The sequence below is a fragment of the Parasphingorhabdus sp. genome (genome assembly GCF_039939955.1).
Classification (GTDB): Bacteria; Pseudomonadota; Alphaproteobacteria; order Sphingomonadales; family Sphingomonadaceae; genus Parasphingorhabdus.
The window spans coordinates 1-230686 of record NZ_JBDVHS010000003.1 but is presented as its reverse complement, the minus strand read 5'-3'; the positions used below and the strand labels follow the sequence as shown (position 1 = coordinate 230686).

At 54.3% G+C, this 230686-nt stretch carries 226 protein-coding genes, 5 tRNA genes and 2 rRNA genes (1 of these 233 cut by a window edge); 94 read left to right on the top strand and 139 right to left on the bottom strand.

Annotated features, from left to right (window positions below; translation table 11 throughout):
* From ABJG22_RS04255 to ABJG22_RS04235, 5 genes are all read right to left on the bottom strand, one after another.
* A protein-coding gene (locus tag ABJG22_RS04255) for an FG-GAP repeat protein (RefSeq protein WP_348019035.1) crosses the window boundary here: on the bottom strand, positions 1–614 show its 5' portion. It extends 586 nt beyond the left edge of the window; 614 of the gene's 1200 nt are visible here — the first part of the coding sequence; its start codon is at positions 612–614; its stop codon lies beyond the left edge, outside the window.
* An 84-nt stretch (positions 615–698) separates the two neighbouring features.
* Positions 699–2117 (bottom strand): leucyl aminopeptidase family protein, encoded by a 1419-nt coding sequence (locus tag ABJG22_RS04250; protein ID WP_348019002.1) that lies wholly within the window; start codon positions 2115–2117, stop codon positions 699–701.
* Between the two features lie 39 nt (positions 2118–2156).
* Positions 2157–3671: an NAD(P)/FAD-dependent oxidoreductase gene (locus ABJG22_RS04245; RefSeq protein ID WP_348019001.1), complete on the bottom strand. Its 1515-nt coding sequence runs from the start codon at positions 3669–3671 to the stop codon at positions 2157–2159.
* 53 nt (positions 3672–3724) lie between these two features.
* Positions 3725–4048: a PilZ domain-containing protein gene (locus tag ABJG22_RS04240; protein ID WP_348019000.1), complete on the bottom strand. Its 324-nt coding sequence runs from the start codon at positions 4046–4048 to the stop codon at positions 3725–3727.
* Between the two features lie 103 nt (positions 4049–4151).
* Positions 4152–5696 (bottom strand): NAD(P)/FAD-dependent oxidoreductase, encoded by a 1545-nt coding sequence (locus tag ABJG22_RS04235; RefSeq protein ID WP_348018999.1) that lies wholly within the window; start codon positions 5694–5696, stop codon positions 4152–4154.
* Positions 5697–5857: 161 nt separating this feature from the next.
* On the opposite strand from ABJG22_RS04235, the gene ABJG22_RS04230 reads away from it, so the two are divergent.
* The 5 genes from ABJG22_RS04230 to ABJG22_RS04210 all read left to right on the top strand — a co-directional run bounded on the left by ABJG22_RS04230 (position 5858) and on the right by ABJG22_RS04210 (position 8989).
* Positions 5858–6226: a hypothetical protein gene (locus ABJG22_RS04230; protein ID WP_348018998.1), complete on the top strand. Its 369-nt coding sequence runs from the start codon at positions 5858–5860 to the stop codon at positions 6224–6226.
* A gap of 84 nt (positions 6227–6310) precedes the next feature.
* Complete coding sequence (locus ABJG22_RS04225) at positions 6311–6859, top strand: hypothetical protein (RefSeq protein ID WP_348018997.1); 549 nt, start codon at positions 6311–6313, stop codon at positions 6857–6859.
* Positions 6834–7025, top strand: a complete 192-nt coding sequence (locus tag ABJG22_RS04220) for a hypothetical protein (protein WP_348018996.1) — start codon at positions 6834–6836, stop codon at positions 7023–7025. The genes ABJG22_RS04225 and ABJG22_RS04220 overlap by 26 nt, the downstream gene beginning before the upstream one ends.
* Before the next feature lie 58 nt (positions 7026–7083).
* Positions 7084–7800 (top strand): hypothetical protein, encoded by a 717-nt coding sequence (locus ABJG22_RS04215; protein ID WP_348018995.1) that lies wholly within the window; start codon positions 7084–7086, stop codon positions 7798–7800.
* A gap of 148 nt (positions 7801–7948) precedes the next feature.
* Positions 7949–8989, top strand: coding sequence for a hypothetical protein (locus ABJG22_RS04210; protein WP_348018994.1), 1041 nt, complete (start codon positions 7949–7951; stop codon positions 8987–8989).
* A 128-nt stretch (positions 8990–9117) separates the two neighbouring features.
* On the opposite strand, the gene rimO is transcribed toward ABJG22_RS04210, so the two are convergent.
* A complete protein-coding gene (rimO, locus tag ABJG22_RS04205) occupies positions 9118–10500 on the bottom strand; it encodes a 30S ribosomal protein S12 methylthiotransferase RimO (RefSeq protein ID WP_348018993.1) in 1383 nt (460 codons plus the stop codon).
* A 178-nt stretch (positions 10501–10678) separates the two neighbouring features.
* Between rimO and ABJG22_RS04200 the strand changes: the two genes are divergently transcribed.
* Together ABJG22_RS04200 and ABJG22_RS04195 are read left to right on the top strand one after the other, a co-directional pair.
* Positions 10679–11089 (top strand): DUF1761 domain-containing protein, encoded by a 411-nt coding sequence (locus ABJG22_RS04200; protein WP_348018992.1) that lies wholly within the window; start codon positions 10679–10681, stop codon positions 11087–11089.
* A 13-nt stretch (positions 11090–11102) separates the two neighbouring features.
* Positions 11103–11648: a DUF4287 domain-containing protein gene (locus ABJG22_RS04195; RefSeq protein ID WP_348018991.1), complete on the top strand. Its 546-nt coding sequence runs from the start codon at positions 11103–11105 to the stop codon at positions 11646–11648.
* A gap of 44 nt (positions 11649–11692) precedes the next feature.
* Here ABJG22_RS04195 and ABJG22_RS04190 read toward each other — a convergent pair whose 3' ends face one another.
* The 5 genes from ABJG22_RS04190 to ABJG22_RS04170 form a co-directional block, all read right to left on the bottom strand.
* On the bottom strand, positions 11693–12763 hold the full coding sequence (locus tag ABJG22_RS04190) for a potassium channel family protein (RefSeq protein WP_348018990.1): 1071 nt from the start codon (positions 12761–12763) through the stop codon (positions 11693–11695).
* Positions 12764–12770: 7 nt separating this feature from the next.
* Positions 12771–13799: a M23 family metallopeptidase gene (locus ABJG22_RS04185; RefSeq protein WP_348018989.1), complete on the bottom strand. Its 1029-nt coding sequence runs from the start codon at positions 13797–13799 to the stop codon at positions 12771–12773.
* Between the two features lie 133 nt (positions 13800–13932).
* A complete protein-coding gene (gene surE, locus ABJG22_RS04180; protein ID WP_348018988.1) occupies positions 13933–14697 on the bottom strand; it encodes a 5'/3'-nucleotidase SurE in 765 nt (254 codons plus the stop codon).
* A complete protein-coding gene (gene serS / locus ABJG22_RS04175; RefSeq protein WP_348018987.1) occupies positions 14697–15977 on the bottom strand; it encodes a serine--tRNA ligase in 1281 nt (426 codons plus the stop codon). The genes surE and serS overlap by 1 nt, the downstream gene beginning before the upstream one ends.
* Before the next feature lie 102 nt (positions 15978–16079).
* Positions 16080–16676: a PEP-CTERM sorting domain-containing protein gene (locus tag ABJG22_RS04170; RefSeq protein ID WP_348018986.1), complete on the bottom strand. Its 597-nt coding sequence runs from the start codon at positions 16674–16676 to the stop codon at positions 16080–16082.
* Between the two features lie 466 nt (positions 16677–17142).
* Between ABJG22_RS04170 and dksA the strand changes: the two genes are divergently transcribed.
* From dksA to ABJG22_RS04155, 3 genes are all read left to right on the top strand, one after another.
* On the top strand, positions 17143–17610 hold the full coding sequence (dksA, locus tag ABJG22_RS04165; protein ID WP_348018985.1) for an RNA polymerase-binding protein DksA: 468 nt from the start codon (positions 17143–17145) through the stop codon (positions 17608–17610).
* A gap of 204 nt (positions 17611–17814) precedes the next feature.
* Positions 17815–18177, top strand: coding sequence for a PilZ domain-containing protein (locus ABJG22_RS04160; RefSeq protein ID WP_348018984.1), 363 nt, complete (start codon positions 17815–17817; stop codon positions 18175–18177).
* Positions 18178–18283: 106 nt separating this feature from the next.
* On the top strand, positions 18284–19324 hold the full coding sequence (locus ABJG22_RS04155; RefSeq protein WP_348018983.1) for a CaiB/BaiF CoA-transferase family protein: 1041 nt from the start codon (positions 18284–18286) through the stop codon (positions 19322–19324).
* Here the strand turns inward: ABJG22_RS04155 and ABJG22_RS04150 are convergent.
* Genes ABJG22_RS04150 through ABJG22_RS04140 form a run of 3 tightly spaced genes read right to left on the bottom strand, consistent with a single transcriptional unit; the run spans position 19282 to position 22423 of the window.
* A complete protein-coding gene (locus tag ABJG22_RS04150; protein WP_348018982.1) occupies positions 19282–20043 on the bottom strand; it encodes a LytTR family DNA-binding domain-containing protein in 762 nt (253 codons plus the stop codon). The two genes, ABJG22_RS04155 and ABJG22_RS04150, sit on opposite strands and share 43 nt — an antisense overlap.
* Before the next feature lie 2 nt (positions 20044–20045).
* Complete coding sequence (locus ABJG22_RS04145; RefSeq protein WP_348018981.1) at positions 20046–21221, bottom strand: histidine kinase; 1176 nt, start codon at positions 21219–21221, stop codon at positions 20046–20048.
* Positions 21218–22423, bottom strand: a complete 1206-nt coding sequence (locus tag ABJG22_RS04140; protein WP_348018980.1) for a DUF2891 domain-containing protein — start codon at positions 22421–22423, stop codon at positions 21218–21220. The genes ABJG22_RS04145 and ABJG22_RS04140 overlap by 4 nt, the downstream gene beginning before the upstream one ends.
* A gap of 182 nt (positions 22424–22605) precedes the next feature.
* Here ABJG22_RS04140 and ABJG22_RS04135 point away from each other — a divergent pair, with 182 nt between their 5' ends.
* The 5 genes from ABJG22_RS04135 to ABJG22_RS04115 all read left to right on the top strand — a co-directional run bounded on the left by ABJG22_RS04135 (position 22606) and on the right by ABJG22_RS04115 (position 27643).
* Positions 22606–23895, top strand: coding sequence for an MATE family efflux transporter (locus ABJG22_RS04135; RefSeq protein ID WP_348018979.1), 1290 nt, complete (start codon positions 22606–22608; stop codon positions 23893–23895).
* Between the two features lie 159 nt (positions 23896–24054).
* The gene (locus ABJG22_RS04130; protein ID WP_348018978.1) at positions 24055–25278 is read left to right on the top strand and encodes a cell wall hydrolase; all 1224 of its coding nucleotides are present in this window, start codon (positions 24055–24057) and stop codon (positions 25276–25278) included.
* Positions 25279–25396: 118 nt separating this feature from the next.
* The gene (locus ABJG22_RS04125) at positions 25397–26770 is read left to right on the top strand and encodes a 3-deoxy-7-phosphoheptulonate synthase class II (protein WP_348018977.1); all 1374 of its coding nucleotides are present in this window, start codon (positions 25397–25399) and stop codon (positions 26768–26770) included.
* A gap of 2 nt (positions 26771–26772) precedes the next feature.
* On the top strand, positions 26773–27006 hold the full coding sequence (locus ABJG22_RS04120; protein ID WP_348019041.1) for a hypothetical protein: 234 nt from the start codon (positions 26773–26775) through the stop codon (positions 27004–27006).
* Between the two features lie 85 nt (positions 27007–27091).
* A complete protein-coding gene (locus ABJG22_RS04115) occupies positions 27092–27643 on the top strand; it encodes a hypothetical protein (RefSeq protein WP_348018976.1) in 552 nt (183 codons plus the stop codon).
* 10 nt (positions 27644–27653) lie between these two features.
* Here the strand turns inward: ABJG22_RS04115 and ABJG22_RS04110 are convergent, their stop codons facing one another.
* From ABJG22_RS04110 to ABJG22_RS04090, 5 genes are all read right to left on the bottom strand, one after another.
* Positions 27654–29918 (bottom strand): CHASE2 domain-containing protein, encoded by a 2265-nt coding sequence (locus ABJG22_RS04110; protein WP_348018975.1) that lies wholly within the window; start codon positions 29916–29918, stop codon positions 27654–27656.
* Between the two features lie 49 nt (positions 29919–29967).
* Entirely contained in the window at positions 29968–31335 is a 1368-nt protein-coding gene (locus ABJG22_RS04105; RefSeq protein ID WP_348018974.1) for a FecR domain-containing protein, read from the bottom strand.
* A 2-nt stretch (positions 31336–31337) separates the two neighbouring features.
* Positions 31338–32033 (bottom strand): response regulator transcription factor, encoded by a 696-nt coding sequence (locus ABJG22_RS04100; RefSeq protein ID WP_348018973.1) that lies wholly within the window; start codon positions 32031–32033, stop codon positions 31338–31340.
* Between the two features lie 242 nt (positions 32034–32275).
* Positions 32276–32350 (bottom strand) — tRNA-Gln (locus ABJG22_RS04095).
* 85 nt (positions 32351–32435) lie between these two features.
* Positions 32436–33539 (bottom strand): branched-chain amino acid aminotransferase, encoded by a 1104-nt coding sequence (locus tag ABJG22_RS04090; RefSeq protein WP_348018972.1) that lies wholly within the window; start codon positions 33537–33539, stop codon positions 32436–32438.
* A gap of 102 nt (positions 33540–33641) precedes the next feature.
* On the opposite strand from ABJG22_RS04090, the gene ABJG22_RS04085 reads away from it, so the two are divergent.
* Entirely contained in the window at positions 33642–34154 is a 513-nt protein-coding gene (locus ABJG22_RS04085; protein ID WP_348018971.1) for a MarR family transcriptional regulator, read from the top strand.
* A gap of 1 nt (position 34155) precedes the next feature.
* Here ABJG22_RS04085 and ABJG22_RS04080 read toward each other — a convergent pair whose 3' ends face one another.
* The 4 genes from ABJG22_RS04080 to ABJG22_RS04065 all read right to left on the bottom strand — a co-directional run bounded on the left by ABJG22_RS04080 (position 34156) and on the right by ABJG22_RS04065 (position 36550).
* The gene (locus ABJG22_RS04080; protein WP_348018970.1) at positions 34156–34962 is read right to left on the bottom strand and encodes a pyrroline-5-carboxylate reductase; all 807 of its coding nucleotides are present in this window, start codon (positions 34960–34962) and stop codon (positions 34156–34158) included.
* Positions 34962–35468, bottom strand: a complete 507-nt coding sequence (locus ABJG22_RS04075; RefSeq protein ID WP_348018969.1) for a YbjN domain-containing protein — start codon at positions 35466–35468, stop codon at positions 34962–34964. The genes ABJG22_RS04080 and ABJG22_RS04075 overlap by 1 nt, the downstream gene beginning before the upstream one ends.
* A gap of 142 nt (positions 35469–35610) precedes the next feature.
* Entirely contained in the window at positions 35611–35955 is a 345-nt protein-coding gene (locus tag ABJG22_RS04070) for an accessory factor UbiK family protein (RefSeq protein ID WP_348018968.1), read from the bottom strand.
* 46 nt (positions 35956–36001) lie between these two features.
* Positions 36002–36550 (bottom strand): TspO/MBR family protein, encoded by a 549-nt coding sequence (locus tag ABJG22_RS04065; protein ID WP_348019034.1) that lies wholly within the window; start codon positions 36548–36550, stop codon positions 36002–36004.
* Positions 36551–36806: 256 nt separating this feature from the next.
* Here ABJG22_RS04065 and ABJG22_RS04060 point away from each other — a divergent pair, with 256 nt between their 5' ends.
* Positions 36807–38621 (top strand): ABC transporter transmembrane domain-containing protein, encoded by a 1815-nt coding sequence (locus ABJG22_RS04060; RefSeq protein ID WP_348018967.1) that lies wholly within the window; start codon positions 36807–36809, stop codon positions 38619–38621.
* 4 nt (positions 38622–38625) lie between these two features.
* Here ABJG22_RS04060 and ABJG22_RS04055 read toward each other — a convergent pair whose 3' ends face one another.
* The 5 genes from ABJG22_RS04055 to ABJG22_RS04035 all read right to left on the bottom strand — a co-directional run bounded on the left by ABJG22_RS04055 (position 38626) and on the right by ABJG22_RS04035 (position 42006).
* Positions 38626–39225, bottom strand: a complete 600-nt coding sequence (locus tag ABJG22_RS04055; RefSeq protein WP_348018966.1) for a hypothetical protein — start codon at positions 39223–39225, stop codon at positions 38626–38628.
* 168 nt (positions 39226–39393) lie between these two features.
* Entirely contained in the window at positions 39394–39846 is a 453-nt protein-coding gene (locus ABJG22_RS04050) for a biopolymer transporter ExbD (protein ID WP_348018965.1), read from the bottom strand.
* 46 nt (positions 39847–39892) lie between these two features.
* A complete protein-coding gene (locus tag ABJG22_RS04045; RefSeq protein ID WP_348018964.1) occupies positions 39893–40414 on the bottom strand; it encodes a biopolymer transporter ExbD in 522 nt (173 codons plus the stop codon).
* 110 nt (positions 40415–40524) lie between these two features.
* Positions 40525–41277, bottom strand: a complete 753-nt coding sequence (locus tag ABJG22_RS04040) for a MotA/TolQ/ExbB proton channel family protein (RefSeq protein WP_348018963.1) — start codon at positions 41275–41277, stop codon at positions 40525–40527.
* A gap of 81 nt (positions 41278–41358) precedes the next feature.
* Complete coding sequence (locus tag ABJG22_RS04035) at positions 41359–42006, bottom strand: energy transducer TonB (protein ID WP_348018962.1); 648 nt, start codon at positions 42004–42006, stop codon at positions 41359–41361.
* Positions 42007–42272: 266 nt separating this feature from the next.
* Between ABJG22_RS04035 and ABJG22_RS04030 the strand changes: the two genes are divergently transcribed.
* The gene (locus tag ABJG22_RS04030; protein WP_348018961.1) at positions 42273–43112 is read left to right on the top strand and encodes a hypothetical protein; all 840 of its coding nucleotides are present in this window, start codon (positions 42273–42275) and stop codon (positions 43110–43112) included.
* An 87-nt stretch (positions 43113–43199) separates the two neighbouring features.
* Positions 43200–44498, top strand: coding sequence for a homoserine dehydrogenase (locus tag ABJG22_RS04025; protein WP_348018960.1), 1299 nt, complete (start codon positions 43200–43202; stop codon positions 44496–44498).
* A gap of 27 nt (positions 44499–44525) precedes the next feature.
* Here the strand turns inward: ABJG22_RS04025 and ABJG22_RS04020 are convergent, their stop codons facing one another.
* Positions 44526–45008 (bottom strand): hypothetical protein, encoded by a 483-nt coding sequence (locus ABJG22_RS04020; RefSeq protein ID WP_348018959.1) that lies wholly within the window; start codon positions 45006–45008, stop codon positions 44526–44528.
* Positions 45009–45070: 62 nt separating this feature from the next.
* Here ABJG22_RS04020 and glpX point away from each other — a divergent pair, with 62 nt between their 5' ends.
* The 3 genes from glpX to ABJG22_RS04005 all read left to right on the top strand — a co-directional run bounded on the left by glpX (position 45071) and on the right by ABJG22_RS04005 (position 47869).
* On the top strand, positions 45071–46045 hold the full coding sequence (gene glpX / locus ABJG22_RS04015; RefSeq protein ID WP_348018958.1) for a class II fructose-bisphosphatase: 975 nt from the start codon (positions 45071–45073) through the stop codon (positions 46043–46045).
* Positions 46046–46118: 73 nt separating this feature from the next.
* Entirely contained in the window at positions 46119–47282 is a 1164-nt protein-coding gene (locus tag ABJG22_RS04010; protein ID WP_348018957.1) for an alpha/beta hydrolase, read from the top strand.
* Complete coding sequence (locus tag ABJG22_RS04005; RefSeq protein ID WP_348018956.1) at positions 47279–47869, top strand: uracil-DNA glycosylase family protein; 591 nt, start codon at positions 47279–47281, stop codon at positions 47867–47869. The genes ABJG22_RS04010 and ABJG22_RS04005 overlap by 4 nt, the downstream gene beginning before the upstream one ends.
* On the opposite strand, the gene ABJG22_RS04000 is transcribed toward ABJG22_RS04005, so the two are convergent.
* Complete coding sequence (locus ABJG22_RS04000; RefSeq protein WP_348018955.1) at positions 47866–48357, bottom strand: NAD(P)H-dependent oxidoreductase; 492 nt, start codon at positions 48355–48357, stop codon at positions 47866–47868. The genes ABJG22_RS04005 and ABJG22_RS04000 overlap by 4 nt on opposite strands.
* Positions 48358–48422: 65 nt before the next feature.
* Here ABJG22_RS04000 and recJ point away from each other — a divergent pair, with 65 nt between their 5' ends.
* The 4 genes from recJ (at position 48423) to ABJG22_RS03980 (ending at position 52790) form a co-directional block, all read left to right on the top strand.
* On the top strand, positions 48423–50189 hold the full coding sequence (gene recJ / locus ABJG22_RS03995; RefSeq protein ID WP_348018954.1) for a single-stranded-DNA-specific exonuclease RecJ: 1767 nt from the start codon (positions 48423–48425) through the stop codon (positions 50187–50189).
* Positions 50190–50390: 201 nt separating this feature from the next.
* Positions 50391–50465: transfer RNA gene (locus ABJG22_RS03990), tRNA-Glu, on the top strand.
* A 174-nt stretch (positions 50466–50639) separates the two neighbouring features.
* Complete coding sequence (locus ABJG22_RS03985; RefSeq protein ID WP_348018953.1) at positions 50640–51812, top strand: thiolase family protein; 1173 nt, start codon at positions 50640–50642, stop codon at positions 51810–51812.
* 48 nt (positions 51813–51860) lie between these two features.
* Complete coding sequence (locus ABJG22_RS03980) at positions 51861–52790, top strand: acyl-CoA thioesterase II (protein WP_348018952.1); 930 nt, start codon at positions 51861–51863, stop codon at positions 52788–52790.
* Positions 52791–52793: 3 nt separating this feature from the next.
* Here ABJG22_RS03980 and ABJG22_RS03975 read toward each other — a convergent pair whose 3' ends face one another.
* Entirely contained in the window at positions 52794–54512 is a 1719-nt protein-coding gene (locus ABJG22_RS03975; RefSeq protein WP_348019033.1) for a class I adenylate-forming enzyme family protein, read from the bottom strand.
* A gap of 54 nt (positions 54513–54566) precedes the next feature.
* On the bottom strand, positions 54567–56603 hold the full coding sequence (locus tag ABJG22_RS03970) for a 3-hydroxyacyl-CoA dehydrogenase NAD-binding domain-containing protein (protein WP_348018951.1): 2037 nt from the start codon (positions 56601–56603) through the stop codon (positions 54567–54569).
* Between the two features lie 398 nt (positions 56604–57001).
* Here ABJG22_RS03970 and ABJG22_RS03965 point away from each other — a divergent pair, with 398 nt between their 5' ends.
* Together ABJG22_RS03965 and ABJG22_RS03960 are read left to right on the top strand one after the other, a co-directional pair.
* On the top strand, positions 57002–58030 hold the full coding sequence (locus ABJG22_RS03965; RefSeq protein WP_348018950.1) for a LacI family DNA-binding transcriptional regulator: 1029 nt from the start codon (positions 57002–57004) through the stop codon (positions 58028–58030).
* On the top strand, positions 58027–59316 hold the full coding sequence (locus ABJG22_RS03960; RefSeq protein WP_348018949.1) for an MFS transporter: 1290 nt from the start codon (positions 58027–58029) through the stop codon (positions 59314–59316). Before ABJG22_RS03965 ends, ABJG22_RS03960 begins: the two co-directional genes overlap by 4 nt.
* Before the next feature lie 25 nt (positions 59317–59341).
* On the opposite strand, the gene ABJG22_RS03955 is transcribed toward ABJG22_RS03960, so the two are convergent.
* Entirely contained in the window at positions 59342–60898 is a 1557-nt protein-coding gene (locus ABJG22_RS03955; protein ID WP_348018948.1) for a tryptophan halogenase family protein, read from the bottom strand.
* Positions 60899–61018: 120 nt separating this feature from the next.
* Positions 61019–63985 carry a TonB-dependent receptor gene (locus tag ABJG22_RS03950; protein ID WP_348018947.1) on the bottom strand — a complete coding sequence of 989 codons (2967 nt, stop codon included), beginning with the start codon at positions 63983–63985 and terminating at the stop codon, positions 61019–61021.
* A gap of 320 nt (positions 63986–64305) precedes the next feature.
* Here ABJG22_RS03950 and ABJG22_RS03945 point away from each other — a divergent pair, with 320 nt between their 5' ends.
* From ABJG22_RS03945 to eda, 7 genes are all read left to right on the top strand, one after another.
* Positions 64306–66840 (top strand): exo 1,3/1,4-beta-D-glucan glucohydrolase, encoded by a 2535-nt coding sequence (locus ABJG22_RS03945; RefSeq protein WP_348018946.1) that lies wholly within the window; start codon positions 64306–64308, stop codon positions 66838–66840.
* A 40-nt stretch (positions 66841–66880) separates the two neighbouring features.
* Positions 66881–68158, top strand: coding sequence for a sugar MFS transporter (locus ABJG22_RS03940; RefSeq protein ID WP_348018945.1), 1278 nt, complete (start codon positions 66881–66883; stop codon positions 68156–68158).
* 79 nt (positions 68159–68237) lie between these two features.
* Positions 68238–69701, top strand: coding sequence for a glucose-6-phosphate dehydrogenase (gene zwf, locus ABJG22_RS03935; protein WP_348018944.1), 1464 nt, complete (start codon positions 68238–68240; stop codon positions 69699–69701).
* On the top strand, positions 69694–70329 hold the full coding sequence (locus tag ABJG22_RS03930; RefSeq protein ID WP_348018943.1) for a 6-phosphogluconolactonase: 636 nt from the start codon (positions 69694–69696) through the stop codon (positions 70327–70329). The genes zwf and ABJG22_RS03930 overlap by 8 nt, the downstream gene beginning before the upstream one ends.
* Positions 70326–72164 (top strand): phosphogluconate dehydratase, encoded by a 1839-nt coding sequence (gene edd, locus ABJG22_RS03925; RefSeq protein ID WP_348018942.1) that lies wholly within the window; start codon positions 70326–70328, stop codon positions 72162–72164. Before ABJG22_RS03930 ends, edd begins: the two co-directional genes overlap by 4 nt.
* A 2-nt stretch (positions 72165–72166) precedes the next feature.
* On the top strand, positions 72167–73138 hold the full coding sequence (glk, locus tag ABJG22_RS03920; protein WP_348018941.1) for a glucokinase: 972 nt from the start codon (positions 72167–72169) through the stop codon (positions 73136–73138).
* Entirely contained in the window at positions 73135–73704 is a 570-nt protein-coding gene (gene eda / locus ABJG22_RS03915) for a bifunctional 4-hydroxy-2-oxoglutarate aldolase/2-dehydro-3-deoxy-phosphogluconate aldolase (protein ID WP_348018940.1), read from the top strand. Before glk ends, eda begins: the two co-directional genes overlap by 4 nt.
* 10 nt (positions 73705–73714) lie before the next feature.
* Here eda and ABJG22_RS03910 read toward each other — a convergent pair whose 3' ends face one another.
* Both ABJG22_RS03910 and ABJG22_RS03905 read right to left on the bottom strand, forming a co-directional pair.
* Positions 73715–74425: a phosphatase PAP2 family protein gene (locus ABJG22_RS03910; protein WP_348018939.1), complete on the bottom strand. Its 711-nt coding sequence runs from the start codon at positions 74423–74425 to the stop codon at positions 73715–73717.
* 258 nt (positions 74426–74683) lie between these two features.
* Entirely contained in the window at positions 74684–75076 is a 393-nt protein-coding gene (locus ABJG22_RS03905) for a hypothetical protein (protein WP_348018938.1), read from the bottom strand.
* Between the two features lie 852 nt (positions 75077–75928).
* On the opposite strand from ABJG22_RS03905, the gene ABJG22_RS03900 reads away from it, so the two are divergent.
* Both ABJG22_RS03900 and ABJG22_RS03895 read left to right on the top strand, forming a co-directional pair.
* Positions 75929–76690, top strand: a complete 762-nt coding sequence (locus ABJG22_RS03900; RefSeq protein WP_348018937.1) for an NRDE family protein — start codon at positions 75929–75931, stop codon at positions 76688–76690.
* 105 nt (positions 76691–76795) lie between these two features.
* Positions 76796–77287, top strand: coding sequence for a cytochrome c family protein (locus ABJG22_RS03895; RefSeq protein WP_348018936.1), 492 nt, complete (start codon positions 76796–76798; stop codon positions 77285–77287).
* 33 nt (positions 77288–77320) lie between these two features.
* Here the strand turns inward: ABJG22_RS03895 and ABJG22_RS03890 are convergent, their stop codons facing one another.
* Both ABJG22_RS03890 and ABJG22_RS03885 read right to left on the bottom strand, forming a co-directional pair.
* Positions 77321–77896 (bottom strand): DNA-3-methyladenine glycosylase I, encoded by a 576-nt coding sequence (locus ABJG22_RS03890; RefSeq protein WP_348018935.1) that lies wholly within the window; start codon positions 77894–77896, stop codon positions 77321–77323.
* 49 nt (positions 77897–77945) lie between these two features.
* Entirely contained in the window at positions 77946–79259 is a 1314-nt protein-coding gene (locus ABJG22_RS03885) for an isoprenylcysteine carboxylmethyltransferase family protein (protein WP_348018934.1), read from the bottom strand.
* A 133-nt stretch (positions 79260–79392) separates the two neighbouring features.
* Here ABJG22_RS03885 and ABJG22_RS03880 point away from each other — a divergent pair, with 133 nt between their 5' ends.
* Complete coding sequence (locus ABJG22_RS03880) at positions 79393–80580, top strand: PQQ-dependent sugar dehydrogenase (RefSeq protein WP_348018933.1); 1188 nt, start codon at positions 79393–79395, stop codon at positions 80578–80580.
* A 16-nt stretch (positions 80581–80596) separates the two neighbouring features.
* On the opposite strand, the gene ABJG22_RS03875 is transcribed toward ABJG22_RS03880, so the two are convergent.
* Positions 80597–81460, bottom strand: a complete 864-nt coding sequence (locus ABJG22_RS03875; protein ID WP_348018932.1) for a DUF1499 domain-containing protein — start codon at positions 81458–81460, stop codon at positions 80597–80599.
* Between the two features lie 129 nt (positions 81461–81589).
* Between ABJG22_RS03875 and ABJG22_RS03870 the strand changes: the two genes are divergently transcribed.
* From ABJG22_RS03870 to acs, 5 genes are all read left to right on the top strand, one after another.
* Positions 81590–82102 carry an N-acetyltransferase gene (locus tag ABJG22_RS03870; RefSeq protein WP_348018931.1) on the top strand — a complete coding sequence of 171 codons (513 nt, stop codon included), beginning with the start codon at positions 81590–81592 and terminating at the stop codon, positions 82100–82102.
* Positions 82103–82149: 47 nt separating this feature from the next.
* Positions 82150–82710, top strand: coding sequence for a DUF1285 domain-containing protein (locus tag ABJG22_RS03865; RefSeq protein ID WP_348018930.1), 561 nt, complete (start codon positions 82150–82152; stop codon positions 82708–82710).
* Entirely contained in the window at positions 82707–83306 is a 600-nt protein-coding gene (locus ABJG22_RS03860) for a CoA pyrophosphatase (protein WP_348018929.1), read from the top strand. The genes ABJG22_RS03865 and ABJG22_RS03860 overlap by 4 nt, the downstream gene beginning before the upstream one ends.
* On the top strand, positions 83303–84523 hold the full coding sequence (locus tag ABJG22_RS03855; RefSeq protein ID WP_348018928.1) for a CCA tRNA nucleotidyltransferase: 1221 nt from the start codon (positions 83303–83305) through the stop codon (positions 84521–84523). The genes ABJG22_RS03860 and ABJG22_RS03855 overlap by 4 nt, the downstream gene beginning before the upstream one ends.
* Positions 84524–84597: 74 nt before the next feature.
* Positions 84598–86568, top strand: a complete 1971-nt coding sequence (gene acs / locus ABJG22_RS03850) for an acetate--CoA ligase (protein ID WP_348018927.1) — start codon at positions 84598–84600, stop codon at positions 86566–86568.
* On the opposite strand, the gene ABJG22_RS03845 is transcribed toward acs, so the two are convergent.
* Positions 86565–87242: a nitroreductase gene (locus ABJG22_RS03845; RefSeq protein WP_348019032.1), complete on the bottom strand. Its 678-nt coding sequence runs from the start codon at positions 87240–87242 to the stop codon at positions 86565–86567. The genes acs and ABJG22_RS03845 overlap by 4 nt on opposite strands.
* Before the next feature lie 148 nt (positions 87243–87390).
* On the opposite strand from ABJG22_RS03845, the gene ABJG22_RS03840 reads away from it, so the two are divergent.
* Complete coding sequence (locus tag ABJG22_RS03840; protein ID WP_164115781.1) at positions 87391–87570, top strand: hypothetical protein; 180 nt, start codon at positions 87391–87393, stop codon at positions 87568–87570.
* A gap of 21 nt (positions 87571–87591) precedes the next feature.
* On the opposite strand, the gene ABJG22_RS03835 is transcribed toward ABJG22_RS03840, so the two are convergent.
* From ABJG22_RS03835 to parC, 3 genes are all read right to left on the bottom strand, one after another.
* The gene (locus tag ABJG22_RS03835) at positions 87592–89349 is read right to left on the bottom strand and encodes a sodium:solute symporter family protein (RefSeq protein ID WP_348018926.1); all 1758 of its coding nucleotides are present in this window, start codon (positions 89347–89349) and stop codon (positions 87592–87594) included.
* A gap of 11 nt (positions 89350–89360) precedes the next feature.
* Positions 89361–89654 carry a DUF4212 domain-containing protein gene (locus ABJG22_RS03830; protein ID WP_348018925.1) on the bottom strand — a complete coding sequence of 98 codons (294 nt, stop codon included), beginning with the start codon at positions 89652–89654 and terminating at the stop codon, positions 89361–89363.
* Between the two features lie 136 nt (positions 89655–89790).
* Positions 89791–92064 carry a DNA topoisomerase IV subunit A gene (gene parC / locus ABJG22_RS03825; RefSeq protein WP_348018924.1) on the bottom strand — a complete coding sequence of 758 codons (2274 nt, stop codon included), beginning with the start codon at positions 92062–92064 and terminating at the stop codon, positions 89791–89793.
* A gap of 80 nt (positions 92065–92144) precedes the next feature.
* Here parC and ABJG22_RS03820 point away from each other — a divergent pair, with 80 nt between their 5' ends.
* Positions 92145–92684 (top strand): hypothetical protein, encoded by a 540-nt coding sequence (locus ABJG22_RS03820; RefSeq protein WP_348018923.1) that lies wholly within the window; start codon positions 92145–92147, stop codon positions 92682–92684.
* Between the two features lie 4 nt (positions 92685–92688).
* Here the strand turns inward: ABJG22_RS03820 and ABJG22_RS03815 are convergent, their stop codons facing one another.
* Complete coding sequence (locus ABJG22_RS03815; RefSeq protein WP_348018922.1) at positions 92689–93486, bottom strand: ceramidase domain-containing protein; 798 nt, start codon at positions 93484–93486, stop codon at positions 92689–92691.
* Between the two features lie 175 nt (positions 93487–93661).
* On the opposite strand from ABJG22_RS03815, the gene purC reads away from it, so the two are divergent.
* The 3 genes from purC (at position 93662) to purQ (ending at position 95543) form a co-directional block, all read left to right on the top strand.
* Positions 93662–94438, top strand: coding sequence for a phosphoribosylaminoimidazolesuccinocarboxamide synthase (purC, locus tag ABJG22_RS03810; RefSeq protein ID WP_348018921.1), 777 nt, complete (start codon positions 93662–93664; stop codon positions 94436–94438).
* Between the two features lie 194 nt (positions 94439–94632).
* Positions 94633–94887 (top strand): phosphoribosylformylglycinamidine synthase subunit PurS, encoded by a 255-nt coding sequence (gene purS / locus ABJG22_RS03805; RefSeq protein WP_348018920.1) that lies wholly within the window; start codon positions 94633–94635, stop codon positions 94885–94887.
* Entirely contained in the window at positions 94887–95543 is a 657-nt protein-coding gene (gene purQ, locus ABJG22_RS03800) for a phosphoribosylformylglycinamidine synthase subunit PurQ (protein WP_348018919.1), read from the top strand. The genes purS and purQ overlap by 1 nt, the downstream gene beginning before the upstream one ends.
* Positions 95544–95833: 290 nt before the next feature.
* On the opposite strand, the gene ABJG22_RS03795 is transcribed toward purQ, so the two are convergent.
* The 23 genes from ABJG22_RS03795 to ABJG22_RS03685 all read right to left on the bottom strand — a co-directional run bounded on the left by ABJG22_RS03795 (position 95834) and on the right by ABJG22_RS03685 (position 115894).
* Positions 95834–96958, bottom strand: coding sequence for an OmpA family protein (locus tag ABJG22_RS03795; protein ID WP_348018918.1), 1125 nt, complete (start codon positions 96956–96958; stop codon positions 95834–95836).
* 204 nt (positions 96959–97162) lie between these two features.
* On the bottom strand, positions 97163–97600 hold the full coding sequence (locus ABJG22_RS03790) for a DUF2793 domain-containing protein (RefSeq protein ID WP_348018917.1): 438 nt from the start codon (positions 97598–97600) through the stop codon (positions 97163–97165).
* A 44-nt stretch (positions 97601–97644) separates the two neighbouring features.
* Complete coding sequence (locus ABJG22_RS03785) at positions 97645–99870, bottom strand: phage tail protein (RefSeq protein WP_348018916.1); 2226 nt, start codon at positions 99868–99870, stop codon at positions 97645–97647.
* On the bottom strand, positions 99871–100263 hold the full coding sequence (locus ABJG22_RS03780; protein ID WP_348018915.1) for a peptidoglycan endopeptidase: 393 nt from the start codon (positions 100261–100263) through the stop codon (positions 99871–99873).
* A 26-nt stretch (positions 100264–100289) separates the two neighbouring features.
* Complete coding sequence (locus ABJG22_RS03775; protein WP_348018914.1) at positions 100290–101108, bottom strand: DUF2163 domain-containing protein; 819 nt, start codon at positions 101106–101108, stop codon at positions 100290–100292.
* Positions 101105–103453: a DUF2460 domain-containing protein gene (locus ABJG22_RS03770; protein ID WP_348018913.1), complete on the bottom strand. Its 2349-nt coding sequence runs from the start codon at positions 103451–103453 to the stop codon at positions 101105–101107. Before ABJG22_RS03770 ends, ABJG22_RS03775 begins: the two co-directional genes overlap by 4 nt.
* Positions 103454–103455: 2 nt before the next feature.
* Positions 103456–104043 (bottom strand): tail tape measure protein, encoded by a 588-nt coding sequence (locus ABJG22_RS03765; RefSeq protein ID WP_348018912.1) that lies wholly within the window; start codon positions 104041–104043, stop codon positions 103456–103458.
* Positions 104036–104248: a phage tail assembly chaperone gene (locus tag ABJG22_RS03760; protein WP_348018911.1), complete on the bottom strand. Its 213-nt coding sequence runs from the start codon at positions 104246–104248 to the stop codon at positions 104036–104038. Before ABJG22_RS03760 ends, ABJG22_RS03765 begins: the two co-directional genes overlap by 8 nt.
* Positions 104248–104574: a gene transfer agent family protein gene (locus tag ABJG22_RS03755; protein ID WP_348018910.1), complete on the bottom strand. Its 327-nt coding sequence runs from the start codon at positions 104572–104574 to the stop codon at positions 104248–104250. The genes ABJG22_RS03760 and ABJG22_RS03755 overlap by 1 nt, the downstream gene beginning before the upstream one ends.
* Positions 104567–104974, bottom strand: a complete 408-nt coding sequence (locus tag ABJG22_RS03750) for a phage tail protein (protein ID WP_348018909.1) — start codon at positions 104972–104974, stop codon at positions 104567–104569. The genes ABJG22_RS03755 and ABJG22_RS03750 overlap by 8 nt, the downstream gene beginning before the upstream one ends.
* A 46-nt stretch (positions 104975–105020) precedes the next feature.
* Positions 105021–105419 (bottom strand): DUF3168 domain-containing protein, encoded by a 399-nt coding sequence (locus ABJG22_RS03745; RefSeq protein ID WP_348018908.1) that lies wholly within the window; start codon positions 105417–105419, stop codon positions 105021–105023.
* Positions 105416–105637, bottom strand: a complete 222-nt coding sequence (locus tag ABJG22_RS03740) for a hypothetical protein (protein ID WP_348018907.1) — start codon at positions 105635–105637, stop codon at positions 105416–105418. Before ABJG22_RS03740 ends, ABJG22_RS03745 begins: the two co-directional genes overlap by 4 nt.
* Complete coding sequence (locus ABJG22_RS03735; RefSeq protein ID WP_348018906.1) at positions 105634–105960, bottom strand: head-tail adaptor protein; 327 nt, start codon at positions 105958–105960, stop codon at positions 105634–105636. The genes ABJG22_RS03740 and ABJG22_RS03735 overlap by 4 nt, the downstream gene beginning before the upstream one ends.
* The gene (locus tag ABJG22_RS03730; RefSeq protein WP_348018905.1) at positions 105960–106505 is read right to left on the bottom strand and encodes a hypothetical protein; all 546 of its coding nucleotides are present in this window, start codon (positions 106503–106505) and stop codon (positions 105960–105962) included. Before ABJG22_RS03730 ends, ABJG22_RS03735 begins: the two co-directional genes overlap by 1 nt.
* Before the next feature lie 101 nt (positions 106506–106606).
* The gene (locus ABJG22_RS03725; RefSeq protein WP_348018904.1) at positions 106607–107773 is read right to left on the bottom strand and encodes a phage major capsid protein; all 1167 of its coding nucleotides are present in this window, start codon (positions 107771–107773) and stop codon (positions 106607–106609) included.
* Positions 107774–107846: 73 nt separating this feature from the next.
* Positions 107847–108689, bottom strand: coding sequence for a DUF5694 domain-containing protein (locus ABJG22_RS03720; protein WP_348018903.1), 843 nt, complete (start codon positions 108687–108689; stop codon positions 107847–107849).
* 50 nt (positions 108690–108739) lie between these two features.
* Positions 108740–109246, bottom strand: coding sequence for an HK97 family phage prohead protease (locus ABJG22_RS03715; RefSeq protein ID WP_348018902.1), 507 nt, complete (start codon positions 109244–109246; stop codon positions 108740–108742).
* Positions 109243–109551, bottom strand: a complete 309-nt coding sequence (locus ABJG22_RS03710; protein ID WP_348018901.1) for a DUF6127 family protein — start codon at positions 109549–109551, stop codon at positions 109243–109245. The genes ABJG22_RS03715 and ABJG22_RS03710 overlap by 4 nt, the downstream gene beginning before the upstream one ends.
* A gap of 256 nt (positions 109552–109807) precedes the next feature.
* Positions 109808–110944, bottom strand: coding sequence for a phage portal protein (locus tag ABJG22_RS03705; RefSeq protein WP_348018900.1), 1137 nt, complete (start codon positions 110942–110944; stop codon positions 109808–109810).
* A 39-nt stretch (positions 110945–110983) separates the two neighbouring features.
* On the bottom strand, positions 110984–112306 hold the full coding sequence (locus ABJG22_RS03700; RefSeq protein WP_348019031.1) for a terminase family protein: 1323 nt from the start codon (positions 112304–112306) through the stop codon (positions 110984–110986).
* Positions 112299–112781, bottom strand: a complete 483-nt coding sequence (locus tag ABJG22_RS03695; protein WP_348018899.1) for a hypothetical protein — start codon at positions 112779–112781, stop codon at positions 112299–112301. Before ABJG22_RS03695 ends, ABJG22_RS03700 begins: the two co-directional genes overlap by 8 nt.
* 190 nt (positions 112782–112971) lie before the next feature.
* Positions 112972–114747 (bottom strand): patatin-like phospholipase family protein, encoded by a 1776-nt coding sequence (locus ABJG22_RS03690; RefSeq protein ID WP_348018898.1) that lies wholly within the window; start codon positions 114745–114747, stop codon positions 112972–112974.
* A gap of 76 nt (positions 114748–114823) precedes the next feature.
* Complete coding sequence (locus ABJG22_RS03685; protein WP_348018897.1) at positions 114824–115894, bottom strand: DUF2855 family protein; 1071 nt, start codon at positions 115892–115894, stop codon at positions 114824–114826.
* Between the two features lie 146 nt (positions 115895–116040).
* Here ABJG22_RS03685 and ABJG22_RS03680 point away from each other — a divergent pair, with 146 nt between their 5' ends.
* The 3 genes from ABJG22_RS03680 (at position 116041) to ABJG22_RS03670 (ending at position 119857) form a co-directional block, all read left to right on the top strand.
* Positions 116041–117597: an alanine/glycine:cation symporter family protein gene (locus ABJG22_RS03680; RefSeq protein ID WP_348018896.1), complete on the top strand. Its 1557-nt coding sequence runs from the start codon at positions 116041–116043 to the stop codon at positions 117595–117597.
* 230 nt (positions 117598–117827) lie between these two features.
* Positions 117828–118409 carry a YqaA family protein gene (locus ABJG22_RS03675; RefSeq protein WP_348018895.1) on the top strand — a complete coding sequence of 194 codons (582 nt, stop codon included), beginning with the start codon at positions 117828–117830 and terminating at the stop codon, positions 118407–118409.
* A gap of 74 nt (positions 118410–118483) precedes the next feature.
* Positions 118484–119857 (top strand): glutamate--cysteine ligase, encoded by a 1374-nt coding sequence (locus tag ABJG22_RS03670; RefSeq protein ID WP_348018894.1) that lies wholly within the window; start codon positions 118484–118486, stop codon positions 119855–119857.
* Between the two features lie 21 nt (positions 119858–119878).
* On the opposite strand, the gene ABJG22_RS03665 is transcribed toward ABJG22_RS03670, so the two are convergent.
* From ABJG22_RS03665 to ABJG22_RS03650, 4 genes are all read right to left on the bottom strand, one after another.
* Positions 119879–120433, bottom strand: a complete 555-nt coding sequence (locus tag ABJG22_RS03665; RefSeq protein WP_348018893.1) for a hypothetical protein — start codon at positions 120431–120433, stop codon at positions 119879–119881.
* Position 120434: 1 nt separating this feature from the next.
* Positions 120435–120815 (bottom strand): PadR family transcriptional regulator, encoded by a 381-nt coding sequence (locus tag ABJG22_RS03660; RefSeq protein ID WP_348018892.1) that lies wholly within the window; start codon positions 120813–120815, stop codon positions 120435–120437.
* A gap of 76 nt (positions 120816–120891) precedes the next feature.
* Positions 120892–122001: a DNA polymerase IV gene (dinB, locus tag ABJG22_RS03655; RefSeq protein WP_348018891.1), complete on the bottom strand. Its 1110-nt coding sequence runs from the start codon at positions 121999–122001 to the stop codon at positions 120892–120894.
* Between the two features lie 39 nt (positions 122002–122040).
* Positions 122041–123627 carry a pentapeptide repeat-containing protein gene (locus ABJG22_RS03650; RefSeq protein WP_348018890.1) on the bottom strand — a complete coding sequence of 529 codons (1587 nt, stop codon included), beginning with the start codon at positions 123625–123627 and terminating at the stop codon, positions 122041–122043.
* A gap of 65 nt (positions 123628–123692) precedes the next feature.
* Here ABJG22_RS03650 and ABJG22_RS03645 point away from each other — a divergent pair, with 65 nt between their 5' ends.
* Together ABJG22_RS03645 and ABJG22_RS03640 are read left to right on the top strand one after the other, a co-directional pair.
* A complete protein-coding gene (locus ABJG22_RS03645) occupies positions 123693–124952 on the top strand; it encodes a multidrug effflux MFS transporter (RefSeq protein ID WP_348018889.1) in 1260 nt (419 codons plus the stop codon).
* A 42-nt stretch (positions 124953–124994) separates the two neighbouring features.
* The gene (locus ABJG22_RS03640) at positions 124995–125435 is read left to right on the top strand and encodes a DUF2147 domain-containing protein (protein WP_348018888.1); all 441 of its coding nucleotides are present in this window, start codon (positions 124995–124997) and stop codon (positions 125433–125435) included.
* A gap of 2 nt (positions 125436–125437) precedes the next feature.
* Here the strand turns inward: ABJG22_RS03640 and ABJG22_RS03635 are convergent, their stop codons facing one another.
* From ABJG22_RS03635 to ABJG22_RS03605, 7 genes are all read right to left on the bottom strand, one after another.
* Complete coding sequence (locus tag ABJG22_RS03635) at positions 125438–125863, bottom strand: GFA family protein (RefSeq protein WP_348018887.1); 426 nt, start codon at positions 125861–125863, stop codon at positions 125438–125440.
* A 9-nt stretch (positions 125864–125872) separates the two neighbouring features.
* Complete coding sequence (locus tag ABJG22_RS03630; protein ID WP_348018886.1) at positions 125873–126883, bottom strand: SO2930 family diheme c-type cytochrome; 1011 nt, start codon at positions 126881–126883, stop codon at positions 125873–125875.
* A complete protein-coding gene (locus ABJG22_RS03625; protein WP_348018885.1) occupies positions 126883–128079 on the bottom strand; it encodes a parallel beta-helix domain-containing protein in 1197 nt (398 codons plus the stop codon). Before ABJG22_RS03625 ends, ABJG22_RS03630 begins: the two co-directional genes overlap by 1 nt.
* Positions 128080–128185: 106 nt before the next feature.
* On the bottom strand, positions 128186–128881 hold the full coding sequence (locus tag ABJG22_RS03620; protein ID WP_348018884.1) for an amino acid racemase: 696 nt from the start codon (positions 128879–128881) through the stop codon (positions 128186–128188).
* Positions 128882–128917: 36 nt separating this feature from the next.
* Positions 128918–130390: an NAD(P)(+) transhydrogenase (Re/Si-specific) subunit beta gene (locus tag ABJG22_RS03615; protein ID WP_348018883.1), complete on the bottom strand. Its 1473-nt coding sequence runs from the start codon at positions 130388–130390 to the stop codon at positions 128918–128920.
* On the bottom strand, positions 130390–130686 hold the full coding sequence (locus ABJG22_RS03610) for an NAD(P) transhydrogenase subunit alpha (RefSeq protein WP_066743604.1): 297 nt from the start codon (positions 130684–130686) through the stop codon (positions 130390–130392). Before ABJG22_RS03610 ends, ABJG22_RS03615 begins: the two co-directional genes overlap by 1 nt.
* 9 nt (positions 130687–130695) lie before the next feature.
* Positions 130696–131826, bottom strand: a complete 1131-nt coding sequence (locus ABJG22_RS03605; protein ID WP_348018882.1) for a Re/Si-specific NAD(P)(+) transhydrogenase subunit alpha — start codon at positions 131824–131826, stop codon at positions 130696–130698.
* Positions 131827–132133: 307 nt separating this feature from the next.
* Here ABJG22_RS03605 and ABJG22_RS03600 point away from each other — a divergent pair, with 307 nt between their 5' ends.
* On the top strand, positions 132134–133561 hold the full coding sequence (locus ABJG22_RS03600; protein WP_348019030.1) for a sigma-54 dependent transcriptional regulator: 1428 nt from the start codon (positions 132134–132136) through the stop codon (positions 133559–133561).
* A gap of 127 nt (positions 133562–133688) precedes the next feature.
* Positions 133689–134294 carry a hypothetical protein gene (locus ABJG22_RS03595; protein ID WP_348018881.1) on the top strand — a complete coding sequence of 202 codons (606 nt, stop codon included), beginning with the start codon at positions 133689–133691 and terminating at the stop codon, positions 134292–134294.
* A gap of 7 nt (positions 134295–134301) precedes the next feature.
* On the opposite strand, the gene ABJG22_RS03590 is transcribed toward ABJG22_RS03595, so the two are convergent.
* Positions 134302–135651: a DEAD/DEAH box helicase gene (locus ABJG22_RS03590; RefSeq protein ID WP_348018880.1), complete on the bottom strand. Its 1350-nt coding sequence runs from the start codon at positions 135649–135651 to the stop codon at positions 134302–134304.
* Positions 135652–135759: 108 nt separating this feature from the next.
* Positions 135760–136260, bottom strand: a complete 501-nt coding sequence (locus ABJG22_RS03585; RefSeq protein WP_348018879.1) for a hypothetical protein — start codon at positions 136258–136260, stop codon at positions 135760–135762.
* Between the two features lie 176 nt (positions 136261–136436).
* Between ABJG22_RS03585 and ABJG22_RS03580 the strand changes: the two genes are divergently transcribed.
* Complete coding sequence (locus ABJG22_RS03580) at positions 136437–137876, top strand: FAD-binding oxidoreductase (RefSeq protein ID WP_348018878.1); 1440 nt, start codon at positions 136437–136439, stop codon at positions 137874–137876.
* Between the two features lie 51 nt (positions 137877–137927).
* Entirely contained in the window at positions 137928–138707 is a 780-nt protein-coding gene (locus tag ABJG22_RS03575; RefSeq protein ID WP_348018877.1) for a SapC family protein, read from the top strand.
* A 229-nt stretch (positions 138708–138936) separates the two neighbouring features.
* Here ABJG22_RS03575 and ABJG22_RS03570 read toward each other — a convergent pair whose 3' ends face one another.
* Positions 138937–139824 carry an N-formylglutamate amidohydrolase gene (locus tag ABJG22_RS03570; protein WP_348018876.1) on the bottom strand — a complete coding sequence of 296 codons (888 nt, stop codon included), beginning with the start codon at positions 139822–139824 and terminating at the stop codon, positions 138937–138939.
* Positions 139825–139961: 137 nt separating this feature from the next.
* Here ABJG22_RS03570 and ABJG22_RS03565 point away from each other — a divergent pair, with 137 nt between their 5' ends.
* The gene (locus ABJG22_RS03565) at positions 139962–140339 is read left to right on the top strand and encodes a response regulator (RefSeq protein ID WP_348018875.1); all 378 of its coding nucleotides are present in this window, start codon (positions 139962–139964) and stop codon (positions 140337–140339) included.
* 43 nt (positions 140340–140382) lie between these two features.
* Positions 140383–140457 (top strand) — tRNA-Val (locus ABJG22_RS03560).
* A 21-nt stretch (positions 140458–140478) separates the two neighbouring features.
* Here the strand turns inward: ABJG22_RS03560 and ABJG22_RS03555 are convergent.
* The 4 genes from ABJG22_RS03555 to rpmF all read right to left on the bottom strand — a co-directional run bounded on the left by ABJG22_RS03555 (position 140479) and on the right by rpmF (position 143895).
* Entirely contained in the window at positions 140479–141369 is an 891-nt protein-coding gene (locus tag ABJG22_RS03555; protein ID WP_348018874.1) for a helix-turn-helix transcriptional regulator, read from the bottom strand.
* A 282-nt stretch (positions 141370–141651) separates the two neighbouring features.
* The gene (locus ABJG22_RS03550) at positions 141652–142623 is read right to left on the bottom strand and encodes a beta-ketoacyl-ACP synthase III (RefSeq protein ID WP_348018873.1); all 972 of its coding nucleotides are present in this window, start codon (positions 142621–142623) and stop codon (positions 141652–141654) included.
* Positions 142620–143663, bottom strand: coding sequence for a phosphate acyltransferase PlsX (gene plsX, locus ABJG22_RS03545; protein ID WP_348018872.1), 1044 nt, complete (start codon positions 143661–143663; stop codon positions 142620–142622). The genes ABJG22_RS03550 and plsX overlap by 4 nt, the downstream gene beginning before the upstream one ends.
* 52 nt (positions 143664–143715) lie before the next feature.
* The gene (gene rpmF, locus ABJG22_RS03540; protein ID WP_348018871.1) at positions 143716–143895 is read right to left on the bottom strand and encodes a 50S ribosomal protein L32; all 180 of its coding nucleotides are present in this window, start codon (positions 143893–143895) and stop codon (positions 143716–143718) included.
* 215 nt (positions 143896–144110) lie between these two features.
* Here rpmF and ABJG22_RS03535 point away from each other — a divergent pair, with 215 nt between their 5' ends.
* Complete coding sequence (locus ABJG22_RS03535; RefSeq protein WP_348018870.1) at positions 144111–144506, top strand: MAPEG family protein; 396 nt, start codon at positions 144111–144113, stop codon at positions 144504–144506.
* 18 nt (positions 144507–144524) lie between these two features.
* Positions 144525–145343: a hypothetical protein gene (locus ABJG22_RS03530; RefSeq protein ID WP_348018869.1), complete on the top strand. Its 819-nt coding sequence runs from the start codon at positions 144525–144527 to the stop codon at positions 145341–145343.
* On the opposite strand, the gene ABJG22_RS03525 is transcribed toward ABJG22_RS03530, so the two are convergent.
* Together ABJG22_RS03525 and ABJG22_RS03520 are read right to left on the bottom strand one after the other, a co-directional pair.
* Complete coding sequence (locus ABJG22_RS03525) at positions 145340–146002, bottom strand: MBL fold metallo-hydrolase (RefSeq protein ID WP_348018868.1); 663 nt, start codon at positions 146000–146002, stop codon at positions 145340–145342. The genes ABJG22_RS03530 and ABJG22_RS03525 overlap by 4 nt on opposite strands.
* Positions 146003–146058: 56 nt before the next feature.
* Positions 146059–146715, bottom strand: a complete 657-nt coding sequence (locus ABJG22_RS03520) for a S24 family peptidase (RefSeq protein ID WP_348018867.1) — start codon at positions 146713–146715, stop codon at positions 146059–146061.
* A gap of 138 nt (positions 146716–146853) precedes the next feature.
* On the opposite strand from ABJG22_RS03520, the gene ABJG22_RS03515 reads away from it, so the two are divergent.
* Together ABJG22_RS03515 and ABJG22_RS03510 are read left to right on the top strand one after the other, a co-directional pair.
* On the top strand, positions 146854–147042 hold the full coding sequence (locus tag ABJG22_RS03515) for a hypothetical protein (RefSeq protein WP_348019040.1): 189 nt from the start codon (positions 146854–146856) through the stop codon (positions 147040–147042).
* The gene (locus ABJG22_RS03510) at positions 147032–147364 is read left to right on the top strand and encodes a hypothetical protein (protein ID WP_348018866.1); all 333 of its coding nucleotides are present in this window, start codon (positions 147032–147034) and stop codon (positions 147362–147364) included. Before ABJG22_RS03515 ends, ABJG22_RS03510 begins: the two co-directional genes overlap by 11 nt.
* 6 nt (positions 147365–147370) lie before the next feature.
* Here the strand turns inward: ABJG22_RS03510 and ABJG22_RS03505 are convergent, their stop codons facing one another.
* Positions 147371–148378 carry a hypothetical protein gene (locus tag ABJG22_RS03505; protein WP_348018865.1) on the bottom strand — a complete coding sequence of 336 codons (1008 nt, stop codon included), beginning with the start codon at positions 148376–148378 and terminating at the stop codon, positions 147371–147373.
* A gap of 37 nt (positions 148379–148415) precedes the next feature.
* The gene (locus ABJG22_RS03500) at positions 148416–149648 is read right to left on the bottom strand and encodes a TIGR04063 family PEP-CTERM/XrtA system glycosyltransferase (RefSeq protein ID WP_348018864.1); all 1233 of its coding nucleotides are present in this window, start codon (positions 149646–149648) and stop codon (positions 148416–148418) included.
* A gap of 118 nt (positions 149649–149766) precedes the next feature.
* On the opposite strand from ABJG22_RS03500, the gene ABJG22_RS03495 reads away from it, so the two are divergent.
* The 3 genes from ABJG22_RS03495 to ABJG22_RS03485 all read left to right on the top strand — a co-directional run bounded on the left by ABJG22_RS03495 (position 149767) and on the right by ABJG22_RS03485 (position 152354).
* Positions 149767–149934: a hypothetical protein gene (locus ABJG22_RS03495; RefSeq protein WP_348018863.1), complete on the top strand. Its 168-nt coding sequence runs from the start codon at positions 149767–149769 to the stop codon at positions 149932–149934.
* On the top strand, positions 149927–151309 hold the full coding sequence (locus ABJG22_RS03490) for a putative O-glycosylation ligase, exosortase A system-associated (protein ID WP_348018862.1): 1383 nt from the start codon (positions 149927–149929) through the stop codon (positions 151307–151309). The genes ABJG22_RS03495 and ABJG22_RS03490 overlap by 8 nt, the downstream gene beginning before the upstream one ends.
* 64 nt (positions 151310–151373) lie before the next feature.
* Positions 151374–152354, top strand: a complete 981-nt coding sequence (locus tag ABJG22_RS03485) for a dipeptide epimerase (RefSeq protein ID WP_348018861.1) — start codon at positions 151374–151376, stop codon at positions 152352–152354.
* Here ABJG22_RS03485 and ABJG22_RS03480 read toward each other — a convergent pair.
* From ABJG22_RS03480 to ABJG22_RS03465, 4 genes are all read right to left on the bottom strand, one after another.
* Positions 152351–152644 (bottom strand): putative quinol monooxygenase, encoded by a 294-nt coding sequence (locus ABJG22_RS03480; RefSeq protein ID WP_348018860.1) that lies wholly within the window; start codon positions 152642–152644, stop codon positions 152351–152353. The genes ABJG22_RS03485 and ABJG22_RS03480 overlap by 4 nt on opposite strands.
* A 64-nt stretch (positions 152645–152708) precedes the next feature.
* Complete coding sequence (locus ABJG22_RS03475) at positions 152709–153887, bottom strand: acetyl-CoA C-acyltransferase (protein ID WP_348018859.1); 1179 nt, start codon at positions 153885–153887, stop codon at positions 152709–152711.
* 109 nt (positions 153888–153996) lie between these two features.
* Positions 153997–155163 (bottom strand): mechanosensitive ion channel family protein, encoded by a 1167-nt coding sequence (locus tag ABJG22_RS03470; RefSeq protein ID WP_348018858.1) that lies wholly within the window; start codon positions 155161–155163, stop codon positions 153997–153999.
* 78 nt (positions 155164–155241) lie between these two features.
* Positions 155242–155997, bottom strand: a complete 756-nt coding sequence (locus ABJG22_RS03465; RefSeq protein WP_348018857.1) for a TlyA family RNA methyltransferase — start codon at positions 155995–155997, stop codon at positions 155242–155244.
* A 50-nt stretch (positions 155998–156047) separates the two neighbouring features.
* Between ABJG22_RS03465 and ABJG22_RS03460 the strand changes: the two genes are divergently transcribed.
* The gene (locus ABJG22_RS03460; RefSeq protein ID WP_348018856.1) at positions 156048–156605 is read left to right on the top strand and encodes a hypothetical protein; all 558 of its coding nucleotides are present in this window, start codon (positions 156048–156050) and stop codon (positions 156603–156605) included.
* A gap of 296 nt (positions 156606–156901) precedes the next feature.
* Here ABJG22_RS03460 and ABJG22_RS03455 read toward each other — a convergent pair whose 3' ends face one another.
* The 5 genes from ABJG22_RS03455 to argH are packed head-to-tail and all read right to left on the bottom strand — an operon-like array spanning position 156902 to position 161115.
* Positions 156902–157375: a DUF2721 domain-containing protein gene (locus ABJG22_RS03455; RefSeq protein ID WP_348018855.1), complete on the bottom strand. Its 474-nt coding sequence runs from the start codon at positions 157373–157375 to the stop codon at positions 156902–156904.
* Positions 157372–158148: an NAD(P)-dependent oxidoreductase gene (locus ABJG22_RS03450; protein WP_348018854.1), complete on the bottom strand. Its 777-nt coding sequence runs from the start codon at positions 158146–158148 to the stop codon at positions 157372–157374. The genes ABJG22_RS03455 and ABJG22_RS03450 overlap by 4 nt, the downstream gene beginning before the upstream one ends.
* Positions 158149–158195: 47 nt before the next feature.
* Positions 158196–159455 (bottom strand): diaminopimelate decarboxylase, encoded by a 1260-nt coding sequence (lysA, locus tag ABJG22_RS03445; protein WP_348018853.1) that lies wholly within the window; start codon positions 159453–159455, stop codon positions 158196–158198.
* 30 nt (positions 159456–159485) lie between these two features.
* Positions 159486–159737, bottom strand: a complete 252-nt coding sequence (locus ABJG22_RS03440; RefSeq protein WP_348018852.1) for a lipoprotein — start codon at positions 159735–159737, stop codon at positions 159486–159488.
* A 1-nt stretch (position 159738) separates the two neighbouring features.
* Entirely contained in the window at positions 159739–161115 is a 1377-nt protein-coding gene (gene argH, locus ABJG22_RS03435) for an argininosuccinate lyase (protein WP_348018851.1), read from the bottom strand.
* Between argH and ABJG22_RS03430 the strand changes: the two genes are divergently transcribed.
* A complete protein-coding gene (locus ABJG22_RS03430; protein ID WP_348018850.1) occupies positions 161114–161731 on the top strand; it encodes a TlpA disulfide reductase family protein in 618 nt (205 codons plus the stop codon). The two genes, argH and ABJG22_RS03430, sit on opposite strands and share 2 nt — an antisense overlap.
* Before the next feature lie 16 nt (positions 161732–161747).
* Here the strand turns inward: ABJG22_RS03430 and ABJG22_RS03425 are convergent.
* A tRNA-Val gene (locus ABJG22_RS03425) sits at positions 161748–161823 on the bottom strand.
* Positions 161824–162421: 598 nt separating this feature from the next.
* Here ABJG22_RS03425 and dnaA point away from each other — a divergent pair.
* Positions 162422–163795, top strand: a complete 1374-nt coding sequence (gene dnaA, locus ABJG22_RS03420) for a chromosomal replication initiator protein DnaA (protein WP_348019029.1) — start codon at positions 162422–162424, stop codon at positions 163793–163795.
* A 12-nt stretch (positions 163796–163807) separates the two neighbouring features.
* On the opposite strand, the gene ABJG22_RS03415 is transcribed toward dnaA, so the two are convergent.
* From ABJG22_RS03415 to mutM, 3 genes are all read right to left on the bottom strand, one after another.
* Complete coding sequence (locus ABJG22_RS03415) at positions 163808–164467, bottom strand: DUF4136 domain-containing protein (protein ID WP_348018849.1); 660 nt, start codon at positions 164465–164467, stop codon at positions 163808–163810.
* Positions 164468–164742: 275 nt separating this feature from the next.
* A complete protein-coding gene (rpsT, locus tag ABJG22_RS03410) occupies positions 164743–165003 on the bottom strand; it encodes a 30S ribosomal protein S20 (protein WP_348018848.1) in 261 nt (86 codons plus the stop codon).
* A gap of 111 nt (positions 165004–165114) precedes the next feature.
* Positions 165115–165927 (bottom strand): bifunctional DNA-formamidopyrimidine glycosylase/DNA-(apurinic or apyrimidinic site) lyase, encoded by an 813-nt coding sequence (mutM, locus tag ABJG22_RS03405; RefSeq protein ID WP_348018847.1) that lies wholly within the window; start codon positions 165925–165927, stop codon positions 165115–165117.
* A gap of 105 nt (positions 165928–166032) precedes the next feature.
* On the opposite strand from mutM, the gene ABJG22_RS03400 reads away from it, so the two are divergent.
* Positions 166033–166773 (top strand): class I SAM-dependent methyltransferase, encoded by a 741-nt coding sequence (locus tag ABJG22_RS03400; RefSeq protein WP_348018846.1) that lies wholly within the window; start codon positions 166033–166035, stop codon positions 166771–166773.
* Between the two features lie 13 nt (positions 166774–166786).
* Complete coding sequence (ubiB, locus tag ABJG22_RS03395; RefSeq protein ID WP_348018845.1) at positions 166787–168340, top strand: 2-polyprenylphenol 6-hydroxylase; 1554 nt, start codon at positions 166787–166789, stop codon at positions 168338–168340.
* 55 nt (positions 168341–168395) lie between these two features.
* Here ubiB and ABJG22_RS03390 read toward each other — a convergent pair whose 3' ends face one another.
* Positions 168396–169391, bottom strand: coding sequence for a hypothetical protein (locus ABJG22_RS03390; protein WP_348018844.1), 996 nt, complete (start codon positions 169389–169391; stop codon positions 168396–168398).
* Positions 169392–169527: 136 nt separating this feature from the next.
* Between ABJG22_RS03390 and ABJG22_RS03385 the strand changes: the two genes are divergently transcribed.
* From ABJG22_RS03385 to ABJG22_RS03370, 4 genes are read left to right on the top strand one after another with little or no spacing between them, the layout of a single operon-like run.
* Positions 169528–170799, top strand: a complete 1272-nt coding sequence (locus tag ABJG22_RS03385) for a bifunctional phosphopantothenoylcysteine decarboxylase/phosphopantothenate synthase (protein WP_348018843.1) — start codon at positions 169528–169530, stop codon at positions 170797–170799.
* Positions 170799–171245, top strand: coding sequence for a dUTP diphosphatase (dut, locus tag ABJG22_RS03380; RefSeq protein WP_348018842.1), 447 nt, complete (start codon positions 170799–170801; stop codon positions 171243–171245). The genes ABJG22_RS03385 and dut overlap by 1 nt, the downstream gene beginning before the upstream one ends.
* Before the next feature lie 3 nt (positions 171246–171248).
* Positions 171249–171647 (top strand): hypothetical protein, encoded by a 399-nt coding sequence (locus ABJG22_RS03375; protein ID WP_348018841.1) that lies wholly within the window; start codon positions 171249–171251, stop codon positions 171645–171647.
* Between the two features lie 4 nt (positions 171648–171651).
* Entirely contained in the window at positions 171652–172431 is a 780-nt protein-coding gene (locus ABJG22_RS03370) for a HesA/MoeB/ThiF family protein (protein ID WP_348018840.1), read from the top strand.
* 22 nt (positions 172432–172453) lie between these two features.
* Here the strand turns inward: ABJG22_RS03370 and ABJG22_RS03365 are convergent, their stop codons facing one another.
* The 4 genes from ABJG22_RS03365 to ABJG22_RS03350 all read right to left on the bottom strand — a co-directional run bounded on the left by ABJG22_RS03365 (position 172454) and on the right by ABJG22_RS03350 (position 177422).
* A complete protein-coding gene (locus tag ABJG22_RS03365) occupies positions 172454–173404 on the bottom strand; it encodes a hypothetical protein (RefSeq protein ID WP_348018839.1) in 951 nt (316 codons plus the stop codon).
* Positions 173397–176030, bottom strand: a complete 2634-nt coding sequence (locus ABJG22_RS03360) for a fimbria/pilus outer membrane usher protein (RefSeq protein ID WP_348018838.1) — start codon at positions 176028–176030, stop codon at positions 173397–173399. Before ABJG22_RS03360 ends, ABJG22_RS03365 begins: the two co-directional genes overlap by 8 nt.
* Before the next feature lie 15 nt (positions 176031–176045).
* Complete coding sequence (locus ABJG22_RS03355) at positions 176046–176810, bottom strand: fimbria/pilus periplasmic chaperone (RefSeq protein ID WP_348018837.1); 765 nt, start codon at positions 176808–176810, stop codon at positions 176046–176048.
* A gap of 84 nt (positions 176811–176894) precedes the next feature.
* Positions 176895–177422 (bottom strand): hypothetical protein, encoded by a 528-nt coding sequence (locus ABJG22_RS03350; RefSeq protein ID WP_348018836.1) that lies wholly within the window; start codon positions 177420–177422, stop codon positions 176895–176897.
* Between the two features lie 1185 nt (positions 177423–178607).
* Between ABJG22_RS03350 and ABJG22_RS03345 the strand changes: the two genes are divergently transcribed.
* The gene (locus ABJG22_RS03345) at positions 178608–179012 is read left to right on the top strand and encodes an MAPEG family protein (RefSeq protein WP_348018835.1); all 405 of its coding nucleotides are present in this window, start codon (positions 178608–178610) and stop codon (positions 179010–179012) included.
* On the opposite strand, the gene ABJG22_RS03340 is transcribed toward ABJG22_RS03345, so the two are convergent.
* From ABJG22_RS03340 to ABJG22_RS03330, 3 genes are read right to left on the bottom strand one after another with little or no spacing between them, the layout of a single operon-like run.
* Positions 179009–179203, bottom strand: coding sequence for a DUF2783 domain-containing protein (locus ABJG22_RS03340; protein WP_348018834.1), 195 nt, complete (start codon positions 179201–179203; stop codon positions 179009–179011). The genes ABJG22_RS03345 and ABJG22_RS03340 overlap by 4 nt on opposite strands.
* Entirely contained in the window at positions 179200–180804 is a 1605-nt protein-coding gene (locus ABJG22_RS03335) for an FAD-dependent oxidoreductase (RefSeq protein ID WP_348018833.1), read from the bottom strand. Before ABJG22_RS03335 ends, ABJG22_RS03340 begins: the two co-directional genes overlap by 4 nt.
* Positions 180805–180815: 11 nt before the next feature.
* On the bottom strand, positions 180816–181775 hold the full coding sequence (locus ABJG22_RS03330) for an MBL fold metallo-hydrolase (RefSeq protein WP_348018832.1): 960 nt from the start codon (positions 181773–181775) through the stop codon (positions 180816–180818).
* Between the two features lie 135 nt (positions 181776–181910).
* Between ABJG22_RS03330 and ABJG22_RS03325 the strand changes: the two genes are divergently transcribed.
* Positions 181911–182654, top strand: coding sequence for a LuxR C-terminal-related transcriptional regulator (locus tag ABJG22_RS03325; RefSeq protein WP_348018831.1), 744 nt, complete (start codon positions 181911–181913; stop codon positions 182652–182654).
* A gap of 179 nt (positions 182655–182833) precedes the next feature.
* Here the strand turns inward: ABJG22_RS03325 and ABJG22_RS03320 are convergent, their stop codons facing one another.
* Both ABJG22_RS03320 and ABJG22_RS03315 read right to left on the bottom strand, forming a co-directional pair.
* Positions 182834–183448 carry a hypothetical protein gene (locus ABJG22_RS03320; RefSeq protein ID WP_348018830.1) on the bottom strand — a complete coding sequence of 205 codons (615 nt, stop codon included), beginning with the start codon at positions 183446–183448 and terminating at the stop codon, positions 182834–182836.
* A gap of 451 nt (positions 183449–183899) precedes the next feature.
* Positions 183900–184499, bottom strand: a complete 600-nt coding sequence (locus ABJG22_RS03315; RefSeq protein WP_348018829.1) for a TetR/AcrR family transcriptional regulator — start codon at positions 184497–184499, stop codon at positions 183900–183902.
* Between the two features lie 113 nt (positions 184500–184612).
* On the opposite strand from ABJG22_RS03315, the gene ABJG22_RS03310 reads away from it, so the two are divergent.
* The 4 genes from ABJG22_RS03310 (at position 184613) to ABJG22_RS03295 (ending at position 186926) form a co-directional block, all read left to right on the top strand.
* Complete coding sequence (locus tag ABJG22_RS03310) at positions 184613–185482, top strand: alpha/beta hydrolase (protein ID WP_348018828.1); 870 nt, start codon at positions 184613–184615, stop codon at positions 185480–185482.
* A complete protein-coding gene (locus ABJG22_RS03305) occupies positions 185479–185877 on the top strand; it encodes a hypothetical protein (RefSeq protein ID WP_348018827.1) in 399 nt (132 codons plus the stop codon). The genes ABJG22_RS03310 and ABJG22_RS03305 overlap by 4 nt, the downstream gene beginning before the upstream one ends.
* A 123-nt stretch (positions 185878–186000) precedes the next feature.
* On the top strand, positions 186001–186453 hold the full coding sequence (locus ABJG22_RS03300) for a DUF4442 domain-containing protein (RefSeq protein ID WP_348018826.1): 453 nt from the start codon (positions 186001–186003) through the stop codon (positions 186451–186453).
* Between the two features lie 83 nt (positions 186454–186536).
* On the top strand, positions 186537–186926 hold the full coding sequence (locus tag ABJG22_RS03295) for a PaaI family thioesterase (RefSeq protein WP_348018825.1): 390 nt from the start codon (positions 186537–186539) through the stop codon (positions 186924–186926).
* Between the two features lie 30 nt (positions 186927–186956).
* On the opposite strand, the gene ABJG22_RS03290 is transcribed toward ABJG22_RS03295, so the two are convergent.
* A complete protein-coding gene (locus ABJG22_RS03290; protein ID WP_348018824.1) occupies positions 186957–187406 on the bottom strand; it encodes a hypothetical protein in 450 nt (149 codons plus the stop codon).
* Between the two features lie 246 nt (positions 187407–187652).
* Positions 187653–188603: an XdhC family protein gene (locus ABJG22_RS03285; protein ID WP_348018823.1), complete on the bottom strand. Its 951-nt coding sequence runs from the start codon at positions 188601–188603 to the stop codon at positions 187653–187655.
* Positions 188604–188881: 278 nt separating this feature from the next.
* Between ABJG22_RS03285 and ABJG22_RS03280 the strand changes: the two genes are divergently transcribed.
* From ABJG22_RS03280 to ABJG22_RS03270, 3 genes are all read left to right on the top strand, one after another.
* The gene (locus ABJG22_RS03280; RefSeq protein WP_348018822.1) at positions 188882–189811 is read left to right on the top strand and encodes a VOC family protein; all 930 of its coding nucleotides are present in this window, start codon (positions 188882–188884) and stop codon (positions 189809–189811) included.
* A gap of 63 nt (positions 189812–189874) precedes the next feature.
* Positions 189875–190906 (top strand): fumarylacetoacetate hydrolase family protein, encoded by a 1032-nt coding sequence (locus ABJG22_RS03275; RefSeq protein WP_348018821.1) that lies wholly within the window; start codon positions 189875–189877, stop codon positions 190904–190906.
* An 88-nt stretch (positions 190907–190994) separates the two neighbouring features.
* Positions 190995–191918 (top strand): LysR family transcriptional regulator, encoded by a 924-nt coding sequence (locus ABJG22_RS03270; RefSeq protein ID WP_348018820.1) that lies wholly within the window; start codon positions 190995–190997, stop codon positions 191916–191918.
* Between the two features lie 12 nt (positions 191919–191930).
* Here the strand turns inward: ABJG22_RS03270 and ABJG22_RS03265 are convergent, their stop codons facing one another.
* The 20 genes from ABJG22_RS03265 to gtdA all read right to left on the bottom strand — a co-directional run bounded on the left by ABJG22_RS03265 (position 191931) and on the right by gtdA (position 213016).
* A complete protein-coding gene (locus ABJG22_RS03265) occupies positions 191931–192992 on the bottom strand; it encodes an amidohydrolase family protein (protein WP_348018819.1) in 1062 nt (353 codons plus the stop codon).
* Positions 192989–194056 carry an aromatic ring-hydroxylating dioxygenase subunit alpha gene (locus ABJG22_RS03260; RefSeq protein ID WP_348018818.1) on the bottom strand — a complete coding sequence of 356 codons (1068 nt, stop codon included), beginning with the start codon at positions 194054–194056 and terminating at the stop codon, positions 192989–192991. Before ABJG22_RS03260 ends, ABJG22_RS03265 begins: the two co-directional genes overlap by 4 nt.
* A 124-nt stretch (positions 194057–194180) precedes the next feature.
* Complete coding sequence (locus ABJG22_RS03255; RefSeq protein ID WP_348018817.1) at positions 194181–195155, bottom strand: fumarylacetoacetate hydrolase family protein; 975 nt, start codon at positions 195153–195155, stop codon at positions 194181–194183.
* 94 nt (positions 195156–195249) lie between these two features.
* Positions 195250–195819 carry a cupin domain-containing protein gene (locus ABJG22_RS03250; protein ID WP_348018816.1) on the bottom strand — a complete coding sequence of 190 codons (570 nt, stop codon included), beginning with the start codon at positions 195817–195819 and terminating at the stop codon, positions 195250–195252.
* 110 nt (positions 195820–195929) lie between these two features.
* Positions 195930–197126, bottom strand: coding sequence for an MFS transporter (locus ABJG22_RS03245; protein WP_348018815.1), 1197 nt, complete (start codon positions 197124–197126; stop codon positions 195930–195932).
* Positions 197127–197175: 49 nt separating this feature from the next.
* Complete coding sequence (locus tag ABJG22_RS03240; protein WP_348018814.1) at positions 197176–198333, bottom strand: alpha/beta fold hydrolase; 1158 nt, start codon at positions 198331–198333, stop codon at positions 197176–197178.
* A gap of 4 nt (positions 198334–198337) precedes the next feature.
* Positions 198338–199240 carry a VOC family protein gene (locus ABJG22_RS03235; RefSeq protein WP_348018813.1) on the bottom strand — a complete coding sequence of 301 codons (903 nt, stop codon included), beginning with the start codon at positions 199238–199240 and terminating at the stop codon, positions 198338–198340.
* A gap of 23 nt (positions 199241–199263) precedes the next feature.
* Positions 199264–200379, bottom strand: a complete 1116-nt coding sequence (locus ABJG22_RS03230) for an FAD-dependent oxidoreductase (RefSeq protein ID WP_348018812.1) — start codon at positions 200377–200379, stop codon at positions 199264–199266.
* Positions 200380–200382: 3 nt separating this feature from the next.
* Positions 200383–201372, bottom strand: a complete 990-nt coding sequence (locus ABJG22_RS03225) for an MBL fold metallo-hydrolase (RefSeq protein WP_348018811.1) — start codon at positions 201370–201372, stop codon at positions 200383–200385.
* Positions 201373–201393: 21 nt separating this feature from the next.
* Positions 201394–203808 (bottom strand): TonB-dependent receptor, encoded by a 2415-nt coding sequence (locus tag ABJG22_RS03220; protein ID WP_348018810.1) that lies wholly within the window; start codon positions 203806–203808, stop codon positions 201394–201396.
* Positions 203809–203997: 189 nt separating this feature from the next.
* Positions 203998–204906, bottom strand: coding sequence for a LysR family transcriptional regulator (locus ABJG22_RS03215; RefSeq protein ID WP_348018809.1), 909 nt, complete (start codon positions 204904–204906; stop codon positions 203998–204000).
* A 438-nt stretch (positions 204907–205344) separates the two neighbouring features.
* On the bottom strand, positions 205345–206535 hold the full coding sequence (locus tag ABJG22_RS03210; RefSeq protein WP_348018808.1) for a glycine C-acetyltransferase: 1191 nt from the start codon (positions 206533–206535) through the stop codon (positions 205345–205347).
* Between the two features lies 1 nt (position 206536).
* Positions 206537–207565 carry an L-threonine 3-dehydrogenase gene (tdh, locus tag ABJG22_RS03205; RefSeq protein WP_348018807.1) on the bottom strand — a complete coding sequence of 343 codons (1029 nt, stop codon included), beginning with the start codon at positions 207563–207565 and terminating at the stop codon, positions 206537–206539.
* A 46-nt stretch (positions 207566–207611) separates the two neighbouring features.
* Complete coding sequence (locus ABJG22_RS03200; protein WP_348018806.1) at positions 207612–208421, bottom strand: SDR family NAD(P)-dependent oxidoreductase; 810 nt, start codon at positions 208419–208421, stop codon at positions 207612–207614.
* Positions 208418–208747, bottom strand: coding sequence for a non-heme iron oxygenase ferredoxin subunit (locus tag ABJG22_RS03195; RefSeq protein ID WP_348018805.1), 330 nt, complete (start codon positions 208745–208747; stop codon positions 208418–208420). Before ABJG22_RS03195 ends, ABJG22_RS03200 begins: the two co-directional genes overlap by 4 nt.
* A gap of 10 nt (positions 208748–208757) precedes the next feature.
* A complete protein-coding gene (locus tag ABJG22_RS03190; RefSeq protein WP_348018804.1) occupies positions 208758–209240 on the bottom strand; it encodes an aromatic-ring-hydroxylating dioxygenase subunit beta in 483 nt (160 codons plus the stop codon).
* 8 nt (positions 209241–209248) lie between these two features.
* Positions 209249–210487 (bottom strand): aromatic ring-hydroxylating dioxygenase subunit alpha, encoded by a 1239-nt coding sequence (locus tag ABJG22_RS03185; protein WP_348018803.1) that lies wholly within the window; start codon positions 210485–210487, stop codon positions 209249–209251.
* A gap of 140 nt (positions 210488–210627) precedes the next feature.
* A complete protein-coding gene (maiA, locus tag ABJG22_RS03180; RefSeq protein WP_348018802.1) occupies positions 210628–211245 on the bottom strand; it encodes a maleylacetoacetate isomerase in 618 nt (205 codons plus the stop codon).
* A gap of 16 nt (positions 211246–211261) precedes the next feature.
* A complete protein-coding gene (locus ABJG22_RS03175; RefSeq protein ID WP_348018801.1) occupies positions 211262–211957 on the bottom strand; it encodes a fumarylacetoacetate hydrolase family protein in 696 nt (231 codons plus the stop codon).
* A 9-nt stretch (positions 211958–211966) separates the two neighbouring features.
* Positions 211967–213016 (bottom strand): gentisate 1,2-dioxygenase, encoded by a 1050-nt coding sequence (gene gtdA / locus ABJG22_RS03170; protein WP_348018800.1) that lies wholly within the window; start codon positions 213014–213016, stop codon positions 211967–211969.
* Between the two features lie 169 nt (positions 213017–213185).
* Here gtdA and ABJG22_RS03165 point away from each other — a divergent pair, with 169 nt between their 5' ends.
* The gene (locus ABJG22_RS03165; protein ID WP_348018799.1) at positions 213186–213983 is read left to right on the top strand and encodes an IclR family transcriptional regulator; all 798 of its coding nucleotides are present in this window, start codon (positions 213186–213188) and stop codon (positions 213981–213983) included.
* 439 nt (positions 213984–214422) lie between these two features.
* Complete coding sequence (locus tag ABJG22_RS03160) at positions 214423–216639, top strand: TonB-dependent receptor (RefSeq protein WP_348018798.1); 2217 nt, start codon at positions 214423–214425, stop codon at positions 216637–216639.
* Positions 216640–217047: 408 nt separating this feature from the next.
* Here ABJG22_RS03160 and ABJG22_RS03155 read toward each other — a convergent pair whose 3' ends face one another.
* Positions 217048–219411, bottom strand: a complete 2364-nt coding sequence (locus ABJG22_RS03155; protein ID WP_348018797.1) for a penicillin acylase family protein — start codon at positions 219409–219411, stop codon at positions 217048–217050.
* 202 nt (positions 219412–219613) lie between these two features.
* Here ABJG22_RS03155 and ABJG22_RS03150 point away from each other — a divergent pair, with 202 nt between their 5' ends.
* The 7 genes from ABJG22_RS03150 to ABJG22_RS03120 all read left to right on the top strand — a co-directional run bounded on the left by ABJG22_RS03150 (position 219614) and on the right by ABJG22_RS03120 (position 228065).
* Positions 219614–220939: an MFS transporter gene (locus ABJG22_RS03150; RefSeq protein ID WP_348018796.1), complete on the top strand. Its 1326-nt coding sequence runs from the start codon at positions 219614–219616 to the stop codon at positions 220937–220939.
* 4 nt (positions 220940–220943) lie between these two features.
* The gene (locus tag ABJG22_RS03145; RefSeq protein ID WP_348018795.1) at positions 220944–221849 is read left to right on the top strand and encodes a VOC family protein; all 906 of its coding nucleotides are present in this window, start codon (positions 220944–220946) and stop codon (positions 221847–221849) included.
* 23 nt (positions 221850–221872) lie between these two features.
* A complete protein-coding gene (locus ABJG22_RS03140) occupies positions 221873–223072 on the top strand; it encodes a M20 aminoacylase family protein (RefSeq protein ID WP_348018794.1) in 1200 nt (399 codons plus the stop codon).
* Positions 223073–223192: 120 nt separating this feature from the next.
* Complete coding sequence (locus ABJG22_RS03135; protein ID WP_348018793.1) at positions 223193–225301, top strand: hypothetical protein; 2109 nt, start codon at positions 223193–223195, stop codon at positions 225299–225301.
* Positions 225302–225315: 14 nt separating this feature from the next.
* Entirely contained in the window at positions 225316–226044 is a 729-nt protein-coding gene (locus ABJG22_RS03130; RefSeq protein ID WP_348018792.1) for a creatininase family protein, read from the top strand.
* A gap of 4 nt (positions 226045–226048) precedes the next feature.
* Positions 226049–227173 (top strand): hypothetical protein, encoded by a 1125-nt coding sequence (locus ABJG22_RS03125; RefSeq protein WP_348018791.1) that lies wholly within the window; start codon positions 226049–226051, stop codon positions 227171–227173.
* A 40-nt stretch (positions 227174–227213) separates the two neighbouring features.
* Positions 227214–228065, top strand: a complete 852-nt coding sequence (locus ABJG22_RS03120; protein WP_348018790.1) for an alpha/beta hydrolase — start codon at positions 227214–227216, stop codon at positions 228063–228065.
* A gap of 14 nt (positions 228066–228079) precedes the next feature.
* Here ABJG22_RS03120 and ABJG22_RS03115 read toward each other — a convergent pair whose 3' ends face one another.
* A complete protein-coding gene (locus ABJG22_RS03115; protein ID WP_348018789.1) occupies positions 228080–228913 on the bottom strand; it encodes an aspartate/glutamate racemase family protein in 834 nt (277 codons plus the stop codon).
* 96 nt (positions 228914–229009) lie between these two features.
* Between ABJG22_RS03115 and ABJG22_RS03110 the strand changes: the two genes are divergently transcribed.
* Complete coding sequence (locus ABJG22_RS03110) at positions 229010–229654, top strand: FMN-binding negative transcriptional regulator (RefSeq protein ID WP_348018788.1); 645 nt, start codon at positions 229010–229012, stop codon at positions 229652–229654.
* A gap of 150 nt (positions 229655–229804) precedes the next feature.
* On the opposite strand, the gene ABJG22_RS03105 is transcribed toward ABJG22_RS03110, so the two are convergent.
* The 3 genes from ABJG22_RS03105 to ABJG22_RS03095 form a co-directional block, all read right to left on the bottom strand.
* Positions 229805–229881 (bottom strand) — tRNA-Met (locus tag ABJG22_RS03105).
* A gap of 133 nt (positions 229882–230014) precedes the next feature.
* Positions 230015–230129 (bottom strand): 5S ribosomal RNA (rrf, locus tag ABJG22_RS03100).
* A gap of 173 nt (positions 230130–230302) precedes the next feature.
* Positions 230303–230686, bottom strand: a 23S ribosomal RNA gene (locus ABJG22_RS03095); the annotation flags it as partial.

The window sequence follows — 230686 nt, the reverse complement described above, 5'->3', positions numbered from 1 at the left end:
TCCTGATAGAGCGCAACGCTGATACCGAACAGGTCGCCTGCTTCTCCGTCCGCCGCTGTGAGTTTAGCCCGTTCTGTCCAAATCCCCGCGATACGTTTGAAAATATATACGGAACCCGAACCATCACCGTTATCATCATCATGCGGTGCTCCGATCACCATGGTATCGCGGTGAAGTGCGATGCTTTGACCAAATGCATCACCTGTCGCGCCGTCGGTCGCAGTGAGTTTTGCTCGCTGTTCCCAGATTTCTCCCGAACGGACGAACACATATGCAGCACCCGAATTGTCGCCGTTTTTATCGTGGCCAATTGCGCCCGCAGCAGCAGTATCACCGGAAATCGCGACGTTGCCTCCAAGCGTATCATTGGCCACACCATCGGTAGCGGTCAGTTTTGCCTGCTCGCGCCAGATGTTACCGGATCGCGCAAAAATATATGCAGCGCCTACATCTACACCCTTAACTTGGTCGTCCGCTTTGAAGGATCCGACAATCGCCGTGTCGCCAGAAATTGCGACATTAAACCCAAAAGAATCCTCCGGAGCACCGTCGTCAGCGAGAATCTTTTGTTGCTCAATCGGTTGAGATGCAAATGCCGGAACGCCTACCAACATCAGCAAGCCAGCAATGCAAGCAATGCAGTGGCTCACATTTGCGCGTGATTTTCGACCGATTACCATTCCTGCCCTTGAAGTCGCCTACTGCCCGTAGCGCTGCTGCAAATAGCGCCAGCTCGCCCGCAGGCCCAGTGCTTCGCCGCCTTTCGGACGTCCCGGCTTGCTCGACGGACGCCAAGCATAGGTATCGAAATGTGCCCATGGCACAGATTTGGGAGCAAATTTCTTGAGAAACAGAGCCGCGGTCACGCTACCGGCGAAACCGCTGGCTGCGCTATTCAGGCAATCGGCAATCGTGCTTTTTAACATGCTATCATAGCCAGACCATAAGGGCATGTGCCACAGCGGATCACTCTCTTGCTCACCAGCCGCCAAAAGGCCTTCCGCCATTTCCTTGTCGTCGCAGAACATCGCGGGCAGATCCGGCCCCAAAGCAACACGGGCCGCTCCGGTCAGCGTCGCGAAATCTATGATCAGCTCCGGTTCTTCCTCACCAGCCAGCGTCAATGCATCGCCGAGAACCAGCCGCCCTTCGGCATCGGTATTGGTGATCTCGACGGTCAATCCCTTGCGGCTGTTCAAGACATCACCCGGGCGCAGGGCATGGCCATCAACCGAATTTTCAACGGCAGGTACCAGAAGATGGAGATGCACCGGAAGCTGGGCTTCCATAACCATCTTCGCAAGGGCAACCGCATGGGCAGCCCCGCCCATATCCTTTTTCATCAGCTTCATGCCATTTGGCGATTTCATCGAAAGGCCGCCGCTGTCAAAGGTCACCCCTTTGCCGACAATCGCAATTTTCGGATGATCCGCCTTGCCCCATTTCAATTCGACGAGACGCGGCGCATGGGCGCGCATCGCCGCCTTGCCAACGCCGTGGATCATCGGGAAATGCTCTTCCAGAGTATCGCCGCGCGTCACCTTCATTTCGGCGCCATGCTTTTCGGACAATTTGTCGACAATATCTTCAATCTTGTCCGGTCCCATATCCGCAGCCGGAGTATTGACCATGTCGCGGACCATCGCGGTCGCTTCGGCCTGTCGCACGGCTTCATCCCGCTGGCCGATAGCATCATTGACGACCAGAACGCTGGGGCCTTGTTGATTCGGCAGCTTCTTGTAGCGGTCAAATTCATGTTGCGGGATCAGCCAGCCAAACAGGCCGCCTTTGGCGCTGGCCCCTTGCAGGCGATACTGACCTTCGGGCAATCTGCCACCCAATTTGGCAAGTGACCAGGGATCGAGCTGTTCGTGATTGGACACACCAGCGACCACCGAGAAATCGCTCTCTACCGATTTGTCATCATTCTTACCCCCGACTGGCGGAAGTATCAGATAGGAGGACGGGCTTGCCTTGAAGCGATAGGCCTTCACAAATGCCCTGATGCTCTCTGGCTGGCCTTTCAGCCAGTCTTCAAAATTGCCGGAATCCAATATCTGGATAGTCCGCGCTGCTTGGCCGGTATCGGCCTCGATCAATGCCGTAAAATCTGTCATTCGCCGACTATAGCGCCAGATGGAACCGAGCGCGAGAGTCTATTCAGCAGCGATGGCTTCTGCCGCAACCGGTGTTTCCTGATTGACCGCACCACCGACGCGGGCTTTGGAAAAGACCATGACACCATCGTCCACGGTTTTGTGCCGCAGGTTGATGATATCTTTCGGATAGTTTTGATTCAGACGCCACGGTTTGCGATCGCCCTGTTTCGGCAGATCCTTGATTGCCCGCTGGACATAGCCGGAGCTAAAATCAAGCATCGGTTCGGTTCCGATCGAACCATCAGATGGCAAGGTCGGGGTAGCGATCGGCGTTCCGTTCTGCTCCATGAAATTGACCAGACGGCAGACATATTCGCTCGTCAGGTCGGCTTTCAGCGTCCAGCTGGCGTTGGTATAGCCCATGGTCATCCCGAAATTCGGAATGCCGGAGAACATCACGCCTTTATAGTTGATTTTCTCGCCGAAATTGACCGGCTGGCCATCGACAGAAATGGCAGCGCTACCACCGGTAAGCATTTTCAGGCCGGTAGCGGTCACGATGATATCCGCTGCCAGCGTCTTCCCGGATTTCAGCTTGATACCGTCTTTGGTGAAGGTTTCGATATGATCGGTGACGATCTCCGCCTTGTTCGATTTAATGGCGTCAAACAAATCGCTGTCAGGCACCAGACAGAGCCGCTGATCCCAGGGATTATAGCTGGGCGTATAGTCGGTCATATCGACGTCCGGGCCCATTTCATCGCGCACCATTTCGAGCAGCCTGCCCTTGAAGGCCGCAGGCTTTTTGCGCGCCAGATTGAACATGAAAATGCCAAGCAGCACATTTTTCCAGCGGGTCAGCAGATAGGCGAGCTTGCCCGGCATCACTTTGCGGAACCGCAAGGCCCATTTATCCTCACCCGGCCGCGATACGATATAGGTCGGGGAGCGCTGCAACATCGTCACATGCTCCGCCGTTTCCGTCATCGACGGGACTAAAGTAACCGCCGTCGCGCCGCTGCCGATCACCACGACTTTCTTGCCCGTATAATCCAAATCTTCGGGCCAGAATTGCGGATGGACAATCGGACCATCAAATTCAGCCTTGCCGGGGAAGTCCGGACTATGGCCTTCTTCATAGCTATAATAGCCCGAGCACATATGCAGGAAATTGCACTGAACCGTGCTGAGCGACCCGTCGCCATGTTGCAGGCTGACCGTCCAAAGCGCCTCTTCGCTCGACCAGCTGGCATCGACCACCTTCTGATTGAACCGGATTTTGTCGTGCAGAGCATATTCGTCGACGGTTTCGTGGAGATATTTCAAGATCGATGGCGCGTCGGCAATGGCTTTGCGCGCGGTCCATGGTTTGAAATTATAGCCCAATGTATACATGTCGCTGTCCGAGCGGATGCCGGGATAGCGGAACAGATCCCAGGTCCCGCCCAGCCGTTCTCGCCCTTCGACAATGGCAATGCTCTTACCAGGGCATTTCTCGGTCAAATGAACCGCCGCGCCGATACCGGACAGGCCAGCACCGACAATCAATACGTCAAGAATCTCATTTTCCATAGATACTTACTACTGACATGACTGTCAGTTGGCAAGCTAGTGGTTTTGAGGAGCTATTCGTCGATCCGGGTCAGGCGGCGAAACAGCGCGTGATCGAGCGATTCGTCGAAGCGGCAGCCGATTTGGCCATCTTTGCACCAGACAGTAGAGGCGGCGACCGGGTCGCTGCCATCAAAGCGCAGCCAGACGCGGGTCCCCTCTGCAAATGTACTTTCGCTGGACACCCGGCAGCCATAGATCGAAATATCGACCAGCTCGGCGGCTTTAACGGTTTTTCCGCGTTGTTTGATCGCGGTCCGTTGAATTTGGACGGGATGACGATAGGCTTGCCGATGCTCGACGAGCGCCGCCCTCACTGTCCGAAATTGTGAATTCATATATGCCATCCCCAGTCCTTCGCCGATGGGACTAGCGAATACTGGTCAACAAACCGTTAATCAAGTCAATGTAAATTCCGTGCAACAGATTGACACAATAGGATTATTCAGCGGCTTCCAATGTTGGTTCGCCGTGATCCGCAGTCCGCTGCGAATTGGGGCCGTAAAATTGCAGCACCCCGTCATCCACCGGATCGTTCAGCAGGATATTCTTGTCATAGAGATAATCCTGATTGAGCTTCCACGGCATGGCGGTGCTGTTGCGTGGCAATTCGTCAATCGCCCGCTTGATATAGCCGGAGGAGAAATCGAACAATTCTTCCTGTTCGACGTCCGCTGTCAGCACCGGATTGACGATCCGCGTCGATGTCGCATCCATATGGTTGAGCAGACGGCAGGTATATTCCGACACGATATCCGCCTTCAGCGTCCAGCTGGCATTGAGATAGCCGAATACGATCGCCAGATTGGGAATGTCGGAGAACATGCAGCCTTTATAATAATAATGATCGGGCCAGTGGACCGGCTTGCCATCGACCTCGAAGGCGACCTTGCCAGCGACCGCCAGCTTTAGCCCCGTTGCCGTGACGATCACATCAGCATCCAGCGTCTCGCCGGATTTCAACTTGATGCCGCTGCCGGTCACCGTATCGATATGGCCGGTTTTGAGATCCGCCGTGCCCGCGGCAATCGCCTTGAACATATCGCCATCGGGGACGAGGCACAGGCGCTGCTCCCACGGGCCGTAAGGCGGCGTGTAGTCTTCCTTCACATATTTATCGCCCAGCTCTTTCTTGAGCGGTTTTTCCAGCTTGCGGATGACCTTCTCCGGATTGTCGCGGGAGGTGCGGAAGGTGACGTCCTGCATCCACACATTTTTCTTGCGGATGATCGCATAGGCCCATTTGTCCGGCATGATCTTGCGCAGGAAATTGGCCAGCGCGTCCTTTGCCGGGCGCGCCGCATACCAGGTCGGCGTGCGTTGCAGCATCGTCACATGGCTGGCTTTCTCCGCCATCACCGGCACGATCGTCACCGCGGTCGCGCCGCTGCCGATGATCACGACTTTCTTGTCCGTATAGTCGAAATCCTTGGGCCAGAATTGCGGGTGGATGACATCGCCCTTGAACGAGTCCAGCCCCTCTATCTTGGCATCATAGGGATTGTCATAATCATAATAGCCGGCGCCCATATAGACAAAATTGGCGTGCATCACGACCTGCGACCCATCGGCCTTTTCCGAGGTCACGGTCCAGCGCGCCTCTTCGCTCGACCAGCTTGCGGACAGCACTTTGTGGCCAAAATGAATATGCTTCTCCAGATCATTCTTATTCTTGATCCGGTGGAGATATTTGATGATCGAAGGGCCATCGGCAATCGATTTTTGCTCGGTCCAGGGTTCGAACTTAAAGCCCAATGTGTGCATGTCGCTGTCGCTGCGGATGCCGGGATATTGGAACAGGTTCCAGGTCCCGCCAATATCATCGCGGCGTTCGACAATGGCAAAGCTTTTGCCCGGACATTTGTCCCGCAAATGCACCGCCATGCCAATGCCCGAAATACCCGCGCCCACGATCAACATATCGACCGATGCTATTGCTGCGCTACCCGTGTCCGCGATCTTTGCCGCGCCTGTCTGATTCGCCATGCCGTCTCTCCCAGCTTTTTACATCTATGCCATTGACGAAGAAGAGTTGCAATTGGCAATTTAATTGGCCGGTTAAGGAAAAGCCGTATCCGGTGCGGGAGACGGCTCTTAACAGCCCAACAAAAGCATGTTAGCGCCGCGCCATCGAAAGCTATTTTCTCTTGATCGGCCTGATATTGGCGGGAGCGGGACTGGCGCTGATGCTACGCAGCGATCTGCTGTTCATCCGCAATGGCACCCGCCGCGTGCCCGCCCAGATCGTCCGCCATCAACGCGCAAAGCGCGGCGGCGCGACCATGTATAGCGCGATATTGCTGGTCCCCGATGAACGCGGCGGCTTTATCGAGGTCCGCGACCCGCTCTACACGCCCTTTCCCACGCCGGTGATCGGCGAGATGCAAACCGTCGTCCACCCGATCGGCTACCCCCATAAAGCGCGCATTCCCTATCCGGTGTTCCGGGCGGGGGTGTACGGAGCGCTGGGCTATGCATTTGGGGTTTGCTTGTTGGGTGTTACGGGGTTGGGGTGAGGGCTTTGCTATTTCGGTCAGACCTTGCATCGCGACCGAAGAAGCACGATACTGCCAAACGACAGGCTCCGAGGAAGGCACGTCATGACAGGTTACCGCGCAGAATATGAAGCTGCCCTGCGGCTATTCGCGAAAGTCAGCAGGGCGATGAAGGCCAAAGGCCTGCGGGCACCAGTTCTGGTGGGTGGCGCAGCAGTTGAACTTTATTCAGGCAGCGCGGTCACGACCGGCGACTTCGACATTGTCACACCACGCCAGTCAGAATTTGAAGCTCTGCTCCAGGAATATGGCTTTGTACGTCCTTCCGGCCCCGGCATCGCAACGCGCGGATGGATTCATCCGGAACTTGGCTTGGGCTTCGAAGTCGTCGGCTCTACGGTGCTCGATGGCAATAGTGATGCCGAAAGGCTGCAACTGATCGACGCCGGCCAAGATGAAGTTGCCCAGGTGATTTCTGTTGAGGATATTATCGCCGACCGCATGGGCCAGTTTGCTTCCGGCACCGCGCCAGAAATGCTGGAGCAGGCGCAAAAGCTGTTCGCGCTTTATCCCGACGCCGACAAGGTCTATATGGAAAAGCGGATCAGACAGGAAACGAATGGCTCCCATGGCGTCGAAAATCTTGAAGAATAAACGCAAGCCTGTGCCGCTCGCCATATTCGCACGCGATGTCGCACGCCGCAAAGCCGTGTCCGGCATAACCGATCTGCCGCAAAATTCCGGCAAACGCCGGACGGAGAGCAAGAAAGCGCTTTTGAAAGCGGTTGATGCCGTCGGGAAAAGTTGGTCGGTTAGATAGGAAACAGTGGCACCTGTCGCCATCATTCCACAATTCGAGGACGGTGATAATCAAAAATATGGATAAAGATATTGCCGATCTTAAACTGGATGACGTCGAGAAAACCGCAATTCAGGTCCATAGAAATTATTCAAAGGCATTTCAAAGACGTCGAGCGGAACTGATTGATGAAGAAACTTCACAACTAGACTTTGACTATGATCACTTCGAACTGGAGCTATGTCAGTTGGAGAGTGCTTCGATTGAAAATTCGATCCTCGCCTGTATTGCAATTGCTGACGAACTTTTGAAAGCAATGTTCCTGAGAGATGACCGCGCTCGACTACAAATTAAAGCTCTTTTGGGGCCTTTGGGGCCCATCGGGGATTTCAACAAGCGACTTAAGATCGCATCTTTAGCCGGGTTTATTGACGAGAATGACTTAGTTTTTTTTGATGAACTTCGAAAGATGCGGAATCGTATCGCACATTCTACGCAACCAAAACCACCCAAACCATCTGAACTGGAAAAAATTAGCAGCATCTCTTCGGAATGGCTGAGTGCGTTGATCAAAGAAGGTGAAATTTTGGACAATTTCGATCACAATTCACCACATGTTTTCAGATCACTTATGCTGGTGCAGTTATCAAAATTAGCCTGGGGAACGCTCCTCAGACCATATGCCGTAAAAGCGCAGGTACCCTTTGAAATCATTATCGAGAAACAGCCGAGTGTTTTCAAGAAATTGAGTAAGCTTGGTGTAAAGCGAGCAATCAATATTCTCTCTAACAAATAATTTCCGTTGTCGCGGTTAGCTTCCAATCGGCACACCTCTTTCCTACACTACACCAAATAGGTTATATTTGTTCCATTTAGCAAACCATTTCTAACCCGCCGCACCGCTGTGCTGCGGCCAGAATGGTCCCTTAAAAGGAGTAAAACCTATGACATTTCAGGATGAATTTATTCACCGCTTGCGGGTGGTGCGGGGTGAAGCGACGGGGGACGGTGGGGAGGATGCTCCGGATAAATCCGTTCGTCCTGAGCCTGTCGAGTCGCAGGCCACCGCAGGTGAACGACTATGTTCGGACGATAGAGGTCCTTCGACAAGCTCAGGACGAACGGATGGGGATGGAGTAAAGTCCTCGCTGTGCTCCGCGCCTGACGCGGAGCCCTGTGGCCCGGGCACCGGCGGTTCTGCGGACGCGCAGAGCTCCGCTTCAAGCGCGGAGCACAACCCCACCGGCCGTCACGATGGCTGGCACCGGGAACTGCGCGTCAAATTTCTCGAGGCCCTCGCGCAGACGGGCAATGTCGGGGCGTCGGCCTATTTTGTGCAGCGGACGCGGCAATCGGCCTATGCGCTAAAACGGCGCGATCCGGATTTTGCGCGGGCGTGGCTGGCTGCGCTGGTGCTGGCGCGGGAGGAGGCGCAGGACAAGTTGCAGGAACGGGCGATTGAAGGCGTCGAGGAAGAGATTTTCTATCATGGCGAGGTGGTCGCGACGCGGCGGCGCTATGACAGCCGTTTGCTGCTCGCGCTGCTGGCGCGGCTCGACAAGGTCGCCGAGCAAATCCCGGCACAACGCGGCGCGGCGCGCTTTGGCGATATGCTGAATGCCATTGGCGCCGGCGAAGACACCGCGCCGCTAATCGCCACGCCGACCGAGGAGGAGCTGGCGATACGGGCCGCCGAGTCCGAGGCGCGCGGAGGGCCAGTGCAGGAGGATGACGAGGAGGAGGAAGGCGCGGAATTTTACGCGCTCACCTGGCCAGACAATGACGGACCGCCCGACTATTACCGCATGACCCCCGAAGATGCCGCCGAGATGGAGCGCCAAGTGCCCGGGCTCGTCGCCAAAGCCACCGGCACCACCGATGATGCGCTGATCTGCGCGCTGGTCGACCGCGCCGAAATGGCCGCCGACATCGCCGCCGTGGGCGCGCTGGCGGCGGGAAAAGGAAATGAATCTATGACTGTGTAAACTTTGTCAATTTCGGGTGGGCGATGGGCGTGATTTTTATGAACAACCCATCCGCAAATGGTCTTTCACCTGCGGTGGCCTGCGGCTCGACAGGCTCAGGACGAACGGATGATGTTGAACGGCTCCTCCTAGGACGCCGCAACCCCGAACAGATCATGTTCGTCGGCATCTTCAATCGTCGCGTCGATGATATCGCCGACGGACAGATCGGCGCTAACATTGCGGAGGAAGACATTGCCGTCAATTTCCGGCGCATCGGCTTCGCTACGGGCGGTGGCACCAATATCGCCATCTTCATCCGGCGCGCCAATTTCGTCGATGATGACGGGCAGAGTCCGACCGACTTTGGCGGTCAGCTTCGCGGCGCTGATCCGGGCGGTCACTTCCATGATCCGCTGATATCGCTCTTCCTTGACCTCTTCGGGCAAGGCACCGTCAAGCGCATTGGCTTCCGCTCCTTCTACGGGTTCAAAGCGGAAGGCTCCGACACGGTCGAGCTGCGCTTCTTCGAGCCAGTCGAGCAGATATTTGAAGTCGTCTTCCGTCTCGCCCGGGAAGCCGACAACAAAGGTCGAGCGGATGGTGAGATCGGGACAGATATCGCGCCAGTTTTTGACCCGCTGCAGCACCTTGGCTTCATTGGCCGGGCGCTTCATCCGTTTCAGGACATTGGGTGCAGCATGCTGAAAGGGAATGTCGAGATAGGGGGTAATCTTGCCCTCGGCCATCAGCGGGATGACCTTGTCGACATGGGGATAGGGATAGACATAGTGGAGCCGGGTCCAGATGCCCTGCCCCTCTGCTGTCCGCAGCTCACCCAGCGCGGCGGCGAGATCAGTCATATGGGCGCGGACGTCGCGGCCCTGTCCGGTCGGGCCATTCCATTGGCGCGGCTGGTGCCGGATATCGACACCATAGGCCGAAGTATCCTGGCTGATGACGAGCAATTCTTTGGTGCCCGCCGCGACCAGCTTCTCCGCTTCGCGCAGGATCGCGTCGGGACGGCGGCTGACCAGATCGCCGCGCAGGCTGGGGATGATGCAGAAGGAGCAACGATGGTTACAGCCTTCGGAAATTTTGAGATAGCTATAATGGCGCGGGGTCAGTTTCAGACCAGCCTCGGGGACCAGATCAACGAAGGCGCCGCGTGCCGCCGGAGCCGCTGCATGGACCGCCGTGACGACATCTTCATATTGATGCGCGCCGGTCACCGCGAGCACATCGGGGAAGCGATCCATGATCATATCGGCTTCATTGCCCATGCAGCCGGTGACGACCACGCGGCCATTTTCGGCCATTGCTTCGCCAATGGCTTCCAGGCTCTCTTCCTTGGCGCTGTCCAGAAAACCGCAGGTGTTGACCAGCACGACATCGGCACCGGCATAGTCGGCCGACAGGTCATAGCCGTCCGAGCGCAGCTGCGTCAGAATGCGTTCGCTGTCGACCAGGGCCTTGGGACAGCCAAGCGAGACCATGCCCACTTTGGGCGGAGAAGGAATTTCAGTTGCCATATTGCGGGCGCTTTAGGCGTGTTTTGCCAGCGAGTCACGCCAGATATGACAGCTGCGCCATTCGTCGCTTTGCCCCCAAACTTGTCGAATGGCCGATCCGGGCATATAAATGACGCTGATCCGCGGAGCATGCTCCCACAGGTGCAGCATCCCCGGACCGAAACAGGAGGAGGATGATATGGATATTTTCGATGTGAATTGGATTGCAGTGGTTGTCGCGGCGCTGGCAGGCTTTCTGGTCGGTGGCATCTGGTACGGCCCCGTCATGGGCAAGAAATGGATGGGCGCAGTCGGCCTGACCGAAGACCAGATCAAAGAAGGCAGCATGGGCAAGATTTACGGCGGAGCCTTTGCTTTCAGCCTGGTCGCTTCCTGGACATTGGCCCATACATTCGCGACCTATGCCGTGGACCTGTCCTTCACGGTAAAAGTGCTGACCGCCTTTGGTGTGGCGCTCGGTTTCATCGTGCCAGCGATCGGGACCAACTATCTCTTCTCGCAAAAGAGCAAGACCCTGTTCTTCATCGATGCGGGCTATTGGCTGCTCTTCTATACCGCAATGGGCGCGGTCCACGCCTGGCTGGGATAGGGAGCACCGAACCATGGCGACACCGGAGGAAATGGCCGCAAGCATGATCGCGAATATGCCGGAGAAGACCGGCAAACCGCTCGCGGACTGGCTGAAAATCGCTGCTGCATCGGGCCTTAAGAAGCACGGACAGATCGTCAAGATGCTGAAAACCGAGCACGCCATGACTCATGGCTTTGCCAATCTCGTTGCCCATCATGCGTTGAACGCGGAACCGGTAGGTGCGGACGATCTGGTGGCCGCGCAATATGCCGGGGCCAAGGCAGCGCTTAAGCCGGTACATGATGCGATCATAGCCTATGCGCAATCTCTGGGCGACGACGTAGAAATCGCGCCCAAGAAAACCTCGGTCAGCCTCCGCCGGTCAAAGCAATTCGCATTGATCACCGCTGCGACCAAGACCCGGATCGACCTTGGCCTCGCGCTAAAGGGCGAAGCGGCGGCGGGGCGGTTGGAGAGCTATAACACGATGTGCAGCCATCGCGTCCGGTTGGAGACAACGGCGGATATCGACACGGAGGTGAAGGGCTGGATCCAATTGGCCTACGACCGGGCATAACAATGCGATGCCCGCTTAGCCAATGCACAAAAAGCAGGCCTGACTCAGGTCTTTAAGGCGGCCTCTTTATCGGCTTTGTCGGCGCCATTGCCAGGGATGATCTCGACGATCACGTCCCCTGCTTCGAGCTTCTTGGCTTCCGGCTCCCAAAAGCCGATCACGGCGTCGTCCCGGTAGATCCGGACACCCAATCCGGTGCCGACGACGTCGCTCATCGCCATCCCGACTTCCGCCTCGGTGACGGCCCGCTGGATTAGCTTGACCCGGCCGGTAGCGGAGGCAAGGTCGCTGAGATAGTCGGAAATCTTGGCCCCTTCGCAACTGCCCGCAAGCAGCAGGCCTGCAAAACTGACCGGGTTTATAACGGTCGTCGCCCCGGCCTGTCGCGCCAACAGCTCGTTATCCGCAGCCTTGATCGATACGCTGATCGGCAGATGATAGGCCAGATGCCGGGCGGTAAGGACGATCAATATGCTGGTGTCATCGCGACCGGCCGAAACGATCAACGAGCGCGCGCGGGATATCTTCACGTCCATCAACGCATTGTCGCGGGTGGCATCTCCATTGATCACCGCACAGCCAAGCTTCTCCGCCTGCGACAAGGCATCATCCGACGTGTCGATCACGACAATCTCTTCCGGATTGGTACCGCGTGCGAGCAGCTCTTGCACCGCTTCGCTACCGCTCGTCCCATAGCCAGCGATCACAATATGGTCGTGCAAATTGCTTTGGATCAGTTTCATGCGCCAATTGTCCCAGGTTCGTTTGAAAACAAAATTATAGGCCGTGCCGACAAAGATTAGCACGACGAAGATGCGAATAGGAGTCACAACCAGCGCATCGAACATCCGCGCCCGTTCGGTGACCGGTACGATGTCGCCATAGCCGGTCGTGGTGATAGAGATCATCGTGAAATAGAGGACGTCCAGAAAACTGACGTCGCCGTCATAACTATCCTGCAGACCATTGCGGTCAAAATAATGTACCGCCACCGCCATGCCCATGAGAGCAAGGACAAAGAACACCCGCCAGGCAATATCCGCCCATATCGGCAAGCTCGGTCGCCTCCGAAGGGTGAAATAGTCTGAAAATTTGCGGTTGTTGCTGTTTGCCATAACCAATTCAACCCCGCTTCGGCAGATGAATTTTCGGATCAACCGGCTTGCGGTCCTTCCGAATCTCGAAATGCAGCTGCGGTTCTTCAACATAACCGCTTTCACCGGCAAGACCGATAACCTCACCCGCCTTGACCTCTTGCCCACGGGTCACATTAAGCTTGTCGGCATGGCCATAAGCGGTAACCCAGCCAGATCCGTGGTTGATCAGGATCAAGCCGCCAAATACGCCAATTTCGTCTCCACTATATGCAATCACCCCGCCAGCAGACGCCCGTATCGGGGTACCCTTGGCAACACCGATGTTGAGCCCGTCATTGACCTTGCCACCGCCTTTGCTACCAAAGCTCGATATGACGCTCCCATCCACAGGCCATAGGAACCGCCCGGAGAAACCAGCCGATACGACAACAGTTTTATTGGGTGTGATCGCTTTCCGCCACTCGGATGGCTCTCCAGTGTCCGCACTATCAGCCAACGCTGGCTGACTACCGGTAACAATATCGTCGATATCCAGGGAAAAGGCGGCAGCACGTTGTTCAATACTCATATTAGAAGGGTCGATAGGCGTGGAATCCGGTAGCAACAGCTTCTGGCCTACTCGCAGAATATAAGGTTCTTCGAGAGCATTTAGCGCCACCACTTCACGCCATGGCGCGCCATAGGCCTGGGCAATCGCAATACCAGTCTCCCCGGAATTGACCGCATGATAGCGCCCACCGGTAATTTTGAGACGTTGGCCGGAACGTATAATATAGGGGGCAACCAATCCGTTGGCCGCTGCAATAATCTGGGATCCCGCACCGGTCTTGTTGGCAATTCCCCGCAACGTGTCCCCAGGCTGCACAATATATGTGCCTGATTCCACCCGCTGGGCATCAGCCGTCGCGGGTTTCGACTGCCATGTCGACAGCGGTGCCTGTTCCGGAACAGTGCCAAGAACAGCAGGGTCTGTCAGCAATTGAGGTTGAGGTGGCGGTGGCGCATAGTCATCGCGCGCAGGAGGAATACAGGCCGTAACACCTAAGAGCAACATCAGGATCGCAATATGACGCAGACATGATCCCATTAACCAACTCTTCTCCTCGGTAGAACGCTATTAGCAGCAAAATAACAGCTTGCCAGCCCCTGCTCAAAACAGGCCAGATTCGAAGCACAAAGGTTCGCCATCAGGGATAGAGTTTTTTCAGACCATCCATAGACTCATAGTGGGTCAGGTCTAAGTGGAGCGGCGTGATCGAGACATAGCCGTCAGCGATCGCTTCCAAATCTGTGCTATGCGCTGGCGTTTCCACCATGGGGCCCAGACCGAACCAGTGATATTCAAAACCACGCGGATCACGGTTACTGACAATCTGCAGACGACCGTAGTCGCGGATGCCTTGCGATACGACCTGCACGCCCTTCACGTCACCGGCAGGAAGCGCCGGAAAATTGATATTCACCAACGTCCGGTGGTCCATGCGTTCCTTGATCAGAGGGCGCAGCACCCGCTCTCCCCATTGCAACGCAGCTTCAAACGGCACATTGGCACCAATGTCCTCGCGCGCATAGGCTTGGCTGAGCGCAATTGATGGAATGCCGGCCAATGCGCCTTCCATTGCAGCCGAAACAGTGCCCGAATATGTTACATCCTCACCCAGATTGGCCCCACGATTGACTCCAGAAAGGATGAGGTCAGGCGGGCCGTCTTTCATGATCTTGGCAACCGCCATCATCACACTGTCGGTTGGCGTTCCATCAACCGAATATTGTTGATCGCCCCGCTTGCGGATTCTCAAAGGACGGGTAAGCGTCAAAGAGTGACCGGCCCCGGAATTTTCATCCGATGGAGCGACAATCCAGATATCGTTGGAAAAATGCGACGCGATGTCGAACAGAATTTTCATGCCCGGCGCGTCGAACCCATCGTCGTTGGTCAACAATATACGCATCACGCGGGCTCCAGTTTTTCAATGCCACCCATATAGGGTAGCAACGCAGTCGGAATTGTGACGGAACCATCCGCTTGCTGATAATTTTCGACAACTGCGACCAACGTCCGACCGACTGCCAAACCAGAGCCGTTTAGCGTGTGGACAAATTGCGTGCCCTTGGACTCCCCTTCTGGCCGGAAACGCGCATTCATTCGCCGTGCCTGATATTCTCCACAGACCGAGACACTCGAAATCTCTCGATAGGTATCCTGTCCCGGCAACCAGACTTCCAGATCATATGTCTTACGCGCCGTTGCTCCCATATCACCCGTGCAGAGCAGCATTTTTCGATAAGGCAGTTCAAGCGCCTTGAGGATCGATTCGGCAGCCTCGGTCATCCGGAGATGTTCGTCATCGCTGGTATCGGGATGCACAATAGCGACCATCTCAACCTTCTCGAACTGGTGTTGACGGATAAGACCTTTGGTATCTTTCCCTGCAGAGCCCGCTTCGCTGCGGAAGCAAGGAGTGAGTGCGGTCAACCGGATCGGCAACTGCCCTTCGTCCAATATCTGCCCGCTCACACTGTTCGTGAGACTGACCTCTGCGGTCGGGATTAGCCAATGGCCTTCGGTCGTCTGAAACGAATCTTCAGAAAACTTTGGTAGCTGGCCGGTACCAAACATAGCATGATCGCGCACGAGCACAGGGGGTGCGCACTCTTGAAATCCGTTCTCCATGGTCTGCTGATCAAGCATATATTGACCAATTGCGCGCTGCAATCGTGCCATCTGCCCGCGTAAAAAGGCAAAGCGGGCACCAGACATAGAAGCGGCCGTTTCGAAATCCAGGCCGAGATCAGGTCCAATATCGCTATGCTCCCGGACCGGAAAATCGAACACACGAGGCATTCCCCAGCGTTCGACCTCAACATTTTCATCCTCATCATCGCCAATCGGCACGTCATCAGCCGGAAGGTTCGGCAACGCCCCAAGTATATTCTGCAATCGACCAGAAACTTCCCGCTCTTGTTCCTCGATCTCTGGCATTTTACTTTTCAGTTCCGCGACTTCCGCCATCAACGCCTGCGCGGTTTCTTCGTCGCCCTGTCCCTTGGCTTTGCCAATAGATTTGGACGCCTCGTTGCGACGGGCCTGGCCATCCTGCAGTTGGGTTTTCAGCGCACGACTTTGCTCGTCAAGCGCCAGCAAAATCTGGGCAGCCGGTTCAGCTCCGCGTCTTGCAAGTGCAGCGTCAAAAACTTCCGGATTTTCGCGAATATATTTTATATCATGCATAGCAAATGCCTATGCCGAGCGTATGTTTCACTTGCAAGACCGCAAAGAAAAAAGCGACCGGAATGCACCAGCCGCTTCTTCATATCTAGAATTTCAAGCTGCTTAAGCGGAGGTCGCCTTTTTTGCTTTACGGCGGCGGGCAAACAGAGCGGCCGCTGCTGCACCAAAAAGCAAGACAATTGGCGGCGCCGGTACATCCATTCCGCCAGTCGAGCTACTCGTAGTACCACCCGACGAGGAACTGGTGCTCGTACTCGTGCTAGAAGATGAACTCGTAGAACTGGATGTACTGCTCGAAGAACTGGTTGACGTGCTGGTACCGCCGAAACTGGAAGAACCATAACCACCCGTGGAACCGGTCGAACTATATCCGCCTGTTGAACTATATCCGCCCGTCGAACCGCCGGTAGAGCTGCTGCCCACATAAACCGGTGGAGGTGGTACGACATAGGGTGGCAGGGGAACAGGCTGCGCAACTGTAACCACCGCCGGTGGACAAGCTGTCACAGTTTTGGTCACCGTACGCCGAGTGCGTTTTATCTTACGCGGTTTGCTTTGCCGAACAACGCGAGCCCGAACCGGCTTCTTTTTGTTGAGCTTCTTAACATAAGGTGCCTTGGGTGCCTCGGAGACATGCACAGCACCACCGCCAATCAAGGCTCCTGCGCCAGTACAAGCGCATAATTTTGCTAAAGCCATCCGTACCGACATAATTTAATCTCTCATTCACTGAGCATGTGATCAGTAAGCCAACATCAAAACGCTAGTCTGCCCTTATCCGCTTTGCCAACATAACCGGAAAGACAGAAGAAATGGTAAACTACAATTACATTTACATTGTTTCTTCGTGTAAAATACAAAAAAATCTTAACAAATCGTTTCCAATCGCGGTTAATGTCCCAATTTGGAACCACCTGCGATTGAATTCCTAGTCAAAACCCAAACAAAATCACCCTATTTCAATATTCGGACGAAAGTCCTGTTCCGTTCAATCCCGCTGCGATAAACGTTTCTGCCAATTATTTATACCCCAAATTTCACTGATTTTGAAATATTGAATAATCCGTCATTTTGCGCCTTGTTTCCAATAAGTACGCTGGGTATAGCCCCGCCGTGTAGATGATCACGGCCGCCCGGATTCGGGCTGGGCAGATGTTTGGAGAGTATGTTGGCATCCTCGGTAAAGAAAGCATCGACAAAAAGTAGCGCAAATGGTGCAAACCTGACCCTTCCAGAAGGTTATGATCCGAGCGAGGACGAGGAGTTCATGAACGAACGTCAACTCGTCTATTTTACGCAAGCCCTGCAAAAATGGAAGCAGGGGATTATCGAAGAATCGAAAGAAACCCTAGCTCATCTGCAGGATGGGCCCATTCAAGAAGCTGACTTGAATGATCGAGCATCCAGTGAAACAGATTGGGGCCTCGAGCTGCGAACCCGCGATCGTCAACGGAAGCTAACCTCCAAAATTGACGCAGCATTGCGGCGCATTGAAGAAGGTGAATATGGTTATTGCCAAGTCACTGGTGAACCAATTTCCCTCGACCGGCTGAAAGCCCGTCCGATCGCTACGATGACCGTCGAAGCACAAGAGGCGCATGAACGGAACGAGAAAATCTCGCGCGACCAGTAGCTTCCGATATAAATAAAGCTTACATTTTGAACCATCTTTGAGAACGGGGCGATTACCTCGCGACCGGCTCATATTATGGGCGCTAGAAATCTGAGACATTAACCAAATTTGCACGAATTCTAGCTTATACTCTCCGTTGAAAATATGTTTTGCCTAAAACACTGCGGGAAGCCCATGAAAGAAACTTTTGACGATAGCCTAAAAATGAATAGCCAGGCCGTTGAGCATCCAAAGCGCGCGCTTGACCGGGACAGCCTGTTTCTAAAAGCAGAGCTACGCTTCATTGATGGCGACAATTGCGGCGAAGTACGAGTCCGCAACCTATCCGCAGGTGGACTAATGGCAGAGGCATCGGTACTCGCCAAACGGGGTGACAAAGTGCAAATGGAATTACGTAATATCGGTCTTGTAACCGGACATGTCGCTTGGGTCGCTCAGGGCCGATTAGGCGTCGCTTTTGACCATCCGATTGATCCGAAGCTGGCCAGAAAGCCGGTGGGACAAAAAAAATCGGAATTGCCTCGATATCTGCGGCAACCGCAACAAAAAACCTATCCTGTGCGATAAAACCGCCACTTCCGCTCCACTGCGGTACCCACGTCAACATTAAGCTTGATTAGAATTCTTTCTCTGCATAGTGCCGTTTAATCAAACGATTAAAGAGGAGCAGAACATGGCAGGGCCACTATCCGGTATCAATATCATTGAATTTGCCGGGATCGGTCCCGGTCCCTTTTGCGGCATGATGCTTGCCGACCAGGGTGCCACGGTTACCGTTCTGCACCGTCCTGGCAGTCCGCCGGACCCGCGCCTCGCCCTCTCTCGCTCCCGGAATTTGGTCGAAATTGATCTGAAATCGGACGAGGGAATTGAAAAGGCCCGCAATCTGGTAAAAAATGCCGATGGATTGATCGAAGGCTTTCGACCCGGAGTAATGGAACGCCTCGGCCTAGGGCCGGATGTGTTGCTCGCGGATAATCCCAAACTGGTTTACGGTCGGATGACCGGGTGGGGACAATATGGTCCACTCGCTCCCGCCGCAGGCCACGACATTAATTACATCTCGATTTCCGGTGCCTTGCATGCTTTCGGGCGGGCCAATGAAAAACCAACCCCGCCAATCAATATGGTCGGCGATTTTGGCGGCGGCGGCATGATGCTCGCATTCGGCATGGTTTCCGCACTTCTCCACGCCAAAACGGGCGGCACCGGTCAAGTGATCGACTGTGCCATGAGCGACGGTTCTGCCGCATTGATGGCCATGATTTTTGACTTTCACAATATCGGGCAATGGCGAGACGAGCGCGGCGTCAATCTTTTGGACACCGGCTCGCATTTCTACGACACCTATGAAACATCCGATGGCAAATTCATCTCTATCGGATCAATCGAACCACAATTTTATGCGCAACTTCGACAGGTAATGGGCCTTTCCGAAGACACGGATTTCGACGCCCAAATGGATCCAAGACAATGGTCTGCATTGAAAGAAAAACTAACCGGACTGTTCAAAACCAAGACGCGCTCCCAATGGTGTGAATTGATGGAAGGCACAGACATTTGCTTTGCGCCTGTTCTTTCGCTGGCCGAAGCAAAAGAACATCCGCACAATGTCGAACGACAAAGTTTTGTTGATGTCGACGGAATGATGCAACCCGCTCCGGTCCCCCGTTACTCCGTTACGGTTTCCGATACACCCAAACTGCCGGCCTGATCCGTGCCAGTGACGCGGTCCGCATAGCGCGGGCCGATAGGCAATTGGCTGCCATCATGCAGGATGATGAATCGCTTGCGCCCTTTTCGGCGCACTTCCGCTATGCAATCCCGTCGCACGATCGCAGAGCGATGAACACGAACGAACAAATTGCCCGGCAATTGATTTTCCAGCGAACCCATCGATTGGTGCACCAGATAACTGCGACCCGATAGATACAACCGCATATAATCTCGTTCCGCCTCGATCCATTCAATATCGGCAACCATCAACTGCAACGCGCCAGCTCCATCTTGCACCCAAAGCCGCTGGGAGACACTCGAATCGTGATCTGTGTCATCCCGCGCGATATTAAAGCTGGCACGGGCGATAGCCTCACGCAGCAATACCTCCTTGACCGGCTTTAAAAGATAATCAGTAGCGTCAAGCCGAAACGCCTGAACAGCATATTTACTGTGTGCAGTCGTGAATATAATCTCTGGGATTCGTACCAATCCAGAACAATATTTCGCTACTTTAATCCCGGACAAATCCGGCATATCGACATCGAGTAGAAGGATATCCGGCTTTGATTGCCTGATTTTCTCTAAGGCCTGGTGACCACCGTCGGCCAATTCAATGGTTTCAAAAAGAGCGGTACGCTCACAAAGGGCTTTAAGGCGCGCGCGCGCGAGGGGTTCATCGTCGACAATCAGGACAGATAATAGCTTTTCGGCCATCGTCAGATATCCTGAAATATCAAGGACGAGTCAGGCAAGACTATCGTTGCAGTGGCCATCCCATCCTTATTATTGGCCAGAAGAAAAGAGGCATTTTGGCCATATAATACTCTCAACCTATCCTGAATATTAGTGAGGCCGGTGCCGGTACCGGAAGCTTGGTCTCGCGAATCTCCCGACAGGTTTTTTACCCTCCCGTCATTGGTAACGCTAATACGCAGGCGATCTTCTTCGATCTTGACCGAGATAATAATTTTAACGGGCTGATCGGTGCCCGACATGCCATATTTCACAGCATTTTCAATCAGCGGTTGAATGATCAACGCAGGGATACTCCAACCAATTGCACCCGGCTCAATATCGACAATATAATGCAGTCGTTCAGGAAAGCGCATCCTCTCTATCTCAAGATAGCGGACCTGTTGCGCAATTTCCTCCTCGACCGCAATCATATCCTGCGCGCCGCCGGTTAATACCGCGCGCATATAGTCCGCGAGATCATCCACCAGTTTTTCAGCTTGTTCATTTTCCCGATCGATGATCAAACTGCTTACAGAATTCAGCGCATTAAAAACGAAATGCGGGTTTAATTGGTAACGCAATGCGCGCAATTCACTCTCTCTATTCACCAGCTCCATCTGCCGACTTTGCGCGGTCATCCGCTGCACATCCTGACTATGGGCAAAAGCCAGATATAAAGCGCCCCAGCTGGCCAAAATGAAATAGCGCGTGAAAGCTTCATCCAGAGCATAAGCCCAATCGAACGAAGCGAAGTCCGGCAAAGCAAAAAGATAAGTGAAGTCAAAAAGAGCGGCATCATGATCGAAAACAATTTGATCAAGAATGGCGATCAGATTGGCAAAGATCATTGTCGGCAGGAAAAGTACAAATATTGCCGCCCCCATTCCGCTGCCGCGCACGACAACGAGCATACGATAGAGCATCCAAGTGAAGAAAATGCAGATGCTGGTCATCAAAATGCGTTGAACGAACAAAGCATCGGCGTTGGTCTGTGTCACATATAAAAACCGGCTGCTCACAAATAGGAAATATGCGCCCCATATCCCGAACATCGATTTAGCTGCCAAATCCCGATTGACGGGAAATATCCGATCAATCAGCGAAACCGCCGGGGCCTCTGCATCATTGGCCGATCGAAGAGCCGATTCCGCTGTCACGAGGCCGGATTGCCGCCATCTTCGTCAATACCTCTACGGGTACGCCAATAGGTCGCAAAACTGGCTAGCCAGTGACTGCCAGAATAGTGCGGCGTACGCACCGACTCCTCTCCCGAATTTCCGTGCAGCATCGCTGATGCAAGGAGCGATGCACGACGCGCATCATCTGCCGGCAGCGCAGAAGCAATACCTTCCAGCGCCCAAGCGCGGGAAAGATTGAGGCCATCGAGATGCACCAATTTCCCATCCGTTGGATCGTTGACTATCCCAACATCTAGCCAGTTGTCACTGCCATCCGACGGGATAGCGGGTAAAAATTTCGACAACCAATCAGCATATTCACCATCATCCATAACCCGCCGCATCAAGTCAGCGACCATGAAGCAAGAAGAAAGAAAATCCTCCCCGGAAGGTTCATAAGCCATAGGACAATTTTGGTCATTGCGATGGAATTTTCGTGCCTTGTCACGCACGAGATTGCCCATTTCGACGTCACCACTACGCACGGCCCAATCAAGGAAAAGTCCAAATGCAAAGGCGGACTGATTGTGCGTTCCCAGCCGGATCGGATAGGCCAATTTCGGTAACCAGTCTTTGATATTTCCAACGATTACCGCTTCTAAGGGCTCCAGTCGAGCAAGCCAGACCTTGGCTTGCTCCGCTTTCCTACTATTTCCATCCGCAATTTCACGCAATTCGGCGGTCAGTTGTAGAAACCAAGCAATTCCATAGGGGCGCTCAAACGCTTTGCGGCCTTCGCCATTAAAATAGGCCAGTTCACCAGCGACTTTTTCGGTCGTAAAATTGGCTGCCAGTGCTGCCGCAATCTCATCATCCATTTCCGGGACCAGATCCTGCCCCCATAAACGGGTCAACAACCAATGGCCGTGAACCGCGCTGTGCCAGTCAAAACAGCCATAAAAAACGGGCGTCAACTTTACCGGCTCCGCAACATCATCCGCGCTGTTTAGAACATGGCTGATCTTGTTGGGATATTGTTTGTTGATACAGTTGAGGGCGATCCGTACATATGCCTGTTCCGCTCTGCGAGGTGCCAGGCGATTATCCGCCGGATCAGGTGCAGTATTACGCCGTTCGAATACATCCCGTTCTTGCGGCGATTGTTGTTGCTCTTCATCCGCAACCGAGCAACCTGCCAATATCACGATGATTAGCGCGACCAGTCCTTTTCTATAGATCATCCAACGCCCTCCAAATGCTATTTAATACTAGAGATCAATTGACCCCTTGGCAAAAGGCTATAGTGCAAAACAACTCTTTAGCCATCGCCATATCCGGCTAGGCGACTTGCAGTGGAACCGATGATATCACGACGCAACCCGCCATCTTCCTGACCGGTAGCCCGTTGCGGCATATCACCACAATGGCATTGACCGCCAGCATCGGTATGCTGACCATGTTCTTGGTCGATTTTGCCGATCTATTCTATATTGCACAGCTCGCCGACAGCGCATTGACAGCGGCAATGGGCTTTGCTGCCACAATCCTGTTTATCGGTACCGCCTTCCATATCGGTCTCATGATCGCCACCAGCGCGCTTGCCGCTCGCCATATCGGTCAAGGTGACCCTGATCGTGCACGACGATATCTGACCAACATATTGGTGCTCAGCACAATCATGATATTGCCCTTGGCCCTGCTGTTCTTCAGTTTCGCGCCTGAAATTCTAGAATTGGCCGGTGCCGACGGAACTGCAAATCAAGCAGCGACGAGCTACATTCGTATCGTAGCCCCGTTCATGCCCTTCAGTGTGGCAGCAATGGTCTGTTCAGGCTTCCTGCGCGCCCATGGTGCGGCCCGGCGCGCTATGAATGTGACGCTCAGCATGGGGATCACCAATGCTATTTTGGATCCGATTTTTATCTTCGGTTTCGAATGGGGCATGAATGGTGCCGCGATCGCCAGCGTCTGTGCGGCTGTCATTTCAGCGATGGTCGCTATATGGTCGATCATGAAGCATTACGGTGGTTTCGACCGTTTTTCACTTCCAAATTTTCGCCAGGATATAAGCCCGATACTAGCAATTTTGATTCCGGCAATCCTCACCAATGTTGCAACCCCGATCGGTGGGTTCATTTCCTATCGATTCGTCGCCGACTATTCCGACGATGTGATAGCGGGTTTTGCGGTCATAGGGCGGATCGTGCCGGTTGCTTTCTGCCTGATGTTCTCTCTTTCCGGCGCTGTGGGTCCGATCATCGGTCAGAATTTCGGCGCATTGAAATTCGACCGCGTCCGCACGACGCTCCAACAAGCAACCCTGTTCGCCTTCGCATACACCCTGATTATCTGGCCTATTCTATATCTTCTCAGCGGTCCGATCAGCGATGCATTCCATCTACAAGGCGAAGGCCGCCACGTATTCTGGCTATTCACCGCGCTTTTGACCCCATTATTCTTCTTCAATGGTATGTTGTTCATCAGCAACGCCGGCTGCAACAATCTTGGTCATCCCACATGGTCTACCGTAATGAACTGGCTGCGCAACACAGTCGGGCTTCTCCCCTTTCTCTGGATCGGTCGTGAACTATATGGACTGGATGGTATCATTATTGCCCCGGCCATTGGCGGCATAGTTTTCGGCATAGCCGGATATGCCGTTGCCCAATATCTAGTGAACGTGCAGGAACGCAAAGCGACGTTAACCTATTAATTTATCGGCAAACTGCGTCCCGCGATAGAACAACAGCTTTTGCCCCTTACATCACTTCACAAAATCGCCTATATTGTAGGTATTTCGCCCCTTTGATCCAGATCAGGTATATAAACCGTGCGCGTCCCTCCCCCATATGTCCCGCCATTGAGCCGCCATATGCCTGACTATGGTCAAGGCGACGAGGCCGTCGGACCGTTATCTGTGGACCGCGAAACGTCGCCGCACGGCGAAACAACACAACAAGCATCGCACTCCGCGCCATCGTCAAACCCAACCCAGCCTCTATTTTTCGAAAAGCTCACCATCCGGGAACGGGTGCTGGCGGCATTTTTCTTGATCGCTCTGATCCTGATTCCGGTGAGTATGTTGCAATCAAGCGTCGATGCCCCACAATTCAATCCCAGCGACCCTGGATTGCAATCGGTCGAACGCGCAGAGGAAAATTTTGCGGGATCTGCCTTTTATTTCATCGATGCTGGTCCTCTTGTTCCACCGGGAACTGAATCGTCAGATGAGGGAGGAAATCGTGATTTGATGTCGCCAGCTCACTATATCCCTCAAACTGCCTTTCGCGGTTCTGCAATCGACAATAGCCGCGCGCTGCATTGCCTGACCCAAGCAATCTATTACGAGGCGGGCATGGAGCCCGATGCTGGACAACGCGCGGTCGCACAGGTCATATTGAACCGAGTCCGGCATCCTAGCTATCCAAACACCGTTTGTGGGGTGATCTATCAAGGCAGCGAACGCGCAGCGGGTTGCCAGTTCACCTATACTTGCGACGGTTCTCTACGCCGCAAAGCAGCCCGCTTTCATTGGGATCGCGCAAAAACAGTCGCTGCCGCAGCACTGTCCGGTAAAAGCTATACGACTATCGGTACAGCCACCCATTATCACGCCAGCTATGTCTACCCCCGTTGGGCACCAAGCCTGCGATTCCTTGGTACGATTGGCGCGCACCGTTTCTACAGTTGGAAAGGCAATGCTGGCAGAGCTGCAGCCTTCAGCCAGACGTATCGCGGTAATGAACCCTCGCCGACGCCAAAACCGCGCCGCCATAATGTTGCCAATGGTCCGAATTCCTCGCTCGACCCTGTTGCGCTGGAAAAGGCTTATGAAACGAACCGACGCAAGATTGAAGCTGAAGCCGCCCGGTCGGAAGCAGCAGCGCTAATGGCTGACAATATTCGCCGCAATAGTCAGCTTTCTCCGGCATTAGATGTTGGCTCGCCGCAAACCTACAAAACACCACGGTACAGTGCCGAAGCAAAAGCCAAAGGCGGTGATCAAGCCTTTGCGGGGCAAAAACTGCCCAACGCCGGCAAAGTCAAACCTGAATTCCGCAACAGCGGTAGTTGGAAGAAAAGACCCGAGGGTTAGATCAAAGCGGCAGTTTCCCGATAGTTTCGTTGGCAACCAATCAGGGTTTTCCTTGCCATCGCCCTTGACTCCCGCCTAAAGGCTCTCGATTTTATTGGAAACGAAGCGGAGCGCTCTAATGGCGACGAATTGGACGGCAAATAGTTGGCGGGATTTCAAAGGGCTGCACATGCCGGAATATCCCAATGCCACCAAGCTGGCGGAAACAGAAGAACTGCTCAGCAGCTACCCGCCACTGGTCTTTGCCGGCGAAGCGCGCAGTTTGAAACAAGAACTGGCCGAAGCCGCAGCAGGCAAAGCATTTCTGCTGCAGGGCGGCGATTGTGCGGAAAGTTTCGCGGAATTTCATCCCAACAATATCCGCGATACATTTCGTGTCATCCTGCAGATGGCCGTAGTGCTGACCTATGCATCGAAACTGCCCGTCGTCAAAGTCGGTCGCATGGCGGGCCAGTTTGCCAAGCCACGCTCCTCTAATGTTGAAGTGCAAGATGGCGTCGAGCTGCCAAGCTATCGCGGGGATATAATCAACGGCATCGAATTTGACAGCGGTCGCCGCGATCCCGATCCTGACCGGATGATCCGAGCCTATAATCAGGCGGCTGCGACCCTGAACCTGCTCCGCGCTTTCTCGACCGGCGGATACGCCAATCTCAAGGAAGTTCATGGCTGGACGCATGATTTCATGGCCCGCAGCCCCTGGGCGAAAAAATTCGAAGAAATGGCTGACCGGATCGGGGAAGCCCTCTCCTTCATGGAAGCGTGCGGGATCAACCCCGATACCGTCCCGCAATTGAAAAGCACCTCATTCTACACCAGCCATGAGGCTCTTTTGCTGCCTTATGAGCAGTCTCTGACGCGTCAGGACAGCCTGACTGGAGAATGGTATGACACCAGCGCCCATTTCCTATGGATCGGCGATAGAACCCGGTTTGAAGGTTCCGCTCACGTTGAATTTCTGCGCGGAATCGGCAACCCGATCGGACTGAAGTGCGGTCCTTCACTGGAACCCGATGCGCTTCTAAAAATGCTGGACACCCTCAACCCTGCACGCGAAGCCGGCCGGATCACTCTGATTTCACGTTTTGGACATGACAAGGTCGAAAGCGGCCTCGCACCACTCGTCCGGGCCGTGAAACGGGAAGGCCATCCTGTCGTTTGGTCCTGCGATCCAATGCACGGGAATGTCATTAAAGCGGACAGCGGATATAAGACCCGGCCGTTTGATCGCATTCTCTCCGAAGTACGCGGTTTCTTTGCTGTTCACCGAGCCGAAGGCACGTTTGCAGGCGGCATTCACTGTGAAATGACCGGTCAGAATGTTACCGAATGCACGGGTGGCGGCGTGGCCATCACCGACGCGTCGCTCGGCGATCGTTATCACACCCATTGTGACCCGCGGCTCAACGCTGCGCAATCGCTAGAGCTCGCCTTCCTCTTGGCAGAAATGCTCAATCAGGAATTGTCGGACCGCACAAGGGAAGCTGCCTGATCATGGCTGAAAAGATACGCCCAGAACGGATGCGTCCGGAAGATTATGCACCCGGCGAATCGCCGATACGAAAAGGAGCCACCTACGTGCGCAAGGAGATTGTCAGCAAGGGTGTCGGATTCGGTAGCGCGCTGGCGATTGCCATCAGTTTCACCTCACATAAGTCGATTCTCTGGGCAATCATCCACGGCTTTTTATCTTGGTTCTATGTGCTTTATTACGCTCTGACGCGATAGCCACTTTCACATACACCCAATTTGCGTGACTTCTTAAAACCTTCGGGCTATCAAAAACAGAATGTAAAATCGGCTGGAGAATGTGATGACCAGATCACTTTCGTGGATATTGGTAGGCGCGACGATGGTTTCAGCATGTGCTGGACCGATCGAGACCCGCGTTGAAACGCATCAGGCGATAGCGGCGCCTGAACAAAAACAGTTTACGATGTCGGCAAACGAACCAATCGAAAATCGCGATTTGGCGCTCGCTCGCAACATGGTCGCAGAATCTTTGAGCCAGAGAGGCTATCAATCTGCTGAGAATGCATCGATATTGGTCCATGTTGCGCTCTCCAATCGCCCCGCAGACATTTCGGTCAATGCAGGTGCGAAAGACGCTGAACAGACAATATCTGCCGCAAAAAGCCGAAAGCGGTTCCAATCCTGCAAGGACAGAGAACATCGCATGACGATCAGCCTTTTCGATCAGGCACGCGGATCTAAATTATATTCCGGTAACGCAGCCGAATATCACTGCAATGGCACGATAGCGCAGTCCCTGCCCTTTCTCGTCGATTCAGCCTTGTCCGGATTGGACACCGAGGCCAGCGACACCCCGAGCAGCACAATCAAAACCCGCGAAGGCATTGAATAAGCCTTCCGATCTATTCTTTGATTTCCGGAGCCAATGGTAAGAGTACGGTAAAGCAAGCACCGCCATCTCGGGAATTTTCCCCTCTGATATGGCCACCATGCCGTCTGATCACTTTCGAAACAAAATTGAGGCCTAGCCCCGTTCCTTTAATGGATGAATGCGCCATTCTGTCATCGCTGGCGAACCGTTCGAATAGCTGACCGAGCATATCTTCCGATATCCCCGTGCCCTGATCGGCGATCGCTACGGACACAAAGGCTTGCCCATCCAATTCGGTCAGCCGGATCCCGACGGTCACAAGCCCGCCTTCCGGGCTGTATTTGATTGCGTTATCGATCAGGTTAACGAACGAACGATAAAGGCTCGATGGCTCGCCTATGATGAAGGCACCACCCGATCTGTCATCGACTTCACATCGAATGCTCCGCGCCTTACCCAATGGCCAAAGGCTATCATTGGCTTCCTCGACCAATTCCGCCAGCAATAAGTCTTCGCCGACAAATTCGCTGGAGTCGATCCGTGCCAGACCGACAAAATTGTCTGCTAGCGCCAATGTACGCCGTGCATGCCCCTCGATACGAGCTGTCGTCTCGTCAGCCTTCTGACTGTCAAGAAGCGCCAAAATGGCGGCTTGCGGCGCGCGCATATCGTGCGAAAGCAGTTGCAGCACCTCTTCCCTTTGCTGTGCAGCATTGGCGACTTCCGTGATATCCGCAAGATAGTGGATATGCCCCTTCAATAGGCCTTCATCCGACACCACAAGCGCCCGGCGCATCGCGAAAACCTTCCCATCCAATGACGTGAAATCGACATAATCATGGGTTTCCGGTCGATTCTGCAAATAGAGATAATCCTTAACCTCCTGAAGATCATCGGGGGATACAAAAAGGTTGAGCATATCATCGAGCGCAAGATCCTGTGCGCCGTCTTCCATCCCAACCTCTGCCAGATGGTTGACGAAGGTGACCTGGCCATCCAAATCGGTGATAAACATGGGGTCGGGAAGATTCCTCAAGGCATCACCAATGAAACGCCGCAAATCGCGAACGTGTGCAATTGCATGGGTCAGCTGTTCTGCTTGACCGGTAATGACATCAACAGGGCCAAGGTCTGGCCGCATGATTGGAATGTCTACGTTGGACCGATTGAAGTTCTGAAGCTCTCGATACATGAAATCGCTTGTCGCCTGCAGCCGCCGCCAGCCCCATATAGGATTGACCAAAATGACGCCCAAAAGGGCTGCGCCAGGCGCGAACCAAAGCCCAGACCGCATCAAGAGTGTGCTGACAGCCAGAATGATCAACAACAGGGCGAAAGAAACGATGATGGTCGTCCGCGGACGCCATCGCCAAAAGCCGATCAACAATATCCAGACGGGCAGTAGCGATAACAGCAGTTGTCGCGTAAAGGTTACCGGGCGAACAAAATCATCGCGCGCGATCGCACCATAGAGATTGGCCATGATCTCGACGCCCGCGAGAGTGCCCCCATCGCCGAGCGGAACTGGATATTGATCTCCCAAACCGTTGGCAGTGGCACCGATCAAGATGATCTTATCCTCCAAAAAGGCGCGTGGGACTCCTCCGTTGGCCAAAGCCATATAGGAGATAGAGGTAAAGCCTCCACGCGATGCAAAAGGCATTAACAACCGCTGATCACAAGCTTCCAAACGCTCGAAAGCGGCCGATGGCTGGCCTTCCACTGATCTATAAATTTGCTCCATCAAATGCGGCCAGGCTTGCCCGGAGGCCTTGTCCCCAAAGCACAGAGCGGCACGACGCACGACCCCGTCTTTGTCAAAGATGAGGTTCACATGCCCGATGCCAGCCGCAGCCCTTTCCAAGGGCAATATCGGCTGTTTGACATCATATTCCGCACCATCGCTGCCAGGAAAAATAAAATGGAGTGGCAAGAACAGGTTGGAATTGGCGGCCATCGCCTCAGCAAGTTGCGCATCGCCATCGGGCTCACCGGGCTCGCTAAGCAGAATATCGAAGCCAATCGCTTTTGGATTGCCATTGGCTAGCTGTTTGAACAGCTCTGCATGGCGTTCCCGTGGCCAAGGCCATTTCCCAAAAGTGGCAAGACTATCCTCATCAATTTCAACGATCAAAATGTCAGAATGCGGAGCGGGTCGCTCGATTTCAGATAACTGATCATAGACCAGATTATCGAAACGGGAGAGACTTTCCCAATAGGACAGCGCCACAACCACACAAGTTGCCAACAAAGCCACAGCCAGCCATTCAATGCCCAATCGCTGGCGCAGTCTCATCGGTGATTGTGCCTCTGCAGAGAATCGATCAAAAGTTTGGCCAAAGCAGCTAGTTGGCTACGGTCAGTTTTTCAAAATCGGTCCATTTTTGAATGGCTTCCGGATCTTCTGGATCAGTCGAGAATTGAATCACGCCTACGCGCCAATAATATTCTCCATCCATCAGATCCGATAGGGTGATGGTGTCCGTTGAAAGACCCACTTCATCAATAACTGGGATCGCCGTTTTGCTATCTTTCAGAATTTGGAGACGATAGAAACGCTGTCCGTCGCCTTCACCAAACCATTTGAACCGATAGCCGAAATCACCGGCATCGGCGCTTCCCCCCAAAGTACTGAGTTGACGCTTGAAGGAATAGGTCGCCGGCATGCCCTCGAAGCCATCAGCAGCCAATGCGGTCACTTTAGCAAAATAGCGCCCGTTGGGAATCGGCGCCAGATCAAGATCTGTGCCTTGTCCTTGGGTTTCCGACACGACATCAACAAATCCTGCGTCAGACGCCACCACGAGTCGATGACCGCTCGCCGCATCACGCGATACGATAGAAAATTGCAAGTCCGACTCCGACTGTACCTTTGCGGGATCCAGCAGTTCTGGCGGAGACAGCAGATCCGCTTTCGCAAGGCCGCCCGTTGCTGACGCCGCAGCACCGGTGCCTGCGGGTACGGAAATTAAACCACCGGCAGTAAGGCTATCTCCAGCCGCAACGACAATCGTACCTTCAACGGTTTCGGAAAAGGCAGTCCCTGATGCTTCATCGACTCTCGTGCGATAGTCCGTACCGCGAACCGCAGAGACCGCTACCGGCGTCCGAACGCGGTAACGATCGGCTTTCTTATCCAACGGCGCTACTTTCGACCGGATACGCCCCTTATCAACCGCAATCTCATAATCGACACTATCGGTGAGCAGAATATGGCGCAGACGGGTGATGGTGACCCGGCTGTTGGATGGCAAGGATACGCGCGACCCGTCTTCCAATTCCAACGTCAAAAAACTCCGGGCAGCTGTTGTCAGGCGACTCCCTTCACCAATATCCAGGCCAGCGACAGGCGTCAGATTCTGACCATCTGAGGCGATCGAAACCGCACCACGAAACGCGCTCAAATTGGCCTCGCTGGGGCGAAATTTCAACAAGTGAAACGGAATTCGAACCGATTTTCCTACCGGAATCTGCCGGGGGTTCTTAATGCGATTGATGCGCTGAACCGCGACATAGTCCGACTGCTTGCGAAAATATTTATTCGCTAGGCGAAACAGAGTATCACCGGGCTTGAAGACATAAGAAACTTGTTCGGATTCCAGTGTCTGCTGAGCCGTTGCTCCTGTGGGGGCAAAGGCCAGCACACAAATCAAAGAACCGACCAAAAGGCGTAAGCCCGATGATGAAATACGATCCCGAAAATCTTCCGACACAGTTACCCTCCGTTGCCAAGCGTCTCCAATCTGTAGCCATAGCCGAAAACGGTGAAAATCCGAAACCCGTTTTCGGGCTTCAAGGATAACTTAGATCGAATGCGCGAAACATGCATGTCGAGGGTCCGAGTCGCAAGATGTGCATTCGTCCGCCAGACCGTCTCCATAATATATCGCCGGGACAGGGTCCGGTCACGATTACGGAACATCAAATCGGTCAGTTCAAACTCTTTTGCAGTCAAAGCGATTTCTTTATCGCCATGCTGAACTGTCTGTTCGATGCGATTGAACAGATAGTCACCATATTGCACTGTTGTCTCCATGACGGAGGCACCACTGTTTCTGCGCAACAACGCATTGATTCGGGCTGCGATGACATCTTTGTCTTCCGGCTTGGTAATATAGTCATCAGCACCAGCATTCAGTGCATCACTAATATCCTGTTTGGCGGTACGACTGGTCATCATGATCACCGGCGGACGGTCTTCAACCGCGGTTTTCATCCATTCCAAAATTTGCATGCCGGTCTTGCGTGGCATGTTCCAATCTAGAATCACCATGTCAAAAGTATCCCGCAGCAAGGCATTGGTAAGGGACATACCATCCCCGTAACCTGCATATACGTGCCCCAAACCTTCAACAATTTTGCCGAGGAATTCAATTATCTCTGGATCATCATCCGCTATAGCTATCCGCATTTCTGTATCTCCCATCAATTTTTCGACGTTGGCCCGTCGAAAAACTGTATTTCTGGTCATTTAGTGATTGCGTTTTACAATCAATTGCACTGAGATTACCAGAAATACGACAAGTTAGTTACAATCATTTACAAATTGTAATATTCATTCGCATTAAGGATGTGCCGAGCCAGCTGTCTGGCCCCACTAACATCCGCAGAAATCAAAGGAAAACGCGTTCGATTTTGTGCATTTGCAAAATTTGGTTGGGGTGGCAGGATTCGAACCTGCGCATGGCGGCATCAAAAGCCGCTGCCTTACCACTTGGCGACACCCCAATATTGGCCGACCGTTCATTGTCAGACCGCGCCGTTGAACGGGCCTATTATCCAGTTTGCCTGCAAGGGGCAAGAGGCAGTTTATCTAAGATTCGAATAGCCGTTTAACCCAGCCATGATCATCGGGTGCGACCCCTCGCTGAATATCACCCAGCCGCCGCCGCAATTTCTCGGTCAGCTGACCTGGTCCGCCACTGCCAATAGTAAAATCACCATCACTAGACCGCACAGTACCGACGGCTGTAACAACCGCAGCGGTACCGCACGCGAACGTTTCAACCAGCTTGCCGCTAGCGGCATCCGCTTCCCATTGGTCAATTGCATAAGGTTCTTCGGCAACCGTCAAGCCCTCTTCCCGAGCAAGCGTGATGATCGACTCCCTTGTAATGCCTGGCAGAATCGTTCCACTCAACGGAGGCGTAACAAGTTTTCCATCGTCCATTACGAAGAAAAGATTCATGCCGCCGAGTTCTTCAACCCATTTATGCTCCGCCGCATCGAGGAACACGACCTGATCACATTCTTTTTCGATGGCCTCGGCCTGCGCGACCAGACTAGCGGCATAATTGCCGCCGCATTTGGCCGCACCGGTGCCGCCCGGCGCTGCACGGCTATAATGTTCGGACACCCAGATACTGATCGCCGACGCGCCGCTTTTAAAATAGCCGCCAGCGGGAGATGCAATCACCATGTAGAGATATTCTTTGGCGGGCCGGACACCCAGGAACACTTCACTCGCGAACATGAACGGACGCAAATATAGTGATCCGCCTTCAACGGACGGGAACCATTGCCGGTCGATATCAACCAATGATTCAACCGAATCGAGAAAAAGCGATTGCGGAAGTTCCGGCATCGCCATCCGCCGTGCCGAGTCCTGAAAACGTTTTGCATTTTCGTCCGGACGGAACAGCGCCGTTGCGCCGTCGTCCAAGCGATAAGCCTTCATACCTTCAAATATTTCTTGCGCATAATGCAGCACCGAGGATGCTGGATCCATCGATATCGGCTTTCTCTGGGTAATCTTAGCATCATGCCACCCGTCCGCTTCGGTATAGCGGATCATGGCCATATGGTCGGTGAACAGCGACCCAAAACCGGGATTCTCAAGCAGTTTTTCCCGCTCGCTGTCCGGCACGGGAGTCGCGCTCGGTTCCACGGTGAATTCAAGGTTTGTTACATCTGACATATAGTGCCGCTTTCGCTGAGAATCATGCCGACCACTGGAAGGATTGGAAGCATAATCCAATTGTCTTGCAATCCCCTAATCAGCCTGTCAAGATACGTCAACATGACTGACGTATCTCGCCCCTCCACATCTCCCGGCGCATCGCCGCTTTTTCTGCGCGAAGACGAAATCCGTCGCGGGATCGAACTGCTCTATTTTGGTTACACCAGACTGACCAATGCAATTGATCAGGAGCTTGCAAAGCAGGGTTTGGGCCGGGCGCACCATCGGGCCTTATATTTTATCGCGCGGCAGCCAGACCTGACCGTCGGAGAACTGCTCAAACTGCTTGCCATCACCAAACAATCGCTCGGCAGGGTGTTGAAGGAATTGCAGGATCGGGACTTCATTTTGACGTCGCCAGGCATCGTAGACCGGCGACAGAAACTGCTGCGCCTAACGGAGAAAGGCGCAAAGCTGGAAGCCGAATTATTCCGTCAATTGCGCGAAAAACTGTCTTCCGCTTATGTGTCGGCCGGACAGGAATCGGTGACCGGTTTCTGGCATGTTCTGGAAGGGCTGGTCCCCGAAAAAGACCGGAAAATGGTCTTTGATCTGCGGAAAGATCAAACTTAGGCTAGCGCTTGGCTTCTTCGGCCATTTCGATATTGCGATCCATCGCCGCCTTGAGCACATCATAGAGCAATGCATTGGCCCGGCCGTCGCTATCCATCACGTCCAGACCTTTGCGGGTTGTGCCACCTTTACCGGCAACCTGGTTCGCCAAAGCACCGGGATTCACCTCGGAAGACGCCGCCAAAGTCGCCGCACCATCCACCATCGCCAGTGCCAAGCGCGCCGCCTGATCAGGGTCCATTCCCAGCTCTGTTGCCGATACCGCCAGGGCATCGATGAAACGGAACAGAAAGGCCGGGCCCGAACCGGACAGGGCCGTGGCAATATGCATCTGGCTTTCATCGTCCAGCCATTCTGGTCCGCCCAGAGGAGAGAAAAGGGCATTCATCTCCTCCTGCAATGCTGCATCTTCCTCGTCGGCAATCAATATCATCGGCGATTTGCCGACGGTGACCGCCATATTGGGCATGAGCCGGACAATCGCACCGGATTTTGGTAGATTCTGCCGCAAAATGTCGATTTCTGTACCCGCCAAGACCGATATGATCCTGCTCTTGCCCGTAACCAGCGGCGCAAGTTTATCCGCCACCTCGCCAAGCTGATAGGGTTTCATGGCGAGCATGACCAGATCAGGCGCTGGGCCATCCGGATATTCCGATTGTGATTGCAGTCCACCCGGCAGTGGTGTTTGATTGGGTTTGATAACCGTGATGTTGTCGGCGGGCGCGCCGTTGTCCAGCCATGCCTGCAGGATTGCTCCGCCCATATTCCCGCAACCGACGACCCAGATACGTTCCGGCCAGCGCATTACGCTTCGCCAGCCGTATCGACCATGGCATGTTCAATCGCATCCTGCGGGCTCTTGTCGCTCCACAAAACAAACTGGAAGACCGGATAGAAACGTTCCCATTCCTCAATCGCCAGATCGACAATCGTCTGTGCCTGATCAAGCCCCAGCAACCCGCTGCCACCCAGCAGAGTTGCATGGCGGAACAGCAGAATATTATTGTTCGACCAAAGATCAAAATGGCCCAGCCAGAGCTGTTCGTTAATCAGACCCAAGGTTTCGTATATAACGGTCTTCTTGTCATCCGGGACGCGCAGTTCCGGCAAGAGCAGGATCTGCAGTACGTGATCCTCGTTCCGCCAGATGGCGCGCATCTGATAGCTCGTCCAATTGCCCTTAATCTCGACCGACAGCTCGTCTTCGCCGACATGATCAACCGACCAGCCGCGCGCCTCGAAAAAGGCCGCCAGCATGTCTACGGGCGGTGCTTCATCCTGATCAAGCTCTTCCCATTGGTCGTCAAGCATCGCGGTTCCAGATCCTTTGCAGATGTTAAGCCTAGTGGCCCACTCACCGGATCAGGGCAAGGCGGCGAAGGCCCCACCTTCACATTGTTTGTGGGAACGCTGTGGATAATGAACGGTGATCAATCGCAGATCAGAGTAGCGACTAGCGACCTGTTTTCGGAGCCGTGGTTTTACGCGCAGCGGTTTTACGCGCGGCAGGCTTGCGGGTTGTGGTGCGCTTGGCGGCAGGTTTCTTGGCCGGCGCAGCAGCGCCTTTCTCAAGAGCATCCAGACGCTTCTTCAAAGAATCAGCTTCCGCCCGTGCGTTGGCGGCCATTTCCTTCACCGCTTCAAATTCTTCACGCGACACAAAGTCCATACCGCCAAACCATTCTTTGGCGCGTTCCCTTGCGCTGGCTTCTGCTTCGCGGCCGACGCCGGCCACGGTTCCGGCCACGCCATTTAAAACTTTGGAAAGATCATCGAAAAAGCGATTTTGGCTCTGCATGTCATTAAACTCCGTCACTGGCCCTAAGGACCGGAAAAACTATTCCCTATATCTGGGTTCTCGCAGCAGGAACCACAAGGGTTTCCGCACTCGGGTTCAACCATTCAATCTGTTTATTGAGGACCGCAGCAAAACATAGCCATGCGAGATAGGGGATCATGAGCCATGCAGCGGCCTTTCGGATTCGTCCAAAGACCAGCGTCGTACCTAGCGCCAGTACGAATATAATGACCAAAAGCCAAAAAGAAGCGGCGACTTGATGCATGCCGAAAAACAAGATCGGCCAAAACAGATTCAGCGCATATTGCAGAAGGTACAGGATGATCGCCGGCCCACGCAGCGGCGCGCCGCGGGCATGCAGCACCATCGCGAAAGCAGTCCCCATCATTGTATAGAGCAGCGCCCAAGCCGCACCAAAGACCCAACCGGGTGGCTGCATCGCCGGCTTGGTCAGTGCCTGAAACCAGCGATTTTCTTCACCGGAATTCGCAAATTGGCTGAACGTAAAACCGAGCAGCACGGTGATAGGAACGATGAACAATATCCACCGCAGCAAAGACATCCGCAGCTGACCTTTTGAAGCAATCTGGTTCACAGCAGCATCCTTGATCAAGAAATTACACGAATCATCCGGATTGAACTGCTTCCGGAACCCCAATGCTTTTAACAATTTCTAGTCATTTGGCCAGCGTTATGCCGTGGCGTTCCAGTGCTCGCGAGACGGAATATAATTGTCCATGCTCTTGGTATTTCTGTCCATCATCGCCATGTTCCCTAAACGGGGTGTTCCGGCGGAAACCCGAGCAAACCTTTAATTGTTAGACACAGGACCGACTGCTAGATGCCCTTCCATGACCGATAAAAGCAATTCCAGCGAACCAGACAACCCGCAAGCGCCGCTCAAAAAAATCGGTAACTTACGGATGGTGTTTGATCGCGCCATCAAATATCCGCGGCAGATTGCCTTTGCCCTGCTCTCGCTATCGGTCGCAGCGATGGCGACGCTGGCGATACCCGCTGGCTTCAAAACCATAATCGACAAAGGCTTCATGGCGGGCAATGGCGATATTGCACCCTATTTCCAGGGCCTCCTTGGCATTGTAGCAATATTGGCAGTCGCCACTGCCTTTCGTTTCTATTTCGTCAGTTGGCTCGGCGAGCGCGTCGTCGCCGACATCCGACTTGCGGTGCAGGGCAATTTGTTGCGTCTCGCTCCGGGTTTTTTTGAGGAAAACCGGCCATCGGAAATCGCATCGCGCATGACCTCTGACACCGCGATTATCGAACAAGTGGTGGGAACCACCGTGTCGGTGGCGCTCCGTAATATCGTAATCGGAATTGGCGGGATTATTTACCTGTTCACCTTGGCCCCTACCCTGACCGCCGGGTTACTGCTGGCCATTCCCGTTATCATTCTCCCGATCGTTTTTATCGGCCGCAAGTTGACCAATGTGTCACGCACCAGTCAGGACCGGGTTGCGGACGTCGGTGCCATGATCGCCGAAACCCTTGGCGCGATGAAAATCGTTCAGGCCTTTGGACAGGAAAAGCGCGAGCACGACCGGTTTGGCGGCGCGGTTGAATCGACTTTCGATACCGCCAAACGGCGCATCAGGCTGCGGGCGGCGATGACCGCCATCGTTATCGGCCTGATCTTTACCGGCATCACCATGTTGATGTGGCGTGGCGCTATCGGCGTTGCCGAAGGATCAATATCCGGCGGCACAATTGCTGCTTTCGTTATCACCGGCGGTCTGGTTGCCGGTGCCTTTGGTGCCCTGACCGAAGTCTATGGTGATCTTCTGCGCGGCGCCGGTGCGGCGGGTCGGCTGGCGGAATTGCTTTCCGAAAAACCGACTATTGCATCTCCGGAAAATCCAATTGCACTGCCAGAGCCGTCGCGTGGCAAAATCGCCTTCGACAATGTGACCTTTGCCTATCCCACCCGTCCCGATACCAATGCCCTGCGCAATTTTTCACTGACAGTTTCCCCCGGAGAAACAGTGGCGGTGGTCGGTCCCTCCGGTGCCGGGAAGTCAACTCTGTTTCAACTCGCCCAGCGCTTTTATGATCCGCAGAACGGGTCGGTACGCATAGACGGCGTCGCCCTACCCTCCGCCGATCCAGCAGAAATCAGACAGCGTATGGCGCTGGTGCCGCAGGAAACCGTATTATTCGCAGCCTCCGCACGCGACAATTTACGATACGGCAGATGGGATGCGACAGACGAGCAGATATGGGAGGCCGCACGCGCCGCCAACGCCGAGAAATTCCTCCGCGCTTTGCCGGAAGGCTTGGACAGCTTCATGGGTGAAGCCGGTACGCGCTTGTCCGGCGGTCAGCGTCAACGGATCTCTATCGCCCGCGCCTTGCTCCGTAACACACCGATATTGTTGCTCGACGAAGCGACATCGGCCCTGGATGCAGAAAGCGAGAAGCTGGTGCAGGATGCGCTCGACCATTTGATGCAAGACCGCACGACAATTGTCATTGCCCACCGTCTTGCGACCGTCCGATCCGCCGATCGCATCATTGTGATGGATGAAGGGCGGATCGTCGAACAGGGCGATCATGACAGCCTAATCACTCAGAACGGTCTATATGCACGCCTTGCCGACCTGCAGTTCAGCAGCACGGAATCGAGCCGGTCAAAAGCAGCGTCGTGAGGGCCTAGCCTGTTTCCCGTGATTTGCGCAGTCGGCGCCATAGGATATAGGCAAACAGATTGATCACCAGCATACTGGAAAGCGACGGGACGACCGCCGCCATGCCTGCTGCTTCGCCGAAGGCAAGGCTGACGACAATTTTCAAAACGGTGCCGATATTGATCACAAGCAGACCATATAAGAGATTGCGCTGCCAGAAGGCGTAAAACAGGAAAAATAGAAATATCAGGACCGCGGCGACCAAGGCAACCAGCGGCAGCTTGCTTTCGTTGGTCAGAAAGAGGTCAGCCTCCCATTGCAAATATTCCTGAATCGCCGGATCGGCTGTGCCAGGGGCCGCAAACCAGAACAGGCTGGTCGCGAGCAACAACATGAAGCCGATCACATGCAGTGCCTTTCGCCGGTAGGCATAATAAGCAGCGGGAATGATGAACAGGGGACGGGAATACCAGGAAAAGAGATTTTGGTGCCGTTCCCAGATCCACGTACCCATGTCCGTTCCCGACCCATAGGCCGATAGGAATATAGCGGCGGAGTAGGCCAATATCAGCCCGATGATCCCGAGAATAAGCAAGTCCATTTTTTCCAAATTGGTCTGTTTCATCGGTGGCTCTCTATACATCTGGTGGATGGAGTTAACTGGTAGGAGACTGCATTATAGGGTCGCCCGCTGCCAGACAAAGCGCGGTGTAGGTTTGCCGCTTCTTACCAAAAAGACAAAAAAAGGGCCGCGATAAACTATCGCGGCCCTTGCTGTTTCTATCGTCCGAACCTAGTTCGGCGCACGGCTTGCTTTATTGAAGCTGCCATATTGTTCATTGCCTACAAAGCCGAACTTGCTGACGCCGCTTTCCTTAATCACCGCCAATGTACGGTCGGTGGTCAGATAAGCGCTCAGCGGATCAGGCTGGAACTGTAGCTCAGGCTCTGGAACCATTGATTTGGTCTGGGCCAAATATTGCTTCACCTGATTCAGCGTAACCGGACTATCGTTCCAGATAATCTGGTTGGTTGCCGTAATCCCAAGGCGGTTTTTAATCGGATCGACAAAATCTGGCGGTGGCGGACTATCATCCGGAACCGGCAGATCGATTTTAACTGCATGCGTTTGCACAGGGATTGTAATGATGAACATGATAAGAAGAACCAACAAGACGTCGATGAGCGGCGTCGTGTTCATCTCCATCATTGGCTCGCCATTATCTTTTCCGCCACTCATTGCCATTCGTGCGTCTCCTTAACCTTAAAATAACTCTAGTCGCCGGTCGAAATTATTCGACGACAATTGGTGTGGACAGAAAGCCTACTTTAGCGAAGCCAGCGCGCTGCATCGTATAGATTGCGCCGCCAATGCATTTGTAAGGCGTGTTAATGTCACCGCGAATATGAACTTCCGGCATATCTTCCGGCTCCATATTCTCGACCCCACCGAATGCGTCAATCTGGTCTTCCAGCTGTTTGACGGCTCTTGTAACCAACTCAGTGGAATTAACCGGTACGGTGTTCCAATAGACACGGCAATTGCCGCCGGGAGTGGCACCTGAATAACCTTCTGCACCCGGGTCACGTCCTGCGGCATCCGTTGTGGTGATCGACAGCAGCACATTCTCGCGCTTAGTCGTGGTCACTTCAAAGGGAAGTACAGGAAGCTCGAGCTCTACGGTCTGGATAACCACCGGAACCGCGATCAGAAAAATGATCAGCAGGACCAGCATAACGTCCACGAGTGGGGTTGTATTAATGTCGGATAGAGGAGTTTCCTCGCTGCTACCGCCCCCAACATTCATCGCCATAGGATTTCATCCTCTCAAAACTAAATCATCTGAAGGGAGACAGAAAGCTCCCTTTTTGTGCGTTGGTCGGGTTGTTGCGGCAAGAAGCCGCATGCAACCCGACCCCCGGCTTATTTTTTCGCGGCTGGTGCGGCCGGCTTAGCTTTTGCAGCAGTTGCTACAGCGGCTGGCTTAACGCCACCGTCCGAAGCCATATAGCCCAGAACGTCGTTGGAGAATGCACCCAGCTGTTCGGAAATACGCTTGTTGCGTCCCTGCAGCCAGTTGTAAGCCAAAACAGCTGGAACAGCCACACCAAGACCAAGTGCGGTCATGATCAGTGCTTCACCAACCGGGCCAGCAACAGCATCAATCGATGCCTGACCAGCGATACCGATTTTGATCAGTGCGCGGTAAATACCGATAACCGTACCGAACAAACCGATGAACGGTGATGTTGCACCAACGGTTGCCAACCAAGGAAGGCCGGTTGCCAGCTTGGAATTGATCTGATCTTGCGACCGTGCGATCGATCCGTGCAGCCAATCATGTGCTTCAACCGGGTCGGTCAATTTGGCGTGATCTGCATCCGCCTGGATAGCATCATCAACAATTTGACGATAAGCCGAATTTTTTTCCAGTTTTGCAGCGCCTTCTTTAAGCGAACCTGCACGCCAGAAAGTCGAGCGCATCGATTGGCCCTGCTTCATGACTTTATTCTGTTCGAACAATTTCGAAAACAGGATGTAGAAAGACGAAACAGACATGATCGTCAGAATTGCCAGAACAGACCAAGCGATAACGCCGCCCTGTTCCATTGCTTCCCAAAAACCGAAAGCATTTTGTGGAGCTGTCGGACCAGCAGCCAAAATTTCAATCAACATTTTAACATTCCCCTCAGGATAAACTAATTGCAAAAAAACTGTTGTGGGAAGGCCATCTTGCGATGCCCCTCCCAATTTTCATTATTTGGGTATCTGCCAACGAACGGCGTTAGAATAATATCCGGTTGTCGGATTTCCGTTCGCGTCCAGAGAAGGCCTGAACCGCGCACGTCGTGTCAGGTTCTTACAGGCCGCAGCATCCAGATCAGCATGGCCACTAGAGCCCGTGATTTGACAGTTATCAACCCGACCCTTGCCATTAACGGTCAACCGGAAACGTGTCGTACCTTCCCGTTCCTCGCGAAGTGCCCGCGAAGGATAGTCATTCGCATTGGCCCATCGTCCAGGATTACCACGCGGCTCCGGATTCGCCCGTTGTGGCGGAGGTGGAGGTGGCGGAGGTGCCACAACCGGTGGAGGTGGCGGTGGCGCGGTTGGAACCGTCTGAATCACCGGCCGCGGTGCAACCACAGGCGCCACGATGGGTGGCGGTGTAACTACTGGTGGTGGTTCAATCGGCTGCTCCGGCGGTGGTGGTGGCGGTTCCTCCGGCTCTTCCGGTGGTTCTTCCTCTTGAATGTCAATCATATCCAGCTGCGTCGCAACCTTCTTGACGGCATTATAGGCTAGTCCGGTGACCAGCGCATAGCCAAGTAACATGTGGATGATTACGACAAGACCGATTGATACAATCTTGCTCGAACTCATCTCTTGGTCAGCATAAGCCATTCAGAAATGTAACTCCTTTTTCCCCATCTTTATGGTAGGCTGCTTCATCGCTGAAGCACCAGACAAGGGACGTGACAATAAAAACCATCGCGACCCTTGATATCCCCATGACAACTCTTCGTTTGCTTGAAAGCTGTCTTAAATTTGTTTTAACGTGCTAGTCCCAAGCAGGCAATCGCTTTGTTGGTTCAGGGTCGATTAAGCTGTCAAAGACCCACAATAGGGGCTAAAAACTAGCATCCTGAAACCCTATCTCAGAGAAAATTATGCGCCCGTTATTGATGTTCATTTCTGCCCTATTTTTCACTCAAATAGCGGTGTTTCCAGCTTTTTCACAAGAGCCGCATGATAATGATCCATTGCAATATGCCGACCTGGCGGACTTGAGCGCGAGCGCTCCGGTCATCGTTCATGCAATAGTTAAGGAAGCGATCAAAATCGACCCTGAACGAGCCCCAAATGCCCCTCCGGGAACGCAACGTTTTTATATTATTGCATCAACAAATGCCCTGATTCGCGGCCAAGGTGGGGTCGGAGAAACGATTCGCTATGTCATTGATCTGCCCCTCGATGATCGCGGACGTGCGCCAAAAATCAAGAAAAAGCCCTTCATCATATTTGCCCGGCGGCCAGCAGGCAGCGCTAGCGACGATATCCAACTGGTCGCCAAGGACGCGCAAATTGCATGGACGCCCAGCCGCGAAAAACGGGTCCGTTCGGTGGTCCGCGAGTTGGTCGCACGCGATGCAGCCCCCATAATCACGCGAATCGCGAGCGCCTTTCATGTGCCCGGCACTATTATCGGCGAAGGCGAGACACAGATATTCATAGAGACGGAAACCGGATCGCCCATTTCCATCACCGTGCTGAAACGGGATGGACAACGCAAATTCTGGGCAGTCTCCCTCGGCGAGATTGTCGATGAGGCCGCACGCGCCCCAATCAGGAACAGCTTGCTCTGGTACAGGCTGGCTTGTTTCCTTCCGAGCCAGTTGCCTTCTGCATCTTTGAACAATGAGACACCGGCCAATGCGCGGCAGGCACGAAGTGATTATCAGATGGTGCTGAACGACCTGGGCAGCTGCCCAAGATCACGCCTGCAATAAATAGCCAGAACTAGTTCTGGCATTCGGCCAAGGCGGCGCTAATAAGGCGCCATCTATCTCACATAAAATCCAAAGAGGCTAAAGATCATGACTGCTCCGCTTCGCATCGCGCTCGCTGGACTGGGCACCGTCGGGACCGGCGTTATCCGGCTAATCGAAGAAAATGGTGCAATGATCGCACAGCGGGCCGGTCGTCCCATCGTCGTCACCGCGGTTTCTGCGCGGGACCGGTCCCGCGACCGCGGTATCGATCTTGCAGCATATTCCTGGTGCGATCAGCCAGAAGAACTTGCCACCCATGACGACATAGATTGTGTGGTCGAGATGATTGGTGGTTCAGAAGGCACCGCACTTGATCTTGCTCGCAAAAGTCTATCGGCCGGCAAATCCTTCGTCACTGCCAATAAGGCGATGATCGCCCACCACGGGATGGAATTGGCGCAAGCAGCCGAAGCTGGAAACCTGGCCTTAAAATATGAAGCGGCGGTCGCCGGCGGCATTCCGGTCATTAAGGGACTACGCGACGGCGCCTCGGCCAACCGGATCGAACGTGTCTATGGCATTCTCAATGGCACTTGTAATTATATTCTCACCGAGATGGAAAAATATGGCCACGCTTTTGATGACGTCCTGAAGGACGCGCAAGAAATCGGCTATGCCGAAGCGGACCCAAGCTTTGACATCGACGGTGTCGATGCTGCCCACAAACTGGCCATATTGGCGGCACTGTCGTTCGGCAAGGCATTGGATTTTGAAGGCGTAGAGGTCGACGGCATCCGCAATATCATGGCGGCAGATATCGGCCAGGCCAAAGCATTGGGATATCGCATCCGCCTGCTCGGCATGGCCCGAATCGATAATGGGAAGCTGTTCCAGCGGGTGAACCCCTATCTGGTGCCCGAAGCCCATCCACTGGCGCATATCGAAGGGTCAACCAATGCGGTGGTTGCCGAAGGCAATTTCTCCGGCCGCCTGATGTTTCAAGGCGCTGGCGCGGGAGAAGGTCCAACGGCCTCTGCAGTGGTCGCCGACCTGATTGACATTGCGCGTGGCGATTGCGGAACCGTATTCGGCGCACCCGCCAGCGCAATGGACTCATGTGAGCGCGCCGAGAGCGGAAACCGGACCGGCAAAAGCTACATTCGATTCATTGTCGCGGACAAACCTGGTGTTTTGGCCGAAATTACTGCGGCCATGCGCGACGCCCACGTGTCGATCGAGAGTCTCATCCAAACCGAAAAAACCGACGAAGGCTCAGTATTGATTTCGATGGTTACGCACGACAGCAGCGAACGCAATGTGACAAAGAGCCTTGCAGCTCTGTCCAGTTCGACGAGTTTGCAGGCTGCGCCCGTTGTGATGCATTTGCTCAGCGATCAGGACTGACTCAATCAGCGTGTTTACTCACGTGGCTTACTCACTGGGCGCAGGCGACAACGGCTGAGTCATTGCCTGCCGCACATAATCTTCGTCCGGCACATCCGGTTCAATGACTTGCCAAAACCGGCCAGCTGCACCACCTACGCCTCCCTCTGCCCCTCCAAGGCTTACGCGCAAAATCGGTACGCCCTTGAAGCAATTTCGTTCGGACATTGTGACATAGCAGCGACCTTGCTGAACGATTTCGGCATTGCCTTTCGGAAGCGGTTCCCGAATCCTTTCGCCGTCAATTGCCGCCAATTCAGGAAATGGTAGTCTCTGAAGCCGGTCAATTTCGGGAATACCGCACACCACGATCTCGTCGCTGGTGCGATGAAGAAGGCAGCCGTCAGCATCTACCGCGACCAATTTCCGGGCGTTCTCTACCAATTGAGTGATACGACCTTCTGGCAACTCTGTCTGGGCGATCGCCACAGACGGTATCAACAAAAGGATCAGGAAAACCAGTCTCGACATTGCAATATCGCTCCTCTATCGAGAATTCAAATTGGCCCCTTACAGAAGGACTAACCTACAATATGCCCGAAGCAAGCGATATTTTGGACCGCGTACTGGTAATGGAGATGGTACGTGTGACCGAAGCGGCTGCCATATCGGCGGCGAATCTGATCGGCCGCGGTGATGAGAAAGCAGCGGATGCTGCTGCCGTGGAAGCCATGCGGGCAGCATTGAACAATTTGGACATCTGCGGAACAGTGGTCATCGGCGAAGGCGAACGCGACGAAGCTCCGATGCTTTTCATTGGCGAGAAAGTCGGGCGTGGCTGCGAAGGCGAAGCGCCTGCCATTGATATTGCGTTGGACCCGCTGGAAGGCACAACCATCACCGCCAAAGCAGGTGCCAATGCGCTGGCCGTGCTTGCCATTTCTGAAAAGGGCAACCTGCTCAACGCGCCGGACGTCTATATGGACAAGCTGGCTGTTGGCCCCGGCTATTCACCAGATATTATCGATCTCAACAAGTCGGTTACCGAAAATGTCGAAGCCGTTGCCAAGGAAAAGGGTGTCGAACCTGCAGACATTATCGTCTGCGTCCTCGACCGACCCCGTCATGACAAGATTATCGCGGAATTGCGCGGTATCGGTTGTGGCATCATGTTGATTCCCGACGGTGATGTTGCTGGCGTCATCGCGACATCCGACGAAGATACAACGGTCGACATGTATATGGGTAGCGGCGGTGCTCCCGAAGGCGTGCTCGCAGCAGCAGCGCTGCGCTGCGTTGGCGGACAATTCAAAGGACGCTTGCTTTTCCGTAATGATGATGAACGTCAACGGGCCTATAAATGGGGCATTGAAGATCTCGACAAAGTCTATGATCTGAAAGAACTGGCCAAGGGCGATGCGATTTTCGCTGCGACCGGCGTTACCAACGGCTCTCTGCTGGAAGGTGTCAAGAAGCTGCGCGGCGGCAAGATGACCACCGAAAGCGTGGTCATGCGGGCTTCTTCCGGCACTGTACGCTGGGTGAAGAGCGAGCATCGCAACAGCTGAACCGGCGATGCTTAACCTTCCTCTGTTGAAGCGTTTAGCGTCGAAAACCAAATGGGCAGTATTTGCCTTGCCTATGCTGGTAGCGGGATGCGTAACGCCCGTCGATTATGGGAAAATACCACATTCCGATTATGTTGCGCCCGCGCGATGCAATCCCGCGCCGGCGACTCAGGTGGATGGCAATGACAAACCCTTTTTCTTTGTCACAAGCCGTCTGCCGAACTGCCTGACTGACAATATCAGTCTACTCAATCATCGCGCTGATAAATTGCGCTACGGCCGCTTTGCCGGACCGCGTGACGTCGAACGGAAGCCGGGCAAGACCGTCCGCACCATTCCCCTGGCCCTCTCTCATTCTGAGCAATGGTGGAGCAATCTCACCAGCAGGATGAAAGCGGCAGATGGGCGCGTGTTGCTCTACGTGCATGGCTATCGCGAAACCTTCTTCTCGACTTCACGAGATACCGCCCAGATTGTACGGTTAGCGGGCTTCACCGGACCAGCCATCCAATATAGCTGGCCTTCGCAGGGCGCACTGCTCAAATATCCGGTCGATGAAACCAATATGTATTGGGACGAGCGGAACTTTCGCAAGTTCCTGATGCAGCTCGCACAATTGCCATCAACGAAAGAAATCGTGCTGGTTTCGCACTCACTCGGCGCTAGGCTGGTCATACCGTCGGTAGAATATGTGGATGAGAATGTTTCCGACGGCGACGCGAGCGTTATTTCGAATATCATTCTCGTTTCTCCGGATGTCGACACGCAGGATTTCGAGCGCGACATTGCTGAAGAAATACTATCCGACCGGCGTGTCCGGAACGACCGCAGGATCACGGTTTATGCGTCCCTGAAAGACCGGGCGCTGTCATTGTCGGACAGTGTGCACGGCTATCCTCGCCTGGGTTATCCGCGGTGTTTCAACCCGTTTGAAGCAGCCGATCTAAAGGCCAAGAACCTTCCCGAACGCTGCTACGCGGTGCATCCCCAATATACGCAGGCCGTGGACAAGACCGCACTGACTATCGTCGATACGACCGCGGTTAGCCGCGGCAGAAGCGGGCACAGCAACTATCTAAAGAGCGCGCCTGCTTGCAAGGATTTCGCGGCGGTGGTCCGTGGCAACAGACATCCCGAGGGCCGCCAATCAACACATCTCGATCATGTCTTTGTCCTGCCACCCGTTCCCAAAGGTGAGAAGCCCGATCATCTGGCAATTTGTCGCCGGACAGAATGAGCGGCAAGGAATCCGAGCCGCTGACAAGCCTACTCACACAGGTCCGCTCCTGTACAATCTGCTCCGGCTTACCACTTGGTCCAAAGCCTCTGCTGCAAGCCTCGCCACAGGCCAAAATTCTAATCGCCGGTCAAGCGCCCGGCAGCAAGACCCATGAGAAAGGCCGACCATTTGATGACGCCAGCGGCAAAAGGCTGCGACAATGGCTGGGCGTCACCGAAGATCAATTTTACGATTCGCACCTCTTTGCCATCATACCGATGGGTTTTTGCTATCCCGGAACCGGCAAAGGCGGCGACCTGCCGCCACGGCCGGAATGCGCACCCGCATGGCGCGAACCACTATTGCAGGCGCTGCCGCGGATTGAACTCACGCTGATCCTGGGTCAATTTGCGCTGGATTGGCATCTCGGAGACCGAAAGTCCCGAACACTGACGGACACGGTGAAAAGATGGGACACATTCTGGCCGGATCATCTGCCCCTGCCGCATCCCAGTCCCCGCAATATCCGATGGTTCAAGGCCAACCCATGGTTTGAGGATGCTGTGATCCCCGTCCTGCAGCAACGCGTCAGCCTGCTGGTCTAAAAGACACCCATCGCCAGACCCGTCGACAGCGTCACCCCAACCTCGGCGCATCGCGCACGATCGGTTTCTGTAATCGTCTTGGGGGCCAATATCTCCTCCTCGGTCTGCGCATGGGTAGAGACGATCAGACTATCGACAACCTTCTTCAGCCGCCAGCCAGTGGCAATCCGTTCCAACTGCCGCTGCGCATTCTCTCCATCCGATCCCGCACAGATCATTGCTGCATAGGGCCGCCCCTCGATCCGGCCGAGCAAAGGATAGTAGCAGCGATCCAAAAAGGCCTTCATCACTCCGGCTATCGCCGCGAGATTCTCCGGCGTCGCAAAAATATAGCCATCAGCGGACAGCATATCGTCGGGCTGGCAATCTTCGGCCCGAATGACCTGTAATTCCGTGCCATCCTCGCCTTCGCCGGCCCTGGCAGCGGCCTCGACCATCTGGGCAGTGCCGCCGGTATAGCTATAATAGACGATCAGAAGCTTTTTCATCGCCCGCTCCCTACCAAACAACTGACCGATTGTCAGCGCCGCTGGATTCACGCATAGTGCGAAGGATGAACGCTGTATTGAATGTTGAAAAATCCCTGTCCGGTCAGTCATGGCAATGGCGCAGCACCAGCGCCGACGCGCGCGACCCGGGGTTCCAGCCCGATGACTTGGTCACCCAGTTGCTGCTTGCTCGCGGTGCCAGTCGCGAAACCTTGGCGATCAATCGCGAACCGACGATCCGGGGCTTCATGCCCGACCCGTCCGTCTTTCAGGACATGGACGCGGCAGCGGACCGGTTGAGCCTTGCCATCAAAAATCAGGAAAAGGTCACAATATTCGGAGACTATGATGTCGATGGCGCGACCAGTGCTGCCCTGCTGATTCGCTTGCTACGCGACCTTGGGCTTGAGGCAGGCTATTATATCCCGGACCGGTTGATGGAAGGCTATGGCCCATCCGGCGAGGCATTGGTCAAGCTTGGCGAGCAAGGCAGCAATCTGGTGGTCACCGTCGATTGTGGCGCCATGGCCTTTGATGCCCTTGATATGGCGCATCAGGCCGGTGTCGAGGTGATTGTGGTCGACCATCATAAATGCGCGGCGGAATTGCCCAAGGCCCTAGCGCTGGTCAATCCCAACCGATTGGACGAGAGCGATGCCAGCGCGGAACATGGCCATCTTGCCGCGGTTGGCATGGCCTTTCTATTGGGTGCGGCTCTTGTCAGGACCCTCCGGAAACAGGGATATTTCGAAAACCGGACAGAGCCGAAATTGCTCGAGCTTCTCGACATTGTTGCTTTGGGCACGGTGGCCGATGTCGCTCAGCTGCGCGGCCTCAATCGCGCCTTTGTAGCGCAGGGCCTCAAAGTGCTCTCTGGGCGTCAGAATATTGGTCTGTCGGCGCTGATCGATGCCAGCCGACTCAAACGAGCGCCCATATGCTCGGACCTTGGGTTTGCTCTCGGTCCCCGCATCAATGCTGGCGGACGGGTCGGAAAATCGGATTTGGGCGTGCGATTGCTGACCACGCAAGACCCCGAAGAAGCCCAGGCCATCGCCGCTGAACTCGACCATTTCAACCAAGAACGCCGCGCGATCGAGGCCCATGTTCTGGAAGAAGCGGAGGCCATGTGTTCCTCACAGCAAAATCAGGCAGTCGCGGTGCTATCCGCCAAAGGCTGGCACCCCGGCGTGATCGGCATTGTTGCAGGCCGAATCAAAGAAAAACTCAATCGCCCCGCCATCATTATCGCGGTGGACGAAGACGGGACAGGAAAAGGGTCGGGTCGCTCTATCTCCGGTGTCGATCTGGGAGCCGCAATCATCGCAGCCAAGGACAGCGGGCTGCTGATCGCCGGTGGCGGTCATGCTATGGCGGCCGGAATCACGATCGACGCGGACAAGGTCGATGCCTTTTCGGAATTTCTCAACGACCGGCTCGCAGACAATGTCGGCAAAGCGCAGGATGGCAAGGCGCTGCTCCTAGACGCGCTGCTTTCGCCGAAGGGCGTCAATCCGATGATCGTCGAAACCATGGACGGTGCAGGTCCCTATGGCATGGGCTGGCCTGCCCCTCGCATCGCTACGGGTCCGGTGCGGATCATCAAATGCGATATTGTCGGAACCGACCATGTCCGGATGATCGTGGGCGGCGATGACGGCGCATCGATCAAGACAATCGCTTTTCGCGCTGCCGAGAGCGATCTCGGCCAGGCTTTGCTCAGTGCTCCGCGCGGACGGAAACTGTGGATTGCAGGCCGTGCGAAGATCGACGACTGGGGCAGCCGGCCGTCGGCCGAAATCCATCTGGAGGACGCCGCCTGGGCCGATTGAGGGCGACGGGATATCTTGCCAAGATTGCTTCAGCAGCAGCATCACCGCTATATTGGCACCGCCGTTCACGACAAAGAAAGCAGCAAGCGACCGACGCTCTGCTACAGCGCTCAAAAATAGGCTTCAAATCGGGTGAAAAGAGGGTTGACCAAAGGCGAGCACACCCCTAATGGCCGTTGCTCGCTGACCAGCAATTGGTATGGCCCCTTCGTCTAGCGGTTAGGACGCGGCCCTTTCACGGCTGAAACACGGGTTCGATTCCCGTAGGGGTCACCATCTTTTCTATCTTTCCATATCCAGAATTGAATGGGCCCTTGCGGCCGGTTTAGTCATGGCTTTTGCACAGAGACTGCGCGCGTGCTTGCACATAGGTTCATTTGAGCCTTGGCAAATACAATCAACTGTGCTGAACAAAAATCATAGTCATAAAAATAGAGTGGAGATTTCAATATGCGTGAAGCAGTCATCGTATCCTATGCCCGTACCGGACTGGCCAAAGCTGGTCGCGGTGGCTTCAACATCACGCCTCCTATGACCATGGCTGCCCATGCTATCAAACATGCCGTTGCCAAATCGGGCGTCGACGGGGACTTTGTTGATGACAGTTTAATGGGCAATGTGTCACATGGCGCGCCCAATATCGGTCGCAATGCCGCGCTTTTGGCAGGTCTTCCGAAAACAACGGGCGGCGCAACGGTCAATCGCTTCTGCTCCTCCGGCATGCAGACGATCGCGATGGCGGCAAATCACATTCGCGGCGATGGAGCCGATTGCGTTGTCGCGGGCGGCGTCGAAAGCATCTCGATGCAAGGAACACGCGCGCCGGAAGGCAGCATCGACAATGAAATTCTGAAAATCGCGCCGGCGATCTTCATGCCGATGATCGACACTGCGGATATTGTCGCCGAGCGTTATAATGTCAGTCGCGAATATCAGGATGAATATTCCCTGCAATCGCAACAACGTATGGCCAAGGCTCAGGAAGCCGGGCTTTTTGCCGATGAAATCGTACCAATGCAGACCAAGATGAAGCTGGTCGACAAAGAAACCAAGGAAGAAACCATCGTCGACTACACCGTCGATCGCGATGAGTGCAATCGGCCGACCACCACGCTGGAAGGCTTGGCCAGTCTGAAACCGATCATGGGCGAAGATAAGTTCATCACGGCCGGCAACGCCAGCCAGTTGTCAGACGGCGCGGCTGCGGTCGTGTTGATGGAAGCCAAAGAAGCAGAACGCCGCGGACTGGAACCATTGGGTCGCTTTGTATCCTGGGCTGTTGCCGGATGTGAACCCGATGAAATGGGCATTGGTCCGGTATTTGCCGTTCCCAAGCTTCTCGAGCGCCAAGGCCTGACGGTCGACGATATCGACATCTGGGAACTCAACGAAGCCTTCGCCAGCCAATGTCTGTACAGCCGCGATCGCCTGGGTATTGATCCGGAGAAATATAACGTCAACGGCGGCTCGATCTCCATCGGTCACCCATTCGGTATGACGGGCGCACGTTGTGCCGGACATCTGTTGCAGGAAGGCCGTCGTCGCGGCGCCAAATGGGGTGTTGTCACCATGTGCATTGGCGGTGGTCAAGGCGGTGCCGGACTGTTCGAAATATATCCCTGAGCCGCACGGCCATCCGGATATGATAGATTTTAAGGAATAGAATTAACTTTGGACCAACTTACAGACGAACAAGTCGAGCGGCGGCTAGCCGACGCTTTGGCTCATCGCTCCTCCGTGCCTGCCGAGAAGCTAATCGCCGGATTGCTCCGGACCTTTAGTCTTTCGGCGGACGGGGACGATGAATTCATATTTCCGGCACTAAGTTCAACCGCACGCGAACGGATTTTCGGCGGACAAGTGATCGCCCAATCGATCGTGGCGGCGGATCGCACGGTCGATGATGAAAAGAATATCCACTCGCTCCATTCCTATTTTCTGCGGGCCGGAGATGAAACCAAGCCCCTGCATTTTCGGGTGCATCGCGACTTTGACGGGCGCAGCATTTCCAATCGCAGGGTTGTTGTCCGTCAGGATGATAAGGTCATATTCAACCTGACAGCGTCCTTTCAAAAACCCTCTGAGGGTCTCCACCATCAGCTAGATATGCCTGATGTTTTGGCGCCAGAAGACTGTATGAGTGCAATGGAGCAAATCGCCCGCAATCCGCAAGTTTCGGACAAGCATATCGAGCGGATGAGCATGCCGCGTCCTTTCGAGGTCCGCAGCTTTCGCCCCGAAGGTAAAACAAAACATGCGCGTCAATATCAATGGTTCAAAACCGTCGCGCCACTGCCCGATGATCCGCTTACGCATCGCGCAACTCTGGCATTTGCTTCCGACATGGGCCTGCTCTCCACGTCGATGATCCCGCACGGATTGCACTGGACCACGCCCGGATTATTCTCCACCAGCCTCGACCATGCCATGTGGTTCCATGACGATTTCAGGATCGATCAATGGATCTGCTACGTGATGGACAGCGACTGGACCGGCAATACGCGCGGTCTCAATCGCGGTTCGCTTTACCGGCAAGACGGCACTTTGATCGCATCCGCCGTACAAGAAGGCCTTATCCGACTGATAGAACCAAAAGACTAAGCGCTAGAAAAGCGCCTTCAGGTCCTTTTTCAATATCTTGCCATTGGCATTTCGCGGCAGGCTTTCGGTCCGGAACAGAACCTTTACCGGCACTTTGAAATTGGCCAGCCGTTCGCGCACCCATTGCTGTAGCTCCGCTTCATCGGCAGTCTGCCCCGGAACCAGCTGCACAATGGCGGCCGGCTCTTCACCCAATGTCTTGTGGTCGATGCCGATCAGCGCTGCATCCATGACAGCCGGGTGATCATAGAGGATATTCTCCACTTCGGATGAGTAGATATTCTCCCCGCCACGAATGATCATGTCTTTCGCGCGGTCGACAATATGGCAGAAGCCTTCATCATCCAATCGCGCCAAATCACCGGTCCGAACCCAGCCGTCGACAAAGGTTTCAGCGGTGGCGTCCGGACGGTTCCAATAGCCTTTGACCACCATTGGCCCCCGGGCCCATAGCTCACCCACATCACCGATGGGCATTTCCTCACTGCCATCTTCGCGCATGACTTTCAGGTCTGCTGCCGCCACCGGCGGGCCACAGCTGGTCGGGCGATTGAGATAATCCTCGGCGCTGTGCGATGTAACCGTCGCCATTGTTTCCGTCATGCCCCAGCCATTGCCGGGCAACGCACCAAAGACTTCATAGATTTTCCGGGCGAGTTCCGGTGCGGAAGGGGCACCACCATAGCTGATGGCATCGATAGAACTCAGATCATATTTTTCGCGGTCCGGATGCTCAATCAACTGCCATGCAATGAATGGCACGCCGCCGGTTGCATTGACCTTTTCCCGCTCGATAATTTCCATCGCCTGCACCGTATCCCATTTGTGCAGGAAGACCATCTTGTGGCCGCCGTGGACGGTGGGCATCATGATCGCCGAACAGGCCGTACAATGAAACATGGGCACCACCGTCAGGCCAACGCGAACCGCAGGTTCAGGAAGCTCATCACCGCGTCGCAACGCCGATGCCGCGCCGGAATAGCCGACCGAGATAGCATTGGTTGTCAAGTTGCGGTGTGAACCCAGCGCCCCTTTGGGCTGTCCGGTTGTCCCGCTGGTATAGAAGATCGTCGCCGCATCATCGGGCGCAATGTCGACCGCTGGCAGGCTTTGATCCGGTAAATCAGCATAGTCATTGGGCCGACCGATAATCTCTTCCAGAGGCCGAGCCGGATCTGCCAAGGCGCTTTGGCTACGCGCCACGATGACATGATTCAAATCGGGTAGATCCGCCATATGGGGGCCAATGCGATCCCATCGTTCGGCGTCACAGAGCAGCACGCTGGTCTCTGAATTCGCCAGTCCGAAGACCAGCTCCTGATCCGTCCACCATGCATTGAGCGGAACAACAATCGCGCCAATGGATGCCGCGGCAAAGAATATCACCGGCCATTCGGGCAAATTGCGCATCGCCAGCGAGACCCGGTCTCCCTTGGACACGCCCATATTCTGCAGTTCGACGGCAAGAGCGGCGACAGCGCGATACCAATTTTCATAGGTCACGCGCTCATCTGCATATATCAGAAATTCGCTGTCACCATGACCACGCGCATGTTCCGCCATCGCGGCGAGCGTGGGATGGGCATTTTTCCAGACCCGTGTGGCGACCCCGTCAATATCCACCATTTCCATTTCAAACGGCTGGTCGGGCGCGCACAATAAGGCTTCTACTTCTTTGCGCGACCGTACGGGCCATCCAGCGGGCGGCGTCCACTTTTCCAGTGGATCTATTGCTTCAGCTGACAAATTTCTCTCTCCTAATCGATAAAAATACTTCTATTTGTTGAACTTACCTCCAGCGGCAGCTTTTTCCTGAAGCATGTTCGCAACCGGTAGGCCGTGTTTTTTCAAGCCGGCGACGATATTGTCGAGCCCAACCGTATCGGCCCAGAACATCGGACCACCGGTATAGAGCGGCCAGCCGTACCCATTGATCCAGACCACATCGATATCACTCGCGCGCTGCGCCATGCCTTCTTCCAGGATTTTGGCACCTTCGTTGACCATCGGATACAGCAGCCGCTCACGGATCTCGTCTTTCGAAATTTCGCGCTGCTCTTTGCCCGCTTTGGCTGCGAATTCGGCAATGATAGTTTTGACCTCATCAGAGGGCGTGCGTTGACGCGCCTGATCATAATCATAAAATCCCTTGCCGACTTTCTGGCCCCATCGGCCGGCCGCACAAAGGGCGTCACGCAAGGTTTCGATACGCTCCGGATCGCGATGCCAGCCGATATCCACACCCGCCAGATCGGACATCTGAAAGGGTCCCATCGGAAAGCCGAATTCGAGCAATACATCGTCGACGTCCCAGTAGTTGGCGCCTTCCATGATCATCAAGTTGGCTTGCTCCTGACGCGGGCTGAGCATCCGGTTGCCGATAAAGCCAGGGCAAACACCCGACACGGCAGCCACTTTGCCAATTTTCTTGGACAGCTTCATCGCCGTCATCAACACATCGTCGGCAGTTTTCTCGCCGCGCACAATTTCTAGCAATTTCATCACATTGGCTGGTGAGAAAAAGTGCAAGCCGAGTACATATTCCGGCCGCTTTGTTACCGCTGCGATCTCGTCAATATTCAGATAGCTGGTGTTGCTCGCGAGGATCGCGCCCTGCTTCACGATGCCATCCAGCTTGGTGAACACTTCCTTTTTCACGTCCATATTCTCAAACACCGCCTCAATCACCAGATCGCAGTCGGCAAGATCATCATAGGACAGGCTGGGCGTCAAAATGCTCATGGCATCTTCGACCTGCTGCTCCGTCATGCGGCCGCGCTTGGCTGTGTTTTCGTAATTTTTGCGGATCACGCCAACGCCGCGATCGAGCGCTTCCTCTTTCAATTCGACAATGGTCACGGGGATACCGGCGGACAAAAAGTTCATGCCGATGCCGCCGCCCATTGTCCCAGCGCCCAAAATGCCGACCTTCTTGATCGGAATAAGATCGATTTTCGGATCAATGCCGTCAATCTTGTTGGCTGCGCGTTCGGCGAAGAAATAGTGCCGCATCGCCGCTGACTGGGTGCCGGTCATCAGCTTCGTAAACAGCTCACGCTCTTTCGCGACACCCTCTTCATAGGAAAGCTCACCGGCCGCTTTCACCGCCTGGATACCGGCTTCCGGCGCTTCAAATCCGCGAATTTTCCGACCGTTTTTCTGCCGGAATTCGTCAAATATGGCGGGATTTTTCACACCATCTTCATTGGCTGTGCCTTCGGAAGAGCGGGGTGGTTCCTTGCCAATCTGCTCGCGGGCAAAGGCTATGGCATCGTCTGCCAGACTGTCTTCGCCAACCACCTTGTCGACCAATCCGATGGCATTGGCTTTCTTTGCCGAAATCGGATTGCCAATCACGACCAGCGGCAAAGCCGCCTCTGCGCCAACGACCCGCGGCAAGCGCTGGGTCCCGGCCGCGCCGGGGATCAGGCCCAATTTGACTTCGGGCAATCCCATTTTCGCAGAGGGAACCGCAACCCGGTAATGACAGGCCAGAGCAACTTCGCAACCACCGCCCAGAGCCGTCCCGTGGATCGCAGCGACCACAGGTTTGCTGCTCGCTTCCAGTCGATCAATGGCTTCGCCGAGATTGGGGCCCTTCATCGGTTTGCCAAATTCGGTGATGTCGGCACCGGCGAAAAAGGTCCGTCCGTCACAGCGGATCACCACCGCTTCCACTTCATCATCGGACAAAGCCTCTTCAATACCATCGACCAGCCCCTGACGAACCGCCGCGCCAAGCGCATTTACCGGAGGGCTATTCGAGACGATGACCAAGATATTTTGATGTTTTTCGGTGGTAACAACAGACATTTTTTTCTCCTGCGAGATGATGCGTGAGTGGCGAAAAATACGACACAGCATGAAAGAAAAGATCGAGTATCACAAAGAATAACGATTGGAAATCAAGCTTTTGCCTCAACGGAATCGCCCTTGACAAAGGGATGTCCGATTTGAGCGTCGGTGTAAAGGCAGAGCTGCATCAGAATATACCAACACCGATGTCCGCAGCTCGTCTCTGCCTGCTGTTTTTCAGTACGATCCAGCCTTTCTCATTGGAGAGAATAATGGCCATCATTGTTATTGAATTCGCTAGGTAAAATCAGGGCGATTTGGTTGCAAAATACCGATTATTAACCTAGAAACTAACCGACCGAAAAGCACCGCATCGTGGAACCGAATCTTACAATGAAAACGAGTATATCCGGATAATGTCAGATTCCAAAAAACGGGCTACGATTGTTGATGTTGCAACTGCTGCAGGTGTCTCAATCAAGACTGTTTCAAGAGTCTTCAACGATGAACCACATGTCCGCAAAATACTCCGTGATAAGGTTCTAAAGGTTGCGGAGGAACTGGATTACCATCCGAATATAATGGCACGCGGATTGGTCGGACGGCGCTCCTTCCTCCTCGGTCTCATTTACGAAAATCCCAGTCCCAACTATGTGGTGGAATTGCAGCGCGGCGCGCTGGATCGCTTACATGGCGAGAGATATAGACTACTCGTGCTGCCGGTCGAATCCGTTGATAAAGCAGCCGGGAAGATAATGAGTATCTTGCGGGCTGCCGCACTTGATGGCGTAGTCTTGACGCCGCCAGCATCCGATCATCCACAAATCATCAGCGAACTCAGCCGCCATAATTTTCCATTCTCGCGGGTCGCCCCCACCCAGTCTCTGGAAGTGGGTCCCAGTCGCACAACCGATGATGTGGAAGCCGCACGGAAAATGACCAGCTATTTACTCGAGCTTGGGCATAGACGTATCGGGGTCATCAAAGGCCATCCAACCCACCCATCCAGCGGAGCAAGACTGGATGGATTTTTGGATGCCTTGAAGTCCGCCGGCGTATCCCACTCGCCGGATCTGGTGGAACAAGGTTTCTATACCTATGAATCCGGTTTGACAGCAGCCCATAAACTGTTGGACCGACCGGATCGGCCCACTGCAATTTTTGCACAAAATGATGACATGGCGGCGGCCGCAATCATGGCGGCGCGTGATCTGGGCCTGACAGTGCCGGATGACGTTTCCATCGCTGGATTTGATGATAGTGCCATTGCGCAAATTGTGTGGCCCCGCATTACGACGGTTCACCAACCGGTCTATGACATGGCGCGAGATGCGACGGATGCCCTCATCGCAAAGCTCGAAGACAAACCCTATACAATGCTCGAAACGCATGCCTGTGAATTGATTGCTCGGCAGTCAACCGCACCGCCTGCTCCCAACCGGTGATCAGGCGCGGCGAACGCCTGAGCTATGCTGCAGGCGACGTTGGTTTCAACCTGATCTGGCAGTCGATTGAGCTATATCTACTCTTTTTCTATATTCAGATTCTGCATCTGCCGCTTAGCGTAGCGGCGGGTATTTTTCTAATCGGCGCTGTCGTTGATTGGCTTTTTGATCCGGTCATCGGGGCCATCGCCGATCGCAAAGCAGCCCGATATCCGATGAAACTATGGGTCTTGCTCAGCGGCCCGGTCATCGCCGTGGCTCTATGGCTGGCGTTTCGATCGCCCCCTCTCGAAGGATTTAACCTCGCCATCTATGCCGCCGTCACCCATGTCGCGCTGCGATTTGCATATGGCTGTGGCAATATTCCTTATGCGGTGCTGACCGCGCGGATAACCGATGATCCGTCAGAGCAGTTGAAGCTGACAGGCCTCCGAATGCAAGGCGCAGCGCTAGGCGGTCTAACCGCCGCCACCATTTATGCGTTAACATCCGCCAATGACTCTCCCTTTTTGATCGGTGCCTTGATTTTGGGTGTGCTGGCGCAACCATGTTTCATCATCACCTGGCTCGGCGTAAAGGAACGGGTTGCTGCGCCGCCTATGCCGCAACTATCCACGGCCCAGGAAATCTCGCACTATTTCTCACTATTCGGAAGAACGGCGGCGCTGCGCCGTTTGCTGGTGACCATCGTAGCTGCCGGATTGAGTACGACGGTCACAACAAAGTCGATCCTATTCCTCTTCGATCGCGATCTCGGCAATTCCGAGTGGGGATATTGGGCCGCGCTGCTGCCATCCGCAGCTTTGTTGATCACCGCGCCATTTTGGGTTGCCATATCGTCGCGCATCGGACTGGTCTCGACTTTAATCTGGGCAGTTTTGTTGCACACAAGTGCGCTGGTGATTCTAGCGATATTTTACGCCCATGGCCTAGAAGTCGCCACGGTGATCCTCGCCATAGCGATCACCGCAACCTGCGGGATGTCCATCATGTTCTGGTCGATGGTGCCAATCGCTATTCGCGATCTTGAAACTCTGCCCAACGGGACCGGATGCGCGGCCCACGTCTATGCATTGTCCAATGTTGCCCGCAAGCTTGGGCAAGCGCTTGCGCCACAAATCATCGCCTTGAGTCTAGCGCTAACCGGAGGCAGCGATGCCACCGCCAAGGGAGGAGCCGTCTTGCCGGGCATGATCTTAGCGGCGATAATCTGTTGTATCGCGGTGGTTCTCTACCGCCCCACCAGCGAGCGTCGTTCAATCAACGAGTCCCGTCAAAAATCCTAAAAACTAACGATGATATGGGAGAGCCTTACCGCCCAAAGCCGGATTTCGAGGGTGCATGGAACGCCGGGCGGCGATGGTTTCCCGGCGTGATCAAGGCTTCGAGAAACTGATCATGGGTAGGAGCGGCATTGGCAAGTTGGCCGACCGCCGACCCCACCTGCCCCATCACATCGCGGACATCATCAAAATCAGGAATATCCACCAACGGATCATATCCCTTTGGCACTAGCCCCATCCCGCGCGCTACAAAAAACCAGCTCAAATCGTGAAACAGTTCACGCCGCCGCGATATGATCCGACCGTTATTCTGAAACATCTCCATTTTCTCAGCGAGGCTATCGGGGAGCGGCGCTTCTCGGACATGATCCCAAAAGGGCTCTCCGACACGTTGGTTGGGATAATAATGGAGCAAGAGAAAATCCCGAATATGCTCATATTCAGTGAGGGTTTCGCGGTTATAGGCCGCTTGCAGTGCAGGATCGAAATTCCGATCCGGGAAATAATCGAGCAACCGGTTGAGGCCAGTGACAATCAAATGGATGCTGGTTGATTCCAGCGGTTCCAGAAAGCCGGCTGACAATCCGATCGACACGCAATTGCCTGTCCAGAATTGCTTTCGGTGACCTGCAGTGAAGCCGATGACGCGCGGGTCGGCCAAAGGCGCGCCGTCCAGCGAACTAACCAATTGGTCTTCTGCATCGGAATCATTGATGAAAGCACTGGAATAGACATAGCCGTTACCCACCCGGTTTTGCAGCGGAATACGCCATTGCCATCCTGCCTCTTTCGCCGTGGAAATCGTATAGGGCGTTCGCGGTGATACCGCTTCGCTTTGTACGGCAACGGCCCGATCGCAGGGCAGCCAATTGGTCCAGTCTTCATATCCCGCGTTCAGGCTCTGTTCGATGAGTAAACCACGAAACCCGGAGCAATCAATATAGAGATCGGCCGACACCTGAGTACCGTCTTCGCATTGAAGCACATCGATATGACCACGGTCATCTAAGGTCGCGCCCGCGACTTTACGGTCCAGACGAACCACCCCAAGCCCTTCGGCGACCTGCCGCAAATATTTCGCGACCAGCCCGGCATCAAAGTGCAGCGCATAGGACAAGGCGCCGGCAGGAAACTGGCCATCGCTTGGCGGGAATAGAAATTTATTCTGCCGCGCCAACGCGATGGAAGGGCAAAAATCCGCCACGGTTTCATCATGCCCCTTGGCCTCATTCTTCCACCAATAATGATGAAAAGGCCGACGATCGATGGTGACGCCAAAATTACCAAATGGATGCCAATAGCTATGGCCCACCTTCAGCCAGTCCCGAAATTCTATCGCGAGTTTGAACGTCGCTTGGGTTTCTTTGACAAATGCAACGGGGTCAATTTCGAGCAATTCGAGAAATTCAAAAATCGGCGGTATGGTCGCCTCGCCAACACCGACGGTGGGAATATCCGATGATTCAATCAAAGTGATTTCTGTATCATCTTGCCCAAATATCCGGCCGAGCAAACAAGCGGCAGACCAACCGGCCGTACCTCCCCCTACAACAGCAATTTTTTGGATTTTAGGCGATTCCGTCATGACACTTACCGCGCATTTCTATGGACCAAACCGGTGCTTAGCAGCTGGAGAGTCCGGAAACAAATAGGCAAAAAAAACGGGCCGACATCTGCGATAGATGCCGGCCCGCGATAAGGGAGCTTAAAACTTAAACTTGCCACCCACATAAATCCTGCGAGAGCCGGATTCATATCGGAAGGGCAATTCCGGGAATTGCAAATAGGCAGATTGATTTGCCTTGGTCAGATTGATCCCTTCGACAAACACCCCGAAATTGTCGTTGATGTCATAGGAAATCTGTCCATCAAGCTGGCCATAGGACCGCTGGTAGATACCAAGCGTGCGGGTTACACCGCCGTCACCAAAGCCAAAGTTTCCGACAAATTGCTTCGAACGCCATGTGTAGGAAGCCCGAGCCGCAAAACCGTCTCTTTCGAAATAGACCTGAGTGTTCAACGAGTGTTTCGATACGCCCGGCAATGGCAGGTCGGTATCAAAGTCATTAGAGCCATCGGTCTCGGTATCCGAGAACGTATAGTTCGCGGTGAAGCCCAAACCAAAGTCAAAGGCATATTGCCCTGCGATTTCGAAACCGCGGACCCGACCACCCGTACCATTGGCAGGCTGATTAACCGGTCCCAATCGGCCGCCGCCCTGATCGTTCACAAATACCGGTACGGTTTCTGTAACGATGAAGGAGTCGACTTCTTTCCAGAATGCACCGACCGACAGCAGACCCTGCCGACCAAAGTACATTTCATAGGCCAGATCAAACTGATAGGCGCGGAACGGGTCCAGTTCGGCATTGCCGCGTGACCCGTTGGTAAACAGGAACAGGTTCTCGGTTGGCGAACCGGCCGTGGCGTCTCTGGTAAAGTTCGTCGAGAAACCGCGACCAAGATCATCAAGCTTTTGCCGGGCAACTACACGCGCAGCAGAGAAACGAACCTTCTTGCTATCATCCACATCAACGACAGCGTTGATGCTTGGCAAGAAGTCCGTAGTGCTGCGAACGATCGTATCCGTCCGGAAATCACGCAAGACACCGTTCCAGCTATCTGTACCCCAATAGCTTGGATCGGCATTGGCTGGCTGGTTCTGATCAACCCGCAATTTCGTGTTCACGATCCGCAAACCGACATTGACATGATAGGGATCATCTTCGCCACCCATATCAGCCATTATATAGCCTGATTTTGTTTCCTCTTTAACGAGATAGGCTCGCAGTGGGTCTTCGTAGAAGTCGAACGGTGTTTCAGGATATAGAGCCTGTATCCAAGCCAGTGCATCGGTCATCTGAGCCCGGTCCTGCACTGAAATGCTATTGCCCGGAATGTTGCCACCACCGGCAAAATTTTCGATGGTCTCTACACGCTCGGGGTTCGACAAGAAGGACTGAAACGGCGTCATAACGGCCGGTGAGTTACCAAAACGGCTACAGCCAGCAAATGCCGCAGGCTTGTTCACCTCTGGCAGATCACAGACTTTGAAACCAATCGCGCCATCCTGGAAATAGCCAAGCGGTGTCCAGTTATACTGGAAGTTGGCAACACGTTCCGCTTCCGGAATCGCCGTCGCATCCAATTCACCCTTGCCGGAATAGTCTGCAAGATAGCGGCCTGAGGCAAATTCTACCGTGCGCTGACCATAGCGGAAGCCGGCGCTCAATGTGATGGTATTGTCATCACTATTATCGACGTCATATGCGAAGTCGGCTTTGATCGAATGGCCATCCACTTTCGAACGATCGCCGAAAGCCCAATGGGATTTGAAATAGCCATTTGCCGGGTTGGTGAACAGATCATCGGATGTGCCGGCACCAAAGCCAAAGGTCGGGAATCGGCCGTTTCCATATGTAAAGTTCCAGGTCGCTGGTGCAGCCGGATTGCCAGCCACCCCGCCGATCAACGCTCCACCAGGATCGGTGGCCCGCACACCATATTGGGTGTAGCGAACGTCGGCATTGGCAACTTCACGATTGAGGTCAGCGGTTGAGTAATTTGCCGCGATATTGACGCGCAAATTGTCGCCATTGTCCCAATCAACGCCAAATTGCAGATTGTCCGACGTAACATTCGTCACGTCCACAAGGGAGATAACCTCAGCCGAATTGGCCTGGACCGTGCCACTTTGCAAAACGCCGTTGGAATCAATCACGGCATCGGCGTTCAATTGTAGCAACTCGCCTTGCCCGAACGGGAGTTTGAGCGAGGCTTCGCGGGTGTCTACTTTCAAATCGGAATGAATGTAATTTGCACTCAGCTCCAGGCCATCGACCGGGCGATAATTAATGCCGAGTGATGCACCCCAGCGCCGGCGATATTGATCGCGGTCGGTGACATAGCGATATTCCGGTGCATAATAGTTGGTCGGCGTCGTTGCCGTGTCCCGGCGTCCGGCCGCAAATGCCCAGTTCCCGCGATTTTCACCGCCGAGTACATTGTGATGGTCGTTGGTCTTATCATAGCTGAAAGAGGCGATGATACCGAGCTGGTCATTGAAGTTATAACTAGCAACCAACGCTCCGCTAGGTTCCCAGCCGCCGATTTCAGTCCCTTTGTTCATACGGGCGTTACCAGCAAGGGTGAAGCCGTCTTTCATATCGAGCGCGCTGCGGGTCTTCAGATTGACGACACCGCCCAGGCCACCTTCGATCAAAGAAGCATTGGGAGATTTAAAAACTTCGACGCCGCCGATGAGTTCCGATGGCACGCCTTCCAGCGAGTCATTGCGAACGAAATTGCCCTCACCGACTTTGAATGTTTCTTGTCCGCTCACGAACAGATCCCCGTTCAGAAGCGTCAGATTTTGCTCAAGTCCGCGGATACGAACTTTCGTTCCCTGGCCATTTTCACGATCGATTTGAACACCAGGAAGCCGTTGCAAGGATTCCGCGATATTCTGATCGGGGAATTTGCCGATATCCTCTGCGGTCACCGATTCAATGATTAGATTGGAGTCGCGCTTGGCAACCAGAGCGTTTTCCAACGAAGCGCGAAAACCGCTTACGATGATAATATCATCATCCGCTTCAACCGCCTCCGCAGGAGCGTCTTGAGCTATGGCAGCGCCAGCGCTTCCCATGGCATATAAGGATGCAGCAGCCATTAAACTTCGCCGCGATATATTGTTCCGACCGATCATTCTGATATCCTCCCAAATGTAACGCTTGCTCGCGAAATCATTCATAATAAATCATCTGCGGCCATCGCGACTCACAAATGTAAAAAGGGCGAAAATGCGCGCCCTATATGCGCCAATGGACCCAGACAGTTCCACCTCGCATTCTGATCTGCAAGAAATTGATAACGCTGTCAATGTAAAAATGACAAGGTTGTCAAATTTTATTGATAACGTTGTCAAAAATATGTATTGGCCAAATTCAGACGCTGCCGTTGTGTGGCGCGGACATGGTGGAGGATATAGAATTGACCTTATATATGCGGCACAAACTGGCCAGCTCTTTACTGGTGTTGACGATGACTGCGGCATGCGTCAGCACACCCCCATCTGCTAGCAGCGCAACCGAATCAACGGACAATCTGACCGCGATTGTCCATCCTGAAATTTGGCCTCAGGCCGATTGGCCTTATGCCAAAGATGCCGCAGTTGAGACTCGAATCGACTCCATAGTAGCGCGCATGTCGATCGAGGAAAAAGTCGGCCAGGTCATTCAAGCCGACATCGCCAGCGTCACGCCGGAAGAAGCAAAGCGCTATCATCTCGGCTCCATCTTGAACGGAGGCAATTCCGCTCCGGGTGGCGACGAATTTGCGGCACCGGACAAATGGCTCGCGCTTGCGGATGCCTTCTATGATGCTTCCGTTGACACCAGCGGTGGTCGCACCGCTATTCCGATCATCTGGGGCACAGATGCCGTCCATGGCCATAGCAATATCGTGGGAGCAACCTTATTCCCGCATAATGTCGGCCTTGGCGCGATGCGCGACCCGGCCTTGCTGGAGCGGATCGCCCAGGCCACCGCATTGGAATTGCGCTCGACCGGGATGGAATGGACATTCGCGCCCACCATAACCGTGCCGCAAGACCTGCGCTGGGGCCGTGCCTATGAAGGCTATTCCCAAGACCCCGCTTTGGTCGCCAGCTATGTCGGCCGTTTCATCAAAGGCCTGCAAGGCGCGCCAAGCGACAAAGCCTTTTTAGACGGCCCCTATGTCCTTGCCAGCACCAAACATTTCCTCGCCGATGGCGGCACCGATGAAGGCCGTGACCAAGGCGATGCCAAAATCAGCGAGACAGAGCTACGGGATATTCACGGCACCCCCTATGTCCCGGCAATCAACGCGGGCGTTCAGACCATCATGGCTAGCTTTTCCAGCTGGAACGGTAAAAAGATAACCGGCCACAAAGGCCTGCTGACTGACGTCTTGAAAAAGCGGATGCGCTTTGGCGGCTTCGTGGTCAGCGACTGGAATGCCCATGGCCAGATATTGGGATGCACCAATGCAAGCTGTCCGGAGGCGATTAACGCCGGCCTCGACATGTATATGGCCCCGGACACGTGGAAGCCTTTATATTACAGCCTTGTGGAGCAGGCCAAGGACGGCACCGTGCCAATGGCGCGACTTGATGATGCGGTCAAAAATATTCTGCGGGTTAAGATTCGCGCCGGGCTTTTTGAAGCCGGACGCCCTTCGAGCCGCCCCTATTCCGGACGCTATGATCTGATCGGTAGCCCGGACCATCGCGCGCTTGCGCGGGAGGCGGTTCGCAAGTCTCTCGTACTGATAAAAAATGACAATCAGATCCTGCCGCTCAACCCCAAGAGCCGTATCCTTGTTGCCGGAGATGGCGCCGATGATATCGGCCGGGCTTCCGGCGGTTGGACCCTGACCTGGCAAGGCACAGGCATTCCCAATGATAAATTTCCGGGAGCAACGTCGCTTTGGCACGGCATTAAAGATGCCGTGAGCTTGGCCGGCGGTACAGCTGAACATGCACCCGATGGCAGTTTCACCGAAAAACCCGATGCCGCGATCGTGATATTTGGCGAAACGCCTTATGCAGAATTTCAGGGCGACCTCAAAACCCTTCAGCTCAAGCCGGAGTTGAAGGGACCATTGGCAACCATGCGCAAACTGAAAGCGCAGGGCATCCCGGTTATTTCTGTTTTCCTGACCGGTCGTCCTTTGTGGACAAACCCGGAAATCAATGCATCCGATGCCTTCGTTGCCGCTTGGCTTCCGGGCTCCGAGGGCGGTGGTGTCTCCGACATGCTGTTCCGCGACAAGAACGGTGAGGTCGCATATGACTTTAGCGGGAAATTGGGCTTCAGTTGGCCAATGACCGCTGATGCCCTCGGACCGAAATTATTCGATCTGGGCTATGGCCTGACCACCGATAGTGTTTCGACACTGGCGACCTTGCCTGAAATATCGGGTGTAGAAAGCCAGGAAACCAGCGCCGGCCTGTTCTTTGACAAGGGCCTTCCAACCGCATCTTGGTCGCTGATCGTGTCCGACGGCCAGTCGGATCGGACGCGCATCACCACAACGCCGGCCGAGGCTGTCAAAGGCCGGGTGCAGGTCAGAGCCGTGGATCATCTGACGCAGGAAGGCGCCCGGCAATTCACCTCGGATGGCAGCGGCCCTATGCTTGTTGAACTTGTGACCCATGCACCGATCGATATCAGCCGCGAAACCAACGGCGACGTACTCTTGCTGGTGACGATGCGCTATGAAGAAAAAGCAAGCGCCCCCGTCACATTCTCTATGAGTTGCGGTCCAGACTGCGGCGGCGAGATCACACCGGGCGGACTAGATGCTTTGGCTGTGGGTGAATGGCAGACGGTCGGCGTATCGCTCAAATGTTTCGCCAATGCCGGTGCTGATGTCAGCAAGCTCGACGCACCTTTCCAGATTTCAACCAATGGATCGGCAAAATTCAGCTTGTCCCGCGTGGCCGTGGGCACGGTGGCCGACACCATATTAGGCTGCGAATAGAAATTCAGATAACGATAAAAAGACAGGCAGGAGAGAGACAATGACTAGTCAAGCAACAGGCGCCGACAATGCCGGACCACCAAATGGTTCAAAGTTTGAGACGCGCGGCATATTGATATTGGTCGTTGCTATATTTTTTCTTTTCGGCGGGATCACCAATCTCAACGAAGTACTGATCCCAAAGCTGAAAGGCCTGTTTTCGCTCAACTACGCACAGGCCATGCTGGTGCAATTTGCCTTCTTCACCAGCTATGCCATTTTCTCGATTCCCGCCGGTTTGATCATGAAACGCCTCGGCTATTTTCGCGGAATCGTCCTTGGCTTCGGAATCATGGCCCTCTCCTGCCTGCTATTCCTGCCCGCTGCCTATTCGGGACTATTCGGTTCTTTCCTTGTCGCTCTGTTCATGCTGGGCGGCGGGATCACCATGCTGCAAGTGGCGGTCAATCCGCTCATTCTCTCGCTGGGCAGTCCGGAAACCGCTCATAGCCGTTTAACCTTCGCCCAATTTTTCAATTCGGTCGGCGTATTTCTGATGGTTCGGTTCGGCGCCGAAATCATTCTCGGCGAAACATCGAAAACCGACGGATCAACCCTAACCGGTGAAGCGCTCAAAGCCTACCGGGTCGCGGAAACCACGATAATCGGCCACAGCTATATCGGTCTGGCTATTGTACTGGCTTTGATCGCCATATTATTCTGGTTTGCGCGAGACTTCATCCAACGCCAAGAGGTCGAAGAAGTGAAGGTGAAAGGCAGCTTCGCCCTGCTTCGCACCAATGCGCGTCTGCGTTTCGGGGTCTTGTGTATTTTCCTATACGTCGGCGCAGAAGTCGCAATCGCCAGCATCATGATCAACTATTTGGGCGATGAAAGAACGCTCTCGCTTGATCCACGATCCGCTGGGATCATGCTCTCCTATTATTGGCTGGGCGCTCTGATCGGACGGCTGATGGGCGGCTTTTTGCTCCGTCTGGCGAAGCCGGGGCTCTTACTCGCGCTATTTGCCGCCGCTGCCATTGTCCTGAACGTCATATCAGCCGTCTCGAGTGGTGAACTTTCCGCTTATTCGCTGATCGCGGTTGGCTTGGCCAATTCCATCATGTTCCCGACCATTTTCAGCTTGGCGACAGAAGGACTAGATGCCGAGGCTCCTCAGGCATCCGGACTGCTCTGCACCGCGATCGTGGGCGGGGCCATCATCCCGCTGCTGACTGGTATGGTAGCAGATATCGGAGGTTTGGCGACGGCGCTGATCGTTCCAATCTGCTGCTACGCGGTGATCGCTTGGTATGGGATTTATGCCGCGCGTAAATAGCGGCCTGAAGCTCCTCTGGGACAAATATTATCCGCCCGATCCATAAGCGCGGACAACATCTGATATACGGAACGCAATTGTGGCCCACGCTACGGAAAATACTGGAATATCATCCCGCCTGCTGCTCTTCGGCGCGACCGGGGATCTCGCGAAACGCATGCTGCTGCCGTCGCTTTTTGCGCTGCACGAAGATGGGTTGATTGCAGCAGATTTGCGGATTGTCGGGACCGCGCGCAGCGTCATGTCAGATGAGGAATATCGGGAACTGGCAGCCCAGTCCCTGTCCGAATATCTGCCGGAGGATCGCAAGGGCAATGGCCAGCTCCAGTCCTTTCTGGAACGCCTGTCCTATCAGCCGCTAGATGCATCCCAGACCGATGGATTTAATGCGTTGGCGCAAAAACTAGGCGACATATCCGGTGGGCTGTCCATCTTCCTTTCTACAGCACCGTCCCTGTTTGAAGCGATGATTGCCGGACTAAAATCCGCCGGACTGACCGGAGAGAATGTCCGGATTGGCCTGGAAAAACCACTGGGCAATGATCTGGGATCATCGGGCGTTATCAATGACGCCGTCGCCCAAGCCTTTTCCGAACAGCAGACTTTTCGGATAGACCATTATCTCGGCAAGGAGACGGTGCAGAATCTGATGGCGCTGCGCTTTGCCAATATGATGTTCGAACCGCTTTGGAATTCCAATGGTATCGATCATGTCGAGATTACAGTGTCGGAGACGGTCGGTTTGGAAGGCCGGCACGGCTTTTACGATGATACCGGGTCGCTCCGCGATATGGTCCAGAACCATATGCTGCAGCTGCTGGCACTCACTGCCATGGAGGCTCCGGCGAATCTTGACGCGACATCCGTCCGTGATGAGAAGGTAAAGGTCCTACGCAGCCTGCGGCCTGTACAGATGGAAGAAATGGTCCGCGGACAATATGGCGAAGGCGCGGTCAAAGGCGAGGCGGTGAACAGCTATGCCGATGATCTGGGCGATCAGTCCGACACGGAAACCTTCGTCGCGATCAAAGCCCATATCGATAACTGGCGCTGGCAGGGTGTGCCCTTCTACCTGCGCACCGGCAAGCGGCTCGCCGAGCGACGCAGCGAAATTGTCATCCAGTTCAATGCTGTGCCGCATAATATATTCGCGGAGCGCGGCGGCAAGCTCAACGCCAACCGTTTGGTCATCCGGTTACAACCCGAGGAATATGTGCGGTTGCAGGTCATGGCCAAGGAACCGGGCCTTGACCGGGATGGCGTTGTTCTGCGCGAGGTGCCGCTTGATCTATCCCTTTCGCAAGCCTTTTCAAAGGCGCGCAAACGCATCGCGTATGAACGCTTGCTACTGGATTTGGTCGACGGCGATCCGACATTGTTCGTCCGCCGCGACGAAGTGGAAGCGCAATGGCACTGGGTGGATGCTATTCGCAAAACCTGGAACGAGAATGACATGGAGCCCAAATCCTATGGCGCGGGAAGCTGGGGACCAGCGGCGGCAATCGCGCTCACCGAACGTGACGGGGTCAGCTGGCATGAATGAGGTTAAAAATATGACTGCCTCCATATGCTGGGCAGCAAAAGCCGACGTAAATGCGGTGGCGGATCATGTGGGCGCGATCATCTGTCGGCCCGGAAACCACTGGTTTGCTGTTCCCGGCGGCAAAACGCCGCTGCCTATTTTTGACATCCTGTCCAGACGCACCCTGCCATGGGGCATGGTGTCGTTGATGTTGACCGACGATCGCATTGTTCCCCCGAACCACCCGGCGAGCAATCAGGGCAAGCTGGAAGCCGCCTTTGATGCAACACCCGCACATATTGCAAAATTGGAAGTCGGCTCGCCCTTACCCATTTTTGATCTGGTCTGGCTTGGCATGGGTGCAGATGGGCATATTGCCTCGCTATTTCCCAACATGAAACCGACCAGTCAGTGCAGCCCGGCGGTTATCCATACCTGCCCGGACCCGTTGCCACCGGAAGCTCCATTTGAACGGCGCTCGCTCAATTTAGCGGCATTGACCCAGGCCAAAGAAATCATGCTGGTTGTGCGTGGTTGCGACAAGAAGCGAGTGCTCGATGCCGCGATTGCGGGTGAGAATGATCTACCAATCACCCGATTGTTCGCCGCCGCACGCTGCCCGATTACCATTTTCTGGAGCCGGACATGAGCCTGCATCCCGTTGTCGAGAAAGTCACCGCGCGGATCATCGTCCGGTCAGCAGCCAGCCGAGGGGCCTATCTGGATTTAATCGATCGGCAGAAAGGCGCGGGCGTTCACCGCCCCAACCTGTCCTGCGGCAATCTCGCGCACGGCTTTGCCGCTAGCGGTGATGACAAAGCCGCTATCCGTGGCGGCAAAGCGATGAACATCGGGATTGTCACCGCCTATAATGACATGCTTTCCGCGCATCAGCCCTATGGCCGCTATCCGGAGCAGATCAAGATATTCGCGCGTGAAACCGGGGCGACGGCACAGGTCGCAGGCGGTGTTCCGGCAATGTGCGACGGGGTGACACAAGGGCAGGACAGTATGGAACTGTCGCTGTTCAGCCGCGATGTCATCGCAATGAGCACATCGGTTGCACTGAGCCACGGCATGTTCGAGGGTGCCTTGCTGCTTGGTATCTGTGACAAGATCGTACCGGGCCTGCTGATCGGTGCCTTACGCTTTGGTCATTTGCCAACGATCCTTATCCCGGCTGGCCCGATGCCATCGGGTCTCGCCAACAAAGAAAAAATACGCGTGCGCCAGCTATTTGCCGAGGGTAAGCTTGGCCAAGAGGAATTGCTCGAGGCCGAGAGCGCAAGCTATCATGGCGCGGGGACCTGCACCTTCTTTGGCACCGCCAACTCCAATCAGATGATGATGGAGATGATGGGCCTGCATATGCCGGGCAGCAGCTTCGTCAATCCGAGGACAAAATTGCGACAGGAACTAACCCGCGCGGCGGTGCATCAGGTCACGAAAAACGGCTGGAACAAAGAAGCAGAAAACAGCAACGAGCCCTATCGCCCGCTCGGTCGCTGCATCGACGAAAAAGCGATCGTAAATGCCATTGTTGGTCTTCTCGCGACGGGGGGGTCGACCAATCATGTGATCCACCTCCCCGCTATCGCCCGCGCAGCCGGTATCATGATCGACTGGGACGATATGGATGAACTGTCGACCGCCGTGCCGCTGATCGCCAGCGTCTATCCCAATGGCGCCGGTGATGTGAACCATTTTACCGCAGCGGGCGGCATGCCCTATGTCCTTCGCGAACTGATCGGCGCGGGCCTCGCCCATGATGATATTATGACCATATATGGAAGCAGCCTGTCAGACGGTGCCAAGCAACCGATGTTGGAAGATAGCGCCCTGCGCTTTGATGATGCCCCGGAACAATCAGCCGACGAAACCATCCTGCGTCCCGTGAAGGGTCCGTTTCAGGCCGATGGCGGGATGAAATTGCTGCAGGGCAATCTCGGGCGTGCAACGATGAAGGTCAGCGCGGTTGATCCTAGCCGCTGGACGATTGAAGCGCCTGCCGCGATATTTCATGACCAAAATGACGTGATCACCGCGTTCAAGGCCGGAGAGCTGGACCGCGATATCGTTGTGGTCGTTCGCTTTCAGGGCCCCGCCGCAAATGGCATGCCCGAATTGCACAAACTGACATCGCCGCTCGGCGTGCTGCAGGACAAGGGCTATAAGGTGGCCTTTGTCACCGACGGCCGGATGTCCGGTGCCAGTGGCAAGATACCGTCGGCAATCCATATCTCTCCGGAAGCCTTCCACGGCGGCCCGCTTGGCAAGCTGCGGGATGGTGATATGGTTCGGGTCTGCGCGACGAAAGGTGAGCTCACGGCATTGGTCGATGAAACAATATGGAACGCAAGAGAACAGGCCGCAACGCCGCCTCCCGTTTTGGGGACTGGCCGCGAGCTGTTCGCAATGATGCGCCATCATAGTGATCCCGCTGAAAAAGGTGGATCCGCGATGCTGGCAGAGGCAGGACTGTAAAGATGACCGAGATCGTAGTAGCTGATATTGGCGGCACCCATGCCCGCTTTGCCATCGCAGAAATCGAAGGCGGCGAAATTGCGTCGCTTTCTGCACCGGTAACATTGGCAACAGCCGACCATCCAAGCTTCCAGATTGCCTGGGAAGTCTTCGGCGAGCAGCTCCGGCGTCCACTTCCCAAAGCCGCCGCTATCGCGCTGGCCGCGCCTATCCAGTCGGATATGATCAATCTCACCAACAATCCATGGATCATTCGACCACCCCAAATCCCGGCCAAATTGGGCGTCGACCGCTATACGCTCGTCAACGATTTTGCCGCCGTTGCCCATGCGGTTGCCTTGGTCGGTGAAGACCAATTCATGCCGATCACCGGACCAGACGCCCCCCTGCCCGCATCGGGCGTCGTCAGCGTGATCGGACCGGGCACCGGCCTTGGTGTTGCCGCACTGGTCTGTGAGGGCGGCAAGGCTCAGGTTCTGGCAACCGAAGCGGGTCACAATGATTTTGCACCCCATGATGCCGTTGAAGACCGCATCCTGCAAGCGCTCCGGACGAAACATGGCCGTGTATCGGTGGAGCGGGTCGTATCGGGACCCGGCCTGCGCACAATATATGAAATATTATCGGCAATGGAAAACCGGGCGATGCCAGCGGGCGACGACAAGCTGCTGTGGCAGATGGCATTGGCGGGCGAGGATAGCATCGCGATTGCGGCGCTGGATCGCTTCTTCTTGACCCTCGGTTCCTTTGCCGGGGATATTGCACTGACCCATGGCGCGAAAGCCGTCGTGCTGGCCGGTGGATTGGGATTACGGCTAGCGGACCACATCAAGACATCCGGTTTTGCCGACCGATTTGCATCCAAAGGCCGCTATCGTGGCTTGATGGAAAGCCTGCCCGTGAAGCTTATCACCCATCCCGAACCCGGCCTGCTCGGCGCGGCATCGGCCTTCATACAGGAACATGGTCCATGATCGATGGGATCAAGCCGATTGAACAGATCATGCGCAGCACCTCGGTCATTCCCGTCCTGGTGATCAACGATGTTGCGCAAGCCAGATCCACTGCCGAAGCCCTCGTTCAACGCGGATATCCGATCCTGGAAGTCACCCTGCGAACCGAATGCGCACTAGAGGCCATTGCCGAGATGAAAACGGTCGCGGGTGCCACCGTCGGCGCAGGAACCGTGACCAACCCGGATCAACTGCATGCGGCCCTTGATGCGGGCGCAGAATTTATCGTGTCACCAGGCTTGACCGAGCCATTGGCGAAAGCAGCCCATGCGGCGAAAATTCCGTTTCTTCCCGGCATTGCCAATGCCGGGGATATCATGCGCGGACTAGATTTAGGCTTGCATCATTTCAAATTTTTCCCCGCCGTTGCCAGCGGCGGCATTGCTGCGCTTCAATCCCTTTCTGCTCCATTTGGTCAGTGCTTTTTCTGTCCGACAGGCGGGATCACAGAAGCCACAGCACCCGATTGGCTGTCACTGGAATCGGTCCTTTGTGTCGGCGGCAGCTGGATAGAGACTCCCCGCTGACCCACCAGCGCTAGAGCAACTTCAGCAACTGCGCAAAGTCCCGTACATCCTGCAACATGGTCGCAACCTGAAACAGAAAGAGGAAAAAGACCGGATAGAAAAATGCGGGGTGGGACATGGACCAGCCAACAATCCGTTTCAGGACCTTGCTATTCCGCAACAGCCAGATACCGGCCAGCGCAAAGCCTATGCCAATGATCGCGCCAATCACGATGTCGCTGGTATAATGCAAGCCGAGATAGATGCGCGGAAAGGCAATAAATATACTGCTGTATAGAAAGGCAAACAGCCCCCAGCGCCGCGATACCATGAAGATTCCCGTTGCCATGGCGAAGAAGAGGATCGCATGATCGCTCGGGAAAGAGCTGTTCGCTATCATATCGGGCGCGAGAGCCTTCAAACTATCCGGCACCTGCATATCCAGCGAAGCCTCGAGAAAAGGCCGCAGACGAAAGGAGGAATAGTTTGATAGAAAACGCGCAAAAATTTCGCCGAAAACGCTGGCGACAAGCGCGGCCAGAATCGTCGTCCGATTGCCTATGATCCGATCCTTTTTCTCCGCCTCGATATCCGCGGGAACCCAAAGCCAGGCGAACAACATGATCGCGACCAACATACCGCCTTTGGCGAGGTGGCTTGAAGAGAGAGTCAATATGAAACCATCAAACAGCTGGGACTTGCCCAGCAGGTAATTCATACTCTGTGAGATTGCTGCATCCATCTGATCATACCTTTCCTTGCGAACCGGGAGCGGTAACCCTGCCCCGATGTACAGATATCCGTTTAGACCCTTTCAACCAATAAACCTGTTTGGGCACATTGTGAACTAGGATGGATTTGCGGTGATTTTCCTGACCGATACAGACAAGCCGCTCCCATTCGCGTGGCCGACTCTGTTACCATCTGGATAAGCAGGGAATGTTGCGGCTGTTACCGTAATTCTGAGGATGACTAACTCAATTACGCAACTCCACCGTGATTACATATGTGCAGGAATACCATTTGTTTCAAGCTGTATCATGAGTTCTTTGGCCGCATTCTTCAGCTCGATCGGAATATCTTGGATGCGCTCAAAGTGAAGCGTGTTATCAGAATCACGGTGAGTTTCTATCCACCTACTCAACATCTCGGCAAAATTGTGGGCGAATGTCACCTCATTTTCAAAAATAATAACGCCAACACTGACACTAGTTTCTCTGTCTAGATGATATATGTCCAAAAACAAATTTACACTTCCGTCCAAGGCGTTGTATCGCTCTCCTTTGCCCAAGGATTCCCAAGATATTAGGCTCTGTACAGCTAAAATCAGTTCGGCTCTCGCGGACGGAGCTTGGGATAACTGATCCCATCTTCTTGGATATATAAGTTTCATATTATCAATCAATAATTTTTGGAATTACGGTGACAGGTGCAATAACCCCCAAACACCAACTATTCTAGGTTTTGGTCCCCGTTTTGCCGCCGTCAGTTTCCTGCCAATCTGTCGCTCCATTGCTGCAACCCAGGCATCACTTCCCGCCGGGCGGACCATATGTTCTGCTTTTCTCAATGCCATAGAGGCCGCTGCCTGATCAAATTCTTGATCGAGGAATTTGTCAAATCCACCATAGCGTTCCAGCACTGGCGCGACTTTCACGACGTGATCGTCGGTGCCGGACAGATGCGCATTGACGCTTGACCCGAGGGGGATTGGGACCGAGTCTAACTAAGTAGTTTAGCGACTTTGGCGCTCCAGATGAACTATATGATGCTGGAAAAGAAATAGAAGATTTCTATCGTCAAAATTGGAACTAAATTACGGCCACAGTCACACCAATCCCCAACACCCCTTTCCTACAACAACCCCCATCATCTATCCTTCCCGCCGTCCTGCCACCAAGCGCAGGACCGGCTCTTTGACAATCTGGATATAAGACAAACCCCTTCCGCACGCTCGCGGGGATCAAACAGGCCAGAGTGAGACCCCGCCACAAAGGTTACACTCGCCACGCCATTTTTGACCCAAAAAATCAGGATATTCGTGGCTTAGCGGCAGAGGCCGCAGAAAATAAAAAATCCATTTTCTGTCAACTTTGCGGCGCGGAATTGGTGGAGCCAGCGGCCTGATAGGCAGGAGATATGGTTCCAGTATCGCCAATTCCCCAATTTTTATGACGGAAAAACACAAATTTTCCGAGCATCAGAATCTGGTCGCCAAGCCTATGCGATTTGCTATTGGTCCCTCATGTGCATCATTTCACTTGCGTGGCAAGCGCACCCACATTGGAAGCTTATCGCCATTGGCAACCGCGATGAAATGCATGGCCGGTTGGCCGAACCGCTCGCACGCTGGAAGAACCACGAACACCTGTTGGCCGGGCGGGATGCGGTGGCAGGCGGGACTTGGCTGGGGGTGTCTGAACAGGGTCGCTTTGCCGTCGTCACCAATGTCAGCGGCTATGGAACACCCGACAGCAATCTGCATTCACGCGGTGACCTTCTGAAAGACTTTTTATCGGGTGATGGTCGGTGTTCCAATCTGGATGCCATATCATTTTCGGACTTCAACCCGTTCAATCTGATCACCATTGCGAACAACCAAGCCATTGTGCATTCCAATCGACCGGACAATATCAGCAGGCCCCTGGAACCGGGAATCCACGGCCTTTCCAATGGTCTGTTGAAAAGACCGTGGCAGAAGGCAAAGCATCTCAATGCGGCGCTGGAACAATGGCTCCACAATGGTTCGAAAGACCCCGGAATATTGCTAGATGCGCTCGCCAACCGGACAAATTATCCCTCCACGAAGGACAAAGCTGTCCAGCCGCCAACCCAATTTGAGCCGGAAAGTTCCGGGATATTCATCCATAATCCTGTGTATGGAACACGTTGCAGCACGATTGTCGCGATCGATCATAAGGGCAATGGATCGATCATCGAACGACGCTATGCCGCTTCCTCGGAAACGACCGGTGAAGATCGTCTATCATTTTCCTGGCCCGCCTAAGCTATCGGGACCCGTTATTTGCGCGACTGGCCGATGAAAGACTTGATCCTCAAAAGCCGAAATGACAGATGGGGCCTTCAATCGGCAATTCGATAGGAAGATAATATGGTTCGGATGAAATCAGCAGCGGCCATAGCCGCTATATCGCTTTTGACGGTAGGCTGTTCGGGCGGTGGTTCGGAAACCGAAAAGCCCGCGTCCAATACGACCGAAGCTGCTCCATCCGCCGATAGCGGCCCACCGGCTGCTGATGATGTCACAACGTTAAACGGTGTAGAATATGCAAGCCTGACCGGTGATGCGGCCGCTGGTAAATCTGCCTTCATGCAATGCCGAACCTGCCATGTGGTCGACCCTGGGATGAACCGCGTCGGCCCGTCGCTAGCGGACATTGTCGGCCGCGACGCCGGCTCGGTGGCCGGCTTCAAATATACGCCCGCCAACAGGGATAGCGGTATCGTCTGGACGGAAGAAAAACTGTTCCAATTTCTCGAGAAACCCCAGCGGGTCATCCCGAAAACCAAGATGATTTTTGCCGGCATGCCCAATGCGCAGCAACGCGCAGATGTGATTGCCTATCTTAAAAATCCGAACTGATCGGTGCATCAGCCTAAGAAACGATCAACAATATCAGGCTTTCCAGCATCCGGCGAGATGGTCGTCGGTCATTCCGATCGCCTGCATATAGGCATAGATAATCGTGCTGCCGACGAAGCTCATACCGCGTTTCTTCAGGTTTTTGGAGATGATATCACTGACCGGAGAGGTGCTCGCCATGTCAGAGAAACGCTGGGGACGGTTGATCGGTGCCGGACCATCAAGATGACCCCATAGCCAGCTATCGAAACTGCCGAATTCTTCCTGAATATTGAGAAAAGCCAACGCATTTTTGCGGACCGAATATATTTTCAGCCGGTTGCGAATAATCCCCGCATCATCCCGTAAAGCTTCCAGTTCACCATCGTCCATTGCAGCGCAGCGTGCGATATCAAAACCATGGAACGCGCGGCGATAGCCATCGCGTTTGCGCAAGACTGTCTCCCAGCTTAAACCCGCCTGTGCGCCTTCGAGGATCAGATTTTCAAAAAGCAACCGGTCATCATGGACCGGTACCCCCCATTCATGGTCATGATAGTCACCGTAAAATTCCTTGCCCGCCTGTCCGCCGAAGCACCGGTGCTTCCCGTCTGATCCAACCACTGTCATGGCGCTTGACTAGCGTCTACGCCCGATTTCGACAATGCTATTCAGCAAGCTAGACCCCCGGTTTGCGTCCCGGGTCTGCCGGCCACCAACCGATCTTCCGCTTGCCCCAATTCAGGAGCCGGGGGATCGGTGCATTGCGGTCCATCCACTCGGCATATTCCTTATATTTGGGGTCGCTGAGCAGATGCTGTTCTTCGGTCTTCGCCCGCCAATAATAGACGCCGCTGACCACGGCCATCAGGACCGTGTTGCGCACAAAGTCGGTAAAGCTGCCCGAAGTCACCAGAAACGGCATGGTCGCAAGCCACCAATAGGCATTTTTCGCGATATAGGCGGGATGCTTGGTCCAGCTATAGGGGCCATGGGTCAATATCCCGCGATGGGTGAGATTAGAAAAGCGCAAGCCAAAGGCCACGGTCGCCCATGCATAGACAGCGGTGAGCAAAATCAAAATGCCGCCCCAAATCCAGAGAATAGTCTCATGACCGTCGAGCCAATGGGCCCAATCGGCGGTGTTGACATGATAGTTGAGCGGGCCGTTTTCTCCCATCAATATGAACGGCGGATAGCAAATCAACGCCGCGACCCATCCACCGAGATAGGGATTGGCGGTGCGGATATGGGCATCGAGCGGCTTCATCGTCAGCAAATATCCGATGGTCGCAAATTGGACGTCGACGACAAACATCGCGATAATCAGCCAGCGTGCAATCGCCACCGGATCTCCCATGATTTGATCGATATCAAGCCGGACGAGATCGCCAAAACCACCGGGCACGATCGAGAGCATGAAGGCGAGGAAAAACCCCTTCACCGCCCAAGCACGCAGATGGTGATATATTTCCTCGCGATCAAACGCGCCCTTCCTGCCGGTCAGCAACTGGCCAAAATGCCACGCACCATCACGCGGTTCCATGGCAAAACGATCCATGAATAGAACATAAGGAATGGACAATAGGAACAGACAGGGCGCTGCTATCTCCATAATTTGCATCGAAAATTGATATTGCCCCATCCAATACCAGCGTCCGACACAATAAAAGATCGCGATAATGCCCCAGGTTGCCCATAGGCCCGCCAGCTTCACCCGGCTGACATCAAATGTTTCCTTAAGGGGCTTCGGATTGCGCCAATCCATCCCTGTGGAAGGGCGCAAATGCACCTTGTCCATCAGGAGCGACCAAATCACCATCGGCACCGCACAGGCCAAACAAGCCGCCAATGCAAAATAGGCGCCGTCCAGACCATATTGCCGCGCGATCAATATCCAAGAGGCCAATCCGATCAAGCCGGCCACCCCCACACCATGGGAGACCGCCGACTGCGGACGCGGGTCATCACTCTTGGATTTTCGTCCCAACATTGTGCCTCCTTTAACCAACAATCGTAAGCATCCGGTGAATAAGGCGTCTCTTGGGGAATCTTCCTTGGATTGGTCTAGGAATTTTACCCCAACTCCCTTATGCTACGCTCTAAAGGCAGATGGAATCAATTTAATGATAAAACACGGGAATCTCATGAAAAATATCGGGCTTTCATTCTCAGCCGCACTTCTGATGGTCGCTTGCACCAATGGTGACGATGCACAGGCAACGGGCAGCACGTCGGAAGAAGTGCAAAAGCTAACCGATATTTCTCCGGTTGACCGCAAGCCATTTGAAACCGATGAAATTGCTAGCTTTGATGAACCATGGGCGATGACCTTCCTTCCCGATGGCCGCATGTTGGTGAGCGAAAAAGCAGGCAAATTGCAACTGGTCGATACCCAAGGACAGAAAACCGAGATCAGCGGCATACCCGCAGTGGCCTATGGTGGTCAGGGCGGCTTCGGCGATATCGTACTTGCTCCCGATTTTGCCACCAGCAATATGGTCTATCTGAGTTGGGCCGAAGAAGGAACGAATGACACGCGGGGCGCTGTGGTTGGCCGCGCCAAGCTTGTTCTCGATGGTCCAAAACCGGCGCTCGAGAAGCTTGAAACCATCTGGACGCAAACGCCCAAAGTGACCGGCAAAGGGCATTTTTCTCACCGCATCGCCTTTTCGCCCGATGGCCAATATCTGTTCATTGGTTCGGGTGACCGGCAAAAATTTGATCCCGCGCAGGACATGGCAGCCAATCTCGGTAAGGTCGTAAGACTCTATCCGGACGGCAGCATCCCCAAAGACAATCCGTTTGTCGATCAGGAAGGCGCGCTTCCCGAAATCTGGTCTCTGGGTCACCGCAATATTCTAGGCTTGGCCTTTGACGGAAAAGGGCGGTTGTGGAACCAGGAAATGGGGCCGCGCGCTGGCGATGAGCTAAACCTTGTCAAACGCGGCACCAACTATGGCTATCCGATCGTTTCCGAAGGCGATCATTATGATGGTCGGAACATTCCCAATCACGACACCCGTCCGGAATTTGAAGCGCCAAAAGTCTCTTGGGTGCCAACCATCGCCCCGGGTGGTTTGATCTTCTATTCCGGTGATCTGTTTCCCGCGTGGCAGGGCAATGCTTTTATCGGCGGTCTCGCCAGTCAGGCACTAATCCGCGTCAGTTTCGACGGCGACAACGCCAAGGAAGCCGAACGTTTCCCGATGGAAAATCGCATTCGCGAAGTGGAACAAGGGCCCGATGGAGCGATCTATCTGCTGGAAGATGGCGAAGGTGGCCGAATGCTGAAACTAACGCCAACCGGCTAAGCTTTTCTCAGCAGGTCTATTGCGACGCGGTGGTTGTTCCCGACAAATCGCTCAAAAACTGGCGGATGCGTTTTGCATTCATTCCGAGATCATGCGCTCCAACGCGGCTGACCGACCGCATGTCGATGATGCTGGCCGCCCCATTTTCGGCGGCACGCGCTCTGATGACAATATCTTCCTTAAACCGGAAGAGCGATACAGTGTCGGTCGCTTCCAAATTACCCGCAGCCGGATCGACGCTGATAATTTTCCAGCCACGGCCCTCTGCCAGTCGCTTGGCTTTCTCGATGACCACGCCCACCGGCTGATCGATACGAACCGAGCGGATATCGGAATAGGCGTCTTGATGTGCGGTCGCCCAACGCTGGCGAGGGTTCATACCGCGCATATCACTGTCATCCGCACCCGGAATATCATCCCAATTGTCGGCGCGCAGAGTCAGAGCGGTAAATTGCGGCGGATCGGCAAGATCAGTGGTAATGTCGTGGATAGCAGGAAGGGTCACATAGGCGGTAGCGTAAGGCATTAGATAGCCCAGAAAACCAAGAGTTCCGAGCACACCCAATCCCAAAAGCGGCCAGCGCGTCTTGCGGCCTTTTCGTCGGTTGAACACGACAAAAGCTATCGCGAGAATAAGCGTGAGCAAGGCGGTTAGAACAATCCATGGCACTGCCGCCAGACCTTCTTGCCAAGCCCAAAAACCAACAGCACTTCCGCCTGCGGCGATGACATAGGCAAGCGGTGTACCCAAGCCCAGCAGCGCAACAAGCCAACCTTTGGGATCTCGCCGCAACGAACCAAACCGTCCCGATTTCACCGGTGCAGACACCGGAGGTGCTTCACTGGTGGATGGCTCGCTTGTCTGATTTTGATCGGTCACACACAAACTCCCTTATCAGATCAATCTTTTAGCTGGCGCTCCACGATCATGCAAATGCAACCTAAGTGGCTCGACTTTTAGTGTAAAGCGGAGTAGCGCGCGCTTTTCCAGATATATGAGACACATGACTTGACCAGCATCATTCCTCTTGCCGAAATCGATCCGCAACTTGTCGACGCCCTGCTTGACGCCGCCTTTGGTAAGGACCGGCACGACCGCACCGCCTATAAGTTGCGCGAAGGCATGGATATGCTCGAAGGCCTGTCAATCGCTGCCGTGGACGAAGAAAAGCACGAGCTTCTCGGGTCGATACAATGTTGGCCCATTGCCCTGACCGACGATGACGGCAAAATGCACCCGATGATCATGGTCGGTCCGGTAGCGGTCTATCCCGATTTCCAGCGCGAAGGCATTGGCCGGGCGATGATGGCAGCCCTTCTTAAGGAAATTCAGCCCAATGATCCGCTCCCATTGGTGATGATCGGAGACCCGGAATATTATGAGCGGTTCTTCGACTTTACCGCAGAAGCCACCCAGGAATGGACGCTGCCCGGGCCATGGGAACCCTCGCGGCTATTGGTGCGCGCCAATCCCAATGTTTCTTTGCCGAGAACAGGTACGCTAGGCCCTTGGCCAAGATAGCGCGTCTAAAGCTTTACAGAAATGGCGGCGGGCAATAGGCCAGTCCTATGCCCTATACGCCGCCGCCCGAACTTGCCTCACTCTCCCTTGCGGAAATTGCCGAACTGGCTGAATCCCAGAAACTTCCGCCCGTAGATCAGTGGGACCCGCAAGACACCGGCGATAGCGAGATGCGTATAGCCGCAGACGGGACCTGGTATCACCAAGGTGATCCGATCCAACGGCCCGCAATGGTCCGGGCTTTTTCCACCATCTTGCGGCGTGAGCCGGATGATAGCTACGCGTTGGTCACCCCCTATCAGAAATTGAGCATCGCCGTCGATGATGCGCCATTCGTCGCTGTGGAATTGGAAAGCGATGGCAAAGGTACCGAACGAACATTAGCATTCCGGTTGAACACCGACCATCTGGTGATCGCTGGTGCCGAGCATCATCTGCGATTTGGCGCAGATAAGCCGCAACCCTATCTACACGTGCGTGGTGGTCTGGAAGCGGTACTCGCCCGTCCGGTATATTATCAGCTTGTCGAACTGGCACTGGCGGAAAATGCCGACCCAGTCGGCATATGGTCTGCCGGTATTTTCTTTCCGATGGTGGCTCAACCATGACGCTGCGCGATCAACTGGAAAAGGCGCTGGTACAAGGACATGAAAATGACCTCGATCATCTGCTCTACAACGAGCGCGACCATATTGATGACCAGAAGGTGCTACGCGATGCAGCTGTGCTGATCGCAGTGACCGACCGCCCCAATCCGGGCGTGATATTCGTCCAGCGACCCCAGCATATGCGCAACCATCCCGGACAGGTCGCCTTCCCCGGTGGAAAGATTGACCCCGGCGACACGGATGCCATCGATGCGGCGCTGCGCGAAGCACATGAAGAAGTCGCACTGGATCGCAGCCATGTGGATATCATTGGCATGACGGACCGTTTCCAGTCGGGCAGCGGCTATAATATCCAACCGGTGCTAAGTGTCATCCCGCCTGATCTGCCTTTTGTTGCAGACCCGAGCGAGGTCGAAAGCTGGTTCGAGGCACCGCTCGATTTCCTCTTCGACCCTAAGAACCGGACCGTTCATGAAGGCACATGGAACGGACGCAAACGGCATTATTACGAGATATACTGGCAGGATTACCGTATCTGGGGAATTACCGCCGGTATTTTGAACAATCTGGAAAAAAGACTAGGCTGGGCGTCATGAGAATGCCACCTACAGACTGGGCCAACCGACGGGGCCTCGCGGCTCTGATCGCCGCTCTGGATCAAAAGGCACGCTTTGTCGGGGGTGCTGTGCGAGACACGTTGTTAGACCGAGAGGTAAAGGACGTGGACATTGCTACGCCCCTGCTACCGGACGATGTGATGGAACGTCTCAAGGCCGCGTCGATCAAGGTTGTTCCGACCGGAATCGCGCATGGCACGGTCACCGCTGTGCTGCCCGACGGACCCGTCGAGATCACAACCCTACGCCGCGATGTTTCAACCGATGGACGGCGAGCGACAGTGGCCTTTAGCGATGACTGGCAGGAAGATGCCGCGCGCCGGGACTTTACGATCAACGCGCTCTCTGCCGATCCACAGACACTGGAAATATTCGACTATTTCGATGGACTAGACGACCTTGAACATCTCCGGATCCGCTTCATCGGTTCCGCCGGGGAACGGATCGCGGAAGACCATCTCAGGATCATGCGCTATTTCCGTTTTCTGGCACGTTTTGGGCAGCAGCAGGTCGACGAAGAGGCATTTAATGCCTGCACCGCCGCTGCAGAAAAGCTTGAAACCCTGTCCCGTGAGCGGGTGGCGGACGAACTGTTAAAGCTGCTCAGCACGACAGATCCGAAATTTGCCATCAGCAAGATGCAAAGCACCGGGATTTTTGACCATATTGTCGAAGAAATTGACGAACATGCGGGAGATTTTCTGGACCAGATCGTCGCGCGGGAAGAACGACTACAGATTAAGCCGACTGCAATCCGCCGACTGGTTGCCCTGCTTCCCAAAGACGCAGAAAAAGCCAGCCGCATTGCCAAGAGTCTGAAGCTTTCGAAAAAAATGCAAAGGGCGATCGCCGAGCGCCATATACCCGATTTTAGCGTGGGCGCAGAAAAACGCGGTGCCAATCTAGCGGACATCCGCGCCCTTGCTTATCGCACCCATTTGGGCGCGGCTCGCGATATCGCCCTCCTCTTTGCCGATGACGGGGCTCTGCCCGACCTTCTCGCTCAGCTCAAAGACTGGCAAGTGCCAACATTCCCGCTCACAGGCGGCTATTTAATCGAACGGGGCCTGACCCCCGGTCCGATTGTCGCTCAGACTTTGGCAAAAATAGAGGCGGCATGGATTGCGCAGGGTTTTCCGGATGAGACGTGGATCAAAAAATTTGTCGAAGAGCAGGATTTAACCTCTCAGTCATAGGCAATAGTGACAGGATTGATATTTGCGGCGGGGAAACTATCCCGAACAAGAGCCGAAACAGGAGATGACGGACAATGACGAACAGTGCCGGGACAGACAATGCGGGACAAAAGGACTTGGTCGAGCTGATCGCGTCACCGCGCAACGACGCATCCACCCATTGCACATCAGCGGACTATGACCACCTCTATCAGCAAAGCATCACCAATCCTGACGGCTTCTGGTCGGATCAGGCGGAGCGTCTCGATTGGCTGACGGCACCGACAAAAATATCCAATTGGTCATACGATCCTGTCTCCATCAAATGGTATGAAGATGGCGTGCTCAACATCTGCCACAATGCGGTGGACCGTCATGTCGCCGCCGGCAAAGGCGATGTTACAGCGCTGACCTTTGAGCCCGATGATCCGAAGTCTGCTGGCCGCACGATCACCTATGCCGCGTTGCTGGCAGAGGTCATCAAAATGGCCAATTGCTTGAAGAAACTGGGTGTCCAAAAGGGCGACCGGGTGACCATCTATATGCCGATGATCCCCGAAGGCGCGATTGCAATGCTAGCCTGTGCCCGGATTGGTGCGATCCACAGCGTGGTTTTCGGCGGTTTCTCTCCCGATGCACTGGCTGGCCGGATCGAGGATTGCGACAGCAAGTTCGTGATCTGCGCGGATGGTGGCCTGCGGGGTGGCAAGCCAGTCCCGCTCAAGGCCAATGTCGATGCCGCCTTGGAGAAAGTATCGGTCGATGCGGTGCTGGTGATCAACCATACCGATAGCGATATCGCGATGACCGCCGGGCGCGATCATTATTATCATGATCTACAGACAGATGTGCCAGCGGATTGCCCGTGCGAACCGATGAATGCAGAAGACCCTCTCTTCATCCTCTACACATCGGGATCGACCGGCAAACCCAAGGGCGTGCTACACACGACCGGCGGCTATGCCGTCTGGGTCGCGACCACCTTTCACTATGTATTCGACTATCAACCTGGCGAGGTTTTCTGGTGTTCCGCCGATATCGGCTGGGTCACCGGACACAGCTATATCGTCTATGGCCCGCTGCTGAACGGCGCGACCGAACTGATGTTCGAGGGTATTCCCAACTATCCCGATTTCGGCCGTTTCTGGGAAGTGGTCGAAAAGCATAAGGTCAATATCTTCTACACGGCCCCAACCGCCATCCGTGCGCTGATGCGCGAAGGCGATGGACCGGTGAAGGCGCATGACCGTTCTTCCATCCGCTTGCTCGGTACGGTCGGTGAACCAATCAACCCGGAAGCCTGGCGCTGGTATTATGATGTAGTCGGCGAAGGAAAATCACCGATCATCGACACCTGGTGGCAGACCGAAACCGGCGGCGTGATGATCACCACCCTCCCCGGCGCCCATGGCATGAAGCCGGGCAGCGCCGGCAAACCATTTTTCGGCATCCAGCCGCAGCTCGTCGATGGCAACGGCGGTGTTCTGGATGGTGCAACGGATGGCAATCTTTGCATCACTGCCAGCTGGCCGGGCCAAGCGCGCAGCGTCTATGGCGACCATGAACGGTTCATCCAAACCTATTTCAGCACCTACAAGGGCAAATATTTCACCGGTGACGGCTGCAAGCGCGATGCTGATGATTATTACTGGATTACCGGACGGGTAGACGATGTCATCAACGTCTCCGGGCACCGCATGGGCACCGCAGAGGTTGAATCCGCACTGGTATCCCATCCCAAGGTCGCAGAGGCTGCCGTCGTCGGCTATCCGCATGATATCAAGGGACAGGGCATTTATTGCTATGTCACGATGAACGCGGGCGTTGAGACGTCCGATGCGCTGGTTGCCGAGTTGCGCGGCCACGTCCGCACAGAAATCGGCCCGATTGCTACGCCGGACCATCTCCACCTGACACCAGCACTGCCCAAAACCCGTTCCGGCAAGATCATGCGGCGTATCTTGCGCAAAATTGCCGAAAATGATTTTGGCGCGCTGGGTGACACATCGACACTGGCAGACCCGAGCGTGGTTGATGCGTTGATTGAGGGGCGGTTGAACCGCTAGCCGTCAAAACCGACGAAAACCGCTGCTTCCTGAACCGGCTTGCGTGTCGACACCACCGCGTTTGCCGGAAATGTCTCATCCGGCCAACCAAGCGCGATGCTTTTCATGATCACCTGATCATCGGCAATCCCGGCATGTTCCCGAACCACGGGCGATTGCATGATACCCTGGCTGTTGATGACGGTACCCAGGCCGCGTGACCAGGCCGCATTCACCAGAGCCGTCGCGACGGCACCGCAATCGAACGGCGTATCGTCACTGCCGTCCAGCACTTTATCGTAGGTGATGATGACGCATACCGGCGCATCAAACTGACGAAAACCGCGCATGACCCAATCCTGCCGCGCGTCCTTGTCATCACGTTCGATCCCCATCGCGCCAAAAAGCTGTTTTGCCACGCCAATTTGCCGCTCGCGATGCGCACCGGCAAAAGCTTCACCCGTTCGAAATTCCCGCGATTGCGGGACACCGGCCAACATCCGCTCAGTATTGCCGGCCCGGATTTTTTCCAGCGGCTCACCGGTGATGACATAGAAATTATAGGGTTGTGTATTCATCGAAGATGGCGCGCGCATCGCCAGCTTCAATATTTCCTCGATCAGCTCTTTTGGTACCGGCTTATCCAAATATCCGCGCGTACTGCGGCGGCCGAAGATAACATCATCAAACTGCATCATTGGGTCCCTTTTAAAATATCCGTTGCTGGCTAGCGGAGAAGCGAGATCATGCAAACCCCACTTTAGACAAGATCAAAAACTGCCGTTGCCATCCATCCAACGCTATATCGGGTGCATGAAGGCGATAATCTGGTAAGCGGGGGCCATGAAAGAACATTTCGAACGCCATAAACAGCCTTGGAACAGCGAAGAGATCCAAAAGCTTCATGCCTTTGCGAAAAAAGGAATGACCCTCAAAGCCATTTCCAAAGCCCTGACCCGCAGCGAAGAATCAATCAAAAAACGCGCCAAGTCGGACAAGCTCAAAATTGCCAAAAAACGCTGACTTTTTGGGTCATTTAAACCGCTAACTGCTCCGCGGTACCCGGATATTATCAATCAGCTGACCGATCTCCTTCGGTGGACCATTGGTGAATTTCGCGACCGCAATCGCCACCACGAAATTTAACAGCATCCCAATCACACCAATGCCTTCGGGTGATATCCCGAACAGCCAGTTCGCCGCGACATTGCTTTCCGGCGACCAGAGTTTGAACCAGCCGATATAGAGGAAGGTGAAGGTCAGACCGGTCACCATACCGGCAATCGCGCCTTCGCGGTTCATCCGTTTGGAGAAGATACCCATGAAGATCGCCGGGAACAGAGATGCGGCGGCCAAGCCAAAGGCGAAGGCCACCACCTGCGCGACCCAGCCGGGCGGATAGATGCCCAAATAGCCCGCCACGACAATCGCTGCGGTTGCCGCCAGTCGCGCGGCCAACAGCTCTCCCTTTTCGGTGATCTTGGGCCGGAATGTTTTCTTGAGCAAATCATGGCTGATCGACGATGAGATAACGAGCAGCAGCCCCGCCGCCGTTGATAGCGCTGCTGCCAGCCCGCCCGCAGCGACCAATGCAATCACCCAGCCGGGCAGATTGGCGATCTCCGGATTGGCAAGCACCATGATATCGCGGTCGACATAGACCTCGTTCACATTGTCGTCCGCCGCCTCATTCTGCACGATCCGTTCGCCGTTGGTGCCGGCTTCTTCGGCAAATAAGGGTGCACCTTTGAAAGGTTCACCCTTACCCAGTTGCATTTTGCCATCACCATTTTTGTCGCGCCAGGCGATCAGGTCATTGCTCTCCCAATTTTTGAACCATGCGGGCGCCTCGGCATATTCCGTATTCTGTACGCTATCGATGAAGTTAAGCCGCGCAAAGGCGCCGACCGCAGGCGCGGTGGTGTAGAGCAGCGCAATGAAGACCAGCGCCCAGCCTGCCGACTTGCGCGCGTCGGATGCTTTGGGAACGGTGAAGAACCGGACAATCACATGCGGCAGACCAGCCGTCCCGATCATCAAAGCCGCGGTGATACAGAAGACATCGATCATCGACTTGCTGCCATCGGTATAGGCACCAAAGCCCATATCCTGCAGCACCAGATCGAGCTTCTGCAGCACATAAAGTCCCGAGCCGTCATTGACCGTGGAGCCCAGTCCCAGTTGCGGCACCGGATTGCCGGTGATCAGGAAGCTGATGAAGAAAGCCGGGACCATATAAGCGAAGATCAGCACGCAATATTGCGCAACCTGCGTATAGGTAATGCCCTTCATCCCGCCGAGCACGGCATAGACAAAGACAATGCCCATGCCGATGATCACGCCCAGGGTAATCGGGACATCGAGGAAGCGGGAAAATACAATGCCGACGCCGCGCATCTGCCCGGCGATATAGGTGAAACTGATGAAGATCAGACAGATGACCGCAACCACGCGGGCGGCCTTGGAATAGTAGCGCGTGCCAATGAAATCGGGCACCGTAAACTGGCCGAACTTCCGGAGATAGGGCGCGAGCAATAAGGCCAGCATCACATAGCCACCGGTCCAGCCCATCAGATAGACCGATCCGTCATAGCCGGAAAAAGCGATGATCCCGGCCATGGAAATGAAGCTCGCCGCCGACATCCAGTCCGCCGCTGTCGCCATGCCATTGACCACCGGATTAACCCCGCCGCCCGCGACATAAAATTCCTTGGTCGAACCGGCCCGCGACGCTATGGCGATACCGATATAGAGAGCGAAGGACAGGCCAACGAAAATATAGATGAGTGTCTGGGTTTCCATATCAGCCGCGCTCAATCATCAAGATCATATTGGCGTTCAATCCGCTTCATCCGGACACTGTAAAAGAGGATCAGCAGGATGAAGACATAGATTGATCCCTGCTGCGCGAACCAGAAACCGAGCGGATAGCCGCCAATCGCAAATTGATCGAGAAAGTCGCGGAACAATATGCCTGCACCAAAGGAAACGACGAACCAGATGCTCATCAAGGTCCAGAGCAAACGGATATTGGCCGACCAATAAGCCTTTTCTGCATCACTGGTCTTCGCGTCCTGTTCGGGCGCGTCTGGACTATTATCCGACATGCTAGCCTCCCCCTTTTTTTATTGCCGATCAGGCTAAGGCGTAAGGCAGGATTGCGCAAACATGTTTTGATATTGCTACTTGGCAATATCTCGAAATGTCGACGCACTCTCCCCTTCACAGCGAAGGGAACAGCTATCAATCAAACTTGCCGTTCTTCGGGAATCCGGTTGGTGGCAAGCGCCCAGCCGCGCCGCGCGCAACCCGCCACATGGTCAGGTCATTCTCGGTCCTTGTGCGGCCGCTGTCGCCGCCCATTGCCCAGCTAAGGCCTTCTTCCAATTTGAACACCGTCGCATCCGACAGTCCGCCATCCTTATAACGTTGCAACATCACGCCCTGCCCCTTTGCCATTTCGGGCATTTCGGAGAGGGAGAAGACGACCAGTTTGCGGTTTTCGCCAATGGCAGCCACATGATCCGCGCCTTCGGGAACCGGACGCACAACCAAAAGGCGCGCATCGCCTTTGAGATTGGCGACCTGGCGGCCCTTCTTCGTTTCAGCAACGACATCGGCAATATTCGCCACGAAGCCGCGCCCCCAAGTGGAAGCGAGCAATAGTTTTGCCTTCATATCCGCGACCATCAGGGCAATCGGTTCAGCGCCAGCCTCCAGATCGACCATAGATCCGACCGGTTCGCCAAAACCGCGCGCGCCAGGTAACTTGTCGGCACCGATGGTGTAGAAGCGTCCATTGTCGCAGCACATCAACAGCTTGTCGGTCGTCTGCGCATGGAAGGCATATTTCGGACCGTCGCCTTCTTTAAATTTGAAGCTGTCCGGCGCAGAAAGATCGGCATGGCCTTTCATCGCCTTGATCCAGCCGCGCTGCGACATGATCACGGTCACCGGCTCTTTCTCGATAAAGGCTTCCAGCGAGATTTCTCGCGCCGGTGCTGCCTCTATCAGCATCGTGCGCCGGGCACCCAATTCTGTATCCTCGGCGTAAAGCTTGCGCATCGCGGCGAGATCTTTTTTGAGCCGCGTCTTCTGGCGCGCCGGGCTCTCGATCAGTTTTTCCAGCCCATCGCGTTCCTCAAGCAACTTGTCCCGCTCGTTGCGCAACTCCATCTCTTCCAGCTTGCGCAAAGACCGCAGACGCATGTTGAGGATCGCTTCTGCTTGACGGTCGTTCAGGTCGAACTCGTCCATCAGCATCGGCTTGGGTTCATCATGATTACGGATAATCTCGATCACCCGGTCGAGATTGAGATAGGCAATGATATAGCCTTCGAGCAGCTCAAGCCGGGAATCGATCTTGTCGAGCCGATGCTGCGAACGACGAACCAGCACTTCAATCTGATGGACAATCCAGTGCTTCAGCACTTCACCGATACCCATGACTTTGGGCACTCGATCCTTGTCGAGCACGTTCATGTTAAGGGAAAAGCGATTTTCCAGATCCGACATGCGGAACAAGGCGTTCATCAAATCATCGGGATCGACCGCGCGGTTTTTGGGTTCGAGAACAATCCGAACCTGTTCATCGGACTCGTCGCGAATATCGGCGAGAATCGGGAGTTTTTTGTCGGCAATAATCTGGGCGATCTGCTCGATCAGCTTGCCCTTCTGCACCTGATAGGGAATTTCGGTGACGACAATCTGCCACGCGCCACGTCCCTCGGCGTCTTCTTTCTCCCATTTGCAACGCACCCGCATCGCGCCGCGTCCGCTTTCATAGGCGGCATCGATTACTGATTTGGGATCAACCAAAGTGCCGCCCGTCGCAAGATCGGGGCCTTTGATAATCTCCATGATCTCGGAATGTTCAGCCTTGGGGGAATCGATCAGCAGCGTCGCTGCATCGATAACCTCGTGGACGTTGTGGGACGGAATGCTGGTCGCCATGCCCACCGCAATCCCGCTGGCACCGTTGGCGAGCAGGTTCGGGAATAGCCCCGGCATGACCTCGGGCTCTTCGTCTTCGCCATTATAGGTCGGTTTTAGATCAGCAGCATTTTCATCCAGACCGTGCATCAGCTCGATCGCCGTGCGTGTCAGCCGGGCTTCGGTGTAGCGATAGGCCGCAGCATTATCGCCGTCGATATTACCAAAATTCCCCTGCCCGTCGACCAGAGGATAGCGCAGCGAGAAAGTCTGAGCGAGGCGGACCATCGCGTCATAAACCGATTGATCGCCGTGCGGGTGATATTTACCGATCACATCACCGACCACACGGGCGCATTTCTTGTAGCCTTGCGATGGGTCAAGCTTCAGCAAACGCATCGCCCACAAGAGGCGGCGGTGCACTGGTTTCAGACCATCGCGTAAGTCCGGCAACGACCGCGCAGTGATCGTCGACATCGCATAAATCAGATACCGCTCGGAAAGCGCCGCATCAAACGGTGCTTCTACAATGGCATCAAATTCATCTTCAGGCTCTTCAGGTGGAGCTTCGGTTACATCACTCATGAGCAAGGCGATAGCAGGGTGGATTCAGGGTTGGTAGAGGGAAGTTTGAGCGTGTCTTCAAATTCTGCTATTTATCGACAATGATGCAGCAATCGACATTTCTAAAAACCCTGCTTCTTACCCTGGCTCTGCCGTTCGCTGCGACCATGGCCCATGCAGAAACATGGCATGTGGTTCTCCAACACGACAAGGATGGCGATGTGATCGCCGGCCACAATTATGGCCTTGTTTCCGCAATACGCAATGGGTGCCAGATTCGTATCGGATGGGGCGCAAGGCGCAGCAGCGACCCCAGTCAGACCATCGAGCATATTGCAACACCGGTCTGGGTGGCGGTCCGTAATGGCAATATCGTTGAGGCGCAGCTCTCCGATTTTGTCATCAATCTCGATGTGATGGGGGAAGCAGCAGCGGATCATCCGCGGCGGGAACGCTTTGGCGGCACCGAAAAAGCGGTCAGCTGGCGCGCCACGTTAAAAACCGACGGCAGTTTCAACGCGGTCTGGTATAGCCCAGCAACGGGCGCGTTCATCACTCGCGTACCACAGCGCCATCCGATGAAATGGTTTGCAGATTGTGCTCCCCTGGCCTCCGAACCATATTTTCCGTCGGTGGAATGATCCGCTAACGGCTGGAACCATCGGTGACGGGTTGTTCGCTGCGATAGTAGAGAAATGCAAACCATAAGGCGACGGCACCCAGTACATGCCAGATCGCATGCCCCTGCAACAGGCTTTCAGGCGCACAAAGCTGGCCGTTCTGGTCGAGATTCCATATCGTGAAGGCGACGGTGTTTGCGATCAACCCGGCGATATAATAGCCGGTCTGGACCTGAGGGCGCAGAGGCCTTGCGAAAACAAGTTCCAATAGGATGGCCGCCATAAGAACGACGGCGAAAAGCCAGCGGCGTACCTCCGGCATCATATATAGAATTGCGACAAGCACCGCGCAAAGCAGCGCATAATAGATCATTGCGCGTCGGTCCGGGATGTTGCGCCATTTCGAAAGCGCGCTGATCAAAAAGAACCCGCTGATCAAATACATGCCCAGCACGTCGAAAAACTGCCCCCATAATGTCAGCGTCGCGTGAAGCATTAAGGAACCAATTCCAACAATGATCGCGGACACCCCGAGTATTTTTGCCGACAAGGGCGGAAAAGCCGACCACCAGTCACGCGACCGGGCCAGCAAGATCATGAGGAAACCGGCGAAGACAAAGCCAAAAGAAGACAGACTATTGGCGGGCTGCAACAATATTGTCCCCGGCCTTGGTATTTCGCAGAAACATCTGGTTTCCATGCAACTGGCTGGAAGGAAGCGCGTCCAGCTAGGACCTGCCAGGCTCAGCAAGGCCACGGTGATTGTCGCCATCAGAGCGGTTAAGGCCGCCGCAGTGACGATTTTTCTGGCATATTGGGTCATCGCGCTCGCATTCATTCCAAGAATTCGGTTGCCCCATCATGAAACGGGATTGATTGCGCCGCAAGCCGCTTTCGCATATAGGAAGGCTCGGTTGCCCCGGTCCGTTCAATCCACCATGATTCGAACAATCGGGGCATGATTTTTTGTCGCACTCTTTGCGAAGTGGAACCAAGCAATGTCCCGTCGTCGCCAAATTTATGAAGGCAAGGCCAAGATACTCTATGAAGGCCCAGAACCCGGCACCATCATTCAATATTTTAAGGATGATGCCACGGCTTTTAACGCCGAGAAAAAAGGCACGATCAACGGCAAAGGCGTGATCAACAATCGCATCAGCGAGCATATTTTCACGTTGCTCGGGCATATCGGCATCCCCAGTCACTTCATCCGGCGCCTCAATATGCGGGAGCAGCTCGTCAAGCAGGTCGAGATTGTTCCGATTGAAGTGATCGTCCGCAATGTCGCGGCCGGATCTCTAACCAAGCGTCTCGGCATTGAAGAAGGCAAGCCACTTCCGCACACTTTGCTGGAATATTGCTATAAGGATGATGCGCTCGGCGATCCGCTGGTCGCTGAAGAGCATATCGCCTGTTTTGGTTGGGCCAGCCAAGAGGAAATGCAGGATATTTCCGCAATGGCGATCCGGATCAATGATTTCTTAGCCGGAATGTTCGCAGGCATTGGCATTAAGCTGGTTGATTTCAAACTTGAATTTGGCAGAATTTTCGAAGGGGATTTTTCACGGATCATCCTTGCCGACGAAATTAGTCCAGACGGCTGCCGTCTTTGGGACATTGAAACCAACGAAAAGCTCGACAAGGACCGGTTCCGCCGCGATCTCGGCGGCGAAGCCGAAGCCTATCAGGAAGTTGCCCGCCGTCTGGGTCTGTTTCCAGAAGGTGTCAGCGAAGTGCTCGACCTGAACAGCGAACGAAAGAAGCGCGGAAAATAGTGAAATCATAGGGAGGGCGGGCGCACTGAAGGTCGAACTCTGAAAGCTGACGACCAATTCGCTAGCCACCGAATATGGCCATGCGGTACCAAACGGTGGCCTAGCTTTTTCAATTTTCGTTCTTGCTCTTGCCCCGGCTAATCTTGGCGCTATAGCAGGGCGATATTCACGGCGAACAACGCGAGGGCGCAAGGATGAAAGTCAGAATATTTGTAACGCTGAAAAATGGCGTATTAGACCCTCAGGGCAAAGCCATTCATCATGCGCTGGAAAGCCTGGACTTTTCGGGTGTGAATGACGTGCGCGCCGGCAAGCTGATCGAGCTAGATGTTGATCCCGCGGTCAGCAAAGAAGAAATTGAAAAAATGTGCGAAAAGCTGCTCGCCAACACCGTCATCGAAAATTATGAAATCGAAATATCCGACAAGGCTTTGGAGACTACGTCCTGATGCAATCGGCAGTGATCGTCTTTCCTGGTTCCAATTGCGACCGTGACATGGCCGTCGCTTTGGAAAGTGTTTCGGGTCGAAAGCCTCATATGGTCTGGCACGGGGATAGCGAACTTCCGTCTGACCTGGATGTCATCGCCATTCCTGGCGGCTTTTCCTATGGAGACTATCTGCGGTCCGGTGCCATGGCTTCGCGTTCCAACATCATTAAACCAGTGATTGAAGCCGCGGAGCGTGGCGTCAAGATATTGGGAGTGTGCAACGGGTTTCAGGTCTTAACCGAAACGGGACTATTGCCCGGAGCGTTGATGCGGAACAGCAACATCAATTTTGTCTGCAAAGATGTCCAGCTTGATATCGCCAACACGGACAATATCTTCGCATCCCGCTATACGAAAAATACATCCATTTCGATCCCGGTAGCCCACCATGATGGAAACTTCTTTGCCGACAGTGAAACGCTGGATCGGTTGGAGAATGAAGACCGGGTGGTTTTCCGATATCGGAACGATATCAACGGATCTTCGCGGAACATTGCCGGTATCATCAATGAAGCAGGGAATGTCCTCGGGATGATGCCGCATCCCGAACGTGCCATCGACAGCAAACATGGTGGAACGGATGGGCTGCAATTGTTTGAAAGCCTGCTGAACTAAAAATCAGAGAATATTTTGACCGGGTAGCTTTTTGGACACCAAGGCACGATTTCGTACGCCTATAGTGATACCGAGATGTCCGCATAGGGTTCACCAATCTTGTAGATAGAACGATCCGTTGCTCTTTTGACGGCAGTATCGTTGCAGCTTCTCAGGCCGGGCATTTCATAAATTTTCTTGAACAACGGCCAAATGGCAATTCATTCGGTTCAGCCTGTTCATCTAGACCGGACAAAAAAAGGGCCAGTCCGAAGACCAGCCCTTTTTCAAAATTTGATCGTATGTTGGTATTAGTTACCGGAACCAGGTCCGTACATAACTTCAACACGACGGTTCTGCGGTTCGCGAACGCCGTCTGCGGTTTCAACGCGTGGACGCGATTCACCGAAGGCTTCACTCGAGACAGCATCGTCGCTGATGCCGCGCGATCCAAGATACGCACGTACAGCTTCGTTACGACGCTGAGACAGACCGACATTGTAGCTGGCAGAGCCAGATTTATCAGCGTGACCAGCCAACATGACCTGAGCCGAACCACAATCGCCATATGCGGTAACCGCATTGTCGAGAACCGAAGCCGCTTCCGGTGTGATATCCGACTGATCCCAGTCAAAGAACACAATGTAAGGGCCAGGCGCACACACTGCCGCTGGTGGCGGTGGTGGTGGTGGTGGAGGCGGTGGTGGTGGAGGCGGTGGTGGAGGCGGTGGCGGAGGTGGTGCCGCTGGTTCGCCGCCGAAGTTGTAGATCAAGCTACCCAAAAGAGAGTGGGTTGTCAGATCGGTTGAAACATCACGACCGATCGAATCGACCAAATCAACACCGGATACTTTGAAGAAACGATACTTCAAGCCAATATCCCAGCTACCGCTCAATGGAGCGCGAACCCCAGCAAGGGCCTGCCAAGCAAAACCAGTATCAGAATCATCCAACCAAGGACCTTCAATCACATTGGTAAGTTCTGCGCGAGCAACACCAACGCCGCCGCCAACAAAACCCTGGATTCCATCGTCATCGCCAAAATCAACCAAACCGTTCAGCATGAAGCTGAGCGCATTGACGTCGCCGTTTGTCGGGAAATTATAGCCAGCATTCCCAGGATTTCCTAATCCAGGGATCGGCGCTCCGCCGGTTACAGGGCCAGCGCCAACAATGTCTTTAGCGCCGGCTTGTTTGTAGCCAACTTCAGCTTCAAGCCGGAATGATCCAAAATCATAACCAACTATCCCATCAAAATCATAACCTGCGTCATGACTAATAGACGCAGTGTCAGTAATTCCAGCAATGTCGAGATCGACGTCTTGGACGACCATCGCACCACCCTCAACACCAACATACCACTGGTCATCACGAGCCAGAGCAGGTGTTGCGAGCGCTGTGGAGGCAAGCGCCATTCCTAAGGCAAGCTTCCGCATTTATATTCCCCTTCTCATTTAGGTTCTAAATTCACGCCGCTTTCTAGCCCCTCGCTCCAATCAGTGCAAGCAGCCAAATCGCAGAACTGTTGCGAAAATGTCGCCATTTTCGGGATTTGGCTCTAAAAATATCCTTGAAACTCGATTGAATATGTAAAATCGTTTCTCCAACAGTACTTTAGAATCAATTTCATAGGCCAGACTTTAAAGAATCCCTTGTGTTTGAAGAACATCCAATATCGAATCGATAGCCGCCCGCGCTTCACTATCAACGATAGTACCTGCCAAGGGGCTTTCGACCGCTTCTGCCAATTGCCAGCCACCGCGATAGATCGCAAATTTATCCATCGTTTCAATATAGACCTGCATCGCCGTCAGGGGCGGAATAAAGAGCCAACCATTTCCCGACCAACCCGCAATCTCATCATCATGCCCCAACCAATCGTTTGTAGCATCTGTTCCTACCAGCCAAGATTGACCAGAAACCGGCGACAATGCCGTCGGATCGGTCTCGATCGCTTGCGCTATGGGATGAGCCAGAAAATCGATGCGTGCGAGAGCCTCATTGTGAAATAACTCCTTATGTGCCTGTCCGACAGCAAGCAGCGGTAGTTCAAACCTTGGAGTCTCTAATATCGCCATGTTTCTTATTCCCTATATATTCCAGAATTTGCATTGGGACGGTTTCAAATCGAAATTTCAAAGGCCAGCGCCTCTGAAAGGCCATAAGCACCGGTTTGGTGGATTTTGACATTCAAGTGATTGATATCACTCAATAGAAGCGACTGAATTTGAGTAGAAGTCGCTGTGACTTTCCGTACGTTCGAGACCAATGAAATCGGTGTTACCGAACCATCCTCCGCTGCCAGCTCGATGCGATATTTCTCGGCCTCTTCCGCCAACGGCACCTCGACATGGTCGGGCCAAATGGCTCCCGCGCGAGATCTTCTGGTCCAGCCGAGCTCAAGATCTCCATTTTCCAGAAAATTCCAGGTCGGATGCACAGGAGACCATGGCATCAAGGCTCTCCCAGGTGACGCAATTGTAGCTGCAACAGGCGTAAGATCATCTCGCCCCAGCGCATAGATCGTCGTGGGAGAAAAAGGAGAATAGACGGCAGAACTGACCTCCAGCATGGAAGCCGCATCGAGTAAGACAAAATCTTCATCACTACTATGTCGATCTATCGCAGCCTCCGTGCCGCCAAGCCCGCGTATCAATCGAGACAAGCGAAAACGGCCATGTCCAAGCGGCAAGGCGCCAGAAAATTGGACGATTTCCATACCGATCAAGGCGATATTGCGTCCCGCCAACAGTTGTGAATCATTAGCATGCGTCAGCACCATCGAGTGATTCTGCAGTTCCACATCGATATGATTAACCTGATCAAGCAAAGCTGGATTTGCAGAATCAAGCGCGCCCAAGGTGAGCCCTATGATGGTGGGAGCCGGTATCTGCCCAATAAATTCTCCGGGCGTGTCATCTGATCCCAGTCCAAATAGTTGCGCGCTTCGCCATCCGGAATCGCCAGCGGCGGCGGCATAGAGCTTAGGCGAGTCCGGCACAGCCGTCGGCATATCTATAGCAAATGGCAAATCAACCAACACGAGGCGCGTCAATCCCGCACGCAGATCGGAATCCGACACAATGCGACCCTGTTCCGAGTCGATTGAGGCCGGGTTTTTGCTGGTGCTTGCTCGGGTGAGCAGAAGTTGCGCGATACCAAGACCAATTTCGCATTCCCGAATGCGCCAAAGACCAGCAAAAGAATCAAATTCGACCAACATATTCGGTCGATAGGAACGGCTGCCCATCGGCACGGAAACATGCAAAGTCGAGCGCTCGTCATATTCAGACCATAAGGCCACTGCGGCCATTTTCTTGGCTTCCTCCGCTGAAATCGCTGCCGGAAAATCTTGGACAAGGGCAATCCGCCCGGTTCCGGGACGCAGCGCCGACTGGATACCAGTCTGATAGTCACGCAACGGGTCATAATAGCGGATCGACACGTGCCGAGGAGCCAGCGCGACAGATGCCGTGCGCCTTTCGGGCGCAGCGGCTTCGCGCCGGTCAGCCATTCGGACAAAATCACCACCAATTGTCAGGGCAGAGGAAGCATCTGCGCAAGCACGCACTTCTGCTCCAATACGGTCAATGGCGACAGGATCAGATGAGAATGACAACGGGATAGAGTCCGTCAACGGCCGCAAAGCCGCCTGCTGATCTTGTCCCCCAGCAGCATATCCAATCACCGTTTCTTCCGATGACAACGCGATCCTCTGCCCCGAAACATCCCGAACCACATCGGCAATTGTCACCGAACCATCGTCGGCGATCACCTCAAAGGTCAGCGACGGGATCCGGTTGCCATATTCCGTCAAATCCATGTCTTCGAAAACCGCCAGCGCCAGACCGCGATAGGCGGGTGTCCCGTCAGTCGCCTCCGCACTAGCCATCAGGCCGTCGACAAGCTGCCCTTCGCCACCGGGATGAAAGGCAAATCCCGTTTCCGTCTTGAAATCTCCGGCGGCTCCCCGGAAAATTTTCCCGTCCGCCCATATTCGGCCGATGTTTTTGATCTCACGACTAGACAGAGCAACAGCGAAACAGGCGGAATAGCTATAGATAGCCGTGCTCGGGCGTCCCTTGCCACCGCCCTCGCGGCTGCGCGTCTCTTTAAGGTCTGTTGCCCAGATCACGGTCCCGGCGACGCGCATCTTCCCGTAGATCCGGGGAACTTGGGAGCCATAGCTCGACGTCTGCACCGCCAGTTCCTGCAACCGTGGCCCCTCACGCCCTTTTGGCTTGAACAGGATATTCTGGTCGACTTGCTGGCCGATAATGGCCCCGATAGTACCGCCTATTGGCCCGCCAACCGCAGTGCCAACGGCGCTCAAAACCAAGGTCGCCATTCAGTCCTCCATCAGCCTAAAAATCGCGGCAATCGGCCACGGCGCTTCGCCGGGGCAGAATACGACTTTGCTTAGACCGGCATGGGCATGAACGAAGCCGTCCTTCGCCCGGATCAGGAAATGCCATTGGACCGGGCTGGGCCGGACCAGAATAATATCCCCTTCGCATAGCTCCGATTCCGGCGGGAAGCGGGAGAAGCCGGTCTCCGTCATGAAGGCGCTGATTGACTGCTCGGACCCGCCCCGGATCGAATAGCCATTGGGCGCATCGCACTCGAAATCGCCCGCTATCAGGCATTGCAGCGCCAGACCGATACAATCCAGCCCGATGTCCTCATCGCGCCCATGCAGGCAAAAGGGCGCACCACAAAGGGACACAACTTTTTCCGCCATTTTTCGGGATCCTTCTCTGGCTGGCGTCATGCGCCGGGATATCTGGTGAGCAGATCATTGCCCGGCAAATAGGGCTCTCCGCGAAAATTGATGCTGTTGGTAAAACGGTCCCGGCAGGTCGCGAAATTCTTGTTGCACCCCTCGGTCAGCAAAACTCTTGTGCCTGCAACGACGGCCTGGACCGGCAGATCTGCCAGCCTGACAACACTCCCGTCCCCCTCGACGATCGCATTGCTGAGCCCGCAATTCGAGCCATCGAGAAAACGGAGCGATCCGAAAGCAAATCTGGCCGCCGTACCGCCCAGCCCCTCGATTCCAATCTCGTCACCATCGACCGATATTATCCGGCCTTCCTGCTGATAGCGGTGCAGGCTGAGCTTGCACTGGCGGTCGCCAAATTCGGCGCGGCAGGTTGGCGACGTCAGCGGAGCTATCGGCTCGTCCAGAAAGGATGTCGCGCCGAGCATCTCGACCGTGAAACTGTCACCGGACCGTATGATCTCACCGAACTGGCCGCAAATCAGCGGCAAAGGCGCAGCATCCGGCTGATCCCAGTCGACCAGCGAAATATACAGGAGCGCCCCGTCCCAGCGTCCGGCATCCAGATCGGCTTCGGCTATCGCGGCGCTGGTCATCGCCCCTGCAATTTCGATATTGTCGATGTCCAGACTATCGGACAGCGCGATCGCAGACGGCACCATGCCCGGCGCTGCCCTATAGCGCAGCCCATCGATGACCAAGTCGCGATCGTGCGAGGTAAAGCCGAGCGCCACGCCGTCCGGACGTTCCAAACGCCAGAGATAGGCGCTCGTCGTGACCTTCCGGTCCAGCCAGTCTAGACTCATGATGGTTCCCGGACCTCAAGCAGAAGGACTTCCGGAATGTCCCCCGCCAGAAATGTAGCATGGTTCACGTGCAATTGATCGCTGGCAAAGCGCACCGGCACATCGAAAAGAAACCCGGCGGTGATATCGCTGTCTTCTGCCGGAGGCGTATCAAAGGCGATCATCCCAGCGGGGCCGAGTGACCAATTGCTCTCCAATTGGCCATCAATGGCGATCTCCAGCGTGTCTGGATCGGGCCGTGTGATTCGCCTCTGCTGCGCTTCCTCGACTGGGCCGCCATAATTTTTCACAAGTTTGAACGCGGTTTGTTGACCATCACCCTTGCCGAGATGCTGGTCGGTTGGCGCCGGTTCCCCGACCATGTCACGCGAACTATGGTCATAGGGATCGCGGAAGCGAAAGGCTTTCGCGGCACCCCGCCGCGCTCGGAAAAAGGCGATCAATATCCGCAATTCTTCCTCGCTCCGGACGCCCGGTCCGACATCAAATTCCAGGCGCGCATCGGCCCAGTCGCTATTGCGTTTCTCGTGACCGGAGATGGTCGTGACAATATTGGTGGAAAATCCCGGCGACACGCTGGCCCCCTGGCCGATAGCGATCGGGAAGCGCACGTCATCAAAGGCGTTCACATCATCATCCTTTTCCTGAAAATAGGTAAATCCGTCCCGCGCCACTTGCGGCAGCGCCCAGACGAAAATCCCGGGCGTGCCTCGCGCGCGCGCATCCTCCACCGCCTGCACCATATTGCTCCAGATAAAGCGGTCCGCGGCCTGCAGCACAAAGCCGGTGAAATATTGCTGTCGCTCGACCGGATAGCCCAGCTGATCGGCCGCCAGGGCAATGCCGCGCCGCGTCGCGGACCGGTCTCCGGCGATCACCCAGTCATAATCTTCCAGTTGCAATATATCGAAAGCGGGACTGGCCCACCCAATAGGCAGATTAGCGCGCCGCGCTTCAGGCGCCTCCTCATCCAAAATTGTCGGCAAATAGGCGAGCAAGAGAGACTCGACCGGCGTTGCCCCCGCTTCCGCCTTCACCGCATCCAGCAGATCGGCCGTCGACTGCGCCAGAATCGCACCGGCCTGATCCAGCATGGCATTTTGTGCCGCTGTCTTCGGGCCATCAATGCTGGCTATGCTGACCGCGTTTGCGCCAAAGACTGCACTGGCCGCTGCATCATAGAGGCAAATACGCTTGTCCGGCATGATCCACCACCAGGGTTCCCCCACCTGGAAACGGATCCCCGCGCCCGCATCCCGGGCAATCGCAGTGAAGGCCCGCGCCACGGCTTGCAGATAATTCATCGCATTGCCGTTGGCGGGCGAAAGCAGGGTCGAGGGCGGCTGCCAGCCGGTCAGCGCCGGATCACCATTTTCCGCCCGCTGCTTCCAGTCGTTCCAGCAATGCGCATCGAAAAGCTCGTAGGACAGCGAGAGGATCACCGAAAAGCCCATCGTTTCCGCGCGAGCGACCAGATCGCGATGCCAGACCGCTGCCGGCTGGTTGATTGCGGCAAATTCCTCGCCAGCCTGCGGCGCGGACAGGCTGACATAAAGCCCGTCACCGAGCGTCTCCAGCCGAAAATAATGGCTCATCCCCAGATAGTGGTTGATCGCCCCGCGATAGCCCAAAGCCCGCGTCATCCGCAGCAGGCGTTCCGGCGTCTGGTTGAAACTGTCATCATAGGCAGTGGCCATCGAAAGCCCGTTTTCCGGCACCATGATGTCGCCAATCTCCAGCACCGCGCCCCGCCCATCGGTCCGGATCGCGCTCATCTCAACCCAGCCGATTTTCGGCGTGGCATAGCGCGTGCCCTGCCCGTCATAGTCCGGCGGAATGATCGAAATGAACAGCCGGTCGATATCTTCGGGAAAAACCGGGTCGGCCTCGCCCGGCAACAGGAAACCGCCATCGATTTTTGAAAATTCTATAGAAATCCGGGCGTCGGTCGGCGTGCCGCTGGCGTAGTTCCACAACCGCACATACCAGGATTTGGGATTACCCGCCGCATCGCGGCCTTCGATCGTCAACGTCGGGCCGTTGATCGCATCCAGCGGCATGATGCCCGACGACCGCCAGTGAAACTCCCATTGGAGCTGCGCATAATCACGCTCCGTTTCATAGGCCAGCAAGGGATGGTCGAGCCTGTCTTCGCTTTCCCAGATCAGCCCGGCCAGATCATCGCTATTATAGAAGACCGCATCCACCCGCAGCGCATTGGCGGCAGTGGTCACCACCGAGGCCATCATCGGGCGGGGGAAATTGATCGTCCAGAAGCGGGGATCGAAACGCTGGATGAAGCTGCTCTGTTGACCGATTCTTTTCTCCGCTAGCCAGAAACCCATGATCAGCCTGCCTTCGCCGTCAGCGCATTGCGCACTGCCCGCGCCACCTGTCGGCTCGACCGGCGCATCTGATCGGGCGCGCTGCCCTGGCCATGGTCGGATATATTGATCGTCAGTCTGATATTGGGCGCACCGCCGACCGACGCCGGCTGCTCGATCCGCCCCGCCGCGGTTGGCACGAATAGCTCCGGCCCACGTTCTCCAACCATATAAGCGCGGCCGCCCGTCACCGGGCCACCCGTTGCCCGGCCCGGTGCGCCCAGAAAGGCGCTGAGCAGGGACGTGCCCAGATTGAGCAGGCCGCCGCCAGAACCAGCAGAGCCATCGCCAAATAGACTAGGCAACCCGTTGTTGATCGCGGCGCTGGCAATATCGTTCATAACCGAAAGGGCCACGCGGCGCAGATCCTCAAAATCCAGGGAGCCCCGACGAATGGCGCGACTGAGCGTATTCTCCAGAACCGATCCGGCCCGCTCCAGGCCGGATGCAAAGGGACCGTCCAGCTGCCCTTTCATATCCGCAACATCTTTTGCAAAGCCAGCGGTATCAGCGCGCACGCTGACCACCAGCCGTTCGATTTCTTCATCCATCGGGGAACGCCTCTTTCAATTGTTCAAATGTGGAATGATCAAGCGGCAGAGACGAACCCAAACCCGTTTCATGATCCTCGAGAGACCGGAACAGACCGGTCAGTTCCTCCGGAGTAGCGCACCAAAACTGATCCGGCGTCCAGCCCAGAAGAAGGGGAACAAGGCCCGCGAGATGTTCTGCGGATGCACCGAAAATATTCGCCATCAGCTATCGACGGGCTGGCCCTGCAATATCTGCTTAAGCAGAATTTTGAGCGCCGGTGTCACGCCGGTGAGACCGAGCGCGGCAATGCCATCCCCCAATACATCTTGCGTCAAATGAGCCGGACGATCCCGGACACAATGCCAGAACAAGATCACAATCTCGCTAAGCTTAAGCTGTCCGCGTGAAGCCCGTTCGACAAGATCGAAGAGCGAACCCAATTCGTCTTCTGCTGCGACAAGAGCAGCAAATGTCGGTCGCAACACAATATGTTCATCGCCGATCAGCAGACCGGTCTCGCCGCGCAATCTATTCGCCCGATCAGACATTGATCACCGGACCAGAGCTTTCGAGGCTCAGCGTATAGCTGCGCTCGCCATTATAATCGCCGCTATAGTCCAGCCGCGCGACCAGAAAATCGCCTTGCATCCGCTCGCCACCTTCGAAGCTAAGCTCGTAGGAATCGAGAATGCCGCCCAGCGCATGGGCTTTCATCCTTAGTTCCGCGTCGGATCCGGTGAAGACCCCAGCCCCGGAGACCGATACGGAGCGCACACCGGCACCCGACAGCAATTGCCGCCAGCCGCCACTGTCCTTGCTGGTAATCGCAACCGGCTCTCCGTTCACCGACATTTGCGTGGTCCGCAGGCCCGCAATGGTCGTGTAGCCGACAGGGCTCTCGCCATCGCCGATTTTCAAGAGAAAGGCGCTGCCTTTTTCTGCTGCCATATTCTGGTTCCTTTATGTTGTGGTGTTTATTTGTCTCGAGGCTAATTCAAACCTTCAAAACCCTCGCCCGATATTCAATCAACCCGCTCCACGGGCTAACCGCACTGCGCAAAACACGCGTCCGGCGAAAATCGAAGGTGACGATCTGCCACCCAGCCGGATCGTCCAGACCCGGCTCGAGCGCGTCTTCAACCAGCGCCATCACCCGGTGCAGGCGCGCCGCGGTGTCGCCGTCATCATGCACCGTCAGCGCGAGACTCAATTCGCGGCCAACGCCACCCTTGTGACTCCAGTCCAGCGATGCGCCTGTCGCCAGAGCGATATAAGGAAACGCGGCGCGCGGCGGCGGGCCGTCATAAATTCCGCTGATCAGCCCCATCAGTGGTGCGTGACCATCCAATCCTATCACCAATTGCCGCTGCACTGCTTCGAGCGCACTGCTCATCGGACCGCTCGCATCAGGAAAGCGACATCGCGCAGGCTGCTATTCTCGATCAAGCGTTCGCTCAACCGCCGCGCTTTCAACTCGACCCCCTCGGCCGTCTCGATGATCTCAACGTCGCCGGGCAGTTCTGCCGCCAGCGCCGATTTGATTTCGGATCTGGTGTCGAGCAAGCGTTTCTCGGCCAAGGCCTCACCGCGCTTCTGCAAATTTTCCATCATCTCTTCTCTTCCGCCTGCAGGATGGTTTTCGGGATCAGGCGATGTTCCAGAATGACGCTCGATATCGTCATCACATGCTCGCCCCAAAGCAGCCGGTCACCGGGTTTGATCGCGCGTGTCTCCCGCAAAATGAAACGCCATCGGTTCATGGCCGACCGGCTCTCCGCTTCACTCGCTGTGCCGCCTCGCAAAGCCTCGGCCGCGGCCCAGAAGACGCCAATAGTCATATATTGCGGTTCGGCGGAGGCCAGCGCATCGCGCCCGGGGGCCTGCCGTTCAATCGATATGCGTTCGCGCAAGATGCCGGAAAATTCCTGTCCCATCAGCCGATCCTCATCCGCCGATAGGGCCGCCACAAAGCCGTCACCGCACTCGGCGGCCCGCCCGCATCGACCCCGTCGCGATTGGCATAGAAATAGCCTGCCATCCGGACGATTCCCTGGCGCAAACCCGCCGGCAGATCGCCCCAATCCGGCGCCACACCGGCGCTGTAGGCCACCCGAATGCGCGAGCCGCCGTCGCCATGCTGCAATTTGATCCAGCCGATACCGTCGCTGTCGATATCAACGGCATAGTCCTCGACCGCCAGAATCGACGGGTTTCCGTCCGCCGCAACACGCTCAACCGCACTGATCGATTGCACCGGCAGCCGCTTCAGCTTTTGCCAGACCTGTCGCGCCGGCAACATATCGGTCACCGATCGGGCAATCAGCATCTGGCCGGTGAAATCCTCGCACAAGGACGCGGCGCTGCGCAGAAACGCATCTATGGCGGCATCATCGGCCTGATGATCAATCCGGATAAAATCCCTGACCTCTGCGATCAGATCTGCCGGCACATCGGGCCAGTCTGCAATGGGGAAGCTCACGGTCGCGGCATCCTTTCAATAAATGTTCGAAATATGCGCCCGCGCCGGATCGAGGGGGAGCAACCGGCGCGGACGCGCTGCGCCGAGGCGCAGCAAGGGCTTTAAGAAGCGCTGAACTGCATCAGCTTGATCGCTTCCGAATTCATCACCTGACCGCCAACCCGCTTGGTCGCATAGAAATGGACGAACGGCTTGTTGGTGAACGGATCGCGCAAGATGCTGGTCGCGCTGCGTTCGGCGATCAAATAGCCGGCGCGGAAATTGCCGAAGGCGATCGACAGGCTGTCCGCCGCAATGTCGGGCATGTCTTCGGCCTCAACCACCGGATAGCCGAGCAGGGTCGCGGGCTGTCCACTGGCGAGCGAAGGCTGCCACAGAAAGGCGCCGTCCGCCGTCTTGAACTTGCGAATATGCGCCAGCGTCGAGCTGTTCATCACGAAGGACGCGCCCTGCCGGTAGGCGGGACGCAGCGTGTGGACGAGATCGACCAGCACATCTTCGCTGGCAAAACTACCGCTCGAACCGGACGGCACATATTGCAGCGATCCAAAAGCGCGGACATCGTCACTCTCGTCAGTCACCGAAGCGTTGAGAAAGCCGCGCGGTTGATTGACGCCCGACCCGCCGACAAAGGCTGCGCCTTCAGCTTGCGCAAATTCGCGGGCAATTTCGTCGGCGAGCCAGGATTCCACATCAAAGGCCGCATCATCGAGCATCGCCTGCGACGCCGCCGGATTGGCATAAAGCTCTCCCGTGGGTGGTGCGATCTCGTTGAAATCCGGCGTATCGGTTTCCGGACGGCCCGCCGTTTCACTGACCCAGCCGGAGGGCGTGCCACCGGTCGTCACCAGCTTGCGATAGCCGGCCGTCCCGGTCTGCACCACCGTCGCAATCGAACGGATCGGTGAAATATCCTTCAGCGTAGCGCCGATCAGCACGTCAATTTCCTGTGGCACGGCAAAGCCGCCTTCCGGCCCGGATGCCCCGGAGAAGCTTTTCATCTCGATGCCGCTCTGGTCTCCGCGCCGGAGATATTTGGTCACGAAATCCTGCGCTGCAGCCGAAGACGGAATCCCTTTCGCGCCATCCAGCACCGGTCGCGCCGAGGCCTTGGAGATATCGGTCATCTGACTTTTGAGACCGTCGACATCGTTGCGCAGCGACTTGATCTGGTCGCTCTGGCTGGCGACATCCTCGGCCATCAGCACCGCGTCAAAAGACGCTTCAAGCGGATCGGCCTTGGTTTCGAACTTGGGGGAATCTGTCATGGTTTTCCTTTCCTGTGGGCAATAAAAAAGCCGCCCGGTGAGGGGCGGCTCGGGGTTGTCAAAATGTGCTGCTCTATTCGGACAAGGCGTCCGTGGCCTTGTGCAAATAGGGCATGGCCGGTTCCAGAACATAGCCTGGCGTTCTCTCGACGATCTCGCGGAGCCATGCGCCATGACCGCTGCCGTAGACCACGATCACGCGGTCGCCCGGCTCGGTCACCTGCACCAGCTTGTTGAAAATCTTGGCGTTGCGCATGAACCAATAGGCCGCGAGTTCCGCGCCGGTTTGCTTCTCGCCTTCACCGATGGTCATCACATCCCAGTAAAAATCATCCGGAAAGCGATCACTGTTCCAGAATTTCAACAGCTCGGGAATCGATTGGCTCTTTTGCTGCTCTTCAAATTCCGCAATCAGCACGCCATAGTCCGACATTTTTTCGAGACGCTTGGCATCGCCCGTTTCCTTTGCCTGTTGATGGACGCGGTCATAAGGAAAATAGTCGGGCTCCTCCTCCGACGACCGTTCATCAATCGCATAGACCCGGTCGACATCAGCGACATGGGCAACCCGATATCCGATTTGCACCGTTTCGTTGCGTATCTTCGTCAGGTCCTCCGGTTTGAAATTGGCAAAGCCGGTGTCCGCATAAGGCGGCTTGGCCGCGGCTTCGACCGCGACAGCCGTGGGCACGAATGTCTTCAGCGTCTCTGCGAGAGCGGCCAGTTCCTTTTGCCGCCGGGGCGTCAGCACATCATCGGCCTCGGCGTTGTTCAGATCAGCGCCCGGATTGGCAAAATGATAGGCGCCCAATATCAATACCCGCACGGGCTCGCGGACGTCATCGGCTCCATCCTCCGCAAGAGCAGGTTGAGCCGCGAAGCAGAGCGCGAGCAAGAAAGCTGCAAGATTTTTCATTAATGCCTCCCAAGTGTATTGCTTATCTAATACTCTTAGTCAGGCCGGTATCAAGTTAAATCGGCCGGTCCATCCAAATGATGGACACGCGCCCATTGCTGCATCGGATAGGTGACCAGCGATATTTCTGCGACATCCAGGTCGATCAGCTCGCGCGGCTTTTGGCCGGATGAGCGGTTCACGCGATAGCCGAAGCTCAAGCCCTTCACCGCGCCGCTCGCCAGACCGGCTGCGGCGTCGCGCCCGGCCCGCGTAGCGGTCGATATCGAACCAATCACCCGCAATCCACGCCGGTCTTCGCGCACATGGTCGACCCGGCCAATCTGCTGGCGCGGATCATGTTGCCACAGCAGCGGCAGGGATTTGCCCTCCGGAAAGGCACCAAAGGCACCCGGCCGAATGATATCCCCGCCCTTGTCGATGCGGTTAAAGATCGCGGCATAGCCAGCAAAGCGGAGGGCGTTTGCGTCTCCCGTTCGTGCTGAGCTTGTCGAAGCACCTCTTGCGGCGACAAACCCTTCGACAGGCTCAGGGCGAACGGATGTATCCCCGTTCATAACACCAGATGCCCCAGGCCAAGCCGCATCGCGATCCCGACCAGCAGCAGCGCGAGCGCCCCGCGAATGATCCAGCGGATCGCTGCTTTCCACGCGCTCGCTTTTGCGTCGCGCCAGGCGCGGAGCAGCTCGCGCAGCTCGTCGATGTCATCCTCCGCGCCGGGATCGGACAGCCCCAGGCGGTCAAGCACCCGCACCGCGCCGCTGTCGGTCGCTTCCTCGACAATCGCGCGCAGGGTGACAAGATCGGCGCCATCGCCTTCCGCCTGCGCCATCAGGCGGGCGAGCATTTCGTCGTTGGTCATTGTATTTAAAACTCCGTTTTAACCTCAAGCGCCGGGCGCGGGCATCCGCCCGCTTGGCTTTCGCGCCATAAGGCGCGGCGGACGCCATTAGTTTTTGGCGCCCTTGCCTCGCTGCGCTCGGTGATAAACTAACCACGATTGGGAGTGCCAAACCGACGCGAAGCGGAGGCAAGCGCGACCGCGCGCCCGCAGCGTAGCGAGGATAGCCAAGCGGGCGGATGCCCGCGCCCGGCGCCTGAGGTTCAATAAAAAACCCTCACACCCCCAGCATCGCCCTTTTCTCTTCCGGCGTCAGAAAATCGGCCTCGCACACCTGCTTCCACAGCCGTTCGCGATCTTCCGACAGGGCCGGGATCTGGTCGCGATCCACGGCCAGCTTCGCGTCCGGCCACCACGCAGCGAGCGCGGCCGACAGGCCGTCCAGTATCTTCCCCGCCAGCGGCAGGATCGTCAGCCGCCACAAGGCGCGGTTGGCTTCGCGATAATTGGCATAGCTATTGTCGCCGGGCAGGCCGAGCAGCATCGGCGGCACACCGAAAGCCAGCGCAATCTCTCGCGCCGCCGCTTCCTTCAGCGCGACAAAATCCATATCCGCCGGGGTCATGCTCATAGACTGCCATTTGAGGCCGCCTTCCAGCAGCATCGGTCGCCCGGCATTGCCCGATCCGGCAAAGCTCGCATCCATTTCGGCTTTCAGCCGGTCAAATTGCTCTCCGGTCAGCGCCGATCCGTCGGCACCGGGATCATAGACCAGAGCGCCCGAAGGCCGAGCGGCGTTGTCCAATATCGCCTTGTTCCATTTCGCCGCCGCATTATGCACCGCCACCGCTTTCGCTGCCGCGCCCAGACAGCCGAGACCATAATGATCATCGGTCGGGTGAAAGCCCTTGAGATGAACAATCGCCGGACGGCCCATCGCATCCTGCGCGGCAAAGCGCGTCCGGTGTTCGCCAGCGCGATAGACATAAGCCACCGGCCAGCCTTTGGCATCCGGCTCAACCGTGATCCTGTCCGGGCGCAACACATAAAGCTCCGCGGGCTGGTCCTCGTCCCCGCGAATGACCTGCACATAGGCATTGCCATGCAGCAGCAAATGCGCCGCGATCGTCTCGAGCAGGGTCTGGCTCGCGCCGCTCCCGTGAATCAGGTCCGCGATCTTGTCCTCTGCCGGCAGCAGCGGCGCGCCGCCAACCCCTTCGGCGACAATGCGCACCGCCCGCTGGGCAATGGCATTTTCGACATAGGCTTCGCGCACCCGACCCTCATATGAAAAGGGCGCGTCCCCCGAAAGAGCCGCGCCACCGTAGGTGCCGATATAGGACCGCCCCAAAGGCGGCCGCGATGGTCCACCCCCGCCCTTGAAGGCGAGGGATATATTTTCCCAAAATGTCATGTTGTTTCCTTCGTTACCCGTGCGTCGACAGAGGCGAGTTCATCTAACCCTCGGCTCTCGCCTTTTCCCGAGCATCAACTCCGTCAGCGCCCAGACCAGAGCATCGGCGCGGTCGGGCGAACGGCCCGGTCCTTCATATCCGCCACCAACCAGCAATCCGCACATCTCGTCCTCCAGCTGTGGAAATGCCCCGGCATGATGCACGCGTCCATTCTCATAGAGCGCCGCTACCGGTTCCGCCCGCGCGACCTTGCCGCGGGAGGCGTGAACCAATTTTACCGGCAGCGAGATTTGCGCCGCGTGCAATACCGATTTCACCATCGCGCCGCCCTGATTGGCTTCGGCAATGATACGGTCGGCTTCGAAACGATCCGCTGCGTCCGCCACCCGGCGGGCCCAGGTTTCCGGGCTGGCCCTTTCGACGCTACAGTCACCCAGCACATAGGCTTTGCCGTCCGCGCCCAGACCGGCGACGATGATTCCACAGGCGTCTCCCGTTTTGGATGCCGGTGGATCGACACCGATAGCGATTCTGGTAAAACCAACATCCTGTTCGTCACGCCTGATCCGGCACCCATCAATCATCGCCCGCGTCCACAAAGCGCCTTCCAGTTCTTCGATCAGTTCGCCGTCCAGCTCCTGACGCCCCTGCCTGGTGCCGCCATAATCCGCAGTCATCGCGGTCAGAAATGCATGGGGCAGATGCAGGTCATTATCCTGTGTCCGGCCCGTCGTGATCGCCACCCCGTCACCCGAGACCAGGGACCGAACCAGCGGTACCGGCCGCGGCGTTGTGGTCGCCACCAGTTGCGGCCGGAAACCGAGGCGCAGACCCATTTTCAGATTGTCCCAGACCGCTTCCGCCTGCCCGGCATTGTTCATCCATTTGGCAATTTCATCGCACCAGCCGTGGCTATGCTGCGGCCCGCGCAAGCCTTCCGGTTCGGCGGCCGAATAGAGATGTGCCTGCGCGCCATTGTCCCATGTCAGCCGCTTCAGCGATGGCTCCCAGACCGGTCGCTGGCTCGGCGGCGCGATCGACAGCAATCCGCTGTCCCCTTCGACCATCACGGTGCGGGTTTCCGCATAATTGGCACCGACCAGAGCGAAGCGCGCGCTGCCGTCGCGTTCGGCAATATGGCGCACCCATTCCGCCCCGGCCCGGGTTTTGCCAAAGCCGCGCCCTGCCATGATCAACCAGATCGACCAATCACCCGCCGGGGGTCTTTGTTCGGGCCGCGCCCAGAAATTCCAGCGATATAGAAAGGCCTGCTTCTCTCGCTCGCTAAGCCGAGAAAGAAAGGTTCGGCGGTCTAATGCTGTCCACTCTGCAAAGAATTCCGTTACGGCAAAATCACTCATCATGATCAGACGGGTTCACCTTCGCTTTGGCAAGCGCCCGACGGCGACGAAGTTTTGCGCGCATATCTTCCAATTTCCTATCAAGATCAGCGCCAACTTTTTCAGGAGTCAGTTCATCTTCCGCCGCGCGGGTCAACGCCACCATCTGCTTGTGCGCAAATAGTAATTTGACCGCTAAGCCATCATTATGTTCCCGGACCGTCGCAACCTGCTCGCCATTCCGGAAAATATGTTTCTCTGCGCCATTGCGGGCACGGTCGAGCAATTCCATTTCGAGCAGTTCGTAGCCATTGGCCAAAGCCCGCATCCAATGATTATAGAAATCCGGGTCCCGGTTGCGCCAAAGATAGACAGTGGAAAGTGAAACCTTCGCCGCCTTTGCCGACGCTGCCACATGTGAGCTGATGGAAAGAGACTTCAGGAATTTCAGCTTGCGCTTGTCGTCATAACATCCCCTGACTTCTGATTTTGGCATAAGATACTCCGAACCGAACCGGCGCGAACCGACCGGACATAAAAAAGGGCCTTCCGGTCAGAACGGCCTCGCCTATCTGGCGGGGTCCTTCAGAGCCGGTCGGCCCGAATCACAATTTCGCGATGTTCCTGATATGTACCTAAACAGCGTGACGATGTCAACTAGTTTTTACCTATTTGGTTATAGCCCTTTAGATATCAATCGTCGGAATGACATGCTCTCCGATATAATCCGCCGCCATTTCCGCCAGTTCCCGGCCCAAATGCCAGTCCAATATCTGCATGTCCGGAATGATCGGCGGATTCACCAATATGTCCTGCTCGCTCAGCATCTCCTTGGACGCCATGCGGCTGGCCACCACCATCGAACGGGACATGATCTCAACGATGGACGGAAATTCTGCCTCCCGTTTGCGCCGCAGGACCATGTCCCGCAACAAGCTCCACCGTCCGCGTACATCGTCATAGAGAGCATCCGTGCGCCAGATTTCATTGGGATCGCCCAAAGATACGACGATATTAGGTCCGGCTTTCAGATCGTGCATGACCTTGACCGGCACATTATCCAGCACCCCGCCATCGACCAGGATATTCCCGTCCTTATCAATGAACGGCGGCAATATGGTCGGCAAAGAACCTGAAGCGCGAACACATTCCCACAATGGCCCGCGCCGGTGGATATGCAGGCCGTTGGTCGACAGGTTGGTCGAGACGCCAAAGAAATTGATCGGCTGATCAGCAATATCCTTCGTGCCGTAGCGACTTCTAAGTTCGCTATCGAACACCGTCGGATCGAGCAGGGAATAGACCGGCAAGGTCAGGCGCTTCATCGCCTTGGCCTGAATGAACATCGCCTCCATCTGATCGAGCGTCTCATCGACGGTCATGCCGCGTGCGATCGCCCCGCCCATTGCCGCGCCAGCACTGGCCCCGCCGATAAAGTCGATCGGGATATTGGCCTGCCGCAATGCCTTGATCACGCCAAGATGCGCGCAGCCGAGCGCCCCGCCACCCGCCAGCACCACGCCGACCGCCCGACCGGTTAGAAAACGCGCGACCTTGGTAAAATCTGCATCATCGTTAAGCGCCATATGATGGTGCAGCTTTGGATTGCGTGGATCGATCCATTCGCTGCTTTTGCTGATGATTTTGTCGCTGCTCTTGCGCAGGAAAAGCAAGCTGCGCTGCGGTTCTGCAATCCAGCCCATCGCCGCTTTTTCCATCGCATTGGGCTCGGGGTCCGCCTGACCGGGACGAGCGACCATCACCAGTGCATCGGCATTCCGGCACACCATCTGTCCCCAATCTTCCGGTCCGCTGCCATCGATCAAAATATAGGCGCCCTTGGCTTCCTGTTCCGCCAGCCATGCCTGATATTCGCCGGAATCCGCTACATCGCTAGTCGCACGGTCCACCGGCACCACTTGTGTGCCCGACCGAACCACCGTTTCAAAAGCCTCGGCCATCCGGGCCAGAAATCCATCCGGCAATGTGCTGCTTCCGGCGGGTAGCATAGCAATCACCCGTGGATTTTTCGACGAAATGGATGACGTGCGCGCGGTCGCGACCGCCAGCCGTTCGGAAACCAGCTTCAGCATCGCCGTGTTTAAATCCGGGTGGCGCGACGTGATATCGTCAAAGGCCTGACGAGAGACCTCCCGCACTATGGAGTCGCGCGTGGCAATCACATCGGCGGTGCGTTTTCCGCCGGCAAAAAAGGCTAGTTCTCCGACCGCTTCCCCGGCTTCGATATGGGCAACGATCCGCGTCTTGTTAACCAGCACACGGAACCGGCCGGACTCGACGAAATAGAGCGCATCCGCATCATGACCCTGATGAACCAGCGCTTCACCGCCCGCGATCTGCCTCTTGATCGAAGCGGATTGCAGCGCTTTCAGTGCTTCCGGCGCCACATCCTTGAAAAGATCATGGCGTCCCAAATCCGGCAGTTCTGTTGGCTCAGCCAAACTGTTTCCCCCATCGGTGCGACCCGCCTTCTGCTATTATCCTTCTATATCCCGTCACAATCAAGTGTTCGTGGCCTTAGGCCAAATGACACATCAAACCACGGCTCGGCGCGACTTCATTCGCCAACATCGCGAGATAGGCCGACTGCAGCGCCTCATTTCCTTTCAGATCCTCAATCGTCAAATAATCGCTAGCACCGGCGACAAAGGCTGCAAATTGCGTATCAACCTTTGCGCGGAACTCGACCGGACCAACCTCTTTGATCAGGACTTCGGCAGCGGTCGGAGCGAAGAACATTTCCGGCTTCGGCCCCGGCAGATCATCGGCACCGCCGCGCTCCGAAATATGGGTCACGCCGACCAAGGAGCTGAATTTGAGTGCATCGCCCCATTGGCTGTGAATGGCGCCCAGCAGCTGGCCATTGCCGGCGAAATCCACTGAAACTGTTGGCGTCGCTGCATCAGCGGCGGACAGATTGTCATAGGTCAAAACCTCGTCATAGAGACCGGATTTCTCGACAAATTCCTTGTTTCCTGCAGATGTCAGGCCAATGCGCTTGACCGTCGGGCTCAGGCTTTTCGCGACCATCGCCAGACCCAGCGAGGTTTTCGATGAAGCACTGGTCATCAACAATGTGTCGGCCCCGAACCAGTCGTTCGAGCGCATGAAATGTTCGATCAGGAAGCTGGTCGTAAACAAAGGCTGGAAAATCGCCCGTTCCGCTTCGAGCGCGCCTTCATCCATGCCCAGCCGGTTATACTGGTTATAGATGATCGCCAGTCCCTGCCGGTGGGCAGCACCGTCAACAAAACCGCCATCCGCCACATTGGTTGGCGTGACCAGCAAGTGGCTGGCCATCGGCAAATAGCCATAGACCCGCTCGCCAACCGCAATATCCGCGTTCTCCGACGCCACGACCTTGGCAAAGCCCCAGACCGGAACGATGCCCCATTGGTCATCACCGGTCGGGAAGAAATTCCAATAGCCAAAGCCGTCACCAACCGCCGCATAGGTAATATTATTCGCCGTCAGCGCGTATTTTTCGACTGCCAGTAATATCTGGCCATCCGCCAAAATTGGCGCAGCGCTCTCATGCCATTCGGACTGTACGAGATTATCTTTTTTTACCCACAAGCTCTGCATCATTCGGACTCCATCCTCATATTTTCATTTGCGATCAGCATAGGGACTGGGAGCCAGATGGCAAAAGCATTTGCCAAAAACCATCCGCCTGCTAATCCTGCCATACGGGATAGAATATGCGCCCTTGCGCGCCATCGGGGAGAATTTTTGTGAGCACAGCACCTGTTTCAGGTCTCGAAGCGGCAATCGAGCCAATCACCAATATTTCAGATTTCATCTGGGGCGGCAGTTGGGCCGGCGAAGAAATTCTGCCGATCCCGCCGATGGTAGTAATCTTGCTGGGCGCCGGTATTTATTTCATGATCGGCCTGCGCGGCTATCCGTTGCGTCGCCTTTTTCCTGCTCTTGCTGGCCTGTTCAAAAAATCCGAAACCAAAGGCGCCGGTGAAATTTCACCCTTCGCAGCGCTTTCAACCGCTCTATCCGGACAAGTCGGCACCGGCAATCTCGCGGGTGTGGCCACAGCAATCACGCTCGGCGGTCCGGGCGCTATTTTCTGGATGTGGGTGACGGCTCTTTTCGGCATGGCTCTGGCCTTTGCCGAGGGTTCTCTCGCGGTCCGGTTCCGCGCGCAAGCCGAGGACGGCACCTATCGCGGCGGACCGATGACCTATATTACCTATGGCCTTGGACCCAAATGGACATGGCTCGCCGTTCTTTTCTGTCTCGGAGCGCTGTTTTCGGCGCTGGTTACCGGCAATAGCATTCAGGCCAACAGCCTGGGCGATTCCGCCAATGAACTGTTCGGTGTTGCCGAATGGGTTGGTGGTGCCGTGGCGGCTGTGGCCGTATTTGCCGTCATCATCGGCGGCATCAAGTCGATCGGTAAAGTCGCAGAAACCATCGTCCCATGGATGGCTGGCATCTATTTGCTAATGGCGTTCGTCGCTCTGATGATCAACCTGCCTTACTTGCCGGAAACTTTCTCTCGCATCTTTACCGGTGCCTTTGGCTATGACGCTGCTGCCGGTGGTTTCTTGGGCGCAATGATCATCATGGCGATCCGCGCCGGTGTAGCCCGCGGCCTGTTTTCGAACGAAGCCGGTCAGGGTAGCACCCCCATCGCCCACGCCGTTGCACAAACCAACGATCCGGCGGCACAAGGCCGCTTTGCGATGATGGGGACGTTCATTGATACGATCGTGATCTGCACCATGACCGCTCTGGTCATGCTGACGGTCGCCGGCGACTTTACCGTGACCGATGCCAATGGTGTCGTTCAGGCGGTAGACCATGCATGGCAATCCGACCTCAATGGTTTTGCGATGACTTCGGGTGCTTATGCGGCGGCATTCCCCTATCTGGTCTTTGGCATTCCCATTGGAACGCTGATTGTATCCATCGCGCTCATTCTGTTCGTCTTCACCACCTTGCTCACGTGGAGCTATTATGGCGAGCGGGCGATCACCTATCTCTATGATCTCTTCCCGGGTTCAAACCTGAAGGGTGAGCAGCGCCTTCACTTCCTGTGGCGGGTGCTCTGGTGTGTTGTAATTTTCTTCGGTTCCTTCGCACCTCTGGAGCTGGTCTGGCGTCTCGGTGATATTACCAACGCCACCATGACCTTCCCGAATATTATCGCTCTGATGGCTCTATCGGGTGTCGTCTTCGCTCTTGCGAAAGGCAATCGCGCCGCTGGCACCGACCACGGACGGGAAACACCCAAGGAATTGCTGGAAGAGGTCACCGGCGCGCCGGGGCATTAAGGTGAGATTCTCGTTGGACCTCAAGCGCCGGGCGCAGGCATGCGCCTGCTTGGCTTTCCTCCCCCGGATTAAATCCGGGGTCCGGGCGCGCGGTCGCGCTTGCCTCGCTTCGCTCGGAATTGACCCCAACCAACCGAGCGAAGCGAGGCAAGGCCGACTGGCCGCCGCGCCTTATTGGCGCGAAAGCCAAGGGCGCGGATGCGCCCGCCCGGCGCCTGAGGTCTAAAAAAATGCTCAAAAAACTCTATGAATGGATGCTCGACAAGGCGGGCCATCCGCAAGCCACCAAATGGCTGGCGGGGATCAGCTTTGCGGAATCCAGCTTCTTCCCGATTCCGCCCGATGTCATGCTGGCGCCCATGTGCCTGGCAAAACCAAAACGGGCCTATTGGTACGCCCTGATATGCACCATTGCGTCCGTGCTTGGATCACTGCTCGGCTATGCCATCGGCTATTTTGTCTTTGAAACCGTCGGCATGCCGATCCTTGAATTTTATGGGGTCACCGACAAATTCGATGTCTTTGCCCAGAATTTCAATGAACAGGGCTGGATTGTCGTCCTCCTTGCCGGCTTCACGCCCCTGCCGTTCAAGGTGATTACCATCGCCGCGGGCAGCACCGCGATGCCGCTCTATATATTGATCGGGGCAGCGATCATCGCCCGTTCCGCCCGCTTTTTCCTCGTCGCCATACTGCTCCGCTATTTCGGGCCGCCGATGAAGCTATGGATCGACAAGAATTTTGCCTTGGCCACGACAGTCGGCGGAATCCTGTTCGTCGGTGGGTTCGCAGCGATACGCTGGCTGTTGTGACAAGTAACAAAAGCTATCAACGGAACAGCTTTTTTTCAGTGGCAACGCCGCCGATCATTTTCTAAGGCCAGACTATGAGCACCAGACAGGTTTCCAGCAACGCCGATCCTGTGATCGAAAATGTCAGCCAATTGATCGAGCCCATGGTCAAGGGAGAGAAACCCAAAGATCGCTGGAGGATTGGCACCGAGCATGAGAAGTTCGTCTATTGCACATCCGACCATCACGCCCCCAGCTATGAAGAACCCGGCGGCATTAAAGATCTGTTACTTGCCATGCAGGAGTTCGGATGGAAGCCGGTGGAAGAAAATGGCAAAGTCATTGCGATGACCGGCACCGATGGCGCGATCAGTCTGGAGCCAGCCGGCCAGCTGGAACTATCCGGCGCGCCGCTCGAAAATCTGCACGAAACCTGCAATGAAACCGGGCGCCATTTGCAACAGGTCAAAGCCATTGGCGAAAAGACCGGCAAAGGTTTTCTCGGCATGGGCATGTGGCCGGACAAGACCCGCGCCGAATTACCGATCATGCCCAAGGGTCGTTACCAGATCATGATTGATCATATGCCGCGGGTCGGTACGCTTGGTCTCGACATGATGCTGCGTACTTGCACGATCCAGGTCAATCTCGACTATTCCAGCGAAGCCGACATGGCACAAAAATTCCGCGTCGGGCTGGCGCTGCAACCACTGGCCACCGCGCTGTTCGCCAATTCGCCCTTCACCGAAAGCAAAGCCAACGGCTACCAGAGCTTCCGCAGCCACATCTGGTCGGACACCGATCCACACCGCACCGGTATGCTGCCCTTCGTGTTCGAGGACGGCTTCGGCTATGAACGCTATGCGCAATATATGCTCGACGTGCCGATGTATTTCGTCTTCCGAGATGGCAAATATATCGACGCAGCGGGCCTGAGCTTCCGCGATTTTCTCGAAGGCAAGCTATCGGTGCTGCCAGGCGAGAAGCCGACTATGGCAGACTGGAACGATCATCTCTCCACCGCTTTCCCCGAAGTACGTCTGAAAAGCTTCCTCGAAATGCGCGGTGCGGATGGCGGGCCGTGGAACCGTATCTGCGCCCTGCCCGCTTTCTGGGTCGGCCTGCTCTATGACCAGACGGCCTTGGATGCCGCTTGGGACCGGGTGAAGGGCTGGAGCATGGAAGAGCGTGAGGCCCTGCGCAACACAGTACCCAAGCTCGGCCTCGACACGCCGATCCCCAATGGTCAGACGTTGAAAGATCTGGCGGCCGAAATTCTCGACATATCCTCCGCCGGCCTGACCGCGCGCAACCGCCTGAATAGCAGCGGCGACAATGAAAGCGGCTTCCTCGATCCGCTCCGCGAAGTGGTTGCCAAGGGCAAATCACCGGCGGCGCAATTGCTCGACCGCTATCACGGCGAATGGAATGGCGACGTCAGCAAGATTTATGACGAAATGAGCTTCTGAGGGTCTGCGGCTGATCGCCGATCAGCTTTTCAGTTTCAACACCCGCAGCAGCCTGCTGGTCAGATAGGCAGCCGCGATTCCGATACCGAGCGCCACCGGCGTCAGCCACCAGCCCATCAGCTCGTGGGTACCCGCCGGAACTTCCGTCAAAGCGCCGATCACAACGGATTCACCTGATTCATTGGCCCAGAATCCGACCGCATCGGGATCGATCAGCTTGTAGAGACCGACAATGATCAGCGTCGCCGCCGTGACATAGCCGACCAGAGCCGTCGCATAGCGCAGCCCGCTGGTCGCCCCCCGTTTCACGCTCTGGATCGCCTTGAAGCCTCTAGGCGGCGGGGCACCCTTCAGAATATGATCGACATATTGGCTGGCAAGATCGCGCGGCTGGCCGAAGCCTTCCAATATGGCCGATGCATCGATTATCTGCCCATTTTCTTCGCGCATCTCCATCACGTCATAGATATGACTCTCTATTTCGCGCAGCACGTCATCGGCATCCTCCCGGTCGAGGCGGGACAGGAACCGCATCAACGATTGCAGGTAATTGTGGATCATCTCGCGGTCTGACATATCAGTCTCCTTTCGGGCGGATTGGTCCCGGCCCCGGGTTATGCAGTAAAATTTCGATATCTTGGGTGGATTTGCGCCAACGGGTCGTAAGATCCGACAATTTCCCCTCTCCCTTCATGGTGAGTTGATAATATTTGCGGGGCCTTGTTTCGCCTTCTTGCTGCCAATGGGCATCGACAAGCCCATCCCGTTTCAACCGGTCCAGCAACGGGTATAAAGTACCCTCTGTTATCGCCGTCGTCTCGAGAGATTGCAGCTGTCCGAGCAGCTCAAGCCCATAAAGCCGTCGCCCTTTCAGCGCCGCAAGAATGACCAGTTCCAGCGTTCCTTTGCGCAACTGGGCATCCCATTTGGACTCAATATCTTTTGGCAGTTCCATCATATAACCTTGCTTAACATTGTTGATATGTATTGCAAGGTATAGTCTATAGCAAGACTAAATTTCCGATGGCTGTTCGCTAGAACTCAAATGCTGCCTGATCTGCTGCATCCGGCTCCTCGTCATTTGACGATTCCGCGCCTTCGAGATTGGCAAGCGTCAACCCGAGCAGCCGCACGCCATTTTCAACCGGCATGATGCTAGCCAGCAAGTCGCGACCAATGCTCGCGAATTCATTCTTGTCCGCGACATAATGATCCACCGAATGGGAGCGCGTCACTTGCCGGAAATCGGCATATTTGGCCTTGAGCGTCACCGTCCGGCCGCGCGCTTCGCATTTCTCGATACTGTTCCAGACGATATCTATGATTTTCTCAAATGCATCCTGCATATCGGTTTCGTTCACCAGATCATCGCCGTAGGTTCGCTCTCCTCCGACCGATTTGCGGATACGATTGGACCGCACTTCGCGGTGGTCGACGCCACGCGAGGCGCGGAACAAATAGCCGGCCGACTTGCCGAAATGCTGGCGCAGGAAATCCTGCGATTGCGCGCGCAAATCGGCGCCGGTGTGAATATCCAGCTTTGCCATCCGCTCCGCCGTCTTTGGCCCGACACCAAAGAACCGCCGTACCGGGAGCTGGGCAACAAAATCCGCGCCCTGATGCGGTTTGATCACGCATATCCCGTCCGGCTTATTCTGGTCAGAGGCGATTTTGGCGATGAATTTATTATAGCTCACGCCGGCGCTGGCCGTGAGGTCCGTCTGCTTCTTGATCTCGGCGCGGATCATCTCGGCGATACGGGTCGCGTTGCCGATACCCATCTTGTCCTGCGTCACGTCAATATAGGCTTCGTCCAGCGACAATGGCTCAACAAGATCGCTGTGCGTGCGAAATATCGCGCGAATCTGCTGCGAAACCTCGCGATAGACTTCGAACCGGTGTTTGACGAAGATCAAGTCGGGACAGCGGCGCTTTGCGGTGACCGACGCCATCGCAGAACGCACCCCGAATTTCCGCGCTTCATAAGAAGCCGCCGCGACAACCCCCCGCTTTGCTGATCCCCCCACCGCCACCGGCTTGCCACGCAGCTCCGGAAAGTCCCGCTGCTCGACGCTCGCAAAAAAAGCATCCATGTCAATATGGATGATCTTGCGCTGGAGCAGATCGGGAGCGGAATCGGACATGGGGCCAGTCTAACGACTGTTTCTTCAATTGGGGAGCAGCTACATTTCTTCGTTTAGCGATTTTCGATAGCGTTCAATCACCGCATCTCTTGTTTCTACACGGAGCACCTCTGAAAAGCTGGCCCGCATGCCGCAGCTCATGAATTTTGATGCATCAGGATATTTTTTATAATCCGGTCGCCCATTGGCAAATATCTCCAGCCGGTTACCGAATATCCGGAAAATCGGGAGCGCTGCCTCTTCCGATACCGGTATATACCAACCCGTTTTTCGATCGAAATAGAGATGCCATGCATAGAGGCTACACAAGTGGGCGTTGGCACCGACCGCACTGCCCTTGATCGCATAGAGCCCGTCTTCTCCACGCTCGACCAATATCTCCGCCATCGAAGCACCGACCAAACTAGGGGCAATTTTTGAATATAGATCCGTGCCGGTAAAACTCTCGGGCAACGACAGAAGATCATCAGTGAATAGGGCTGCTTCGCCGCGCGCCAGCCATTCCGTAGGCCCCAAGACGACGAGCAAGGCGCCGATACGTTTGCCATAGGTTTCCCGGAGGCAATCCGCTGGATATTCAGAGCCACCACAACCGTTCCGTTGCTTCAACCATGCCCGCTGGCTTGCCTTGATCGCTGGATCAAACGCCTTAGCCTTTTTGTAGAGGCTCGACATTTTACGATCCATCGCACGAAGATCATGGCTATATTCTCCACAAATTTCCTGTTCAACCTTGCTCGCTGCTTTGGTACAGTCAAAGGCAGGCTGTGCCTCTACCGACTTTTGTTTGGCGTTTTCCGTCAATAGCCTAAGCGCCTCTTCTGAAGTCAGTCTCACATCGCTATCGCCGCCGCGCAAAATGATATCGCCGCGAAAATCAGCGTTGATCAGATGAGGAAATTGGCGGGGTCCAATTATCGTTTGATTGAGAATAGCGCCGGTCAAATCGACATTGTAAAGCCCGAAACTATGTAGCGTGGCACCGGAAAATTCCGTTCCCTTGGCGCTCATTTCAGCCCCGCCCTGATAGAGCGGACAACCATCCGAAAGCGTGATACCGCATTCGAACGTGAAACCGGTCATATTGGCATCGTCAATGTTCCAGCCTTCGATACTGCCTTCGAACCACCCCCCACCAAATCTTCCCCACGAAAGATTGGCACCGCGGGCATCCAGACCCTTCAAATTGCTATTGTCAAAATAGACGTGCGCTATATCGGACGCGCGAAAATTTGATCCCTCCAAATTGGTCCGGACAAAGGCCGCCCCTTGAAGGGATGCCTTGAACCAGATCGAGTTCGATAAGTTGGAATCAACGAAACAAGCCGGAGCCAGTGACATGTTGGTAAAGTCCCAGCCCTGGAAATCCCCGCCGACAATGATCGCCGCTTCAATGCCGTCGGCATTGATCTGGGCTTGTAAGGAGCCGACATCTGACACCGTTGCGCCGTCAACATGAACGACATATTTTCCCGCTTGATCGGTTATTTCCTCCCGTGCGCGATCGGCAGCAACAACAAGGTCGGCACAGCGTAGAGGTGGCGACGTCGCATGCGCCGGGATGATGATAAAATGTGCCGCCAACAACGACAGTATGGATTTCAAACCGATCAATCTCGTTTCCACTCCAAACCCCTAATATATCAATATAGCGTATAGCCACGCCCCCATGATCTTGCCATAGCCCGTAGGTGGAAAACAAAGCCCTTCCTTTTCCGATTGGTCGCGTAGAGCTCATCATCATGGTGGCGGGCTTGATGTCGCTGAACGCGCTGGCCATCGATATGATGCTACCAGCATTGGGATTGATGTCGGATGACTTCGCCTTACCAGCTGTCAACGACCGCCAATCCGTCATAACATCCTATCTATACGGCATGGCCATTGGTTCGATCATCTATGGATCACTGGCCGACCGCTACGGTCGCAAACCGATCGTGTTGATCACGACTGCCGTTTACGCGGTTTTCGGCATTTTATGCGCCTTTGCCTGGGACTATGACCTGCTTTTAATCGCCAGGTTCATCCAGGGCCTGGCGGCCTCCGCGCTTGGCGTGCTGGTCAACAGTATCATCCGGGACCGCTATGAAGGCGATGCAATGGCGCAAGCCATGTCCACGATCATGATGGTCTTCTTGATCGTCCCGATTACCGCACCCCTGCTCGGACAAATGGTTTTGCTGGTCGCGCCGTGGAAGGCGATATTTGTCATCCTGTCAGCCGCCGGTGTGGCGTTATTCCTTTGGGTATGGGCCCGGCTTCCCGAGACGCTACACCCGGATGATGTCACACCAATCAGTCCCAAGGCCATTGCCGCAGCATGGCATCAGGTCCTCTTCAATCGCAACAGCTTTGGTCATGTCATGGCCAGCGGCCTGATGATGGCGCCCCTATTCGCCTATATTGCATCCGCTCAACAAATATTCTTCGACCTGTTCGATGCAGCGGATCTTTTTGCCTATTTCTTCGCGATCAATGCCGGGGCCATGTCACTGGGCAGCTTCGCCAATTCCCGAATCGTCATGCGCTTTGGCGCGCGCCGGGTGTCACAATCGGCCCTGCTATTCTTCATTCTGGTGTCCATCATTCACTTTGTCCTGGCGCTGATGGACGGCATCAATATCTGGACCTTCACCGCACTGGTTGCGCCCTCCATGGCAATGGTAGGCCTGACCGGCGCAAACTTCAGCTCCATCGCGATGCAGCCTTTCGGCAAAATCGCCGGCGTTGCTTCTTCCTTCCAGAATTTCTCCCGAACCCTGTTGTCGGCCTCGATCGGTGCAGCAATCGCGCTTCAGTTTGACGGAACCATCATGCCGATTGCCGCAGGCTATCTCGTCTGTGGACTGGCATCTCTAGCCCTGATCTTCTGGGCCGAAGAAGGACGGCTATTCCGGCGCGTTCAGATTGGCGTAACCAGAGACAAGCTAGCGAAGATTGACACATTATAAGCAAAAAGTTCAAATGTCGGTCATCAAGATGGAGAGCTTACCATGGCACTATCGCTTCTTACGCCCATGAAAATGGCCCTTGGCCTGATCCCCGCCGCTATGATTTTCGTTACGCCCGCGATGGCCGCCGATTCCATTATCGGCAATTGGGTCACCCAGGATCGGGATGCCATCATCAAAATTTCCAAATGCGGTACAAGCGTTTGTGGCCGGATCTACAAATATCTGGTGACCCCGCCCAATGGCGTTGGACAGAAGGATATTTACAACCCGAATAAGAAGCTACGCAATCGAACGATCCTCGGCATGACAATTTTGACCGGATTCAAGCCCGACGGAAATATCTGGCGCGGCAAGGTCTATGATCCGAAAAGCGGAAAAACCTATCGTTCGGAAGTCAGGCTGAATTCGGCAAATAGCCTGAAGATGAAAGGCTGTATCGCTTTCTTCTGTCAGGGGCAGAACTGGACCCGCGCGAAATAAGGCTAGCGATCTACGGCTTTCGCTCCATCGCGGCCTTCTATCCACCGATCCTGCATGGGCACATCTACCCAGTGATGCCGTTCGCTTTCCCAGACGCTGCGCGACGGGGGTGGTAGATCATCTCCATCAAAACAACCCGTCGCGATACCAACGCCGTCGGGGTGAAAAGGCGTCATCCAGTACACGGTGGTACCGCAGTCCGGGCAGAAACGATTTTCCAAATCTGATCCACTAGTGCCCGCTCTGATATATGGGTTGGATTGTCCGACAATTTTGCAATCACTCAGCTTGAAATAGGCGCCAACGCCATAGGGCGACCCGGTCCGCTGTTGGCAAGCGCGGCAATGGCACATCACCACCGCATATGGTTCGCTGGTCGTTGTCACTTGCAATTGGCCGCAATGGCAATGCGCTTTTCTGGTGGTCACGATTGGTCCTTACTCCATCTCCGCAATCCACTGGCTGAGCAAAGCGACGCCCTCGTCATGGACGATCGAACGCCCCACTTCCGGCATGGAGACACCCGGATCAAGGCTGTTCAGGCGATAGATCAGGATACTGCCATCCGGATCGCCCGGGGCGATGTCGAAAGCGTGGGTGCCACTGCCCCGTCCGGCTGCAACCGGACGCTTGTTGATGCCGATACGGACCGGCATTTTCTCTTCATAGGTCAGGAACAGGCCGGAGTTGCTGGCCGAGCCGTTGACGTTGTGACAATGGGCGCAATTGACGTCCAGATAACCCCGTGCGCGATCATTGAGCGGCGCGCTGGTCTCGCCCCATGTCGGGACGCGATATTCAACCTTCGGGGTCCGGTGGATCAGGCCCAGTCGTGCAAAATCCGCTAGCTGCCCATCATGGGTTAGGTTGCGGGCCTTGGGGCCGATGGGTGTTACTGCGTCCGAAAGCCCGTGGCATTCCTTGCACTGGTTCTTGTTGGGCACGGCATAGCTGGTCGACCGCTCCTGACCCGACGGATCGGTGAAAGTGACCGCTATGCGCGCGCCGGCGACTTTCAACTTGGCCTCGGTCTGATCTTCGTTCCACACATAGGGCAGCGCCAACCAGCCATCGGCACGATGCAGCAGCACTCTCGTCTCGAGCAAGCGCGGCTTGCCATCCAGCTCATAGCCAAAGCTTTTGATCAGGGCCGATCCGACGGGAAAGTCGAGCAGACCGTCCCCCTTGGCCGATGCCTGCTGCCCTTCCGGCACATAGATATACCGATATTTATCGGCATAATCGGTGAACAAAGGCATGTTCAGTTCATAGGGCACAACCCGGTCATTGGGTTGCCAGCCCGACGCATCCTTGAAAAAGCGATAGTCGGACAGGCTGCGCGGCAGACCATCGGACTGGATCACCATATCGGCAACAGCGGCAGGTTCACGCGCGCCGACCGAAAAGACCAGCGCCGCGATTGCACAAGCAGACGCCAGTAACCGCATTAGTTGACCGCGTCTTCCATCGCCTGGGGCAAGGTGATCGGTTTCAGCTGCCGCCCATCAAATGGCTCCGTTCCTCCCGCGGCGAGCGCAGGTTGCGCCTCGGTCAGCGGCTGACCGGGTCTGGTCAGACCCAATGTCAGGATCGCGACATCATCGCCGACCCGGATATTCTCGCCCGTGCCATCCTCGATAATCGGTGGAATCGCTCCGCCAAAGGCGGCCTTCAGCAAATCACCGCCGGTAAAGACCGGATTATAGCCGGCCCGGCCATGGTCATTTTCAAAGACCCGCACGCCAATAGGCTTTGGGTTATAATTGGGGTCATTCTGTTCCTTGGTATAGGACACGATCAATATATTGCCGGTGCCATTTTCCGCGAAACGGTTTTCAAACACTTCCACTTCATAGTGAGACATCACCATCACGCCCATGCCAGCAGGGACATCCGCGACGATATTGCCTTCAGGGGCAAAATTCGGCGTGTTATTGTCGACCACAATATTGTCGAACACGCGCACATTGCGACCGCCCTGTTTCGGAATATTAGGAAGGTCAAAGACCAATATTCCGCCGGTGTTGTTGACTGCGACATTGTTATAGACGTCTGCTCCGACGCTATTTTCAATCTCGATACCGGCGACGTTAAACTTGGCGACCGAATTGCGGACGATGATATTCTCCGATTGGCCGACGTAAATGCCCGCGTCGGAAGAACCAATTGTCGTCACACTGTCGACCAGCACATTGCTGCTTTCCACCGGATAGATGGCATAGGCGCCATTGTCCTTATGCGGCCCGCGGGTCCATTCGACCCGCACCTTATAATAGACGATATTATCTGCGCCCTTCGACTTGATGCCGTCGCCCTTGCTGTCCTCAATCGCGAAATCACGCAATATGACATGGTCCGAGGTCACCAAAAGGCCTTCGCCCGCGCCTAATTGTCCAGCGAAATTGAGTACGGTCTGGTCCATGCCGGCACCGCGTACGGTTACATTATCGACATCCAGAGACAGGCCATCGACTAGATCAAATCGGCCGGCGCCCAGTTCCACCACATCGCCGGGTTCGGCGAGAATCAAGGCTTCCTGAAGCCGTTCCTGCGCATCGGCTCCCGGCGCGACGGTGATGGTTTTTGCCAGTGTCGGCGCGCTCAAGCATAGCGCGGTGGCAACCAGTAGACTGCGTATCATCATTCTCTCCTACAAGACGGAAAGACAATGGCGCAAAACCGGCCCTATGCCAAGCATTGACATTAATGTCAGTAAAATCACGAAGTTAATGGTCTTGGAGACCGCGAAGCTAGGCGTCGGCCAATATCCACTCTATCGCTGCGTCCGCATGAATCTCGGTGCTGTCATAGATCGGCAGGATATTCGCCTTGGTATCGACGATCAGATCCAGTTCGGTGCAGCCGAGCACAATCGCTTCAATCTCTTGCTTGGCGATATTGGTGATATAGGTTTTCATCGTCCGTTCCGAATCCCGCTTGGCTTCGTTGAACATCAGTTCCTCGTAGATGATCCGGTCGATTTCCTCGACCCGTTCTTCATCGGGCGGGGACAAGGTAATCCCTTTGCCGACCAGCCGCTTGCGATAAAAACCCTCGGTCATCACGTTGCGGGTGCCAATCAATGTCGCCGATGTGATTCCATCAGCGACCATCTTGTCACCGACACAATCGGCGATATGCAGGATCGGCACACCGACCTCGGGTTGCACCTGATCATAGATTTTGTGCATCGCATTGGAGCAGATCAGGATCGCCGTCGCACCGCTATGCTCCAGACGCTTTGCCGAACGGGTCATCAGACCCGCCGCAGCATCCCAGTCATCATCCGACTGCAACCGGGCATAATCGTTGAAATTGACGCTCTCTATCAGCATATGCGGACTGCCAAAGCCACCCAGCCGATTTTGAACAATCCTGTTGATCCGCGTGTAATAGCTGGCGGTCGACACCCAGCTCATCCCGCCAATCAGCCCAATTTTCCGCATTAAAGTTACATTCCCTGAAATATCCGAAGTCGGCGTCTAAAGCGCCTTTACAATTTCTTCGCACATTTTCTTCGCGTCGGAAAGTAACATCATCGTCTGGTCCATATAAAAGACCTCATTATCAACCCCGGCATAGCCGACGCCGCCCATCGAACGTTTGATGAAGAAGATCGTCTTCGCCTTGTCCACGTCGAACACCGGCATACCATAAATGGGCGATCCCTTGTCGGTTTTTGCGGCTGGATTGACCACGTCATTGGCACCAATGATGAAAGCAACATCGGCCTGCGCAAATTCGCTGTTAATATCTTCCAGCTCGAACACCTCATCATAAGGCACGTTCGCTTCGGCAAGCAGAACATTCATATGGCCCGGCATCCGGCCCGCGACCGGGTGAATGGCATATTTGACCCCAACGCCAGCCTCTTTAAGCATATCGCCCATTTCACGCAAAGCATGCTGTGCCTGCGCCACGGCCATGCCATAGCCAGGAATGATGATCACATTTTCTGCCTGTTTCATCATATAGGCGGCATCTTCAGCAGACCCGCGTTTCCATGGCCGGTCAATCTTGGTCGCGCCTTCCGTTGGCCCGCTATCGGCACCAAAGCCGCCCGCGATCACGCTGATGAAGCTGCGGTTCATGGCCTTGCACATGATGTAGGACAGAATTGCACCCGACGAACCAACCAGCGCACCGGTGATGATCATGGCGGTATTGCCCAGAGTGAAACCCATGGCCGCTGCTGCCCAGCCGGAATAGCTGTTCAACATCGACACGACCACCGGCATATCGGCGCCGCCAATTGGAATGATCAGCAAGAAACCAATCAAGAAGCTAAGCCCGACAATGGTCCAGAAAATCGGACCTGTGCCAATGGTCGGCGCAATCGCGAAATAAGCGGTCAATCCGATAATCGCAGCCAATACGCCGAGATTGATGACATGCCGCAGCGGCAGCATGATCGGCGCGCCCGACATATTGCCGTTGAGTTTCAAGAAAGCGATGACCGAACCGGAGAAGGTGATCGCACCAATGGCAACGCCAAGGCCCAATTCCACGCGACTGACCGTCAATATTTCACCGGCCCCGTCCAAAATGCCAAAGGCACCCGGATTAAGATAAGCGGCGATACCGACCAGAACTGCGGCCATACCGACCAAAGAGTGGAAGGCTGCCACAAGCTGCGGCATATCGGTCATGGCGATCCGGCGCGCGGTTACAAAACCGATGACGCCACCAATAGCGATAGCACCGGCAATTTCCGGCAAGCTGGCGATACTGTGGGTCCACAAAGTGGTGACCACGGCGATCAGCATGCCAAGCATACCATAGCGGTTACCCGCCCGGCTCGATTCCGGCGACGACAAGCCACGCAGGGCGAGAATGAACAAGACACCCGCGATCAGATAGGCCGCAGCAACCCAAGGATTTACCGCTTCACCAGAAGCCGCCAATGCCGGGGTCGAGAATAGAAGCGCGGATGCGCCAATCAATGCGTTCCGCATTATTTGCGCTCCTTTTTCTTATACATTGCGAGCATGCGCTCGGTCACGGCAAAGCCGCCAAATATGTTTACGCTGGCCAGAACAACGCCGACGAGACCCAGCCATTTGGCGGTCTGCCCACCATCAGCCTGCGATCCCGCCGCCGCCGCGATCAACGCGCCGACAATGATCACCGAGCTAATCGCATTGGTCACCGCCATCAAAGGCGTGTGCAAAGCCGGGGTCACCGACCAGACAACATAATAGCCGACAAAACAGGCCATCACGAAAATTGAAAGAATTGAGATAAAATCCATTGCTAACCCCTATTTCGCCAGAAGGCGCTCGTTCACAACCTTGCCATCTTTGGTCAGGCGTATGCCAATTGTTACTTCGTCATCGTCGGGCAACACTGGCCGCTTCGCTTCTTCGTCCCAATAGGCAGACAGAAAATTGTAGAGATTGCGGGAGAACAGAGCCGAGCTGTCTGCCGCCATGCTGGAAGGCATATTGTCCGCGCCCAAGATTTTGACACCGTGTTTTTCAACAACCTTGCCAGCAACAGCACCTTCGACATTGCCACCTTGTTCCGCCGCCAGATCGACAATCACACTGCCGGTCCGCATCGTCGCAATCTGCGCATCCGAGATCAGACGTGGAGCCGCGCGACCAGGGATTAATGCCGTGGTAATCACAATATCCTGCTTGGCGATATGGCTGGAAACCAGTTCGGCTTGCGCCTTCTGATATTCCTCGCTCATTTCGGTGGCATAGCCGCCGGTGCCTTCGCCCTCGATACCTTCGACGCTTTCCACGAAAATCGGTTTTGCGCCGAGCGATTGAATCTGTTCCTTGGTCGCAGCCCGCACATCGGTTGCGCTGACCTGTGCGCCAAGACGCCGGGCCGTTGCAATCGCCTGCAGTCCGGCAACGCCGACACCCATGACAAAACATTTGGCAGCCGATACCGTGCCAGCAGCCGTCATCATCATTGGGAAAGCGCGTCCGTAATGCGCGCCCGCTTCGAGCACGGCCTTATAACCCGACAGGTTCGACTGACTCGACAGAATATCCATGGATTGTGCGCGGGTGATCCGCGGCATGAATTCCATCGCCAGCGCGTCAATGCCAAGCTTGGCATATTCATCCACCCGCTTGCGCTCGCCAAAAGGATTGAGGCTGGCAACCAGCCAAGCGCCTTTTTTTATGCCCTTGAGCGATTTTGGGTCCGGACCCTGCACCCCAAGAACAATATCCGCATCTTTTAAGACCACGGCCCGGGTACCGACGGTGGCCCCCATATCCTTATAGTCATTGTCAGCAACCGACGCAGATTCGCCAGCGCCCTTTTCAATGGCCATAGAAGCACCCAAAGCGATGAACTTCTTAACCGTTTCCGGCGACGCGCTAACACGCTTCTCGCCGTCGGCGAGTTCTTTCAAAACCGCGATTTTCACAAGATATTCCAATCAGTTAGGATATAAGAACAACCACCAATATTGTAACGAGGGTGGACACAATCATCCCGATTTTCAACAGTGACAAAAAGCCAGCATATGATTCCTGTGCTGGACCCAAATTATTATCCGATGCCATGATATCCCCATATTTTCGTTCAAAACAGGCGCGAGGTGTAACCTTATATTGCGCACTGCTCAAGCCCTTCACACCGTCAATTTGGATAGAATATTTATCCGGGCCTTAATCGGCTCTTTACCGGTTGCCAGTATGGATATGGCTCATTCTGGCACAATCGGGACAAAAATGGCACAAAACGGCACAAAACTACTGCTGCTTATCGATGATGAGCCGGCCCAATGCCGACTAATTTCCGCGCTGGCTTCGCGTGCGGGATTTCGGACGATCTATGCGCGCGATGCAGAAACCGCGATCGCGACGCTGGGCACACAGGATGGGATGATGCTCGACGCCGTCATTCTCGATCACTGGGTGCCGGGCTCCGAAGCCACCGAGCTTATCACCGAGTTGAAATCACGCCGCCCCGCTTTGCCGATCCTGATGCTCACCGCCGTTGGATCGATTGCCGAAGCGGTTGATGCCGTTCGCGCCGGTGCCACCGACTATCTAATCAAGCCGGTTGCTCCGGAATTGATGCTCACCGCGCTTAACGCGGCGGTCGAATCATCCAAGGATGATGGCGAACTGCGTCCGCTCTCCGAGAAAATCTCGGCGCCGCTAGAATTTGAAGAAATTGTCGGGGCAGCATCATCCTTTCGCGCCGCGCTGGCGATCGCCGCCAAGGCTGCCCGTGCACGCGTTCCGGTATTGATCGAAGGCGAAGGCGGGGTTGGCAAGGAAGTCATTGCCGATGCCATCCACGCCGCTAGCCCGCGATCCAAACAACCGATGCTGAAACTCAATTGCGGCGCGGTTACCGGCAATTTGCTCGATTCTATCCTTTTTGGTCATGAAAAAGGTGCCTTTACCGGCGCATTTGACCGCAAAATCGGCCTGCTCCAGCAAGCCGAGGGTGGCACGATTTTCCTTGATGAAGTCGACCAGATTCCGCCGGAAACCCAGGTACGTTTGCTGCGCTTCCTGAAACAATCCGATATTCAGCCTTTGGGAAGCCCGAACAGCTTCCAGCTCGACGTCCGGGTTGTCGCTGCAACCAATCGCAAGCTGCTGAGGGAAGTCGAGCAAGATAATTTCCGGGAAGACCTCTATTATCAAATGAACGTCGTCCAGCTAACCATTCCGCCGCTACGCGACCGGACCGGCGACATTCCCGCCTTGGCACGGCATTTCCTCGCTCGCCTAGCCCTCCAACCGGGCCTGCGCAGCCTGGGCATTACCGACGAAGCACTAAATCTGCTGCGTAGCTATCACTGGCCGGGCAATGTCCGGCAATTGCAAAGCGTGCTCTTCCGCGCCGCTGTCATGTGTGACCGCAATGCCCTCACCTGTGAGGAATTTCCGCAGATATCATCCTTTGTCGCCGAATCCGACGATACCGAACCGCATCTCACCAACAGTCCGGAAGGCATCGGCATCACGCTCTATTCCGAAGATGGCAATTTGCGACCACTGGACGAAATCGAAGCCGATGTGATCCGGCTCGCCATCGGCCATTATCGCGGCAGGATGACAGAAGTCGCGCGTCGCTTGGGCATTGGGCGCTCAACTCTCTATCGCAAGCTGGCGGATCTGGGCATTGATAACGCTGCATAATTTCGGCGGTGCTTGTTGGATTTTCTGTTGAATTTGACATTTTCGGCCATTTTGAGAATCAGCAAATCCGACCAAAATCCAACATCGCCATTGATGTTTCGTACCGCTGGTCTTAAGTCTTGGCCCTATGAAAAACATGCTTCCAACTCTTCCATTCGGCGCTGCCCTCACGCTGGCACTGCTCCTTTCAGCCTGCGGAAAACAGGAAGCGGTCGGCGACGTTCCATCAAGCGACGAACTCGCGCAACAAGCCGATGCCGCCAGTCAGGCGATCCGGGACGAGGCAGAAGCTGCGGAAGGTACGGAAAACGAGGCGGCAATCGATCTCACCACGATGGAAAGCTATACCAACAGCTTGCGCGGTTACACGATCATGGTGCCGGGCGGCTGGGAAGTCGATCAAACGGCCAGCGATGACAATGGCCAAATATTTACGGACAAAGAAAATGGTTCAAAACTGGCTGTAAGCTGGGTGGAAAACCGCGAAGATGCAGCTTGGAGCAAAGCTGTCCAGGCGGTGGAAGATAGCGGCGATGCGATGCAGGGCGCTGCTGTCGGAGCCAATGAATATCGCGCATCCGGGCTTTTGGCCGACGGCCAGAAATCCAGTCAGCGACTGCTCCGCAATCCTGATGGCACGATGGTACAGGCGGAAATCACCTATGCCGCCGATCAGCCTGAGACCACGGATCTGCTAGCTTCAACAATTTTGGATAGTTTAACCCAGCAATAGGGTTGATTTAGCGGTCAAACTTGGCGCCCAGGAAGCTGGGCATCGGGCCGTTCCAGCTACCGTCAGCCTCATCATCATTGCTGTCCTGTTTTACAGGCGGTTTTTCATTTTGTGCCTTTGGAGCGCGCGCCGGTTTTTTCGGTGCATCATTCTGCCGCGGTTCTTTCGCCTTCACCGGATTCGGCTTTGACGAGGCTGATTTTTCCGACTTTTTCTCCGCCGGTTTCTTGCCGCTATTGCCTTTGCGTTCTTTGCGGACCGGTATTTTCATGCCGGTCAGTTTTTCGATATTCTCAACATGCTCGGAATCGCTGCGGGTAATGAAAGTAATTGCGACACCCTTTGCGCCGGCACGGCCGGTACGACCAATCCGGTGGACATAATCATCGGGATGCCAAGGAATATCAAAGTTGATCACATGGCTAACACCCTTGATATCAAGCCCGCGGGCCGCGACATCTGATGCACATAGGATGTTGAGTTCACCCGATTTAAAACGGTCCAATTCCGCCAGACGTGAAGTTTGATCCATGTCACCATGAATCTGCCCCGCATCAAAGCCATCTTTACGCAAGCTTTGACAAAGGTCACGAACCTCGGTTTTCCGATTACAGAATATGATGCCGGTTTCGACGCCTTCATTGTCCAAAATATCAACCAGCAATCTGCGCTTGCCCTTCGGAGCAACCTCAATCAGCGATTGATCTATCGAACTATTCGCCGTTGCAGGGCGCGAGACCTCAATATATTTCGGATTGGTGAGAAATTGATCCGACAACTTCTTAATCGGCGGCGGCATCGTCGCAGAAAACAGCATTGTCTGCCGCGTCGAGGGCAGTTTCGAGCAGATCGATTCAATATCGGGAATGAAACCCATATCCAGCATGCGGTCTGCTTCATCAATCACCAGCAACTCGCAACCGGACATCAATATCCGTCCGCGATCAAACAGATCCATCAGCCTGCCGGGTGTAGCGATCAGAACATCGACGCCTTTTTCCAAGGCCTTGATCTGATCTCCCATAGAAACGCCACCGATGAGCAACGCCATGCTGAGATTATGGTTCTTGCCATATTTCTCGAAATTCTCGGCCACTTGCGCCGCCAATTCGCGGGTCGGCTCTAGGATTAAAGACCGCGGCATACGAGCCCGCGAGCGACCGTGCGCCAAAATGTCGATCATCGGCAACACGAAACTTGCCGTTTTCCCGGTACCGGTCTGAGCAATGCCAATGATATCTTTCATCATCAGCACAGGTGGTATGGCTTGCGCCTGAATCGGCGTCGGTTCATCATAGCCAGCATCAGCTACGGATTTCAGCAGTTCTTCAGACAGGCCGATATCGGCAAATTTCATAGTGTTTCCGGAAAAATATAGGATGCACCCTTGCATCCTGTCTTAGCCTCTTGAGCTGTGCCGGGCAATGATCGCATATCCCAGATTTGTCAAGTTTTCTCGCTTGGTCTAGCGTTCTGGGACCAGTTCGCGGAAGCGATCAATTTCACATTTGGCCCCGGTGCGCGAGTGCAAGACATCTCGGTCCGCGCACATTTTTCCGTCTTCTGATTTTTCCATATAGAATCCGGAATAGAAGCTGCGCGCTTGGCATTTCTTGTCCAGCCGCGCTCTGATCCGCCTGCGATCGCGCGTCACCAGATCCAGGAAACGGTCCCCGAACATCTGCACACCCAATATGTTGTTCATTGGCAGGCATTTGCCGATTTTCTTCTCCCGATAGACCTGACGTGGCACTTCCTGCGAAAATCTGACCCGTGGCGCCAACGGATTCGGACGGCGTCGAGGTACACGGATAATCACCCGCTTTTCGATTCGAAGCTGCGCAAAGACAATGGGGCGGGCGGGCACATACGTCGTGACCGTGCCTGGGGATGAAGCATCCACCTGCTGCATCTCGTGCATATCCGGCACAGAAAGCAGCAATATCGCTGTAAGTGACAGGCTCACCGAAATCCCTTAACTAACCCTTATTGTCGTTATATCATCGACTATTGAATATTGCATGAACTGAGAATTTGTCATCTACAATCCTATTCGACGAATTTTTCTGCCGCAGCCCCTCCCTGTCGGCAAGTTCGCGAAAGAGATAATGTGTAGCGACACGACCGCACGGGAATATTGATATGGCAAAATGGTTAGAGCAAATGCAGTCGATTGTGGGCCCGAAAGGGTTCACAACAACCGACAACGATATGGAACCATGGCTCACTGACTGGCGCGGTCGCTATACCGGTGCAGCAACCGCCATGGTCTCTCCCGCAACAACACAGGAAACAGCGGCAATACTCCAAATTGCAAATGAAAATGCAGTGGCCATCGTTCCCCAAGGCGGCAATAGCGGTATGGTTGGCGGCGCAACCCCCGATGGTAGCGGCCAATCGATCCTCTTATCGCTCCGCCGCATGAATCAGATTCGGTCCGTCGAGCCAGATGACCAGATGATTGTGTGCGAAGCTGGCGTAATCCTGCAGAATCTTCATGAAGCCCTCGCTGCCGAGGGACAGCGATTCCCATTGACCTTGGGAGGCAAGGGTTCTGCTACGGTCGGTGGCCTCGTGTCCACAAATGCAGGCGGCACCCAAGTCTTGCGCCACGGTACGATGCGCTCTTTGGTGACCGGAATTGAAGCCGTACTGCCCGATGGCAGCGTCTTTGACGGGCTCACCGCACTCAAGAAAGACAATCGAGGCTATGATCTCAAACAACTATTCGTTGGCGGCGAAGGCACATTGGGGATCGTTACCGCAGCGACATTGAAAACCGTACCAGCTCTGGTTGATCGCTGCGTTGCCTGGGCTGCGGTCGATAGCACGAATGCGGCCTATCGACTGTTCCAGTATCTCAATCGACGAACGCCGCAATCACTGGAAGGCTTTGAGATCATCCCGGCGACATGCCTCAATTCTGTATTGCGCCATATCCCCGGTACCCGGCCACCTTTGGCAGGCACATATCGCTGGCACGTGCTCATTGAAATCATACGCGATCAACCCGATGCACAAGACCCCAAGTCCGTGACCGAAAATCTGTTAGCGGACGCGCTGGAACGGGGATTGATCGAAGACGCAACCCTCGCCGCCAGCGAACAGCAAGCCGAGGATTTTTGGAAGATTCGGGATTCAATCGCTGAAGCGGAGCGCGCGAGCGGCCCAGCGCTGCAGCATGATATAAGCGTTCCGATCCCCGCTATGGCCCAATTTATCAACGACGCATCACCGGTTATCGAAGAAAAGTTTTCCGGCACAAAAGTCGCCGCATTTGGTCACATGGGGGATGGCAACGTCCATTTCCACGTCAAGGCACCGCCCGGTGCGCAGGCGAAAGACTGGATGCGGGACTATGCAAAAGAAATTACGCCGCTAGTCCATGACCTCGTCATGGCAGCCGGCGGCTCAATTTCCGCTGAGCATGGAATCGGACAAAATAAGCGCATAGAACTGGAGCGACTGTCATCCGATGCAAGGCTCTCAATGCTGCGCGCAATTAAAACGGCGATTGATCCAAAAAACATTATGAACCCCGGTAAACTCGTTCCCCTTGCGTCAGGCCAATCTGGCTCTTAAAGCGCAAGATAACAATTCGGACGCAACAGTAATTTTTCGGAGAACCTGACTATGGCGAGCACGCCTCAAGCACAAGCATTACCAATGTTCTACAATGACTTGGTTCCTCTCAATTCGAATGAGCACGCAAACTGGAAAGTCAAAGGGCTCGACAATGCGTCTTTCATGCAATCACAGCACGCTATTCCAATCACCACCGATGAATTCGCCAATGCAGCGCGCAACTATCCAATTGTGTTTTCAGTCGGTGAAAATAGCGTTCCATTGATTCTCATGGGTCTCAACGAAGGCGTAAACACGTTTATGAATGACGAAGGTCAATTCAGCGAACCCGCTTATGTTCCTGCCTATGTCCGGCGCTATCCGTTCATGCTCGCAAAATTGCGTCCGGATGCTGAAGAACTCTCGCTGTGTTTTGATCCGACAACCGATGCGATCGGCGATTATAAGGATGGCGATACCTTATTCGACAAGGATCAACCAACTGAAACCACCAAGAATATTTTGAATTTTTGTGAGCAATTTGAACAAGCGGGCCAACGGACCGGTCAGTTCGTTAGCGAACTGGAGCGTTTGGAATTGTTGATGGATGGAGAAGTTTCTATCCAGCAGACCGACGTCGAGAAGCCCTTCGTCTATCGCGGATTTAAAATGGTCAACGAAGAGAAATTGCGTGACATGCGCGGCGATGAACTCCGTAAAATCAACCAAAACGGAATGTTACCGTTGATCTACGCCCATCTGTTCTCGCTACAGTTGATGCGCGAGGTCTTCGCAAAGCAGGTTAGCGCGGGCAAAATGCCGCAGGTAACCGAAGCGCCTTCCGTCTAGGCAAGACAACCACAAAATCGCCGGTCCGTTTCAGTCGGATCGGATCGGCGGCTATTTTACAATAATTCACGGACTGGGACTTGCAACTCGTCCGAATAACGCCCACATTGTGGGTGCATGGGTTCGCATCCCCCGATCGGATCTATGCGGGCGTTTCTCTGAAATGCCACCTCCCTGAACCTTGGCCACCTCGCCGCTATGGCGAGGTGGTTTTTTTATGAGAAAAGGGTCACTCCGCTGCCTCCAGTTGAGGGCCACCGGACAGTTGCTCCGCAAGCATGACACAGCAATTATGGATCAGTCCCGCAATCGCTCCTGCTGAGTCGCTCGGCTCTCGCAGGCTTTGATCCAGATACAGCGCCCGATCCACCTCAAGCTGAAAGGCATGGATATTGCGTTCCGGCCTGCCGTGCCGCTCCAACATATAGCCACCAGAATAGGGATGATTTGCTTGAACATGATGGCCATGCATCCGGAAATGAAGCGCTGCTAGTTCCGCATATCGCGAATCACAACTACGGCCAAAGCGGTCGCCAATCACAAACTCTATCTGCTTCCGATTTTCGTCGAATACAGATGGCATGCTGTGCAGGTCCAAAAGAAGCGCGCATCCATAATCCGATCGTATCCGGTCCAGAAGATGCTCAACCATCACATGATAGGGTTCGTGATCTTGCTGAATCCGATCCATCACATGCTGATGTTCCCATTTTTCTCGCCAAAGATTGCCCGCGCCGTGCAAACGGCGCGGCAATATACCCAAACCGCCTCTAACCTTTTTACTCATCTGCGGTGTTTGTGATGGATCCATACCGGCCACCATGTCCGGATCAATTTCTGTGCGGCTACGATTCAGGTCCACCCAAGCCCGCGGTTTGCGCGCGACAATTGCAGGAAAACCCGCAGCAACAACCGATGCAGCAAGCCGGTCGGCATAACGATCTTCCAATCTCAGTAGCTGGGAAGCCGGCACATTGAGATTGTCGAGAAGCTCAGGCGGATATTCTCTACCGGCATGGGGTACACTGACCAATATCGGGAATTGGAACGCGTCAACATTGGATAGAGAATAGCATGCTGTTGTGGACGAATATTCATCCGTATCGGGACTAACCATGATCATCCCTCCACAAAGCTCCAGGCACCGTCAAAAAAGATACTGATCGCGATAGAAAATTAACCGATTTGCACTTATATGCGTGCCTCGGCATAACGGACCATCTGCATTCAGGCATATTCGGGAAGGCGCGACAAATGATCAGGATTCTCCTTGCGGAAGATGAACAGACGATGCGTGAACATCTTACACGGGCTCTGGAGAAAGCCAACTATGAAGTCGTAGCTGTAGATCGCGGAACTGCAGCAGTTCCTTTTCTGGAGGCAGAGAAATTTGATCTGCTTTTAACCGATATTGTAATGCCCGAAATGGATGGAATCGAACTGGCGCAACATTGCGCCGCGGCCTGCCCGGACACCCAGGTCATGTTCATCACCGGTTTTTCCGGCGTAACGTTGCGCGCTGGGGAGACAGTTCCGAAGGCCAAAATATTGTCAAAACCCTTTCATTTGCGGGATCTGGTTCTAGAGGTCGACCGGCTGTTTGAACCGCACAGTATCAGCGACCTGAATTAGGCCTTGCGCCAGCCGAACGGGCTGGCTAGACGGCCTCCAGCGTGGGCGTATAGCTCAGTGGTAGAGCACTTCGTTGACATCGAAGGGGTCGGGAGTTCAACTCTCTCTACGCCCACCATTTCACAGAATATTGTAACGGTCAGGCAGCAAGCGCCGTAGCCGCACAAGCATCCTGGCTTGGTGGATGACCATACCAGCTTGTATAGGCGCGGGTGAAGGCGCTTAGCTCGCTATAGCCCAGTTTAGCGGATATCTCTGAGAGATTCCGAGTACCCTCCAGAAAATAGAGACGGCAGGTATCTCGCCGAACCTGCTCCAGCAATTGACGATAGGACATGCCTTCTGCCACCAACTTTCGCCTCAATGTCCGTTCGGCCATACCAAAAGTAACAGCTGCCGCCTCCAGACTGAGGCCAGATTTGTCGAGAAGATATAGCAGATATTCATAGGTAAGCTTCGCGAGATTTTCGCGCTCGAATCTGGCTCTCGCAAAAAATGATTTTTGCTGGCCTCTAGCAGAAATAATCGCAGGATTATGACGCGGCACTGACTTGGTCATCACATGGCGATGATATTCGAGATAAGTGGATGGTCGATTGAAATAGCAGGGTATCGGGTCTTTGCTAGAACTCCCTCCTGGGAACCCCCTGAAGCCATCTGGTCGGGGATGCGCGAAATGCGCTGCCTTCACGGTTTTAAAGCGATCATCCGCGAGCAATTCACCACAATGGTAGATAAGTGCAAAAACGATTTGCACTAGGTCCGGCGAAACCGTCATCTCATGGTCCCAAACAAGCCGATCGCCAGATGAAAGTGGCATGAGCTTTACCACCGGCTTTTCGTCACCCAATCTTTGTTCGTGTACAAGCCGCAGCAACGCTTCACCAAAATTGGGTTGGAACAAAGCAGTAAAGCCAAGATCAGAGAACCCACGCGGGACCATATTCTTGCCAATTTCCGAATGGATATCCGTCAACTTGAGCTCTTCCTGAGCCGCTGCACAAAGATTGGTGATCGATTCATCACCCAATTGAAAGCAAGGGCCTCGTAATTCGGATTCGGAACATTGCAATGCACCCAAAAGCTTCGGCTTGCGCGCCTGAAGAGCATGACAACTTAGATAGACGCGGTACAAAAACGGCGCCGAAACTGTCAGATTTGTCGATGCAGAATAGTCCATCCCGACAAGTTAGGGCGCGGAATAGGATTTCCTCAACCGGCTTTCGACAAAAATGTAAATTCGACGATAAAGATGTAAATTTGGTGATATTGGCGGTGATTTCAGACAGATATTCAAATGAAACCAAGATATTCAGTAGCGGATAACCGACGCTCCCCAAGTAAATCCTCCGCCCATCGCCTCGAGAACCAACAAGTCTCCAACCTTGATTCGACCATCGCGCACGGCGGTATCCAATGCCAGTGGAACCGATGCAGCCGAAGTATTAGCATGCATATCGACGGTCTTGATGACTTTCTCAGGTGGAAGGCGAAGCTTTCTGGCCGTTGCATCCAATATCCGGGCATTCGCTTGATGCGGGACGACCCAATCGACATCGCCGACACCTTCTCCCGCCTCTTCCAAGACTTCCTTCAGAACCGTAGACAGATTGACGACGGCATGCCGAAAAACTTCAGGGCCTTTCATGCGCAACTTACCAACGGTACCCGTAGTGCCCGCGCCGCCATCGACATATAATAGCTGATTATGCTCACCGTCAGCGTGCAATCGGGTAGCGAGAACACCATTTTCGCCCTGTTCAGCGGCGAGGACGATCGCTCCGGCTCCATCACCAAATAGAACACAGGTCCCGCGATCTTCCCAGTCGAGGATGCGGCTGAACGTCTCCGCCCCGATCACCAGCGCATTTTGCGCGCTACCAGCCCGGATCATACTATCCGCTACGGACAGAGCATATAGAAAACCCGAACAGACCGCCGCGACGTCAAATGCAACGCAACCATTACAGCCCAGGGCATGCTGGACAATAGTAGCGGTCGCCGGGAATGTTTGATCGGGAGTCGCCGTCGCTACGATGATTAGATCAATATCCGAACTACCAAAGCCAGCGGCTTGCATAGCTTTTTCAGCGGCTTCTATGGCGAGGCTTGATGTTGTCTCGTCATCCTCAGCGATATGACGGAATCGAATTCCGGTCCGCTCTACAATCCACTCATCCGTTGTATCCACTCGCTCGGCGAGTTCGGCATTGGATACGCGGGTTCTTGGTAGCGCCGAACCAGTCCCTTTGATGACGGCACGTCTTGCAGCCTTGACGCTCATTTCGCTGCCACGGGCTCTGATGCCGATGGGCTGATTGTTGTCAAATCTTCACTGATACGTTCCAAAATACTGTCCTCCACCAGCCGGGCTGCAACTTCGACAGCATTGGCCACGCCTTTTTCATCCGCGCTGCCATGGCTTTTTACCACAACGCCATTCAGCCCCAGAAACACAGCACCGTTATGATTGTTGGGATCAAGATGATCGCGTAGCATCTGTGTTGCCGGCCGAGAAATCAGGAAACCAATTTTGGAACGAAGGCTGCTCAGGAAACTTTGCTTTAGCAGATCGGTGACGAAGCGCGCAGTCCCTTCGAGCGCCTTAAGCGCAACATTACCGGAGAAACCATCGGTCACGATCACATCAACCTCACCAGTCGATATCTTGTCTGCTTCGGTGAAACCTTGGAAATTTATGTGCAAACCAGCCGCTCCTTTCAGAGTCGCTGCCGCCTCCTGAATCGTGCCGGTGCCTTTTACATCCTCGGTACCGATGTTCAACAGCTTCACCTTGGGGCGTTCGAATCCGTGCATGATCCGGCTGTACGCAGCTCCCATCACCGCAAACTGGACCAAATTCCGACTATTACATTCGGTATTTGCGCCCAAATCAAGCATCACGACATCCGTGTCTTTCATTGTCGGAAGCAATGCCGACAATGCGGGACGGTCAATGCCGGGCATCGTGCGTAACGCCAATTTGGAGATAGCCATGAGCGCACCGGTATTACCAGCACTGACCGCAGCGCTGACTTCTCCGCTTTTTACGGCATTGACCGCCATACCCATCGATGTTGTTTTGGAACCACGCAGCGCTTGTCCGGGCTTATCACCACCCGAAACAACGTCTTCCGCATGTAATATGTCAGATGCTGCACTGAGATTGGGGTGACTCTTAAGCGCTTCACGAATCTGCGTTTCATCGCCGACGAAAAGAAATTGAAAACCTGCGTGACGTTTCCGCGCGAGTGCAGCACCCGCAACCATCACGCGCGGGCCTTCATCTCCGCCCATCGCATCAATCGCGATTCGCGGCCTCATTCCCACCGGTTATTCCCCTTGATTACGCGTCAGAAGCCGAGAGGCTAGCCGATTAAAGATCGGTGGCCAAGACTTCACGGCCATTATAATGGCCACAAGCACCACACATATGGTGCGGGCGCTTCAATTCGCCGCAATTCGGGCATTCTTGATAGGCTTCGACTTTCAAAGCATCATGAGACCGGCGCATTCCGCGCTTGGACGGCGTAGTTTTTCGTTTAGGTACAGCCATTGCTAAGCCTGTTCTTTAAATTTCAAATATCATCTGTCCGCACAAATAAGCCAAACATCATGATCGAACAAGCTTGGCTCTGAAATTCTGCAGAGAATCACTCGTTCAATCGTCAGCCAATTGCCCGCGAAGGGGCGCGTATAACGAATTTCCCGTGCGTTGCAAGCATTCTACTCCTATAGTGGTACCATAAAGATAACATCCAGGGGAACATCATGATTTTACCGATTACACTGACCATTGCGGGAGCCGCAGCACTGATCAATATCTGGCTGATGATCCGCGTCGGACAAGTTCGCACAAGCGAAAAAGTCAGTGTCGGTGATGGCGGGAATGACAAGGTCATCCGCCGCATGCGGGCCCATAGCAACTATATCGAGAGCGCACCATTTGTGATACTTCTGGTTGGCCTGATCGAGCTGGCTAGCCCAAGCTCACCCACATGGTTGTGGATCGTCAGCGGCGTCTATCTGCTTGGCCGGGTCGCGCATGGCATTGGTATGGATGATGGTAAATTTGCGAAGGGCCGGATGATTGGCACGTTGGTGACTATGCTGGCGCTACTCGGACTGGGTATTTACGCAATTACCATTCCGTATCTATCGGTCTAGGCAACGGGTTGACGATCAATGGGGCTGTTCGGAACCAAAAGACCGCTCGATGCAGACGAGTGGGATTGGCAGCTTGCCAGCTTCAAATGGCTGACGACGGAATTTGGCGGGTTCGAGAGACATCCCGCCAACCGGCTGGTGCTGCCTGAGGAGACATTTTTCCCTAGAACGAGTGCCGACCCGTCCCGGAAAGCCGAGGAAATTTTTGAGCAGGTAAAGATTTTGTCTGGCATGAACGACTGGCCAACAAAGCTGGTGCAAGGCGAGCACACGCGCGAGATGGTTCTTGAGTCGGGCCAAATGATCAAACATGATAGCCATGCACCAGCAGGAGAATATCGACTCCTGAAAGCCGATGACGGACAAAATTATGCACAGATCAGTTACAATCCCGCCCATCTTGGTGATCCTGCAAAACTGATCGCGACCTTTGCCCATGAACTGTCTCATTATCTTATGAGCACGGCTAAAACAGCACCTCCGGGTGGCTGGGAAGTTCACGAACTGACAACCGATCTCTGTTCAGTCTACCTAGGATTTGGTATCTTTATGGCCACTAGCGCATGGAATTTCGCGAGCAACAACGAAGGCTGGCAATATGAACGACAGGGCTATCTGAACGAACGGATGCTGATCACGGCGATGGTAATTTGGGAAACTCTGGCGGAGCGAGATCCTCTCAAAGCGCTGCCTTACCTGAAGCCCCATCTCGCAAAAGACACAAAGATGGCCAATAAATTTGTTCAGAAACGCGATCTGCTCGATGAAGTCATGTCCATCGACTTGTCTCTATTCGCCGGTGGTGAGGCCGCAGCTAACGACAGCAGCAGTGCCTAGCGCGCTGCCAAAACATCATCGGCGACAAACGCGTTCGTCTTGCGCTCATAGCCAAATTGGCTGGTCGGACCATGGCCAGGAATGAAGGTTACATCATCGCCCAGCGGCCAAAGTTTTTGAGTGATCGCATCGATCAAATCCTGATGATTACCGCGCGGGAAGTCGGTGCGGCCGATTGAGCCTTGGAATATAACATCGCCAACTACTGCCAATTTTGAAGGCTGATGATAGAAAATCACATGGCCTGGCGTATGACCCGGACAGTGGATGACGTCGAGCACCAGATCACCAACAGTGACCTGATCACCGTCATTCAGCCAGCGATCCGGAACAAAGCTCTTTGCTTCCATTCCATAGCGCGCACCATCGCCATCAAGCTGATCGATCCAGAAGAGATCATCCTTATGCGGTCCTTCGATAGGAAGCCCCAATTCCTCTGCGAGCATGCCTGCCTGCCCACAATGGTCGAGATGACCATGGGTGATGATGATTTTCTCAAGATCAACGCCATGCTCTTCGACCGCCGCTTTTAGACGACTCAAATCGCCGCCGGGGTCACTGAGCGCGGCCTTATTGGTTTTGGTGCACCAAAGAAGCGTGCAGTTTTGTTGAAGCGGGGTGACCGGAATTATCACGGCTTTAAGAGGTGCATCTGTCATATCAGGTTATTTGGCGACAACGCTGACAAGTTGCAAGCGGCCTATTGATAGGCCAGTCAAAGCCGCCTTCCCGTCCAGACGACCCGGCCAATGATATTGACGTTTTCTAAACTTACATCCTCCCAATCCGGATATTGCGGATTGTCGCTACGAATCGACAATTTCCCCGAGGGCCCCATTGCAACGCGCTTGACCAACAAGACATCATCCATCCGCAACACATATACACCATCGCGCAATGGTCGGGAGGCGGCACTGTGATCAACCATGATATCATCGCCATCACCCAAAGTTGGATTCATCGAATCGCCATCAACAGCAATTAGGGACAGGCTCGCCGGATCTGCGCCCAGTCTCCGAAGCCACTTGGGTCCAAAACCAATGGACCCAGCATCTTCGTCTTCCGCCAATGATCCAGCACCAGCAGAAGCGCCAACCTGCAATTGCTTGATTCGCAACAACCCATCACCCTGCAAGGACTTACTGGACCCACGAGCTGTCCGTCTCGCAGGCGCGCCGAGCACATCTTCTTCGACTCCATAAAATTCCGCAAGCCGACGCCGGTCTTCCTCATCCAATTTTCTCGGTGAGCCACGCCGGATATATTGCTGGATATAGGCAGGGTTTTTGCCGAGCATTTTCGAAATCGCAGCAAAATCATGTCCGTTTTTCCGGATCAGTTCTTCCAAATTGGCGCGCGGGTCTTGGGTCACAATGGAACAAACATAGCAGCTTGGCCGAAATAGGCAATAGGATTTTTCCTAGACATGTAGGAAATCACATTTCAAATAGGAATTTCCCTATTCAACGAGTCGCATTGCACGCGACCAGCAGCGAGAAGGAGATTATTGGTGCCATTGTTACGGAAAATTGAGATATTCCTAAACGAAACCGACATGTCTTGGACGAAGTTCGGCCGACTATCGGTACGCGATCCACGCTTTGTTCAGGATTTACGCAACGGTCGCCAACCCGGCAAAGCCGTTACAGAGCAAGTTGAATATTTCATGCACTTGTGGCGAGCAGACCATGCTGGTTGAAACAGATCGCTTCAAAAGCGACGTGCAAGACCCAGGTCCAATGCTTACCAAGCAAATCAAAGCGCTGGGTGGAGATCAGGCACAGGTTTGCCTCAAGCGCAAACGCCCTTGGGCAAGCATTACTTTTTCCGGGACGCGACATAGTTTTGCGGTTATTTCGACAACGGCTCCCGATTCGAAAGTGATAGAAGAGCTGGCGAGAGCATTGCCAGACCATGAATTTGCAATCCCCGACCATTTTGTCGCAGATATTTTGATCACGGAACAAACCAAAACGCAGCTACAGGTCGAGATCCTCTCGATCATCGATCCCATCAACTAGCAAAGATCAACGATCGGTGGTCATTTTCTCCAAAGTACCCAGCGCCGCCTTTAGGGCTGCATCCATATCTGCTTGTCGATTCTCAAGCGCGTCAATTTCGGTTTCGTCGGTTGCCGCTGATTGCGGGTTGACCACTGCCTCTGACAGTTTGTCGTGCCCGACCGATGAAACAACAGCTTCCGCTTTCGGTTCAGATTGCGCTACCGCTGGGGATGCTGTCGTTCGATTACCCAGTTCGAGCGCTTCGAGACGCCGGAGGCCGGATTCCAGACGATCGGCAAGCTGGGCCAGAGACAGGCCGGACAAATCCTCGCTCGGAGCGATCGGCTCTTCTTCTTGCAGAATATTCTCAACCCGAACCAACGCGGGCTCCTCTTCCGACAGCGGCTCCGGAATTTCTTCCACCGCGAACGGTATCGGCGTTACGTCCAGCGATGCTGGCTGCTCCGCTGTGTCGGTGACATCATCCTCTACATCTGGTTCCTCAAATCTCTGAATTTTCTGGGCAAGCGGCTCGCCCAGGTCAGAGGACGCAAAAATCGGTTGGCGTGCCGGCGCATCCGGATGACGATCCACAGATCGAACATCCGGGAGATCCTGCAATTCGGTGACCTGGCCCGGTGATTTTTTCGGCTTCTTCAGAAACTTGGTCAATGATTTTGCCGATAGATTCAGCTTTGGCATCGTGAAGCCACGCTTTTCTTCTCGGTCCGAATCGATTGAGTCTGCTGTGATATCGTTGTGAATTGCAAAGCCCATGTCAGAGCCTCCTCCAAGAAATTTTGGTTTGTGATTTAGGAACATATATATTGCCGAGGCGGAGACGAGGCCCGCAGCCAAAGCAATCAGGCCGCGCGCGGTATTACCAAGCGGCGGTGCCGCAGCGGGTATGATTTCCGACAGCCCCGTCGCTCCCACGGCATTTTCTAGGTAGACGTGCGGCAAAGTGGCAATCACCAAAGCCGCAGCAATACCGCCGGCCACAGCCATCGCGGGCTGTTTGAATCGAGCCAAGTCCTGCTCCATCGGGTCCACATCATTCTCCACGATCTCAGGTCGAGCGCTCGAAAGATTTCCGGGCGATCAACCTTTGGTAAACAGGATTGTAACGCAAAATGTTTGATGACCAGTTACGATCTGCCTCAACAATTTTCTTAGCTTTCTCAATAATTTGTGGCCAAGACGCCGAGTTATCCAGCATCTGGGTTAACTTTTCGGCGATTTTTCCTGGTTCACCAGCCGGGAAAAGTGTGCCGGTGATACCATCGACGATCAGTTCCCGGTGACCGCCAACATCCGACGCTGCCACCAACCGGCCTTGCGCCATCGCTTCAAGGGGCTTGAGCGGGGTCACAAGATTGGTCAACCGCATAGCCTTGCGTGGATAAACCATGATATCCATCAGGCCATAAAAGCGTTCAACGTCACTGTGCGGCACGCGTCCGGTGAAGGTCACCGCAGATCCGACACCCAGCTGCTCAACCTGTGCCTTCAGGGCGTCCTCCATTGGACCACCCCCGACCAGCAACAGATGTACATCTGGACGAGATGCCTGAAGGATGGGCAGAGCAGCGATGAGATCGTCGAGTCCCTCATAGTCATAAAAACTGCCAATGAATCCGAGAACGGACTTGTCCGTCAAACCCAGTTCCCCCAAAAATTTCTTGTCGCGCGCTGGCGGCGTGCCAAATAGATCGAGATCCACACCATTGGGCGAGACAATTATTTTGTCTGGATTCACACCCCGGGCGATCAAATCCGACCGCAAGCCCTCGCAGATCACCGCAATTGCGTCGGCACCATGAACAACATAGTTTTCCAGTTGCCGTGTCAGCCAATAGCGCAGACTATTCTCCCGCCCCGTACCATTGCCAACGGCCGCATCTTCCCAGAAAGCCCGAATTTCATATACGAGGGGCAGTCCCAACTTTCGCGCGACACGGAGGGCAGCCAAACCATTGAGCGCTGGCGAATGGGCATGCAATATATCAGGCTTCTGTTCTTCAATGACTTGTTCAACACGTCGCGCCAGCGCCTTCACTTCCCGCAACTCCCGCAACGGTGATATCCCGTGAACTTGAGTCGGAGTCCGGTAGAATTGGAGGCCGTCGACCTCCTCCTGCGCTGCCGCAGCGACATAATCATGTTGATTTTGCCGAACTCCCGTTACACCCGCCACTGTCAGACCACTGGCAATTTGGGCCTTCATTATGGCCCGCGTCCGAAAACAATAGCCGCTGTGCAAAGGCAGGCTGTGATCGAGAATGTGGAGAATTCTGGTCATGGCAGAAAACCTTACAAAAAAAGGATTAACGTCCCGTCAACCTAAAACCTATACCGCACAATGGTAGAGATGATAGAAGAGCGTGTTTTCGCCGCTCATATCGGGATGAACTGGGTAAATGATAGACAATTTTTCTATCGCTTTGACGCATGGCTTGCTGTTGATCGCCGCTTGGCGTCTGCTTCACCGAGATGATCTCGATGTAGAAGCCCCGCCAGAACCCGACAAAAAACCAGAAGGTTTTACAAAACAAACACCCAACGGGGGATCACAGTCCGATGCGTGATCTCGCCTTTGTTGGATATCTCTTGGCGCTGTTATTCATCGCCTTCAAACGTCCGTTTCTATTCACGCTGATCTATGCCTATATCGACATCGTGGCGCCGCAGCGATTGAGCTATTTCATGCTCAATTCCATCCCGTTGTCATTGGTCGTCTTTGCCCTAGCGTTCCTCGGCTACATATTGGCAGACAACAAACAGGACAGTCGTTTTTCGATCCGACAGGCGATGATGGTCCTGCTGCTCGTCTATTGTGGATATACAACGGTACAGGCCGAAGTTCCCGACGCCGCGATGGAGAAATGGGACTGGGTGTGGAAAGCTCTGGTCTTCGCCATATTTCTACCACTCACGCTCAAAACCAAATTGCGACTGGAAGCGCTAGCACTTTTCATGGTGCTGTGCGCAGGCACATTAATCATCACGGGCGGTATCAAGACCTTGGCCTCGGGCGGTGGATATGGCGTTCTGGTGCTACTCGTCGATAATAATAGCGGCCTATATGAGGGATCGATCATATCAACCGTAGCCATCTGTATCATCCCGCTAATCCTCTGGCTCTCCAAACATGGGACCATTTTCCCATCGGACTGGCGAGTAAAATCCTTTGCATATGCTTTGACCTTTGCTGCCCTGCTCATTCCTATTGGTACGCAGGCACGCACGGGTTTGGTCTGCATCGGGGTCTTGGCAGTGTTGCAATTGCGTTTTGCCCGCTATCGGATGATATACGCAGGCCTTGCGGTGGCCGTAGGCCTCTTTTCTATTCCATTTCTACCACAGAGCTTCACCGAACGGATGGCCACAATAGAAAATTATGAAGCTGACCAGTCGGCTTCGACCCGTATCGCGGTCTGGCGATGGACAATAGACTATGCCAACGAGCACCCATTTGGAGGAGGATTTGACGTCTACCGTCTGAACAAATTGACTTATGAACTATCGGAAGTGGACACCGAACAATATGAGGATTGGGGCATTGATCCCGACGATGTAGACGCGCGACTTGTCGAAGATGAAGCCCGTGCATTCCACAGTAGCTATTTCGAAATGTTGGGGGAACAGGGCTATCCCGGCCTCATTCTATGGCTGATCATTCATGTCGGAGGCCTCTGGCGGATGGAACTGCTGCGACGAAAATATTCTAAGTCCAAAAAAGAAGGCGAGCAATGGGTCGCCCCCCTCGCCATTGCTTTGCAAAATGGACATATAATCTTCCTGGTTGGAGCGTTGTTCGTGGGCATCGCTTATCAGCCATTCGTCTATATGCTGGTGGCCCTGCAGATCGGTCTAGACACCTATATGGCGCGCCGGGCATCCGAAGCCAAATGGCGACCGATTACCAAACAGGTTGCCGGTACGGCAAAAACAGCGACTTAAACGCCCGCACATCGATCCCGACAAATAGGGTGACCCTCTCGATGCTGCGCCGTAAAGGTGGACTATGACGCTTTCTGTTTCCGTTACCGTCGAACGATGGCCCGTCGATGGTTCTTTCATCATCAGCCGCGGAACGAAGACGCATGTTGATATCGTACTATGTACGATATCAGACGGCCTTCATGTGGGAATAGGGGAAGCAACGCCCATATATTATGAAGGTGAAAGCGCCGACAAATGTGCAGATGATATCTCACAATTTGTGGCTAAACATCCAAAGCTTGATCGTGCGATTCTGCTCCAGAAGATGCCGCGTGGCGCTGCCCGCAACGCTCTCGATTGCGCGCTTTGGGATCTCGATTGCCGAAAAAATGGTACATCTTTATCACAGCACGCGGGATTGCCTGAGCCGAGACCATTGATTTCCGCTTTCACGATATCACTCGACCGCCCGGAGATTATGGAAACAAAGGCGCGCGAGGCGGCGCTGAACGGGCATGGGTTGCTGAAACTGAAGTTATCGGGACAGGATGATCAGGCGCGCGTCGCCGCCGTACATCGCGGCGCGCCTGCTGCTCGCCTGATCGTCGATGCCAACGAAAGCTGGAACGATCTGGACATCGCAGCCGAAGCGGCGCGATTGGGCCCATATGCGGTCGAACTGATCGAACAACCAGTCAGTGCGGGACAAGATCATCTGCTCAGCGGCGTGCGATCACCGGTTCTGCTTTGTGCCGACGAAAGCTGCCACACCAGCGCCGATGTGGAACGGATTGCCCCTTTTTACGATGCCGTGAATATCAAGCTCGACAAGGCGGGTGGGTTGACCGAAGCAATGGCGATCGCTCACGCAGCGCAGGCGATGAACCTGAAAATAATGGTTGGCTGTATGCTGTCCACATCATGGGGCATCAGGCCAGCCTTCGCTCTTGCGCAGCTGGCGCAATGGGTCGACCTTGATGGCCCGCTGTTGCTGGCTAAAGATCGACCCGTTGGTTTCCGTTTTGATAGCGGAACGATAGCGCCCGCTAACTGGAAGGACTAGATTCCGTCCAGATATTCAATGACAGGCGCTGCTGCCATACAGGGCGCAAGCTTAGGACCGCTGGCGCGAAAATGATCCGATTTTCCATGTGCTTCCAGCGCCGCCTGATCAACGTAGCGCTCGAGCACTTTATATTGCTGAGGGTTGTCCTTGCTCTGAAATACGGAGTAAAATTCGTTACCCGGCTCATTGGCACGCACAGCGGCCATCAATTCGGAAAATGCGGCTTCAAAATCGGCATTTTTGCCTTCGGCCACGGTTAAAGTTGCGACTACGCCTACTGCAGACATTTTATGCTCTCCCTATATAAAAAAAGGGCCGGCGATTTCCCGCCGGCCCGAAAAATTGAGGTTTCTAGAAAATTTCGAACAGTCCCGCTGCACCTTGACCGCCGCCGATGCACATGGTGACCACCGCATATTTCGCGCCACGTCGCTTGCCTTCGATCAGAGCATGGCCGGTACAGCGTGCCCCGGTCATACCATAAGGGTGGCCGATCGAAATTGAGCCCCCATTGACGTTGAGAAGTTCATCGGGAATGCCCAGTTTCTGCTGGCAATAAAGCACCTGTACGGCAAAGGCTTCATTCAGTTCCCAAAGGCCGATATCGTCCATTTTCAGGCCAAATCGCTCAAGCAATTTGGGGATCGCAAAGACCGGACCAATACCCATTTCGTCAGGCTTGGTACCCGCAACCGCCATACCGACATAACGTCCCAATGGGTTGAGCCCAGCCTTTTCTGCAGCCTTTGCTTCCATCACGACGCTCGCAGCGGAACCATCTGACAGCTGGGACGCGTTGCCAGCAGTGATGATATTATCCGGGCCAACTACAGGTTTCAGTCCCTGCAAGCCTTCAAGCGTGGTCGAAGGACGGTTGCCTTCATCCTTGTTGATCGTGACTTCGACGCGGGAAATCTCTTTGGTTTCCCTGTCCTGCACACCCATGGTGGTCGTCACCTCGATGATTTCTGCGTCAAAATGGCCGGCTTCTTGAGCCGCCGCGGTGCGCATTTGAGACTGCAGGGCATATTCGTCACAAGCGTCACGGCTGATGCCATAGCGTTCGCCAACCACTTCAGCGGTCTGAAGCATCGGCATGTAAATATCGTCATGCATTTTGAGCAATTCGCGGTCTGGTTGCACCCGCATCTCTGGGGTCTGAACCGTCGAGATCGATTCCTGTCCACCACCAACAACCACATCCATACGGTCAATTGTTACTTGCTTGGATGCCGTCGCAATCGCCATCAGGCCGGAAGAACATTGCCGGTCAATCGTCATGCCCGGCACTTCGATGGGAAAGCCGGCACGCAACGCCACTTGACGGGCCAGATTGCCACCCTGTGAACCCTGTTGCAGCGCGCTGCCCCAAACGATATCATCGACCATGGCAGGGTCGATACCCGCTCTTTCGACCGCTGCTTTTGCGGAATAGTGGCCGAGGGTGGCACCGGTTGTGGTGTTGAAAGCACCCTTATAGGCGCGTCCGATAGGGGTACGGGCGGTTGAAACGATGACTGCGTCACGCATGTGCAATTCCTTCATGATTTGAATCGGAGTCGAATTTGATGCGCATTGTCCCTATTAATCGACCAATTAACAAGGCATTTTTTCTGCGGTCCGCTGCCGCTACGGAACGCTAGTCCTTATTCGTACGAGCGCCAAAGCCGCCTTCTGGATAGGGCAGAATCATCTCGCCGTTTGGCGCAGCCGTGAAGGTCGTCTGCGTCGGATAGGCAAATTCCAGCCCCTCTTCATTGAATGTCTGTAATATAGCCAATCCAATTCGATGGCGCCCCTCATAGACAATCTCATATTCGCTGCTCATGATATCGAAATCGAGTTCGAAATTGATCGAGCTATCGCCAAAACCAACGAAACCCGAGCGGATGAACACCGCGTCATTATCTTCAACAATTTTTTTGAGAATATCTGGAATCCGGCGCGCCTCATCGGGCTTGGTCTGATATATGACACCAATCGCAAAGCGCGTCCGTCGTCTGGCCAAGCGGGTGAAATTCACGATTTCCTTATCCAGCAAATTGGTATTGGAAATAATGACTTCCTCACCGGTAACCGCACGCAACCGCGTACTTTTAAGGCCAATTTTTTCGACCGTTCCGATTGTATCATCATAAGTGATTGTTTCGCCTCGGCGGAACGGCTTATCGAAGATGATCGACAATGCCGCGAACAGATCCGAGAAAACACCCTGAGCGGCGAGACCGATCGCAATGCCGCCAACACCGAGTCCCGCAATCAGGCCAGTCACATTCACGCCAAGATTATCAAGAATCATGATCGCCGCGATTGCGAAAACTACGAAGGTAACCAGCACCCGGATCAGCGTCATCGCATTTTCGAGCGTTTCATGCTGATCGGGATCCTGTGACGTCCGACGAATGATCAAGCCAAGAATGATTTCCCGGAGCCAGATTGCAACCTGTATCACGATCGCAATCGTGAATAGAACATGCATCACCCGTTCAAAACTGGCTGGTGCATTTGCAAAACTGACTATGAGCTGGGCCGATACCATCAACATGAAAAATTTGCTCGTGCGGGCAATCGCCGTGACAATGATCTTCCGATATCCGATCAAATCATCATTATTCCGAACATAGCGTGCCGCGAGACGCTTGATCGCACCCAGTAGGAAAAAAATGCCTGCGCCGATCGCGGTCGCTATTATCAGTTCTACATAGTGGTTGGTCAGCCACTCGGCCCCATCCAGAAGCAAACGATGAATAGATGCGCCAATATCCGGCACGGTTGGCATTAAAGCTGTTTCGGTTGTTTTCGTCATAGCTGCCCAGCTAAGGAGAAGAACCGAAAATAACAACCCGTATGATAGAACAAATTGGTGACGTCGCCGCTGCTGTTTTCAGTGCTTCCGAGCGCCGATCAGAAACTCCACATTGCCCTTTGGCCCGGTGATAGGACTTTCGGTAATCCCCAGAACATCCCAACCGGATGCGCCCAACCAATCTTTCACTTTTTCACATGTTGCATGACGAACCGCTTCGTCTCGAACGACACCACCCTTGCCGACGTCACAACGCTCGGCTTCAAATTGCGGCTTTATGAGCGCAACCAGCATCGCATTTCCCTTGGCAAATTCCATGGGTCGTTCGAGCACTTTGATCAGCGAAATAAAACTCGCATCGCAAACAATGATATCGACCGGCTCTGGAATATGCTCATCCGTAAGAATTCTGGCACTGGTCTGCTCATGCACAATGACCCGTTCGTCCTGCCGCAATTTCCACGCAAGCTGATTGGTGCCGCTATCCACTGCATAGACTTTTTTGCTGCCGCCGGTCAGCAGCACATCGGTAAATCCGCCAGTACTGCTACCGACGTCCATCGCGATCATATCGGTGACATCAATCCCGAAATATTGCAGCGCATGGTCAAGCTTTATGCCGCCACGGGAAACCCATGGATGATCTTTGCCTTTCAGTTCAATCGCTACATCATTCGCCATCTTATGGCCTGGTTTATCGATTTTCTTACCTGCGGCCGTCACCAAGCCGGCCATGATATAGGCCTGCGCCTTGGCTCGGCTTTCGGCGAGACCGCGATCCGTGAGTATCTGATCAACGCGTTGTTTCACGGCTTTGGATTCGGACTGAGACATTACAAATGAGGACTAGCCTAGCACCACGCTTTTGGCCATATTCCTTTGCAATGAGAATCACCTATAGCCTGCTCACCATTCCGTTCATCTTGCTTGCCTTCAACGCTTGCTCAGCCGCACCGTTGAATCCAGCGCCCTTGCCGGAACCGACGCCCGTTCCGGTACAGGCCAAACCTGTCACGCCGCTACCACCGGCTCCCGTACAGCCGCAGGGTGATTGGAGTGACTGGCCGATCACAGTCGGCGCATGGGTATATCGCGAAGACGCTCGCGGTTCGCTGGCCCTGTTTGGCCAGCCCGATGAAGACGCGGTATTCATCATCCGCTGCAATCAATCGGGACGCCAATTGTTTCTATCCCGCGCCGGTTCGGTCCGAAATGGAGCCGCTATGCTTCTACGCGCCAGCGCCGGCCTACAATCCTATACTGCCCGCAATAGCGGTGGAACGCCGCACTACGCAGCCGTTTCAATATCAATCGACGATATAATGCTGGACCGTATTGCCTATAGTCGCGGCCGGTTTGCCATTGAGACCGATGGCCTACAATCAATCGCCATCCCTATCGCGCCGGAATTCAGTCGTGTGGTGGAAGATTGCCGAGGCTGACCCTCAGACGGGAACGCGCGATTGTGACAGCAAAATAGAAAAATTCAAGACTTGTTCGCAAGTCCAACTTGATTCACATTTCGATTGTCGAACAGCGGAGAAATTTCAATGCAACAGTTCGTATTTTATTCACAAGCGAAAGGAGGTGGTCCGATGTCTCATGGTTCAGCACAGGGGTCGGAAAAATCCGTTCGGGGGGCATATCTGATTTAGCGATCAGGCAACCCGGCAGCGGCACTTCCTACCGCTGACCCATGTTCAGAGGCTGTCGGTCCAAACGGGCCGGCAGCCTCTTTTCATTGTGCTCTATCCGGTTTTTCGAGATATTCTTCCCGGATCATGAAATCGCGAATACCAATTCGCACTTCCCGAAGAAATTGAACGAGCGCTATCGAGAGCAGGCTTATTGCAACAACAAACGCCCCGGCTACGGCCAAAGAAAGGTCCACGCCCGTTAGTCCAGCGATGAACAGCATTCCGATCAGCGCACAGGTAATGATTGCGCTTATGACGCTCAGAAATATGGCGCTATTGACGATCTTAATCCGCAACTGCAAATCACCAAGTTCGGCAATCACAAGATCATGGTCCCGTCCAGTGGTGGACTTATGTTGCTCCTGGAGATCACGCGACCGATCAATGATCCGCGCGAGGCGCCCAGCAAATAATGCAAGCATGGCGCCAAGGCCGACCAAGAGAAAGGCCGGAGCCAAGGCGTTTTGTAGCGCCGTCAAAATATCAACATCGGCTATTTGGGAAAATCCGTTCATATCTTCATCCTGATCCGTAACGCCAATCCGGTTGTCGGCTGCTCATCCCAAAGCGAGAGGGTAAAGCGTTGCGCATCAGCCCGAGCGCGGTCCAATATCTGTTCCGGCACGTCATCGCTCGCAAAAATCTGATCCGCTTGTCCCAACCACCGCGCCTGTCGAAGCGTCAGATCATCGGGATCCGTGCTGGCCAGTTCAAAATCGATAACCTGCGATCGGGTTTGCCCATGCGGCTGTGCAAGCCAGGCATCCACATCCTCCGGAGCATGATCGGTCATTACGTCGAGAGCACAGTGGGGATCGAACACGGCGTCTATTGCCTTTCGCCGCGCTGCTGCATCTGGCCAGATCGTCTGCATCCGCTCTCGCGCGGCAAGCAATGCACTAGCCAAACCCCCTAGGCTGGCTGGCAGCAGCTGCTCTAGCCGTTGCCGCAACGCTTTAGCGAGCCCGGCAGAAGTCCCACCTGTACCAATAGCAATCAAAACGGGGTCCCTGTCGATAATCGCTGGCGTGGTATAATCACACAGCGCCGGCCGGTCGACAGCATTGACCAGCAACCCTTCAGCTTTCAGCCGCGCCACAGCCGCAATAGCTTCGTCGTCATCTTCCACCGCTACCACGGCGAGCACCAGTCCGTCGGCGTTTTCATCATCGGTGATGACCGCTCCGGCACGCTCGTAAAGCCGCTTCTTGGCGTCGGCCATTTCGCCACGACCCAAGAGAAGAATCTTGCGATCCTTCAAATTAACAAAGATAGGCAACTGGTTCATCGCATTCACCTATATATCTGGCCAACCCGCCATTGCGGGTATGGCTGCTATTTCAGCCAGTCGGGCACATGTTCCGCAGCCATGATGGTCGCTGGTTCGATCCGTTCGGCCACCACGGCATAGCGGTCGCCATCAACCAGTACTTCCGGCACCAGCGGACGGCTGTTATACGTATTCGCCATGGTCGCACCATAAGCGCCAGCTGTCCGGAATATCCCGAGATCGTTGGTTTCAACGCGATCAACAGTCCGCTCTTTGGCAAAAATATCGCTGCTTTCGCAAATTGGTCCGACGACCGAGGCGACCATCGTTTCGCCACTGGGCTCAACCGCGTCAAAATCATGCCACGCGTCATAGATGGCTGGCCGCATCAGATCATTCATAGCCGCATCAACAATGACAAAATCGCTGTTCACGCCCGGTTTGATCCGGATGACTTTGGTAATCATGATACCGCTGTTTCCGGCAATCACGCGACCGGGCTCAAACATCAGCGTAACATCCCACCCCTTGGTTACCCGTGCGACCATGACGCCATAGTCGGCCGGGCTGGGGGGCTTGTCCGCGGGCTTGTAGGGCACGCCCAACCCGCCGCCCAGATCGACATGAGTAATGGCATGGCCGGCACTGCGCAATTGCGCGACCAGTTCGCCCATTCTCGCATAGCATTTTTCAAGCGGGTCAAGGCTCTGTAGCTGGCTACCGATATGCACAGCGACGCCGCGCAGGTTCAATCCTTCAAGACCGGACAGCCGCGCATAGATATCCGGCGCAACATCGATACCAACACCGAATTTATTTTCTTTCTTACCCGTTGAAATTTTTGCATGCGTGCCAGCATCAACGTCGGGATTGACCCGCAGGGTTGCCGACGCTTTCTCGCCACGAGCAGCCGCTATTTCGGCGAGCATCACGCCTTCTTCCTCCGATTCCAGATTAAACTGGCCAATGCCTTTTTCGAGGCCCAGCGTCAGCTCTTCACGGCTTTTTCCAACACCGGAGAACACAATGTCCTCCGCCTTCATACCGGCCGCCAGTGCTCGCTGCAGCTCACCGCCCGACACCACGTCCGCGCCATAGCCCTGATTAGCCAAGATCCGAAGCACCGCGAGATTGGGATTCGCCTTCACGGCGAAAGCGAGATGAATTGTCCCTGCGTCTTTCAGTCCCTCGCGGAACACTCGCGCATGGCGCTCGAGTGTCGCGCGCGAATAGACATAGACGGGCGTACCGACTTCTTCGGCAATCTTCGGCAGCGGGATATCTTCCGCGTGCAATATTCCATTTTTGATCTGGAAATGGTCCAATTTCTTATACTTTCAAACGTGTGGAAAAGGTTAGCCGGGAGGCGGTAAATCGAATTCGTCATCCTGCCGTTTTTCCGACCGGCGCAACAGTTCATCACTACGGTGCGGCATGGCCTGGCTTGACGGCACCAGCAATTCTTCGCCGCTGGGCGTTTTCATTTCACCGTAGACAGGAGCGGGCAGCGCCTCGCCTTTTGCCGGTTGCAATGCACCGCGATTGCCGCACGCCGCCAAAACCAGCGTCGCTCCAGTGAGCAGTAAGATCGAACGGATTTTGCTCATTTCAGCTCTCCAAGTCCAATGCTTTACTGGCCTTTGCAACCTGAACCCTTACTTGATCAGGCGCGGTGCCACCATAGCTGGATCGGCTAGCAACCGAGGCATCGACGCTCAATACGTTGAACACGTCAGCATTGATCCGGCCATCGATCGCTTGGAACTGTTCAAGCGTGAGGTCAGCAAGACCACAGTTTTGTTCCTCGGCAAGAGCGACCACCGCACCCGTGACATGATGCGCTTCACGAAATGGCAGCTTGGCTTCGCGGACCAACCAGTCAGCAAAGTCGGTCGCGGTCGAGAAGCCAGCTTCGGCTAACCCGCGCATACGGTCCCCGTTGAATTCGACTTCAGCAACCATACCGGTCATCGCGGCGATCGAAAGACCCAGCAGGTCATGCGCTTCGAACACCGGTGGCTTGTCATCCTGCATGTCTTTTGAATAAGCGAGCGGCAGGCCCTTCATCGTGATGACCAGCGCGTTCATCGCCCCAGCAATCCGTCCGCAGTGGCCGCGCACCAACTCAGCCGCATCGGGATTACGCTTCTGCGGCATGATAGAGGAGCCGGTGGAATAGCTGTCGGGCAGTTTCACGAAACCGAAAGGCTGACTCGCCCAGATTACAAATTCTTCTGCCAGCCGCGAGAGATGCAGACTGCACTGGGTCGCCGCCATCAGATAGTCGAGCGCAAAGTCCCGGTCGGAAACCGAATCAAGACTATTGCCAGTCGGGCCGTCGAAGCCCAGCGTCGACGCCGTCTTTTCCCGATCAATCGGAAAACCTGTGCCGGCCAGCGCCGCAGCACCGAGCGGCGATTCGTTCATCCGCTTCCGCGCATCGCTAAAACGCGAGCGGTCACGCCGGATCATCTCATAATAAGCCATCATATGGTGGCCGAGGCTGACGGGCTGGGCCGACTGCAAATGGGTGAAGCCTGGCATGATCGTCTCGGCATGTTCTTCGGCGCGATCCACCAGAGCTTTTTGCAAAGCGCCCAGAGCATCGTCGACCATGTCCATGGCATCGCGCACCCACAGCCGGAAATCGGTCGCGACTTGATCATTGCGCGAACGGGCCGTGTGCAAACGCCCTGCAACGGGACCGACAATCTCCGAAAGGCGTGCTTCGACGTGCATATGGATATCTTCAAGGTCGAGATCTTCGACAATACCATCGGCTTCATATTCCTGCGCGACCTGGTTCAATCCATTGATGATTTGCGTCGCATCTTCTGCTTCGACAATCCCTTGTTCCGCCAACATCGCGACATGGGCCAAGCTAGCGCGAATATCATGACGCCATAATTTCTTGTCGAACGGGATCGAGGCGTTTATCTCGCGCATTATTGATGAAGGGCCATCGGCAAACCTGCCGCCCCACATGATATTGGAATTTTTTGTGCCTTTTGTGATGCGTACCGTCCTATTCATCGTCCTGATAATGAGCCTCGCGGCCTGCGATAGAGGCTCCAGCGAAGCGGAGCAAGAATTTGCTGATGGCAAGGCTCAGGAAGATGGCGAAACCATAGAAAGCGGCAAGGGCCTCGTCGGCAAGCTGGACATTTCCCAGCGCGGTACTGCGATGATCGATACGCCGTTCCAGGCCCCCGACGGAAGCAGTGTGCGATTGAGCAATTTCACTGGCCAGCCCCTATTGGTGAATATCTGGGCAACATGGTGCGCGCCTTGTGTCGTTGAAATGCCGATGCTCGATACGCTTGCAGCACGCGAAAAAGACCGACTCAAAGTGCTAGTGGTATCGCAGGACATTCAAGGCACCGAGAAAGTTGCGCCATTTTTCGAACGCCGCGATTTTAAAGAGCTCGAACCTTATGTCGACCCGGAAAACGGCTTGAGTTTCGGATTCGGCTCGGGCCTGATGCCCACCACCGTACTTTATGATGCACAAGGCAAGGAAGTCTGGCGAGTAATCGGAGCCATGGACTGGGACGGCGCCAAAGCCGCAGCATTGTTGGAAGAAACTTTAAACCAAAGCTGATTTCATCTCGAAATAATGGTGGGCGATGACGGGCTCGAACCGCCGACATCTTCGGTGTAAACGAAGCGCTCTACCAACTGAGCTAATCGCCCCCATGACACAATGCGCTTAAGCATCGTTGAGGTCAGGCGAGCGCCATTGCCAAATCATGGTGCCTTTGGCAAGTCTATTTGCGCTAGCTTGTTACGAAGAGCCCCATGACGGATTTCCGGTGCCAATCTTATGTCGACCAATATCGAAATTGTCGGAACCAACGCTGACTCCGCGATTCGCTTGTTGTACCTTGTTATCCACAGAATATATTCGTTATTATTCAGTGTGTTAAAAAGATATATAGAAAAAACTAGAGCTTGCCGCTGTCAACCGAAATATTTCACTTTTTTTACGAAGACGCTCTTGCTCGACTCACTCGGACCGGCTTACAAACGAATCTCGGCTGGCGGCCCCGGATGAAATTTCCAGGCCTCACATGAAAATAAAACTGACCGTTGAAAACGTGTTTTCAGCATGAGGTTCTTCGCGTCTAATGAATTCCCGTGGCTGGACATGGCGAATAGTTCGACGCTCGAAATCTGCAGTCGAATATTCGGTACGCTATTGTGCGTACCAAGGGGATGATGTCGGGGGATGTTCGTGAACGAAAGCATATCTGATCAGGTTGGCGGTCTGTCTGAAAATAAGTCGGGGACAATGGAGGACAATATTTCAGCGGATCTGGAAGCTATCTGGCAAAAAATCTGTGCCGGTCTTCGGCGCGATTTGGGCACGCAGATTTTTGGTCAATGGATCAAGCCGATCAAGTTGGCTGCTTTTGATTCAAATAGTGGCATGTTGTCGCTGGAGCTCCCATCGGAATTTTCTGCCAATTGGGTCCAGGATCGCTATTCGGAACGTTTGTCGCTTGCTTGGAAAGCCCATCAGCCGGCAATCAAAGGCCTGACTTTCGAAGTTCAGTCGGGCGCGGCCAAAATCGCGCAAACATCTCCTTTCAATGGCACGGCAGCACAGAATCAATATAATGTTGCACCCGAAAGCAAATTCCGTTTGGACCTTGATCCACGGATGACCTTTGATCAATTTATCGCAGGCCATTCAAATGTTCTCGCGCTCAATGCGGCACAGCGGACCGCTGCTGCCGAGAAACCGCTTTTCTGCCCGCTCTATCTTCAATCCTCGACGGGCCAGGGCAAAACGCATTTGATGCACGCCATCGGCCACGCCTTTCGCGAAGAATTTCCATCCTCGACCATTATCTATATGTCCGCGGAACGGTTCATGATTGAATTTGTCTCTGCGATGCGCCGCAATGAAGGAATGGAGTTCAAAGCATCGCTGCGCGAAGCCGATCTGCTGATGATCGACGATATCCAGTTCATCGTCGGTAAAAATTCCACCCAAGAAGAGTTTCTGCACACAGTGGATTCTCTGATCAGCCAAGGCAAACGGGTTGTCGTGGCAGCAGATCGCCCTCCTCAGGCCCTTGATGGCGTCGATCAGCGGCTGCTCTCGCGTCTGTCCATGGGTCTGGTTGCTGACATCCAATCTGCAGGGCTTGAGCTGCGCCGTGATATTCTGAATCATCGCTTGTCCACCATGCCGCACCAGCAGGTATCTGAAGACGTGGTAGAATTTCTCGCCCGCACGATCAGCCGCAACTTGCGCGAGCTGGAAGGCGGCCTCAACAAACTACTCGCCTATGCGCAATTAACCGGTCGCGAGATCAGCCGCGAACTGGCCGAAGAACAACTGTCCGACATATTGAGCGCCTGTCGCCGGCGGATCACGATCGATGAAATCCAGCGTACGGTATGCGAATATTACCGGCTCGACCGGAATGAAATGTCATCGAAACGCCGCGCGCGGGCCGTCGCACGCCCCCGGCAAGTCGCAATGTATCTCGCAAAGGTGATGACGCCGCGCAGCTATCCCGAAATCGGACGGAAATTTGGTGGCCGCGATCACAGCACGGTTATCCATGCGGTCAAATTGGTCGAGCAACTGCGCGGTGAAGATAGCGAGATGGACAATGATGTCCGGATGCTGCTCCGTCAGCTTGAAAGCTAATGCGAGCCGCGACTATTTCTTCTCAGGCGCCACCGAAATTCGAACGCGTTCGCCGCTGTTTCCGGGGAAGTCAGTAAACATCGCTTCGACCAGATTGGGCACGAGATAGGTCAGGTTCTTTGACCGCGACAATGCTTCTGCTTTGCCTTCGAACAAGCGCTCACCATCAACGGCACGATCAATCTTCAGGTCCAGCTCTGAGGTGTAGACCGTAAAGCTGCGCACACCGTCATAGCCAGAGAAGCCGTAGCCGCCGTAGAGGAACGGGTCATGAAAACCATAGCGATAGCGGTGACGCCCATAATATCCTCTGAATCGGGCGGACGGATAGAACGGATCATATTCAGCCACCACTTTGTCACGTCCCTTGTCGATTTCATAATCGACGCTGACGATCAGTTCTGCGGCGGCAGGGTCTTCGCTGCGTTGATAGCCCAAATCGAGCATGCGCTTCTCGACCAATGCAGCATATTGGCCAAATTCAAGGCCACCTGACAGATCGGGATCCGCCGCGACAACAGCGAAGCTTTGTCCTGTGGTATTGGGAAGCGCGACGAAGCGCTGGACATCAGCGCGGAACGGTGTCGCACAAGCGCTAAGTGTTAAAAGAGCAAGCGGTGCAAACACCGAAAACCCTCTGCGATTAAAGCCGTGCTTGGCAAGAATAGTCATGTTGTTTCCTTCAAATTGCCCACCATCATATCATGCATGATAGAGAAACTAGGCTGAACCAGCTTTGAACGACAGCAGATCAACGCCCCGCTGCAAACCTGCACCTTTTCAGATCATCTGCACAAGTAAAAACAGGCCTCTCGATATATCCGGGCCATGCAATCGTGGATAATCCGCAATTGAGTTTGCCTTGATGGACCCGAATCAAAAGCGTTTGCCCAAAAGAAAACCCGCCACAATCGGGCGGGTTTTTCTGTTTCAAATTGTCAGGCTTATTAAAGCGCGGCAACCCGCTTTGTTAGGCGGCTGAATTTCCGCGAAGCGGTATTTTTGTGATACAGGCCCTTGCTAACACCGCGAGCCAGTTCTGGTTGAACAGCTTTCAAAGCCGCAGCAGCCACAGTCTTGTCACCAGCCTCAACAGCCAAGTCAACGGCCTTAATCTTGGTCCGAATCTGGCTCAGGCGATTTTTGTTAATCGCGGTGCGGCGCGTGTTGCGACGGATACGTTTTTTTGCTTGCGGCGTATTAGCCATGAAAAACCCTCAAAATCTGAATTAAATGCCGGGACGTTACGTATAGCTTCCGGCTCAAGACGGCGGCCAATAGCGTGGGAGCTGATTCCCGTCAATAGCTTAGTGAACCGCTTATTTCTGGCATTGCGAACAGTAAAAGGTCGACCGCCCACTATCGACTCGGCGGCGCACGGGCGCGCCGCAACGACAGGCCTCCCCCTCACGGCCATATACCAGCCAGTCTTTGGCAAAATAGCCTAGTTCTCCATCCGGTTGGGCAAAGTCCCGCAGAGAAGAACCGCCAGCCGCGATCGCGGCAGTCAAAACCTGCTTTATCGCCTCCACAAGCCGCTCATAGCGGGGCTTTGAAATCTGATCGCCCTTTTTGCTAGGAGATATCCTCGCCATGTGCAGCGCTTCGCAGACATAAATATTACCGAGTCCGGCAACTGTCCGTTGATCAAGCAACAGCTGTTTGATCGGCACCTTCCGTCCCTTGGTCGCCGCTTTCAAATGAGCGGCCGTAAATTCATTTCCAAGCGGCTCCGGCCCCATCGACACAAAGGGCTTGTAGCTGTCGAGCTGATCGGCTCGCACGATATCCAACGATCCGAATCGACGGGGATCATTGAGCACCATCCGGTCACCCGCATCAGTCTCCATCAACAGATGGTCATGTTTTTCAAGCTCCTCCGGATTGATCCGCCAGCGACCGGACATGCCGAGATGGAAGATCATCACGTCGCCACGATCGGTTTCAATCAGTCCATATTTTGCGCGCCTGCCGAGCGAGGTGACCATCGCCCCGGTCATCCGTTGCCTTAAATCGACGGGAATCGGCCAGCGCAAGTCGGCACGGCGCGGTTCCACAAAAACGAGGCGCTGCCCTTCGAGCACAGGCCGCAAACCGGCGACGGTCGTTTCAACTTCGGGCAGCTCGGGCATAACAATCCTCATCCACTATGGTCCAAAGGGCAGCTACAGAGTGATTGCAGTGCTGCCAAGGCTGGTCTACTTGGGAATTTAAAGAATAATCAGCACAGGCAAAAAATGGCTATCGAAAGCAAAACCGTCTCCTTCGGCTATGAAGAGGTCGATGAGAGCGAAAAGACCGGCAAGGTTGGCGCGGTTTTTTCCAGTGTCGCTTCCAAATATGATGTGATGAACGACGCGATGAGCGGCGGAACCCATCGGCTGTGGAAAGACCGCTTCGTGCGCCGGGTCAAACCGCGCGCCGGTGAGACGATTCTCGATATGGCAGGCGGCACCGGTGATATTGCCTTCCGTATGGTCGACAGCGGCGCCGATATTACCGTTTCCGATATCAATGCAGACATGCTGGCGGCTGGTGTCGAGCGGGCGGTCGAAAAAGGCGAGACGCGGTTGGTTTGGAGCGAACAGAATGCCGAAACTCTGAACTTTCCCGATTCTCACTTCGATGCCTATACGATTGTCTTCGGTATCCGCAATGTGACGCATATCGACCAAGCTCTATCCGAGGCCCATCGGGTGTTGAAATATGGCGGACGCTTTTATTGTATGGAATTTTCGCAAACCAATTGGCCCGGTTTTGACAAAATATACGAAACCTATTCTCACCATATTCTGCCCAAAGTGGGCAAAGCGGTAGCGAATGACGAGGCCAGCTACCGCTATCTAGCCGAATCGATTGCGAAATTCCCGCCAATGGAAGAATTTCGTTCCATGATAGAGGCCGCCGGATTCAGCCAGACAAAAGTCGAACCGATGATGGGTGGACTGGTCGCGATCCATAGCGGCTGGAAAGTCTGAGCACCTGCAGCCCATGACCAGAGCCCGCACTCATATCTTTCGCCTGCTCAAATGGGGCCGCACACTTGCCAAACACGGCGCATTGCGTGACCTGGAAAAGCATAAAGCGACGCCGCCGCAGGTACGGCGCTTGTTTCGTATCGCGAGGCTGGGCACGATCCAGCCCAAAACCCCGAATTATTCGGCGGCCCTGCAAGCCATTGGTCCAGCCGCAATCAAACTCGGCCAGACGCTGGCAACCCGCCCCGATATTATCGGTGAGGCAGCGGCCCGGGACTTGCTCGAATTGCAGGACAACCTCCCTCCTGTAGCATTTGACAAAATCAAGGACGAGATTGAAGCCAGCCTTGGGAAGCCAATCGAAGAGCTCTATAGCGAGATTGATCCGGACCCTGTTGGTGCTGCCTCAATCGCACAAGTACATCGCGCCAAGACCGTTGAAGGCAAAGATGTCGCAGTCAAAGTCCTTCGCCCCGGCATTATCAAGAAATTCAATCAGGATATCGAGACCTACGAGTGGGCAGCCGCCCATCTGGAAGCATTGGGTGGCGAAGCCAAACGGTTGCGCCCGGAATTGGTGATTGCCAATTTCCGGCGCTGGACGATGCGTGAACTGGACCTCCGCCGGGAAGCCGCTAGCGCTTCGGAGCTGGCGGAGCATATGGCCAATGTCGATCAATTCGAAATACCGACGATCGACTGGGACCGCACCTCGGGCCGTGTACTGACTCTCGACTGGGTCAACGGTGTCAAAATCTCAAAACGAGACGAGTTAATCGCCGCGGGACATGATCTCAATGAGGTCGCAACCAGGTTAGTGCGCACTTTTCTGAAACAGGCGATCGAGGCTGGCTATTTTCACGCCGACATGCATCAGGGAAATCTGTTCGTGAAGGCAGATGGTACCATTGTCGCCATCGACTTTGGCATCATGGGTCGGATCAACAAGAAAGCGCGCTTCTGGCTTGCGGAAATTCTCTATGGCCTGACCACTGGCAACTATAAACGCGTCGCGGAGATTCACTTTGAGGCGCAATATGTGCCTGACCATCACAGCATGGAGGATTTTGCAACCGCGTTGCGCGCGGTGGGAGAACCAATGCGTGGCAAGCCGGTTAGCGAGCTTTCGGTCGGCGATATGCTAGACGGGCTGTTCGCGATCACTCGCGATTTCGACATGGAAACCCAACCGCATCTTCTGCTGCTTCAAAAAACCATGGTTATGGTCGAAGGCATTGCCACCGATCTCAACCCATTAATCAATATGTGGGATGCCAGCGGTCCCTATGTGAAAAACTGGATCCGCGGCGAGCTTGGGCTCGAAGCAGCGATTGCCGACCGCATTAATGATGATGTAGAAACGCTGATGATGCTACCCGACATTGTTCGACGGCTTGACGCACAAATCCCTCGCCAAGGCGGCGCCCCCCCTGCTCTGCCTGTAGCCGAGATTGAGTTGATGTGGGATCGCAATAAAGCCCGGAAAAGCAGTGGATTTTGGCGCTATGCAATAACGGCATTGGTTGCCGGAGCGACTGGAGCAGGCGCCATATACTTCTGGGGATGACCACCTTCTATCATTTGGAAATATGATTCCAAATGATCAAATAGAAGGTCTCCCGTCAGTCATTACCTACTTGGGCATCTCCATTTTTCGCTTTTTTGGCACGAACAAATAAGGTGATTCCACCGACGATGATTGTTGTCAGAAGTGCCAAAAGTGCCACGGAAAAATCATCAAGAATTTTCAAAAAGCCAGTCGCCCAACCAACGTCTTCTTCGAGGTTTTGTCGCTTCTTTCGTATTTTTTCGCGCTCAAGCGCAGCGCGCTCGGATTCTGAAACAACAACAGTGACATCAATGACCTCGCTGGACTGGTTGTCGAGCACAGTCCCGTCTTCCGCCAGCACCGTGATTTCAGCAGACAATTGATGACTGCCGGCACGACGCGGAGTCACATCCCAATTCCACACTTGGCGTCTATTGCGCCCCATGGCTTGATCGACCGGTTCATCAGGATCAATATCGAAACCCCGTCCCTTTAACCGGGCCCGCATTCTTGCGCCAATTTCAATCTCCGCCGTCTGGGCTCGGCCTTCACCGCCCGCTCTGCTTATTATACGCTCTCGCTCCTCTTCCGGTCCAATTGCAAGTCGGACTTCGGTGGGACGATCTTTCACCATATTGCGGTCAGGGTTGAAAGCTGCGACACCGGATCGCAGATCTGCAATCTGTTCAGCATAATCATTGCACTGTTCCTGCGGCAGGCGCCTACCGACCTCTGAACACCAAATCAGCCGATTTTCTGTCGGCTGGTCCAGAACACCGGGCTCGTCGGCTCCAGCAACAATGGGGACTGAAGCAGGGCTCCGGCCTTCATCGGCGATCGGCGGCTGGTCATATTCCGCAACCGGCGCGCTCACTTGATCTTCCAACGCCATATCAGCGGCGGGGGACTCATCAGGTTCTCCTATTTCCATAGGCTGTTCGATCGCATCCCCTTCGGCTTCTAGCGACTCCTCCGCCACCGCATCTGCGTCAGATGCCGCCTGGCAAGCCATGAGCGTAACAGTCAAAATCAACACTATGGATAATTTGGTATGTTTTCGCATATTCATCGCCGCTTCCTCTATCTTTTACCCGTGAAGCGCGACCCCGGTATATTTTCCCACTTCAATAAGCCTTTCTCAAACAAGAATCAAATGAGACACATGTTGCTTGGCTTTAGGCTCGCTTGGCCCTAAATTGGATGGGATGGAAAATTCCAAACATATCCTGTTGATCATTGGCGGCGGTATAGCGGCCTATAAATCTGCAGAACTTATTCGTCTGATCAAGAAAGCGGACATGACAGTCCGCTGCGTATTGACCGATTCAGGCGCGCAATTTGTAACACCAATGACACTAGCGGCGCTCTCCGAGAATGAAGTCCATACAACGCTATGGAGCCTGAAAGACGAAGCTGAAATGGGACATATCCAGCTCAGCCGTGAAGCTGATCTTGTGGTAGTCTGTCCTACGACCGCCAATCTTTTAGCCAAAATGGCGGGTGGTGTTGCCGACGATCTGGCAACGACTTTGTTGCTGGCAACCGATACACCGGTGCTGGTGGTTCCAGCGATGAATGTTCGCATGTGGGAACATGCCGCGACACAGCGCAATATCGCGCAACTCAAGGCGGATGGCATTGATGTGATGCAGCCGGATGAAGGCAATATGGCTTGCGGTGAATTTGGACCGGGCCGCTTGCCTGAACCGCCAGCAATATTCGCGGAAATTACAAACTGCCTGGGCAATAAAGCAGGTGCTTTCGGTCTTGTTGTTGAGAATGAGCTGGGTACAAACCCGCTCGACGGCCAGCCTGCCTTTGCTCCTGATCGGCATCGGCCATTGCACGGCAAACATGTCCTTATCACCGCGGGCCCTACTCATGAACCAATCGATCCGGTTCGCTATATCGCCAACCGCTCTTCTGGACGACAAGGTTTCGCAATCGCCGCTGCCGCTGCCGATGCTGGCGCACAGGTGACATTGGTAGCAGGCCCCGTGCATCTCGCTACACCCGCTGGCGTCATGCGGGTTGATGTCCAAACCGCACTCGAAATGGAAAAGGCGGTACACGAAGCCTTACCGGCCGATGTAGCGATCATGGTTGCAGCCGTGGCCGATTGGCGCGCCGACAGCCAGTCTGGTCAGAAAATCAAGAAAAAGGGTGATGCTCCGGCGCCGCTCAAACTGACAGAAAATCCGGATATATTGGCGGGACTTGCCCAAAATAAACAACGCCCTGGCCTGCTGATCGGCTTTGCCGCCGAAACCCAAAAGGTTGCCGAACATGCAACAGCGAAACTGAAGAAAAAGGCCTGCGACTGGATCGTTGCAAATGATGTGTCTGGTGACGTGATGGGCGGCACAGACAATAGCGTCCACATCATTACCAAAACCGGCAGTGAAATCTGGGAACGCCTGCCTAAGTCAGAAGTGGCACGGCGACTGATAGCCAAAATTAGTAAGGAAATTACCTGATGTTCGAACCCGTCGATATTGCCATCAAACGACTGGATCACGCAGGTGACCTTCCCCTGCCTTCCTATGAAACCAGTGGTTCGGCCGGCATGGATATTCGCGCTGCGGAAGAACTGACCATTGCACCGGGAAAGCGCGGGCTAGTTGGAACGGGCTTCGCATTTGCAATCCCTGCGGGATATGAGATTCAAGTGCGTCCACGATCCGGCCTTGCGCTGAAAAAGGGCATAGCGATTCCCAATGCGCCAGGCACCATCGACAGCGATTATCGCGGCGAACTGAAAGCTATATTGATCAACCATGGAGAAGAAGATCTCGTCGTTGAGCGCGGTGATCGGATTGCCCAGATTGTCGTCGCCCCGGTTCAACGGGGTATTCTTGTCGAGGTTGCAGATCTCGACGAAACGCAGCGGGGGTCTGGCGGTTTTGGATCAACTGGAGTATAGAAAATGGTATTTACAAATCTAATCTTGGCTGCAGCGCTACAGACCGGCTTGACCGCCAATGGAGACATTCCCCCGATTCCTGATAACCTAAATGCCGTGAGCGTTGCAGAATTCAAACGTAAACCGGAATATAGTTATAGGGAGTCGCTCAAAGCACGCAAACTCACCTCAGGCTGCCAACCTACACAAAAGACTTCCGGCGGCGCCAATTACTTCGTTCAAGTCCTGCTACTCACCGATGGTAAAGGTAGTCTCCGTCAAGTTACGCCTATCTCCATTCAATGTCCGGCTTTGGAAGAATATGTCGGCCAATATTTTGCTCGCGAAGGCAAGAACAATATGGTGCCTACGCCTGATAACAAACCCGCTTGGCGCCGTAGCGTCCTGAAAATTTACTGGTAAGCTTTTGGAACTCACTGACAAACAATTGGATCGCTATGCTCGCCATATCGTGCTCAAAGATATTGGTGGGGTGGGGCAGAAGAAGATTCTCGACGCGCATATTTTGATCATCGGGGCGGGCGGTATTGGTTGCCCGGCGATACAATATCTCGCAGCGGCCGGAATTGGTGCGCTGACGATTGTTGATGATGATGTGGTGTCGCTGTCAAATTTGCAGCGTCAGGTTTTGTTTAGTGAAAATGACGTTGGAAAATCGAAAGTTGAAGTTGCCAAAAGTGCCGCGCAGCATATCAATCCGGACGTCATAATAAACCCTATTAATCAAAGGCTTACTGAGGTTGGTTTCGTGGAGGATGTCGCGGCTTTTTTCGCGCCTTTTGATGCGATCATCGACGGGTCGGACAATTACCAGACGCGGCTTTTGGTCTCCGATCTGTCGGTCGCGCATCGCGTGCCGCTCATTTCCGCGGCGATCGGCCAGTTTCAGGGGCAGCTGGGCACGTTCCGCGGCTGGGAAGCGGACAAGCCTTGCTATCGCTGTTTCGTCGGCGATGCGCTCGACCCGGATGACTGTGACGATTGCAGTGAAGTTGGCGTTCTCGGCGCGATGGTCGGCCTGATGGGCAGCTTCGCAGCGATGGAAGTGATCCGCGTGGTCACCGGTTTCGGCCAAGACCCCGCCGGAAAACTCCAGCTTTTCGATGGCCTGGCGCCAACAATGCGCAGCATCAACCTGCCCAAGGACCCCTATTGCAAAAGCTGCGCGACGCCCCTGCAAACATAGGCGGCACGGCCAAGCGACCCAATCATTCGGCCGTGAAGGTCACCGTCAACGCATCACTATATTCGCCCGCAGCCGGCAGTCCGACGGGAGCAGGCACCGCTATCTCTAGTGGCACGGCCCGCTCCGTCCGGCTGGAGCCATAGTTGAGCCGGCTCGACGACGCCGCCGCGGAAAGATCGATATCCTCACCCTTGAAGGCCAGATTATAGGCAATGCCCGGTGCGCCGGCATGATGTGCCAACTTGCCCCGATTGGCAGACTGGAAAGTGACGGATACATCCGCATTGCTCATGATATTGAAATCAACCGCGGTCCGGGTGGCGCGGGACAGATCGCCCAGATCGATGGACGTTTCCCGAATGCCTTGCGGGAAATCGTCCGAACGGATTTTCAGGACCGAAGCAACCGGAGCCAAAATTACCAGCGGTGCCTCCGCAACCAGATCCTCAATGCCGTCATCGGCGCGAAACAGCCGCACCATCACCTGCCCGCTATAGGTTCCACCCCTCACAATTTGATGGGCCGGGATCGAGACAAATAAGGTTGCCCCCTGAGCGCCGCCGCCTGCCGAAAACTGGCCGGCAATTCGCGATGTTTCCGTGCCTTGAAAATCGGTGCTGAGAAATGATGGTCCACTCGAGGTTTTGAGAATGTCATAATAGAGCGGTTCACCCGGACCACTCAGAACATTCTCGCCGCCGCCGGACACCGGCGCTGCGGTTAGAAAGAAACGACAAGCCGCCCCTCGGTGGCGGACCGACAGGGCCACGGTTTCAAACGACTCTGCGTCGTCAAACACCTCATAGCCCCGGCCATAAAGGCCCCGCCAATCGACGCTATTGTCCACCGTGAGTTCCAATGCGCACGGATCATTCGTAAGCATCATATCGCCTTGCGCAAAGCCAGGTGTGCTGTGGAACAGCAGGCTTGCTCCGGTCAAATAGATGAAACGTTTCAAGTGCAGACTAGTCATCTTTCTCTCCTTCCGCTTCGAAATCCAGATCATATGCCAAAATGGCTTTCAGTTCATATATCCCGGTGACATCTTCCGGGATGGCGACAGCTTCCGTCGCCGTTTGTCCATCAGCTGTGACGGTGATGTCATAAGTTCGTCCGGCTTCGACCCCTTCGAGGAAAAACCGTCCCTTGGCATTGGTGAAGATTTGGACCGTCTCGGCATCTTCCCCGACAAGCGACGCATCGCGGGCCAGTCCGGTTACAAATATCAGAGGATCGCCATCGCGGTCCACCATATTGCCGACAAGGGAGACATTCCGGGCGCTGCCGACTTCAAGATTATAGCCGCTGCGATAGCCCGGATTGACCGAAAACACCTGGCCGCCCAGCGAGGTTCCGGCGGGTGCATCGGGCGCATCGACCTGCAGCGACCGGTTGAAATAAGGCGTTATAGTGGTCACGACAGCGGGACCCAACGCCCCGCTATAGGCAGAATAGCTCGTGTTGCTCGAACCGAATCCGGTTCGGGGCTCGACGGCAATTTGATAGTCGCCGGCTTTCTCATTGGCTTTGAAAATGGCAAAACTGTTACGGACAGGGCGGCTGATTGCGAACTGACCGTCCGCCATGACCAACGCCGACCCGAATGTCACTTCGGTACGCAGATCCCGATCGCGCGCACTGAAATAATTGCTGGCGGTCTGCTGAACCGACGCTTCAAACCGGTTGCCCATATAAGACGCCCGACCGAACTGGCGATCAGCACCATCGCGCCGCTCGGCACCCGCGCTAAAGCCGAAGCTATTGGCACCCACAGACGCAAGCCGGTTATATTCGACCCGCGCCACATTATTTTCGGTCGTATAAGATGACGTCAGCGAAGACCGTCCCAGCGGGATAGACAAAGCCACCCGGAAGACAGGACCACTGCCTTCGTCGCTCCTGCGATATTCCGCGCTGGCCGATATCGAACCGAAATCAAATTGGTGCGAATAGTTGGCACCGGCATAATAGCTGTCCCGTTGGCCGTTGCGAAATTCGTCATAACCGCCAAAAAACTGCAACCGGCCTTCGGGAGAGATTTTCTGACCAATCCGGAACCGGGCCTGTTTCGAAATGAACGACCCGGAGAAAATCTGATTCAGCGTCCGGTAATTCTCGCCGGTCAATATCAACGACGCATCGACGGATCGATCGCGCACCACGTCCGCATCGCGCCAACGATATTGCAGAGAAATCTGGCTATGCTCCGGCTTCGGATCGCGGATATTGGTGGAGGAGCTAACGCCAAACGTGCCTATCGGCGAGGCCCATACCATTTCTGCACCCAGCAGATCAAAATAGCGGTCTCCTTCCCAGTTTACCCCGACGGTGAGCGCAGAAGAAAGACCGTAACGCAGATAGGCGGTCCCGTTGTAATTATTGTCATCATAACGGCGCAGTCCATTATCGTCCCGATAAGGCAATCCCATATTGGCCGCAAAATCGATCAGGCCAGGAGCCAGCAGCTCGAGATCATAAAAGGCCGGATAGGAACGCAGTTCCGTCTCTCCGCTGGCGTAGGTAATCCGTAACTCAATGTCATTGCCCGCCGAGGGTATCAGCGGAAAGTCCCGCAGATTATATCGGCCGCTGCGCAAGTCATAGGTTCTGACCGGCGCTCCGTTCAACAGAACCTCGACCCGCGCCGGCCGGTCCAGTTCAAATGACTGTTCGGGCGAGGGGCGAATGTTGAGATAGGGATCGATATTATAATTTCGAAAGGCCGATATCCCGGCAATGCGTGGCGCGTTTTGAAATGGCCTGCGGCCGACGCTAAGGTCTCCGACCTCGTAGCGGATCAGGCTATCACGGTCGTCATAGGTGAGCCGCGCGTCGCCACGGGAAAACTTCCTGTCACGGCTGTCATCATAGCGCAGTTCCAGCTCTGCCGCGACACCGTGAACATTGACCGCAAAGTCCATGTCGGCGACAAAACGCGAGAAGCCCTTGTCCAGAAAGCGGGAATCTTCGACGATCGTGGTCCCCGCCCGCACCGAGGCATATGCGGAAAAATCGCTTTGCTCGGCCAGTTCAATATTCGTACGATTCCGCAAAGATCGCAGATTCAAATTTCTGACGGTACGGATGGTTGCAGGCACCTCAATCCGCAGCACCAGCTGGGTATTATCAAACTCGACCTGCAATCCCAATTCACGCAACTGGTCAAATCTTACGCTCTCGCTGCCCTTGGCAAGCGACCGCAACAAATCAACGCTGTCATCAACGACAATCGGAGCCAGAACCGTGCTCACGAAATCGGCTTCGACCGATCCGGGCTGACCGCCACTGTCCGGGGTCACCAGATATTCGCCAACATTAATGCCTTCGATCAGCACCGCATAGACATCTTGGCCAAGCGCAGGACGGTCCTTGCCGAAAACCTGCTTGAAGATATCATCAATCGAGCCTTCGGGCTGCCTAGGGGGCTGTTCTTCGACCGGGACATCAGCGCTAGGCTCATCAACATTGGGTCCATCTACATTGGGCACTTCCGCGCTTTCGCTCTCGTCGACTGGCACAGCGGCCTGTGCGACGCTGCCGGCAAAAATCGTCGCGGCTAGTGCAAAGCAAGAGGTCCGGTTGAGAAAAGAAACACGCATGACGGCCAATATGGTCTAGTTAAAAACCGTGTAGGCGGTGCGCAATTCACCGTCGACCGGACCAGGTGCTAACCCGTCTGGCCACGGCAGGCGAACCACCCTCTCATTGCCAACCAGAATATTCAAATTGGTCAGATTGGCCATCTGCTCACCTTCCAATGTAACCGGCGTACCGCCATTTTTCGGACTCACGACCAGGATCGGATTATCGAGGATGGCACGCCGCGTTCCGTCACTCAGAACCTTTAGCTCCAACCACGTCTCGCCATTCTCGTCCTTGACCGGCGCAATGGCAGTCAGGCGTGCGGAGGGCTTGGACTGGGGAGGAACCACATATAGCGCGGCTTCATAGCGATAGTTCATGCTGACATTGACAGACACGTCATCCTTTTTTTCGTCTCGGAATTTGATCGGCAACTGGCTTGAGACCAGACGGAAGGCGATTTCCTTGTCAGGCGCGGGCTCACCGATCCAGCGGACCTTGAAGCTCTGGCTGGCCTTGGGGGCAATCACCATCTGCGGCGGTGTAATGATCAAATCATCATCTTCCGGAGCGCGGTTCTCTGTTCCATCGGGGTTTTGAGCGCGCGTATAGGCACGCACTTCAATCGCGATCGGCACATCATGGGTGTTGGTCAGCACCACCGATTGAGTGGCACCGGCCCCAGTGGGCGCAAGCTGGATAACAATCGGCTTCATGTCGTAGCTAAAGGCGGGTGTAAGCGCGACGAGCATTGCCGCAGTCACAAAAAGAGCCACCAGTTTTAAAAAATTGGACATCTGAATTTCCTCCACCGAAAGTAAAACAAGTGGCCGGAGCGCCAACTGCACGCCGGCCACTTGATCTTATTTAGAACAAACCGATTAGTAGTTTGCTGCGAGCGTGATGGTCAGCTCGTCTTCATAGGTGCCGGCAACGGCATATTCGCTGATGCTATCAAAGCTCAGGTCGAGGTTGCCGGTCCGTGTGCCGCCATTGAGCAGGATGTTGGCCCAGTCATTGTCGGTAACGATCACAACTGGTGTTCCTTGCATGGACGCCGAGTTTGTCGTCGTCGCACCAATGCCTATGCCCAGGAAGCTCGCTTCAACATCATAGTCGATGTTAACAGCGCCACCGCTTTCCTGATGCTCCATACCGCCATTGGCTGATTCCAGCGAAACGGTATATGGCGAGTTGCAGCTATAGACGATGGTCAGCGAACCCTGGTTGCCAGTGTTCAGCATATCCACAGCAAAGCTTCCGCTGCCTTCAGGAATCAGTTCACAGTTACTGTCAACCGAACCACTCAAGCCCAGCACGTAGGATTCGCTATCCTGCGCAGCGGCAGGTGTAGCGATCATCAGTGCTGGAACGGCAACTGCTGCAGCTAGTTTTACAAAGTTTTTCATTTCAATTCTCCGTTTTGTGGGGAACATCCCCGATTGCGCGATTTCCACCGTGAAAACCGCTCTTAACGGCCGGAAAATACAGCAGCATCGACCGGCCTCGAATGCTGCCGACGGGAATTTGGGAGTTGGAGAAAGGCGTTCAGCCGCGAATCAGAGCAACAATCGTTGCCTAAGTCCGGCCACCCTGCTAAAATTAGTAGGGTGAGCTTGTCTCACAGTTCGGTCAGTGTTCCCGTGAACCTGTCCGTTCGGCCTGCCAGCGATTTGACACTAATCATGGTCGCTGGTGGGCCCCCTTTTCTTGAAAACACGGTCACCCGGTTTCCAAAAAACTCATCTAATGATTGGGCCTATCCCTTCTTTCGCCTGATGTGCGAGATTTCAGAATGGAGGGGGTTGGGCTATTGTGAACCAGAAAGTGGCGGCGGGTCGCAAATGCACGTCCACTTCCTGGATCAACAGGTCGGCTCGGTTGATTCAATTCAGGCAGCACTCGTGCTGCGCGAGCCAGACGCATTTTCATATTTGTTACCGCATGAACAGCGCATTTGGATATTTTCCAAACAATCCTATCCGAATATACGGTCGCTCCATTGAATGGGAGCGGGTGAAAAATTTCAGTCGACACTGCAAGTCTCCCCAGCATGCATTTTTCAGCACGCCTCCTGTAAACCTGCGACCCCTTTTACAAATCTATTGTCGATACAAAGAAGGCTCAACAATAGGTTCCTGATTCCTGTTAAAGTTAATACCTAATTCATCCTGTCCATTGATCATCCACAAAACATATGTCTTGGCAAGTAAATCAAAAGCCGTGTTTTACTATGCTGATAGACAATGTTACAAAATTCTCTTTTGAATCAATGAAGAAAGTCCAGCATTGGGACATTTTCTTTCGGTAATTTGGTATCTTCTATTAATATATAGATGTCGAATCCATACAATTTTCGTTAATTTTATTGGTTAACTCCAATGAGATGACGGCAAATTTAACACCCGAGTCGCATTCGGCTTGAGACCTTATTGCTTTCGGTTTTCGGCACCCGGATTCACCCCATGATCGGAGCAGCGAAAAGAGCGCAGATCGACAGCACCCGACATGATCGGTGAGACAGAAGCGCCGCGCCTCTGAAATTTGCCATTACGCCAAAATCGGTTAGGATATTCAAAACAGAGAGGAACATCATGACATTACCCGTAACCGGCCTCGCCGCCGCCATTTGCGCATTGCTGCTCATCTATTGCGCTTATGCGACCGTCAAAGTCCGCATCGCCAGCCAGATTGGCTTTGGTGACGGGGATAATCCCGATCTGCTCGCCGCCCGGCGCACCCATGCCAACCTGTCGGAACATGCGCCCATCTTTCTGATCATGCTCGGCCTTTTGGAAATGGCCAACGCGCATCATCCCACTATCACGATCATTGCAGCGATCTTCTTGGTCGGCCGTGTCCTGCACGTCATCGGCATGAAACAGCATCACAAAGGCGGCTCCCCGCGCTTTCGCCAAATCGGCGTGCTGACGACCTGGCTGACAACCATCGCGCTGGCACTGTGGATCGTCTATCTGTTCGTGACGCTGCACCTCTAACGGCGCTGCAGCTTCTCTATTAGATCCAGCACAATATCCGGATCGCCAACCTGGTTGATCAATGCAATGATCAGCTTGGCGTTTACTATGCGGCTGTCTTCTTCCGACAGGCCATCGTGCAAGGCGACAAGCTTTTCGTAAATATCATCGTGCCGGCTGAGTTTGATTTCGGTGGAGGCCTTGGTCATCATCCATTCCCAATTGCGCGTTGATAGGCGGCATCAATAGCCCCCGCCGATGCGTTTTTCCAGCGGGCCGCAACGACCTGGTCGGGTCGCACAAGATAGGTGGCGCCATCCAGGGCGTCATAGCGTTCGGCCGCCAACCGGCTATCGGTCTCGACGATGATCGGCAGATCACTCTGCGGCGGATTGGCTCCGAAATGGAGCAGTTTGAACGTGTCGCCCAACTGCTGCAGCAGCCAGCCATTGTTGCCGCCATCGCTGATCGGCGCATCGATGCAGGGGAAACCGGGTTGCGGGCCATTGCGCCACTCATCCCCATCGGCCGTCGATAGCGGGCTGTCATAATAAGGCGTCGGGGTCGATAGCCTTCCGGAATTGATGAACGGGCGGGCGAATTCATAGTCGCTCGACAGCTCTAATACCGCATCGCGAAAGGCTCTGGATTGATCATTTTTTGGAGTCATGAAGTCGGTGGAACGCGTGCTGTTCAGGATATTCTCGTCCGCGCCCATGACCCGTTCGAAATTATAGCTTTCCAGCAGCGCCTTCGGAGCCTCGCCGCGCAACAGCTTGTCCAGTTTCCACGCGATATTCTCCGCATCGGCGAAACCCCCATTGGCCCCGCGCGCGCCAAAGGGGGACAGCAGATGCGCGCTATCGCCGACGAAGATCACCGGACCATGGACAAAGCGATCCATGCGGCGGCACTGAAAACTGTAGACCGAATACCATTCCTGCTCGAACTGCACCCTGTCACCGAGCATGCCCCGCACATAGGGTTCGACATTTTCCGGCTTGATCACCGCGGCGCGATCGATGTCCGGACCGAGCTGGAAGTCCAGCCGCCAGACATGGTCGGGCTGTTTGTGCAGCAAGGCCGTGCCCTCGGGGCAGAAGGGTGGATCAAACCAGAACCAGCGCTCGCTAGGCCGCTGGTCCGCATCCGCACCGGTAAATTTGATATCGGCGATCAGAAAATTATCTTCAAAGACCCGCCCGTCAAAGCTGAGCCCCATGGCGTTGCGGATCGTGGAATTGGAGCCATCGCAGGCCAGCACATAGGCGGCCTCCATCTGGTAGGAACCGGCATCGCTCACGACATCCAGGGTCGCGCCCTCTGAATGCACGGCAATATCGACGATGGCATTGCCCCAGCGGATATCGACATTGTCCATCGCTTCCAGCGCGTCGATCAGATATTCTTCCACATAATATTGCTGTATATTCACAAAGCCGGGATTTTTCTGATGGCGAACCGGCAGCATATCAAATTGGTAAATCGGGTCCGGCTGATCCTTCCAGAACAGCTTGCCGACATTCCAGATCACGCCTTTGTCCAATACCCGCTCGCCAACGCCCAGCCGGTCCAATATGTCGAGACTCTGTTTCGCAAAGCAGATCGCCTTGGAACCCGAGGCGATAAAGTCGAATGCGGTCAGCAGCGTGACAGAATGGCCTTTGCGCGCCAAATCCAGGGCAGTTGCCAGACCGATCGGACCCGACCCGACAATGACAAAAGGATAGAGCCCCTGATCGCCGCCAGCAATTTCCGGCGCGACCACCGCCTGCTTCCGCTTATATTTCGGGATGTCTGCAAATCTGGTCATGCATCGCCCCTTCAGTCTTGCAGCTGATCCCAGACTTCGCGGTCGCGTTCCATCGTCCAGATGCGCGGCCAGTCGAGACCGTCCAGCTCATCCCAGAGCCGCTGGACATTGAAGGGCAGACAATGTTCAAAGATCGGCCAATGCCCGAATTTCGGGGCCAGCGCCTTGTGGGTAGCCTCAAACGCATCTTTCAGACTGCCCCCATTGCCATGGGCGGCGCCGACATGGGTGATCATGCCGTTCAAAAATTCGCGGGTTTGCTCGACCGCTGCATCGCACGCATCATTGCCGATGGCGACCGCGCCGCGACCGCCGACAAGATTTTCAGACCGAAAGGCTTTGACCTGATCGAGCGTATCGCTGGCCCAGTCCATATGGAAGGCGTCTCCGGTATAGAGCGCGGCTTGCGCCTCGACCAGATCACCGGCGAACAGGGTTTTCGACCGGTCATGCCAAACAACGATATCGCCAGCGGTATGACCGCGACCACAAAATTGCAGATCAAGATGCCCGCGATCCCCGCCCAGCTCGATCGTCATATGATCGTTGAACGTCAGATTGGGCCGCGTCAGACCGGGTATCTCTTCCGGTTCTTTGAACAGGCGAGGCATTCTGCCAAATTCGCTGTCCCAATCCTGCGTCCCGCGTTCGTTGATCAACCGCAACGTGGTATCGGACGTAATGATCGTTTCGGCATCAAAAGCGCTCGCACCCAAGACGCGCACCGCATGATAGTGGGTCAGCACCAAATATTTGATCGGCTTATCAGTATGCTCGCGCAATTTGACCAGCCAGTCGCGGGCGGCGGCGGGGGTGGCCCGTGCCTCTATGCAGACCAGAAAATCCTCTCCTTCAATAGCACCGACATTGGGGTCGCCCTCCGCCGTCAGCGCGTACACGCCGTCGCTCAGCACTTCCAATGTTTCGGTTTTTTCCGTCAGATCTTCCGAAGATGCAAAGGGTTTTGCCATCCGATATTCTCCTACCCAATATCCGCCGTGTCCCATGGGGCCGGGATCGCGACCGCGTTTATAGCATCTTCTTATCGTTGATCTGGACCAGCCCCTTGTCTATAGTTCTACATACAAAAAGAGATGGGAATAGCCATGACGATTGCATTGGCTCCGCCGCTGGATGCTGAAATTGGGGCACAGCTGGTCGAAGCGGTCGGGACCGATGATTTCGGCCGGCTTTTGCTATCGATCGCCGGAGAGATCGCCCATGTCGATGAACTGTTCGGCTATATTGTGGTCGACGGCCAAGAGCCGCGCTCCATCATATCAAACAGCCTGCTGGCCGGGGCCGATGAACGCGTCAAAAGCTATATGCACCATTTTTACCGGCATGATCCGGCGGTGCAACACATGGGCAAAATCAAAAAGGGCCATAGCTTCGTCCAGCGGATCGGCCTGAAAGATATCATCCCCTATGATTATCGCGAACATTGTTTCGCCAAACCGGGTTTTTCGGAAAAGCTCAGCTTTGGCTGGCGGGGTGCCGGCTATCTTCTGGTGCTCAGCTTTTACCGGATCCAGTCCTCCGATCAGGAGGTTCTGGGAAAATTGGCAAGCCTCGCCAATCTAACGCTCGCAATCATGGTCAAACGCCATGCACCAATTGACAAGCAAAGCTTTGTCGACACGATGGAAAGACGATTGCAACGCTCTTTTGCCGCCTTGACCCAACGCGAACGGCAAGTCTGCGCCCGATCCATCGCGGGCCATAGCGCCAAGAAAATCGGACTGGAATTGGGCCTCTCGGCAGGCTCCGTCCTCACCTATAGACAGCGCGCCTATCAACGATTTGATTTCAACCGGGCCAGTGATTTTCTACCCGCCTTGATCGATTGAAACCCATTGGGAAAACCAATTCAGAATCTATGTCGACAAAAAATAGGCGATGGACAGACAAGCCCGGCGCAGGTGTTGCTCCGGGCTTTTTGCTGTGTGCAATACTTGGCTTGATCGAAAACTATTCCCGCTGAGATTCAACCGACCGGTTACCAATGGCTGCTATATCCCGAAAGCGGTCATTCCAACTGATCGGCTGACTCATTCATTCTACGCCAACGTCGCCAAATCAAGAATACAGAAACCAGAATTGCAGACAGCCCGATTGCTCCATAAGCCATTGAAGCATCGAATGTATGTTCTACACGATGAGTTGCAGGGATCGTCTGAAGAACAGGGCCGGTTCTAGGAACCAGATTATCGTAAAGATCGATTGATTCCCCTTGCAAAATTCTACGCACATTTTCCGCGCTACCACTTGCATAAGGTAGCATGAAGGCGCCTGCGCAAGGCGCTTGAAATACTTGCAACAGGTCCGGGCGACGGCTTGGAAATATCGTTGCGCTCGAGCCTCGAAGTGGAAGGGAATTCTCGCCCGGAGCAACTACCGCGAACAATGCTGGGTCCGTGAGGTTCAGCTCTTCAGGCATTCCGAAAGTGGAATTCCACCAGTAGAGTTGGACGTCTCCCGCAATGTCGCCCTTTAGGCTCTCCTCAACGCGAACTTTGATCAAACCATAGTCTTCCAGCGTGCCTGGATTACTTGAAGAGACAATTTCGTAACTCAAAACGCTACCGCTGAAAATGGCGTCGGCTTGTCTAATGTCTTCCACCTCAAATTCCGCAAATTTCATGCACGCATCTGCAGTATGCGGTACCAAGACCAGCGCCGAAAAAAGACAGCTGCAGAGCCATTGTCGCAAGTTGGGCAAACTTATTTGCATTGAAAGTAGATCAGGCAATTTTACTACCTTACTTTGGGAAAGTAAGTTTAATTGAAAAGTACAAAGACCGCAATTGGATCGTTAGCGGAATTTCTGGTTGGATATTTTTGTGTCCGCTTTTGCGCGATAACGGACATTCGGGGCGTTCAAAATGACCAAATATTGCGGTAAGCACAGGCTGCCTCAACCGGGCCAGTGATTTTCTACCCGCCTCAATCGAAGACTGTTCCCGCTGTGATTCCCCCGACCGGTTGCCAATGGCTGCTAGATCCCGAAAGCGGACGTTAGGACACAGCAGTATCCCAAGAAAAATCGAGCGATTTTTCGCTTTGGTTCCAAAGTTCAACAGCATCGCCCTAGTCTAGGGTTGTGTCGGCTTAACCGAACGTAACCCCCGGACCATGCGCTTCACCGTCGCTTGCGCATGGGCAAGGGCCGTTGCTTGGTTTTTCGCCGTCGCGATGCCATGTGCCGCTTGGATGATGGCCCCCAAAACCGTTTGCGCGGCCAGATCCGCGTCGGGCTCGTCAATCACGCCCGCTGCGGACAATTCGCTCACAGCATTTCGCATGACACCAAAGGCATATTGGACTTCAATCTCTCGCCACTCGGCAAGGCCGATCACATTTGGCGCATCCTGAAAAACTATTCGTTGAATGTCGGGGCGGATACAAATCTCCAGTGTCACTGCAATACCCGACTCGAATGCATTCCATGGATCGCTTTGAGGTGGTAATTTTGCAACCTCGTCCAGTATTTCCTTTTCCAGAGATTCGGCCACTGCCTTGAAAAGTCCTCGTTTGTCGCCATAGTGATGGTAGATTGCGCCTGTGGTGACATCGGCTGTGTTGACGATCTCGGCCAGAGAAGCTCCAGCAAATCCCTCGCGCGCGAAGATATCGCGCGCAACATTTATAATGCGCGCCTGTGTTGATTCACTACGGCTTGTTCTTCCTGCCATTTATCTCCCAATCAGATTGGCTTCACCATCTATCTGTCAGCATAATTTAATTACGTCTATTGACATAACATAATTATGTTATGTAATTGAAGCGCGAGATAAGGAGATAACTTATGGCAAGCGAGATTGATTTTTCCGTCGATGCGCGCGCGCAGGTCAAAACATCATTTGGTTCGACGGCATTGGTCGATGTTGGAAGGGGACTTCCGACGGTTTTCATACATGGCGTCGGCCAGAGTGCATACTTCTGGCGCTATCAACTGGAAGCTTTCCAAGATCAACGCCGCTGCATTGCTGTGGATCTTATGGCGCATGGGTACACAGAAGCCCTTCCCGATACAGACGTAAGTTTTAGGGAACAGGCGAACATGATTCTCGCTGTGTTGGATGAGATGCATGTGGGGCGTTTTGACCTCGTTCTTAATGATAGCGGGGGTGCTGTTGGGCAAATCATGGCGGTCAATGCTCCAGACAGGGTCCGTTCAATTGTATTTTCCAACTGCGATGTTCATGATAATTGGCCGCCGGAAACTCTCAATGAAATTCGAACGGCAGCACAGGAAGGGAAATTCGCCGACCAGATCGGAAGTTTCCTCAACAATGTAGAAGGGTTTCACACAACAACAGCGCGGCTTCTTTACAACGATCCTACCTTTCCGACACCAGAAGCGCTTCAAGCCCATGTTGCTCCGATTGTCAGTTCACCGGAGCGCAAAGCAGCGTTCAATCGCTATGTCGGCATGCAGGATCATTTGCAGCTTGTTGAGATAGAAGATAAATTGCGTCAGCTTCAGATTCCAGCATGCATTGTCTGGGGAAATGCCGATCCATTCTTCCCGATTGAGTGGGCGAACTGGCTCTACGATGCGCTCCCGCTTGCACAAGATGTTATCGAACTGGATGGTTATATGCTCTTCCATCCGGAAGAGCATCACGATATTTTCAACAGCCACATAGGACGCTTTTGGAGCGGTTTGAAATGATAGCCATCGTCACAAATACAATATTAGCGATATTCGGACTGTTCTTTCTCTACACCGGTGTCATCAGTATTCGTGATCCGGTTGGTTTTGCGCGTTCGCTGTCGCTCGAGACAGTTGGGTGGTCGGGCCAAGTAGAGATAAAAGCGCAATATGGCGGTTTTTTTGTTGCTGCAGCGTTCAGCCAGTTCGCACCGCTAGTCGGAATGCTGAACACTCAGGCAGCTTTGGTTGTTTCATTGGTCATCTTTGGCGGTTTAATCTCAGGGCGTCTTGGCGCCTTAGTGGTGTCAGCGCGAGATGAGCCGCTAACATCGATGATTAAAAGCCTTTACTATATCGATGGTGCCGGAGCTTCCGCATCTCTAGCGCTGTTATTTGCGAATGGCGCTTTCTGATGACAGGTTTGACCAACGTCAAATCTTCTTAAGGTATGAAGTGCGGCCGATTGAAGCCCGATTTCATAAAGATAGTCAGGCGCTATAAATCCGTTAGAAATAGTGCGCTGTTAAGGAAAAAAGATGAACCCTTTTGATGTAATAAAATCACAGCTTTCCAAAACTGTTCCATATGCAGCCCACACGGGTATTGAATTGCTATCCGTAGCTGATGGTCGGGGTGAAGCGCTACTTCCGTCACAAGAAACAACCCTCAACCACATCGGTTCGCAGCATGCTGGCGCTCTGTTTACTCTTGGTGAAGCAGCCTCAGGTGCTGCAATGGCAGGAGGTTTTCTTTCCGTACTGATGACGGCACGCCCTGTGGCAGCCAATGCAAATATTCAATATTTAAAAGTTGCAAAAGGCCCCATCCGGGCATTCTCATCGGTCTCTCAACCAACTTCTAGCTTACTGAAAGTACTTGAGGAAGCCGGAAAAGTTCAATTCACTGTAGATGTATCCATGCGTGATTTAGAAGATATGGAAGTAGCAACCATGCAGGTGGATTGGCATGTTTCGAAAACGGCAACTTGATGAACTACACTCTATAGCGGATCCAATGCCTGCATAAATGCATCCCTTCAAGGACTGTGGACATCACAAGAGGAATTTTCAAAATGACGTCAAACCTAGCGAATTCAATGCCCTTTTCGAAGATGATGGGAGTCACAGTAACCAGCGCTACTCCAGACAAAATAACTGGCACACTGAAAGTGCGTGAGGACCTTTGCACAACGGGAGGGATTTTGCACGGAGGTGCCATCATGGCATTTGCGGATGCCCTCGGCGCAATCGGTGCGTTCTTAACATTGCCCGATGGATCAAATGGAACCACAACAATCGAGAGCAAAACCAATTTTTTGGGTCCTGCACCTATAGACAGTGTGATTGAGGCTGTCACAAAACCTGTAAAAACTGGCTCACGCCTATCAATTTGGCAAACCGATATTCGACAAGCGTCCGGCAAACAAATTGCTCTCGTTACGCAAACGCAACTTGTTTTGTAACTCTGTCAGCAACAAGCAGATTGAAGGCCATCATGTTGCACGTCGCCGATTTGATTTTGAATATTCAAACCGCCAGTGGCGTCCCTTAGATATATCTAAGGGTGCTCGACGGGAACGATCAAGGAATGGAGGGTTTTGCGCCATTGAAGTTGGCGTACCATAAATCGATAGATCCAATATATTGCAGCCGTTTAGGTGAGTTAGCAATTCGACGATTGGTCCGGGCAGAGGAAAGTCGTTAACCTGCTGATATGTGGCTAACAGCGCGCGTTTCAGTGGGGGAAAGATTGTGATATTGTAGGCGTGAGTTCCAATGTCTGGTCGATAGCCTGCCAAAAGCGCTCCACTATCCTCTTCCAACCACACTCCTGTTTTCGCGATATTGCTTGCCATCGCTGCAATTGGACTAAGAAAGTCCGGTAAAAGTGCTATTTGATTGGCGGCATCCTCCCAACTTAGCAGTGTTCTTTGCCAATCCATTCTACACTCCATCTTCTTTGATCGCCCAAACTATAATGTTGGCTGTTAAGATATGAAACGACCTAAGGCAACGACAGCAAGTGGGGCACCAATCAACCGAGAATTTCTATATCTCTAATGTCCGCTTTTGCGCCCAAAGCGGACATTCGGGGCATTTAAAATGATCAAATATTACTCTGAGCACAGGCTATCTCAACCGCTTCCTCAACCGGCGGCGCGGGGCGCTGGGCTCTGCATTTTTATCCGCTATGCCTTGCCGCCAAAAATCTTGTGATAGCTTTCCACCACCTCGGCCAAGGTCGACAAGGCCAAGGTTGCCGGATCGCGTGTCGACGGAATTAAACCGATTGGCGCGGACATGCGGGCCAGCGCTTCCCCGGAAACACCAATATCTTCCAGATATTTCTGCCGCAACGCGTGGGTTTTGCGGCTGCCCATAGCGCCGACATAGAAAGCAGACGTGGACAAGGCCTGCTTCATCAAATGCGCCTCCCAGTCATGATCATGAAAATAGAACACACAAGCAGTCCACGGATCAGGGTCAAGCAGCGGCGTCGCCTGCGGCGTTTTCAGCAGGTTGACGGTGCAGGCAAAGCTCTCAACGCTGTCGATCACGGCCTGGTCAGGCGATAACACCGTGCAATCGATGCCATAGCTGGCAGATAGCCTAGCCAGACTTTCGACGGATGGGCCATGTCCTAATATGACAAGCTTCGCGGCGGGAATATGATGGACGAGATATTGCGAATCAACACGCTCCACACCTATCTTGCTCGATATTTGCGCTTCGCAACGAATGTCTGCTTTTTCCCTATCGAGAATGATCGTCAACGGCTGGCGCTTTTCGGTCCGGTCAAAAACATCAAAAACCACCGCGCTATCAACAATCGGTGTGAAGAGCAGGTCAATACTGCCGCCACAGGGCAAACGGATATCAAGATAGGGGGAGTCCGCACCAAATCTTATTGCGCGCGGCCTTCCCTCTGCGATCACATCCAATGCCTCGGCCACCACCGCTGTCTCCACGCAACCGCCCGAAAAAGAACCGGACCATGATCCATCTTCCGCAACAGCCATATGCGTGCCCGGATTGCGCGTTGAGGCCCCCGTGACGGCGACCAGCGTAATCAAGACTATTTTCTGGTTCGCTTCCGCTTTTGATCGCAGAAAGCCGAAAATTGGCAAAATATTGTTCAAACGTGATGATCCCGCCGTTTACCCGAGTGGAAATTCCAGAATCTTCCATGCCTTAAACAGGCATAGCGGGCAATCGCCATCGAGCGAGACAGAGAAGAACCAATCGCACATTGGTCGCCCCAAAATACCAGATGCGGAAAGCGATATGGCCCGGAAATCAATTCGCAAAATAGCTGCTATTTTTGACAACAACTTGCATTCGGACGGCTGCGCATGGAATCCAGTAGTTGATAAAAAACAACGCTTTTGTGTGTCACAAAGCAGATAGAGAGAGAGCAATGCCAATCCGATCACTCCACCACGTTTCCTTCACCGTCCCCGACCTGGAAAAAACACGGCAATTCGCCGAAGATTTTGGTCTTCTGACGGTAGAAAAGAGCGACGATCATTTTGTCATGCAAACCGGTGGCGGCGACGCATGGTGTTATCAGGCTCATCGCGGAGACCGTGGCTTTTCCGGTCTGGGATTTCTGGTTGAGAGTGAGAGTGACTTAGAAGACGCCATCAAAAACCATGGCGCAAGCGCGATCCGCAAGCTGGAAACGCCGGGCGGCGGCCTTGCCGTGACCCTAACCAATCCGGAAGGCCTCAAGATCGATCTGGTATACGGCATCGACGGAGACACGCCGCAAGAAGTACATCCGGAACTCCGGCTCAACACGCCTGCATCTCGCACACGGTTCGGGGAGCCACAAAGCACGCGCCCGTTAGGTCCGGCTTCACTGTATCGTTTGGGGCATCTCGGCCTGTTCGTAAAAGACTATAAGACAAGCGCGGAATGGTTCGAAAAAACACTCGGCCTCAAGGTCAGCGATTCCATGCATATTCCCCACAACCCGGATAAAACGGTTGTTGCCTTTATGAGAATTGATCGTGGAGAACATTGGGTCGATCATCATGCGATCTTCTTGGCGCAGTCGGACAAAACCGACCTACACCATATCTCGTTTGAAGCGCAGGATTTCGAAGCACAGGCCCGCGCACATCGCTGGCTTCTGTCGAAAGGTTGGGAACCGAACTGGGGCATTGGTCGACACCCTCTGGGCTGCCACGTGTTCGATGTCTGGTTTGATCCTGACAGATATAGGTTCGAAACCTTCACCGACACGGATCTGCTAAATCACGACCATGAGACCGGCCATCATGACATCTCCAAGCACGAGATGGATGCCTGGAGTTCAGATCCACCGGAAAAATATTTTGAATAATCGCCCAAAAGGCCAGCCGCAGGGTGCACCAGCATCGCCGCGATATTAAACGAGGAATTATCGATGACCAATTTCAATCCCGCAACGGGCCTTGCAGAAGGCAGCTTCGGCATCGGCACCTATGAAAGCGCCGATGGCAAGCAATTTCCTGGCATCGTGCTTCCCGACGGCACCGTGTTCGACCTTTCGGACAGCTATCACGATACCCATGCCATTTTTGCAGATTGGGATCGTGCCGTAGACGGATTGAACGATCTGGCCGTCAAAAAAGGCAAGGCCGAATTGCGGTTTGAAGAGCTAAAGGCCCTGCCGGTCGTCGCGCACCCCAATATGATGTGCGCCGGTTCCAATTATCGTGCGCATGTCGCCGAGATGATGACGCATAACAAGTTTAATCAGGACAAGCGGGAGCCTGGCGAAAGCGACGAGTCATTCTATGCCCGCAATCTGGCCGAAGTGGACCGGCGCGCGAAAGAAGGCATGCCGTTTTTCTGGACCGGTCTGCACTCGTCCCTTTGCGGTGCGAATGATGACATCATTCTGCCGTTGATTGGTGAACATCCGGATTGGGAACTCGAATTCGGCGTGATCACAAAAAACACCGGGCGCTATCTAAATGCCGAAGAGGCTGATGATGTTATTGCGGCCTATGTCATGTGCAACGACATTGGCACGGTCGATGAATTTCGCCGCGCAGACGTCAAATTTGCCTATGACTGGATCAGCAAGCACCAGCCCAATTTCAAAACATTGGGCCCCTTTGCGGTTCCCAAAGAATTTGTGGATCGCAGCAAGGTCCAAATCAAACTGAAACTAAGCGGGCAAACCATGCAGGATTGGCCGATCAGCGACATGATCTTCCCGCCCGAAAAAATTCTTTCTTACGCATCGGAACGGATCAAGCTTACGCCGGGTGACCTTTTGATCACTGGCTCACCTCCGGGCAATGGCGCGTCTCATGGCAACAGGTGGATGCGGCCAGGAGACGTCGTAGAAAGTGAGATCACCTATCTCGGCCGCCAGGTGAACAATGTTGTTGCCGAAGAAACCGGTGGAAGAACGCCGAACTTTGGCCCTTTCATCACGGAATGGTAGGATAGAAGAAACATCCTACTCTGGTTGATATTTGATCAGAAGTTTCATGATTGCCGCATTCTGACATTGGTGTTAGCCTAGCCGCGCTATGCGTTTCGAAAAACTTGATCTTAATCTATTGGTCGTTCTGGATGCTTTGCTGGAGGAGCAGAGCGTGTCGGCTGCGGCTGAGCGACTCAATCTAAGCCAGTCTGGTGCCAGTGCGGCCTTAAGCAGATTGCGTGAATTTTTTGAAGACGACCTGCTCGTGTCTTCGGGACGCACAATGACGTGCACACCGCGGGGCGACGCCTTGATACAGCCGGTGAAGGAAGCGCTGGCACTGATCCGCGAAACCATATTGACGCCAGATGCGTTCGACCCTTCTGTATCCGACCGGACCATTTCTATCGCATCAATTGATGTCGTCGCACATGTCTTGCTAACCGAGGCTGTGAGCATCTTTTCCACTGAAGCACCGCATATGCGCTTCCAAGTGCTGCCGCTGACCGAAGAACCCGTCACCATGCTTCAGCGCGGCCAAACAGATATAATCATCGCGCTAGATTTTCTCGTCGATGCCAATTTGCCTAGCGAATTTTTATATGAAGAAGACTTTGTCGCTATCAGCTGGAACGAAAATCCGCATATCAAAGATGCATTGACGATGGAGCAATATAATCAGCTGGGCCATGTCTCCGTTCGTTTGAACCACAATGCACGGGGTTTCGATGAAACGGCTCTACGACGCATCGGGATTCATCGGAATATAGAAACTTTCGCGCCCAGCTTTGCATCGGTGCCGCGCTTCATTATCAAAACCAATCGCATCGCGACCATCCATCGGCATCTTGCCAATCAAATTAGCGATACGCTTCCGGTCACGATATTCGAACTACCGTTTGAGTTTCCCAAAGTTCGCGAAGTCGCACAATGGTCTGCCAAAAACACCAACGACGAGGCGGTCCGCTGGGTAGTACAGCGGCTACAGGAAATAGCAAAGAAGCTAGAGAACCAGACGGCAAACCCCTGACCTCACTATGGTCTAGTCGTGCTTTTGGACCTCTAGCCCCAGCAGGTCGGCCGCATTCAGGCCCAATATACGCGCTCTGTCTGTCTCGCTCAACTTGTCATGAAACGGCACTGGATCAGGCTCGGCCATATCGAAGGGATAGTCGGAACCCAAGCATAGCTTGTCCGCACCATGCGTTTTGACAAGGAAATCCAATTGGTCCTGATCAAATACCAGCGTGTCCAACCATATCTGCCGGAGATAGCTGGAAGGTTCGCGACTGATATGTTGCCGGCAATCTTCCCTCGCGCGATACGCATGATCCATGCGGCCCCAATAGCCCGGTAGATACCCACCACCATGCGCGACACAAAGCTTCAGTCCGGGATAACTATCCAGCACGCCGCCAAAGATGAGATGGCTTAGCGCGATAGAAGATTCCAGCGGATTGCCGATAATATTATCGAGATAATGTTCCGCCAGCCGCTCACCGTGGGAAAAGCCTAGAGGGTGCATGAACAACAGAACATCCAGTTCTTCGGCCGCGGCAAAAAACGGTCGCAAACGTTCTGCTGCCAGTTCTTCTCCATCAACGATCGTTCCAATCTCGACACCGCGGAGCCCCAAATCCTTCACACAGCGCCGCAACTCGGCAATGGCCATGTCCGTATTTTGAAGCGGCACTGTACCAAGGCCGGTTAGCCGGTCCGGGTGCCGACCGACAGCGTCGGCTATGCCGTCATTGATCGCCTGCGCTGCGTTGCGTCCGAGTTCGGGTGGAGCGAAATAATAATATTGTCCCGGCGAAGGGCTGATCGCCTGCATGTCCACGCCCAGCCGATCCATATCAGCGATCCGGTCATCGACACCATTTAGTTTTTTGCCGATTTCACCAAACATCGCTCCGTTCACCTTCATCGATGCCGGCGACATGAAGGCCATCGGATTGGGCGGGTTGGGAATTTCGGCACGGATCATTGCATCCGCCGCCGCGACATTCAAATGAGCGTGGATATCCACCACCAAATGCTTGCCGCGCTTTTCAACGGGGACGGGTTTCAGTTCATGACCGCATGTTGAAATAGTCTCGCTCATGCGTCTTGAGTGGCTTCGGCATCAAGCATCGCCTGGATCATCTTCCTGACCTTCACTGCACCAATGTCCGACTTAACCAGCAGCTCTTGCTGCAACTGTGCTGACGCGTCCAACCGCGTTTCAACGGCCTCGATGGCGACTTTATCTTGACCACGGATTTTCACATCGGAGTGGAATTGAAACTCGTCCAGAGCCTTGTCGCCAATACGGAAATCACGCGTGGAAAATCCGAAATAATGCACGGAATTCTCGGTTTCCGGTGTGATGCCGTGCAAAATGTGAATGGTGCCAAGTTCCGGTGGAACATTGGTGTCGCCATCAATGGATTGGATCGTACCAAGACCAGTCCGAATGAGTTCCGGTCCATAAACAGCGGTTGCATTTTCAACCCGCGCTTCACCTTCAAAGGCCGCATCTTTGCCGTAAATAAGCTCATGGAAAGGATTCCAATATAGTGGCATCTCCCGAACCACATTGAAAAACCCGTTCCGCTCTTCTTGAGTCAAAGTCGGGTCCTTCATGCCCTCGGCGCCTTTGATATGGTGATGCACATAAGGCAAATGGGTCAAGTCCATCAGATTATCGACCAGCAATTGTGGACGTCCCTTGATGCGACAATAATTGTAAGAGCTATCGTACCAACCGGGCTGATCTAGACCGAAATCCTCATAGGGCGGGATCAACGCCGGATCACAAAGATCCTGATCACCCATCCATATCCAGCATAATGTTCCACGTTCTTCGACGCGATAGGATGGCTGACAAAATCCGGAACCAGTTCCTTGCGAAGGGATATCTATGCACTTGCCGTTAAAGTCGAACTTGAATCCATGATAGCCGCATACAATAGCATCACCTTCCACCTTACCTTGCGCAAGCGGGAAATAGCGGTGCGGGCAGATCCCGTACATTGCAACCGCTGCACCTGCTTCGGTGCGATAGAAGACTACCGGCTTGCCCAATATAGTCCGTTCCATGGGCTCGCGTGTGATTTCATCGCTGAAGGCAGCGATATACCAACGGTTGCGGACCATCACCTGATCGGAAGAAAAAGGGTAAGCCAAGTCACTCTCCATTATTTTTATAGCCACCCCGTCAAAGCAGGGCGTTCAATTGGTTTTTTCAACTAGTAGCTGCTGACTCCAATCCATCAAAAACCTTTTAAGTCATAAGTCACATCAGGTGAATTCATAGACTAGCGCGAACAACTTTTTGATAGATCACACCAAAAGGTGAAGAGCCGTCAAGTCCGCGGCCTTCCATCCTTATCCGATCGCCAAAGGCCATGAATGGCGTTGTCGGGGCTCCCTTATCACGGATCATTTCAATCGCGCGGACTTCGGAAATACAACTGGAACCAACCTCAGCATAGTTGGGATTGGAAACGGTACCGGAACCAATGATTGTTCCAGCGACCAAGTCCCGGGTCAACGCGGCATGAGCCACCAATTCATGGAAACCAAAATCCATCGCGGCGCCATTGGCTGAACCAAATTTATTGCCGTTCCAGTCGATGTCGAGATCAAGACAGACGCGTCCATCTTTCCACCCTTCACCCAATTCATCTGGTGTCACGGCGAAAGGTGCCATCGAACAGGCCGGCTTTGCCTGAACCCAACCGAAACCGGTTTTCATCTCAATCGGTGCAATAGCACGTAGAGACCAGTCGTTGATCTGGACGATAAGCTTGATGTGCGCCATCGCATCTTCCGCTGACGTGCCCATTGGCACATGATCAACAATCACGCCAAATTCACCCTCGAAATCAATGCCATGTTCTGTCGATGGGAGCGTCACATCTTCGGTCGGGCCGAAAAACTTGTCCGACACCCCTTGGTACATAAGCGGTCTGTCGGAATCGATGGGATCTAGGCCAAATGCAATTTGCATAAGGTCGCCATGGGTTGAGAAAGCCGAACCGTCGAGCCACTGCCAACTGCGCGGCATCGGTGACGCCAGTTTGGACATATCCAATGAAGACCCATCACCGTTTGCAAGTTGATCGGATATCGCCAGCAATTGCTCGGCTATCCTATCCCAATTTTCAGCGGCGCCAAGCAGGTTGGACACCGGGTCCTCAATTTTCAAACAACGTTTGTGATCTTTGGAAACAGCAATCAACTGCCCATCCGGTCCATCCGCTTTCAAAGTAGCAAATATCATTTCATCGTCCTTTGTTAATAGGAAAACTGCCAGTGAAGCCAGTCACCCCTCATCACTTTATCCACGCCGTTTCCGCTAGACGGTGCGCCGCATATCAGCCCTGCAATTCTTCGGAATAGCTTCCGTCGATCAAAATGAACGCAATCCGGCAATTCTTATCGGTGCGATTGGCCCAACCATGATTGGTACCGCGCTGTACGATGATGTCACCCGCGCCAACGGTCGCTTCGCCTTCGTCCATGATCAAAACAAGCTCGCCTTCCAAAACGATCCCGTAATCGATGGTTTCGGTACGATGCATATGGGCGTGGCGCGATTCTGCGCCTTCGAAAGAAGAAGCATCCGCTGCTCCGATCTCGGCAAAATGCGCTTTCGCTTGTTCCGGAGTCATCTCATCCAAGCTATCGTCATCCGGTGGAATATCGAGAACCCGGATTCTGGTGCCATTCGACGGTGGAGCAAGAATGATACCCTCTTCCGGCGGTTCGCCAGAGGCCGGATCAATCGGAGCGGGCGTGGCACGGGTGTTCCAAACTTCGTAAAACATTGGCCCGGTATCTCCGCCGATCCTCTGAATGCGCGGAACAATGCCATCTTCCTGAATGATAGCTTGTCCATTGGCATTATGGCCAGTGACGACGCGTCGGATTGGTTTCTCATTCATAGCTTGGTTTCCTTCTTTGTTCGGTCATCAATCGTTTCCGACGATGGGAATATCATTGGATCAATTGTTTGGCTTTGGCGGCGCAAAATAACGGAGAGGCGGTGAACCGGTCATGCCGAACTTTTCACTGCGCTCCCGCGCGCCACGATCAGCGCGACTATTGCTCCAGCCGCTATCACAACGCCATAGGCCATGAACGCCTGTGCAAACCCGCCTGTGATCGGAACGATAGAGGCCGTAACCAACGGCGCGGCAAATTGACCGAGGAAGAAGGCCCCGGTCCACATACCCATGCCGCGTCCCCGCATTTCGGGGGGCAGGTTGCTCATTGTCCAAGTCAACATATTCGGCAGCAACATCCCGGCGCCGATGCAAGCGACAACGCTAAAGGCAACCAAAGCATAGAAGTTTGTTGTTGTGCTTATTCCAACATAGCCGATCGCCGCCAGAACAAGGCCGGCGGTAAGCAGCCGCAGACCAACATTTTTCTTCAGCTGGTTAAAGAGAATGGATCCCACGGCGACGGACAAGTTGGTCAATGCTCCAATCATCCCAATAGTTGCCGGAGACACTTCACCCGAGAGCCCCAAAATCGGTCCAAGCTGGACGACAATGGAGTAAAATATAATCCCGACACCAATGGTCGTCAGGATCAACGGCAACACGGCCTTGATCGGGAACTTCACGCGCTCGCCATCCGTCTCCGTCGATTTGACGGTTGGCTCAAACAATATGATCGCCGCTGCCAGCGCAATCGGGATTGCCAGCAGATATAGCAAGAAAGGGCCCCGAGATCCCAGAACCTCGCCAAGGGCACCACCGACCGCGATCAGGATAATTGCAGCAACGCTGCCAAAACCAACTTGCAGGGCAATCCATTTCTCTCGCCGTGCACCTTCGAAATAATCTCCGATCAATACGGTGGCGACGGTCATGATCACCGCCTCTGTAATGCCGAGTGCGATACGCGCGCCAATGATCTGGAACAAATCGGTCAGAAACCACGGAATGATTCCAAAACCCGCGTAGAGAAGCAAACTGCCTACCAGCAGATATTTGCGCCCGACCTTATCCGACAACCAGCCCGCCAAAGGCGAAAAAAGCGCTACGCACAGCGCCGGAATCGTGAGCGCCATTGGCACAAAAAACTGGCTACCGCTGACATTGCCAAATTCCTTGAACAACAGGGGCAGGACCGGAATAAGCGACGTAATCGCCATGATCGGCATCATCGCCGCGAGAAGAATGATGACCCCATGGCGCGTATCGCCCCCATAAGCTGATCGCTCGGCTGTCCCCTGATTCATAATCGCATCCTCTTCCTTATCCAACCGCAGGCTATTTTAGCCCATTCTGCTATCCGACTTGCCCACCCAATGTTTCAGCAAACCAATCGGAAAGCAAATCCCGGCCATAAGACATGTTATCCGCACCGACATGTTCCACTCCGCCTTCACGGTCGGTGAAGATCACCTTCTCGCGGCGCGGGCTATTGATGAGCTGATCATAGAGATCATGGGCGTAGTTGACGCTGATTTGCCGATCATTTGCCCCATGGGTGACAAGGAACGGAACCTTGATCCCGTCCATATGACCATTGAGGTTCATGGCGGATGATTTTTCCAGAAAATCTTCCTGATCTTTCGCGCCAAAAGCCCAGTGCACATGCGCCCAATAGTGCGGCACAGGATTTTCACCTTCGCGCTCCATGCGCTGATCCTGCACTTCACGCCAATTGTGGTTGGCGCCCCAAACAGCACCGCTGGCAAAGCGCGGTTCATAAGCAACCGCCCGCGGCGCGAAATGCCCGCCCAGGGAAATGCCGGTCATACCGATTTTGCTGCCGTCCACATTGTCTTGCGTTTCCAGCCAGTCGACCGCCTTGGAAGCCCAGCTTTCAGAATGGGGATCAACCGGAAGGCCCTGCAGTCGCAACGCCTCACCCGTTCCGGGTTGGTCAACACAAAGTGTAGAGATGCCCCGCCGCGCCAGTTCCTCTGGCAATCGCGTCCAGTATAGCAGTTCTTTGTTGCTATCCAGGCCATTACAAAACACCACCGCTGGCTTGCGGCCTGCGCCCGGCGCCTTTGTCCAAATCGCTGACATGGTTCCGGTATCGAGTGGAATTTCTACCCGCTCACGATTGAGCGAACCGAGCGATGTCGATCGATCAAATGTCCTGCGCGCCTTGGCAAATGTCTCCGTGCGCCCCGGATGACCATGTCCCTGCATGCGCTCTGCTGTGAACAGATAAAGCGATGCGCGCTCCAGCTTGTTCGAGGCAGAGAAATTGCGGCCTTTGGCTTCATCCTCAGCCGCCAGTTCGATTAGCTTTTCACCCATCCCTACCCATTGCTTCATAAATTGCGGCAGGCCGGCTTCCGCGCCATTTGCCGACGCATCTTTAATGGGTTGGCACATATCGATGACTTCACCGATTTGCGCACCACTTTCCATCGCGATCGCAACAGAAAGGTTCCAGATATAATTGGGAAAATATTCAAATAACGCCATGTGGCTAGACCTCAGAGGGTTGGAAGAGACAAGGATCGGCTTCCGGCTTGGGCATGGTTTGCGGACCACCCACCCCGATGCCCCATTGGTCCATTATTTGAGGACCGGGTTCGTGGATGGTGGGCGTTTGCTTTTCAAAATCCACCTCTTCAAGCTCGGACGTATATTCCACGGCAAAGCCCGCCGGGGTTGTGAAATAGCTGAATGTATTATTGCCCGCAGTATGGCGTCCAGGTCCCCATTTAATCTCGGTGCCCCGCTTACCCAGACGGTTGGCGCCGCGCATCATGTCATCCAAGGTCAGCATGTCATAAGCCACATGATTGAGGCACGGTGGTCCCGGTAGAAACGCAATCCGGTGATGCGCGTCGTTGCAGCGCAAGAAGCACATGAAATCACCCAGCCAGTCACTGACCTTGAAGCCCAGAACATCGGTGAAAAACTGAACCGCCGCCTTGTGATCGGGCGAATGCAAGACAATATGGCTGATCTTCAGCGGCATGCCTTCCCAACGTTCCATCGGCCGCTGATCGCCACGCGCAACGTCAGCAGAAATTTCAAACGGAAGCCCGTCGGGCGAAAAGAAGCGGAAACCATAGCCGCCGCCCGGTGCGTCGAGATCGCGTGGTTCGTGAATGATCTTGCACCCCGCATCCCCGACCTTCGCCCGTAAAGCGTCCACATCCGCGCGACTGTCCGCGGCCAGAGCCATGATCTCGACACTATCGTTTTCACGCCTATGCAAGCGGACAACATGATGCTCGTCATGGCCGTGGGTTTTGAACCAGGCCATGTCGTCCGTGCTTTCCACTTCCAACAGCCCCCAATCGTCCGCATAGAATTTGCGTTCGGTGTCAAAATCTTTGACACCATATCCCACATAGCGAATTTCCGTTACTCGACTCATCAATTGGTCCTCAAAACTGGGCGTTAAATAGGTTGTGAGACGATACCGAACATCTCTCCGGTCGCTGCGGCTTGATCCACAAGCGGCCCCTTGCCAATTTGCCCGTGACAAATGGCGAGTGATTTTTCGACGATATATTTACACCGTTCAAACCGGCGATCGCGATAGGCTTTGAAGGCGTCGTCAGGCGTGTCATGGTTTGACAATTCATCCGCGAGAACCAGACTGTCTTCGATTGCCATGCCGGCACCTTGGCCGAGATGCGGCGTCGTTGCGTGTACGGAATCGCCCAGCAATACGACGCGGCCACTATGCCAGTCACCATAGAGCATCATCTGATCCATCGGCCGATAAACCACTTCATCATCTTCGGTAATTCGAGCGGCCAAAATCTGAATCTGCGGTGGCGCAGCGGACAGTTTATCGCGCATGGTCTTGGCGATACCGTTGGTTTCATAAAATGGCTTACCCGGTTCCGGGGTCGTCACATACATATACATCAGCGCTTCGCTGATCGGCACCAATCCAATACCAATCGGGCCATTATAGGCGTGCAGCGCATTGAGATCGGCGGGGCGTTCAAAATTATAGCGCCAAACCGCTTGTCCGGTAAATTCGGGCTTTGCCGCATCGGGCATGATTTTCTTCCGCGTGTCTGAATAGACGCCGTCCGCGCCAATCACGACATCAAATTCTTCCGTCTTGCCATCGGAGAAGCCCACGCGGACTTGCTCACCCAAATCATCGATGGAATTGGCAACAACGCCAAGACGAACCTCCGCTCCCGAAGCAATTGTCCGGTCGCCCAAAACCTTGTGCAGGGCGGGTCGACCGATCCCGACATTGGCCGGATAGCCTTCCACCAAACGCGGTGCAGGGACTTCAGCCACCTTGATACCTTTTGGCGTATGGATCGCGACATTATCAAAGGGCACACCGGCAGCCAGATAGTCATCCAGAAGGTCCAACTCGTCCATCGCGCGAATGACGTTGGACTGCTGGATGATCCCGACGCCATAGACGGCCCAGTCCGGATCCTTTTCGATCACGGTGACTTTGTGCCCCTTGCCTCTGAGCGCTATTGCAGAAGTTAGCCCGCCAATGCCCCCACCGATGACAAGAATATTCAGATCATTCATTGATCAATATTCATCCATGTCATTAGCGATAACCACTGGACCTTTGTAATATTCTGAAATCGTATTCAGATATTCAAAGAACTTGGGATTGTTGGGTTCAGCCCCGGCAAAATGGGTCACGACAACGGCTTTCACACCGGCCCGAGCAGCCAATTCCCCGACATCTTTGGGTAGCAGATGATGTTTGGTTAGATGGGATTCCATGTTTTTTGCGGCTGGCGCAGGCAGTTTAGGATTATTGCGCACAACCGCCGCAACGATAAGTGGCACGTCCATCATTTCGACAACCAGCAGATCAACGTCCTTCGCCAATTCCTCTACTGCTTCGCTGGGCCCGGTATCGCCGGTATATACGATTGAACGCCCGGGCATATCGAACCTGTAGGACAAGGCTTGAAACCGTTTTGCCAAATCGCTGCCAGGTATAAAACTATAATGCGTATTGCTCCGCACCGACAGTTTCATTCCATCAAAGTTCATTTTGGCGCCATCGCGTAGCTCCACTACCTCAATACCAGCCCGGTGATCCTTTGGCGGAGCGCCCGGCACACCGTAATTGGCCGTCGCCCCCGGTGTCATCGAGTCCAGAAGACCATCGACCAATTGCTGCGTTCCGGGAGGACCGTAAATAGTAAAGGACTGCGGAGCATTCGTCTGAAACCGCAGGCCTAAAATTGCCGCTAAACCGCCAGTATGGTCAAAATGCAAATGACTTATAAACACACCATCCAGCATCGCGGTTTGCATATTTGCTTTTGAAAGCTGACCAGCGGCCCCATCCCCAACATCAACAAGATATTTCTTGCCGTTAAACATTAGCAAGTTGGCTGGCTGGGAACGCGTCGGGATGGTTACGGGACCGCCGCGCGTGCCCAGCGTGATCCATTTGCCAGCATCAACGGTTGTGGCCTCTTCACTTGGCGCCTCTGCGTGATGCTTAGAATGGCCAGGGGTGGCAGCCAGTGCAACTGCACTGGCTATCACTATTTGCATTAGACGCATTTCCATTTCCTATTAAAACTTGAAGCGGACCGAGGCGCCCCAGTTACGCACCGAGTTCAGATCCCAGCTCTGGAACGTCGAAGACACGCCACGCTGCGCAGCATCGCCGGCCCATATTGTAACACCGGTCGGACGCACTTCATCGAAGCAGTTGCGGCAGAAAAGTGAGAAACGCACGGACTCTGATTCAACACCGATGCTGGCACCAATATAGTCTGTCGACGGGATTTCCGTTGTCGGATTGTTGCTGACATCAAAATTCAGCGATGAACGATGATACCAGTTAGCACTGACAAAACCATCCAGCGCGTCACTCACTGCAAATTGATATCTGCCCTGAATCGTTGACGTGAAGCTTGCTGAAGCCGGCAGTGGTTGACCCGATGCATCAAAGGTGTTGTCTGGTCCACAACCGGGCTGGGCCGGGTAACATTCAGCACCAAGAAACTCTTTGTAAACCGAGTCCAAAATTGATGCATTGGCATTGATTGTCAGGCCGTCGGCAGGACGCAGAGTAAGCTGCGCTTCGACACCCTTACTTTCGAGCGAACCGGCATTTTGCAGCAAGAACGTCTGGAACTGCACGTTGAACGATTGCGCCTGATAGTCGTCATACTTCGTCAGGAATGCGGACAGGTTGAAGGTAACCAAATTGTCAGCAAAGTTGCTCTTGAAGCCCAGTTCAAACGTCTCTGCGGTTTCCGGAGCAACCTGGTTGGGAACGGTTGCTACAAAGACGTCGTTGAATGCAGGACCTTTATAACCAGTCGCATAATAGCCATAGAGCATGACATCATCACTCACGTCATATTGTGCGCCAAGCTTATAACTGAAGTTTGTGTTCGACGCCTCTTCGACGAATGTCCCCGGGTCAGCAATGGGCACGAAGTAATTGAGTTGCTGCTGGACAGAAGTGATGTCGATCGTGTCTCGGGTGACACGGGCACCCGCAATCAACGTCAAGGCATCGGTAACATCGAAATTCAGCTGGCCAAAGGCGGCAAAGCTTTTAACGGTGAAATCCGTCGACGTATCTCGGCCGATGAAGAAGTCATTGCTCACATTGCAGTTCGGCGGACCCCCGGGGCTCACAACTGGTGGATTTATACAGAAAGGAAAACCCGGGAGCGCTGGAGCCGGGAGGTTCTGAAAGCCTCCGAGCAGACGGTCATCAGTCTCGTCAGCCTGATAATAATAAAGACCAAGCTGGCCGTGAACTCTGTTTGTGTCAGGAATAGAAAGCCGCAATTCATTCGAGAATTGGGAGAAGTCTGAATCGATCCGGTTGTTATCCAAATAGGTTCCAGTGGTTCGATCAGAATCCAGGTTCGAGTTGGTTTTCAGATTTTTATACGCTGTCACGTTGATAATTTGCCAATCGTTGGGCAACGTATAGGCAATTGTTCCCTGAATACTGCTGATTTGAGTATCACGAAAAGAACTCGCATTTTGCGCAATGAAAAGATTCTCGGGGCCGGCAGTAATGCCAGCGGCAGTTATCTGATCAACGACTCTACCGGCCGGATCAGCGAGACGATAGCTGTCAAGAAACCTCCCGCTTGTTTCAGCATATTCACCGATCAGATAGATTTCAAGATTGTCGCTCGGTTCAACAAGCAGCTTCGCCCGGATGCCCCAATCTTCCTTTTTGTTATCGGACAAGTCCGCCCCGACCGCCTTCACGATGCCGTCTTGATGCGTGTAACGGGTATTGATCCGCAACGCCGCACTTTCGCCAAGCGGTGCGTTGACGGTGCCGCGTAAAATAACGCCATAACCGTCATCGGGCGTGGTGTCGCGCAGATTGAGTTCCGCTTTGACAAAACCTCCAAATTCCCCAAGCTCAGGCCGGCGGGTTACGATGTTAAGCAGGCCGGCGGAAGAGTTTTTGCCAAACAACAAACCCTGCGGTCCGTTCAGAACTTCGACCCGCGCCACATCGTCAAATGCACCAAGGGCCAGAGCGGTCCGACCGACATTTACATCATCGACTGCAAAACCAACACTTGATTCTACAGTGGGAGTGAAAGCTAATGTACCGATCCCACGAACCGAAACGTTGTCGTTGAGGCCGGAAATCTGGACCGTAGGAGCGGCGAGGAATATTTCCGAGGCAGTATTGATATTGCGATCTGACAGAGTGTCCGCGGTAACCGCTGTTAACGACACAGGAACATCCTGGATATCTTGTGAACTGCGCTGAGCAGTCACGATGATAATATCAGGATCATCAGCTTCAGCATTATCAGCATTCTGAGCCGCTGCCGGCGATGCGAACATCGCAGAAACTAGAGCGATTGAAAGTGCTGCCTTCGATGCAGATGCATTACATTTGTGGAACTTCATTATTTTCCTCCCCGTAAATATTGATTTCTTGCTGCGTGTATGCCGCCGCTTTTTACCGTCCCATGGATAATCCAGAGGCATGGATTGGAAAAATCAATTTCACGAATAGTAATAACCATTTTGGCTAATAGCGGAAATCATTTGTTTTTTAGGTTTATCATAAATTTGATTTATGGATAAAATGTAGGATTTATCAAAGGTTTCGGACCGTCACGCCCAATCGCGCAGCTTTTACCAAAGCCGAGCAGGTGCAATTCATCGATCTTATGGCTAAGCCTGCGTCGAATTTTGTGCGACTTGCTTCAGCTTGCGGCGCAACCAAATTACCGCTTCATCCATTTCACGGCTAGGGTGAAATTGCATCATTTCCTGCATCACCGGCAAATCTATCGGTGGTTCGGCGATCGTCAAAGAAGCTGCAGGAGCCACTATCCGCGCCAATCTTTCATGCATCAACGCCAGGCGCATCGTGCCGGGAATCAGCCATGGCGCTTGAATGAAAGACGGTGCCGTAATTTCTATCCGCCGTTCTTTCCCGTAGGTTTCCAATGCACGCTCAATAAAGCTGTTCCGATGGTCTACCTGAACAGCAACATGCCCGCTGTTAAAAAAGCCGTCGGCCGTCAAAGGCCGTTGCATGAGCGGGTTTCCAGACCAGCCAACGACTACATGTCGCTCCTCAAAAAGGGCTTCCCGCGGGTGCTCCGCTTCCAGAAACTCTTCCGGGCCTAGCAGCAGGTCAAGCTCGCCATTGGACAATAGAGCCCCTGATTCGTTGGTCGGCAACGATATATCTAGTCTGATATTCGGTGCTTCGCGCTGCAATATATCAAGAAACGGAACAACCAGGACAGTGGTAATATAATCCGACGCGGATATCCAAAAGCGGCGATCCGAAGTCGCGGCATCAAAGCCCCTGCCGCTCGAGATCAGACTCCGAAGGTGCAAAATCATCTCCGACACCCGTGGCGCCAAATCGATCGCATGAGCCGTAGGCACCATCTTCTTGCCGTGCTGGGTCAGAATATCATCCTGGAACGAATCCCTCAGCCGCTTCAGAGATGCGCTCATAGCTGCCTGGGTTACATTGAGACGTTTGGCGGCACGAGTTACATTGCGCTCCTGCAACAACACATCAAAAGCCACCAACAGATTGAGATCAAAATTATCCAGCCGCATACAGGATAGATATCAGTGATCTTAAAATAGAAAAACAAAAAATTGTGTTTATGACCGCTTGACCAGGACCTCACCAAATCTGAACCAGGCACAAAAAACCGCCAACCTATCGGGCAAGCTGCTTTCGGGCTGGTTACGGCGGGAGGATTTGAACCTACGACTTTCAGGTTATGAGCCAGCCAGCTCCCCCCTGAGCTCGCCGATGAATATTCGCAATGCACTTGATCGCATCATTTAGCACCCGTCCCGTTCGATCTGAAATTTCAAGCAGTTCGGCACCGGTCGAAAATGCCGCTAGTTTTATACTCGGCCTAATCGGCGAGCTGATCCTCAGCTACATATTAGAATTGCACAATGGGCGACTTTTCGGAGGGCTAAGCCCCTTGGTTTTCGAAGCTAGGGTGACGCAATGGAAGACAAGTGAATGCAACTAAACCATTACGAGTCCAGTTCCTCCTTCACCGCCGCGAAAGCTTTGATAGCATGCTCGATCTCGGAAAGCGTGTGCGCGGCAGAAATTTGACATCTGATCCGTGCCTTACCTTCGGGCACCACGGGATATGAAAACGGGGTGACGTAGATTTCGTGCGCCAACAATGCCTCGGCAAAGGCGGATGCCTTGTTAGCATCGTACAGCATGACGGGAATGATGGGATGGTTGCCCGGCAAAAGATCGAAACCGGCTGCTGCTAGTCCTTCCCGAAAGAACGACATATTCTTTTGGAGGCGATCGCGCAGCGCATCTCCCTTGCTCGCAAGATCAAGGGCCTCAATAGCGCCCGCAACGAGCGATGGAGCGACCGTATTGGAAAACAGATAGGGCCTTGACCGCTGACGCAACAGTTCCACAATCTCACCTCTCGCCGAAGTAAAGCCGCCACTTGCGCCGCCAAGCGCTTTGCCCAGAGTCCCGGTCAGGATATCGATCCGGTCCATACACTCAAAATGCGCTGGCGTACCCCGCCCTCTTGGTCCGATAACGCCCGTTGCATGGCTATCATCAACATGCACCAAGGCGTCATATCGTTCCGCAAGAGTGCATATTTCATCGAGCTTCGCGAGCGAGCCGTCCATAGAGAACACACCATCGGTCGTTATTAGTTTGAAGCGAGCGCCCGCCTGATCTGACGCTTTCAGCTGCGCTTCAAGATCCTCCATGTCATTGTTGCGATAGCGATACCGCTTAGCCTTGGACAAACGAATCCCGTCAATGATCGATGCGTGGTTCAACTCATCGGAAATAATCGCGTCTTGGTCACCTAAAAGGGTTTCGAACAGGCCTCCATTAGCATCGTAACATGATGGGTATAGAATTGTGTCTTCCAGACCAAAAAAGGCTGTGAGGGACTCTTCGAGCTTTCTGTGGACACTTTGAGTCCCGCAGATGAACCGCACCGACGCCACGCCGTAACCCCATCTGTCCAACCCTTTCTTTGCCGCATCTCTTACCCGAGCGTCCTGCGCCAGACCCAGATAGTTGTTCGCACAGAGATTCAGTAACGTTTCTCCCGAAGAGATGCCAACCTCGGTGTTTTGTGCCGTGGTAATGACGCGCTCGCGCTTAAAAAATCCGGCCTTTTTGATTGCGGATATTTCCGCTTGAAGATGATCTTTGAATCCGCCGTACATACTAAATTTCCCAGTTCAGAACGACCTTCCCGGAATTTCCGGAAAGCATGGCATCGAATCCCTGTTGAAAATCAGGATAATCAAACCGGTGCGTGATGATCGGGTCAAGGTCGAGGCCGGATTGCATCATTACAGTCATTTTATACCAAGTTTCAAAAATTTCTCGTCCATAGATCCCTTTGATATTCAACATATTGAATATCACCACATTCCAGTCGATCGCGACATCGCCCGATGGAATCCCAAGCATCGAAACTTTTCCGCCGTGACATATATTGGCCAGCATATCACGGAAAGCATCGGCGCTTCCCGACATTTCAAGCCCGACATCAAATCCTTCCGCCATACCAAGCTCGCGCTGAACGTCGGCTAGGGTCTCCCTCCCGACATTGACAGTGCGGGTAGCGCCAACTTTCTCGGCCAATGCGAGACGAAAATCATTGACATCGGTTATGACGACATGGCGAGCACCTGCGTGCCTAGCGATCGCAGCTGCCATCGCGCCGATAGGACCAGCTCCAGTGATGAGCACGTCTTCTCCGAGCAAATCCCACTGAAGGGCGGTATGAGCGGCATTCCCGTAGGCGTCAAAAAAACTCGCGACGTCGAGGTCGATATCATCAGAATGATGCCATACATTGGCATTCGGAATAGTAATATACTCTGCGAAAGCGCCGGGACGATTGACTCCAATGCCGCTGGTGTGCGGACAAAGGTGGCGCCTGCCTGCCATGCAGTTGCGGCAACGCCCGCAAACGATATGGCCTTCGCCAGAAACAATCATTCCCACAGAATAATCGTTCACGTTTGATCCGATATCGACAATCTCTCCCACAAACTCATGGCCAACGATCATCGGCGTCGGAACTGTTTTCTGCGCCCAGTCATCCCATTTGTAGATATGAACATCGGTACCGCATATCGCGGTACGCTTCACCTTAATGAGGACATCATTCACCCCCATTTCCGGCTCCGGGACATCTTCCAACCAAAGCCCTTCACCGGCCTCCCGCTTTATAAGTGCTTTCATATATGCTCCTGCTGACAAAGAGATATCAGTAATTTATATAATGAATTCATCGGATTATCAGCCCCGCAGCGAGAAACCCCCCATCAACCGCAAGAATATGCCCATTCACATATCCGGACCGCGGTGATGCGAGAAATAGCGCGGCATGCGCGACATCATCCGGAGTGCCGTAACGATCAGCCGGGATCGCCGCTCGATAGGTTGTCCGTGTTTCGAGAGAATGCATCTCTTGCACCAGTTCGGTCTCGATAGCCCCGGGCGCGAGACAGTTGGCGGTGATGCCCTGATCTGCCAACTCCACCGCGAGAACGCGCGTCAGCATGATAACGCCAGCCTTTGCAGCGCCGTATGCTGCGCGCCGCGTTCCCCCACGAACGCCGGCGGTAGATGAAATAGTGATAATCCGGCCATAGCGTGCAACCGCCATGATGCGCGCTACTGCGCGCAGCACGAGGAAACTGCCTGTTAGATCAACATCCAGAATCCGTTGCCATTGCTCATCGGTCGTATCGACGAACAAGGACTCCACTCCTATTCCCGCGCTGTGGACCAGTATGTCGATCCCACCAAGAGCGGTGCTCGCACCTTCAACAGCCTCGTTAACTTGTTGAGCATTGGAAATGTCTACGTCAAAAATATGTACCTCCGCCCCTTGGGAACGGAGTATTTCCGCCAGCGATGAAAGTCTGGAGCCTTCGATATCGATCAAGGCCAGCTTGACACCTGCAGCAGCGAAGGCCCGGGCCGTAGCCTCTCCTATGCCACCCGCCGCACCCGTTATGACCGCCCGTTGCCCGGTAAGTGCATTGACAACATACCGATCATCCGCACGTGTTTGGTCAGCAGCATGGGTCAATCTTCACCACTTTCGCTCCAGAGGACGAAGATGTCAGCGCCGTCCCGGCGCGTGTCGTAGGTTTGCAATGGTTCCGTACAGGGCAGTGCTTTGGGTGCACCGGTTTTGACGTCGAACAAGCCTTGATGAACCGGACATTCGATTAAACCGTCTTCGAGGAACCCGCGTGAAAGTCGGGCAAAGCCATGCGTACAATAGTCATCGGTCGCAAAGATTTCCTCATCGACTTGGTAAAGAGCGATCCGTGAACTGCCAATCTTCGCGCCAAAAACACCGTCTTCACTAAAATCGGAAACCGCGCCGACGCGGACCCATTCCTTTGTCATATTCTTGCCCCTAGATCGGATAGATAAGCGAGTTTGAGATCATCTCGGTATCGAGCACACAGACGCGCTTACTGAAACGCATATCTGGGCCATCAAGTCGAATCCGGTCGTAGCTGACACCGCAATATGCGACCTGGGACTGCCGATCAGGAAGCGTCTCTAGTACAAGAAAATTGGATCGCGTTTCCACTTCGATGCCCGACCGGTCCAGAACAAGAGTACCGGACTGGAAGCGCCTGTAGGCGCGGGGCGTGTAGGTCATGGATGTCTGGATCGCTACTGCACGATCCCGCATCATTCCCACTCCTTCACAAAGCACCGTGGACAGAGGATATCCGCCGTCCCAATTTTCTCTTGTGGTTATCCGATACAATCCGTCGTCGGCGAAGAAATTCGGCCACTCGTCGAGCAATCTATCATCAAGCGCGGCATCGTATCGGTGGTAAAAGCGCAATATGGCTTCGGACACGGGATCAGTTTCTGTCATCATCATACCGCCACCTAGAAACCCATGATTTTTTTGTAATAGGCATACATGCCTCGAATTGCGGTCTCGGTGATCATATAGTCAGTGCATTCAATCTCATGCCCACCCATTTCTATCATTGCGTTCTGGCTTGCATTGCCGGTTGCGCCTTCTTGGCAATATTCGATAACCTCTCCGTCTTCTGCGGAAACAATGCCCGCGGGGCCAAATAGGTTCGCTTGCAATAATCTGCGCTGAGTCATCTCTTCATCGTCATCGGCATAACCAAAATGGGTCCAGACGAAATCGAATCCGCCAGCCCCCTTGGGGATGATCTGGCGCGTTGAGAGCGAGTTCACTTGTTGCTGAAGAATGGCGGACGGAAATACCGTGATCATCCCCACCGTCTGCGGCGTGGACCACTCATGCTCATACTCGATCAGCCGGGTGTCAGAGAGCTCGAGGTCTCCGTCAAAAGAGCGGATCGAACCGCTGACGTCATTGAGTTCCTGCTCACCCTTGCGCGAGATAAGAATGCCGTGCCTGCCAGTATCATCCAACTCTGTCGCCGATTCCTGGTCGGCGCGAAACAGGCCAAAGGTGCTGAAGAAAACATGTAGCAAGCCCGGGTGATAGGAATCCTTGATATTCTCCATCATCATTTTCCAGTTCGCCGGAATGTGCTGTCGGTTGTATCCGAGCACCTTCAGGGGACGGCCGTCATATACACGCTGATAATGAGCGTACATACGCTCCCCCAGATACTCCTTAAAGTCCGGCGTTTCCTGAGAGAATGTCGCCCAAATGATACCATTTTCACACTGGACACGCAGGCGATTGAGCCCGTTGTCCTTCAAGTCGAACGATTCAGGCATGCCTCCCTTGCGCCGCACCCCACGTTGAAATGGCACGGCTTGGAGTTCACCCTCAAGCGAATAGACCCATTGATGGTAAGGACATGCAAATTCTTTCGCCTTGCCAAACTTCTCACGACAAAATCGTGCGCCGCGATGCGCGCATCGATTTTCATGGACGGCAATTTCATCGTCGCCAGTTCGCACGACGATCACGGAACGCTCTCCTATAAAAGTTGTCTTGTAATCGCCAACTTCTGGAATTTCAGCCTCTAGAGCAACGTAGGACCAGTGATCGCCGTAGAAAATACGTTCCATTTCGTCAGCATAAACAGATGGATCCGAGTAAACCCACAACGGGACGCGCGAGGCTTCTTCGGGCCAACAGCGCCCTGCCTGCTCCTGCTTCAAGCCGTTCATATTCGTCTCCGTCATTTCACAATATTATTTTAATATACAATATTTTTTATAATGGACAATATTAATTTTGAATAAATTGGAATCTTATGCTGCCACACCGACGGCGCTCGGAATTAGCGATTGGCAGAAAATGCAGAAAACTATGGCGCTGCATCCCTGAACGCGGGAATGTCCTGCAGCACACGATCAATCTCGACCAGTGTAGAAAAATCGTCCAACGGCACGGAAAAACGTCGAGCGTTAAACATTTGCGGCACAAGGCAGACGTCAACGGCCGTGAGTTCGTCGCCGAAGCAGCGCGCTCCGCCACTCCGCGCAGCCACTAACGCCTCAAGACCAGAAAAGCCGGCGCGCACCCAATTGGCATACCAGGCTTGCCGCGCTGCCTCGTCCGCGCCCAATTCCTGTTCCAGATATTTCAGGACACGCAGGTTGTTCAGCGGATGGATATCACAGGCGATGGTCATCGCCATTTCCATAACCGCAGCCTCGTCTGCAACATTTTCGGGGAGAAGACGAGGCGACGGATATAATCGATCCAGATACTTCATGATCGCCATAGACTGCGAAAGTCGAACGCCATCATCGAACTCTACAAACGGGACAAGACCACTAGGGTTTACCTGACGATAACTGGGCGCCATCTGATCGCCGGTCGCAAAATCGACTTTGACCGTTTCATATTGGCAGCCTTTGAGATTGAGCGCGATACGGACGCGAAAGGATGCAGAAGAGCGGGGAAAGTCATATAGTTTCATATAACCGTCCTGCCACTCAGTTCCGCGCCGCAATGGCGACCGAGATGTCAGGCAATCCGTCGATCTGCCCTACGAGACTGTCTCCGGCGGTGACCGGTCCCACACCGGCAGGAGTACCCGTCATAATGAGATCACCCGGTGCTAACACATAGAGCTTAGAAAGGCTTTCTATGATCTCGTCGACATTCCAGATGAGATCTCCAATGTCCGCTTCTTGGCGGGTTTCACCATTTACTTCGAGCAAGATCCGAGCTTTTGAGAGCTCCCCTGTTTGCGAAACCGGGACAATTTTTCCAATCGGAGCAGCCTGATCAAAATTTTTACCCGCATCCCACGGTCTGCCCTTTTCGCGCGCCACCAACTGTAGATCACGCCGCGTCATATCGAGCCCCACTGCATATCCGAATATATGACTGCTCGCATCCTGCTGCGCTATGCAACTCCCACCGCGGCCGATGGCAACGACCAGTTCAACCTCATAGTGGTAATTTTCCGTTGCCGACGGATAGGCGATCACGCTGCCCGAGGGGACATAAGTGTCCGCCCATTTGGTAAAGAAGAAAGGAGGATCCCGATCATCCCCATGGCCCATCTCTTCTTTATGCGCCGCATAGTTCCGCCCGACGCAGTATATCCGGCGGACTGGATAACGATCATCTGTTCCATGCACTTCAGCGTAGACCGATTCGGGTTTATTGTGGGTCAGTGACATAATATTTCCTCAAAACAATTCTTCAAACCAGAGAGACAAGCGATCCTGCACCGCCTTGTCGGAAAAACTAAAAAGGACGAGATCCTCGTCCGCCGAAAAGCTCAGCGGGTTCCAGGCTGGGACAACAAAAACATCCTTTTCGTGAACATGAAAATACTCCTCCCCGATCTTCACCGAGCCGCTCCCGCTGCACACCACAAATACTGAGCTGTCCGTGCTTCGCTTTGCCTTTGTATCCATGCCCTTGGGGACCAGCTGACAAAATGCCGAAAGCGTTTTCATCACGCTGCCACCCGTGACTGGATTGGTAAATTCCATCCGTATGCCATCATGAGGGTGCGGCGCCTCAGAACGGGCGATAACATCGAGAGACTCGCGCCATTCGCTAAACGGATAGTGGAACAAAGGTTGGTCCCTCAGAGCGTCGTCAAACTCAACGCGCCGCGCCGGACGAAGATTTTTTCCATATCGAGCCAGCGTATCACCCGGAGGCCGGGTTTCCGGGTGGCTATACTCATCCAATTTTTCAGCATAGCCAGACGAAAGATGCTGAAGTAGCGGAATATCCAGACCATCAAGCCAAATCATCGGCTCCGAGGATTCGTTGGCATGGTCATGCCAAAGCCCGGAAGGCGTCAGAACTAGATCAAAGGGCCGCATTGCCACCTTTTCGCCATTGACCGCTGTGGTCCCTCCCTCGCCCTCCATGACAAAGCGCAAGGCACTTTGCGCGTGGCGATGACAAGGCGCGACCTCTCCGGGCAGAACGAGTTGCATCCCCGCATAGAGCAACGGCGTGATTGCGGATTCCCCCACCATGTTCGGATTTTCGAGAATAAGAACCCGCCGCTCAGCCTGTGCAGCAGAAATCAGGTCGCCGGACCGCATCAAATGCTCGCGTATGACAGAAAAATTCCAAAGTGCTGGGCCAGCCCGGCATCCAGGCTGACGCGGCACTAGATCATGCAAAACTTCCCACAATGGAGCCAGGTTATGCTGAACCAAATCGTCGTAGAACGCGCCCAATCCGTCGCCTGCATCGCGATCAACTGCGTTCATATTGGCTTCCTTCATATTTCACCATTGTGTAATATATTACTTATTGAGACACAGCACTACTCAATGGGGCCACGTATTGCAACCCGTGATTTTGGAGGAAGCGCTTGACAACGCGCCAGCGTCATGAACATTCACCATTTTCACCAATGGGCAAAATAAGGGACCAGCTTTGAGCAGAAGAGGAAAGCCGCCATCGGCCTCAGAAGGCGAGCGACGTGGCATTCAATCCGTCGAGGTCAGCACCAAGATACTTTTGGCCCTGGCCGGAGCTGGCACTGCCGTACCCTTGCGTGACCTAAGTCAACTCACCGATATGCCATCGAGCAAGACCCATCGCTATCTTTCTAGCTTCATTCGAACGGGATTCGTCCGACAGGATCCCAAGACCGGCCGTTACGACTTAGGCCCTGCGGCCCTAAAGTTAGGCCTAGCCGCGCTGTCTCGTTTCGACGTGATTGACGTCGCACATGATGCGATGCGCGAACTGACTGCCGAACTGGGCTATACGAGTCTCCTGTCAGTCTGGGGGCCCCAAGGACCAACCATCGTCCGGTGGCATCGATCAGCCGATTCTCTGGTTACGTCGCTTATGCTCGGATCCGTTTTTCCGTTACTTTCTTCTGCTACGGGGCGTGCTTTTCTTCCATTCCTGCCGGATGGCCTAACATCTGCCCTCATCACCAAGGAGTTGGCAGCCAACAAACGTATGGTCGGCCAAACCCATCTGCCGGTCAAAAAAGCAGACGTCCAACAGCTGAAAAATGAAGTGTGCGATGGTGGATTCGCGACGATCGATAGCACGTTCATCCCCGGCCTTTGCGCTATCGCCGCCCCCATCCTCGACAGCCAAGGGGAAGCGCAAGCCGTGATCACGCTGATCGGTGCAGAACATTTGCCACTGCTGGAAGACGAAGCGACTAAAAAGGCGCTTGCCGAAACCTGCAGGTCGATTTCGCTGTCCGAATGAAGCTGGCTATTGTCACGGCTTGAGAGTCGCGCCACTTCCCAACAACGATGAAATACGTCAACCAAATGGTTGTCCCGCTCGCCAATGCGATTCTAGTTCACTCGGCCCCAGCCGTCGGTCGGCAGGCGCCCTGCGAAACCAAGCGACCCGATACCTGCTGCCGCAAACAAACCGCCGTTCTGAATCACCAGCGCGTGTAATTCTTGACGATGACGAAAATCAAATGTTATTATCTTTTAGTGAATTCATTTGCATTTAGGTAATATTATTGTAACCAAGGTGACAGCCGGTTTCCGGTAAAATTGAATAGCAGGGGGCCCAAATGGACCAAATTACTAAAGCAAAACACAATTTTTCGTTTGTAGAAAACCCAAACAACAGTCTTGTGAGACAGTCACTTATTTCACATGGACGTTATGGCAGTTTGTGCCTTGCAGCTTTGGCTGCTTCCGTTCCAACGGTTGCCCATAGCCAAGACGGCCAAGAAGAAGTCGACAGCAATGTCATCGTTGTTACCGCTCAAAGACGCGAACAATCGGTGCTGGATGTACCGATCAGCGTTGCGATCTTCGACACAGAGATGATAGAACGCCAAAATCTGGATGAGATCGGTGATTATTTTGACCTCACGCCAAATGTCGCCTTCGTCAACGAAGGCTCAAAGCTCAGCAACAATGTATCGATCCGGGGTATATCAAATATCGGCGGCACCCAAAATGTGGTCGGTTTCTATGTTGATGAGTTCAACGTTGCGCCGGTCGTCGAAAATGCGACCTTTGACCAGCAGCTTGTCGACGTGGCACGTATTGAAGTGCTACGCGGGCCGCAAAGTACGCTGTTCGGCCGTAATGCATCAGGCGGAGCCATTAGTATAACGACCGTGAAACCATCGGCGGATTTCGGGGGCCACGTTTCAGCAGGGTATGAACGCTTCAACACCTTCCGACTTTCTGGGGCCGTAAACGTTCCGTTGAGCGACACGGTATTCGCCCGGTTTAACGGCTATGTCGAGGACAGCGCTGGATTTCTGAAGAACGAAGGGCCAAGCAGCGGCACCAACGACCATACGAGTTACGCGTTTCGTGGTGCGTTGAGGTTTCAGCCAGACGACCGATTGACCGTGGACATTACCGGCTCCCACCAGCACCATGAGCAGGGTTTTCTCAACAGTGTCCCAACAGGGATCCAGGGAGACACATTAGCCGCTCTCGGCTTTCCGATATTCACTCTCGATGCTGGATTCTTTCCTGATAATCGGAACACCATCCAAACCGACCGGAATAGAGATATCGATGCTGAAACATCGATCTTCACGGGACGCGTCCAGTATGATCTCGATAATTTTTCGATCATATCGGTAACCGGGTATATCGACCATCACTCAACGACCAACGGCGAAGCAGATCAGTCAGGCCTCGATTTGTGGAACGACGAATCATTCGCCGACCTGGAAAGCTGGAGCACCGAACTTAGGCTTCAGTCGAACGAGACAACGGGTTTGAACTGGATGTTGGGCGGCGTTTATGCTGAAGACAGCAGTACTCGGTTCCAGCGCCGCCCCTTTTCGATTGCGTTTTTCAGAGATCTGCTAGGTCTCCCAGCGGCGGCCCTCCCACCGGCCGGAACGGAAATCACCCCTATCAATGATCTCCTCACGGCGGACGTTACCTCTTTTGGCATGTTCGGTGAAGTGAGCTGGACCAGTCCGGATAGTGCGCTGACGGTTAGCGCAGGACTACGATGGCAACATGATAAGGTAGCGACGAGCTTCTTCGCGGAACGCAACGCCGTGTTCCCGCCCTTCACTGCAGTTCCGCAATCCCAAGCCGGTGAAGCGTCGTTTGACAACTTTCTGCCTCGTTTCGCAGCCAATTACGAAATCGCGGACGACATCAACATATACGCGACGGTCTCCCGCGGCGGAAAACCGGGAGGCTTCAATTTGGCCACAACCACTTTTCCAAATCTGGGGCTGCCGTCAACGTTCGACAGCGAAACGCTTTGGAACTATGAAGTCGGCGTCAAATTGGCATCGCCGGACAATCGCGTCCGTCTAGACGCATCGCTTTTCCTGATCGACTGGACAGACATTCAGGTTTCCAGCTTTTTCATCGATCCAGCGACATTTGCGAGCGGAACAGTTACGCAAAACGGTGCCGAAGCGACGTCTAAGGGTATTGAAGTTAGCTTGATGGTTGAACCGGTCGATGGGCTCGTATTAGAGAGCTCATTTGGCTATCAGAATTCGCGCTTCGGAAGTTTCCCAAATGCTATCATCGATTCAACGGGCACGACCGCGGACGCTTCTGGTAATCGCCTTCCACTCGCACCGGAATTGTCCGCCAGCGTATCTGCCCAGTATAACCACTCGTTTAGCAGCGGAAGCGATGCCTTTCTCCGGCTTGAATATGTCTTCCGCGACAGTCTCTTTACCGACAATGAAAGCCGCGTGGCAGCCCCGGATTTCGTGGATGAGTATGATTATGTGAATCTCAGGGTTGGCTTCGATATCGGATCATTCGAAATGCTAGCTTTTGTCGAGAATGTCTTCGACGAAAACTACGTAACCGGATATTTCACGCCGAACTCGATCACCGGTGTTTTGGCGACCGTTAATCCACGCCGATATGGGATCAGCGGAACTTTCAGATTCTAGCTCATCAATGAACCTCTAAACTCTCTCCTGGATCGCGTGCCACGATGGCAGCTCGATCTAGGAGAGAGTGTTGCCGACCGATGTCGGTATTCCAGCAAGGCCTGCTACAATCCAGGGCCTCGATCACAAAAATCGACTGATCATCGATCCTCGTCAGACCAGATACGCGTCTCGACCTTTCCGGACACTGCAACGTGACCAGATATTTCGCCCCAAACTCGATAATCGGTGTTTTGCCGACCGCTATGCCACACCGATATGGCATCCGCGGACCTTTAGGGTAAGGGCCAATCAATGCGATTGTAAGCCGTTCCCTTGGATTGGGCGCTACAATGGCGGACCAATCCAAGGAAAAGGTAATGCCGGCCAATACGGATGTCCGTGTAAGGCCTGCAGCAATTCGAGACCTTAATCAGATAATTTAGTTGCTCGTTGATCCTGGTCCGACAAGACACGTATCTCGACCGTTTCCGCTTCTACAGCATCTCGGTCAAACGGAAAACGCCATAACGACTGGTCAGAGTAGCGATCAATTTGGTCGAAATAATGGGGTGATGCCGGATCGCTGGACTGGCCGTGGGCAAGCACAACATCAGCCTGCACGCCCGCGTCATCCCAACGCACAAATTGAAGATAAGCTGTTCCGGCTGCGATCTGGGCATAACCATCACTGGTAAGGCCAACACCGCCCAAGGAATTGAGGACACCTGCATCAACATTGCCGCCATGCAGTGGCACCGCGCCTTCGGACGTGCTCGCATGGCGCAACACCGAGCCCCATGGAGCATCAATCTGCAGCCCCGCCGATTCTATCACCGTGACGGCTTCCTTCAAAGCAGCAACAAGGACTACCGTACCTTGGTCATCAAGCGACAGAGGCGTATACACAAACGGCTGCGCAGGATCATAGGCAGGTCGGATTGAGGGATTGGCGAATATCCGCGACCAGAGTTGTTGAAACAATAAAGTCCCGCGACTGTCCCTATCGTTACGCCGGTCCCAACCCGCGAGAACCACGCAGGCGGATCGCACTTGCTCGTCTCCGTTTGACTTACAAACTTCCAGAATCTGATCGAGCCAAGTCTCCGCCGCGAAGTTGCGGTTGTCCATGACAACAGCGCGCGCTTCGTCAAATGATACCATTTCGTCTGCGACCACCTCCCCGAGCCGGCGCTCGGACATCTCCAACCTCAAGTCCGCTCGTCCAGCGCGGGGATCGCCGAAAAGCACAGAGCGCGGTTCCTGCACTATCCCATATTCGGAATGAAGATAGCTGTTGTTCGTATTCTGAACGATCCCGCGTGAGACAATAGTTGGAAACCCGTCCTCCTCCAATAGGTCCGGCGCTCCGGATTGCGTGCGCAAACCACATGCCGAGCGCGTGCCATCAAGGATATTTGGTGCGCTGACACTACTCAAACGGCAATCTTGCAAGCGCTGATCGGAGACCGCCAGCATGGGACCAGCCTCAATGTACAACACGCCTCCACTGCGATCTCCGGCAACGACATGAGCGCCCAGCCCTCGATTGTCGGCAATGACGTCTCTCGCCTGATCAACATTGTCAGCACGTGAAAGTCCTAGAAACTGATTATACGCCCCAGCCGCGCTTTCGCCAGCGTCCGTCACGGTATACCATCCCTCCGGGCGGCCCGGACCTTCGGGGAGCCGATAGACCGGGGACCCGCCGGCCATTGCAAACTTAAAGGTCTCGGTTTGTACGCTACCATTTTCGTCTGCTACTTCGATATCAATATCGCGAAACGAAATCGGGAAGCGCTCGCCGTCGACAACATAAGTCGGATTTGATCCTTCGCTATCAACCTCCCTTTTTTGCAGAACGTAAAAGCCTACCGTTGATGGCGCCTGAATGCTCCAGGCCATATCTTTGGTGAAGCCGACGACGGGAAGCGGCAGACCCAAAAAACCTGCGCCCGCAACGTCGATTTCGTCAGCGATTGTAAGGTGCATCTGATGCAGTCTCAACCAATGCTTCCCCCAACGAGTATGAGGATTGGCGATAACGAACGCCCCGTCACCTTCAGCGACGACATCGCCGCCATAAGCCCATACGTTGCTGCCGATACCGCTTGGAATCACATCCTGCACAGGGGGCGTCACCGCCGCGACCTGATCGGATTGCGCGCCCCAGACAGACGCTTCCGTGAACGGAGCGACATGAAAAGCGTTCCAAATAACTCCGACTGCCAACGCAGCACGAATAACATCCGATTCCGTAAACTCCGGCTCAAAAGACAAGTTGCATGATTGCCCGACATTTCCTTCCGAGTTTTCGGTCACGAAACGATTGAGTCCGGCGGCATATCCCCTTGCTAATTCGCGAGCGTCAGAGTTCAATTGCGCAGCTGCGCGATCCGTCACAGCCTGCGATAATTGCAACCGGTAGAATAGGTCCGCATTGATATTGGTGGTTGGTAGAAATCCGACGGTAGCCATCCCGTCCCGGCCGAAATGTCGTGATCGCTCGCCGCGCAGCGTAATGAGATGGTCGGCAATCAAACAATATTGGTTTTTTGCCGAAGCATATCCATAGCCATAGCCGAGCCCCGCGTAATCCTTCGCCCGTACATGCGGGACGCCATATTCAGTCCAGCGAATTTCAGCCTGCAATGCCGGTTTGGCTGATACGGAAACGGAGCCGACAAAAAGCGCGGACATTAGCGTGCCTGCCATGGCGACGGCCTTCGTCTTTCCGAAACAGCGACGGCGAGCGGCAGAAGATAGGATTTTCGGTGCATTTTTTTTTGACATATTGACTTTTTCCTACGGTGAAGGCCTGTTCGTTGACCATGGGTATAATATCATTTATTAGACAATATATGTGTTAATGGGTTATATTCGATATGGCTAGAGTTATATCGCATATTCGATTCGGTGTTTGGACTAAATTGCCGATGGCCAAAAAAGGGAACGCCGTAATGCTGAAGACAGATTTTTGTAGATTGGGGTTTTAATGGCGCAAGGACAGCAGATAGATATTGCGAAGCGGATCGATGCGCTTCCCCTTGGCCGGTTTCAGATTAGGGTCGTCGCACTATGCTTTCTTATTGCGCTACTTGAAGGATATGACACGCAAGTCATCGCATTCGTGGCGCCAGCGATTGCCGACGAGTGGGGCGTGGAACGCGCAGCATTGGGGCCGGCCTTTTCATCGAGCCTCCTCGGCTTGATGGTTGGAGCGATTGTACTAGGAGCCTGCGGCGACCGTTTCGGTCGCAAGACCATCACCATCGCGTCCTTTGCTGCCGTCGGCTTTTTTACGCTGTTAACCGCACGCGCCACGGACATGAATGAGCTTATGTTATATCGCTTCCTGACTGGAATCGGCCTCGGCGGAACGATCCCCAACGCAATCGCATTGGTTTCTGAATATTCACCGAAACGACTGCGTTCGACGATAGTTGCCGTTATTTCAGCGGGTTTCCCTTTGGGTGCTGCATTAGGCGGTATCGCCGCCAGTCCGCTAATCTCGAACATGGGATGGCGGTCTGCGTTCATACTCGGGGGCGCCCTCCCGCTGATGCTGACCATCGTGCTCATCCTGTTCTTACCGGAATCGATCCGCCTGCTGGCAGACCGGAGGACGAACCTGATCAAGGTCGGAAGGTTACTCGCGCGCATCGATCCAACTCATGACATAGATGAGAAAGACGAGTTCATCACAGCGGAAGCGCCAATGCAGCATGGCTCGATCCGTAGCCTTTTCCTAGACCAAAGAGCAATCGGGACGCTGCTCCTGTGGCTGTTGTTCGCTCTCAACCTTATGATGCTGTATCTGATGCTCAACTGGTTGCCGACTATTCTCTCAGACATGGGTTTTAGCTTGCAGAGCGCGATCTATGCGGCGGCGTTGTTCAATGTCGGCGGGATTCTCGCCGGAATCGCCCTCGGCAGGAGCATCGATACCGTGAACCCCTATAGATCGATTGGCATTATGTATCTGTTGGCGGCGGTTTGCACACCGCTATTGGCGTGGAGTGGGAGCATGGTGGCCGCTGTCTTCGTCTTGTCGGCACTTGCCGGAGCGGCCATTCTGGGGCCGCAGCTGGCGATCAATGCGCTGGCAGCGAATTTCTATCCCACCAGCATAAGAAGTGCGGGCGTTGGGGCCGCACTATCGGCAGGAAGGCTGGGCGCAATCGTAGGCCCGATAGCAGGCGGCTTGGTCCTCTCCCTTGGCTGGGCGCCTTCGCATGCCTTCTATTTTCTTGCCATTCCGGCGGTGCTCTGCGTCATATGTATTTACGCGTTGCAATTTTACTCTAGAAGCGAGGACTAATAAGATGCAACCGATCCGCGAATTTGACCACTTGATGTGCGGCGTCCGGGATTTGTCCCAAGTCGGGCGGTCGTATGAACGCCTTGGTTTTACGATCGGGCCCATCACGCCGCTTGAAGGGGTCGGCGTGGCTAACCGCCGTATCCTTCTGACGCCGAACGAACCCGATTGCGCCAACTATATCGAATTCATGCAATTGGGCGGCGCTGGTGGAGAAATCCCTACCTATCTCGAGAAATGGCTGAAAGGCAGCCGAGAAGGGCGGGAGGGCGCGGGTTCCATGATCATGCGGACCGATGATGCGCACATGGCATTTGATCACTTTATGCAGCGGCACGACAAAGACCCGAAACATGGCTTCCGGCCTATCTTGCTGGAGCTGGAGTTTGACCAATTCGGCCCTGAAGATGAAACCTATCGCGTCGCTTTCAGCAATTGCATCATGCCGGATCTTGATCCGCCTCTATTTCTATCAACCTCGCAAATCACCACGCTCGACTTTTATCTCAACGATGTTTGGCGAAAGCATCCCAATGGTGCCCAATCGTGTACTGCAACAGTCGCGATGTCAGACGACCCACTAGCGACCGCGCATGCCTTATATGATATTTGGGGTGGGACTGTTGAGGAATACGGACCTGGCTGCATAGCTGCCGCTCCCGGGCGGATTCCATTGTTCATCTTAGAGCAGTCAGCCTTTATCGAAAAATATGGCGAGCCTGCTCGTGACGGTACACGCCCACTGCCCTTTATTTCCGGCGTGCATCTCACGACATCAAATTTTGAAAACACCCGGATTTATTTTGAGAAAAACGGGATTGAACATTCCATCATTGGCCAGCGCCTGATTCTTCCGCCAAGCGAGTGCCACGGACTGATGATCTGCTTCGAGCCCGCGCTCACCGATTAGGACATTGCGAAGGATAGCGTTAAATGAGAGATGAAGTTTCCCCGGCTCAGTTTTTTGCCGACAATTCGGAGGCGCATGTCGCCGTTAGGCGGGATCTGCACCGTCATCCCGAAACAGCGTTCGAAGAAGAACGGACCGCTGGCGTCGTCGCCCAGCAGCTTGAATCGTTTGGACTGGAAGTACATCGCGGCTTGGCCCGCACAGGTGTCGTTGGCGTATTGACAGCGGGCCAGTCAGACCGGGCGATCGGTCTGCGGGCAGATATGGACGCACTGCCGATTCAAGAACGGAACAGCTTTGACCATTGCTCCGCAGTTGATGGAAAGATGCATGCCTGCGGCCATGACGGACATACTGCCATGCTGTTGGCTGCGGCGCAGTATCTCTCCGAACACACGGGATTCGATGGAACAATCTACTTCATCTTCCAGCCAGCCGAAGAAAATGAGGGTGGCGGACGGGTTATGGTCGAAGAAGGTCTGTTCGAAAAATTCCCCATGTCCGGCGTATACGGGATGCACAATATTCCCGGCATTCCGCTCGGCGGTTTTGCGGTAAGAGCGGGAGCAATGATGGCAGGCTATGACCGTTTCGATATAACGATTTCAGGGGTAGGCGGGCATGCAGCGATGCCCGACCAGACAGTGGACCCGGTTCTTATCGCAGCACAGCTCGTTACTGCGCTGCAATCCGTTGTCTCAAGAAACATCGATCCGATGCAGTCAGCAGTATTATCCGTTACCCGCATTGAATCTGGAGACACATATAACGTCATACCGGAAACGGCGACCCTCGCCGGCACGGTTCGCTATTTCGATCTGGCTGACCAACAGTTGATCGAAACACGTATTCATACGCTTTGCACGGATATCGCCAAGGCCTTTGGGGGTACAGCCGAAGTGAATTATAGATATGGCTACCCACCGACCATCAACAGTAATGAAGAAACCGACCTATGCCTGAGCGTCTTGCGAGACACATTTGGCGATGCCGCCGTCGACGCAAATCCCACACCATTAATGGCAGGCGAAGATTTCGCGTTCATGCTTCAGGAAAGGCCGGGTTGCTATATCTGGGCAGGCAATGGCGCGGAAGGCCCGCATGCCTGCATGGTCCACAATCCCGCATATGATTTTAATGACGACCTGATTCCACTCGGCGCCCGATATTGGGTCTCGCTGGCCCGTGCCGCCTTACCAAATAAGGCAGCCCCGCCCAGCTAGCAATCAGCTACTATAATATATTGTATTAGCATATATTTTGTCTTATGCGTAATATTATGAGTAACACCGATCTTGCATATGAAAAGTCGCACTCCCGGTCAGTAGCCAAAGAGCCAGAGGATGTCTGATCGGGGGCTGGCCGAGCTTGCTCGCAAAACGATCCGCAAAATGGCAAGCGCCCATTATGGGATATTGCGCACATCAATGTCGCTGCGCGGCCAATCCGAAATCACACCCGGCTATGCCTCCCGCCTAGCGACCCTCGATTCAGCCATTCTACGCCTATCTCGGGGGAAATGGCTATATGGGAGATCGACCGGCGAACTCGCAGATTTCGCTACCAGAACCAGTTCTGAGAACGATCTCGCCAAAGCATCGGACAGCTTCGACGAGGCCAACGCGATTGCGCGAGCAATGATGAACGACGACACGATTCATGGCGTCGATGACCGCTATTCACTGACCAAGCGGAATGGTCTGATTTGGTTCGATGACACACCGATCGTTCCAAGCATCTGCCCTATAGTCATATTGTCGGGATCATCTTTCGATATGGGCCGTCAATATGCGCATCAGTGCATTGATATTTTCGGCCCCTTCGTTTTTGAAACCGCGGCTGGGAAATCCTTCAGCGCGCTGGATAGGGATCACCTACAGGCATGGATCGAGCAGGCATCACGTCTTACACCCGAAATTCTTCAAATGGCGGAAGGGATGGCGGCTGGCGCGACCCGGCAGGGGGTCGCCCTTGATGCCGATCATGCTTTTGCTCTTTGGGTGGGGACTCTCGCGCCAGCAACCGAACCGGCGCCGATTGGCGTTCTTGACGCAGACGGAGGCGGCGTCATGGGCGCTTATTTTGGCGATCACCAGATCGACAGTAATTCAGCTGATATCGGTGAAGGCATGTGCAGCGCAGCGGCGGCTTGGGGTCAGGCCACCCGAACCGGTGAACTCTGCTTTTCTTCTTCGACCGATCACGACTGCACCTTTCAAGCCACTATCATCGCCTATCCGGACGAGGGACATCCGTTCATCTACACCCCGTTTTCGGTTAATGGCTCAGTGCCCGGCGTCGGCCGGTTCGGTTTCGCCGGACATCCCGGTTTCAATACGGCAGGCCTAGCCTACGTCCATCACGGCGGAGGAGGCGCGTGCACTGAAAATCATTCGGAATGGGGACATGGCGTTCCCCGAGGGATTTCGACACTCCATAATCTTCGTTTCGCAAGCTCCGCAAAAGATGCGATTGATCGCGAGGTGGTTTTGCCGACGGGCGATGTTGGGCACGTGCTCGGCGCACCCGGAGGTTTTTATGCTGATGATAAGGGCGGTTATGTGCTGGAATCGCGGAATCGCCCCGAGGCAGCCATCCGAACTCACTCCGAAAGCCCGTCCGGCGCGGTTCATGACTTTCTGTACGCGACAAACAACGTAATTTCCCAGCATATAGATTCGGACGTTTTCCCGCCTGGCCCAAATACACGATGGGACGCCATTCAGGGTTGGGAGTATATGGGTGCCAACGCCGAGGCTGATGGCGTGGGCCTCTTGACCAGACGATTCTGGTCCACATCCTCGGTATCTCGGAACAGATATTTCTATGATCGATTGATCGAGAAAAATGGCCAGCTCGATCTGGCCGCGATGCTTGACCTCTTCCGCAGGGGACCAGATAGAGGCAACGTTACATGGCCGGAAGCCGAACAGGCTATGGCGAATGGCGGGGATCTTCACAGGCCATCCGCAGCACACAGGCTCAATGCCTTCGTAGCAGCTGGTGAACCGTCGAGGCGATCTTACATGGCAGCGATCGGACCAATCACGCACCGTTCTGTTTCGCCAAATCGGCCCGGACACGGATATTTCCTGTATGACGAAACAAACGCGTACTGGCAGGTCGAACTAGCCGACACGATCGGGGGACTTGTGAAGCAGGCCCGCGACGATGCAGCCAATCTCATCACCTCGGCGGAAAAGGCACTCGGCGAGTGTAATCTACCCAAGGACGGGGAAGACAGGCTTCGAGGCTTTCTGCTGGACGCAAAACATTCCTTTAGCACGCCGATCCCCGCGCTCACTGCCGAGAAGGCGAAAGATGATGAACTGGCAGCGACCGCTCGCGCGCTTCGCGGGTTCACCCGCGCACAAGTTCGCGCTCGCCAAATTCTTCAGGCGCTCGCCCCTCCCGAGGAGTGGGATCACTGTCTGGCACGCACCGAAACTTAACGAGAGGAATTCCGATGCAATTCGCTGACATGAACTGGAAGCAGATGGAAACATATCTGGCGCGTGACGACAGATGCATCCTGCCGCTTGGCTGTGTCGAGCAACACGCTTCACTTTCACTTTGCGTTGATGCGATCCTAGCTGAACGCATGGCAATCGAAACTGCAAAACCACTGGGCATACCCGTTTGCCCAGTGCTCGCTTATTCTGCAACGCCGTCGCATGCAGCATTTCCGGGCACGATATCGATCCGCCTCGAAACTTTCCTTGGCGTCGTAAGAGACATACTCACTTCGCTGATGAACGGGGGGTTCAGGAGAGTGCTGATCGTCAACGGACATGGCGGCAACAGCCCCGCGAAGGTTGTTGCGCAGGAGGTTCTCTCCGCATTTCCAACCCATTCCATAATTTTTCACAACTGGTGGCAAGCCGAACGGACGATGGAGAAAGCGCTGGAAATAGGGATCAACCCAAACCATGCTAACTGGTTCGAGAATTTTCCCTGGACGCGTATCGAAGAACAAATTCCATCGACCAAACCAGCGATCGACGAAATGCATCTCGAAGCGTCATCACCGGTTGAGGCCCGCGCATTGCTCGGGAACGGAAGCTATGGCGGGCTGTCCCAAACAGCCGACGAAGATATGCTCGAAATGTGGCTCACCGCTATATCGGAAACCCGCGAAATCCTCGAGAACGGGTGGCCGGCATACTCCCGGAACCACACGGAAAATAGGGGATAAATCCTTGCGACGGATCTTCCGCATTTATTTCGTCCCTGGCCTCGTGCTGCAATCCGTCGTGATCGGCGGGGGCTACGGAACGGGACGAGAGATCGTGGAGTTTCTTCTATCCCAAGGAGCGGTGGGCGGACTTTTGGGTTTGCTTGTCGCCACTATCGTATGGAGCACCACTCTCGCAGTCAGCTTCGAATTGGCGCGAATATCAGGGGCCTACGACTATAAGACATTCATAAAGCAACTGCTTGGACCTGCATGGTTCGTCTTCGAACTTGTATTCCTTGTGGGTCTGTTGCTGGTCCTATCGGTAGTCGGGGCTGCATCGGGCGAACTTGTCCATAGTATGACCGGCGCGCCCAACATCGTTGGGATCATAGTCGCAATGATTGCTATCAGTTTCATTGTGTTCAAAGGCAGCGATTTCATCACCAAACTGTTCGCGATTTGGGCCATTTTTATCTATATTGGTTATGCGGCACTAATTATCTTTACACTCAGCTACTTCTCAGATGACGCGTTAAGCCATTTCGGGCATGCGAAAGACACAGGAAATTGGGCGTTCAACGGCGCGAAATATGCCGCCTTGAATGTCGGCATTGTTCCCGCAATCCTGTTCAGTGTTCGTCACCTCAGGACCCGACGGGAAACGCTGATAGCAGGCGCGCTATCCGGGCCAATCATCATGGCACCGGCACTGTTGCTCTTTCTGTCATTGCTGAGCCTGTACCCGGGCATCCTATCCGAGGCGATCCCGACCAACGCCCTTTTGGCGGCGATAGATATTCCCTTTTTCACGATATTCTTTCAGATTCTTTTGCTGGGAACGATTATCGATACTGGCGCAGCCTTCGTACATGGTTTCAACGAACGGCTTGCTCAGTCCATTAAGAACCAAAATCGACCCTTTACTGCCTTACACCGTGCAGGCTTAGGACTTATAATTTTTGCGATTTCCGCATTCATAGCTGAACGGATCGGTCTGATCTCTCTGGTTTCGCATGGCTATGGTGCATTCACCCTCATTTCAATTGCGGTGTTTCTTGTGCCGGTGCTCACTTGGGGAATTTGGCAAGTCATAAGAGCTGAACGCGACCAGCAAGCCCAACAATCTATCGCGGCCCCCAAAGGATAAGCTGATGCACAAAGCCCCACCCGCATGCGAGCCCGGCGATTTGAGCCCGCTCGCTTTCGAGACGCCACCCAGGAAGCGGCGGTTCCGCTCGAGCGATAATCGTAACCTGATCGCCCTCGACAACGAGGTGGAAACTCACAGAACATTCATTCTTGTTCACGGTCTTTTTCAGAACAGCGAGGTCTGGTGCAACCAGTTTAACGGCCAGCTAGGAATATCTGCAAGGTTGATCGCGCCTGATCTCAGGGGACATGGCGCGTCGGCGAAGCCGGACTCAATACATGCCTATGAAGATGGCAGACTCTGGGCCGATGATCTGCATAACCTTATCACTGCAACTGGAGCCCAAAATCCGGTGCTCGTCGGCTGGTCTTTCGGAGCCCGGGTAATCATGGATTATCTTCGTCACTATGGTGACGCTTCGGTTGCTGGTCTTGTCTTTCTCGGCGGTTATCTGCTGGAAGACCCTGCCAATCTGGGTGCGGAATTGCTTAATTCCTTTCCCAAAATGCTGGATGAAAATGTCGAATTGCGCGGCGAAGGAGATGCGGCCTTTGTCAACGCAATGTTCGCGGAACCACCGAAGCCACCGCTGCTGGACGCTCTCAAATCGGTTTGTGGAAACATACCATATATCGTGCGGCGGAATATGGTTGGACGCATTCTCGACTACGAAGATGTTATGGCTGGTCTCCGCAAGCCGGTTCTATTGCTCCACGGAGAGGAAGATGCCCTTATGCTGCCCTCAATGAGCCAGAACGTCAGTACAATTATTCCTCATGCCGAGCTTAAGCTTATTTCCGGTTGCGGGCACGCACTCTTCATCGAGGACGCAGAGCGCTTCGATCAGCATTTGCAGAGCTTCGTAGCCGGTCTTGAAACTGGCTACTAGATCGGAGGCCTAAATCACTTACGCTCGGCGCCCCGTCTGAAAAGAGCACCCGTCCCATTTTGCGGGGTTAGCTGGCCAAGATGCATAGCATGCCACGCTAGCGCATGGGTACTCGTCGTAATCGGTATGCCCAATTCATCTTCTAGCTCATTGATGATATCGATCGCCCGTAAACTCGTGCACGACATGAATATTGCGTCGCAAGGCCGGGCTTCGGCGATACGTTTTATCGCATCCCTGACCGACGCAAGGTCAATTTTCGCGACAATATTGTCGTCGGCCTCGCAGAACGAACCCATCGAAACAACTTCGTGCCCCGCCGTTTCAAATCGCCCTCTGATCACTTCATTCAACTCTGGAATATAAGGGGTCAGTAATCCGACCTTCCCTGCACCGAGATATTTCATAGCTTCAAGACCCGCTGTTATCGGGTCAGTCACGGCGCAATTCGGTCGTACCTGCCGGATTTTCTCACTTACAACATCCTCACCGATTATGAATGCAGCCGATGTACAACCGAAGGCAACCACATCCATCTCTACTCCCGGCGGCAACATTTCGACGGCAGACAAAATTTCATTTTCCATCTTGCGCAACGTCGCGGGCGTGACGTCCGGTACACTCCGGATGCGCGTGCAATACACCCCGATGCCTGGCTCCATCGTCAGCCGATTAAATTCGTGCTCAATCGTCTGGTCATATTCAAGAGCGATTAGCGCAATGTTCGCCCGGCTGCCCACACCTTCGTCTGTTTGGAAATCAAAATTGCCGAGATCAACGCCATCCGTCACTATATTACCTCCTGAGATATCCATCTTGCCTCGAAACTCGATACGGAGATCACTCACAAATCGGGTCCCGGCTCATCCGCTGATACCGCCGATATCCCTGACTGGCTATCTTTTTATTAGCTAATTGCGAATTATTTACGTATTAGATAATATATGAATTTTGGCGGAGGACAAATGGTTCATAGAAAAATGCCCGGCGCGATCGGTGAAAATTTGGTGCGACTGGTCAAAGAAGAGCCGCTTGCCTGGCTCACATCGCCGTCTCCTGCACACTCCACCTTATTGCCGATGATACCGGTCTTCGGGGATGGCGGAGACCTTGTTGCTATCGAAGGGCATATGGCGCGCAGCAACCCGCACATCAATGCAATCGAAAGCGAAAAAAATGGAGTTATTCTCTACAAAGGTCCGGACGCCTACATCCCCACCGCGTGGCTTGCCAACAAGTCTCTTGCACCGACCTGGATGTTTGCTTCCGCCACTTTCCATGTGAATATCCAGTTGATGCCGGACGCCGAAGATACCAAGGCCCATCTGTCACGCCTCGTCGCGTGCATGGAAAAACGTAATGGAACTGCTTGGAAAATAGAGCAAATGGGCGACCGTTTTGAAATGCTGTCGAATCTCGTCATCGGCTTCCGGGCCGAAATCCTGCGCACCGAGGAACGCTTCAAACTGGGTCAGAATGAAGACTTAGCGGTCCTAGAGGAAATGATCGAAGGACTGGAAGAAACGGGCCAAGAAGCCTTGGCCGTCTGGGTGAAGCAAGCCAATTCGCAAGCTCTGAATAGCCCCTAATTTTCTGGACTGTTTCGGTTTTCATTTTGTGCTGCCGTTCGAACTCCGCGGATGACAGGGCAGTCATTACTAAGGCCCACAATCAGACAAAAAATTGTGCCAAATCCAAAAATAAAGGGGCTAGTCTTTCGACTAACCCCTTTATTTGTTTGGTTGCGGGAGTAGGATTTGAACCTACGACCTTCAGGTTATGAGCCTGACGAGCTACCGGACTGCTCCATCCCGCGCCAACACACCAGATCGTCATTTCAACCGATCTGGAAATCAAAAAAGCGGCCGGCCCATATTTGGGACAGGCCGCTTTTGAAAAAGTGAATGGGTTATTTCCTCGTGACTACATCTCCATGCGCCTGCTGCAATGCCTGGCGACGTCCTACTCTTCCATGCCTTAAGACAAAGTACCATCGGCGCAACCTGGTTTCACGGCCGAGTTCGAGATGGGATCGGGTGGGGCACAGGCGCTATGGCCACCAAGCAATGAAGCAAGCGCATAAGCTGTAATCACGGGTCTTTTAATCGATGTGGTAAGATCATGCTCGGAATAACGCCCAAGCGGGTGAAATCCGTGCATGTTGACCATGGGCCGAGCTTAATTGTCCGTTCATCGACAAAAATGCTTTCCAACATTGTTGTTGATGGCGGGATTCTACAAGCGCGAATTGAGTAATTAGGACTGGTTAGCTTCACAGGTTACCCTGCTTCCACACCCAGCCTATCAACGTGGTGGTCTTCCACGACTCTATGATAACTTATCTCGAGGGAGGCTTCCCGCTTAGATGCTTTCAGCGGTTATCCCGTCCATACATAGCTACCCAGCAGCACGCCTGGCGGCATGACTGGTACACCAGAGGTATGTTCAACCCGGTCCTCTCGTACTAGGGTCAACTCCTCTCAATTATCGACGCCCACGGCAGATAGGGACCAAACTGTCTCGCGACGTTCTGAACCCAGCTCACGTACCACTTTAATTGGCGAACAGCCAAACCCTTGGGACCTGCTCCAGCCCCAGGATGTGATGAGCCGACATCGAGG

What these genes read in the sequence shown, in the direction of transcription:
- ABJG22_RS04250 (WP_348019002.1), bottom strand. Translation starts at nt 2,117, where the DNA reads ATGACAGATTTTACGGCATTGATCGAGGCCGATACCGGCCAAGCAGCG.
- ABJG22_RS04245 (WP_348019001.1), bottom strand. Translation starts at nt 3,671, where the DNA reads ATGGAAAATGAGATTCTTGACGTATTGATTGTCGGTGCTGGCCTGTCC.
- ABJG22_RS04240 (WP_348019000.1), bottom strand. Translation starts at nt 4,048, where the DNA reads ATGAATTCACAATTTCGGACAGTGAGGGCGGCGCTCGTCGAGCATCGG.
- ABJG22_RS04235 (WP_348018999.1), bottom strand. Translation starts at nt 5,696, where the DNA reads ATGGCGAATCAGACAGGCGCGGCAAAGATCGCGGACACGGGTAGCGCA.
- ABJG22_RS04225 (WP_348018997.1), top strand. Translation starts at nt 6,311, where the DNA reads ATGACAGGTTACCGCGCAGAATATGAAGCTGCCCTGCGGCTATTCGCG.
- ABJG22_RS04220 (WP_348018996.1), top strand. Translation starts at nt 6,834, where the DNA reads ATGGCGTCGAAAATCTTGAAGAATAAACGCAAGCCTGTGCCGCTCGCC.
- ABJG22_RS04215 (WP_348018995.1), top strand. Translation starts at nt 7,084, where the DNA reads ATGGATAAAGATATTGCCGATCTTAAACTGGATGACGTCGAGAAAACC.
- ABJG22_RS04210 (WP_348018994.1), top strand. Translation starts at nt 7,949, where the DNA reads ATGACATTTCAGGATGAATTTATTCACCGCTTGCGGGTGGTGCGGGGT.
- rimO (WP_348018993.1), bottom strand. Translation starts at nt 10,500, where the DNA reads ATGGCAACTGAAATTCCTTCTCCGCCCAAAGTGGGCATGGTCTCGCTT.
- ABJG22_RS04200 (WP_348018992.1), top strand. Translation starts at nt 10,679, where the DNA reads ATGGATATTTTCGATGTGAATTGGATTGCAGTGGTTGTCGCGGCGCTG.
- ABJG22_RS04195 (WP_348018991.1), top strand. Translation starts at nt 11,103, where the DNA reads ATGGCGACACCGGAGGAAATGGCCGCAAGCATGATCGCGAATATGCCG.
- ABJG22_RS04190 (WP_348018990.1), bottom strand. Translation starts at nt 12,763, where the DNA reads ATGGCAAACAGCAACAACCGCAAATTTTCAGACTATTTCACCCTTCGG.
- ABJG22_RS04185 (WP_348018989.1), bottom strand. Translation starts at nt 13,799, where the DNA reads ATGTTGCTCTTAGGTGTTACGGCCTGTATTCCTCCTGCGCGCGATGAC.
- surE (WP_348018988.1), bottom strand. Translation starts at nt 14,697, where the DNA reads ATGCGTATATTGTTGACCAACGACGATGGGTTCGACGCGCCGGGCATG.
- serS (WP_348018987.1), bottom strand. Translation starts at nt 15,977, where the DNA reads ATGCATGATATAAAATATATTCGCGAAAATCCGGAAGTTTTTGACGCT.
- ABJG22_RS04170 (WP_348018986.1), bottom strand. Translation starts at nt 16,676, where the DNA reads ATGGCTTTAGCAAAATTATGCGCTTGTACTGGCGCAGGAGCCTTGATT.
- dksA (WP_348018985.1), top strand. Translation starts at nt 17,143, where the DNA reads ATGTTGGCATCCTCGGTAAAGAAAGCATCGACAAAAAGTAGCGCAAAT.
- ABJG22_RS04160 (WP_348018984.1), top strand. Translation starts at nt 17,815, where the DNA reads ATGAATAGCCAGGCCGTTGAGCATCCAAAGCGCGCGCTTGACCGGGAC.
- ABJG22_RS04155 (WP_348018983.1), top strand. Translation starts at nt 18,284, where the DNA reads ATGGCAGGGCCACTATCCGGTATCAATATCATTGAATTTGCCGGGATC.
- ABJG22_RS04150 (WP_348018982.1), bottom strand. Translation starts at nt 20,043, where the DNA reads ATGGCCGAAAAGCTATTATCTGTCCTGATTGTCGACGATGAACCCCTC.
- ABJG22_RS04140 (WP_348018980.1), bottom strand. Translation starts at nt 22,423, where the DNA reads ATGATCTATAGAAAAGGACTGGTCGCGCTAATCATCGTGATATTGGCA.
- ABJG22_RS04135 (WP_348018979.1), top strand. Translation starts at nt 22,606, where the DNA reads ATGGCATTGACCGCCAGCATCGGTATGCTGACCATGTTCTTGGTCGAT.
- ABJG22_RS04130 (WP_348018978.1), top strand. Translation starts at nt 24,055, where the DNA reads ATGCCTGACTATGGTCAAGGCGACGAGGCCGTCGGACCGTTATCTGTG.
- ABJG22_RS04125 (WP_348018977.1), top strand. Translation starts at nt 25,397, where the DNA reads ATGGCGACGAATTGGACGGCAAATAGTTGGCGGGATTTCAAAGGGCTG.
- ABJG22_RS04120 (WP_348019041.1), top strand. Translation starts at nt 26,773, where the DNA reads ATGGCTGAAAAGATACGCCCAGAACGGATGCGTCCGGAAGATTATGCA.
- ABJG22_RS04115 (WP_348018976.1), top strand. Translation starts at nt 27,092, where the DNA reads ATGACCAGATCACTTTCGTGGATATTGGTAGGCGCGACGATGGTTTCA.
- ABJG22_RS04110 (WP_348018975.1), bottom strand. Translation starts at nt 29,918, where the DNA reads ATGAGACTGCGCCAGCGATTGGGCATTGAATGGCTGGCTGTGGCTTTG.
- ABJG22_RS04100 (WP_348018973.1), bottom strand. Translation starts at nt 32,033, where the DNA reads ATGCGGATAGCTATAGCGGATGATGATCCAGAGATAATTGAATTCCTC.
- ABJG22_RS04090 (WP_348018972.1), bottom strand. Translation starts at nt 33,539, where the DNA reads ATGTCAGATGTAACAAACCTTGAATTCACCGTGGAACCGAGCGCGACT.
- ABJG22_RS04085 (WP_348018971.1), top strand. Translation starts at nt 33,642, where the DNA reads ATGACTGACGTATCTCGCCCCTCCACATCTCCCGGCGCATCGCCGCTT.
- ABJG22_RS04080 (WP_348018970.1), bottom strand. Translation starts at nt 34,962, where the DNA reads ATGCGCTGGCCGGAACGTATCTGGGTCGTCGGTTGCGGGAATATGGGC.
- ABJG22_RS04075 (WP_348018969.1), bottom strand. Translation starts at nt 35,468, where the DNA reads ATGCTTGACGACCAATGGGAAGAGCTTGATCAGGATGAAGCACCGCCC.
- ABJG22_RS04070 (WP_348018968.1), bottom strand. Translation starts at nt 35,955, where the DNA reads ATGCAGAGCCAAAATCGCTTTTTCGATGATCTTTCCAAAGTTTTAAAT.
- ABJG22_RS04060 (WP_348018967.1), top strand. Translation starts at nt 36,807, where the DNA reads ATGACCGATAAAAGCAATTCCAGCGAACCAGACAACCCGCAAGCGCCG.
- ABJG22_RS04055 (WP_348018966.1), bottom strand. Translation starts at nt 39,225, where the DNA reads ATGAAACAGACCAATTTGGAAAAAATGGACTTGCTTATTCTCGGGATC.
- ABJG22_RS04050 (WP_348018965.1), bottom strand. Translation starts at nt 39,846, where the DNA reads ATGGCAATGAGTGGCGGAAAAGATAATGGCGAGCCAATGATGGAGATG.
- ABJG22_RS04045 (WP_348018964.1), bottom strand. Translation starts at nt 40,414, where the DNA reads ATGGCGATGAATGTTGGGGGCGGTAGCAGCGAGGAAACTCCTCTATCC.
- ABJG22_RS04040 (WP_348018963.1), bottom strand. Translation starts at nt 41,277, where the DNA reads ATGTTGATTGAAATTTTGGCTGCTGGTCCGACAGCTCCACAAAATGCT.
- ABJG22_RS04035 (WP_348018962.1), bottom strand. Translation starts at nt 42,006, where the DNA reads ATGGCTTATGCTGACCAAGAGATGAGTTCGAGCAAGATTGTATCAATC.
- ABJG22_RS04030 (WP_348018961.1), top strand. Translation starts at nt 42,273, where the DNA reads ATGCGCCCGTTATTGATGTTCATTTCTGCCCTATTTTTCACTCAAATA.
- ABJG22_RS04025 (WP_348018960.1), top strand. Translation starts at nt 43,200, where the DNA reads ATGACTGCTCCGCTTCGCATCGCGCTCGCTGGACTGGGCACCGTCGGG.
- ABJG22_RS04020 (WP_348018959.1), bottom strand. Translation starts at nt 45,008, where the DNA reads ATGTCGAGACTGGTTTTCCTGATCCTTTTGTTGATACCGTCTGTGGCG.
- glpX (WP_348018958.1), top strand. Translation starts at nt 45,071, where the DNA reads ATGCCCGAAGCAAGCGATATTTTGGACCGCGTACTGGTAATGGAGATG.
- ABJG22_RS04010 (WP_348018957.1), top strand. Translation starts at nt 46,119, where the DNA reads ATGCTGGTAGCGGGATGCGTAACGCCCGTCGATTATGGGAAAATACCA.
- ABJG22_RS04005 (WP_348018956.1), top strand. Translation starts at nt 47,279, where the DNA reads ATGAGCGGCAAGGAATCCGAGCCGCTGACAAGCCTACTCACACAGGTC.
- ABJG22_RS04000 (WP_348018955.1), bottom strand. Translation starts at nt 48,357, where the DNA reads ATGAAAAAGCTTCTGATCGTCTATTATAGCTATACCGGCGGCACTGCC.
- recJ (WP_348018954.1), top strand. Translation starts at nt 48,423, where the DNA reads ATGAACGCTGTATTGAATGTTGAAAAATCCCTGTCCGGTCAGTCATGG.
- ABJG22_RS03985 (WP_348018953.1), top strand. Translation starts at nt 50,640, where the DNA reads ATGCGTGAAGCAGTCATCGTATCCTATGCCCGTACCGGACTGGCCAAA.
- ABJG22_RS03970 (WP_348018951.1), bottom strand. Translation starts at nt 56,603, where the DNA reads ATGTCTGTTGTTACCACCGAAAAACATCAAAATATCTTGGTCATCGTC.
- ABJG22_RS03965 (WP_348018950.1), top strand. Translation starts at nt 57,002, where the DNA reads ATGTCAGATTCCAAAAAACGGGCTACGATTGTTGATGTTGCAACTGCT.
- ABJG22_RS03955 (WP_348018948.1), bottom strand. Translation starts at nt 60,898, where the DNA reads ATGACGGAATCGCCTAAAATCCAAAAAATTGCTGTTGTAGGGGGAGGT.
- ABJG22_RS03950 (WP_348018947.1), bottom strand. Translation starts at nt 63,985, where the DNA reads ATGGCTGCTGCATCCTTATATGCCATGGGAAGCGCTGGCGCTGCCATA.
- ABJG22_RS03940 (WP_348018945.1), top strand. Translation starts at nt 66,881, where the DNA reads ATGACTAGTCAAGCAACAGGCGCCGACAATGCCGGACCACCAAATGGT.
- ABJG22_RS03930 (WP_348018943.1), top strand. Translation starts at nt 69,694, where the DNA reads ATGAATGAGGTTAAAAATATGACTGCCTCCATATGCTGGGCAGCAAAA.
- edd (WP_348018942.1), top strand. Translation starts at nt 70,326, where the DNA reads ATGAGCCTGCATCCCGTTGTCGAGAAAGTCACCGCGCGGATCATCGTC.
- glk (WP_348018941.1), top strand. Translation starts at nt 72,167, where the DNA reads ATGACCGAGATCGTAGTAGCTGATATTGGCGGCACCCATGCCCGCTTT.
- eda (WP_348018940.1), top strand. Translation starts at nt 73,135, where the DNA reads ATGATCGATGGGATCAAGCCGATTGAACAGATCATGCGCAGCACCTCG.
- ABJG22_RS03910 (WP_348018939.1), bottom strand. Translation starts at nt 74,425, where the DNA reads ATGGATGCAGCAATCTCACAGAGTATGAATTACCTGCTGGGCAAGTCC.
- ABJG22_RS03905 (WP_348018938.1), bottom strand. Translation starts at nt 75,076, where the DNA reads ATGAAACTTATATATCCAAGAAGATGGGATCAGTTATCCCAAGCTCCG.
- ABJG22_RS03900 (WP_348018937.1), top strand. Translation starts at nt 75,929, where the DNA reads ATGTGCATCATTTCACTTGCGTGGCAAGCGCACCCACATTGGAAGCTT.
- ABJG22_RS03895 (WP_348018936.1), top strand. Translation starts at nt 76,796, where the DNA reads ATGGTTCGGATGAAATCAGCAGCGGCCATAGCCGCTATATCGCTTTTG.
- ABJG22_RS03890 (WP_348018935.1), bottom strand. Translation starts at nt 77,896, where the DNA reads ATGACAGTGGTTGGATCAGACGGGAAGCACCGGTGCTTCGGCGGACAG.
- ABJG22_RS03885 (WP_348018934.1), bottom strand. Translation starts at nt 79,259, where the DNA reads ATGTTGGGACGAAAATCCAAGAGTGATGACCCGCGTCCGCAGTCGGCG.
- ABJG22_RS03880 (WP_348018933.1), top strand. Translation starts at nt 79,393, where the DNA reads ATGATAAAACACGGGAATCTCATGAAAAATATCGGGCTTTCATTCTCA.
- ABJG22_RS03865 (WP_348018930.1), top strand. Translation starts at nt 82,150, where the DNA reads ATGCCCTATACGCCGCCGCCCGAACTTGCCTCACTCTCCCTTGCGGAA.
- ABJG22_RS03860 (WP_348018929.1), top strand. Translation starts at nt 82,707, where the DNA reads ATGACGCTGCGCGATCAACTGGAAAAGGCGCTGGTACAAGGACATGAA.
- ABJG22_RS03855 (WP_348018928.1), top strand. Translation starts at nt 83,303, where the DNA reads ATGAGAATGCCACCTACAGACTGGGCCAACCGACGGGGCCTCGCGGCT.
- acs (WP_348018927.1), top strand. Translation starts at nt 84,598, where the DNA reads ATGACGAACAGTGCCGGGACAGACAATGCGGGACAAAAGGACTTGGTC.
- ABJG22_RS03845 (WP_348019032.1), bottom strand. Translation starts at nt 87,242, where the DNA reads ATGCAGTTTGATGATGTTATCTTCGGCCGCCGCAGTACGCGCGGATAT.
- ABJG22_RS03840 (WP_164115781.1), top strand. Translation starts at nt 87,391, where the DNA reads ATGAAAGAACATTTCGAACGCCATAAACAGCCTTGGAACAGCGAAGAG.
- ABJG22_RS03835 (WP_348018926.1), bottom strand. Translation starts at nt 89,349, where the DNA reads ATGGAAACCCAGACACTCATCTATATTTTCGTTGGCCTGTCCTTCGCT.
- ABJG22_RS03830 (WP_348018925.1), bottom strand. Translation starts at nt 89,654, where the DNA reads ATGTCGGATAATAGTCCAGACGCGCCCGAACAGGACGCGAAGACCAGT.
- parC (WP_348018924.1), bottom strand. Translation starts at nt 92,064, where the DNA reads ATGAGTGATGTAACCGAAGCTCCACCTGAAGAGCCTGAAGATGAATTT.
- ABJG22_RS03820 (WP_348018923.1), top strand. Translation starts at nt 92,145, where the DNA reads ATGATGCAGCAATCGACATTTCTAAAAACCCTGCTTCTTACCCTGGCT.
- ABJG22_RS03815 (WP_348018922.1), bottom strand. Translation starts at nt 93,486, where the DNA reads ATGACCCAATATGCCAGAAAAATCGTCACTGCGGCGGCCTTAACCGCT.
- purC (WP_348018921.1), top strand. Translation starts at nt 93,662, where the DNA reads ATGTCCCGTCGTCGCCAAATTTATGAAGGCAAGGCCAAGATACTCTAT.
- purS (WP_348018920.1), top strand. Translation starts at nt 94,633, where the DNA reads ATGAAAGTCAGAATATTTGTAACGCTGAAAAATGGCGTATTAGACCCT.
- purQ (WP_348018919.1), top strand. Translation starts at nt 94,887, where the DNA reads ATGCAATCGGCAGTGATCGTCTTTCCTGGTTCCAATTGCGACCGTGAC.
- ABJG22_RS03795 (WP_348018918.1), bottom strand. Translation starts at nt 96,958, where the DNA reads ATGCGGAAGCTTGCCTTAGGAATGGCGCTTGCCTCCACAGCGCTCGCA.
- ABJG22_RS03790 (WP_348018917.1), bottom strand. Translation starts at nt 97,600, where the DNA reads ATGGCGATATTAGAGACTCCAAGGTTTGAACTACCGCTGCTTGCTGTC.
- ABJG22_RS03785 (WP_348018916.1), bottom strand. Translation starts at nt 99,870, where the DNA reads ATGGCGACCTTGGTTTTGAGCGCCGTTGGCACTGCGGTTGGCGGGCCA.
- ABJG22_RS03780 (WP_348018915.1), bottom strand. Translation starts at nt 100,263, where the DNA reads ATGGCGGAAAAAGTTGTGTCCCTTTGTGGTGCGCCCTTTTGCCTGCAT.
- ABJG22_RS03775 (WP_348018914.1), bottom strand. Translation starts at nt 101,108, where the DNA reads ATGAGTCTAGACTGGCTGGACCGGAAGGTCACGACGAGCGCCTATCTC.
- ABJG22_RS03770 (WP_348018913.1), bottom strand. Translation starts at nt 103,453, where the DNA reads ATGGGTTTCTGGCTAGCGGAGAAAAGAATCGGTCAACAGAGCAGCTTC.
- ABJG22_RS03765 (WP_348018912.1), bottom strand. Translation starts at nt 104,043, where the DNA reads ATGGATGAAGAAATCGAACGGCTGGTGGTCAGCGTGCGCGCTGATACC.
- ABJG22_RS03760 (WP_348018911.1), bottom strand. Translation starts at nt 104,248, where the DNA reads ATGGCGAATATTTTCGGTGCATCCGCAGAACATCTCGCGGGCCTTGTT.
- ABJG22_RS03755 (WP_348018910.1), bottom strand. Translation starts at nt 104,574, where the DNA reads ATGTCTGATCGGGCGAATAGATTGCGCGGCGAGACCGGTCTGCTGATC.
- ABJG22_RS03750 (WP_348018909.1), bottom strand. Translation starts at nt 104,974, where the DNA reads ATGGCAGCAGAAAAAGGCAGCGCCTTTCTCTTGAAAATCGGCGATGGC.
- ABJG22_RS03745 (WP_348018908.1), bottom strand. Translation starts at nt 105,419, where the DNA reads ATGAGCAGTGCGCTCGAAGCAGTGCAGCGGCAATTGGTGATAGGATTG.
- ABJG22_RS03740 (WP_348018907.1), bottom strand. Translation starts at nt 105,637, where the DNA reads ATGATGGAAAATTTGCAGAAGCGCGGTGAGGCCTTGGCCGAGAAACGC.
- ABJG22_RS03735 (WP_348018906.1), bottom strand. Translation starts at nt 105,960, where the DNA reads ATGGGACAGGAATTTTCCGGCATCTTGCGCGAACGCATATCGATTGAA.
- ABJG22_RS03725 (WP_348018904.1), bottom strand. Translation starts at nt 107,773, where the DNA reads ATGACAGATTCCCCCAAGTTCGAAACCAAGGCCGATCCGCTTGAAGCG.
- ABJG22_RS03720 (WP_348018903.1), bottom strand. Translation starts at nt 108,689, where the DNA reads ATGAAAAATCTTGCAGCTTTCTTGCTCGCGCTCTGCTTCGCGGCTCAA.
- ABJG22_RS03715 (WP_348018902.1), bottom strand. Translation starts at nt 109,246, where the DNA reads ATGAACGGGGATACATCCGTTCGCCCTGAGCCTGTCGAAGGGTTTGTC.
- ABJG22_RS03710 (WP_348018901.1), bottom strand. Translation starts at nt 109,551, where the DNA reads ATGACCAACGACGAAATGCTCGCCCGCCTGATGGCGCAGGCGGAAGGC.
- ABJG22_RS03705 (WP_348018900.1), bottom strand. Translation starts at nt 110,944, where the DNA reads ATGACATTTTGGGAAAATATATCCCTCGCCTTCAAGGGCGGGGGTGGA.
- ABJG22_RS03700 (WP_348019031.1), bottom strand. Translation starts at nt 112,306, where the DNA reads ATGAGTGATTTTGCCGTAACGGAATTCTTTGCAGAGTGGACAGCATTA.
- ABJG22_RS03695 (WP_348018899.1), bottom strand. Translation starts at nt 112,781, where the DNA reads ATGCCAAAATCAGAAGTCAGGGGATGTTATGACGACAAGCGCAAGCTG.
- ABJG22_RS03685 (WP_348018897.1), bottom strand. Translation starts at nt 115,894, where the DNA reads ATGATGCAGAGCTTGTGGGTAAAAAAAGATAATCTCGTACAGTCCGAA.
- ABJG22_RS03675 (WP_348018895.1), top strand. Translation starts at nt 117,828, where the DNA reads ATGCTCAAAAAACTCTATGAATGGATGCTCGACAAGGCGGGCCATCCG.
- ABJG22_RS03670 (WP_348018894.1), top strand. Translation starts at nt 118,484, where the DNA reads ATGAGCACCAGACAGGTTTCCAGCAACGCCGATCCTGTGATCGAAAAT.
- ABJG22_RS03665 (WP_348018893.1), bottom strand. Translation starts at nt 120,433, where the DNA reads ATGTCAGACCGCGAGATGATCCACAATTACCTGCAATCGTTGATGCGG.
- ABJG22_RS03660 (WP_348018892.1), bottom strand. Translation starts at nt 120,815, where the DNA reads ATGATGGAACTGCCAAAAGATATTGAGTCCAAATGGGATGCCCAGTTG.
- dinB (WP_348018891.1), bottom strand. Translation starts at nt 122,001, where the DNA reads ATGTCCGATTCCGCTCCCGATCTGCTCCAGCGCAAGATCATCCATATT.
- ABJG22_RS03640 (WP_348018888.1), top strand. Translation starts at nt 124,995, where the DNA reads ATGGCACTATCGCTTCTTACGCCCATGAAAATGGCCCTTGGCCTGATC.
- ABJG22_RS03630 (WP_348018886.1), bottom strand. Translation starts at nt 126,883, where the DNA reads ATGCGGTTACTGGCGTCTGCTTGTGCAATCGCGGCGCTGGTCTTTTCG.
- ABJG22_RS03625 (WP_348018885.1), bottom strand. Translation starts at nt 128,079, where the DNA reads ATGATGATACGCAGTCTACTGGTTGCCACCGCGCTATGCTTGAGCGCG.
- ABJG22_RS03620 (WP_348018884.1), bottom strand. Translation starts at nt 128,881, where the DNA reads ATGCGGAAAATTGGGCTGATTGGCGGGATGAGCTGGGTGTCGACCGCC.
- ABJG22_RS03615 (WP_348018883.1), bottom strand. Translation starts at nt 130,390, where the DNA reads ATGCGGAACGCATTGATTGGCGCATCCGCGCTTCTATTCTCGACCCCG.
- ABJG22_RS03610 (WP_066743604.1), bottom strand. Translation starts at nt 130,686, where the DNA reads ATGGATTTTATCTCAATTCTTTCAATTTTCGTGATGGCCTGTTTTGTC.
- ABJG22_RS03600 (WP_348019030.1), top strand. Translation starts at nt 132,134, where the DNA reads ATGGCACAAAACGGCACAAAACTACTGCTGCTTATCGATGATGAGCCG.
- ABJG22_RS03595 (WP_348018881.1), top strand. Translation starts at nt 133,689, where the DNA reads ATGAAAAACATGCTTCCAACTCTTCCATTCGGCGCTGCCCTCACGCTG.
- ABJG22_RS03590 (WP_348018880.1), bottom strand. Translation starts at nt 135,651, where the DNA reads ATGAAATTTGCCGATATCGGCCTGTCTGAAGAACTGCTGAAATCCGTA.
- ABJG22_RS03580 (WP_348018878.1), top strand. Translation starts at nt 136,437, where the DNA reads ATGGCAAAATGGTTAGAGCAAATGCAGTCGATTGTGGGCCCGAAAGGG.
- ABJG22_RS03575 (WP_348018877.1), top strand. Translation starts at nt 137,928, where the DNA reads ATGGCGAGCACGCCTCAAGCACAAGCATTACCAATGTTCTACAATGAC.
- ABJG22_RS03570 (WP_348018876.1), bottom strand. Translation starts at nt 139,824, where the DNA reads ATGGTTAGTCCCGATACGGATGAATATTCGTCCACAACAGCATGCTAT.
- ABJG22_RS03565 (WP_348018875.1), top strand. Translation starts at nt 139,962, where the DNA reads ATGATCAGGATTCTCCTTGCGGAAGATGAACAGACGATGCGTGAACAT.
- ABJG22_RS03550 (WP_348018873.1), bottom strand. Translation starts at nt 142,623, where the DNA reads ATGAGCGTCAAGGCTGCAAGACGTGCCGTCATCAAAGGGACTGGTTCG.
- plsX (WP_348018872.1), bottom strand. Translation starts at nt 143,663, where the DNA reads ATGAGGCCGCGAATCGCGATTGATGCGATGGGCGGAGATGAAGGCCCG.
- rpmF (WP_348018871.1), bottom strand. Translation starts at nt 143,895, where the DNA reads ATGGCTGTACCTAAACGAAAAACTACGCCGTCCAAGCGCGGAATGCGC.
- ABJG22_RS03535 (WP_348018870.1), top strand. Translation starts at nt 144,111, where the DNA reads ATGATTTTACCGATTACACTGACCATTGCGGGAGCCGCAGCACTGATC.
- ABJG22_RS03530 (WP_348018869.1), top strand. Translation starts at nt 144,525, where the DNA reads ATGGGGCTGTTCGGAACCAAAAGACCGCTCGATGCAGACGAGTGGGAT.
- ABJG22_RS03525 (WP_348018868.1), bottom strand. Translation starts at nt 146,002, where the DNA reads ATGACAGATGCACCTCTTAAAGCCGTGATAATTCCGGTCACCCCGCTT.
- ABJG22_RS03510 (WP_348018866.1), top strand. Translation starts at nt 147,032, where the DNA reads ATGCTGGTTGAAACAGATCGCTTCAAAAGCGACGTGCAAGACCCAGGT.
- ABJG22_RS03500 (WP_348018864.1), bottom strand. Translation starts at nt 149,648, where the DNA reads ATGACCAGAATTCTCCACATTCTCGATCACAGCCTGCCTTTGCACAGC.
- ABJG22_RS03495 (WP_348018863.1), top strand. Translation starts at nt 149,767, where the DNA reads ATGATAGACAATTTTTCTATCGCTTTGACGCATGGCTTGCTGTTGATC.
- ABJG22_RS03490 (WP_348018862.1), top strand. Translation starts at nt 149,927, where the DNA reads ATGCGTGATCTCGCCTTTGTTGGATATCTCTTGGCGCTGTTATTCATC.
- ABJG22_RS03485 (WP_348018861.1), top strand. Translation starts at nt 151,374, where the DNA reads ATGACGCTTTCTGTTTCCGTTACCGTCGAACGATGGCCCGTCGATGGT.
- ABJG22_RS03480 (WP_348018860.1), bottom strand. Translation starts at nt 152,644, where the DNA reads ATGTCTGCAGTAGGCGTAGTCGCAACTTTAACCGTGGCCGAAGGCAAA.
- ABJG22_RS03475 (WP_348018859.1), bottom strand. Translation starts at nt 153,887, where the DNA reads ATGCGTGACGCAGTCATCGTTTCAACCGCCCGTACCCCTATCGGACGC.
- ABJG22_RS03470 (WP_348018858.1), bottom strand. Translation starts at nt 155,163, where the DNA reads ATGACGAAAACAACCGAAACAGCTTTAATGCCAACCGTGCCGGATATT.
- ABJG22_RS03465 (WP_348018857.1), bottom strand. Translation starts at nt 155,997, where the DNA reads ATGTCTCAGTCCGAATCCAAAGCCGTGAAACAACGCGTTGATCAGATA.
- ABJG22_RS03460 (WP_348018856.1), top strand. Translation starts at nt 156,048, where the DNA reads ATGAGAATCACCTATAGCCTGCTCACCATTCCGTTCATCTTGCTTGCC.
- ABJG22_RS03455 (WP_348018855.1), bottom strand. Translation starts at nt 157,375, where the DNA reads ATGAACGGATTTTCCCAAATAGCCGATGTTGATATTTTGACGGCGCTA.
- ABJG22_RS03450 (WP_348018854.1), bottom strand. Translation starts at nt 158,148, where the DNA reads ATGAACCAGTTGCCTATCTTTGTTAATTTGAAGGATCGCAAGATTCTT.
- ABJG22_RS03440 (WP_348018852.1), bottom strand. Translation starts at nt 159,737, where the DNA reads ATGAGCAAAATCCGTTCGATCTTACTGCTCACTGGAGCGACGCTGGTT.
- ABJG22_RS03430 (WP_348018850.1), top strand. Translation starts at nt 161,114, where the DNA reads ATGATATTGGAATTTTTTGTGCCTTTTGTGATGCGTACCGTCCTATTC.
- argH (WP_348018851.1), bottom strand. Translation starts at nt 161,115, where the DNA reads ATGTGGGGCGGCAGGTTTGCCGATGGCCCTTCATCAATAATGCGCGAG.
- dnaA (WP_348019029.1), top strand. Translation starts at nt 162,422, where the DNA reads ATGGAGGACAATATTTCAGCGGATCTGGAAGCTATCTGGCAAAAAATC.
- ABJG22_RS03415 (WP_348018849.1), bottom strand. Translation starts at nt 164,467, where the DNA reads ATGACTATTCTTGCCAAGCACGGCTTTAATCGCAGAGGGTTTTCGGTG.
- rpsT (WP_348018848.1), bottom strand. Translation starts at nt 165,003, where the DNA reads ATGGCTAATACGCCGCAAGCAAAAAAACGTATCCGTCGCAACACGCGC.
- mutM (WP_348018847.1), bottom strand. Translation starts at nt 165,927, where the DNA reads ATGCCCGAGCTGCCCGAAGTTGAAACGACCGTCGCCGGTTTGCGGCCT.
- ABJG22_RS03400 (WP_348018846.1), top strand. Translation starts at nt 166,033, where the DNA reads ATGGCTATCGAAAGCAAAACCGTCTCCTTCGGCTATGAAGAGGTCGAT.
- ubiB (WP_348018845.1), top strand. Translation starts at nt 166,787, where the DNA reads ATGACCAGAGCCCGCACTCATATCTTTCGCCTGCTCAAATGGGGCCGC.
- ABJG22_RS03390 (WP_348018844.1), bottom strand. Translation starts at nt 169,391, where the DNA reads ATGAATATGCGAAAACATACCAAATTATCCATAGTGTTGATTTTGACT.
- ABJG22_RS03385 (WP_348018843.1), top strand. Translation starts at nt 169,528, where the DNA reads ATGGAAAATTCCAAACATATCCTGTTGATCATTGGCGGCGGTATAGCG.
- dut (WP_348018842.1), top strand. Translation starts at nt 170,799, where the DNA reads ATGTTCGAACCCGTCGATATTGCCATCAAACGACTGGATCACGCAGGT.
- ABJG22_RS03375 (WP_348018841.1), top strand. Translation starts at nt 171,249, where the DNA reads ATGGTATTTACAAATCTAATCTTGGCTGCAGCGCTACAGACCGGCTTG.
- ABJG22_RS03365 (WP_348018839.1), bottom strand. Translation starts at nt 173,404, where the DNA reads ATGACTAGTCTGCACTTGAAACGTTTCATCTATTTGACCGGAGCAAGC.
- ABJG22_RS03360 (WP_348018838.1), bottom strand. Translation starts at nt 176,030, where the DNA reads ATGCGTGTTTCTTTTCTCAACCGGACCTCTTGCTTTGCACTAGCCGCG.
- ABJG22_RS03355 (WP_348018837.1), bottom strand. Translation starts at nt 176,810, where the DNA reads ATGTCCAATTTTTTAAAACTGGTGGCTCTTTTTGTGACTGCGGCAATG.
- ABJG22_RS03350 (WP_348018836.1), bottom strand. Translation starts at nt 177,422, where the DNA reads ATGAAAAACTTTGTAAAACTAGCTGCAGCAGTTGCCGTTCCAGCACTG.
- ABJG22_RS03345 (WP_348018835.1), top strand. Translation starts at nt 178,608, where the DNA reads ATGACATTACCCGTAACCGGCCTCGCCGCCGCCATTTGCGCATTGCTG.
- ABJG22_RS03340 (WP_348018834.1), bottom strand. Translation starts at nt 179,203, where the DNA reads ATGATGACCAAGGCCTCCACCGAAATCAAACTCAGCCGGCACGATGAT.
- ABJG22_RS03335 (WP_348018833.1), bottom strand. Translation starts at nt 180,804, where the DNA reads ATGACCAGATTTGCAGACATCCCGAAATATAAGCGGAAGCAGGCGGTG.
- ABJG22_RS03330 (WP_348018832.1), bottom strand. Translation starts at nt 181,775, where the DNA reads ATGGCAAAACCCTTTGCATCTTCGGAAGATCTGACGGAAAAAACCGAA.
- ABJG22_RS03325 (WP_348018831.1), top strand. Translation starts at nt 181,911, where the DNA reads ATGACGATTGCATTGGCTCCGCCGCTGGATGCTGAAATTGGGGCACAG.
- ABJG22_RS03320 (WP_348018830.1), bottom strand. Translation starts at nt 183,448, where the DNA reads ATGAAATTTGCGGAATTTGAGGTGGAAGACATTAGACAAGCCGACGCC.
- ABJG22_RS03315 (WP_348018829.1), bottom strand. Translation starts at nt 184,499, where the DNA reads ATGGCAGGAAGAACAAGCCGTAGTGAATCAACACAGGCGCGCATTATA.
- ABJG22_RS03310 (WP_348018828.1), top strand. Translation starts at nt 184,613, where the DNA reads ATGGCAAGCGAGATTGATTTTTCCGTCGATGCGCGCGCGCAGGTCAAA.
- ABJG22_RS03305 (WP_348018827.1), top strand. Translation starts at nt 185,479, where the DNA reads ATGATAGCCATCGTCACAAATACAATATTAGCGATATTCGGACTGTTC.
- ABJG22_RS03300 (WP_348018826.1), top strand. Translation starts at nt 186,001, where the DNA reads ATGAACCCTTTTGATGTAATAAAATCACAGCTTTCCAAAACTGTTCCA.
- ABJG22_RS03295 (WP_348018825.1), top strand. Translation starts at nt 186,537, where the DNA reads ATGACGTCAAACCTAGCGAATTCAATGCCCTTTTCGAAGATGATGGGA.
- ABJG22_RS03290 (WP_348018824.1), bottom strand. Translation starts at nt 187,406, where the DNA reads ATGGATTGGCAAAGAACACTGCTAAGTTGGGAGGATGCCGCCAATCAA.
- ABJG22_RS03280 (WP_348018822.1), top strand. Translation starts at nt 188,882, where the DNA reads ATGCCAATCCGATCACTCCACCACGTTTCCTTCACCGTCCCCGACCTG.
- ABJG22_RS03275 (WP_348018821.1), top strand. Translation starts at nt 189,875, where the DNA reads ATGACCAATTTCAATCCCGCAACGGGCCTTGCAGAAGGCAGCTTCGGC.
- ABJG22_RS03270 (WP_348018820.1), top strand. Translation starts at nt 190,995, where the DNA reads ATGCGTTTCGAAAAACTTGATCTTAATCTATTGGTCGTTCTGGATGCT.
- ABJG22_RS03265 (WP_348018819.1), bottom strand. Translation starts at nt 192,992, where the DNA reads ATGAGCGAGACTATTTCAACATGCGGTCATGAACTGAAACCCGTCCCC.
- ABJG22_RS03255 (WP_348018817.1), bottom strand. Translation starts at nt 195,155, where the DNA reads ATGATATTTGCTACTTTGAAAGCGGATGGACCGGATGGGCAGTTGATT.
- ABJG22_RS03250 (WP_348018816.1), bottom strand. Translation starts at nt 195,819, where the DNA reads ATGAATGAGAAACCAATCCGACGCGTCGTCACTGGCCATAATGCCAAT.
- ABJG22_RS03245 (WP_348018815.1), bottom strand. Translation starts at nt 197,126, where the DNA reads ATGAATCAGGGGACAGCCGAGCGATCAGCTTATGGGGGCGATACGCGC.
- ABJG22_RS03240 (WP_348018814.1), bottom strand. Translation starts at nt 198,333, where the DNA reads ATGGCGTTATTTGAATATTTTCCCAATTATATCTGGAACCTTTCTGTT.
- ABJG22_RS03235 (WP_348018813.1), bottom strand. Translation starts at nt 199,240, where the DNA reads ATGAGTCGAGTAACGGAAATTCGCTATGTGGGATATGGTGTCAAAGAT.
- ABJG22_RS03230 (WP_348018812.1), bottom strand. Translation starts at nt 200,379, where the DNA reads ATGAATGATCTGAATATTCTTGTCATCGGTGGGGGCATTGGCGGGCTA.
- ABJG22_RS03225 (WP_348018811.1), bottom strand. Translation starts at nt 201,372, where the DNA reads ATGCAAATAGTGATAGCCAGTGCAGTTGCACTGGCTGCCACCCCTGGC.
- ABJG22_RS03220 (WP_348018810.1), bottom strand. Translation starts at nt 203,808, where the DNA reads ATGCCTCTGGATTATCCATGGGACGGTAAAAAGCGGCGGCATACACGC.
- ABJG22_RS03215 (WP_348018809.1), bottom strand. Translation starts at nt 204,906, where the DNA reads ATGCGGCTGGATAATTTTGATCTCAATCTGTTGGTGGCTTTTGATGTG.
- ABJG22_RS03210 (WP_348018808.1), bottom strand. Translation starts at nt 206,535, where the DNA reads ATGTACGGCGGATTCAAAGATCATCTTCAAGCGGAAATATCCGCAATC.
- tdh (WP_348018807.1), bottom strand. Translation starts at nt 207,565, where the DNA reads ATGAAAGCACTTATAAAGCGGGAGGCCGGTGAAGGGCTTTGGTTGGAA.
- ABJG22_RS03195 (WP_348018805.1), bottom strand. Translation starts at nt 208,747, where the DNA reads ATGACAAAGGAATGGGTCCGCGTCGGCGCGGTTTCCGATTTTAGTGAA.
- ABJG22_RS03190 (WP_348018804.1), bottom strand. Translation starts at nt 209,240, where the DNA reads ATGATGATGACAGAAACTGATCCCGTGTCCGAAGCCATATTGCGCTTT.
- ABJG22_RS03185 (WP_348018803.1), bottom strand. Translation starts at nt 210,487, where the DNA reads ATGAACGGCTTGAAGCAGGAGCAGGCAGGGCGCTGTTGGCCCGAAGAA.
- maiA (WP_348018802.1), bottom strand. Translation starts at nt 211,245, where the DNA reads ATGAAACTATATGACTTTCCCCGCTCTTCTGCATCCTTTCGCGTCCGT.
- ABJG22_RS03175 (WP_348018801.1), bottom strand. Translation starts at nt 211,957, where the DNA reads ATGTCACTGACCCACAATAAACCCGAATCGGTCTACGCTGAAGTGCAT.
- gtdA (WP_348018800.1), bottom strand. Translation starts at nt 213,016, where the DNA reads ATGAACGCAGTTGATCGCGATGCAGGCGACGGATTGGGCGCGTTCTAC.
- ABJG22_RS03155 (WP_348018797.1), bottom strand. Translation starts at nt 219,411, where the DNA reads ATGTCAAAAAAAAATGCACCGAAAATCCTATCTTCTGCCGCTCGCCGT.
- ABJG22_RS03150 (WP_348018796.1), top strand. Translation starts at nt 219,614, where the DNA reads ATGGCGCAAGGACAGCAGATAGATATTGCGAAGCGGATCGATGCGCTT.
- ABJG22_RS03145 (WP_348018795.1), top strand. Translation starts at nt 220,944, where the DNA reads ATGCAACCGATCCGCGAATTTGACCACTTGATGTGCGGCGTCCGGGAT.
- ABJG22_RS03140 (WP_348018794.1), top strand. Translation starts at nt 221,873, where the DNA reads ATGAGAGATGAAGTTTCCCCGGCTCAGTTTTTTGCCGACAATTCGGAG.
- ABJG22_RS03135 (WP_348018793.1), top strand. Translation starts at nt 223,193, where the DNA reads ATGTCTGATCGGGGGCTGGCCGAGCTTGCTCGCAAAACGATCCGCAAA.
- ABJG22_RS03130 (WP_348018792.1), top strand. Translation starts at nt 225,316, where the DNA reads ATGCAATTCGCTGACATGAACTGGAAGCAGATGGAAACATATCTGGCG.
- ABJG22_RS03110 (WP_348018788.1), top strand. Translation starts at nt 229,010, where the DNA reads ATGAATTTTGGCGGAGGACAAATGGTTCATAGAAAAATGCCCGGCGCG.